This window comes from Clostridium pasteurianum DSM 525 = ATCC 6013 (assembly GCF_000807255.1).
Taxonomy (GTDB): Bacteria; Bacillota; Clostridia; order Clostridiales; family Clostridiaceae; genus Clostridium_I; species Clostridium_I pasteurianum.
The window spans coordinates 1-230,686 of record NZ_CP009268.1 but is presented as its reverse complement, the minus strand read 5'-3'; the positions used below and the strand labels follow the sequence as shown (position 1 = coordinate 230,686).

The 230,686-nt window shown below is 31.1% G+C and carries 171 protein-coding genes, 19 tRNA genes, 21 rRNA genes, 1 other RNA gene, 3 pseudogenes, 2 riboswitches and 2 other annotated features (1 of these 219 cut by a window edge); of the genes and pseudogenes, 50 read left to right on the top strand and 165 right to left on the bottom strand.

The genetic code is table 11. The features are described from left to right. Positions 1-2,096 carry the 5' portion of a DNA topoisomerase III gene (locus CLPA_RS01040; RefSeq protein WP_003440585.1) on the bottom strand. Its footprint begins 94 nt before the window's first position, so only the first 2,096 of its 2,190 coding nucleotides appear in the window; the start codon lies at positions 2,094-2,096; the stop codon falls past the left edge of the window. A gap of 496 nt (positions 2,097-2,592) precedes the next feature. Between CLPA_RS01040 and CLPA_RS01035 the strand changes: the two genes are divergently transcribed. Beyond that, positions 2,593-2,955 carry a sulfite exporter TauE/SafE family protein gene (locus CLPA_RS01035; RefSeq protein WP_003440583.1) on the top strand — a complete coding sequence of 121 codons (363 nt, stop codon included), beginning with the start codon at positions 2,593-2,595 and terminating at the stop codon, positions 2,953-2,955. Between the two features lie 4 nt (positions 2,956-2,959). On the opposite strand, the gene pepT is transcribed toward CLPA_RS01035, so the two are convergent. From pepT to CLPA_RS01015, 5 genes are all read right to left on the bottom strand, one after another. After that, complete coding sequence (pepT, locus tag CLPA_RS01030) at positions 2,960-4,183, bottom strand: peptidase T (protein ID WP_003440580.1); 1,224 nt, start codon at positions 4,181-4,183, stop codon at positions 2,960-2,962. Positions 4,184-4,206: 23 nt separating this feature from the next. After that, positions 4,207-4,425, bottom strand: coding sequence for a hypothetical protein (locus tag CLPA_RS21495; RefSeq protein ID WP_243444604.1), 219 nt, complete (start codon positions 4,423-4,425; stop codon positions 4,207-4,209). After that, positions 4,376-6,202 (bottom strand): methyl-accepting chemotaxis protein, encoded by a 1,827-nt coding sequence (locus CLPA_RS01025; protein ID WP_243444603.1) that lies wholly within the window; start codon positions 6,200-6,202, stop codon positions 4,376-4,378. Before CLPA_RS01025 ends, CLPA_RS21495 begins: the two co-directional genes overlap by 50 nt. A 206-nt stretch (positions 6,203-6,408) precedes the next feature. Then, complete coding sequence (locus tag CLPA_RS01020; RefSeq protein WP_236900402.1) at positions 6,409-6,990, bottom strand: hypothetical protein; 582 nt, start codon at positions 6,988-6,990, stop codon at positions 6,409-6,411. Positions 6,991-7,072: 82 nt separating this feature from the next. Continuing rightward, positions 7,073-11,125: an AAA domain-containing protein gene (locus CLPA_RS01015; RefSeq protein ID WP_003440571.1), complete on the bottom strand. Its 4,053-nt coding sequence runs from the start codon at positions 11,123-11,125 to the stop codon at positions 7,073-7,075. Between the two features lie 177 nt (positions 11,126-11,302). Between CLPA_RS01015 and CLPA_RS01010 the strand changes: the two genes are divergently transcribed. Both CLPA_RS01010 and CLPA_RS20995 read left to right on the top strand, forming a co-directional pair. Continuing rightward, on the top strand, positions 11,303-12,061 hold the full coding sequence (locus CLPA_RS01010) for a LytR/AlgR family response regulator transcription factor (RefSeq protein ID WP_003440556.1): 759 nt from the start codon (positions 11,303-11,305) through the stop codon (positions 12,059-12,061). Between the two features lie 708 nt (positions 12,062-12,769). Next, positions 12,770-13,414 (top strand): sensor histidine kinase, encoded by a 645-nt coding sequence (locus CLPA_RS20995; protein WP_158380935.1) that lies wholly within the window; start codon positions 12,770-12,772, stop codon positions 13,412-13,414. 21 nt (positions 13,415-13,435) lie between these two features. On the opposite strand, the gene CLPA_RS21815 is transcribed toward CLPA_RS20995, so the two are convergent. The 6 genes and pseudogenes from CLPA_RS21815 to CLPA_RS00985 form a co-directional block, all read right to left on the bottom strand. Beyond that, complete coding sequence (locus CLPA_RS21815) at positions 13,436-13,564, bottom strand: hypothetical protein (protein WP_257786226.1); 129 nt, start codon at positions 13,562-13,564, stop codon at positions 13,436-13,438. Between the two features lie 157 nt (positions 13,565-13,721). After that, positions 13,722-13,895, bottom strand: coding sequence for a hypothetical protein (locus tag CLPA_RS21490; protein ID WP_236900365.1), 174 nt, complete (start codon positions 13,893-13,895; stop codon positions 13,722-13,724). A gap of 26 nt (positions 13,896-13,921) precedes the next feature. Further along, the gene (locus CLPA_RS01000; RefSeq protein ID WP_051035227.1) at positions 13,922-14,974 is read right to left on the bottom strand and encodes a radical SAM/SPASM domain-containing protein; all 1,053 of its coding nucleotides are present in this window, start codon (positions 14,972-14,974) and stop codon (positions 13,922-13,924) included. Positions 14,975-15,058: 84 nt separating this feature from the next. Next, positions 15,059-15,253 (bottom strand): hypothetical protein, encoded by a 195-nt coding sequence (locus CLPA_RS00995; protein WP_003440548.1) that lies wholly within the window; start codon positions 15,251-15,253, stop codon positions 15,059-15,061. A 79-nt stretch (positions 15,254-15,332) separates the two neighbouring features. Beyond that, positions 15,333-16,856 carry a beta-barrel domain-containing protein gene (locus tag CLPA_RS00990; protein ID WP_003440545.1) on the bottom strand — a complete coding sequence of 508 codons (1,524 nt, stop codon included), beginning with the start codon at positions 16,854-16,856 and terminating at the stop codon, positions 15,333-15,335. Further along, a pseudogene (locus CLPA_RS00985) lies at positions 16,853-19,083 on the bottom strand (peptidase domain-containing ABC transporter). Before CLPA_RS00985 ends, CLPA_RS00990 begins: the two are co-directional and overlap by 4 nt. Before the next feature lie 267 nt (positions 19,084-19,350). Between CLPA_RS00985 and CLPA_RS20990 the strand changes: the two are divergent. Continuing rightward, entirely contained in the window at positions 19,351-19,524 is a 174-nt protein-coding gene (locus tag CLPA_RS20990; protein ID WP_155760344.1) for a hypothetical protein, read from the top strand. 97 nt (positions 19,525-19,621) lie between these two features. Next, positions 19,622-19,768 carry a hypothetical protein gene (locus CLPA_RS20985; protein ID WP_087946533.1) on the top strand — a complete coding sequence of 49 codons (147 nt, stop codon included), beginning with the start codon at positions 19,622-19,624 and terminating at the stop codon, positions 19,766-19,768. Positions 19,769-20,104: 336 nt separating this feature from the next. On the opposite strand, the gene CLPA_RS00980 is transcribed toward CLPA_RS20985, so the two are convergent. Beyond that, positions 20,105-20,290 (bottom strand): hypothetical protein, encoded by a 186-nt coding sequence (locus CLPA_RS00980; RefSeq protein WP_003440522.1) that lies wholly within the window; start codon positions 20,288-20,290, stop codon positions 20,105-20,107. 349 nt (positions 20,291-20,639) lie between these two features. Here CLPA_RS00980 and CLPA_RS00975 point away from each other — a divergent pair, with 349 nt between their 5' ends. The 3 genes from CLPA_RS00975 (at position 20,640) to CLPA_RS00965 (ending at position 22,645) form a co-directional block, all read left to right on the top strand. Continuing rightward, on the top strand, positions 20,640-20,921 hold the full coding sequence (locus CLPA_RS00975) for a hypothetical protein (RefSeq protein ID WP_003440519.1): 282 nt from the start codon (positions 20,640-20,642) through the stop codon (positions 20,919-20,921). A gap of 114 nt (positions 20,922-21,035) precedes the next feature. Continuing rightward, entirely contained in the window at positions 21,036-21,965 is a 930-nt protein-coding gene (locus CLPA_RS00970; RefSeq protein ID WP_003440516.1) for a CPBP family intramembrane glutamic endopeptidase, read from the top strand. Positions 21,966-22,240: 275 nt separating this feature from the next. Continuing rightward, complete coding sequence (locus CLPA_RS00965; protein WP_003440514.1) at positions 22,241-22,645, top strand: hypothetical protein; 405 nt, start codon at positions 22,241-22,243, stop codon at positions 22,643-22,645. A 91-nt stretch (positions 22,646-22,736) separates the two neighbouring features. Here CLPA_RS00965 and CLPA_RS00960 read toward each other — a convergent pair whose 3' ends face one another. The 4 genes from CLPA_RS00960 to CLPA_RS00945 form a co-directional block, all read right to left on the bottom strand. Then, positions 22,737-23,321: a hypothetical protein gene (locus CLPA_RS00960; protein WP_003440511.1), complete on the bottom strand. Its 585-nt coding sequence runs from the start codon at positions 23,319-23,321 to the stop codon at positions 22,737-22,739. Positions 23,322-23,407: 86 nt separating this feature from the next. Next, complete coding sequence (locus CLPA_RS00955; protein ID WP_003440509.1) at positions 23,408-24,406, bottom strand: LacI family DNA-binding transcriptional regulator; 999 nt, start codon at positions 24,404-24,406, stop codon at positions 23,408-23,410. Positions 24,407-24,638: 232 nt separating this feature from the next. Next, the gene (gene ileS / locus CLPA_RS00950) at positions 24,639-27,743 is read right to left on the bottom strand and encodes an isoleucine--tRNA ligase (RefSeq protein ID WP_003440507.1); all 3,105 of its coding nucleotides are present in this window, start codon (positions 27,741-27,743) and stop codon (positions 24,639-24,641) included. 140 nt (positions 27,744-27,883) lie between these two features. Then, positions 27,884-28,096: a binding site (T-box leader), on the bottom strand. Positions 28,097-28,171: 75 nt separating this feature from the next. Further along, a complete protein-coding gene (locus CLPA_RS00945) occupies positions 28,172-29,113 on the bottom strand; it encodes a CPBP family intramembrane glutamic endopeptidase (RefSeq protein ID WP_003440504.1) in 942 nt (313 codons plus the stop codon). A 155-nt stretch (positions 29,114-29,268) separates the two neighbouring features. Between CLPA_RS00945 and CLPA_RS00940 the strand changes: the two genes are divergently transcribed. Continuing rightward, positions 29,269-29,901, top strand: a complete 633-nt coding sequence (locus tag CLPA_RS00940) for an MBL fold metallo-hydrolase (protein ID WP_003440500.1) — start codon at positions 29,269-29,271, stop codon at positions 29,899-29,901. 105 nt (positions 29,902-30,006) lie between these two features. Here the strand turns inward: CLPA_RS00940 and nrdG are convergent, their stop codons facing one another. The 21 genes from nrdG to CLPA_RS00835 form a co-directional block, all read right to left on the bottom strand. Beyond that, the gene (gene nrdG / locus CLPA_RS00935) at positions 30,007-30,519 is read right to left on the bottom strand and encodes an anaerobic ribonucleoside-triphosphate reductase activating protein (protein WP_003440498.1); all 513 of its coding nucleotides are present in this window, start codon (positions 30,517-30,519) and stop codon (positions 30,007-30,009) included. A gap of 296 nt (positions 30,520-30,815) precedes the next feature. Next, entirely contained in the window at positions 30,816-32,927 is a 2,112-nt protein-coding gene (gene nrdD, locus CLPA_RS00930) for an anaerobic ribonucleoside-triphosphate reductase (RefSeq protein ID WP_003440496.1), read from the bottom strand. A 404-nt stretch (positions 32,928-33,331) separates the two neighbouring features. Then, the gene (locus CLPA_RS20215; RefSeq protein ID WP_003440493.1) at positions 33,332-33,778 is read right to left on the bottom strand and encodes a helix-turn-helix domain-containing protein; all 447 of its coding nucleotides are present in this window, start codon (positions 33,776-33,778) and stop codon (positions 33,332-33,334) included. A 365-nt stretch (positions 33,779-34,143) separates the two neighbouring features. After that, positions 34,144-34,611, bottom strand: coding sequence for a ribonuclease H-like YkuK family protein (locus CLPA_RS00920; protein WP_003440490.1), 468 nt, complete (start codon positions 34,609-34,611; stop codon positions 34,144-34,146). Positions 34,612-34,968: 357 nt separating this feature from the next. Beyond that, the gene (locus CLPA_RS00915) at positions 34,969-35,190 is read right to left on the bottom strand and encodes a YdbC family protein (RefSeq protein ID WP_003440487.1); all 222 of its coding nucleotides are present in this window, start codon (positions 35,188-35,190) and stop codon (positions 34,969-34,971) included. A 143-nt stretch (positions 35,191-35,333) separates the two neighbouring features. After that, complete coding sequence (locus CLPA_RS00910) at positions 35,334-36,704, bottom strand: MATE family efflux transporter (protein ID WP_003440484.1); 1,371 nt, start codon at positions 36,702-36,704, stop codon at positions 35,334-35,336. 95 nt (positions 36,705-36,799) lie between these two features. Further along, the gene (locus CLPA_RS00905) at positions 36,800-37,237 is read right to left on the bottom strand and encodes a MarR family winged helix-turn-helix transcriptional regulator (protein ID WP_003440480.1); all 438 of its coding nucleotides are present in this window, start codon (positions 37,235-37,237) and stop codon (positions 36,800-36,802) included. A gap of 255 nt (positions 37,238-37,492) precedes the next feature. Then, positions 37,493-38,932, bottom strand: a complete 1,440-nt coding sequence (gene gatB / locus CLPA_RS00900; protein WP_003440478.1) for an Asp-tRNA(Asn)/Glu-tRNA(Gln) amidotransferase subunit GatB — start codon at positions 38,930-38,932, stop codon at positions 37,493-37,495. 94 nt (positions 38,933-39,026) lie between these two features. Further along, positions 39,027-40,496 (bottom strand): Asp-tRNA(Asn)/Glu-tRNA(Gln) amidotransferase subunit GatA, encoded by a 1,470-nt coding sequence (gene gatA, locus CLPA_RS00895; RefSeq protein WP_003440475.1) that lies wholly within the window; start codon positions 40,494-40,496, stop codon positions 39,027-39,029. A 37-nt stretch (positions 40,497-40,533) separates the two neighbouring features. Beyond that, positions 40,534-40,821: an Asp-tRNA(Asn)/Glu-tRNA(Gln) amidotransferase subunit GatC gene (gene gatC, locus CLPA_RS00890; protein ID WP_003440473.1), complete on the bottom strand. Its 288-nt coding sequence runs from the start codon at positions 40,819-40,821 to the stop codon at positions 40,534-40,536. Between the two features lie 241 nt (positions 40,822-41,062). Next, positions 41,063-42,355, bottom strand: coding sequence for an aspartate--tRNA(Asn) ligase (gene aspS, locus CLPA_RS00885; protein WP_003440471.1), 1,293 nt, complete (start codon positions 42,353-42,355; stop codon positions 41,063-41,065). A 664-nt stretch (positions 42,356-43,019) separates the two neighbouring features. Beyond that, on the bottom strand, positions 43,020-45,461 hold the full coding sequence (locus tag CLPA_RS00880) for a sugar phosphate nucleotidyltransferase (RefSeq protein ID WP_003440467.1): 2,442 nt from the start codon (positions 45,459-45,461) through the stop codon (positions 43,020-43,022). Between the two features lie 212 nt (positions 45,462-45,673). Beyond that, positions 45,674-45,862 carry a ferredoxin gene (locus tag CLPA_RS00875; RefSeq protein WP_003440464.1) on the bottom strand — a complete coding sequence of 63 codons (189 nt, stop codon included), beginning with the start codon at positions 45,860-45,862 and terminating at the stop codon, positions 45,674-45,676. Positions 45,863-45,938: 76 nt separating this feature from the next. Next, entirely contained in the window at positions 45,939-46,784 is an 846-nt protein-coding gene (locus CLPA_RS00870) for an Mrp/NBP35 family ATP-binding protein (protein WP_003440461.1), read from the bottom strand. A gap of 186 nt (positions 46,785-46,970) precedes the next feature. Next, positions 46,971-47,834: a YhfM domain-containing protein gene (locus CLPA_RS00865; RefSeq protein WP_003440458.1), complete on the bottom strand. Its 864-nt coding sequence runs from the start codon at positions 47,832-47,834 to the stop codon at positions 46,971-46,973. A gap of 192 nt (positions 47,835-48,026) precedes the next feature. Further along, a complete protein-coding gene (locus CLPA_RS00860) occupies positions 48,027-48,608 on the bottom strand; it encodes a hypothetical protein (protein WP_003440455.1) in 582 nt (193 codons plus the stop codon). Between the two features lie 256 nt (positions 48,609-48,864). Continuing rightward, complete coding sequence (locus CLPA_RS00855) at positions 48,865-50,751, bottom strand: hypothetical protein (protein WP_003440452.1); 1,887 nt, start codon at positions 50,749-50,751, stop codon at positions 48,865-48,867. A 138-nt stretch (positions 50,752-50,889) separates the two neighbouring features. Further along, a complete protein-coding gene (rsmA, locus tag CLPA_RS00850) occupies positions 50,890-51,723 on the bottom strand; it encodes a 16S rRNA (adenine(1518)-N(6)/adenine(1519)-N(6))-dimethyltransferase RsmA (protein WP_087946536.1) in 834 nt (277 codons plus the stop codon). Between the two features lie 10 nt (positions 51,724-51,733). Next, the gene (gene rnmV / locus CLPA_RS00845; RefSeq protein WP_003440446.1) at positions 51,734-52,279 is read right to left on the bottom strand and encodes a ribonuclease M5; all 546 of its coding nucleotides are present in this window, start codon (positions 52,277-52,279) and stop codon (positions 51,734-51,736) included. A 308-nt stretch (positions 52,280-52,587) separates the two neighbouring features. Further along, complete coding sequence (locus CLPA_RS00840) at positions 52,588-53,613, bottom strand: 3D domain-containing protein (protein ID WP_003440443.1); 1,026 nt, start codon at positions 53,611-53,613, stop codon at positions 52,588-52,590. Between the two features lie 391 nt (positions 53,614-54,004). After that, positions 54,005-54,769: a TatD family hydrolase gene (locus tag CLPA_RS00835; RefSeq protein ID WP_003440440.1), complete on the bottom strand. Its 765-nt coding sequence runs from the start codon at positions 54,767-54,769 to the stop codon at positions 54,005-54,007. Between the two features lie 509 nt (positions 54,770-55,278). Here CLPA_RS00835 and CLPA_RS00830 point away from each other — a divergent pair. Both CLPA_RS00830 and CLPA_RS00825 read left to right on the top strand, forming a co-directional pair. Then, entirely contained in the window at positions 55,279-55,476 is a 198-nt protein-coding gene (locus CLPA_RS00830; RefSeq protein ID WP_003440437.1) for a cold-shock protein, read from the top strand. A 326-nt stretch (positions 55,477-55,802) separates the two neighbouring features. Further along, a complete protein-coding gene (locus CLPA_RS00825) occupies positions 55,803-56,072 on the top strand; it encodes a hypothetical protein (RefSeq protein ID WP_003440435.1) in 270 nt (89 codons plus the stop codon). A gap of 54 nt (positions 56,073-56,126) precedes the next feature. On the opposite strand, the gene CLPA_RS00820 is transcribed toward CLPA_RS00825, so the two are convergent. From CLPA_RS00820 to CLPA_RS00780, 9 genes are all read right to left on the bottom strand, one after another. Beyond that, entirely contained in the window at positions 56,127-57,419 is a 1,293-nt protein-coding gene (locus tag CLPA_RS00820) for an ABC transporter ATP-binding protein (protein WP_003440432.1), read from the bottom strand. Between the two features lie 12 nt (positions 57,420-57,431). Then, positions 57,432-59,150: an ABC transporter permease gene (locus CLPA_RS00815; RefSeq protein WP_003440431.1), complete on the bottom strand. Its 1,719-nt coding sequence runs from the start codon at positions 59,148-59,150 to the stop codon at positions 57,432-57,434. A 232-nt stretch (positions 59,151-59,382) separates the two neighbouring features. Continuing rightward, positions 59,383-59,548, bottom strand: a riboswitch (M-box (ykoK) riboswitch). A gap of 147 nt (positions 59,549-59,695) precedes the next feature. Next, positions 59,696-61,636, bottom strand: coding sequence for a methionine--tRNA ligase (metG, locus tag CLPA_RS00810; protein WP_003440429.1), 1,941 nt, complete (start codon positions 61,634-61,636; stop codon positions 59,696-59,698). Between the two features lie 501 nt (positions 61,637-62,137). Continuing rightward, the gene (locus CLPA_RS00805; RefSeq protein ID WP_003440427.1) at positions 62,138-65,407 is read right to left on the bottom strand and encodes a DEAD/DEAH box helicase; all 3,270 of its coding nucleotides are present in this window, start codon (positions 65,405-65,407) and stop codon (positions 62,138-62,140) included. An 83-nt stretch (positions 65,408-65,490) separates the two neighbouring features. Further along, positions 65,491-66,126: a uracil-DNA glycosylase gene (locus CLPA_RS00800; RefSeq protein ID WP_003440425.1), complete on the bottom strand. Its 636-nt coding sequence runs from the start codon at positions 66,124-66,126 to the stop codon at positions 65,491-65,493. A 70-nt stretch (positions 66,127-66,196) separates the two neighbouring features. Then, a complete protein-coding gene (locus CLPA_RS00795) occupies positions 66,197-66,715 on the bottom strand; it encodes a spore maturation protein (RefSeq protein ID WP_003440423.1) in 519 nt (172 codons plus the stop codon). A 14-nt stretch (positions 66,716-66,729) separates the two neighbouring features. Continuing rightward, on the bottom strand, positions 66,730-67,305 hold the full coding sequence (locus tag CLPA_RS00790; RefSeq protein ID WP_003440415.1) for a nucleoside recognition domain-containing protein: 576 nt from the start codon (positions 67,303-67,305) through the stop codon (positions 66,730-66,732). Positions 67,306-67,439: 134 nt separating this feature from the next. Continuing rightward, positions 67,440-68,312 carry a L,D-transpeptidase family protein gene (locus CLPA_RS00785; protein WP_003440412.1) on the bottom strand — a complete coding sequence of 291 codons (873 nt, stop codon included), beginning with the start codon at positions 68,310-68,312 and terminating at the stop codon, positions 67,440-67,442. A 271-nt stretch (positions 68,313-68,583) separates the two neighbouring features. Then, positions 68,584-69,345 (bottom strand): YdcF family protein, encoded by a 762-nt coding sequence (locus CLPA_RS00780; protein WP_003440409.1) that lies wholly within the window; start codon positions 69,343-69,345, stop codon positions 68,584-68,586. A 264-nt stretch (positions 69,346-69,609) separates the two neighbouring features. Between CLPA_RS00780 and CLPA_RS00775 the strand changes: the two genes are divergently transcribed. After that, positions 69,610-70,596, top strand: coding sequence for a putative ABC transporter permease (locus CLPA_RS00775; RefSeq protein WP_003440406.1), 987 nt, complete (start codon positions 69,610-69,612; stop codon positions 70,594-70,596). Positions 70,597-70,618: 22 nt separating this feature from the next. Here the strand turns inward: CLPA_RS00775 and CLPA_RS00770 are convergent, their stop codons facing one another. Next, positions 70,619-70,897: a hypothetical protein gene (locus CLPA_RS00770; RefSeq protein WP_003440404.1), complete on the bottom strand. Its 279-nt coding sequence runs from the start codon at positions 70,895-70,897 to the stop codon at positions 70,619-70,621. Between the two features lie 282 nt (positions 70,898-71,179). On the opposite strand from CLPA_RS00770, the gene CLPA_RS00765 reads away from it, so the two are divergent. Then, on the top strand, positions 71,180-71,419 hold the full coding sequence (locus CLPA_RS00765; protein ID WP_003440402.1) for a hypothetical protein: 240 nt from the start codon (positions 71,180-71,182) through the stop codon (positions 71,417-71,419). A 35-nt stretch (positions 71,420-71,454) separates the two neighbouring features. Next, positions 71,455-71,952: an anti-sigma-I factor RsgI family protein gene (locus CLPA_RS00760; protein ID WP_003440399.1), complete on the top strand. Its 498-nt coding sequence runs from the start codon at positions 71,455-71,457 to the stop codon at positions 71,950-71,952. 47 nt (positions 71,953-71,999) lie between these two features. Here CLPA_RS00760 and CLPA_RS00755 read toward each other — a convergent pair whose 3' ends face one another. Next, the gene (locus CLPA_RS00755; protein ID WP_003440396.1) at positions 72,000-72,914 is read right to left on the bottom strand and encodes a polysaccharide deacetylase family protein; all 915 of its coding nucleotides are present in this window, start codon (positions 72,912-72,914) and stop codon (positions 72,000-72,002) included. Positions 72,915-72,946: 32 nt separating this feature from the next. After that, complete coding sequence (locus tag CLPA_RS00750; protein ID WP_003440393.1) at positions 72,947-73,837, bottom strand: polysaccharide deacetylase family protein; 891 nt, start codon at positions 73,835-73,837, stop codon at positions 72,947-72,949. A 905-nt stretch (positions 73,838-74,742) separates the two neighbouring features. On the opposite strand from CLPA_RS00750, the gene ispF reads away from it, so the two are divergent. Next, positions 74,743-75,216 (top strand): 2-C-methyl-D-erythritol 2,4-cyclodiphosphate synthase, encoded by a 474-nt coding sequence (ispF, locus tag CLPA_RS00740; RefSeq protein ID WP_003440390.1) that lies wholly within the window; start codon positions 74,743-74,745, stop codon positions 75,214-75,216. Between the two features lie 212 nt (positions 75,217-75,428). On the opposite strand, the gene CLPA_RS00735 is transcribed toward ispF, so the two are convergent. Then, positions 75,429-76,679: an EAL domain-containing protein gene (locus CLPA_RS00735; protein WP_003440387.1), complete on the bottom strand. Its 1,251-nt coding sequence runs from the start codon at positions 76,677-76,679 to the stop codon at positions 75,429-75,431. 521 nt (positions 76,680-77,200) lie between these two features. After that, positions 77,201-77,315, top strand: a riboswitch (FMN riboswitch). A 145-nt stretch (positions 77,316-77,460) separates the two neighbouring features. Between CLPA_RS00735 and ribD the strand changes: the two genes are divergently transcribed. The 4 genes from ribD to ribH all read left to right on the top strand — a co-directional run bounded on the left by ribD (position 77,461) and on the right by ribH (position 81,108). Then, complete coding sequence (gene ribD / locus CLPA_RS00730) at positions 77,461-78,555, top strand: bifunctional diaminohydroxyphosphoribosylaminopyrimidine deaminase/5-amino-6-(5-phosphoribosylamino)uracil reductase RibD (RefSeq protein ID WP_034830332.1); 1,095 nt, start codon at positions 77,461-77,463, stop codon at positions 78,553-78,555. A gap of 41 nt (positions 78,556-78,596) precedes the next feature. Beyond that, entirely contained in the window at positions 78,597-79,253 is a 657-nt protein-coding gene (locus tag CLPA_RS00725; protein WP_003440373.1) for a riboflavin synthase, read from the top strand. A 66-nt stretch (positions 79,254-79,319) separates the two neighbouring features. Continuing rightward, positions 79,320-80,522, top strand: coding sequence for a bifunctional 3,4-dihydroxy-2-butanone-4-phosphate synthase/GTP cyclohydrolase II (locus tag CLPA_RS00720; protein WP_003440370.1), 1,203 nt, complete (start codon positions 79,320-79,322; stop codon positions 80,520-80,522). Positions 80,523-80,646: 124 nt separating this feature from the next. Beyond that, positions 80,647-81,108 (top strand): 6,7-dimethyl-8-ribityllumazine synthase, encoded by a 462-nt coding sequence (gene ribH, locus CLPA_RS00715; protein WP_003440368.1) that lies wholly within the window; start codon positions 80,647-80,649, stop codon positions 81,106-81,108. An 85-nt stretch (positions 81,109-81,193) separates the two neighbouring features. On the opposite strand, the gene argF is transcribed toward ribH, so the two are convergent. After that, positions 81,194-82,189, bottom strand: coding sequence for an ornithine carbamoyltransferase (gene argF, locus CLPA_RS00710; RefSeq protein WP_003440365.1), 996 nt, complete (start codon positions 82,187-82,189; stop codon positions 81,194-81,196). Positions 82,190-82,407: 218 nt separating this feature from the next. Here argF and CLPA_RS00705 point away from each other — a divergent pair, with 218 nt between their 5' ends. Continuing rightward, positions 82,408-83,016, top strand: a complete 609-nt coding sequence (locus tag CLPA_RS00705) for a GNAT family N-acetyltransferase (RefSeq protein WP_003440363.1) — start codon at positions 82,408-82,410, stop codon at positions 83,014-83,016. 6 nt (positions 83,017-83,022) lie between these two features. On the opposite strand, the gene thiE is transcribed toward CLPA_RS00705, so the two are convergent. From thiE to CLPA_RS00685, 4 genes are all read right to left on the bottom strand, one after another. Continuing rightward, positions 83,023-83,640, bottom strand: a complete 618-nt coding sequence (thiE, locus tag CLPA_RS00700) for a thiamine phosphate synthase (protein ID WP_003440362.1) — start codon at positions 83,638-83,640, stop codon at positions 83,023-83,025. 27 nt (positions 83,641-83,667) lie between these two features. Continuing rightward, the gene (gene thiM, locus CLPA_RS00695; RefSeq protein WP_003440360.1) at positions 83,668-84,471 is read right to left on the bottom strand and encodes a hydroxyethylthiazole kinase; all 804 of its coding nucleotides are present in this window, start codon (positions 84,469-84,471) and stop codon (positions 83,668-83,670) included. A 259-nt stretch (positions 84,472-84,730) separates the two neighbouring features. After that, on the bottom strand, positions 84,731-85,531 hold the full coding sequence (thiD, locus tag CLPA_RS00690; protein ID WP_003440358.1) for a bifunctional hydroxymethylpyrimidine kinase/phosphomethylpyrimidine kinase: 801 nt from the start codon (positions 85,529-85,531) through the stop codon (positions 84,731-84,733). Between the two features lie 353 nt (positions 85,532-85,884). Further along, on the bottom strand, positions 85,885-86,481 hold the full coding sequence (locus tag CLPA_RS00685; protein ID WP_003440356.1) for a DUF1836 domain-containing protein: 597 nt from the start codon (positions 86,479-86,481) through the stop codon (positions 85,885-85,887). Positions 86,482-87,220: 739 nt separating this feature from the next. Here CLPA_RS00685 and CLPA_RS21410 point away from each other — a divergent pair. After that, a complete protein-coding gene (locus CLPA_RS21410; protein ID WP_003440354.1) occupies positions 87,221-87,538 on the top strand; it encodes a hypothetical protein in 318 nt (105 codons plus the stop codon). Positions 87,539-87,756: 218 nt separating this feature from the next. Here CLPA_RS21410 and CLPA_RS00675 read toward each other — a convergent pair. After that, positions 87,757-89,053 (bottom strand): annotated as a pseudogene (locus CLPA_RS00675) (IS110 family RNA-guided transposase). A 410-nt stretch (positions 89,054-89,463) separates the two neighbouring features. On the opposite strand from CLPA_RS00675, the gene CLPA_RS00670 reads away from it, so the two are divergent. After that, positions 89,464-90,135: a PspA/IM30 family protein gene (locus CLPA_RS00670; RefSeq protein ID WP_003440348.1), complete on the top strand. Its 672-nt coding sequence runs from the start codon at positions 89,464-89,466 to the stop codon at positions 90,133-90,135. 13 nt (positions 90,136-90,148) lie between these two features. After that, positions 90,149-90,817: a hypothetical protein gene (locus CLPA_RS00665; RefSeq protein ID WP_003440347.1), complete on the top strand. Its 669-nt coding sequence runs from the start codon at positions 90,149-90,151 to the stop codon at positions 90,815-90,817. Between the two features lie 137 nt (positions 90,818-90,954). On the opposite strand, the gene thiI is transcribed toward CLPA_RS00665, so the two are convergent. From thiI to CLPA_RS00650, 3 genes are all read right to left on the bottom strand, one after another. Then, complete coding sequence (gene thiI, locus CLPA_RS00660) at positions 90,955-92,106, bottom strand: tRNA uracil 4-sulfurtransferase ThiI (RefSeq protein WP_003440345.1); 1,152 nt, start codon at positions 92,104-92,106, stop codon at positions 90,955-90,957. Next, complete coding sequence (locus CLPA_RS00655) at positions 92,103-93,242, bottom strand: cysteine desulfurase family protein (protein ID WP_003440343.1); 1,140 nt, start codon at positions 93,240-93,242, stop codon at positions 92,103-92,105. The genes thiI and CLPA_RS00655 overlap by 4 nt, the downstream gene beginning before the upstream one ends. Positions 93,243-93,742: 500 nt before the next feature. Next, a complete protein-coding gene (locus CLPA_RS00650; RefSeq protein WP_236900364.1) occupies positions 93,743-94,924 on the bottom strand; it encodes an HD domain-containing protein in 1,182 nt (393 codons plus the stop codon). Between the two features lie 532 nt (positions 94,925-95,456). On the opposite strand from CLPA_RS00650, the gene CLPA_RS00645 reads away from it, so the two are divergent. Next, positions 95,457-95,702 (top strand): AbrB/MazE/SpoVT family DNA-binding domain-containing protein, encoded by a 246-nt coding sequence (locus CLPA_RS00645; RefSeq protein ID WP_003440339.1) that lies wholly within the window; start codon positions 95,457-95,459, stop codon positions 95,700-95,702. Positions 95,703-95,808: 106 nt separating this feature from the next. Here CLPA_RS00645 and CLPA_RS00640 read toward each other — a convergent pair whose 3' ends face one another. The 4 genes from CLPA_RS00640 to CLPA_RS00625 all read right to left on the bottom strand — a co-directional run bounded on the left by CLPA_RS00640 (position 95,809) and on the right by CLPA_RS00625 (position 100,358). Then, positions 95,809-96,948, bottom strand: a complete 1,140-nt coding sequence (locus tag CLPA_RS00640) for a C40 family peptidase (protein WP_003440337.1) — start codon at positions 96,946-96,948, stop codon at positions 95,809-95,811. A 238-nt stretch (positions 96,949-97,186) separates the two neighbouring features. Then, positions 97,187-98,518, bottom strand: a complete 1,332-nt coding sequence (locus tag CLPA_RS00635) for a C40 family peptidase (protein ID WP_003440335.1) — start codon at positions 98,516-98,518, stop codon at positions 97,187-97,189. Positions 98,519-98,752: 234 nt separating this feature from the next. Beyond that, positions 98,753-99,595, bottom strand: coding sequence for a 16S rRNA (cytidine(1402)-2'-O)-methyltransferase (gene rsmI, locus CLPA_RS00630; protein WP_003440334.1), 843 nt, complete (start codon positions 99,593-99,595; stop codon positions 98,753-98,755). A gap of 25 nt (positions 99,596-99,620) precedes the next feature. Next, complete coding sequence (locus CLPA_RS00625; RefSeq protein WP_003440332.1) at positions 99,621-100,358, bottom strand: tRNA1(Val) (adenine(37)-N6)-methyltransferase; 738 nt, start codon at positions 100,356-100,358, stop codon at positions 99,621-99,623. Positions 100,359-100,727: 369 nt separating this feature from the next. Here CLPA_RS00625 and CLPA_RS00620 point away from each other — a divergent pair, with 369 nt between their 5' ends. Together CLPA_RS00620 and CLPA_RS00615 are read left to right on the top strand one after the other, a co-directional pair. After that, positions 100,728-101,084 (top strand): CidA/LrgA family protein, encoded by a 357-nt coding sequence (locus CLPA_RS00620; protein WP_003440330.1) that lies wholly within the window; start codon positions 100,728-100,730, stop codon positions 101,082-101,084. After that, a complete protein-coding gene (locus CLPA_RS00615; protein WP_003440328.1) occupies positions 101,081-101,785 on the top strand; it encodes an LrgB family protein in 705 nt (234 codons plus the stop codon). Before CLPA_RS00620 ends, CLPA_RS00615 begins: the two co-directional genes overlap by 4 nt. Before the next feature lie 118 nt (positions 101,786-101,903). Here CLPA_RS00615 and CLPA_RS00610 read toward each other — a convergent pair whose 3' ends face one another. The 13 genes and pseudogenes from CLPA_RS00610 to CLPA_RS00555 form a co-directional block, all read right to left on the bottom strand. Further along, on the bottom strand, positions 101,904-102,665 hold the full coding sequence (locus CLPA_RS00610; protein ID WP_003440326.1) for an OmpA/MotB family protein: 762 nt from the start codon (positions 102,663-102,665) through the stop codon (positions 101,904-101,906). Further along, complete coding sequence (locus CLPA_RS00605; protein WP_003440324.1) at positions 102,662-103,459, bottom strand: motility protein A; 798 nt, start codon at positions 103,457-103,459, stop codon at positions 102,662-102,664. Before CLPA_RS00605 ends, CLPA_RS00610 begins: the two co-directional genes overlap by 4 nt. 126 nt (positions 103,460-103,585) lie before the next feature. After that, entirely contained in the window at positions 103,586-104,065 is a 480-nt protein-coding gene (locus CLPA_RS00600; RefSeq protein ID WP_003440322.1) for a PTS sugar transporter subunit IIA, read from the bottom strand. Between the two features lie 116 nt (positions 104,066-104,181). After that, positions 104,182-104,352, bottom strand: coding sequence for a DUF362 domain-containing protein (locus tag CLPA_RS00595; RefSeq protein ID WP_003440320.1), 171 nt, complete (start codon positions 104,350-104,352; stop codon positions 104,182-104,184). Positions 104,353-104,435: 83 nt separating this feature from the next. Then, positions 104,436-104,639: a heavy-metal-associated domain-containing protein gene (locus tag CLPA_RS00590; RefSeq protein ID WP_003440317.1), complete on the bottom strand. Its 204-nt coding sequence runs from the start codon at positions 104,637-104,639 to the stop codon at positions 104,436-104,438. 22 nt (positions 104,640-104,661) lie between these two features. Next, entirely contained in the window at positions 104,662-105,567 is a 906-nt protein-coding gene (locus tag CLPA_RS00585; protein WP_003440315.1) for a PSP1 domain-containing protein, read from the bottom strand. 81 nt (positions 105,568-105,648) lie between these two features. Continuing rightward, positions 105,649-105,801: pseudogene (locus CLPA_RS21485) on the bottom strand (RNA-guided endonuclease InsQ/TnpB family protein); the annotation flags it as partial. A gap of 42 nt (positions 105,802-105,843) precedes the next feature. Further along, positions 105,844-106,791, bottom strand: coding sequence for a DNA polymerase III subunit delta' (locus tag CLPA_RS00580; protein ID WP_003440314.1), 948 nt, complete (start codon positions 106,789-106,791; stop codon positions 105,844-105,846). An 11-nt stretch (positions 106,792-106,802) separates the two neighbouring features. Further along, positions 106,803-107,132: a cyclic-di-AMP receptor gene (locus CLPA_RS00575; RefSeq protein ID WP_003440312.1), complete on the bottom strand. Its 330-nt coding sequence runs from the start codon at positions 107,130-107,132 to the stop codon at positions 106,803-106,805. A 235-nt stretch (positions 107,133-107,367) separates the two neighbouring features. After that, the gene (locus tag CLPA_RS00570) at positions 107,368-107,955 is read right to left on the bottom strand and encodes a nucleoside/nucleotide kinase family protein (RefSeq protein ID WP_003440310.1); all 588 of its coding nucleotides are present in this window, start codon (positions 107,953-107,955) and stop codon (positions 107,368-107,370) included. Between the two features lie 18 nt (positions 107,956-107,973). Then, complete coding sequence (locus CLPA_RS00565) at positions 107,974-109,392, bottom strand: aminotransferase class I/II-fold pyridoxal phosphate-dependent enzyme (RefSeq protein ID WP_003440309.1); 1,419 nt, start codon at positions 109,390-109,392, stop codon at positions 107,974-107,976. Further along, complete coding sequence (locus CLPA_RS00560) at positions 109,371-109,577, bottom strand: sigma factor G inhibitor Gin (RefSeq protein WP_003440308.1); 207 nt, start codon at positions 109,575-109,577, stop codon at positions 109,371-109,373. Before CLPA_RS00560 ends, CLPA_RS00565 begins: the two co-directional genes overlap by 22 nt. A 351-nt stretch (positions 109,578-109,928) precedes the next feature. Next, positions 109,929-110,609: a hypothetical protein gene (locus tag CLPA_RS00555; protein WP_003440307.1), complete on the bottom strand. Its 681-nt coding sequence runs from the start codon at positions 110,607-110,609 to the stop codon at positions 109,929-109,931. 234 nt (positions 110,610-110,843) lie between these two features. On the opposite strand from CLPA_RS00555, the gene CLPA_RS00550 reads away from it, so the two are divergent. Together CLPA_RS00550 and CLPA_RS00545 are read left to right on the top strand one after the other, a co-directional pair. Further along, positions 110,844-112,019, top strand: coding sequence for a zinc-binding metallopeptidase family protein (locus tag CLPA_RS00550; protein WP_003440306.1), 1,176 nt, complete (start codon positions 110,844-110,846; stop codon positions 112,017-112,019). 59 nt (positions 112,020-112,078) lie between these two features. Then, positions 112,079-112,996, top strand: coding sequence for a S66 peptidase family protein (locus CLPA_RS00545; protein WP_003440305.1), 918 nt, complete (start codon positions 112,079-112,081; stop codon positions 112,994-112,996). Positions 112,997-113,128: 132 nt separating this feature from the next. Here CLPA_RS00545 and CLPA_RS00540 read toward each other — a convergent pair. The 6 genes from CLPA_RS00540 to CLPA_RS00515 all read right to left on the bottom strand — a co-directional run bounded on the left by CLPA_RS00540 (position 113,129) and on the right by CLPA_RS00515 (position 119,847). Further along, positions 113,129-113,202 (bottom strand) — tRNA-Cys (locus CLPA_RS00540). A gap of 5 nt (positions 113,203-113,207) precedes the next feature. Further along, a tRNA-Phe gene (locus tag CLPA_RS00535) sits at positions 113,208-113,283 on the bottom strand. A 5-nt stretch (positions 113,284-113,288) separates the two neighbouring features. Further along, positions 113,289-113,405: ribosomal RNA gene (gene rrf, locus CLPA_RS00530) — 5S ribosomal RNA — on the bottom strand. Between the two features lie 200 nt (positions 113,406-113,605). Next, positions 113,606-116,504 (bottom strand): 23S ribosomal RNA (locus CLPA_RS00525). A gap of 226 nt (positions 116,505-116,730) precedes the next feature. Beyond that, positions 116,731-118,237, bottom strand: a 16S ribosomal RNA gene (locus tag CLPA_RS00520). The 16S, 23S and 5S rRNA genes sit together here with 2 tRNA genes alongside, the layout of an rRNA operon. 878 nt (positions 118,238-119,115) lie before the next feature. Continuing rightward, complete coding sequence (locus tag CLPA_RS00515; RefSeq protein ID WP_003448260.1) at positions 119,116-119,847, bottom strand: NAD-dependent protein deacylase; 732 nt, start codon at positions 119,845-119,847, stop codon at positions 119,116-119,118. Positions 119,848-120,204: 357 nt separating this feature from the next. Here CLPA_RS00515 and CLPA_RS00510 point away from each other — a divergent pair, with 357 nt between their 5' ends. Beyond that, entirely contained in the window at positions 120,205-120,417 is a 213-nt protein-coding gene (locus CLPA_RS00510) for a helix-turn-helix domain-containing protein (protein ID WP_003448258.1), read from the top strand. 581 nt (positions 120,418-120,998) lie between these two features. Continuing rightward, a complete protein-coding gene (locus CLPA_RS00505) occupies positions 120,999-122,345 on the top strand; it encodes an aspartate kinase (protein ID WP_003448254.1) in 1,347 nt (448 codons plus the stop codon). Positions 122,346-122,479: 134 nt separating this feature from the next. Here the strand turns inward: CLPA_RS00505 and rrf (CLPA_RS00500) are convergent. The 4 genes from rrf (CLPA_RS00500) to CLPA_RS00485 all read right to left on the bottom strand — a co-directional run bounded on the left by rrf (CLPA_RS00500) (position 122,480) and on the right by CLPA_RS00485 (position 128,604). Continuing rightward, positions 122,480-122,596 (bottom strand): 5S ribosomal RNA (rrf, locus tag CLPA_RS00500). A gap of 200 nt (positions 122,597-122,796) precedes the next feature. Further along, positions 122,797-125,695, bottom strand: a 23S ribosomal RNA gene (locus CLPA_RS00495). Between the two features lie 226 nt (positions 125,696-125,921). Beyond that, positions 125,922-127,428: ribosomal RNA gene (locus CLPA_RS00490) — 16S ribosomal RNA — on the bottom strand. 426 nt (positions 127,429-127,854) lie between these two features. Next, positions 127,855-128,604, bottom strand: a complete 750-nt coding sequence (locus CLPA_RS00485; protein WP_003448214.1) for a peptidylprolyl isomerase — start codon at positions 128,602-128,604, stop codon at positions 127,855-127,857. Between the two features lie 449 nt (positions 128,605-129,053). On the opposite strand from CLPA_RS00485, the gene CLPA_RS00480 reads away from it, so the two are divergent. Further along, positions 129,054-130,391, top strand: coding sequence for a CCA tRNA nucleotidyltransferase (locus CLPA_RS00480; protein ID WP_003448213.1), 1,338 nt, complete (start codon positions 129,054-129,056; stop codon positions 130,389-130,391). 270 nt (positions 130,392-130,661) lie between these two features. On the opposite strand, the gene CLPA_RS00475 is transcribed toward CLPA_RS00480, so the two are convergent. After that, entirely contained in the window at positions 130,662-131,231 is a 570-nt protein-coding gene (locus CLPA_RS00475) for a biotin transporter BioY (RefSeq protein WP_003448212.1), read from the bottom strand. Positions 131,232-131,611: 380 nt separating this feature from the next. Here CLPA_RS00475 and CLPA_RS00470 point away from each other — a divergent pair, with 380 nt between their 5' ends. Continuing rightward, the gene (locus tag CLPA_RS00470) at positions 131,612-133,645 is read left to right on the top strand and encodes a penicillin-binding transpeptidase domain-containing protein (RefSeq protein ID WP_003448211.1); all 2,034 of its coding nucleotides are present in this window, start codon (positions 131,612-131,614) and stop codon (positions 133,643-133,645) included. A 438-nt stretch (positions 133,646-134,083) separates the two neighbouring features. Then, on the top strand, positions 134,084-134,629 hold the full coding sequence (lepB, locus tag CLPA_RS00465; protein WP_003448210.1) for a signal peptidase I: 546 nt from the start codon (positions 134,084-134,086) through the stop codon (positions 134,627-134,629). A 59-nt stretch (positions 134,630-134,688) separates the two neighbouring features. On the opposite strand, the gene CLPA_RS00460 is transcribed toward lepB, so the two are convergent. The 4 genes from CLPA_RS00460 to CLPA_RS00445 all read right to left on the bottom strand — a co-directional run bounded on the left by CLPA_RS00460 (position 134,689) and on the right by CLPA_RS00445 (position 140,409). Further along, positions 134,689-135,780 (bottom strand): HD-GYP domain-containing protein, encoded by a 1,092-nt coding sequence (locus CLPA_RS00460; RefSeq protein ID WP_003448209.1) that lies wholly within the window; start codon positions 135,778-135,780, stop codon positions 134,689-134,691. 110 nt (positions 135,781-135,890) lie between these two features. Then, positions 135,891-136,607, bottom strand: coding sequence for a pyruvate formate-lyase-activating protein (pflA, locus tag CLPA_RS00455; RefSeq protein WP_003448208.1), 717 nt, complete (start codon positions 136,605-136,607; stop codon positions 135,891-135,893). A 425-nt stretch (positions 136,608-137,032) separates the two neighbouring features. Beyond that, complete coding sequence (gene pflB / locus CLPA_RS00450; RefSeq protein WP_003448207.1) at positions 137,033-139,255, bottom strand: formate C-acetyltransferase; 2,223 nt, start codon at positions 139,253-139,255, stop codon at positions 137,033-137,035. 302 nt (positions 139,256-139,557) lie between these two features. Further along, positions 139,558-140,409: a DUF6414 family protein gene (locus CLPA_RS00445; RefSeq protein ID WP_003448206.1), complete on the bottom strand. Its 852-nt coding sequence runs from the start codon at positions 140,407-140,409 to the stop codon at positions 139,558-139,560. Between the two features lie 121 nt (positions 140,410-140,530). Between CLPA_RS00445 and CLPA_RS00440 the strand changes: the two genes are divergently transcribed. Beyond that, positions 140,531-140,914 (top strand): zinc-ribbon domain-containing protein, encoded by a 384-nt coding sequence (locus CLPA_RS00440; protein WP_003448205.1) that lies wholly within the window; start codon positions 140,531-140,533, stop codon positions 140,912-140,914. A 105-nt stretch (positions 140,915-141,019) separates the two neighbouring features. Here the strand turns inward: CLPA_RS00440 and CLPA_RS00435 are convergent, their stop codons facing one another. The 7 genes from CLPA_RS00435 to CLPA_RS00405 all read right to left on the bottom strand — a co-directional run bounded on the left by CLPA_RS00435 (position 141,020) and on the right by CLPA_RS00405 (position 148,968). After that, positions 141,020-141,826 (bottom strand): MBL fold metallo-hydrolase, encoded by an 807-nt coding sequence (locus CLPA_RS00435; RefSeq protein ID WP_003448204.1) that lies wholly within the window; start codon positions 141,824-141,826, stop codon positions 141,020-141,022. Between the two features lie 93 nt (positions 141,827-141,919). Continuing rightward, positions 141,920-142,246, bottom strand: coding sequence for a hypothetical protein (locus CLPA_RS00430; protein WP_003448203.1), 327 nt, complete (start codon positions 142,244-142,246; stop codon positions 141,920-141,922). 453 nt (positions 142,247-142,699) lie between these two features. Next, positions 142,700-142,775 (bottom strand) — tRNA-Lys (locus CLPA_RS00425). Positions 142,776-142,823: 48 nt separating this feature from the next. Further along, positions 142,824-142,940, bottom strand: a 5S ribosomal RNA gene (gene rrf, locus CLPA_RS00420). Positions 142,941-143,140: 200 nt separating this feature from the next. After that, positions 143,141-146,038: ribosomal RNA gene (locus tag CLPA_RS00415) — 23S ribosomal RNA — on the bottom strand. 226 nt (positions 146,039-146,264) lie between these two features. Beyond that, a 16S ribosomal RNA gene (locus CLPA_RS00410) occupies positions 146,265-147,771 on the bottom strand. A 255-nt stretch (positions 147,772-148,026) separates the two neighbouring features. After that, on the bottom strand, positions 148,027-148,968 hold the full coding sequence (locus tag CLPA_RS00405) for a GNAT family N-acetyltransferase (protein WP_003448221.1): 942 nt from the start codon (positions 148,966-148,968) through the stop codon (positions 148,027-148,029). A gap of 271 nt (positions 148,969-149,239) precedes the next feature. On the opposite strand from CLPA_RS00405, the gene CLPA_RS00400 reads away from it, so the two are divergent. Further along, positions 149,240-150,412, top strand: coding sequence for a class I SAM-dependent methyltransferase (locus tag CLPA_RS00400; RefSeq protein ID WP_003448223.1), 1,173 nt, complete (start codon positions 149,240-149,242; stop codon positions 150,410-150,412). A 171-nt stretch (positions 150,413-150,583) separates the two neighbouring features. Continuing rightward, a complete protein-coding gene (locus tag CLPA_RS00395; RefSeq protein ID WP_003448225.1) occupies positions 150,584-151,228 on the top strand; it encodes a DUF4230 domain-containing protein in 645 nt (214 codons plus the stop codon). Between the two features lie 104 nt (positions 151,229-151,332). Here the strand turns inward: CLPA_RS00395 and CLPA_RS00390 are convergent, their stop codons facing one another. From CLPA_RS00390 to CLPA_RS00330, 13 genes are all read right to left on the bottom strand, one after another. Continuing rightward, on the bottom strand, positions 151,333-151,518 hold the full coding sequence (locus tag CLPA_RS00390) for a hypothetical protein (RefSeq protein ID WP_003448227.1): 186 nt from the start codon (positions 151,516-151,518) through the stop codon (positions 151,333-151,335). A 114-nt stretch (positions 151,519-151,632) separates the two neighbouring features. Continuing rightward, on the bottom strand, positions 151,633-153,144 hold the full coding sequence (locus CLPA_RS00385; RefSeq protein WP_003448229.1) for a carboxypeptidase M32: 1,512 nt from the start codon (positions 153,142-153,144) through the stop codon (positions 151,633-151,635). 223 nt (positions 153,145-153,367) lie between these two features. Then, positions 153,368-154,063, bottom strand: a complete 696-nt coding sequence (locus CLPA_RS00380) for a beta/alpha barrel domain-containing protein (protein ID WP_003448231.1) — start codon at positions 154,061-154,063, stop codon at positions 153,368-153,370. A gap of 396 nt (positions 154,064-154,459) precedes the next feature. Next, positions 154,460-154,999: an NAD(+) diphosphatase gene (locus CLPA_RS00375; RefSeq protein WP_003448233.1), complete on the bottom strand. Its 540-nt coding sequence runs from the start codon at positions 154,997-154,999 to the stop codon at positions 154,460-154,462. 82 nt (positions 155,000-155,081) lie between these two features. Next, positions 155,082-155,777 carry a DNA/RNA nuclease SfsA gene (sfsA, locus tag CLPA_RS00370; RefSeq protein WP_003448234.1) on the bottom strand — a complete coding sequence of 232 codons (696 nt, stop codon included), beginning with the start codon at positions 155,775-155,777 and terminating at the stop codon, positions 155,082-155,084. A 432-nt stretch (positions 155,778-156,209) separates the two neighbouring features. Then, a tRNA-Arg gene (locus tag CLPA_RS00365) sits at positions 156,210-156,286 on the bottom strand. Between the two features lie 6 nt (positions 156,287-156,292). Next, positions 156,293-156,366, bottom strand: a tRNA-Gly gene (locus tag CLPA_RS00360). A 4-nt stretch (positions 156,367-156,370) separates the two neighbouring features. Then, positions 156,371-156,445 (bottom strand) — tRNA-Gly (locus tag CLPA_RS00355). A gap of 10 nt (positions 156,446-156,455) precedes the next feature. Further along, positions 156,456-156,539: transfer RNA gene (locus CLPA_RS00350), tRNA-Leu, on the bottom strand. 59 nt (positions 156,540-156,598) lie between these two features. After that, positions 156,599-156,673: transfer RNA gene (locus CLPA_RS00345), tRNA-Glu, on the bottom strand. Between the two features lie 28 nt (positions 156,674-156,701). Continuing rightward, positions 156,702-156,818 (bottom strand): 5S ribosomal RNA (gene rrf / locus CLPA_RS00340). A 200-nt stretch (positions 156,819-157,018) separates the two neighbouring features. Next, positions 157,019-159,916 (bottom strand): 23S ribosomal RNA (locus CLPA_RS00335). 226 nt (positions 159,917-160,142) lie between these two features. Beyond that, a 16S ribosomal RNA gene (locus tag CLPA_RS00330) occupies positions 160,143-161,649 on the bottom strand. A gap of 543 nt (positions 161,650-162,192) precedes the next feature. Here CLPA_RS00330 and CLPA_RS00325 point away from each other — a divergent pair. Continuing rightward, on the top strand, positions 162,193-163,269 hold the full coding sequence (locus CLPA_RS00325) for an SIR2 family protein (RefSeq protein WP_003448243.1): 1,077 nt from the start codon (positions 162,193-162,195) through the stop codon (positions 163,267-163,269). 3 nt (positions 163,270-163,272) lie between these two features. Here the strand turns inward: CLPA_RS00325 and CLPA_RS00320 are convergent, their stop codons facing one another. Both CLPA_RS00320 and CLPA_RS00315 read right to left on the bottom strand, forming a co-directional pair. Further along, positions 163,273-163,938: an NUDIX hydrolase gene (locus CLPA_RS00320; protein WP_003448245.1), complete on the bottom strand. Its 666-nt coding sequence runs from the start codon at positions 163,936-163,938 to the stop codon at positions 163,273-163,275. A gap of 135 nt (positions 163,939-164,073) precedes the next feature. Next, positions 164,074-164,802 (bottom strand): HAD-IB family hydrolase, encoded by a 729-nt coding sequence (locus CLPA_RS00315; RefSeq protein WP_003448246.1) that lies wholly within the window; start codon positions 164,800-164,802, stop codon positions 164,074-164,076. A gap of 201 nt (positions 164,803-165,003) precedes the next feature. Here CLPA_RS00315 and CLPA_RS21315 point away from each other — a divergent pair, with 201 nt between their 5' ends. Continuing rightward, positions 165,004-165,174 (top strand): hypothetical protein, encoded by a 171-nt coding sequence (locus tag CLPA_RS21315; protein ID WP_003448249.1) that lies wholly within the window; start codon positions 165,004-165,006, stop codon positions 165,172-165,174. A 209-nt stretch (positions 165,175-165,383) separates the two neighbouring features. After that, positions 165,384-165,842 carry a peroxiredoxin gene (locus CLPA_RS00310; RefSeq protein WP_003448251.1) on the top strand — a complete coding sequence of 153 codons (459 nt, stop codon included), beginning with the start codon at positions 165,384-165,386 and terminating at the stop codon, positions 165,840-165,842. Between the two features lie 156 nt (positions 165,843-165,998). On the opposite strand, the gene CLPA_RS00305 is transcribed toward CLPA_RS00310, so the two are convergent. From CLPA_RS00305 to CLPA_RS00275, 7 genes are all read right to left on the bottom strand, one after another. After that, positions 165,999-166,074 (bottom strand) — tRNA-Phe (locus CLPA_RS00305). Between the two features lie 5 nt (positions 166,075-166,079). Next, positions 166,080-166,196, bottom strand: a 5S ribosomal RNA gene (gene rrf, locus CLPA_RS00300). Between the two features lie 200 nt (positions 166,197-166,396). Continuing rightward, positions 166,397-169,294: ribosomal RNA gene (locus CLPA_RS00295) — 23S ribosomal RNA — on the bottom strand. Between the two features lie 161 nt (positions 169,295-169,455). After that, a tRNA-Ile gene (locus CLPA_RS00290) sits at positions 169,456-169,532 on the bottom strand. A gap of 126 nt (positions 169,533-169,658) precedes the next feature. Next, a 16S ribosomal RNA gene (locus tag CLPA_RS00285) occupies positions 169,659-171,165 on the bottom strand. A gap of 500 nt (positions 171,166-171,665) precedes the next feature. Beyond that, positions 171,666-172,799, bottom strand: coding sequence for a pyridoxal-phosphate-dependent aminotransferase family protein (locus CLPA_RS00280; RefSeq protein ID WP_003448279.1), 1,134 nt, complete (start codon positions 172,797-172,799; stop codon positions 171,666-171,668). 217 nt (positions 172,800-173,016) lie between these two features. Further along, a complete protein-coding gene (locus CLPA_RS00275) occupies positions 173,017-173,949 on the bottom strand; it encodes a hypothetical protein (RefSeq protein WP_003448278.1) in 933 nt (310 codons plus the stop codon). Positions 173,950-174,299: 350 nt separating this feature from the next. Here CLPA_RS00275 and CLPA_RS00270 point away from each other — a divergent pair, with 350 nt between their 5' ends. Both CLPA_RS00270 and CLPA_RS00265 read left to right on the top strand, forming a co-directional pair. After that, complete coding sequence (locus tag CLPA_RS00270; RefSeq protein ID WP_003448276.1) at positions 174,300-174,896, top strand: uracil-DNA glycosylase; 597 nt, start codon at positions 174,300-174,302, stop codon at positions 174,894-174,896. A gap of 58 nt (positions 174,897-174,954) precedes the next feature. Continuing rightward, a complete protein-coding gene (locus tag CLPA_RS00265; RefSeq protein ID WP_003448275.1) occupies positions 174,955-175,344 on the top strand; it encodes a LysM peptidoglycan-binding domain-containing protein in 390 nt (129 codons plus the stop codon). Between the two features lie 53 nt (positions 175,345-175,397). Here the strand turns inward: CLPA_RS00265 and CLPA_RS00260 are convergent. The 11 genes from CLPA_RS00260 to CLPA_RS00215 form a co-directional block, all read right to left on the bottom strand. Further along, positions 175,398-175,473 (bottom strand) — tRNA-Lys (locus CLPA_RS00260). A 48-nt stretch (positions 175,474-175,521) separates the two neighbouring features. Beyond that, positions 175,522-175,638, bottom strand: a 5S ribosomal RNA gene (gene rrf, locus CLPA_RS00255). A 200-nt stretch (positions 175,639-175,838) separates the two neighbouring features. Then, positions 175,839-178,737: ribosomal RNA gene (locus CLPA_RS00250) — 23S ribosomal RNA — on the bottom strand. Between the two features lie 226 nt (positions 178,738-178,963). Beyond that, positions 178,964-180,470 (bottom strand): 16S ribosomal RNA (locus CLPA_RS00245). Positions 180,471-180,870: 400 nt separating this feature from the next. Further along, complete coding sequence (locus tag CLPA_RS00240; RefSeq protein WP_004455638.1) at positions 180,871-181,125, bottom strand: pro-sigmaK processing inhibitor BofA family protein; 255 nt, start codon at positions 181,123-181,125, stop codon at positions 180,871-180,873. 27 nt (positions 181,126-181,152) lie between these two features. Next, a complete protein-coding gene (locus CLPA_RS00235) occupies positions 181,153-181,425 on the bottom strand; it encodes a YaaL family protein (protein ID WP_004455637.1) in 273 nt (90 codons plus the stop codon). Positions 181,426-181,488: 63 nt separating this feature from the next. Beyond that, positions 181,489-182,085, bottom strand: a complete 597-nt coding sequence (recR, locus tag CLPA_RS00230) for a recombination mediator RecR (RefSeq protein WP_004455636.1) — start codon at positions 182,083-182,085, stop codon at positions 181,489-181,491. Between the two features lie 16 nt (positions 182,086-182,101). After that, a complete protein-coding gene (locus tag CLPA_RS00225; protein WP_004455635.1) occupies positions 182,102-182,443 on the bottom strand; it encodes a YbaB/EbfC family nucleoid-associated protein in 342 nt (113 codons plus the stop codon). A 75-nt stretch (positions 182,444-182,518) separates the two neighbouring features. Then, positions 182,519-184,141, bottom strand: a complete 1,623-nt coding sequence (dnaX, locus tag CLPA_RS00220; RefSeq protein ID WP_004455634.1) for a DNA polymerase III subunit gamma/tau — start codon at positions 184,139-184,141, stop codon at positions 182,519-182,521. A gap of 237 nt (positions 184,142-184,378) precedes the next feature. Further along, positions 184,379-184,643: signal recognition particle sRNA large type (gene ffs, locus CLPA_RS20205), an RNA gene on the bottom strand. Positions 184,644-184,654: 11 nt separating this feature from the next. Further along, a tRNA-Ser gene (locus tag CLPA_RS00215) sits at positions 184,655-184,744 on the bottom strand. A gap of 262 nt (positions 184,745-185,006) precedes the next feature. On the opposite strand from CLPA_RS00215, the gene CLPA_RS00210 reads away from it, so the two are divergent. After that, positions 185,007-186,296 carry a transposase gene (locus CLPA_RS00210; protein WP_004455633.1) on the top strand — a complete coding sequence of 430 codons (1,290 nt, stop codon included), beginning with the start codon at positions 185,007-185,009 and terminating at the stop codon, positions 186,294-186,296. 297 nt (positions 186,297-186,593) lie between these two features. On the opposite strand, the gene CLPA_RS00205 is transcribed toward CLPA_RS00210, so the two are convergent. Both CLPA_RS00205 and CLPA_RS00200 read right to left on the bottom strand, forming a co-directional pair. Then, positions 186,594-186,872 (bottom strand): spore coat protein, encoded by a 279-nt coding sequence (locus CLPA_RS00205; protein WP_004455632.1) that lies wholly within the window; start codon positions 186,870-186,872, stop codon positions 186,594-186,596. 22 nt (positions 186,873-186,894) lie between these two features. Continuing rightward, entirely contained in the window at positions 186,895-187,110 is a 216-nt protein-coding gene (locus CLPA_RS00200; RefSeq protein ID WP_004455631.1) for a hypothetical protein, read from the bottom strand. A gap of 214 nt (positions 187,111-187,324) precedes the next feature. Between CLPA_RS00200 and lgt the strand changes: the two genes are divergently transcribed. Beyond that, the gene (gene lgt / locus CLPA_RS00195; RefSeq protein ID WP_004455629.1) at positions 187,325-188,092 is read left to right on the top strand and encodes a prolipoprotein diacylglyceryl transferase; all 768 of its coding nucleotides are present in this window, start codon (positions 187,325-187,327) and stop codon (positions 188,090-188,092) included. A gap of 177 nt (positions 188,093-188,269) precedes the next feature. Here the strand turns inward: lgt and CLPA_RS00190 are convergent, their stop codons facing one another. From CLPA_RS00190 to CLPA_RS00175, 4 genes are all read right to left on the bottom strand, one after another. Next, positions 188,270-188,752 (bottom strand): HD domain-containing protein, encoded by a 483-nt coding sequence (locus CLPA_RS00190; protein ID WP_004455627.1) that lies wholly within the window; start codon positions 188,750-188,752, stop codon positions 188,270-188,272. 99 nt (positions 188,753-188,851) lie between these two features. Beyond that, positions 188,852-188,940 (bottom strand) — tRNA-Ser (locus CLPA_RS00185). 99 nt (positions 188,941-189,039) lie between these two features. Further along, entirely contained in the window at positions 189,040-189,483 is a 444-nt protein-coding gene (locus CLPA_RS00180; protein WP_004455626.1) for a nucleoside deaminase, read from the bottom strand. Positions 189,484-189,659: 176 nt separating this feature from the next. Beyond that, positions 189,660-189,736, bottom strand: a tRNA-Arg gene (locus CLPA_RS00175). A gap of 209 nt (positions 189,737-189,945) precedes the next feature. Here CLPA_RS00175 and CLPA_RS00170 point away from each other — a divergent pair. Continuing rightward, positions 189,946-190,239: a phasin family protein gene (locus CLPA_RS00170; protein WP_004455625.1), complete on the top strand. Its 294-nt coding sequence runs from the start codon at positions 189,946-189,948 to the stop codon at positions 190,237-190,239. A 69-nt stretch (positions 190,240-190,308) separates the two neighbouring features. Continuing rightward, entirely contained in the window at positions 190,309-191,910 is a 1,602-nt protein-coding gene (locus CLPA_RS00165) for an ABC1 kinase family protein (RefSeq protein ID WP_004455624.1), read from the top strand. Between the two features lie 39 nt (positions 191,911-191,949). On the opposite strand, the gene CLPA_RS00160 is transcribed toward CLPA_RS00165, so the two are convergent. From CLPA_RS00160 to CLPA_RS00150, 3 genes are all read right to left on the bottom strand, one after another. After that, positions 191,950-193,101, bottom strand: a complete 1,152-nt coding sequence (locus CLPA_RS00160) for a Ger(x)C family spore germination protein (RefSeq protein WP_004455623.1) — start codon at positions 193,099-193,101, stop codon at positions 191,950-191,952. 19 nt (positions 193,102-193,120) lie between these two features. Beyond that, complete coding sequence (locus tag CLPA_RS00155) at positions 193,121-194,656, bottom strand: spore germination protein (protein ID WP_004455622.1); 1,536 nt, start codon at positions 194,654-194,656, stop codon at positions 193,121-193,123. 267 nt (positions 194,657-194,923) lie between these two features. After that, positions 194,924-195,496: a TetR/AcrR family transcriptional regulator gene (locus CLPA_RS00150; protein ID WP_004455621.1), complete on the bottom strand. Its 573-nt coding sequence runs from the start codon at positions 195,494-195,496 to the stop codon at positions 194,924-194,926. A 247-nt stretch (positions 195,497-195,743) separates the two neighbouring features. On the opposite strand from CLPA_RS00150, the gene CLPA_RS00145 reads away from it, so the two are divergent. Both CLPA_RS00145 and CLPA_RS00140 read left to right on the top strand, forming a co-directional pair. Beyond that, entirely contained in the window at positions 195,744-196,634 is an 891-nt protein-coding gene (locus tag CLPA_RS00145; RefSeq protein ID WP_004455620.1) for a phosphatidylserine decarboxylase, read from the top strand. A gap of 472 nt (positions 196,635-197,106) precedes the next feature. Then, a complete protein-coding gene (locus tag CLPA_RS00140) occupies positions 197,107-198,831 on the top strand; it encodes a ferredoxin hydrogenase (protein WP_004455619.1) in 1,725 nt (574 codons plus the stop codon). A gap of 365 nt (positions 198,832-199,196) precedes the next feature. Here the strand turns inward: CLPA_RS00140 and CLPA_RS00135 are convergent, their stop codons facing one another. The 4 genes from CLPA_RS00135 to CLPA_RS00120 all read right to left on the bottom strand — a co-directional run bounded on the left by CLPA_RS00135 (position 199,197) and on the right by CLPA_RS00120 (position 201,446). Next, complete coding sequence (locus CLPA_RS00135; protein ID WP_004455615.1) at positions 199,197-200,765, bottom strand: DUF5050 domain-containing protein; 1,569 nt, start codon at positions 200,763-200,765, stop codon at positions 199,197-199,199. Positions 200,766-201,044: 279 nt separating this feature from the next. Next, positions 201,045-201,121, bottom strand: a tRNA-Arg gene (locus CLPA_RS00130). 115 nt (positions 201,122-201,236) lie between these two features. After that, positions 201,237-201,327 (bottom strand) — tRNA-Ser (locus CLPA_RS00125). A 28-nt stretch (positions 201,328-201,355) separates the two neighbouring features. Continuing rightward, positions 201,356-201,446: transfer RNA gene (locus CLPA_RS00120), tRNA-Ser, on the bottom strand. A 435-nt stretch (positions 201,447-201,881) separates the two neighbouring features. On the opposite strand from CLPA_RS00120, the gene CLPA_RS00115 reads away from it, so the two are divergent. Genes CLPA_RS00115 through CLPA_RS00105 form a run of 3 tightly spaced genes read left to right on the top strand, consistent with a single transcriptional unit; the run spans position 201,882 to position 205,192 of the window. Continuing rightward, positions 201,882-202,562 carry an ABC transporter ATP-binding protein gene (locus tag CLPA_RS00115; protein WP_004455614.1) on the top strand — a complete coding sequence of 227 codons (681 nt, stop codon included), beginning with the start codon at positions 201,882-201,884 and terminating at the stop codon, positions 202,560-202,562. Beyond that, entirely contained in the window at positions 202,552-203,874 is a 1,323-nt protein-coding gene (locus CLPA_RS00110; RefSeq protein WP_004455613.1) for an ABC transporter permease, read from the top strand. Before CLPA_RS00115 ends, CLPA_RS00110 begins: the two co-directional genes overlap by 11 nt. A gap of 19 nt (positions 203,875-203,893) precedes the next feature. Further along, the gene (locus CLPA_RS00105) at positions 203,894-205,192 is read left to right on the top strand and encodes an ABC transporter permease (protein WP_004455611.1); all 1,299 of its coding nucleotides are present in this window, start codon (positions 203,894-203,896) and stop codon (positions 205,190-205,192) included. A gap of 223 nt (positions 205,193-205,415) precedes the next feature. Here the strand turns inward: CLPA_RS00105 and serS are convergent, their stop codons facing one another. The 20 genes from serS to dnaA all read right to left on the bottom strand — a co-directional run bounded on the left by serS (position 205,416) and on the right by dnaA (position 230,586). Continuing rightward, positions 205,416-206,696 (bottom strand): serine--tRNA ligase, encoded by a 1,281-nt coding sequence (gene serS / locus CLPA_RS00100; RefSeq protein ID WP_004455610.1) that lies wholly within the window; start codon positions 206,694-206,696, stop codon positions 205,416-205,418. Between the two features lie 342 nt (positions 206,697-207,038). Beyond that, positions 207,039-208,280 carry a DUF1015 domain-containing protein gene (locus CLPA_RS00095; protein WP_004455609.1) on the bottom strand — a complete coding sequence of 414 codons (1,242 nt, stop codon included), beginning with the start codon at positions 208,278-208,280 and terminating at the stop codon, positions 207,039-207,041. Positions 208,281-208,296: 16 nt separating this feature from the next. After that, on the bottom strand, positions 208,297-209,214 hold the full coding sequence (locus tag CLPA_RS00090) for a D-2-hydroxyacid dehydrogenase (RefSeq protein WP_004455608.1): 918 nt from the start codon (positions 209,212-209,214) through the stop codon (positions 208,297-208,299). 25 nt (positions 209,215-209,239) lie between these two features. Next, on the bottom strand, positions 209,240-210,313 hold the full coding sequence (locus CLPA_RS00085) for a pyridoxal-phosphate-dependent aminotransferase family protein (RefSeq protein WP_004455607.1): 1,074 nt from the start codon (positions 210,311-210,313) through the stop codon (positions 209,240-209,242). 134 nt (positions 210,314-210,447) lie between these two features. After that, positions 210,448-210,642 (bottom strand) — a binding site (T-box leader). A gap of 280 nt (positions 210,643-210,922) precedes the next feature. Beyond that, positions 210,923-211,795, bottom strand: a complete 873-nt coding sequence (locus CLPA_RS20200; protein WP_004455606.1) for a L,D-transpeptidase — start codon at positions 211,793-211,795, stop codon at positions 210,923-210,925. Positions 211,796-211,962: 167 nt separating this feature from the next. Then, positions 211,963-214,656, bottom strand: a complete 2,694-nt coding sequence (locus CLPA_RS00075; protein ID WP_004455605.1) for a UPF0182 family protein — start codon at positions 214,654-214,656, stop codon at positions 211,963-211,965. A gap of 34 nt (positions 214,657-214,690) precedes the next feature. Next, the gene (locus tag CLPA_RS00070) at positions 214,691-215,206 is read right to left on the bottom strand and encodes a transcription repressor NadR (RefSeq protein ID WP_004455603.1); all 516 of its coding nucleotides are present in this window, start codon (positions 215,204-215,206) and stop codon (positions 214,691-214,693) included. A 25-nt stretch (positions 215,207-215,231) separates the two neighbouring features. Then, positions 215,232-215,723 carry an HDIG domain-containing metalloprotein gene (locus CLPA_RS00065; protein WP_004455601.1) on the bottom strand — a complete coding sequence of 164 codons (492 nt, stop codon included), beginning with the start codon at positions 215,721-215,723 and terminating at the stop codon, positions 215,232-215,234. Positions 215,724-215,889: 166 nt separating this feature from the next. Next, positions 215,890-215,965 (bottom strand) — tRNA-Ala (locus CLPA_RS00060). 3 nt (positions 215,966-215,968) lie between these two features. Further along, positions 215,969-216,045: transfer RNA gene (locus CLPA_RS00055), tRNA-Ile, on the bottom strand. A 3-nt stretch (positions 216,046-216,048) separates the two neighbouring features. Next, a 5S ribosomal RNA gene (rrf, locus tag CLPA_RS00050) occupies positions 216,049-216,165 on the bottom strand. 200 nt (positions 216,166-216,365) lie between these two features. Next, positions 216,366-219,263: ribosomal RNA gene (locus CLPA_RS00045) — 23S ribosomal RNA — on the bottom strand. 226 nt (positions 219,264-219,489) lie between these two features. Further along, positions 219,490-220,996, bottom strand: a 16S ribosomal RNA gene (locus tag CLPA_RS00040). Positions 220,997-221,709: 713 nt separating this feature from the next. Continuing rightward, entirely contained in the window at positions 221,710-224,175 is a 2,466-nt protein-coding gene (gyrA, locus tag CLPA_RS00035) for a DNA gyrase subunit A (RefSeq protein ID WP_003444862.1), read from the bottom strand. Between the two features lie 55 nt (positions 224,176-224,230). Continuing rightward, a complete protein-coding gene (gene gyrB, locus CLPA_RS00030; RefSeq protein ID WP_003444863.1) occupies positions 224,231-226,141 on the bottom strand; it encodes a DNA topoisomerase (ATP-hydrolyzing) subunit B in 1,911 nt (636 codons plus the stop codon). 27 nt (positions 226,142-226,168) lie between these two features. Next, a complete protein-coding gene (remB, locus tag CLPA_RS00025) occupies positions 226,169-226,432 on the bottom strand; it encodes an extracellular matrix regulator RemB (protein WP_003444864.1) in 264 nt (87 codons plus the stop codon). 11 nt (positions 226,433-226,443) lie between these two features. After that, positions 226,444-227,544, bottom strand: a complete 1,101-nt coding sequence (gene recF, locus CLPA_RS00020; protein ID WP_003444866.1) for a DNA replication/repair protein RecF — start codon at positions 227,542-227,544, stop codon at positions 226,444-226,446. Positions 227,545-227,611: 67 nt separating this feature from the next. Continuing rightward, positions 227,612-227,818, bottom strand: coding sequence for a S4 domain-containing protein YaaA (yaaA, locus tag CLPA_RS00015; protein ID WP_003444868.1), 207 nt, complete (start codon positions 227,816-227,818; stop codon positions 227,612-227,614). A gap of 65 nt (positions 227,819-227,883) precedes the next feature. Continuing rightward, positions 227,884-228,984 (bottom strand): DNA polymerase III subunit beta, encoded by a 1,101-nt coding sequence (gene dnaN, locus CLPA_RS00010; RefSeq protein ID WP_003444869.1) that lies wholly within the window; start codon positions 228,982-228,984, stop codon positions 227,884-227,886. 255 nt (positions 228,985-229,239) lie between these two features. Next, entirely contained in the window at positions 229,240-230,586 is a 1,347-nt protein-coding gene (gene dnaA, locus CLPA_RS00005; RefSeq protein ID WP_003444871.1) for a chromosomal replication initiator protein DnaA, read from the bottom strand. Between the last annotated feature and the right edge of the window lie 100 nt (positions 230,587-230,686).

The following is a 230,686-nucleotide window of genomic DNA, read 5'->3' as shown; positions in this document are numbered from 1 at the left end:
TCCTTTTTAGAGAGCTTTGTATTATCTTTTTTCTTTCTTTCATTAAAAGCAGAGAGTTTTTCTCTATAGCCGCAGCTGCATACAAATATCTGTCCTTCTCCCTGTCCTCGTAATTCTAATTTTTTATGGCATTCAGGACATCTTGCATTTGTAACTCTTGCTATTCCCTTTCTATAACCGCATTCTCTATCCTGGCAAATAAGCATCTTTCCCTTTTTACCATTTACTTCTAACATATATTTACCACATTCAGGGCATTTAACTCTGGTCATATTATCATGTTTAAATTTTTCTTCACTGTTTTTAATCTCATTTACTATTTCTTTAGAATAATTTTTCATTTCATTAATGAATGTATTTTTATTTAAAGAACCCTTTGAAATAGCACTCAACTTTTGTTCCCATTTAGCAGTAAGAGTAGGTGATTTTAGTCCCTTAGGTACTAGCTCTAAAAGCTGTTTTCCCTTTGAGGTTATATGAATATCCTTACCTTTTTTCTCTATGAGAAAAGTGTTAAACAATTTTTCTATTATATCCGCTCTTGTAGCAACAGTACCAAGTCCCCCGGTTTCACCTATGGTCTTTATCAAATCCTTACTCTCATTATTCATGTATTTTGCTGGATTTTCCATAGCAGAAAGCAGTGTTCCTTCATTAAACAGTGCTGGCGGTTTAGTCTTCCCTCTAGTATCAACAATCTTACTAACCTTTAACACATCATCCTTATTTATATTAGGCAGCATTTGCTCTGAAATATCATCTTCAGAATGTTCTTCCTGAAAATTATTTTCATATACCTCTTTGAAACCTTGAGATTTAATAATCTTACCCTTGGCAATAAATAGTTCTTCACCAATTTTTGCCTTTATAGTAGTCTGTTCATATTCAAAAGGAGGATAAAGTACAGCTAAGAATCTCTTAACTACTAAATCATATATTTTTCTCTCTTTATCACTTAAGGAACTCAAAGCAACAGACTGTTCTGTAGGAATAATAGCATGATGGTCGGAAACCTTACTATTATCTACAAAATGCTTACTTCCCTTTATTGGATTCTTCAGTACTCTAACAGTTAATTTTGAATAGGGACCTACACCGCAGGCTCTAACTCTATCCTTTAAAGTATCTACCACATCAGAGGATATATATCTTGAATCTGTTCTTGGATAAGTTAGCACCTTGTGACTTTCATATAGCCTTTGCATTAGAGAAAGTGTCTCCTTTGCAGAATATCCAAATATTTTATTGGCATCCCTTTGAAGTTCCGTTAGATCGTATAATTGAGGTGCATAATTCTTTTTGTGAGTTTTATCCACTTCAATTACCGTAGCATCTTTATTTCTAATAGAGGTAAGTATCTTATTTACCTTTTCCCTGTCAAAAGTTCTAAAGCTTTTGCTGTTAGAATCCTGCCAGGATAGTTTAAGCCTATTTGCTTCAGCAGTTATTCCATAAAAATCTTTTGGTTTAAAATTCTTTATTTCTTCTTCTCTCCTGGCAATTATAGCAACAGTAGGGGTCTGAACTCTTCCACAGGAAAGCTGTGCATTAAATTTACAGGTTAGTGCCCTAGTTGCATTCATACCTACAAACCAATCGGCTTCTGAACGTGCTACTGCTGAAGCATAGAGATTCTCATAATCCCTGGCATTTTTTAATTTATTAAAACCATCTCTTATAGCCTTATCTGTAACCGAGGAAATCCAAAGACGCTTTAATGGTTTTTTCACATGTGCCTTTTCTATTATCCATCTTGCAACAAGCTCTCCTTCACGTCCAGCATCTGTTGCTATAACAATTTCATCTACATCTTTTCTATTCATCTGAGTTTTAACTGCATTAAATTGTTTCCCGCTCTGTTTTATAACTACAAGCTTTAAGTGATTTGGCATCATTGGAAGATCTTCAATTCTCCAGGTTTTATATCTTTCATCGTAAGCCTCTGGATCAGCTAAGGTAACTAAATGTCCCAACGCCCAGGTAACAATATATTTGCTGCCTTCTATAAATCCACTACCCTTTTTACTGCAATTTAAAACTCTTGCTATATCTCTTCCCACTGAGGGTTTTTCCGCTAATACTAATGTTTTATTCATTTTAAACATTCCTTTCAAATAAACAACTGTAATAATAGTATCACAAGTAAAACACATTGTGAACTTAACTAAATAGAAAAATGAAGCCTTAAATAAGACTTCATTTTAAACTGTTCACATACATAATATGTTAACAGCCTTTAATATCTACATTTTTTATGAATGAGATTTCTATTCTATCTATCATGCTTTTTATCTTTAAGTTCCTCTAGTTCTTTATGAGTTTTTTGATTTACTTTTTTATTGTTTTTGTTATTTTTATCTCCCTTATGAGACATACTATTTCCCTCCTTCTATACCTGATCTTTAGTTATATAATATAATTCTGCCCTCATTAAATAAAACTTAAGCCAAACATTTGCAAGATTACAATAATAATTTAACCTAAATATGTTAATTATATTTATAGATTAATCTATTTTTTATCTATAATTCTACTCTACATAACCATTAATTTATAAAATTTTTATTATTTAGAAAGGAGAATTTATAATATATGCTGTCATATTTATTTTATATAATATTGGGATTTATATCTGGTATTCTCAGCGGATTATTTGGAATTGGAGGAGGGACATTAATAATACCTGGTTTAATGTACATAATGGGCTTTAGTCAGCTTATGGCACAGGGAACTTCTTTGGCTATACTGCTGCCTCCAGTTGGTCTTCTAGGATTCTTAGAGTATTACAAAAATGGAAATGTAAATATAATTGCAGGAATTCTCATATGTATTACTATGTTTATAGGTACAAAATTTGGAGGAAGATTTGCTAACAATCTTCCTCAAGGAATTATGCAAAAAGCCTTTGCCGTATTTTTAATTTTAATAGCTTTAAAAATGTTTTTTGGAAAATAAAATTTTATTTTGAATTCAATTCTATTATCTTTAATATTACATCTACAGCCTTATCCATGGTAAAGGTTGGTATAAATTCATATTTACCATGATAATTATGTCCCCCAGTGAATATATTAGGTGTTGGAAGTCCCATAAAGGATAATCTTGCTCCATCGGTTCCGCCTCTTATAGGCATTACTATTGGAGTAATCTCCAATTCCTCCATTGCCTTATAGGCTATATCTACAATATATTTTACAGGTTCTATTTTTTCTTTCATATTGTAATATTGATCTCTTAACTCCAGAGTAACAATTCCTTCACCATATTTTTTATTTAAAAATTCTGCTGAGGAAAGCATTAGTTTCTTTCTCTCTTCAAACTTTTCTCTATTAAAGTCCCTTATTATAAAATAAAGTTCTGTTTCCTCCACTTCTCCCTTAATGGAAATAAGATGATTGAATCCTTCATGGCCTTCTGTGTATTCCGGTCTTTCATTACAGGGAAGCATATCAATAAATTCTGAAGCTATGTGCATGGAATTTATCATTTTATTTTTAGCTGTGCCAGGATGAACATTTCTTCCTTTTACAAATATTTTAGCAGCAGCCGCATTAAAATTTTCGCACTCCAGTTCACCAATAGGACCTCCGTCTACAGTATAGGCAAAATCTGCTCCAAACTTTTTTACATCAAAATGATCTGCACCTTCGCCTATTTCTTCATCTGGAGTAAATCCTATCTTTATAGTTCCATGAGGTATCTCTGGATGCTTAACAAGATACTCCACTGCAGCCATTATTTCAGAAACTCCAGCCTTATCATCTGCTCCTAAAAGTGTTGTTCCATCTGTAGTTATAATATCTCTTCCAATATAATTCTTGATTTCAGGAAAATCCTTTGGTGAAAGTATTATATTTTCTTTTTCATTAAGTACTATATCATTTCCATCATAATTCTTAACTATCTTGGGATTTACATTTTCTCCTGTCATATCAGGACTTGTATCCATATGTGATATAAATCCAATGGTTTTTACCTCTTTATCTATATTTTTGGGCAAAGTCGCCATTATATATCCATTTTCATCCATAGATACATCCTCAAGACCTAATTCCTCTAATTCACTTTTTAATTCTCTACCCAATACTAACTGACCCTCTGTGCTGGGTGTGGTTCCTGTAGTTTCATCGGACTTAGTATTGAATTTTACATATTTAAGTAGTCTATCTACTGCACTATACATAAATTCCACCTCCTGAAAATATTCTACACTATAAATTTTTTAACCTTATCCGTTAAATCTGAAGCTGAATGCCTCACTCTCTCAGCATGGTTATTAACTTCCTCTGCTCCTGCCAGCATTTCTTCAGAAGAAGCAGCTATTTCCTCTGAAGAAGCAGATACTTCCTCTGCCACTGCTGATACATTTTGAACTTTATCTAAAAATACTCTTCTTATTTTCCATAACTGATCCAAGAGAATCATTGGCTTCATTCATTAAGGAACTTATATCCTTTACCGCATCTATTATATCATAAAGAATTATAATTGTATTATTTGCTGATTCTGCCTGGCTTTCCAGCACATCACCTACGCCGCTGGAAGTACTTTTAACTTCATTGGTTTCACTATATATTGATTTAACTAATTGTATTATTTCATGAGAAGAATCCTTAGACTGCTCTGCAAGTTTTCTCACTTCTTCTGCCACTACTGCAAAGCCCTTACCATGCTCTCCAGCCCTTGCTGCCTCAATAGCTGCATTAAGCGCAAGAAGATTGGTTTTCTCAGATATATCATTAATAACATCAGTGATACTGCCTATTTGTGAAACAGAGCCAGAAAGGTTATTTACTTTTTCCAAAACAGCATCAAACTTCTCCTTCACCTCACATATATTTTGTATAAGTAAATTAATCTCTTCACTACCTTGTTTTGCTTTTTCTTCACTATCTTTTATTTCGCAATTAACTTTAACAAGTCTATTATTGGTTTCTTCTAATTCCTTTGTAAAATCAGACACCATATTTACCACATCCATTAAATCTTCCGCTTGTGAGGTAGATCCTGCAGCCACATCCTGAATGGCATTTGAAACTTCATTTACAGAAGTAACCATTTCACTAGAATTTTTTGAAAGTATATTAATATCTTCCCCTATAGAAACAGAAGTATTCTTTACCTCTGCCACAGACCCTCGAACACTTTTAATGGTATTATCTAACTTTCTTGACATATGACCAATTTCATCCTTGCTTTCTGAATGTACATTTATTGTAAAATCACCTTCAGAAAGTCTATTCATGGCTTCTGAAACTTTTATTATTGGTGCTGAAAGCCTTTTAGTAATAATAAGTGATAAAAGTATACTTGATATTATAGCTATTAGAGAAAGTATAACTGTAGTTTTCAAAACAGTATTACTTGTACCCATAAGTTCAGACTTACCTATAGTAGCTACAAATATCCATCCAAGGTTTGAATCATAGTCGTAAGCTGCCAATTTATCCTCACCTTTATATGTATACTCTATAGTTCCCTTTTTATCCTTAAGAATTTTATTAGCTGCATTTACATTTAGAAAATTCTTGTTAAATATCTCTCCTTTATCCTTATGAATTATCATAGTACCGTCATTTTCAACAACAAACACTCCTCCTGTTTTACCAATAGATATACTATTTATAAGGTTTTGAGACATATTTGTCAAATCAATGGACTGAAGTAAAACACCTTGAAATTGGTTGTCCACAAAAATAGGTTCAGAAATAACTATCACAGGATTTCCTGTACTTTGGCTTTTTTTCACTGAAGATATATATGTTTTACTATCTTCCTTTGCTTTAATAAAATAATCATTTTTTGCAAGATCCATATTTTCAAGAATTCCTGAAGCATCTACCGTACATTTTCCATTTTTATCGGTCAATGCAATATTTGCATAATAGGAAAAATCCTCTTTTGTACTCTTAAAACCATCTTTAATATTATTTTTTAAAGTATCATCCTTCTTAGAATTATTAATCGTTTTCATATAATTTCTTATTATAGTATTGGATGAATCCTTTTTACCCATAGCAGCTATGGTATTAATCTTGTCCTGTATAGAAATTTTACTTAAATTTTCTTGTACCCTTAGTGTGTCAAAAGCAGAATTTATATTTGACAATCTGGTCTGAAAATAATTAATAGTACCAATTATTAAAATGGGAATTAGTGCAAATGCTAAAAAACATACCATAAACTTACTTCTTAATTTCATGAATTCTTCCTCCTTATAAATGTCTACACTTATTATATCGAAGTTTTTAAAACAAAGTTAACATAAATTTGTATTTTTGCATCATTTTATTATTAATATATATAATATTTTCAATATTTATGTAAAATACAATCAAGGGTGAAAAGTTATAAATTAAGACTTCACCCTCAATTGCTCAATTAACACAATTATTTCTTTCAAAAAATTTAATTTAAAATTTTTATACTTTTAGCCATGGATATTATGTTATTTTCATTATTTTTATAAAAATCCGGCTTTACTAATCCGTATACATCATAGTGATTTCCCTTTTGAATAACGATCACATGCATAAACTTTCTTTCTCCATCATTTCCTGTAACAACAATCCCTTTCACTCCATCCTCTGTATAAAAATCTTCTACCTTTTTTCCTTCCGATATATATTGTTCTCTTTCTGAATCAATATATCCATCTGGAGCTTTTTCACAAAAAGTTCTTATGTCATTACCATCTTTATAATAAATAAGTGCACCATCCTGAGTTTCGCTTTCTATAATTCCTGTCCATTCTTTCGGATACTCTATTCTGTAAGCAAATCTGGCATTTATATATGCATTTTTTGAGGATACATTAGCAGAATTCTCTTTAGCTTTGTCACCTACATTATTTACAGAAACTGATTCCACATTTTTTTCTTCCTTTACTTGTGTTTTACTATTATTTTTATCACAAGCTAACAAAATAAATAGAGTTAATAATAAAAGCATAATTATTCCCATAGTCTTTTTACTATTCAAGCGGATCACTCCTCTGAAAATCATGCTTAAAGGTACCTGAAAGTAAATATTAAGTCAAAATGCTGCTATCCAGTATTTATTTGAAGATACCTTAAGCTATTATCTTCTTAATTCCAAGATGTTTCAGCCTGGACCATAGACGTTCCATAGTCTTTTCAGGATTTCTATAGAACTCACTGGCTCTTATCTTATGAAAAGTCCATCCCACTCTCTCTAATGTCATTTGACTTTCATGACCTGTTTCCCACTCTTCAATTCCATTCCATTGTCCATCATCACACTCTATAGCAACTCTACTATTATTATCCTCTACCACAAAGTCAACCTTGTAATGTTTAAGGCTTGCATCTGTTGTTATACTGTATCCTCTTTTACTTATCATTCTAAATACTTCTTTGTGAAAATCACTTTCAAACATATACTGTGTCTCATTTTTATTACCTTCTAATCCATAAGGATCTAGACAATATCTTAAAAGTTTTGTTCTTACACAATCTGGATTTAAGTTTTCTGTACTTATAGAATAAAATAACCAAAGTTGATTTCTTGCCCTGCTTACCGCCACATTGAATCTTCTTATATCCACCTCCCTGGTCAGTGCTGTAAATCTTACATTGTCCCCTACTACCATGGACAAAAATATTATATCTCTTTCATCTCCTTGAAAAGAATAAGCATCTCCGCACAAAAGCTTTCTTTTCATAATTTCTTTTTCTCCAATCTTTTCTCTTATCATGTTTTCAATTATTTCTGCCTGAGCATCTCCCAGTAATGATACAACTCCCATAGTCATACCATCATATCTTCTATCATTACAACATTTAAATATTTGTTCTGCTAAAGCTTTAGCCTCATTTATATTTATATTTTTCAATTTATCTTTTAGTCCATCCATTACCCTTATAGCCTTTATTGGAGAATTGAATACTTCCCCTTTCTTAGGATGCCTTAAGGGAACTATTTCTCCAGAATAACATAGAGAATTACTGAAACCTATTATTTCAGGCAGACATCTAAAATGTTCTTTTAACAAAAGCCTATCAGGAAAAACTCTAAGAGCTGTGTTATAAAGGCTGGTTTCCAAATCAAACCACTCTCTATGGGGTATACCCTTTAAATATCTATCTATCAAGCCGTTTACTGTTTCCTGATCTATGCCTATAGCCTGAGGACTTATCTGATTATCATCTCCTACAATTACAGCCCTTTTAGCTCTAAATAATGCACAAATAGAAAATATATCACTTTGACTGCTTTCATCAAATATTATCACATCAAAAGGAGTATTATTCAATTTTATATTTTCAATAACCTTGTTTAAAGGCATAATCCACACAGGTATGCAATCTTTACATATTTCCATTTCCCTTTGGGCTATACTTCTATATTTATCTGCAAACTTTCCCTTTCCTCTTCCTATTTTTTTCATTGCCTGAAGCCAAGCATAAAGGCTTCTTCTTTGAATATCAGTAGTATTGTTTATCTGATTGTACCAGGACTTTTTAGCTACCAACTCTTCTATTAAAATTTTTTCCTTATTCTTCTCTTCTGACAATAATCTTTCTATGAGTTCCGGCCTTACTTTATGAACTTTTTCCAGCATACTATTATATTGTCTCCATTTCCAAGCCATGCTTAAATCTTTAAATTTATTTCTTTCCTTACTTTCATAAAGCTTTATAGCAAACATAGGAACTAACTTTCGAAGCTTTTCCATATATAAATTTATCTCCTGGATATCCTTGTACAATTTTTTCAGCCTTGCCACTTCTGTATAACTTTCTTCAATGGCTTCTATATCCATTTTTTCAATGGCATCTCCAAGTTTTCGCAGTTCAAATGAACTATTGCAAAGTTTTTTTATATTGTTTATATATGACTTGTGCTCTTTATAATCATTTATATATTTCAAACTCATTATACCTTTTTTAAGATAGGTGTAAGTCTTCTCTTCATACCAATTTATCTTATTTAAAAAAGTTATTTCTCCAAGTATATTTATAATCTTACTCTTGAAATCCATATTCCAGTCAATAACCCTGCCTAATCCCTTTACACTTTCCTCCAGAACCATCATGGAATTAGCATTAAATACTTTAATTTCAAATGCCCCATAATCTTTCATGGCACCATTCCATAAGCTCTTAAATTCCTCCTCTAGAGCCAGCTTCTTTATACATATGTTTAATATTTCAGCTTCATCTCTGGAGACTATGGGATGCAGATCTACAAAACAATTATTAAATATATAGTCATACTCACTGTGCATTACTCTAAATACTTTAGTTATCTTACCTCTAGTTTTTATAACATCATATATATATTGAAAATCCATCTTAAATTTATTAAAGTTATCTATTTTAGGAACCTCCACCTTATGCACAGTAAGTCTTCTCTGTAATTCTGAAAGTTCTGTGATAAAAAAATTACTCTTCACATATATATGTTTTATTACAGGTCTCATAACTTCACTGGTATAATAGCACCTCATAACTTCTTTCAGCCAAGAGCCTTCTATTTTTTTCATACTTTTTTCAGCTCTTGTCAAAACCCCTATAAGTTCTTTGTAATTTACACGGTTATCATATCCCAGTGACCAATCTTTTAGATTATTTTTATATTCTTTATAATTTACATCTATATCCTTAAAATTATTTATTTTTACACATATATCATCAAAATCTGGAATTTCAGATAATACATTAATCATACTATTTACCTTAACTATATCTTCTCTTTCAATAGTATTCAAAAGATGTACCAATCGAAAATACTGCTGCTCCGTTAAAGGACAATTATTTTCAATTTTTATATCATCTTCTATCCATGAATATTTTCTTTCATTTAATCTTACCCATTTTGCTATATCCATTAATTGACTTATAGTCCCCTGAAATTTCAATTTTTTGTTTTCAATACATTCAGCTTCTTTTAATTTATCATATAACTCCTTTTGTCTGCTCTTACAGCTATCCAATTGTTTTTTAAGAGGTATACTTTCTTTTCTTATACTGTCTTTATCCATAGAAAGGTTTTCTGTTATTATTCTTACAGAATCATCCAGTTCCTTAAGTGCCTTTGTATCATCTCCAAGAATACTCATGCAAAGGGGCCTTATTCCCTTAGGAATATTTTTTGATAATACTTTAAGTGCCCTCCCCGTTTGACTTGTAACTAAAACTCTTTTACCATGGGCTAAGAGATGACATATAAGATTTACAATGGTATGACTTTTTCCCGTACCAGGAGGTCCCTGAACTACCACCCCAAAATTTTCAGATAACTTTGTTACTATTTCCTTTTGTTCTTCATTACTGGAAAGTGGAAATAAAAGATTTCTGCCCATTTCCTTCCACTGTTCTTTTACCTTTAAAGGTTCCTCTATTTTTTCTGAAGACACAAGAGCTTCTATAGTAGATGGAATTTTATACCCATAATCTATTGATTTTATAATATTTGTCAATTCACTATGCCAAAGTCTGGAATCAGTTTTTCTTATTATAATTCCAGGGGCATTATAGAATACAGGATATTTTGATAAATTAATATTATCAATGCTTGTATCCTTTTGGAACTCACCTTCTGGATTTATATCTGCACTCAAATAATGGGCTATTTTAAGTAATAGCTTCTCCATTTTATTTAAATCTCTTAAATCTACAACAGAATTTTCTATAATCCCTTTTATCCCTAAAAGTTTATCTATATTTGGAATATCTATTCCAGCAAAGATATCAAACTCCATCTTCACTCTTCCATCATAGGGTCTTAAAAAGAAAATTCCTCTTTCCGCATCAAAATAAAGCTCCATTTTAGTGGAAAAAAGAGGATGTACAATTTTTTTATCCCCTATTTCCCAAGCAAGTATATAGTTTCCCCAAACAATCTCAAAATTTTCTTCATTGTTATCCAAAGAGAGATATAACTGAAAAAATTCATCATATAAGTCTTTGCTGCTGCTATCTATGTAAAACCAATTATTCTCTTCTTCCTGCACACTTGTAACTTCTTTATCCACCACATTTAAATTTTTCTGCCAATAGATCTTTTCATACTGACTAATATTTCTTATTACATCTTCGTCCATGTTCTTTATGCTCAATAGATATGAAAACAAATTTTTTATCTTTGTCCTACAATTCATATTTATCACCTCTTAAGTTTCTCCTATTACCATCTAAGAACTATTATACCATATTTTTCTAAATATATTTAATAAAATTTCATACAAATTTTCCTCAAAATTTACATAGTATGTTCTATTTGGTATAATTATTGTCGTAAATTAACTATATGGGAATATACTAAAAGGAGTATAGCAATGCCAAATATATTAATAGCAGAAGATAATCCTATTCAGAGAAATAATCTTATAAAAATGTTAAAGAATATCATTATAAAAGATATAAATATATACGAAGCAGAGGATGAAGCCTCAGCCTTAAAAATAGCCAATACAGAAATTATAGATTTTTTCTATATTGACATTTCTTTAAAAAATTCTTCTGGTTTAAATCTAGGTTTAAACTTAAGAAATATAGATAGATATCGTTTAAGCTGGATTGTCTTTATAACTACCCATAAACAATATATACTACCTGCTTTTAAAGAAATTCATTGTTATGATTACATAATAAAACCTTATGATAAACAAAAGGTTAAGGATATGACTATGCTGATTATAGACGATATCAATAAAAAGCATAAGAAAGAAATCAAAGCAAGAGAATACGTTCTATTTGACTGTAATAAACTGAGCATAAAGGTGTATTTGGAAGACATATTTTTTATAGAAGTACGTATAAGAAATGTAATTATACATACCACAAAAGGTTTATATGAAATACACAGAACTTCACTAAAAAATATTATGAAAAAAGTATGTAATGATTATATAGTTCAATGTCATAGGTCTTATTTGATGAATTTAAAACGTATAGAAAAAATAGAAAAATATTCATACAACTCATGGATAGTATCTTTTTATGATTATAAAGAAAATGCTTTTATAGGTTCAAAATACAAAGATATTATTGATGAATACATGTATAGCAGAGAAAACAAAAAAGACAAGCATTGATAATATATTATTATAAAGCCTAAATTAATAATACATTAAAGGCGAATATAAAATTGAAAGGAAGTGACATTTAATGTGAATCATGTTATTTTACTGCTGATATTTGTAAGTATTCCATTGCTAGAATATACAGCCATTACAATATTATATAAAACTTTAAGCAACAATAAATTCATGCCAATAAGGGATATTTTATTTATAATAATTGTAAGCACCGAAGTAATTGTTTTGCGGTTGATAAATTTACAGGTGAGTATATTTATTAATTGTATATTTATAATATTAATGTTAAAATTTATATATAATGAAACTATTTCAGAATCTATTCAATATTTTCTAGTAATTCAATGTTTGGATTTCATTATAAAGTTTATATTTAATTTACTCATAGAGCTAATACAATTTAAATTTAAAATAAGCAGTTATCATATAAATTTTCTGGCTGAACTAAGCCTTCTAATAACTATAATTGTTATATGCTATCTATTACCATTAAAGATATACTACATTGGATATAAAAAGATGCTAAAATCGGGTAATTTTATAATATTTAACATAATATTTTATATAGTTATACTAAAATTACTATTAATTTTTAATTTTAATATTATAAGCAATTATTCTATACAATTATCCATCATTTCAATAATATATTTTTTTATAAGTATATTATTTGCTATTTATAATTACAAATTGAAAGAACAAGGCATGACTTTAAAAACTTATGAAAAATATAGTCCTATTGTTTCTGACTTAATAGATGACATAAAATCAAGACAGCATGATTTTAAAAATCATATAAATACTATATATGGTATTATTCAAACTACAAATGAAAAAGATTTAAAATATCAATTAGAAAACTACATAACTTCCTTGAATAAGTCATTAACAGTATTAGATGAAAATATAAGTATAGATCATAAAGTTGTAGCTGCTATTATATACGTAAAAACCAACATTGCAAAAACTGAAAATATAAATTTCATCTACAACATTGATTGCAGTTTAAATGATATTCCACTGCAGGATTATGAACTGTCAGAAATATTAAATAATCTTTTGGACAATTCCTTTAAAGCTGTTAAAAATGAAGCCTATAATAATAGAACTGTTAAATTAAAAATTGACTCTTCTACTACAGATTATTTAATAGAAACTGAAAATAACGGTTTAGTTTTAGATCCAAATAAAGTAGCCAAGATATTTAATAAAGGCTTTACTACAAAGAAAAGTGTTAATCATGGTTATGGTTTATATAATGTAAAAAAGATAGTTGAATTCTATAATGGTAGAATTCAACTAAATGTAGATGATGGTTGGATAAAAATTTCTTTATATATACCTAGGTAACAAATTACCTAGGTATATACATCAAATAAAATAATGTTTAGAATTAGATAAAAATTTATTTATTTTATCATAAATACCTCCACCATCTATATCTGATAATTCTTCATCTGTTAACTCTTCTAATTCATTAAACTCCTTAGTTTCTTCCATACATAACCTCTCCTCATTCTTTTATATAAATATTGATTTGTATCATTTTTTATTAAAATCATATATTAAAATATAATATACGTAAACACATTGGTCATTAAATATAAATTTCTGTACATGAAAAATTTTTATATTCTATAAAATTACTGTAATTTTATTAAATTAAGTTATAAAATCTTTGTGCGTTTTTGTTCTCAGGATTAATAGATAATAATTTTTCATAAGCATTTTTTGCATAGGTATAATTTTCTAGCATGTAATTTGCATATGCATATGCTTCTAACATTTCTTCATCTTTACTGCCCATATCAAAAGCTCTTGATAATGCCATTTCTCCAAGTTGCAAATTCCCACTTTCTATGAATTTTTTGCCTTACTTAAAGCAAAATTATAAGAGCAATATTTGTTTTCAGCATACAAGCTTCCTCCATGAGTAAGCTTAGTATTAGAACATCCTCCTAAACATATATTTCCATATTTACATTTACCACAAGTCCCCTGCAACTTTTCTTTTTTCATACCTCTATTCCAGCTAAAATTATCAGGATTTTCCCATATATCTTCCAAAGAAGCTGTTCTTATATTTCCCTCTACAAGAGTTTTATCACGCACAGAGGTACAACCTACAATATCTCCATTATTTAAAATTCCTAAAGTATATTTACCTGCACTGCATCCAGTCCATGTATATCCATCAATATTTGAACTATGTTTTCTAACTGACGCTTCTTTCATATTAAAATATCCCATACAATCCGCTAATTGTATAACTATTTTATTTTCCATTGTTGTTCTATAAGCAAAATCTATTACTTTATCTACTTGAAACGGTTGTACAACAAGATCTGAGTTTTTAGACATATTTCCCATAGGAAGGGCTAATTGAAGCTGCCATGACACTACACCTTTTTCAATTAAAATATCCTTTAATTGCTCTAATTCTTTTATATTTATATTGTTTATTGTAGTAATAACAGAAGAAGGTATATTCTTTCTTCCTAATAAATCTAACGCCTTCATATCTCTTTGAAAAGATCCTTTTTTTCTCATATTGTCATGAGTTTTTTCTAATCCATCAATACTAATAGCAATAGTGTTAATTCCACCTATTATTGCCTTATCAACTATGTTTTCATCTAATAGCCATCCATTAGTGATTAAAGTTGGAATTATATTATTTTCATTTAATCTCTTTGCAATCAAATAAAAATCTTTTCTTGTAGTAGGTTCTCCACCAGATAGAGTAATCCATTTAAGTCCAAGCTTTCCTAAGTCATCACTTAATTTAAAAGCTTCTTCAGTGCTCAACTCGTCTTCTAATGGCTTTTCACAGCTGGAACCACAATGTTTACACCTCATGTTACATCCCATAGTTATTTCCCATACAGCAGTAACTGGTTTATATTCCATATGTATTTCCCCCTATTATTTCATTGAAAATTTTATTTAGTATTTTATAAAAGGAAATGACTTTTCAGGTCATTTCCTTTTATATTATTTGTCTGTAATAACTGGTTGAACTGCATATAAAGCAATTATGCCACCAAAAGGTGATTTTATTGGAGTAATGCTATATAATGGGCGTATGTGTATGGAATTTAATCCATTAGTTAAGCTATCATTGTCCAAAAAAGCACTTCCTCCTGTTATATTTAGTAATTGTTCATCTGTTAAATTTTCATTTATCATAATATTCCCTCCAAAATTAATTTATATATTAACCTTCGGCCGAAAGGTTATAGCAAAATAATTGTAAATTTTTACAATATCAATCTTTAAGATTTATCTGTTTCATCAAATAATAAAGTATTTTTTCTTTTCTAGTAATTATATCTATTTGACTTGTCATTCCTGGTTTAATATCAGCTTTTTCTCTTTTTCTATTGTATAAAGGCTTATTATATATAATCGCTTCTGCAGTATAATAGCTTGTACTATTATTTTGATTTACCTTTGCATCTGCACTTAAATTAGTTATTTTTGTATCTATACTTCCATAATCGCTGTAAGGTAATGCGTCAAAATTACAGCGTATGTTTTGTCCCTTTTTTATATTTCCTATATCCTTATTGGCAATATATATTTGAATTTTATATTGAGAGTTATCTATAGGAAGCATAGTAGCTATTTGTGTTCCTGCTTGCAGTAAATCTCCCTCTTTAATTTCATTTAAACTATTTATTATCCCATCACTGGGAGCCTTTACAGTACATTGAGCTATATTTATATCAATACTTTTAATATTGTTATTATCTTGGTTTATCTTAGATTGAGCTGCTTTAATATTTGTATCTATTTGAATTAAATTATCATGCTTATACTCCTCAGAAGATGTATATTGGCTTCCATTTTCCTGACTTAAGGATGGTGCACTCTGAATTTCCTTTATTTTTATTTCATTTTGTTCTTTACTAGAATTTATATTTTGCATAAATTCTAATTTATATTTTGATAAATCTTGATTTGCACTATCTATAGCTATTTTGGCGTTATCTAGTTGACTTTTATTATTAATTTCACTTATTTCATTATTTTGATCTATTTGACTACTATTTTGCATATTTTGTGACGAAGTTTGTTTTTTTTGTTCATATATCTGCTTTTTAAGTGCATTGTATTGATTTAGTGCATTATTTATTTTTCCCTGATACTGCTGGATATTAATCTGATAACTTTGAAGTTGATTACTATAAGAACTGTTATCTCCAAAATAATTTTTGTTATCATTTATTGATTTTTGTAGTAAATTTAATTTTAATATCTGATCCTGCAAATTCTGAATTTGAACCTTGACAGCCTGTGCACTATTATTTATATCTCCAATACCTTCTGTATATCTAACGTATCTATTATAATATTCCCTTTCATCATTCGAATTTTCATTAAAATGATTTTTCCCATCTGTAATACTATTCTTTAATTTATTTAAATTGTTTACCTCCACATTTTGAAGCTTAAGATCCTCTTCCAGTCCAGCTTTTTGTACATCTAAATTTGTATGATTAATTGTATAAAGTATCTGATCTTTCTTTACCTTATCACCATCTTTAAAATTTATAGAAGTTACTTTTCCAGCAGCTTCATTTGATACTTGTATAATTGCTTTGTTAGGTTCCACTATCCCATTAGCTTTTACTACAATTTCCTTTTCACTAAAATAAGACCATATAAATGCTAATAACAGCACAGCTATCATTATGTAAATAAAAATTCTTGTAAAGGGATGAGGTCTTGATTCTAATACTTCTCTACTGTCAGTTATATCATCTATATTTTGAAGTATGTATTTCATATTTGATTTACCTCCAGTCTTTTAGCTGATGCTACTTCTTCTAGTGCTTCATAACCCGGAAGCTGTTCTTTCCAAAGTTTAAAATATTTTCCTCCTTGTTTTATAAGTTCATTATGACTTCCACTCTCAATAATTATACCCTTATCCATAACATATATTTTATCGCATCTCATAATAGTACTTAATCTATGTGCTATTATGATAGTAGTGAAGTGATATCCTTACTGAATTCATTTATTGTGTTTTCAATAGCTTTTTCTGTTATAGAATCCAAATTACTTGTGGCCTCATCCATTATAAGTATTTCTGGCTTTTTGAGTATTGCTCTTGCTATGGCGAGTCTTTGCTTTTGACCGCCTGAAAGGTTAGATGCATTTTCCTCCAACAAAGTATTATATCTTGTAGGCAGTGAATTAATATAGTCATTTATTTGTGACTTTTTACATGCCTCTATCATCTCTTCAAAAGTAGTTCCCTCAGCTCCAAAACTCAAGTTTTCCTTTATAGTACCGCTAAAGAAAAATACATTTTGTGATATGTAAGCTATCTTATCCCTTAAGGCTTCAATATTAATATCTTTAATATTATAGCCATTGATTAAAACTTCTCCATTTTCACATTGATAAAAATTCATAAGCAGTTTTGAAATAGTAGTTTTACCAGAACCACTTTCTCCTACTAGTGCTATTTTCTCACCAGGTGCTATACTTATATTTATATCTTTTAGCACCAATTGCCTTGTACCATATCTAAAATCTACATTTTTTAATTCAATCTCTCCCTTTAAAGTTGAAGGAAATATTTTTTTATCCTCATTTTCACTTTTTTCAAGCTCTAAATCCAATATTTCACCTAATCTGTCTGCAGCAACTATGGCGGTTTGAACAGTTGGCTGAAGATTTATAATACGCTGAATAGGATCTAAAAAATATGCAAGCAGTGCATTAAAAGTCAAAAGCTGACCTATAGTCATATTTCCTCTTAACACTTCATAAGCTCCTATCCAAAGAATTATCGTACCAAAAATAGTTTGTACTGCTGTTTTTACAGAGCCTTGAATATTACTTATAAATCCATTATTAAATACACTTTTTATTAGCTTTATAAATCTCTTTTCCATTTCAAAGTTAACTTTTCTTTCACCATTAAAAGCTTTAACTGTCTCTATACCATTTAGGGATTCCACTAGATAAGATGTAAGACTTGCATTGTCTTCCATTGTTTTTTTATTAACTCTTTCAATAGAACTATTAAAAACCCAGACTATAATTAAATATAAAATTACAGGAACTATTGTGATCCCAAACAGTAAATGATTTTCAGTATAAAGTATAGCTCCACCAAAGATAACCATTAACGTATCTATCATAATAGTAAGAGTTGCCCCTGAAATAGCATCTCTTATCTTTGAAGCATCATTAAATCTTGAGATAATTTCTCCTACTTCTCTTGTACCAAAAAAGTTCATAGGAAGATTTACTACATGATTATAATATCCAATCATTAATGGTATATTTATATTCTGCCCTAAATATATGAGAAGCTGAGTTCTAAAAGCATCCAATAGTACTTTGAATACATTTAGACAAATAACACCTATAGAAATTTCTATTAATGTTTTAGATAAATTTTGTGGTATTATGGTATCCATGAGCGATTGAAAATAAAAAGAAGCTAATATACCAAGGGTAGTAAGTACCAAGGAAGCAAAAAATATATTTGTAAGCAATCCTTTTTGTGGTTTTAACAATCCAAAAAATCTTTTAAATACTCCCTTATCTTCATTACCTTTCTTAAATTCAACAGTGGGTGTCATTAATATCAATATTCCTGTCCAAATTTTAAAGAAATCTTCTGGTTTATATTTAACAATACCCTTTTCAGGATCTGCTACAACAATTTCTTTTTTATGTATTCTATGTATTACTACATAGTGAGGAAATTTTTTATCTATAATGACATGAGCAATAGCAGGGATTGGAAATTCACTAAATATATCCTCTGACTTATTTACCTTAACTCCTTTAGCAGTAAATCCAATTTTTTCTGCTGCTTTAATAATCCCATAAGCACTGGTTCCCTGCCTATCTGTTCCCGCAGTTTCTCTTATTTTAGATATTGATATTTTTAAACCATATTGTTTAAAAATTGTAGCTAAGCAAGCGCAGCCACAATCTTTTGCGTCATGCTGTTTAATGCAAATATATTTTTTAAATAGGTTTTTCAAATTTTATAGCCTCCTATTATTTCAACTTTAGTGTATTTAATCTAAATTTATTATTAGCATAAATCTAAAAAAATTAAATAGATTAGGCATGAAATCCCTATTTTTTGACACAAAAAGTTTTTAATGTCAAAACATCCATGTTTAGTGTCAAAAGTATTTAAATTTAAAAATTTTTAATTTACAATGTGAATGTGCTCAAGATTAGTTATTATGAATTTCATAATCCACTTTAGTACATAAAGATTAAATTTATTTGGAGGGATTAAAATGAATGAATTAACTATGGATCAACTAGAAAAAATTGATGGTGGTAATAGACTTTCAACTGCCGTTAAAGCTGGAAGTTTAGTGGCAAATCTATATTTTAGTAGAGTATTCACATATGGCAATACTTCTATACCTAAGTATATGTTAGATTATTACAACACTGGATATGTATAAAAAATAGGAAAAAAGAGTCTAAAAGACTCTTTTTTCTTATTAATTATGTGTATAATATAATGAATTTATATTATATATTAAATAAGAGGTGTTTAATATGAGAAATTTCACAAAAAATATAATTAATAAATTAAAGACTGATTTAAAAAGTTTGGAAATTGAAGGACCTGAAAAAAATCCTAAAATAATAAAAAGAGATATAATGAAATTATTGTTGGAGTTATTAACATGGTTAGGAAGCTAATTAAAATTTAACATTAAAAAATACACATAAAGTGCATTATAATATTCGTAGTATTAACTTTCACAAGAGAAAAACTATTTTTAAAGTAGTCATAAGTATTTGTAGTGCTTGATAAAATTCAATATCTTGAAGTTCATCACCTCATCGATAAAAAATCCACCTACGGGATGTTTCTTTGCTTTATATATTAAAAATTTAGGCTTATGCTTTTATTTTAATGTGCGAAAGTTTAGATATTAATATAGATATCCAATTTCATAAATAAATATTAATAACTATAAATGGCTTATTGTCATTGTTTAAGAAATATAAAATTTATATTTCAACTCAAAAATATTATTTATCACTTTTATTTATTTTATCTCCATTTGAATTATATATAATATCTATTATACCCCCAATGCCAGCACCAATAATAATTCCCCAAACAACATTTTTAAATACAACACCAAAAATTATACCTAATGCAGTACCATAAAAAATCCCTACATTTTTTATAGACTTTTTTTCTTTATTTGTCATAACTCTTCCTCCAAAATATTAATTTTTCAAAGATATTATTTTATTCCAACTACACCATTACCTTTATTCCTTTAGTAATTTTGAATACATCTATATTCTAAATTGAAAAATTCTAAATTGAAATACTTTGGACACTAAACATCGATTTTAGGGCATTAAAAACTTTTTATGTTAAAATTTTCATGTTTACTTATAAACCTATTTACATCTAAAAGTTTTTAATTTACAATATATACATATATTTAAAATTAATAGTGCATAAATCTAATAATTAATTTTAACAAACATATAAATATTGGATCTCTTATATAATATTTCAATTGCAAATTTTTATTAAGGAAGTGTTAAAATGACTAATACAAATAATAATTTTGACGAATATAAAAAAATATTAAATAAAATTTATCTAGAAATAAAAAAACCTCGTTATATATCCACCTATAACAAAAAAGATTTAGAAAACATCATCAACAAAATTGATAACACTAATCATAATGGCGATGCTGACTTGTTAAGTAAAATAAAGGAAAATATAAGCAATTTAAAGTTTACTGGACCTGAAAAAGATATGGAAAAAAATAAGAAAGATTTATTGTCTGCAGTACGCCAACTAATAACTTGGCTGGGATAGTAATTTATATTAAATACATAAACCATATTTTTACTCAATATGTATTTAATTCGTACTATCTTTTTGATACAATAAGTTAAAACCTAAAATTTATTTACAGGAGGTTTTGCCCCTATGCTGAAAAACATTTTTATGGACAAAGACTTCAAGCTAAGGTCAGGCTGGAAAATAACTATTGTATTTATGGTTTTCTTTGCCTTAACACTGTTAACCCAAATAGTTATTGGAACTGTCTATGCCCTGTCCAAATTTTTATCAAATCCAAGTTTAATGAGTAATCCCAATAAGATTATTAATACCGTAAATTTCAATTCGTTTATAATCTTTATATCTACGCTATCTCAATGTATTTGTATGATAATCAGTATATTTATATTTTGGAAAAAGTTCGATAAAAAACCTATAAAGAATATTGGCTTAATTAATATAAGACGTGGTTCCAGAGATCTTATACTGGGATTAATCTTTGGAGGAGTAGCTTTAACCTTAGTATTTTTTATATTGTACGCAACTGGAAATATAAAGCTTATAGGTTCTTTCTATAGCCCCAATTTTAGTATATCTGCTTTAACAGGACTTATATTATTTATTTTTGTTGGTATAAATGAAGAAATGTTTGCAAGAGGTTACTGCTTTACAGTGCTCAGACAATCCACTAACAAGTGGATAGCAATTGTGGTATCATCCATTATATTTGCCGCTATGCACTCCTTTAATGCTGGAATCAGTTTTCTGGGCTATGTAAATCTATTCTTATTTGCCCTTTTAGCTCTGTATATGGCTATCAAATCAAAAAATTTGTGGATGTCCATAGGCTTTCATACAACCTGGAATTATTTTGAGGGTAATGTATTTGGATTTCTTGTAAGTGGTAATGAGACTAATGGAATATATACTGTTAGAAATACTTCTTCCAATATAATAAATGGCGGCAGCTTTGGCCCTGAAGGTGGACTTACAGTTACCTTAGTAATTATTATAATCTTTATTTTTATATGGAAGTTTTATACTCCAAAATCAACTGTAGAAAATACTTATATATAAAATAACAAAGATAATATTGCAAACTATATTATCTAATATTAAAGATCTATATGCACCTAAATAATTTTAACTATCAAAAAACTATATTAAGAACTTATTTGTGTAAATTTATGGATATTTTACAGCTTTAATGACTGAATTTTAACCGTTTATGACATATGTATTTACATATAATTTAATATATCTTACAATAAAACTAGGTTTGTCCTAATGAATCTTTATGGAATAATCCTATAAACCATTAAATAAATTATTATGAAGGGGGGGAATATGTCATGGAAAATACTGAACCTAAAAAATTAGGAGGTGGATTACTTACCATAGTAATTATCAATATGATATTATATATTTTATCCATATGTGGAAGTATAATCATATTAATTACAAGTAATTCTGCCAATGAAGAAGTTAGAAATGCATTAGCTTCAACTAATCCTACTGAAATAACTATAAATTTGATACTATCCATAGTATTAGTGATATCATTAATATTAATATTACTTAAACAATCTATTGGTGTTTATATCTATTTTATTATTACAATTGCTGATATTGCCTATAGTATTTCCTCAAATGGATTTAAACCAATAACTTTAGCATCCTTTATACTACCTGTACTAATGCTTATATTTGTATATCTAAAAAAAGATGTGTTTTGGAATAAAGATATAACAAAATAAAAACAACAAAACTATAGAATGATATGTAAAATTTTTTTAGTTTTATATATCATTCTATAATTTTATTCAAATAAAATTTATTCATATTAGTCTATTTTATATTTACACTAAAAGATCCATTTATTCTTTCTACACTAACCTTTTTAACTACTTCATCAATAATATCTAAAAAATCTCCTTCCAAAATCAAGTCAGCTTTATCCATAACTTCTCTGGCAGATTTTTTAATACTGACATCTTTGCTGTTTTTAAGCATTATAAATACTCCTGGTCTAACGATTTTACGCAAGCTGTTGGATTCACAGATTATAAGAGCATTTTCTGGAATGTTAGATAAAAACGATTTTATCCCATCATAAATATAATTCTTTAGAACCTTAAGCCAAAATACCCTTTCAGCCCCTGAAGACAGCAAAAGAGAGGTATCCTTATTAGAATTTATATTTTTTTCCTCTATTAATTGGAAATTCTCATGAATATTTGTACAAACTCCACAGCCCTGTCCCCCTCTTGGACATTTTCCATCTTTTTTCTCTATAGTTGTAACTTTTAGTGCTATTACAGGGATTTTATCTTTCCATTGATTAATAAAGTTAACTGCAAGAGTTGTTTTTCCGCTATTACGCCCTGAAGATCCTATTAAAAACATTTGAGGAATATGCAGTTTATCTTCCATTAATTTTACTCCTTACAATTTATTGTTTTAATTATAATACAAAAGTAAAAGGTATCAAAGAGCAGCTGCGTACTCTTTGATACCACTTATTTTTTGCAGGTATCTCTTTCAATTATTTTATAATCCAATACTATATGCTCGTCTTCAAGCTCTGATTTATTAATTATTTTTATGAGCATTCTCATACCTACAGATCCCATGTCATACATAGGCTGTTCTACTGTAGTAAGCTTTGGATAATAAATAGAAGAAGCATATATGTTATCAAATCCTACCACATCTACATCTTCTGGTACTTTTATATTATTATCCCTTAAGGTATTAATAACTCCCATAGCTATTTCATCACTGGCACAGAATACTGCATCTATTTTTGTTTTACTCAAAATAGCTTCCATACCATCTCTTCCATCAGCTGCCTTTAATCCGCCAAATTGTACTAGATTTTCATCATATTTTAACCCATTGTCCTCTAAGGCCTTTTTATATCCATTAACTCTAAGACCACTGGCATTTTCTGTAGCTGGATTTACACCTATATATGCAATTTTTTTATTTCCCTTTTTAATAAGAAATTCTGTAGCATCATATCCTGCTTTCTCATTATCTATAGTTACGCTTGGAAATCCATAGTCTTTTCCTCTTGTCTCAACTAATACTGTAGGTAAGGATAAATCTTTTAACATTTTTATGATATCCTCTTGAAGGCAGTTGCTCATATATATAACTCCATCTACCATCTTTTCTCTCAATACTCTCAAGTATTCTATTTCTTTTTCATGATCCATATCTGTATTGCAGAGTATAACATTGTAGTTATAGATGTTAGATACATCTTCTGCACCTCTAACTACTTCAGGATAAAATTGACTAGAAATATCCGGTACAATTATACCTATAGTTCTTGTTCTCTGAGTCTTTAAACTTCTAGCTACAATATTAGGTCTGTAATCAAGCTTCTTTATTGCCTCTCTAACCTTTTTCTTAGTTTCCTCATTTACTACATCTACATCATTTAAAACTCTTGAAACTGTGGCAATAGAAACTCCCGCCTCTTTAGCTACATCTTTTATTGAAGCTGCCATTTAGCACCAACCCCTTACTTTTATTGTTAATTTTGTTATTTTATTATAAAACGTATACAATATAAACGGAATTTTTTGTATAACTAATATCTCATATTTAATAGGTATAATTAATTTATTTTTTCATAATAATCAATATTAATAATATTTTAAAGATAAAGCTATGTTTATTATAAACATAGCTTTATCTAATTATAACTTAATATTTCTAAAAAATCACTATTAATGTAATTTAAATACTTTTTTCTACTGATAGATTTAAAACTTCTCCATTAATATTGTACTCAGAATACTCTCTTTCTGAATTATATATAATATTATTAGCAAGAGTTTCCTTCTTTATGGAATCCTCATATTTTTTAATTACAGCTTCTAATTTATCATTTTTATCTGCATAGATAACTATTTTATCTGCAACCTCAAAGCCGCTTTCTTTTCTCATATTCTGAATCTTACTTAATATTTCTCTTACGTATCCTTCTTCCTGCAATTCTGGAGTTATAGTAGTTTCCAGTACTACACCAAGTTCTCCTTCTCCTGCAAAAGCAAAACCTTCCAATCCCTGCATTGTTACTAGCAGATTACTGCTGTTAAGCTCTATTTCTGTTCCCTGTACTTCTATCTTTACAGTTTCTCCAGAATTTACAGCCTTTGCAAGGCTCATCTGATCTCTTTCAGCTATTGCTTTTCTTATACCTGGTATCAACTTTCCATAAGCCTTTCCAAGTACAGGCAAATTAGGTTTTATTTCAAAATTAACATATTTTGAAAGATCTGCACCAAATACAATTTCTTTTATATTCAATTCATCTTTTATTATATCACCATAATAAGCTGGTATAGCCTTTGTACTCAAAAGCATTTCTCCAAGAGGCTGTCTGTTCTTTATATTAGCTCCATTTCTTGCACTTCTTCCAAGCTTAACAAGTTTGTAAGCTAAGTCCATATCATTTTCTAAATCCTTATCTACAAATTTTTCATTGTATTCAGGCCAATTACATAAGTGAACACTTTCTTTAGCCTTAGGATCTAAAGCTACCACTAAGCTTTGATAAATTTGTTCTGTCATAAATGGTATAAATGGTGCTGCTACCTTGCTTAAATTCACTAGTACATTATAAAGCGTAGTATATGCTCCTATCTTATCTTCTGTAAGTTCTGTAGTCCAGTATCTTGATCTGTTTCTTCTTACATACCAATTTGAAAGTTCATCTACAAAATTTTCAATAGCTAATGCACCTTGAGTTATCTTATAAGTATTTAAATCTTCATCCACTTCTTTAATTAAAGTATTAAGCTTTGATACAATCCATTTGTCCATAACATTTTCAGATACAAAATCCTTATACTCTAAAGGATTAAATTGATCTATTTCAGCATATAGTACATAGAAAGAATATACATTCCAAAGAGTACTCAAGAACTTTCTCTGAGTTTCAGCTACATCTTCTTCTGAAAATCTTGTTGGAAGCCAAGGAGCACTGGAAGTATAAAAATGCCATCTTGCCGCATCTGCCCCTTGATGTTCAAGTACTTCAAAAGGATCTACCACGTTACCCTTATGCTTTGACATCTTTAAGCCGTGCTTATCAAGTACATGGCCTAAAACCACACAATTTTCAAAGGAATTTGTATCAAATATAGCTGTGGATATAGCTAAAAGAGTATAAAACCATCCTCTTGTCTGATCCACTGCTTCTGATATAAATTGAGCAGGAAAATTATCTTCAAATAACTTCTTGTTTTCAAAAGGATAATGATGCTGTGCAAAAGGCATAGAACCAGAATCAAACCAGCAATCAATAACTTCCTGTGTTCTTGTCATTGGCTTTCCGCATACTGAACAAGTTAATTTAACTTCATCTATATATGGCTTATGAAGCTCAATATTTTCCGGTACATTTATACCCTTAGCTTTAAGTTCTTCTATACTTCCTATACATTCTCTATGACCGCATTCACAATCCCAGATTGGAAGAGGTGTCCCCCAATATCTATCACGGCTTATTCCCCAGTCAATAACATTTTCAAGGAATTTACCAAATCTTCCTGTTCTGATGTTATCAGGATACCAGTTAATCTTATTGTTATTTTCAAGAAGTTTATCCCTCAATGAAGTCATTTTTACAAACCAGCTATCCTTTGGATAATAGAGAAGCGGTGTATCACATCTCCAACAGTGAGGATAAGAGTGAGTGAACTTCTCTGATTTATAAAGAGTTCCCTTCTCTTTCATATACTCAAGTATTTTAGGATCAGCTTTTTTAACAAATAATCCTTTCCAAGGCTCAACAGCATCTACAAATTTTCCTTCTAAATCTACTAAGTTTATTAGTGGTAATCCATATTTTTTACCAAGCAGATTATCGTCTTCACCATAGGCTGGTGCTATATGAACTATTCCAGTACCATCAGATAAAGTTACAAAATCTCCATGGACTACATAGAAAGCTTTTTCCTTTGGAGTTTCAAACTTAAATAACTGTTCATATTCCGTTCCTAAAAGTTCTTCACCTTTGAATTCCCTTACTATTTCATATTCCCCTTCAAGCACCTTCAAAAGATCCTTAGCAAGAATTAAATGTTCATCATTATTTATGACTTCCACATAAGTGTAAGCTCTATTTATTGCAAGAGCTACATTACTAGGCAAAGTCCAAGGCGTTGTTGTCCATGCCAGTATATATTTATCTTCATTTTTAACTTTAAATTTTACAAAGGCTGTAGCTTCTTTTACGTCCTTATACCCTTGAGCAACTTCGTGAGAAGATAATGCTGTTCCGCACCTTGGGCAATAAGGTACTATTTTATGACCTTTGTATAAAAGTCCTTTATCCCACATAGTCTTTAATGCCCACCAGACAGATTCTATATAATCATTATGATAAGTTACATAAGGATTATCCATATCCACCCAGAATCCCAGTTTCTCAGACATATCCTTCCAAAGACTCACATAGGAAAAAACACTGTCCTTACATTCCTTAACAAACTTTTCAACTCCATACTCTTCAATCTGAGGCTTACCTGAAATTCCAAGTTTTTTCTCTATTTCAAGTTCTACTGGAAGACCGTGAGTATCCCATCCAGCCTTTCTTAAGACCTTATAGCCCTTCATAACTTTATATCTAGGAATAATATCCTTCATAACTCTAGTTATAACATGACCCACATGTGGTTTTCCATTAGCCGTAGGTGGTCCATCATAAAAAGTAAAATACTCACCATCCTGATTAGATTCAAAACTTTTTTTAATTACTGCTTTCCCATGCCAAAGCTTTAGTACATCTTTTTCCATATCCACAAAAGATTTAGAACCATCCACTTTTTTGTACATAATATAGAACTCCCTTCCAATGACTTTATATGAATTAGTATAAATTACAACTAAATTATATTTAGATTATTAACAACTTTTTAAAATTCTAAAGTATTGCTGATAAAATAAATCCTTATAGAATAAAAAAACTTCATCCGCAATAGGACGAAGTTAATTCGCTATACCACCTAAATAGTAAAATTCAGGTACAATCATACCCTATATTTTAACGTATAACACGGACAGACTTACTTTCAATTTCAGTCCTCAGCTCACAGGTGATTTTCCCTAAGTATCTACTATGGGCTCACAGCAACTCCCACTCTCTTTAAGTATAAAAATTAAGTACTCTTCCTGATCAAAGCCTTTATATCAAATTAACTTTTCAATTATTCCATATTAATAAATTATATTCTACAATAAATATTTTGTCAATTATGAAAACTTTATAACTTTACATAATTATTAAATATGAATATACAATATATAATTGCACTTACTATAATAGGCGAATAAGCTGTTACAGGGTTTATTGAAACACCTTCTGAACTTTCTCTGCTGCTGCCATAAAGATTATCATTTCTACTATCCTCTGAAGCTACACTTCCCATATTGTTTTTCTTAAGCTTTCTTATTATGGCAATTATAATTACAACACTTATAATAGAAGCTATAAATAGAGTAATAAACATGGAATTTCGTAAATTAGGATCAAGAGTTGTTATGTCCGGAGGCTTTACTCCATTTCTTAAAGTTCTCCAGGCTGATATTACGTTGAATCCATTAAATACAAAATGGCATATCATAGAAGAAAAAATAGAACCCGTTGCATTCACCATATATGCCAGTATTATTCCAAGGACAAAGGTATATAGAAATTGAGATGGATTTAGATGAAGTATTCCAAATAGCAGACCAGTTATAACTGCCGCCTTATGAACACCTATTTTCCTATATCCTGATAATACAGCACCTCTCATGGTAATCTCCTCGCATACAGCTGGAGTTAGAGCTACCACTACAATCATAAATCCAAGAGGCAAACTGCTCATCTTACTCAATACATCTCCCACATTATTGTGAAATACCAGGTTTGTTATAAGCCCTAAAAAAGAAGCGATAGGTATTACTAAAAAGCCTATAAGTATCACTAATGATAAATCTCCTATTTTCAGAGGTTTTATCCTAAGAGCTTTTACTGGTGATTGTCTTGTTACTACTAGATAAATTATTACAGGAATTATTAAAAATAGTATCTGTGTTAAAATCAGAACACTACCTAGATTCAAATGTAATGATTTTATAATAGGATTTAATGCATATCCACCACAAATTTGTATCAATACTAAAACGAGAAAAAAAATGTTAACATAAAAAATTTTTTTCATATATAATCTCCCTTGATTTTATGTTTTTATATGTTGAAATTTATATAAACAAAATACTTGGTTTTATGCAAATATAAAATGAATATAGTATTATAATAAATATAAGTAGTTAATTTGGCAAATAATTTTTATTTCTGAAGGAGATGAATTGTATTTTGGAATTAACATGGCTCGGTCACTCCAGTTTTTTAATAAAAGACTCAAAAAACAGATTAATTTTAACTGATCCCTTTAATAATCAAGTTGGCTATGATACATACAAAGGTAATGCTGATTTTGTAACCATAAGCCATTCTCATTTTGATCACAGCTATATTGATGAAATAAAGGGAAACCCTAGTATTATAAAGGAATCTGGCACTTATAATTTTGATAATTTAAATATTATAGGCTTTAATTCCTATCACGACAAACAGCAAGGGGCAGTAAGAGGTAAAAATACCATATTTACATTTGAAGTAGACAGCTATAGACTATGCCACCTTGGGGATATTGGTTATATTTTAAATGACGATGAAATTACTGCCCTTGGACCTATAGATATATTACTGATACCAGTAGGGGGCAACTTTACCATTGATGGTAAGGAAGCTGAAAAACTTTGCCATAAAATCAATAGCAGTATAATTATACCTATGCATTATAAAACCTCAATATTAACTCTTCCTCTGGATGGTGTAGAAAATTTTATCAGAGCTATGAAAAGCGGTGAAAGAATTAACAGTAGTACAATACATTTTCATAAAAAGCTCCAGGGACTTAATGAAGTTAAAATACTTACTATATAAGTAAACTTTAACTATAAAAATAAGGTACATGGATTTAATTTTATATAATCCATATACCTTATAATCCTACTAATAATTATAACACAGAATATCCTTAATTCTATATCAGCAATTAATAGTATAGATTTCCTTTGTATTTAAACTTTTCCTTATATCGATAATTCTTTGATTTGCAGATCCTCGAAATTTTAGTTTTTCATCTTTTTTATTTGTATCAAATTTACCATCTACAAGTACATCTGTATAATTGAGAAGTTTCTCCCAGCCTTTGTTTTCACTAATTTTACTTAATATTTCTTCAAAAGTATATCCAGTGTATATCCAAACACTCTTTCCCTTTTCTCTTACCTTCTTAGCAATATAGGAAAACTTTTCTGCTTGTTCTAGGGGATCTCCTCCGCTAAAGGTTACACCTTTAATCATAGGATTACTTACTATATCTACTATAATTTCATCCATATCCATAAGCTCTCCTCCAGTAAAGGAATGAGTATGAGGGTTAAAACAATTTTTGCATTTATGTCTGCATCCCTGTGAAAAAAGAACTCTTCTAAGTCCTGGGCCATTACTGAGGCTCTCATAAATCATTCCTGCCAACCTAATTTTTCTATCCTCCATAAAACTCTCACCTTCTACATATATCAATTAATCTTACTTAATTAGAACATATACTATAACTGAGTTTGTTTTTAGGCATCTGAAAATAAATAACAAGTCAAAGGTGCGACGAATATTTTGAATCCAACAAGGAAACAGGTTCTGATGATAGTTGGACTATCAGAGGGTTCTGTTGACGCAGTAGGATTTAAAATAGGCTAGCATACTGACTTAGTTATTTTTTGAAGATGCCTTATTCAGCTTCAAAAATTATTGCATATAAAGTTATTTATTTAACAAATCCTATAAAATAAACTCTAAATATTATAAACGTAGCTTCCATTTTCTTGAGAAACTCTATCTGCTCTTTCCTCGTATTTACCTTTTCCGAATCTTTCATCAAGACTTAGATAACCGGTAACTCTTGATACTCCCTGTATATCATGACTCCCACATGCTGTGCACTGCTGCTCTCCATTGTAGAGATAAGTCCCACATTTCTTACAATATCTTATGTGAAAATTAATTCCCATATAACTTATATTTGTGTTTTTATAGGCATAATCTATTATATCCTTAATAGTATCCCCATCTGGGTAATTATCAAGCTCTATATAACTTATATGTCCTCCATTGCACAATTCATGATAAGGAGCTTCTATATCTATTTTATCTTTTATGGATATATTATAACCTACAGGAATGTGATAACTGTTTGTATAATAATCTTTATCTGTAACTCTCGGTATCACACCAAATACTTTTCTATCCTTTGGTATAAATTTACCACTCAATCCCTCTGCTGGAGTAGCATAACAGCTCCAGTTAAGCTTTGTTTCCTTGGTCAATTTGTCTGTATAATCTCTTATGTACTTTATAATTTTCACACCAAGTTCTCTTGATTTTTCATCTTCACCATGATGTTTACCAGTTAAAGCTATTAAAGTTTCTGCAAGACCTATAAAACCAATTCCCCAAGTACCCTGCTTAAGTACAGGTTCAATGGAATCCTCTGGAGATAAATTTTCTGATCCCTTCATTAATCCCTGCCCCACAACAAAAGGCAGATCCTTTGTTCTTAAATGCTTAAGTACATTATATCTCTCAATAAGGCTGTCTTTTGCAAGTTCTAGTCTAATATCCAGTGCAGAGAAAAATTTATCTATATTTCCTTTAGCTATTATACCTATCCTAGGTAAGTTTATAGTTGTTGGTGCTATATTTCCTCTACCCTTTGTTCCTGGTTCTCCATTTATATTGGAGCATACATAGGTTCTACAACCCATAGTTGCAGGTACAACCCCCATATCATAATATTTTTTGTTAAAAGTAGCATCAATATTCATAAAAGTTGGATTCATTCTCTTAGCTGCCACATCACAAGCCAGTTTATATAGATAATAATATGGGTCTCCTGGTTCCCTATTAACTCCAGCCTTAACCCTAAATATTATATTTGGAAAAATGGGCTGCTCGCCTCTTCCAAGACCTTTTTTATACTCTTTTAAAAACACTTCGCATACTAAAGCCGCATCCTTATTATTTGGAATACCCAGATTTATTGATGAAAAAGGTACTTGTGAGCCCGCTCTGCTGTGCATAGTATTTAAATTGTAAACGATCCCCTGCATAGCTTGTTCCACAGATTTTAGAACCTTCTTTTCACATATATCTTCTATTTTATTTTCATCTATTCCAAATTCTATAAGTTCCTTTTTGATTTCCTGCCTTGTCAATTCTACAAACTCACCCATATCATTATCAAAATCTGGATGAGACTGCCCTCCAAACATATCATTTTGAGTGGATTGAAGTAAAATACAGGAAAGTTCCGCTGCTGATTCTATTCTCTTTGGAGACCTTATATTACCATATCCCGTATTAAATCCTTTAGTCAAAACTTCCTTTGTAGGTATATGCAAACAGTTTACAGTTAAATTGTAACTATCCAAATCATGATAGTATACATCTCCGTTCTCGTGAGCCTTTGCAAGCCTCTTTGGCATCTTTGCAAGGTTATGCCACTTATTTGACTCACTGGCTATTCTAAGCAGCTTTGAACTAAAATTGTTTCCCACATTGGCATTATCACGATCTGTTTCTACACCTATCTGTGCTATAGCCTTCATTAAATCAGATTTTATATCTCTAACCTTTGTACGCTCTCTTCTATAATTAGAATAGGCATTTCCTATCTTATTATATCCTCTATGTAAAAGAGTGTCCTGCACCATATTTTGAATTTCTTCTACGGTAACCCTCTCTAAACTCTTCTCTTCAAGATTTTTTATAATATCCTGAGTAAGCTCCAAAACCTCACTTACTTTAATACTAAATCCGATCTCTTCCGCCGCTCTCTCTATGGCATTGCTGATCTTTATAGAATTAAACTCAACCTCTCTACCATCACGTTTTACTACATGTAGCATATCTCAATCCTCCCGAACACAATATCTTGTACTCACATATTATACAGTAGTAAAATTTTTATGGCAATTTGGCAATTTACCCTATTGGTATAAAAATGCTTTTTACACCAATCTAGCTTCAAAATCTTCGTTTTTTTATAGCAATCTGACTGTTGATATTTATCAATATTGCTGAATAGAGTGAATAATGCTAGCATAATTTAATGTAAATCTGTTATTTACCTATACATCATAGAAATAAAATTTACAGTATAATATATCCCTTAAATAATGGGTGTTTTTAATTTATACATTTCATGACCTAAAAATGACTTTTCATGGTCTATCTATTGAATTTTTATAAAAATTATAGTAGTATGCCAAAAATATATACCAAGTAGTATAGAAAATTATATTTATGAATCCTAGTGAGGCTTATCTGAATATCTTTCTATACCAAGTAAATACTTTATCTTTTTAGGAAGCATCTTTAATGGCAGTACAATAATACAAATAAATCCAATTAAAGCAGTTATTCTTACAATCCAATTCGTAAATACATTTTCTTTTAAGTAATAAGATATTATAGAACTTAAACATTCAAGAACTATGCCGCATAAAAATATGTAAAAATAATTAATCTTGTTTTTATTAGATAAATTTTTTTGCAAATCTACATCCTCCTTTATTAAATCATCTAAAGAAATATTATAAATATCCGAAAGTTTTACAAGATTCAAAATATCAGGATAACTTTTCCCTAACTCCCACTTGAAAACAGCTTGATTTGTAACATTAAGTTTTCTAGCTAATTGCTGTTGAGACATTTTATTTATTTTTCTTAATTCTCTTAATTTATCAGATAATTTCATATAAACACCTCTCGTATTTCACCTCTAACTTAATATAAATAATAAAACATATTTAATAATATTTCACTAAATTATTGATTGATTAACCTCAACTATCGGTTGAATTTTAAATTATACAATAAATTCTTCAAAAATTGATTTTAAATCTAAAGACTGTATCACAATACATGCATATTATGATACAGCCTCTTTAATAAACACATATGTTTATTAATTAGAATATAAAAAACTTATGATTTTGATATAAAATAATTTCATAAAATTTGTACATTTCACGACCTAAAAATGACTTTTCGTGACCTATCTATTGACTTTTTACAATTATAGCAACACATTTTTTTCTTTAAGTGTATTTAGATTTTTTATCATTTACTTATTCTGTCAGCTATACAGGAAGCTGCATAAGAGTAAGGCTTAATCTGATATTTATATCCCACTCCTGTAATCCATCCAGCAATTTCTTTAATTAATTCATAGGTTTTTCCATTTTTATTAGTACCAATATCCACGTGAATTTCGATATCCTCTTTGATATGTGCTCTTTTAAAGCTTTTAGAAAGTTTGGAGGCTAACTCTAGACTTAGTGCAGTTTCGTAATATATTTTCTGTCTTACATTTGTTATCTTTGGGACATACTTTATTTCATAAAAGAAAATGCCCCCTCTTCCCACTCTGTGAATTGCAACAACAACTACTACTTTAGTTATATTTTTATTTTGCGAATCTGTTCCGATAGTGATTTTATAGTTATAATTTTTGTCACTTAATATGAAGCCTTTTATGCAATTTACCATTTCATTAACGGAAACATTACCAAAGGTCTTGCTATACATGACTGCAACCTCCTGATTATATTGTTTTAGTTAAGGCACATTCAAATAAATAACTAATCAGTATTCTAACCTATTTACTTTCATATGCCTAAGAACAAATTTTTCATATTTATCTGTAACAAACTATGAAAATACATCCCTTTAATAAATATAATATGGATAATTACTAAATTGGTTTTAATTGATACTAATACTAAATCGCTAAAACAGTTTCTGCTATATCATATATTAATTTTATTCTATATGTATATATTACGCCTTTTAGATGATATTTACACCTTAATATTTTCCTTTAAATAAGTATATTGAATATTAATTCTGTGGATTTTGAGAGTATGCTCTTGTAATATATTTTGTCTATATATTCATGCCATTCAGTATGTCTTTAAGTTTTTTCAATTCTTCCAAAGTCAACGTAATACCTTTGCCCATTTTTTCATGCTCAGGAGACCAATCTCTAAGATCATATTTGGGCTCTTTTCCATTCCAGCTTATTATATTTAATTCTTTTTTCCACGACTTAGGTGATTCTGATACAACACCGATATTCTCTTTAATTTCATATTTAATCTCTGCCATTATAATTTCTCCTTTTACCTGAAAGGTTTATTTTATTGATCAAATTATAACATATACAGATAACTTTATAAATTTGTTGATGTTTTTATAGAAATAATTTCTTGTATATCTATTTAATTTTATAAATAGATTTATATGAAAATTTAATTATTAGACATATTGTCAAACTGCAATTTTTTCATCTTATAATTAAAAATAATATATAGTATTACTCCCATTATACAAGTAATAATCTCAGTAACAGTCATAGACCAGATAACACCATAAAAACCAAATAAATTATGCAATATAATTATTACCGGAATATATAAAACACCTTGTGTAACAGACATAATTGTAGAAGGAATCCCCTGCCCTGAAGCTTGAAAAACGCCTGTAAACAATGCAGTAAATCCATTAAATAGTGCGGAAATAAGCATAGCAAACATAATTTGTTTCCCAACATTTAATACGGAAGGATCATTAGAAAATAGATGAATTACTGGATCTCTAAAAATATAGACTAAACAAACAAAAACACCTGACAATAGAGTAACCCCTAAAGCTGATAACTTAATACCTTCTTTTAACCTTTTAAAGTTTTTATTAGAAAAATTATATGCGATTAAAGGAATAATTCCAAGAGATAAACCCATTGAAAGAAATTCTGGTACCTGCACAATTCTTAAAGCTATACCAAAGCCAGCCACTACATTGTCTCCATATCTGATTGAAAAATTATTTAAAAGAAGAGTTGTAATAATAAGAAAAATTGTCAACAGCAATTCTGAAACTCCTATTTTATATATTTCTATCTTATCCTTAAGAGAAATACTAAAATGCTTCATAAATCCTCTCAAGTGTTCACTTTTTCTCTGTAGATAGTATAAATAGTAGATAGATGAACCTATATTGGCCAGAATCATTGCTAATGCTACTCCTACCACGTTAAATTTCAAAACTAGTATAAATATAGGATCAAAAACAAGGCTTAAAGCCGTACTTACAAACATTCCATACATAGATTCCTTAGAAGCTCCTTCTGATCGAACAATTTGTTCAAGAGCAAAATTAAGTACAATTGAAAATCCACCAAAAAACATAGCTAAAGAATATTTTTTTGTATAACTAATAATACTGAAAGTATCTGCTCCCATAATCTTAACAATAGAAGTAAGTGTAAATGAAGCAATTATTGCAATTAAAATTGATACTATAATACTTATATAGAAGGTATACCCTGCTACTTTTTTTGCTTTTTTTATTTCTTTTTGTGCTACAAGACGTGTTATAAAAGTTCCACCTCCTGCTCCAAACATATTTCCAAAAGCCATTAATATAGTAAAAATTGGCAAACCTAATGTAACAGCAGTTAACATTTCTGTATTGTGTAATAATCCAATAAAAAACACATTAATAACATTGTATACTGTTTCCACAGACATTCCAATCATCATTGGAATTGATAGATGAATAATTGATTTTGTAATTGGAGCACTTTTTAAATAGTGTTCATTTGTAGCTGTTTGTTCCATATCCCTCTCCCCTTCACGACTCTTATTGTTAGATTTCATACTGTTAAGCTTCTAACTATATAGGTATAATTAAGTATAATCCAGTGAATAAAAATTTATAAATTTTTATTCACTTTCACTAACAGAGATAGTAGATGACCCTGTTCTTCTTTGTTTAAATCTACAACAATACTTTTTTCAACCTCAGTAAATATCTTGTAAAATTCTTCTACCAACGCTGCACCTTTTGGCAATACATAGATATTTTTCTGCCTTTCATTGTTCTTAGGAATCCTTCGTTCAATATATCCTTTTTTCTCTAATCCTTGAAGCATACTGGTAATACTTGCTCCTCTACGCTGAAAGGCATCTGCAAGATCCTTTTGAATTATTCCCTCATCCTGATGTTCATATATATATCCTATCATGCGCCCCTGTTGGGAATTTAATCCTAATTCATTTATCCTTTCATCAGCCTTTAATTTTATTTTTATGGAAATACTTCTTATTAAGTCTGAATAAGGACTTTCAAAGGAAAAATTAGACTTATTCATCATACTACCTCCTATACATAATAAATTAGAAATCTAACTATATCAAAGTATAATAGTTAGATTTCTAATTGTCAACAATTATTTTTATTATAAATATAACAATCTATATATTTGAATTAAAAATACATGTCAAATCAATACAATTATAATGGTGTTAATATAATAAAACAGAGGTAAAGACTCACCAAATAAGGCCTTACCTCTATCTCTTAACTTGAAAAATCTAACTAAACACATTATTTAAAGCAACTTATACTACATTTCCTTTATCTTTTCTTCCAATATATCCCTAGCCATCTTAGGATTTGCTTTACCCTTACTCTGCTTCATAACTTGACCTACCAAATATCCTACAGCTTGAGTTTTTCCAGCCTTATAGTCACTTACTGACTGTGGATTTGCCTGCAGTACTGCTATAGCTATTTCTAAAATAGCATTACTGTCGCTTATCTGTGATAATCCCTTTTCCTTTACAATGTCTTCAGGATGTTTTCCTGTTTTAAACATATCCTCAAAGACGCTCTTTGCAGAGGTTACACTTAGCTTCTTATCTGCAACCATCTTTAAAAGGAATGCCATATCCTCTTTTTTTACAGGAATATCTTTAAATTCAATTTCCTGTTCCTTTATAAGTCTGAGCATATCTGAAAGCATCCAGTTTGATACGCTTTTTGCGTCGGCACCTAGTTTAACAACATCCTCATAATATTCTGCGAAATGTTTATCAGAAACTAGAATATTTACTTCTTTTTCCGAAAGTCCATATTGCTTGATGAATCTCTCTCTTCTTTCTTCTGGAAGCTCCGGCATATCTTCTTTAACTTTTTCAATTATCTCATCTTTAATTACTATAGGTATTATATCTGGTTCTGGAAAATATCTGTAATCATTAGCATCTTCCTTGCTTCTCATAGTTACAGTTTTTCCCTTTCCAGCATCCCATCTTCTTGTTTCCTGAACTATTCTGAAAGCTTCTCCAAAGTCATAAAGCTCTTTTTGACGTTTTTCTTCTTTTTCCAGTGCTTTTTGAAGCTCTCTGAAGGAGTTTATGTTCTTTATTTCTACTTTAGTATTATACTCTTCTCTACCAACCTCTCTAAGGGATATGTTGGCATCACATCTTAGAGAACCCTGTTCCATTCTACAATCGGAAATACCACCATACTCAAGAATAGCCTTTAGCGTTCTAAGGAATGTTACTGCCTCCTCTGGTGAACGCATATCTGGCTCTGTAACTATTTCTATAAGAGGAACTCCCACACGATTGTAATCTATAAGTGAGTATGGTTCATACTCTAAATGCACAAGTTTTCCTGCATCCTCTTCTATGTGTATTCTGTTTAACCTTACAGTTCTTTCTCCCTTTTCAGTTTCAATGTCTACGTGACCAGGTCCGCATATAGGTATATCAAGCTGAGATATCTGATATGCCTTAGGGAGATCTGGATAAAAATAATTCTTTCTATCCATTTTATTTAATTTATTTATTTTACAATTTAATGCTGTTCCAGCCTTTACAGCTAGTTTAACTACTTCTTCATTTAGAACAGGTAATGTTCCTGGAAGTCCCATGCATACAGGACATGTATTTTCATTAGGCTTTGCACCAAACTTAGTGGAACAATTACAGAATATCTTAGTTTTAGTGTTAAGCTCTGCATGTATTTCTAATCCTATTATAGTTTCATAACTCATAATAATGCAGCAGCAAAGCTGCCTGCCCCCTTTCCATTTCTAACTCATTATTCCTTAACTATTATTCGTAATTTGAACTTTATTATCTGAATTTTTATCTTTTATTTACAAGCTGAAATCCATCATTTTTTAAAGCTTCTTCAAGAGCAAAGGCAGCTTTAAATATCTTCTTTTCACCAAAGTGAGGTCCAAGAAGCTGTACTCCTATAGGAAGACCTTCCCTGCTCTGTCCACAAGGCATAGAAATTCCCGGTATACCTGCAAGATTTATATTTACAGTGTATATATCTGCAAGATACATCTCTAGAGGATTATCCTTCTTTTCGCCGCATTTAAAAGGAAGTACCGGTGATACAGGACTCACTATAATATCATATTTAGAAAATACTTCTTCAAACTGCTCTTTAACCTTTTTCTTAAGCTTCAAGGCTCTTTTATAGTAAGCATCATAATATCCTGAAGATAGTGCATAATTTCCAAGCATTATTCTTCTCTTAACTTCTTCCCCAAAACCTTCATTTCTGCTCTTCTCCATTAAATCATATACATCTTCATAGTCCTCTGCTCTATGACCATATCTAATACCGTCAAATCTGGATAGATTTGAACTGGCTTCTGCTGAAGATATTATGTAGTAAGCTGAAAGACCTTCCTTTGTAATAGGCAATGATATTTCCTCTACTTCAGCACCTAGTGCTTTAAGCTTTTCAATAGAATTTACTACAGATTCTTTTATCTGTTCATCTAAACCTTCACCTAAGAATTCTTTTGGTACTCCTACCTTTAATCCTTTTACTCCATCTTCAATTCCATTTAAATAATCCGTATCCTGAATTTTCTTAGAACTTGTATTGTCTAGTGAATCTGTTCCCGCTATAACTTCAAGAGTAAGGGCACAATCCCTGATATTCTTTGAAAAAGGTCCTATCTGATCCAGCGAAGATCCAAAAGCTATAAGACCAAATCTTGATACAAGACCATAAGTAGGTTTTAATCCTACCACTCCGCAAAAGGCTGCCGGCTGTCTTATAGATCCGCCAGTATCAGAGCCTAGAGAAACTGGTGCAAGCTCTGCTCCTACTGCAGCGGCTGAACCACCGGAGGATCCTCCTGGTACTCTCTCTAAATCATAGGGATTTTTAGTAGTCTTAAATGCAGAATTTTCTGTAGAAGAACCCATAGCAAATTCATCCATATTAGTTTTTCCTATTATTACTGCATCCTCTTCTCTTAACTTATTTATAACCGTTGCATCATAAGGTGGTATAAAATCCTCCAGCATCTTTGAAGCACAAGTTGTCTTTATCCCATCCGTACATATATTATCCTTTATTGCAATAGGAACTCCTGCAAGTTTACCTACTTTTTCACCCTTTGCTATCCTTTCATCTATGCTCTTAGCTTCTTTAATAGCATCTTCTTCGCAAAGTGTCAAATATGAATTTACATCTCCATCTATTTTTTTTATTCTATCAAAATAGAATTTAACTACTTCTTCTGATGTAAAAACTTTTTCTCTTATACCGTCTCTTAATTGTTCCACGGACATCTTTTCTATTTCCAAAGTTTTCCCTCCCAATCTTGCTATTTCTACTAAACTACTACTCTATTATCTTAGGAACCTGAATTCCACCATCTCTAAGATTCTTTACATTCTGCATAAGTTTTTTCTTATCTTCAAAAATCTGTGGAATATCTTTTCTGAATTCTGTATTAACTTCATCATATTCATTTAGATTTACATCCTCTAAATCCAAATTATCTATAGTTTTAAAATGAGTAAGTATAGCTTCAAATTCCTTAGCTATCTTTAAAGTTTCCTCTTCTGTAAAACTCAATTTTGACAGCTTAGCAATGTGCTTAACTTCTTCAACACTTACATGTTCCAATTAAATTCACTCCCTTTATAAATGTATATTTTGTTCATTAACGGGTGATAGCTTTTCATCTTGCTAACGCTGGATGAAAAAACTAAAGATTGCCACCAGATGTCAAAGTGAAAGCCCTAATCTTGACTTAACCTCGATTAAAAATGATAGCATTCACACTGTGAATAGTACTTGAACTAACTTAATAGTTTGTTTCGTTTTTTCCAAATTTGATATTTGTTCTTTAAACTTTATACTTTTCTTAAGGTGTTATTCTCTTCATATCTCTTGGAAGCAATGCTGCTTCTCTTATATTGTCTAAGCCTAGTATTTTCATAGTAAGTCTCTCAAGACCTATAGCAAGACCACCGTGAGGAGGCATTCCATATCTAAAATTATCTGTATAGAATTCAAATTCTTCTGTTTTGAAGCCCATTTTTGCAATATTTGCAACTAATTCTTCATAGTCATGGATTCTCTGTCCGCCTGTAGTAATTTCAAGTCCTTTATATATAAGGTCAAAACTTCTTGTAGCGCCTTCTATTTCGTCATCCGGCATTGTGTACATTGGCCTCTTTGCAGCTGGATATTTTGTTAAGAACACAAAATCACTGCCGTATTCCTTCTTCACGTATTCTGCGAATAATTTTTCTCCTTCATTATCAATATTGCCCTTTGGAGATCTTTTTCCATATTCTTTAAGTAGAATTTCCTGTGCATCGAACAATGTTATTCTAGGAATCTTAACTTCCTCTGGAAGTTCAATATTATAAAGCTTTAATTCTGCTGAACATTCTTTTTTAATATATTTGAACAGATAATTCATAAAACCTTCTTCTAGATCCATTATTTCAAATTCATCTTCTATAAAACCCATTTCAAGGTCTAAGCTTACATACTCATTTAAATGTCTGTAAGTATTATGAAGTTCAGCTCTATAAGCGTGACCTATTTCAAATATTCTTTCAAAACCTGAACCAACCATCATCTGTTTATAGAATTGTGGACTTTGTGCAAGAAAAGCTCTGTGATCAAAATAATTCACTGTAAATAATTCACTTCCACCTTCTGTTCCAGATGCAATTATCTTTGGTGTATATACTTCTGTGAAGTTTTGTCCCTTTAAATAATCCTTAAAGGCATCTGCTATCTTTTCCTGTACTTTAAATACAGCAGTTATCTTTGGAGCTCTTAAACTTATAGTTCTATGATCAAGCTGTGTTTCTAAAGCTGCTTTAATTTTTCCCGCATTTATTGCAAAGGGAAGTTTATCATAATAAGTCTTACCTAATACCTTTAATTCATCTACCTGAACTTCTATTCCTTCAGGTGCTTTTTCATTCTTTACTTTTTTACCCTTTACTGCTATGCACATTTCCAGTCTTAACTTAACATTAAGACTTTCATCTATGACAATCTGTATTATTCCTGTCTTGTCTCTAAGCTTTACAAAACTTATCTTTCCAAGATCATATATCTTATGTACCCAACCCTTTAATTCTACCTCTGTACCATCTTCTAAAGCTGCCACATCTTTTACATAAATATCTTTCATTTAAAATAACCCTCCTATGTATAATCTCTGTAAGCTATCTAAAAACTATGCTTATAATTACTCATTTTTGTAACATAATCTTATAAATACAAAAAAACCCGATTCCATATCTTTCGATATAGGAACGGATTAAAACTTCGCGGTACCATCCTATTTAACATATAAAATGTTCACTCTCACAGGTACAGACAAAACCTTCAATCAGCCGATACCCTGTCTTTTTAACGGTAGACACCCGTTTAAGCCTACTAACTTTAAAGTTTTCAGTTAACTGTTCAAGGATGTTCTTCAATATAATCTTCATATTGGGTTCTCAGCACTCCCAACTCTCTTACATGGAATTTATAAATAACTAGAAACAATTTACTACTTATTCATTCTCCTATGCCTAAATCCAATTATATTTACTCTTCCTATCATCACCGATTTCTACTTTTACATTATATAACCTTATGATGGTTAATACAATACTTTTAGGGATAATAATATTAATTTTTTAAATATATTAATATTATTGTCCCTACTTTTATAATTATACAATTTTTATTTCCTTTGTCATTATTATTTTATTAATTTCACAAACAATTTATTTATATTACTAAAATAAACTGCTTCATTATCACAACCATATATTCAAAATTAAATATTATAGGACTAAATCCATTTAATGGATTATCTTTTTTATATCATTGGTTACAGCGTCTAAAATACTGTCAATATATTCCTCATCTTCACCCTCAGCCGTAATATTACATATAGGTTCCTCTAAGTCAGGCAAAATAAGCACCCATCCTTTTGGGAAATTTATTCTCACTCCTTCTGTCAAATCCAAATAATTAAAATTATTATTTTCTATTATATTTCTAAGAACTTTACCCTTCATTTCCCAGGGACATCGTATCTGCATTGTTCTGCTGTAATATTTAGGTACATTTCCTATAAGTTCTGATAATGTACTATTCCTTTTAGCCATTAAATTTAATATTAAAGACAACATGCTGACGACATCTATAGTAGACAGATATGCTGACAATATTTCTTTTTCGTCTTTATCTTTTTCATTTTTCACATATTCATCTACTATATTACCCTGTTCCATTTTGCTCCTTATAAATTTCACTCCCTTCATATATGCTATTTTCTCTATAGAATAAGTAGCATCTACAGGCACTACCAAAGTTTTAAAATTAAATATATTTAACATTATTAATGCTTTAAGTACCTCTATCAATGCTTTTTTTATAATCTCACCCTTTTCATCTATCAGTACATAATCATCTTCATTATCTGATATCCATACACCAAGATCTGCTTTGGATTCTACAACCTTCCTGCTCAACTGATGAAGGTTATTAATATTTTTTATAAACAGTATATCTACTTTGATTTCTTTAAATACATTTATTAATATCCATTTAATAATGCTGTTTTTGGTACTAAATACTATCCTGTACTTACCCTTTTCTAATATTTTCTTGTCCACTTTATTTACTATGTTTTTAATGTAATACTTAGTATAATCACTTAAACCTATTATGGATTTAAAGTTATCCATCCTTGCCATTCTAAAATCCTGTCTTATGAATTTATTTTCTATTTCTCTTCTTATATTTTTACTGATATTAAGACCTTTATTATCTATAAAAACTATATCCGCCTTTTCATTATTATCTTTATGAAGGAACACATGTATTCCTCCATTAAACCCCATAGATACAGTTATCATTCTGGTTATTTCTAAAGTGCTCCTGTTTAAATCATATACTTCAACACCCATAGACATAAGCCCTGCGACTACTGAATATTTAAGCACCTGCGCAGCTCCCTCTTCACTACAGCTTATAACTATTTTAGAATCAGCACCTACTATATATCCATAAGCTGAACTCAACCTAAACAGAAATTCTGGAGTAATACTTTCGTTTATATCTCCTGCCACAATACCTCTGTTATTGAAAAAACTCCTTTGAATTTTATCACTCCAAATTAAATTTTCTGCTACTATTTCCTTATCTCCTACACTTTTGCTTGGCCAAATTTTCACCTTGGGTTTTATTATGGATTTTTCTCCTATACTGCTTTCATCCCCTATGACACTTTCATTAAATGCCGAAACACAACTGCCGATTCTTACCTTATTACCTATTAAAGCTCCCCTTATTTCTGCATTTTTACCAATGTAAGAATCATCAAATACTACACTCTTCTTTATACTGCTTCCCGATAATATTATATTATTTCTTCCTATTACAGCATAGGGGCCTACTTTTGCATTATCATAGATAATTGAATTATCACCTATATACACTGGAGCTTCTATCTTAGCTTCAGCACTTATATTACAATTGTCCCCAATCCAAATACCTTTACTATATTCATGCCCCTCTAAGATTACGTTTACATTATTCTCAAGAATATCCTGATTACATTTCATAAAATCATTTATGTTACCTATATCCTTCCAATAGAAATCAGAAGTATATCCGTACATAGGCACATTCTCTTTCAATAATAGTGGAAATAAGTCATTACTAAAATCTATTTTTTTATTACCACTATAGTATCTAAATACTTCTGGTTCTAGCACATAAATCCCAGTGCTTACCTTATCACTAAAAACTTCTCTCCAGTTTGGTTTTTCCAGGAATCTAATAATTCTATCTTCTTTATCCGTAACTACAACCCCATAATCTAAAGGTACTTTCATTTCCTTTAATATCAAAGTGGCTGTGGATTTTTTGTACCAATGATAGTTTACAGCATTTATTAAATTTATATCTGTTACAGCATCACCGCTTATCACTACAAAGGTTTCATCGAGAAATTCCTTTGCATTCTTAACACTTCCTGCTGTTCCAAGGGGATTTTCCTCTATAAAATACTTTATGTTTACTCCAAATTCATGTCCATCACCAAAATAATCTATAATTGAATCCGACAGATACTGCAGAGTAATTCCTATATCCTTTATTCCATTATTTTTTAAAAACTCCAAAGAGTATTGTAACACTGGTTTTCCCATTATAGGCATCATTGGTTTTGGCCTATTACAGGTTAAAGGTCTAAGCCTGCTTCCCTTTCCTCCTGCCATAATAATTGCCTTCATAAAATCACATCCTAATTATATAATTTAAAATGTTAAGTTCATGTATGCAAAATTTAATTACTTATTTTAATTAATTTTAACTTATTATTAAAAATTTATCAAATATTTTGAAAATTATTATTATTAAAATATATATCCTACTAATATAAATGCTTTAAATCCATTTATTATTCATAAAAATAAAAGACTGCACAAAAATGCAGCCTTTTATTTTATTCAACACTTATAGCATTAACAGGACAACTGTCCTCTGCTTCTTTTGCCGAATCTGCAGAGGATTCCGGAACACTTTCAACAATTTCCACTGCCTTTCCATCATCGTCCATTGCAAATACTTCTGGTGCAACAGATGGACATACTCCACAGCCTATACAGGTATCTTTATCAACATGTGCTTGCATATTATTCGCCAACCTTTACCAATATATTTTTGCATCACATATATATTATTTCCAAATTTAAAGACAATGATACTATCTATATAATTTTTTGTATAAGAGCCTCATACTCACTACTATTTACTACGTATTCTTCAGCTTCACCTTTTTCCAGGCTCTCAACCAAATCCAGGTCTATAGGCATCTCAGCTAAAAGAGGGATCTGTAAATAATTCGCCTGCTCCTGTGCTGATTTTTTACTGAATACTCTTATTTTATCTCCACAATTATTACATTCTATATAGGACATATTTTCTACTACACCTGCTATAGGAATATTCATCTTCTTTATCATAGTAACTACTTTCTTAACTATCATGGAAACCATATCCTGGGGTGTTGAAACTACGATCATGGAGTCTACAGGCATAGTCTGCATAACAGTTAAAGCTATATCCCCAGTTCCAGGTGGCATATCTATAATAAGATAATCCAGCTCTCCCCACTCTGTATCAGCATACATTTGACTTAAAGCTCCAGTTATTACAGGACCTCTCCAAATTACAGGCTCGTCTTCCTCTTCTATCATTAAGTTAAGTGATATAAGTTTTATACCCAGTTTTGTTTTTACAGGTATGAATTTTACTTCCGTCTTATTTACAGGAATCATTTCTGCCCTTTTTTCATTGACACCAAAAAACCTTGGCATAGATGGTCCTGTTATATCTCCATCTAAAACTCCTACTTTATAACCTGCTTTACTTAATCTTGTGGCAATAATACCAGTAACAGTAGATTTTCCAACTCCACCTTTTCCACTTATGACTCCTATTATATTTTTTATATTGCCATATTTAGGCATAGATTTATTATCTTTACTGTTACATTTTTCTTTGTCCTTTGTGCTGCATTGGCTGCTGCTGGCACAACTATCACAGTTACTCATTATAAAATCCTCCAAGTTATTTAAAAATATATTTTACTGTTTATGCTTATCAATAAATTGAAGCAAGTTCTTAATTCAGGTGGGGATTCTTTTACCGCATCTGAATTTTAGAACTGCAAATGCATGGCCTACTTGGCGTTGAACTTCCATTTGAAAAAGTTGGAGACTTACGCCAAGTTAGTCAGGTTAAAAATCACTACTTTTTTTATCACTAATAGTTATATTCCAACCATTCTTATATCTAGCTGTCATATAATATTTTTTTGTATCTTTGGTATTGTTATCATAAAAGGTCACTATACTTTTATATATTGAATCATATTCTATTCCGTTATATTTATACTCATCTGCATAGCCAGCTGCCTTGTATCCTGTAGTTATAACGGTCTCTTTTACATCACAAGAATCATTAGAATCTTTAAGCAGCTTTACATTAGATGGAAGTGACTTTCTAAAATCCTCTAAATCATAAGAAAATATATATTTAGCTACATCTACATCATCATTTATATTTATACCAATGGATTTATCATTATTTTTGGTATCTTCTCTATATCTATCAATGCATTTCTTTATAAATGTATAATAGAGCTTATTAAAATCCTTTGGTGTTCTTAAGTCTGTAAAATTGTTTAATATATCATTATCAATTCTATTTGTAACTATGTAATATTTATCTTTAGAATATAAATTTCCTCCATCTTTTTTATCTAATCCTACTACATAATTAAATTCATGAACTTTGTCAGAATCTTCTTCTAATCTAAAAATATAATCTGAGTCAAGAGAAGTTTTACTATCTACAGGCTTAGCATCTGATAAAATATCATATAGTTCTGAAATAGCCACAGGATTTGTTACTACAAATTTATAGCCTCTATCCCTACTATTTTGTATAACTACTTTTTTTACTCTTCCTTCTTTTATATACTCAAAATCTTGATTTTTTAAACCTAATTTAACTTTTGCTGCATCAATCTGACTACAACCAGAAAATAGACCAGCTATTACTATAAATATGACTATTAAAGCTAAGCTCCTTTTTTTCACTGAAACCTCTCCCTTATAATATATCCTGTAAATCTATCTTATAAACAGTATTTATTATACGTCTTATATTAACTCTAATCAAGATTAAACAAATTGAGTTTTATGTATTTTATATGAATAAAAATAAGCTTACCCCATAAATCTATTTCTAATATATAAAAATTAATTACTGTGGGTAAGCCTTATTCATAATCATTCATATTTTGTAGTTTCTACTATTGCTTTAAATACCGCTGGTATACTACTATTAATTTTATCGCTTTCTACATAAAAGGCAAATCTTGTAAAAACATTATTATAATTTACAAAATATTCAAAAGCATTATAATCCTTATTAACTCCCTTTGTAGTATAAGTAACTAGATATCCCTTATTGCCATTTATATCTACATCTGATATTTTAAAATCATCTGATTCATTTTGAATTTCCGATGTTGTTTTGCTATTTTGTAAAAAACTTTTCAAATCATTTTGCAGATTCCATATCTGCACATAACCATGAATGCTGCCGTCTTGTGATGTAAAATTGTTGTGATATAATATTTCTCCTCCAGTAAAACTCTGCTGAGTTGTTGTCCACTTTGCAGGAAGCTTATAAGTTATTTTATGTTCTTTTGCATAATATTCCTTTAAAGCCCCTAAATTATTTTGAATAAAGGCTGTAGTTCTTATTCTATTATCTAATTTTATACCTACAGAAAATAAAACTACCATAAGTCCCATAACTACAAATATTACACCTATTTTTTTTCTATCTACAATCAACACTCTCATTTACAAATCCCCCTATCTTATTAGTAAATTCAATCTAAATATGTATGAATATTGAAGCAAGTTCTCAATTCAGGTGGGGATTCTTTTACCCCATCTGAATTTTAGAACTGCAAATGCATGGCTTACTTGGCGTCCAGCTCCCACTTGAAGAAATGGGAGACTTACGCCAAGTTAGTCAGGTGAAAAATGAAGACGGCATAAATAAAATTCACATGACATGTACATTTTACTTATACCGACTAAGAACTTACACATTTCACTTATTTACAGGAATCACTATTACTGACTTTCTGAAATCATAGAATAATAACCAATATCCCATATTTCCATATTTTCCTTTGTTATTTTCCCCCTGAACCCAGCTTACAAATCCAAATTTTCCTCCAAAAGGTTGATCGTAATGAGCTTTTGTACCAGGTATACCATAAACTATATATTTTACTCTTCCCTCATTATCATATTTATATCCAAATAAATAATGGCCATGCCTTATTATATAAGGGAAATAACTTATCATAGGATAATATAATATAGTGTATCTATTATAACTTGAAGCTTTATACATATCCTCTATAGATCTTATAGGAATCTTATACCATTCACATCTACTAAGGTCCTCAAAATCATCATTCCACTTCTGTAAATTTTTTGTTAGTCCGTGAAAGAATTTTGATGATTTTGTTTTAGGTTCAACTTGTTTTTTCTCTTTCTTTAAATTATCTTCATTATTGTATTGTATTCCCTTATTATCATCATTGATAAAATTATCATTATAAGATTTAATATTATTATCTGTATCTATATTGTCCTTTAAATTAAGATTATTATTTAAGTTATTATCTTTTGAAATTATGCTGCTATAGGGACTTCCTACATATTTGTTATCTAATATATCTCTTCCTTTTGATATATTATCTTTTAACCCATTTACCTCAGCTTTTTTATCATATGATTTTATGTTTTCTTCCAATGATCCTTTATAATTATATTTAACGTCCTTAATCTCATTACTTCCTGACTTTAATTCAGATGTTATTTCTTTTACATTATACTTTTTATCTTCGACTTTTTTATTATCTTTAATATCTGTAATGTCTTCTTTATTAATTATATTACTTCCCTTTGCCTTATCTTTGTTCTCTTTATTGATTACATTGCTTTCCTTTGCTTTATCTTTATTCTCTTTATTGATTATATTGCTTTCCTTTGCTTTATCTTTGTTCTCTTTATTAATTACATTACTTTCCTTTGCTTTATCTTTGTTCTCTTTATTAACTACAGGCTTTTCCTTAACTTTATCTTTATTCTCTGCTTTATTATCCTTTTTATGTTTGTTAAATTTATTTTCCTTATTGGATTTATGCTTTAAAAGCTTGTTTTTAAGATTTCTTGAATCCTCAATCTCCTCTTCACTTATATCTTCTAAGTCTTCTTCTACATTTTCATCCTCAATATCTTCTTCTGATAATCTTTTTTCTTCATCTTTATTTCCCTCTATATTATCTTCTTCGTATTCCTTATTATCATTCCTTGATAAATCATTTTCCTTTTTCTCAACTTCTTTAACTTGTACCTTAGACGAATTTTCTTTTAAATCCGAAGCCTTAATCTTTTCTATTTTTTCTTCATACTCATCAAAAGTTTTATTTTCTTTACTAATAGTATTATTTTCTTCTGATTTTTGTTTTTCTTCATTATCTCTTTTTTCAACATTATCTATCAAAGTGTACTTTTTCCAGTCCTTTGGAATATCTGTAACAGCAAATCCATTCAATACACTTACTATATTTGTATCAACAGATCTAACTACCGCTGCTCCAGAAACTTTATCCACCGAAATTCCACTAGATGCAATATTTTCAGGAGTAAATTCTTTACTTATTTCGGCTCTTCCAGTATTGTCTATATTTAATTCACCAAGCTTAACTAATTTCTTATTATCTTTCTTATCACAAATAAGTAATATATAATATGGTTTCATTTCTTTTTTAAGGTTTTGAACATAAAAGGAAACTTTACATTTACTGTTCTTTACCTCTAATTTGGCATAACCGGTTGGTGCTTTGTCTGATGCTAAGCCATATCCTTTTTCATCTTCTTGAAGTATTATGAAATATCTGCTATATTTTTTTTTCTGACTCAACCTCTTTATCCCCCCACAATATTTATACAATATAATATATGAGAGAAGTAATTAAAAATGAACAAATAAAAAAAAATGTCAATTATTTTTTATCTATTAGCATAAAAATATTAGACATTTTTAATAAAACATATTTTATTATTGGTTTATTATATCATAAATATTATCTGATAACTTTCCAAATTCTTCAATAGAAAGGGTTTCTCCTCTCCTCTTAGGATCTATCTCTGCTGCTAAAAATGCATTTTCAAGATTTTCTTTGCTTAACTTTAACTGTTTTAGTGCATTCCAAAGAGTTTTTCTTCTCATATTAAAAGCATTTCGTATTATTGTAAAAAATAATTTTTCACTTTTTACTTTTACTCTTGGTTCACTTAATCTATCTAATCTTATTACTATAGATTCAACTTTAGGCCTTGGAATAAAGGATTCCGGTGAAACTTTTCGTATTATTTTAGTATCACAATAATATTGTACAAGTAGTGACAATGCCCCGTATTCTTTACAGTTAGGCTTTGCAGCTATTCTTTCTGCCACTTCCTTTTGTATCATTATAGTAAGAGATTTAAAAACATAACCCCCAGTCAACAACTTGGATATTATTGGAGTAGTAACATAATAAGGCAAATTAGCTACTAACTTAACAGATTTTTCACGGGCTGTTATTTCATTAAAATCTACCTTAAGTGCATCTTTATGTACTAACATGAAATTATCATAGTCTTTTAGTTCCTGTTCCAATATAGGTAATAGATCACTGTCAAGTTCAATTGCACATACAGACTTAGCTGCATTTAATAACTTCCTGGTAAGAGTACCTACCCCTGGCCCAATCTCAATCACAAAATCTTCTTTAGAAACTTCTGCACCTTCTACTATATCCTTTAAGACCTCATTATCCATTAAAAAATTTTGTCCTAAACTTTTAGTAAATTTAAAACCGTATTTTTTTACTATCTCCTTTGTATTAATAATTTCCAATCTATTTCATCTCCTCTTCAGCCTTTTTAATAGCCTCTACTAACTCCTCTTTACTTATTCCAAAATTATTCAGTCTATTCAGGAATTGAGATGAATTGGCATAACCTATGCCAAGATACCTTCCAACACCATCTCGTCTTTCCTTAGCCCTAATATCTGCAGTAAGCTTAAAAAATATCATATCCTGAATATTAAATTGCTGAACTTTTTCCTTATGCTCATACTTTGCACTTTTAAGGGCTCTTATTATAGCTTCCGGCTCAGCATTTTCAACTCCAATATCATCTGCCTTCGTTCCCTCCTTTTGGGTAATTCTCGCATGCTTCACACCTTTCACTCTCTTTGTTATTATTCTTCGTATCTTTTCCCCTGCAAAATCTGGATCTGTAAATACAATTACCCCTCTTCTCTTCTGTGCATCTATTATTCTGTCAATAACCTTTTTATTTATTCCAAAGCCTCCTACGGCTATAACATCCGCATCTACTGCCCTCTTTATGGCAGAAATATCATCTCTTCCTTCAACAACAATTACTTCCTTAATCATTAATAACCTTCCTCCAAATAACATTTAAATATTCTTCTAAATTATATAGCTTAAACGTTAATGTTACAACATTATATATATTAGAAATTATTTAGAAGGTATGTACTTAGGCATATTCAAATAAATATCAAGTCAGTAGCTAGCCTATTTTGAATCTTACTGCATCAGCAGAACCCTCAGATAGCCTACTATCCTCGGAACCTGCTTCCTTGTTAGATTCAAAATATTCGTCGCATCTTTAACTTACTATTTATTTTCACATACCTTATTCTATAATGAGAATAAAAAAAACAAGGAGCACTAAGCCCCTATTTTAAAATATATACGTCTACTCCTCTTACTCCCCAGTTGACGCATTCAGATTCACTTGTAAAAAACAAATCTATTCGATTTCCCTTTATAGCTCCGCCGGTATCTTCTGCTATTCCATAACCATAACCTGGTACATAAAGCTTTGATCCTAATGGAATTACTCTAGGATCTACAGCTATAGAACTATAACCATTCACATTTCTCTTAACTCTTGTCCCAGAGGCAGTTATTCCAAAATTCAGATCAGCTGTATAAGCAGTGGCATTTGCACTGATTTTATTTTTATAAACTACTCTGCCTCCACCTCCACGGTTTGCATTTACAATTCCAAGAGTTCCTACCTTCACAATGGCTTTTACAGGTTCACTTTTTACTACTTCACTTACTATGTTCCTTGCAACTTCTTTTCCATCTTCATATGTTATATTAGTGGTTACTTCTTTAGAACCAGCTGTACCTTGCTGGACAACCTGCTTTTCGTCACTGCCCATAGTACTATCTTTCTGAGTAACTGTTTCAAAATCTATAGGCTTCTCCTCTTTAACCTGCTTCATACTGACCCTTGTCACTACAACCTTCATTCCAGATTTAATCTCTTCATCTTTTGAAGGATTTACTTTGTCCAGGTCATTTAATTTTATGTCTTCTGCTTTCAGCACATCCTCTACCGACTTTTCTCCAGATTTGATTTTTAAATTTTTACCATCTACAAGTAATTCTAAACCTACTGCTCTTTTTATATATATCTCTTGTCCATTTTCCACTTTTGTGTCTACATTAGGCTCAATCTTATCCTTAGGTCCTATTTTAATATTATTCTGCTCTAAAATATCCTTTACTGTATTTTTGTAGGATACAACTTTCTTTGTCTCCCCATTAAGAGACAATACTATAACTTTTCTCATACTTCTTGCATATATGGTAACACTTAATATTATAATCACCATTATTAGAGCTATAATAGAACCCTTTGAAAAATAATTGTTTGAATTGAACAAATTATCTCTCAATTTTTTAAACATGTTAATCCCCCCTTCAGCAAGAATCCTTAACATTATAACTACAAAGTTTACACAATGTCAAATTCTCTGCCAGTATTAGTTAAAACCAGAAAATGCAGTATGATATTTATCAATATAAATGTATAATAGCCACTATTTAGCAATTACTGATTTCACTTTAGGAGATTAATAAATGAGTTGATAATCTTATTAAATTATATGCATATAAATAATAAAATAGTATTGTAAAAGTAAAATTTATTTAATTATTTTATGATTAATTTATATATCTAATCTATACCTTTAATAATTTTAATCATAGACATTCAAACTGTAATCAAATATCTTTATTATTGTTATTAAGGTTCATAATAATCAAATAAATAATAACTTTAAATACTATTTTATACTATTAATGTATATTGAACAACCTTTTAGTATTTAATATAGCTTGATTTTTTACATTTATTGGAACATCCCTCCTTATTTCTGCTATTTTCTCTGCAATATACTCTATATAATCAGACCTATTCCTCTTACCTCTGTTAGGCTCAGGAGCCATATAAGGGCAATCCGTTTCAAGAAGTATTCTATCAAGCGGAATTTCCCTAGCCACTTCTGCTGTTTTTCTAGCATTTTTGAAGGTCACAACCCCTGTAAATCCAATATAGTATCCTAATTTAATACATTCTCTTGCCATCTCTAAACTTCCTGAAAAGCAATGAATTACTCCACGGACCTTGGGAAATTGTTTCAATATTTCTAAGGTATCTCCATGAGCTTCTCTATTATGTATAACTACTGGAAATCCAAGTTCTTCTGCAAGCTTCATCTGTCTTAAAAAAGCATCCTTTTGAACTTCTCTAGGTGGATTTTCTTCATAATGATAATCCAGTCCTATTTCACCTATAGCTTTAACTTTTGGATTTTTAGATAGATTTCTAAGTTCCTCTATAATTTCGTCATTTACCACATCTGCAAACTCTGGATGAATTCCCACTGCTGCATAAAAAAAATCATATTTATCTGAAAGCTTTACAGAATCCCTAGCCCCTTCTAAAGATGCCCCGCAATTAAGTACACCTATAATTTCATTTTCCTTAAGCTCTTCTATTACTTCATCTCTATCTTTATTAAAAGCCTCATCATCATAATGTGCATGTGAATCAAAAATCATATTTAAATACTCCTTTATAGTTTTTATTGAATTATCATTAAAATACATTATAACTCTTGGTTTTGTAATGATTCAATTTATTTTTTAGCATTTTTCAATAAATATTACTTTTATTTAAATTAATTTTATCCATGAGAAAATTTTTTAATGAAAGCTAAATAAAAAGTTACGGGTAGTTACTTCATTTTAAGATTCAATTTCCTGTTTTTCAATATATAAGTTACTTTGATTCTGTATATCGTTTTTTGACTTCCCTACATATTTGAATAAATACTTACTTAATAGGCATAATATATGTAAGAAAGTCAACAGGATGATTTTCATATTAGTTAAGGCATATTCAAATAAATAACTAGTCAGTATGCTAGCCTATTTTGAATCCTACTGCGTCGGCAGAACCCTCAGATAGCTCACTATCCTCGGAACCTGCTTCCTTGTATGATTCAAAATATTCGTCGCATCTGTACTTATTATTTATTTTCACATGCCTATTTTAGGAGGTTTTTTTAATGACAGGAAATGTAAAATGGTTTAATGCTCAAAAGGGTTACGGCTTCATTACTACTGAAGACGGAAAAGATGTATTTGTCCACTATTCAGGTATTGAAGAGTCAGGATTCAAGACCTTAGAAGAAGGAGAAAAAGTTGAATTCGAACTAACTCAAGGACAAAAGGGCGATCAAGCTGTTAATGTAAGAAAAGCATAGATTGTTAGTAAAATTTTAACTTCTAAAAATTTCACTTAACATATTTATTAAAAGCGTACAAGTAAATTGCTGTGTACGCTTTTTAATTTATACAGTTTATTTATAGAATTTAGTAATAAGTTATATATTTTTCACATAATCATTATAAGCAGAGTTCTTCATATGTTTTTTTGATGCTTAAAAATCGTTATTCAGAGGCGGTACAGCAGCCGTTATCTCCCACTTTAATAGAATGTAAAAGTTTAATTACGGATGGTAGTCATGGAGATAAAGATATCTGCTATATTCTTATTCATTAAGCAATGATACAATGGAGGTGATTATGTTTGAAAAATAATGATATGGCTATTGCCACTTTAATTTTGGGAATAGTAGGATTAATTTTATGCTTTATTCCCATAATAAACTTTATTGGACTGTTATTTAGTATACTTGGAATTATAATTGGAATAAAAACCAAAATACGCTTTCAGGAATATGACATAACCCTGAAAGGAGATTCTCTTGCTACTTCCGGCATCGTATTAAGTATCATGGGAATAATAGTTTTTATAATCGTTATAACTATTATGGGAGTATTCACTGCATCACTGTAAAAAAGCAGTCACCATAATTTAATGACTGCTGAAATATATTTTTTGTCTATCTTGTTATTCCATATCTATATATAATTCTTCTGTATCGTGATCATAATTAAATAGTTCAGCATATCTTCCCCAATCTATAATCACATCCATCTTACTTTCTATAGAATGCTCTCCCAGGTACTGAGCAAATAACTCCTGAAAAAATTCTTCTTTCATAGTTTTGTTCTTCTTAGTATTAAGAACCTTTACTATAACTTTAAATGTAGAAATATCCATTATCTGCTCTCTGAAAATTTCTTTTGCCTGTTCCGTTTCCGCTTCAATAAAACTACTTCCAAGGGGAGTAATAATAATATCCCCTTCTTTTACATCTGCAAATTTAAGCATGGATATTCCTTCAATATTAGGAAGAAGGTCATCTATCTCCATCATAAGATCACGCCCCAGCTGATAGATATCCATTCTGCCGTCGTTATCATCTACTAATTCTAATAACCCAGACATAACACCAATACTGGCTGCTGGGATTTCAACAGGTTTTTCCACCTTCTCTTTAACCACTTTTTTTATTTCATTTTCATCTTGATCATCAAATTCACCCTTTGTAAGTACTTTATAAATACTATCAACGGTTCTTTCAAATTCAATGGACTTTCTGTTCCTTGGATGAGGAAGATTTATTTTTATCTCTGCTATAACTCTAGCAGGATCACGACTAAGCATAACTATCTTATCTGCCATAAGTACTGCTTCTTCTATTCCGTGAGTTATCATTATAACACTCTTTATAGGCATTTTTTTATTAGTCCACAAATCTATAAGTTCTGTTCTTAAGTTTTCTGCTGTTAAAAAATCTAATGCAGAAAAAGGTTCATCCATACATAACAATTTAGGCTGTACTGCCAGGGCTCTTGCAAAACCAACCCTCTGTCTCATACCCCCAGACAGTTCCTTTGGATAGGCGTCTTCAAAACCGTCTAAACCAATAAGGCTTATAAGTTCCGATGCCTTTTCTGTAGTATAGTCTTTTGGAAATCCCTTTGCTTTTAATCCCAGTTCCACATTTTCCTGTACTGTAAGCCAAGGATATAGAGCAAAGGACTGGAAAACTATAGATGCATAAGGATTTACCCCATCTACCTTTTTGCCATCAAATATAACTTCTCCCTCTGTAGGCTCAAGAAGTCCTGTTATAATCCTAAGAAGTGATGATTTCCCAGATCCTGAGGGCCCAAGAATAGCTATAAATTCATCTTCATTTATATTTATGTTTATGTCCTTTAATGTAGGCTTTTCCGACTCTCCAAAGTACTTCGTTATTCCCTTTACTTTTATGAATTCCTTTTGCTTTCTCAAATCCATCACTCCTTATATTTCTATTTTAAATCTCTCTTCTGCTAGAGTATAAAGTCTTTTCCAAACTACGTTGTTGATGACCACAACTACTATACACATAGTTATTGTACCCATCAAAAGCAATGCAAAATTTCCTGTTTCTGTAGCCTCAGAAATAAGAGCTCCAAGTCCTATAGTTTTAACAGCGTGTCCTCCAAAGTTTACATATTCCGATACAATACTTGCATTCCAGCATCCCCCTGTAGCTGTAATCATTCCCGTAACAAGGTTTGGGAAAATTCCAGGAAGTATAAGAGTTTTCCATTTTTTTATTCCCCTTATACCAAAAGTTTTAGTAGCTGCTCTTAGGTCTTCAGGTATTGCCATCGCTCCTGCAACTACATTAAATAATATATACCACTGAGTTCCCATTACCATTAATATTATAGATGCAAACCCAAGACCACCCAGTGCACTCATGAATACTCCAAGTACTACGGGAAATAGTGCTGTAGCTGGAACTGAGGCTATAACTTGTATAATAGGTTGAAATATATTTGCAAGCTTTTTATTCATTCCGATTGCTACCCCTACAGGTACAGTCCAAATTAATGCTATAATCTGAGCAGCTATAACTCTTAACAAGGAAAATAATACAGCTTTAGGAATTTGTTTTAAATCCGTAAAACTTAAAGTACTTAAAAGTTTAATTACATTAAACCCCAAGTATATCAATACAATTATACTAACTATCCTAATTATTATTTTTGATATATTTCCAAATTTTCTACTACTTACAACTTTATTTTTATTTATGTTAATTATAATATTATCTATACGTTTGCCTATAAAGGAAAAAAATGGATCAAATATTTTTTCAGTTAATATCTGTACTATATAAGATCGTCTGAGTAATTTTAAAACAAAAGATTTAGGCTCATCATTTGACTGTGTAAGCTCTATTTTAAATTTATCAGACCACGCAATTACAGGTCTCCATATAAATTGATCTAAAAGTATTATTACTATAAGAAGCATTATTATTCCATATATAAGTGCCTTTGTATTTCCTTCATTAGCAGCAGTCTGCAAAAATGATCCTATACCTTTTAATCTAAAACTTCTTCCCTGCAGGGTAAACATTTCACAGGCCATTAAAAAGAACCATCCACCAGCCCAAGACATCATACTATTCCAAACAAGTCCTATAGTGGCAAAGGGAAGTTCTAATTTTTTAAATTGCTGCCATCTATTTAATTGTAAAATTCTTGAAGCTTCCTTTAGATCTCGAGGTAAGATCTTTATAGAATAATAGAAGCTAAAAGTCATATTCCAAGCCTGACCAGTGAATATTAATATAATAGAAGCTATTTCAATTCCTAAAGTTCCATTGGGAAATAATGCGATTAATCCTAAAACTACTGCTGGTAAAAAAGATAATACTGGTATAGATTGAAGTATATCAAGTATTGGTATAAGTATTTTTTCTGCTTTCTTATTATGAGCAGCTATATATCCATACGTCAGTGTAAAAATTATAGCTATTATGTAGGCAGCCGTCATTCTCAAAACAGATCTCAATGCATAGGAAGGTAGCATATCCAAATCCGTTGAAATTTTTACATCAATGTTCCCCGAAGTTCCATTCATACCAGGAGACATTATCAAGTATATTACCATTGCTATACATATAAAAATTACAACATCAATCATGCCAAATTTTTGTTTATTAAAGACTTTTTCATTTTTCATGTTATTTCTCCTCCTTAATGTGAAATTAAGGTGTTAAAGAAATTTTATAAATACGTGAAATATAAATTATTATTTATCTTCAAATATCTAATACAATCTTAATTTCACAATATAAACTTTTGAATTTACAGCAACTGGCATCTCCGTCCATATATATCATCACCTTTCCTAATCTGATTAATACACAAAACAAAAAGCTTCCACCATAAGTGAAAGCTTTTAAAAGCACATTAAAAACTCCCACCTAGTTGAGTTTTGGCACTATATGACTTAGAGAAATTCTCAGCTACATTAGATAAAACCTTAATTCGGTAGTACCAGCTAACCCATTGGCGTGTCTCCACATTTCTGGGTAGTAGCGTATATTCATATAGGAACCTCACCTAACAAGTTCCTTTTACTTTATACATTATAAATCTGCTATGTTAAATATATGTTATAAACTTATAAAATCAGCATAACAATTTACAATTTGTCTGTTATCATTATCCTTTGTAATAATATAACTTATTTTATATATTGTCAATAATGTTTTAATTGAAATCTTATCTTACCTGACTTCCTGTTGGCAACTCTCCTGGTATTGATACAGTAAATAATTTACTATCATCATCTGTTGCAGCTGCAAGTATCATGCCTTGTGAAAGTTCTCCTCTCAATTTTGCTGGTTTTAAATTAGCTACAAGCACTACATATTTTCCTACAAGTTCTTCAGGCTTATAATACTTGGAAATTCCTGAAATAACCTGTCTTTCCTCACCACCTAAGTCCACCTTTAAATTTAGAAGCTTATTGGATTTCTTTACTGCCTCACATTCTATTACTTTTACTACCCTTAAATCTATCTTATCAAAATCTTCTATAGTAATTTCTTCTTTTATTGGCTTTATTGATGATTTTGCTGAAGCTTTTAATTGATCTTCTCTTATTTTATTAAGTATTTCAAGTTTAGCATCTACATCTATTCTTGGAAATATAACCTCTCCCTTATTTACTATAGTTCCTGCTCTTGTTCCATCAAAGGCTGCTATACTATTCCAAGTGGTCAATTCTACATTTAATTGTTCATTTATTTTTTTACTGGTATCTGGTAAAAAGGCTGATAAAAGTGTAGATACAATTCTAAGACTTTCTATTAAATTATATAAAACAGTTCCCAATCTAGCCTTCTTGTTGTCATCCTTAGCAAGTATCCATGGAGTAGTTTCATCTATATATTTATTTGACCTTCTTATAAGATTCCAAATATCATCTAAAGCTTCTGGTATTTTTAGGTTATCCATATGCTTTTCTACATTTCTAGGGGTTTCCAAGGCTAAATCAATGAGTTCATTATCGATATTCTCTTTATCTGTAGGTGCTTGTATAGTGCCATCAAAATACTTTTCTATCATTGCCACTGTTCTTGAAACCAAATTTCCAAGATCATTAGCTAGATCAGAATTTATCTTTTTAATGAATATTTCATTATTAAATAATCCATCTGCTCCAAATGGTATTTCGTGTAATAGATAATATCTTACGGGGTCAGTGCCAAATTCATTAACCAATACTACCGGGTCTACTACATTCCCTTTAGATTTTGACATTTTTCCTCCGTCTACCAATAACCATCCATGTCCGAAAACTTGCTTTGGAAGTTCCTGTCCTAAAGCCATCAGCATTATAGGCCAGTATATTGTATGAAATCTTAATATATCTTTTCCAATTAGATGTAAATCACAAGGCCAATACTTTTTATATAATTCTTCATTGTCACTGCCATATCCAAGAGCTGTAATATAGTTTGATAGTGCATCTATCCATACGTAGATAACATGCTTCTCATCAAAGGTAACAGGTATTCCCCAGTTAAATGAGGTCCTTGAAATACATAAATCCTGCAATCCTGGTTTCAAGAAATTATTAAGCATTTCATTCTTTCTTGATTCTGGTTGAATAAAGTCGGGATGACTTTCTATATATTCAATAAGTCTATCTGCATATTTTGACATCTTAAAAAAGTAAGCTTCTTCTTTTGTCTTTTCTACTGGTCTCCCACAGTCAGGACAGTTTCCATGGTCAAGCTGTGTTTCCGTCCAGAAGGATTCACAGGGAGTACAATATAATCCTTCATAAGAACCTTTATATATATCACCTTGGTCATAAAGTTTTTTAAATATCTTTTGAACTGCTTTAACATGATAATCATCAGTAGTTCTTATAAATTTGTCATAGCCTATGTTCATCATTTTCCATAAATCTTTTATTCCTGCTACTATTTCGTCTACATATTCTTTAGGGGTTACTCCTTTTTCTTCAGCTTTTCTCTGTATTTTTTGACCGTGTTCATCCGTCCCAGTAAGCAGCATTACATCATATCCACATAGCCTTTTAAATCTGGCTAATGCATCTGCCGCTACTGTAGTATAGGTATTACCTATATGAAGTTTAGCTGATGGATAATAAATTGGTGTAGTAATATAAAATTTTTTCTTTTCACTCATAACTTTTCCTCCTATTTCTAAAACAAAAAACCTCTAAATAAAACTAAGTTTTATTTAGAGGCGTATTATCGCGTTACCACTCTATTTCATCTCTGCCTTTAATCAAGAGATCTCACTAAGTGACTCCTCAATATAGGATAACTTTAATAACCCATCCCTACTAATTTTATCACCTTGCACTTTAACGTGTGCTTCTCGTCATACCCTATAAAACAAGATTAGTTTTATTCAGATATACTGCTCAGGGGCCATGTTCACAAATATAGATATTACTGATTTTCAGCAACTTCAGCTCTCTTATAAATACTTTTATCTGCTACTCTTCCCATCAATGCATTTTTTTATAAATAGCTTTATATGTTATTATAAACAAATTTCAAATTATTATAACAATATTTGTATTAATAATTAACTAGTAATTCACGTTATTCAGTTAACAATTCTATAACTTTATGTTATTATATATAGATTTTATTGTCAACAATAAGTTTATAATATTCTTTAACTAGTCAATAACTCCCTTATTTCTTCTTCTGACATTTTTGAAATTATAGTTTCCTCAGAATTTTCACTATCCATAACACTCTTTATTATATCCCTTTTCTTCTCTTGAAGATCATATATCTTTTCTTCAATAGTTCCCATAGCTATAAGCTTTATTATCTCTACCGTTTTCTTTTGACCAATCCTATGAGCCCTGTCAGAGGCCTGTTGTTCAACAGCAGGATTCCACCAAGGATCATAGTGTATAACTACATCTGCTCCTGTCAAATTAAGCCCGGTTCCTCCTGCTTTCAAAGATATAAGAAATATATCTCCCTTTCCCTTATTAAACTCATTTACCATATGACCTCTTTCTTCCATCTTCGTTTGTCCATCCAAATACATATACTCTACATTTTTTTCACTTAAAAATGTTCCTATATTTTTTAATACACTGGTAAACTGTGAGAATAGCAATATTCTATGACCTGAATTTATACTATTATCAATTATATTATCTAACGCCGCAAGTTTTCCGCTGTCACCTTTATAATTTTCTATAAATATAGAGGGATCACAGCAAATCTGCCTTAACCTAGTTAATATAGACAGTATCATAAGCTTACTTTTATTAAATCCCTTTTCTTTAATATTACTATCTATTTGTTCTTTAGCATTTTGCAGATATGCAGCATATACCTTCTTTTGCTCCTCTGCCATCTCTACAGTTATCTTATGCTCAATTTTAGGGGGAAGTTCTTTTATAACTTCACTTTTAAGCCTTCTTAATATAAAAGGTCTTATATGCTTATTTAGTTCCCCTAAGGAATTTTTGTCATTTCCTTTTACAATAGGTGCTTCATATTTTTTTATAAATTTAGTATGTGACATAAGATATCCCGGCATAATAAAATCAAATATGGACCAAAGCTCTGTAAGGGAATTTTCAATAGGGGTTCCAGTAAGGGCAAAGTAATTTTCCGCCTTTATCTCTTTTACTGATTTTGCATTAATAGAATTAGGATTTTTTATCTGCTGAGCTTCATCTAAAATACAATACTTAAAATCTATAGAATGGTAATATTCAATATCCCTTCTTATAAGCGGATAAGATGTTATCAAAATATCATGACCTTTATAATTCTCTATAGAATTTTTTCTTTCTTCTCTTGATCCAGATATAACTAAAACTTTTAGATCTGGATAAAATCTTTGAATTTCTGAAAGCCAGTTATAAACTAAAGAAGTTGGACATATTACAATACTTGGTATATTATTTCCTGATTTTTTTTCAGAAGCTAAAAAGCTAATCACCTGTAGAGTTTTTCCAAGTCCCATTTCATCTGCTAATATACCTCCGAAACCGCATCTAGCTAGAGATTTCAACCACTTAAAACCGAATTTTTGATATTTTCTCATGATCCTTTCAAGTTCTTTAGGAACAAAAAAATCTATGTCTTTTACATATTTTATACTGTTTATAAGCTGAGTAAATTTATTATCTCTTTTAATATAGTCCATATTATGTAATTTTATATTTTCGTCTATGTACATTGAATTGTATTTGGGAATTATAATTTTATCCTTTTGTAATTGGGAATCTTTTATATCTAGAAAATCTATCATATTTCCTATATTTTTTATTTCCTCTGACTCTAAAGGTACAAATCCTCCTTTTTTTAATCTATAATATTTTTTTTTCTGTCTTAAAGCTTCAAATATATTTTTAAGCTCACTTTTCTCTACGCCCTCTATTTCAAAGTTAAATTCTAATAGATCATTTTCATTTAACTTTATTCCTCCTGAATAATAAGAAGTACCATATATCTTAAAATTTTTAAAGGAGTTTGAATAGTATATTTCACAAAAATCCTGTAATTCTTTTACACCATCATTTAAAAAATCAACAATTTGTTCCTCTTCATTGTTTATGAATTCATCACCATATTTTTGAAACTTATAACTTTTAAATAGTTTAATTATACTTAATTCTGTTTCTACATCTCTTATAAGTATGGAATTTTTTAATCTGCCACTATCTTTACTCAAAGGATTTATAATTATATTTCCGTAACAAAATTTAATTTTTGCCATTACCATATCATTTGATCTATCTAAGTATACCTTAACATTTAATGGTTCCTTGTAAAATTTTTCTTGAAGGCTTGTATCTATAACCACATTATCCGTTATTTTTTCCAGACCTGGTATTACATAGGAAGCAATTTTTTCGCTGTCTTCTAAGTCAAATTTTATAACATTCTTTTTTTCTTTAAGAAATGTATTATAAAAAGGTATATATAAATTTCTTTTTTTCTCTTCTACTTTGTAGATAAATCCTTCATAGAAAAAATATTCTCCATTTATAGTAACAGGAGAGGGAATACTGCCTTTTTGTATAAGTTCTATTTCATTATTATTATGTAGCAACTCAAATTCTAAAGGTATATCTTTTTGAATAACTTTAACATTTTTATATTCTTCACCCTTTAAAATTACATTTATTTCTCTATTTTCTATTATATCTAAAAATCTTTTTACCTTTATATCTGTAAGATGTGCCCTTTTACCAACTAAAATCCTATTGCTATTATTATAGTAGGAATATTCCATTTGCAAATTTCTTTTATCATCTTCATAGATTTCTTCTATAATATCTATAATTTTTTTATCTTCTTCATCAAAATAATGAATATTTGAATCAAAGGTAAACCCTTTTCCAAACTCTATATTTTCGCCTTTACCAATATAAGCACTTATAAATTCCCTCATATTCCTAACTACGTACAATCTATCTTCTCCAATTTTCAATTGAAGATTTGAACCTTTTTCAGACCATGGAGTTATCTCCAACTTTATCTCTAAGCTCAATTTTTTTTTATTGGTTTCTACACTTATCATTCCATTTTTTATTTGATCAATCAGTAATTTTGTTCTTATGGAATTTATATGTCCAGTTATACTACTCTTATCTCTTATGTATTTGAACATAGCTGCCGCTAAGTGTGGACAGATTCTATCATTTAAATTATAATTATGAAATTCCCTGCACTCACATTTTACACTATTAACCCCAGTCTTATCATTAAATAATATTTCATTTGAAAACTTTTTATCCTCACCCATAACTACAGATTCTATTTTGGTTTCATTAATGTTAAGACTCTTGTTGTAATTTTTAGTAACATTTATACTTTTTACTTTATCATTTTTATAATAATCCTCTGCCTTTTTGTATACAAGATCATCAACCCAATATTTTACAGTTTCCTCTTTGATATCAAACACCCATTTTCACCTCTTCTTATTTCATATTTTATCCAAATGCAAGAAATTATTTCAACTAATTTTTAAAATTCTAAGTAATAGAATTAATCTCTGTTTACTTCCTCCATTTTTTCCTTCATAGCCTTAAGATCCTGCCAAAATAATTTCTTTTTACTTTCATCTCTAAAAAGAGCAGCTGGGTGAAAGGTTGCCATCATATTAAAATTCCTTATTTTTACCCACTTACCTCTATCTCTGCTTATCTTCATAATTCCAGTTTTTAACACTTCACTCCAAAGTTCTCTTTCTCTATCATCTAGAAAATCACTATTATTCTTTATGGCTTCCTGCATAACATACTTCATAGATACAGCACCTAAACATACTATTATTTTAGGATTTACAAGAGCCACTTGATTCCTCAAATAGGGTATACAGGTTATGGCTTCTTCTTCCACGGGTGTTCTATTGTTTTCTGGCCTGCACTTGCATACATTGCAAATATAATAATCACTTTCTCTTTTTATATCCAGTGCACTGAGAGCTTTAGTAAGAAGCTGTCCTGCTCTGCCTACAAAAGGTCTCCCCGTTCTATCCTCATCAGCTCCTGGTGCTTCTCCTACAAACATCAATTTAGCTTTTATGTTACCTTCACCAAATACTATATTAGTTTTATTTTTATATAATTCACATTTAGTGCATACATTAACTTCTTCCTTAAGTTCTTTCCAACGAAGCAAAATAATCACCTCAAGTTACAGTTTTTTTTATTATATCATAAGTTTTACCAAAAAAATTTCATTCTATAAACTATATAATAAATTTTGCAAAAGTTACAGCCATAATGATAGCAGTAATATCTGACAGCACTGCAGCCCAAAGAGTATGTCTTATCTTTTTTATGCCTGCAGCACCATAATATACTGTTATAGTATAAAATATTGTTTCAGTAGATCCCATCATTATAGATGCAACTAGTCCAATATAACTATCTGCTCCATACTTTTTTAATGTTTCTGCAAATATACCCATAGCTCCACTGCCTGATAAAGGCTTTACTAAAGCTAACGGTACAAGTTCTGGAGGCAATCCAATAATTTTTACTATAGGCTTTGCTAAAGCTATGAAATAATTCATAGCATGAGATTCTCTGAAAACAGTCACAGCTATAATCATCGCAAGAAGATAGGGAAATATTTTAATACATATACTTATGCCATCCCTTGCTCCTTCTACAAAACATTCATAAACTTTTATGTTTTTTAACATACCATATACAATTATAAGTAATATAATTATAGGTATTATTGCTTTAATAGCATAACTCAATTATTTCACTCTCCTCAAAAATATCTTTCCAATATCTTGCAATATGCTATCCCCATAAAAGCAGCTATACCAGTAGTTATTATGGCAGGTATTATAATTATCCCTGGGTTTTGAGAACCACAAGCTGCTCTTATAGATATAACTGAGGTAGGAATAAATTGTATACATGCCGCATTCAAGACTAAGAATTTAGCCATATCATTTGTTGCAGTACCTTTAACAGGATTTACTTTTTCCATTTCATTCATGGTTTCAATCCCAAAAGGTGTAGCAGCATTCGAAAGTCCCATCATATTAGATGTTAAATTCATAATCATAGGTGTCATAATTTTATCATTTTTAAAGCTGTCTTTAAAAATGATTCTAAGTATTGGTTTTAATATTTTTGCCAATTTATCTGTCAGTCCACTTTTTTGTGCAATTCTCATTATTCCACACCAAAGACACATTAATCCCAATAATTCTATTGTTAATTCCACAGTGGAAGCAGTGGAATTGACAATAGCTTTTGATACTATTTCTCCTCTTCCCGTTACAAGTCCAAATATAATACCAAAGGCTATAATTATAAACCATATATAATTTATCACAGTAATCCCCCCTCATATATTTATATATACAAGCTGTCATTAAAATTACTTTAAGTTTATAATTTTATATAAAACATAAAAATACCATCAAAATTATTACAACCAAATAATTTTGATGGTACCATAACTAAGTTTTATTTTATCCAAATCCCAGAACCTATTGGAATATTATCATAAATATATTTTGCATTTTCTAGAGCCAGCCTTACACAACCATGAGAAGCAGATTTCCCCAGTGTACCATCTAATAAATTACCATTTTTATCGAATAAAACACTATGAAATAAATAATTGCCTTGAATTTGAGTATAATATTTAAGTATAGCTTGACCTGACTCAAATTGAGGTCCTTTAATTCCTACAAAAAAGTTACCTAAAACTGTTGGGGTTCCTCCAGTTCCTGATGCACACTGAAATGAGTTTATCAATTTCCAATTTCCACTGCTTCCATTAAAAATATATACCATTTGCTGTGATATACTTACAAATACCAAATAATCCGTATAACTTTTTATATTTGCTTGATTAACTATACTTTCAACATTCTCAGCATTGGCATTGGATATTACCTGTGCTACTGGTTGATACATTACATCAACTGTGGGGTCTTTTTTTAGGTCATCTAATGTAGCTCCCTTTACTATTCCATTAGTGGTCAGACCATGTCTATGTTGAAAATCCATTACCGCATAAACTGTCTGTTCTCCAAAATCTCCATCTTCATCTACTTTATATCCAAATTTGTTAAGTCTATCTTGAATGTCCTTTACGTCATCTCCTTTATCCCCAGCCTTCAATACATCTCTAGGCGGTGTTTTAACTTTATTTTCTTCTTTTTTTTGTGTTTTATTATCTTTTGCCTTTTGATTGTCATTTTGAGTGGTTTGATTTTTATTAGATGATAATCTTTGTGCAAAGGCACTACCTATGTCCGCTAAGCTGCTGCAGGCTGAAAAAGTAAAAATTATTATTATTGCTATTATTCCTGTTAGTAAAACTCTTTTCATAACATATTTATCTCCCTTTCATAAAATGACATTATTTTATAATTAATTAAAATATAAATTAAAGCTTTTATTCTTACTTTAATTTAAAGCTTAATAAATTTTACTTTTAATATATTTTCTTTAAAGTATATTAATCAAATTCACTAATATACCACAAATTTAACATTTAAATTTTTACTATTTCAATAATTAGCTTGTACAACATCTTAATAATAATAATTATACTTTAAATTTTCATAATAGTTAACTACTTACATAAATTATAATTTTATTATTTATCTAAAAAAAACGATTTTATAATAGCAAAACATTCTCTTACAGAAAAATTGGGTAACAAAAGTTCATTAGATGGTGCTGATATGCCTTCCGCATTAAGCCCAGCTCTTCTTGCTAAAAATTTTGCTCTGAATATGTGAAAATTACTTGTAACTATACCTATCCTTAAATCATTTCCACTATCTGCAGCTTTTAAAATTTCTGCTGTATATTTCATATTTTGCATAGTATTTTTGGACTTGTCTTCTTTTATTATATTTTCACTATTTACACCATGTTTTATTAGATACTCTTTCATGGCTTCTGCTTCTGATATATCTTCTCCTGGTCCTTGTCCACCAGAAACTATAATCTTTACATCTGGATTTTTCTTTATAAATTCTAAAGCTTTTTCTGTTCTCTGAAGCTGAATTAAAAGCATACTTTTTCCTCTTATACCGCCGCCCAATATCATAATATAGTCTGCATTATTTATAATGCCTGTATTGGCATTATAAATAATGCATGCCTGAAGAATAATAAAGACTATTAAAATAAAACTGATAAGGCCTTTAAAAATTCTTATTAATATTTTATATTTTTGTGGAAATTTAATTCCTAAGGCCCCTATTACTATCAAAATAAATCCAAGCAATAAAAAAAATCCTGAAAAATTCACTATTATCCTAAAAGTAAAGAAGCATATTATAAAATACAATATATTTAATAAGCCCAATATTATCATAAATTTTTCAAATAAGTGTGTTTTAAAGTTCATAAAATACCTCCTGTCAAAATTTAACCTGAATTAAGAACTTGCTTCAATATATAATTAAATTTTAGCCTATTTTTCATGAAGTTTATATACTATTTTAAAATATTATGTATTTTTCATGTATCGTATAGATTTTCAAAATAAATATGGTATGATACATATAAAAATATATTTATATGTATCAATATATAATATAAAATTAGACATTATAATTAAACTTCTAATAAGGTATTTTTATTGTTGTAAACAATTAAAGGGAGGACATTCATGCTTTATTTACTTCCATTTTATGCTCAATTTCATCATATATTTTTTTATTTCTTAATTTACTCTTTTTTAGGTTGGTGTGCTGAAATAATTTATGCTGCTAAAATTAAAGGAGAATTTGTAAATAGAGGGTTTTTAAACGGTCCTTTTTGTCCTGTCTATGGCTTTGGTGCTATATCTCTATTGGCAATATCCAAATCATTTCAAAACAATATAATATTCTTAATTTTACTTTCTCTTTTTCTTCCATCCTTTGTTGAATATATTACAGGCTTTATTCTTGAAAAGCTATTTAATACTAAATGGTGGGATTATTCTGATACTATTTTTAACCTTCAAGGCAGAATATGCATTAAATTCTCCACAATATGGTTTTTAGTTTCACTTATTATTTTAACTTTTATTCAACCATATTTTATAGAACCACTGGTAAGTTTTATACCTTTAAACTATGGAATAATTATTATGTATGCATTAATAGTATATTTTATAGTGGATCTATATATAACAGTACTATCTCTAATAAAATTAAAAGGACTATTTATTGAAATTTACAATATTTCTTTAGAATTAAAAAATAAACTTAATACAATAAAACAAATTGGATATTCTATAAGACCCATGGATATACCTGCTGCCCCTAGAAATATAAAGAGTAAGTTTACAGATGTATTAGAAAATACAAGTAAAAGCTTGTCTAATAAACTTGAGGATATAAATGATATACTAGAAAATACAACCTATAATATCTCCCTTAAATTATCCAACAAACTATCAAAAGAGGAAATAGATATATTTAATTCTATTAGCAAAAAAATAAAGGAATTGAAAAATAATTATAATAATCTATTAAATAAAATTGCCTATAATCACTCAAGATTTTTCAAAGCTTATCCCAATTTAAAATCTAAATATATTACTAAATCACTGCTTGATATACAGAAAAAAATTAAGCTCATCAACCTAAAATCTAAAAAGAAAGACTAAACAATTAATTTAAAATTCATTTTTAAATACTTTTAGGAATTATGACTACATCATACCTCATAAAAGCGTTTTTAACTAAGGGCTTTTGTGAGGTTACATTTTTAACTTCCTGTAAATTTTTTGCCTTAAATATTATTGTTCCCCCATTTTTATTATATACACCCCCACCAATTAAATATTTACTTGCCTTTATATCTGAATTTCTTATTTTAGTATTACTTATAGCTTTTTTCTTGTCTTGTTTAACATCTGAATCATTAATTACATAGTCAATTTTTACAAATAAATTATCCTTATCCATATATAATTCTCCTTTAAGTTCAATATATAATTCTCCATAAGTCTTATTTAGCAGGAGTTTGTACACCCGCTTGTTATTACAAACTTACTTCTCTAATTGTCACTCTTTATATAGAATATTAATTTACGAAGGCCATTATTCCATCGAACTTCTGTTCGTATATACATTGTACAGAACATTAGTTCGTATGTCAATATGTTTTATTATTTTTGAAGAATATATGTTATAATGTATTATAAATATATATTTATAATACATTAATTATTAAACTGGAGGCAGGAAATGATATTAACTGATATAATGAAATATATTGAAAGTGAGTATAAAGTTATAAATAACACTCCCTGTGAAATCTGTGGAGGGGATTATGAAGCAAGTGCACTAGAAATACTAATTATAGATGATGAACCCTATGATATTTGTCAATGTTCTTGTTCTTTATGTGGACATGAAAAAATATTTGAATTTCCAGCACCATTTTTAAATGAAGAATATATAAAATATAAAGCTAAAACAAATTAATATTATTTTATGAAAATTTATTATAGGTGATTATAATGAATAAAGTTAATGATTCACAAACCATAAATCTAGAAGAATTTAAAACACAAAAGAATGCGTCTTCAAATAAATTTATAAAAATAAAACGCCCTATGGCTGTTTTATCTATACTAATAATATTTACAATTATAATTACGTATTATATTTATTCCTATACTACAAGTTTAGTAATTGTAAATGCAGGTATATCTATAAACTTAAAAGTTAATAGATGGAATAAAGTAATAGATGTATCTTCAACGAATTCCTCTGGCGACGCTATAATAAGTCACAATAATATTAAACACAAAAATATAAATGATGCCCTGCTTATTATTTTAGGCAAAGCTGAAGCAAATAATTATGTAAACCCTGTAGATGATACAAATGAATCAAAGAAAAAAATATCTATTTTAATCTCTGGTAATTCTCTGGATATATCTAACTTTTCCAATATTGTTAAAGAAAAAAAATTTGATCTGACTATAAATGAAAATGGAAGAGAAAAAAAGTAATAGATTAATTTTTATTCACCTATTACTTTTTCTAATTTTATTATATATTATTCATAGTTTGAATTATTAAGTCTTTCCTTAAATTGCTCAAAATCCTTTAATGCATTTACAAAAACTCTATTTAAAAAATATATATTTGTATCTCTATTAGCCCAACCACTATTTATTGTAAATGCCATAGTGTAACCCGCATTTTTAGCAGCCTGTTCCGTAAAATTATTATACTTTCCAGAAGGATATGCAATAAAGTCTACCTTCTTGTTTAGAAGCTTTTCAAGAAATTGTTTTGACTGAACAAGGGTTTCCTGCTGCTTTTCTAAAGACAATTTATCCAGGTCCTCATGATTTACTGTGTGACTTTGTATATCTATACCATTAGCATACATTTCTTTTATCTGATCTGAGGTTAAATACGCACCAATTTTATCTGTGCCTCCTGTAATAACAAAAATTGTTGCCTTGAACCCAAACTCTTTAAGTATTGGATATGCATTAGTATAATTGTCTTTATAGGCATCATCAAAAGTTAAAACTACAGATTTTTCTGGAACCGGCTTATTATTCTTTAAAAAATTATATAATTCATCCAAAGTTAAAGTAGTGTATCCATTATCTTTCAAATACTGCATTTGCTCCCTAAAAACTTCTGGGGGCAATATAATACTCTTACTGGCCAAATTTGTTACATTGCTGTTATCTGCAATACTGTGATACATAAGAACAGGTATTTGTTTATCATTATATATCAAATTTTCACCTTTAAATTCTCTTGGTTTAACATATTTTGACTGATTTTCTTTATTAACTTTAACGTCGGTTTTATTATCATTAACAATATTTTTTTGTGAATTCTCAATTGAAGTGAAATTATTCTTCTCAGTAATTATATAGGCAGCAATAATACTTAGCAAAACCAAAACTAAACCTATTATGGATATTGGTACTATTTTATTTTTTTTCACATTTCCTTCCTCCCAAGGATATATTATTGATCCTATTGATAATTGCTATTATTTATTCTCTCTTTGAAATTATCTTCTGTATGTTTTGGTCCTATGTATACACGACTTAATTTATATATACCATCTGTTTTATAACTCCATCTTCCATCTCTGCTGAGTCCCAATAGATAACCAGCCTTATTTACTGCATTCAAAGTATTAGTGTTATAACTTCCAAAAGGATAAGATACATAATTAACCTTTTTATTTAAAATTGATTCTAAGACTTGTTTTGAATTCTGAAGACTTTCTAATTGTTCCGCAGCCGTCAAATTTCCAAGCCTTAAATTCTCATATGTACCACTTTCTATATCTATTCCATTATTCTGCATTTCTTTCAACTGAACTGTAGTTAAATAATCTGCATTTTTATCTATATTACCAGCTATTACAAATACCGTAGCTTTAAATCCATATTGTTTTAAAACAGGATACACATTAGTATAATTATCTTTATATCCGTCATCAAAAGTTAATGCTACAGATTTTTCAGGAATTGGTTTATTTTTTGTTATGAAATTACTGACTTCGTCCATAGTTAAAGTATAATAACCATTATCTTTTAAATACTTCATTTGGGCATCAAAATTATCTTTGGTCACTCTAAGTCCAGATAAGCCTGCGGGTGCTATGTCATTGCTTACACTATGATACATAAGTATTGGAACCCCTTTATCATTACTTTTCATTGGAACTTGTTTGTCAGTTTGATTATCACTCTTTAAATTTTGTTTATCTACTGTGGAATTAGAATTTGATGCTATACTTGCATTTGCTTTAGAAGCACTGTTATCCTTATTGACATTGACAATTACAGCCCAGATAATTACCACTAACAATATAAAAAAACTTGCCCCTATTATCTTTTTTTCCTCACTTTTCATTACTATTTCCTTCCCAATAATTTTATTTCTAATTATTAAATTGTTAATATATTTATCGACTATTATATTTTATCAAAAAAGTACACATTTATCCATATTCCATAAGTAATTATCTCATTACTAAGCACCTCATGGCAATTATATAGATATTTTTATGAATGTTATACACATTATCCACAATTAGCATGTTACTAACTTGTGTAATTTAAGTTTATTTACATAAATTCACTATCATATAATTTTATTCACATAAATTATCCACAGTTTTGTGTATAACATGTTGATAATTTAGTTAATATTTATGACATTTATCCTCAATATATTACCTTCTTTGATATGATCATTTATTATTTAGAATCAAATTAAAAATTTAGTACTATATATATATCCAACTTGAAATATACGTTTAAAATTTTTTAGATTAGGCTATTCAGATTATCATACCAATCAACATTTAATCACAAAATTGGATATATGTATAACTGATTTAATATTATTATTTTAATCATCTAAAGATTCAAAAAATATAAATTATTTTTCTGAATACTATTAACATTTTCTTAATATAATAGTATTATTATATTGTAGAATAATAAATAATACTAATTAAATATATAAAGGGCCGGTGATTTATAATGAAAAATAATATTGTCTATGTAGATTTTAATGAAAGAAAAGTTCTATCAGCCCAAAGTACTCCTCTCTTTATTAAAATAAAAAATTTTATTAAAAAATTATTTTTTCTTAATAAATTTGAAAATAAAAAAAATTCTTATGATTGTAAACGTATACTTAACAAAAGACACTTTTCTTAATAAAAATTTCAGTTAAAATAGTAATTAAATGATTATATTAATATCATTAATTACTATTTTATTATTTAATTTTCAGGAGGTGCTATACGTATGAGAATAGGAATTGGATATGATGTACATAAACTTGTAGAGCATAGAAAACTCATAATTGGAGGCATTGAAATAGATTATATAAAAGGGTTATTAGGACATTCAGATGCAGATGTATTACTTCACGCTATAATGGATAGTATATTGGGAGCCGCATCTCTTGGTGATATAGGAACTCATTTTCCAGATAATAATGAAAAATATAAAGGTATAAGCAGTCTTCATCTATTAAAAGAAGTTGGAATTCTTATAAATACTTCAGGATATAAAATAGGAAATATAGATGCTACAATAATAGCTCAAAAACCTAAAATGAGCCCATATATAATGGAAATGAGAAAAAATATAGCTAATACGCTTGATATCACTTTAAATCAAATAAACATAAAAGCCACTACAGAAGAGGGGCTTGGCTTTACTGGAAATGGTGAAGGTATATCTTCCCAAAGCATATGCCTTTTAGAAGATATATAGTTAAATCTAATATATAATTTAACAAAAAAGTCATATTAATTTTAATTTATATGACTTTTTATAACTTTAATTTTAAAATAAAATAATATTAACTTTTTAATACTATATAAATAACCTTACAGGTAAATTTAAGCTTAGAATAAATGCTTAAAAATCCTAGCATATTTTAATTATTTATACTTATTATAAAATTGTATATCTATAAATACAAGTTAAATATTTATATAATCTGGATTAAAATCTACGCAGAGAATATATTCATCGTTCAAACTATTCTTAAAATTAGCTGATATTGTTATACAAAGATTTCCCGTAGCTAATGAAACATAGGGCTCTGTTACATATCTATCTAAATGCATACTCTTTGGAAAATAATAATACTTCTTTAAAGAATGATTTGTTCCCTTTTTAGCTGGTTGAAATATAAGAGCTTTCTGAGACAGCATATTTTTACATCTAGTTGCCGTATCAGTAACCTGACATCCATTATTATCTAATATATACACACATTCTAGGATAGAATAATCTTCTACAATTTTATCTATTATGATATCAAATTTTTTGCTGTCTTCTTTGCTAAGTCTATCTATGATATTATTTATTATGTTATTATAATCTTCATGAGCTTTTTCCTTAGCATTTATCTCTTCTATCATATAATCCTTATACTCTATAGATAACTGTCTAGTTTTTTCTTTTATATCCGATAGATTTACATTTTCTATATTAATACCTTCACTAAATACTGGTCCTTGAATCATATCCGCTCCCAATTCCATAACCATCATAGCTTCTGCTTCAGTTCCTATATCTTCAGCAATTACAAGGGCTCCAACCTTCTTAGATAGATTTATAAGAGACTTAAATATTTCTTGTTTGTAATAGTTATAAGATATTTCCTTAGTAATAGCACTATTAATTTTTATTATATCTGGCTCTACATAAGAAATCATATCTAAATTAGCAAAACCTGCACCCAAATCTTCAAGGGCAATTAAAAATCCTCTGCTTCTATAAAAATTAATAAACTTTTGCATAGCTTCTACATCATCTATTTTTTCTGCCACTATCTCTAATACTATATTTTTAGGCTCTATCTTATACTCATTTACAACATTTAATAAAATTTTAGAACCTATATATTTATCTATTATAGATATATTTATATCTATAAACAATAACATATCTTTGTTTTCTTTATATAGCTTTACAAAATTCGACAAAGCTTTTTCTCTATATAATCTATCTAATTCTATAGCTTCACCTTCTTTTGATGCATGAGTTAATAAAAAATCTCTGCTGATAAATTGACCATTTGCATCTAAAGAACCTGTACATAATGCTTCAAGCCCTATAACTGATTTTTTTATTACAGATACCACAGGTTGAAATACCAATTGCAGGTTTTTCTGTTCTATTATATTATTTATGTTTAAGCTTATGCCTTCTTTTTTCGTATCCAAAATTCAGCCCGCCTTTCTTATTAATTATTATAAGTATATTATATTTGTACAATTAATACTCTGCAACATTATTTGTGTTTTTTACTTTTAAATTGTCTAAAGATTATACTTCTTATACTTAAAAATTACTAAATAAAATTTATAAATTTAATTTTATACTATTACTTAATAATAAATTTATCTTTCTTCAAGTTTATTCTATCATAAAATTAGACTTTTTAGATAATTATATACTTCCTAATCTTTAATATATGATTTTATCTTTTAAAAAATTTATTATAATAAAGCAATGTATTCTATTTAATACTTTATTATAATATTTTTTATTTGTTAAAATCAACATTTTATATGCCTTAGTATGTTATATTTTTTGATATTATCAAACTATTTATACAATTAAATTTACTTAATAAATTTACATAATATCCAATTTTATATTTTTAATATGTAATTTTTACTAATTATAAATTTGTTATTGACATTATAATTTTAAAGTGTTATTTTTTTACTATACAAGTGAATACAATCTTCAGGGCGGGGTGAAATTCCCCACTGGCGGTATAGCCCGCGAACCATAATGGTTGATTCGGTGAAACTCCGAGGCCAACAGTACAGTCTGGATGAAAGAAGATAATGTTTTTTACATAATTCTATTAAGTCGTTAATTTTTTTATAATAATAGTTTTATGTATCTTGCAGCTTACTAAAGCCCTGAAAATAATTTCAGGGCTTTTATTTTTTTAATTTAACAAAAAGTATATCTAAATTTAGAGGTGGTTTTTTGGATACTAAATATATGAAGCGAGCTTTAGAGCTATCGAAAAAAGGTAAAGGTTATGTAAATCCAAATCCTTTAGTAGGTGCTGTTATTGTAAAAAACAATAAAATTATTGGGGAAGGATATCATCATATTTATGGTGGAGATCATGCTGAAATAGATGCTTTTAAAAATTCTATAGAAGACGTTAATGGGGCTACTATGTATGTTACCCTTGAACCTTGTTCCCACTATGGTAAAACTCCTCCTTGTGCGAAAACTATTGTTGAAAAAGGAATAAAAAAAGTGGTTATAGCTTTAAAAGATCCAAATCCATTAGTTTCCGGTAGAGGAATAAAAATTTTGCAGGATAACAGTATAGAAATAGTTACAGGTATCCTGGAAGATGAATGTAAAAAACTTAATGAAATATTTTTAAAATACATTACATCAAAGCTTCCCTTCTGCATAATGAAAACAGCCATGACTTTAGATGGGAAAATCGCCTCTTGTACAGGAGATTCAAAATGGATTACAAATGAAGCTTCTAGAAATTATGTTCATAATTTGAGAAATACAGTCTCTGGAATAATGGTTGGTATAGGTACCATTTTAGCAGACAATCCCTTTTTGACTACAAGACTTAATAACGGTACCGATGCAGAAAGGATAATAGTTGATAGCACCCTTAGAATCCCTTTAGATTCTAATGTACTAAACCTTAATTCTAAAGCAAATACTATTATTGCTACTACAGAAAAGGCTAATTCAAAAAAACTTAAAACCCTGGAAGATATGGGGGCTTGCGTCATAATAACACCTTTAAAAGAAGGAAAAGTTGATTTAAATTATCTCATAAAGACACTTGGTGAATTTAAAATAGACAGCATACTTCTAGAAGGTGGAAGTTATTTAAATTATACTGCTTTAAAAGAAAATATAATAGATAAAGTTTATAGTTTTATATCTCCTAAATTTATAGGCGGTAATGAAGCAAAAACTCCAATAGGCGGTGAGGGAATTTCATTTATGAAAGATGCTGTTAGATTAAAGAATATCAATATCCACAATTTTGCAGAGGATATACTAATTGAAGGTTATATAGAAAAAAATCATTAATAATAAAATATATCTTAAAACTATCATGGAGGTTAATTTTTATGTTTACAGGTTTAGTTGAAGAAGCAGGTATAGTTGAAAGAATAACCAAAGGTACTAAATCCGCTAAAATCACAATAAAAGCTCATAAGGTATTAGATAATTTAAAACTTGGGGATAGTATAAGTACTAACGGTGTATGCTTAACCGTTGTTGACTTCAATAAATGCACTTTTTCTGTAGACGTTATGGCTGAAACTATTAGAAGGAGTAATCTTAAAAATCTGTCTGTAGGCTCTAGTGTAAATTTGGAAAGAGCTCTGCAGCTAAGCAGCCGCTTAGGTGGACACATTGTAAGCGGTCATATTGATGGAGTAGGAACTATTACCTGCTATAAAAATGAAGACAATGCAATATGGATTACCATTAATACTTCTGCCGAATTACTAAAATATATAGTAGAAAAAGGCTCTATTGCCATTGATGGAGTAAGCCTTACTGTAGCCTATGTAGATAACAAAACTTTTAAAGTATCTATTATTCCTCATACAAAAGAAGTAACTTCACTGCTAAAAAATAACATTGGTGATGAAGTTAACCTTGAATGCGATATAGTGGGCAAATATGTAGAAAAATTTTTATTGAAAAAAGAAGATTCTTCACTTTCACAATCAAAAGGTATTGATTTGGAATTTTTAAGTTCTAATGGTTTTATGTAATAAAAAAAGAAAGGCAGGTGAAAATCCTGATTTATAAATTCTTTTTCAAAAATCAGGATTAATTATATGTATAAATTTAATACTATTGAAGAGGCCATAGAAGATATCAAAGAAGGTAAAATGATCGTAGTAGTAGATGATGAAGATAGAGAAAACGAAGGTGACCTAATAATTGCATCTGAAAAAGTCACCCCTGAAGCTATTAATTTTATGGCAAAGTATGCCGGTGGTCTTATTTGTACTCCTATTGTAAATGAAAGATTAAAAGAATTAAATATAGGTTTAATGGTAGAAAAAAATACCGAATCTCATAATACTGCCTTTACAGTATCTATAGATGGTATAAATACTACTACTGGAATTTCAGCTTATGATAGAGCTGAAACTATACTTCAATTAATTAACCCAAGTTCAAAAGCAGAAGATTTCAGAAGACCTGGTCATGTATTTCCTTTGGCAGCTAAACCTAATGGAGTATTAGAAAGAACAGGACATACTGAAGCCGCTGTAGATTTAGCAAAACTTGCTGGTCTCTATCCTGCTGGTACAATTTGCGAAATAATGAATGAGGACGGTTCAATGGCAAGACTACCTCAATTAATGGAATATGTAAAAAAACATAATTTAAAAATTATAACTGTAGCAGATTTAGTTGAGTATAGGAAAGCCAATGAAATACTTATAAAAGTAGTTTCAGAAGCAAATATGCCTACAAAATATGGTGACTTTAAAATTATAGGATATGAAAATTCTATAAACGGTGATTATCATATAGCCTTAGTAAAGGGGGATATTTCTTCCGATTCTGAAGCACCCCTTGTAAGAATTCATTCACAGTGCTTAACTGGGGATGTGTTTGGTTCTTCAAGATGTGATTGTGGTGATCAACTTCATGAAGCTATGAAAAAAATCGATGAAGCTGGAAAAGGAATTATACTTTACATGAGTCAAGAAGGCAGAGGAATAGGTCTTTTAAACAAAATAAAGGCATATAAACTTCAAGATAATGGTATGGATACTGTTGAAGCAAACTTAGCCTTAGGATTTCCTGATGATCTAAGAGAATATTGGATTAGTGCACAAATGTTAAAAAGTCTTGGAGTAAAAAAAATCAATCTTATGACTAATAATCCACGAAAAATAAATTCTATGTCCAAGTATGGTATAGAGATAGTTAATAGAGTACCTATTCAATCTCCTTCCAACTCAAATAATAAATTTTACTTAAAGACTAAGAAAGAAAAATTAGGACATTTATTAAAGTTTTAGAAAATAAAATTATTAAAAAGGTGGTGTAAATATCTGATGTGCAAATTATCTGTTGTAATAATTTATTTAAATGCAAGTATGTAATAAATTAACTTTAAGGTAATTTAAAAAATCAGATAATATTATGAAAACATATGAAGGTAATTTAATAGCTAGCAATTTAAATTTTGGAATAATTATAGGAAGATTTAATGAATTTATTGGTGGAAAACTTTTAACTGGAGCCCTTGATGCATTAAAAAGACACGGAGCTGAAGATGATGATATAAGTATAGCTTGGGTGCCTGGAGCTTTCGAAATTCCTCTTATAGCAAAAAAAATGGCAAAATCCAAAAATTATGATGCAATCATATGTCTAGGTGCTGTAATAAGAGGTTCTACTCCTCATTTTGATTATGTATCCAATGAAGTATCTAAAGGTGTAGCCCACGTGTCTCTTGAAACAGAAATTCCGGTTATTTTTGGCGTTTTAACTACTGACACTATTGAACAGGCAATTGAAAGAGCTGGTACTAAAGCTGGTAATAAAGGTTATGATGCCGCAGTTACTGCTATAGAAATGGCAAATATGATAAAAGAACTTTAAATAAATAAGCTTTCAAGTAGTTTTAAATCTATATACTGCTTGAAAGCTTATTCTTTATAATAATATTATTAACTTATTGATTACTTTAAGCTAGAGTTGCAACCATTACGGCTTTTATTGTATGCATTCTATTTTCTGCTTCCTCAAAAACTAAAGAAGCATCACTTTCAAACACTTCATCTGTTACTTCGAAAGGCTCTATTCCGAATTTGTCATATACTGCTTTTGAATCAGTAGTATTCAAATCATGAAAAGAAGGAAGACAATGCATGAATTTGACATTATCATTATTAGTCTTTTTTAATAATTCCTTATTTACTTGATAAGGATATAATATTTCCAATCTATTTTTCCAAACTTCTTCATCTTCACCCATAGACACCCAGATATCACTATATAATACATCTGCCCCTAAAACAGCTTTGTCTATATCATCTGTAATAGTTATCTTTCCCCCTGATTTATCTGCTGTCTTTGTACATTCTTCTATAAGTTCAGATTTTGGAAAAAGTGATTTTGGAGTAGCAATTCTAAAATCCATACCCATTTTACAAGCACCTATCATAAGTGCATTTGCAGTATTATTTCTTCCATCACCACAATATACTAAAGTAACTTCATTTAAAGGTTTATCAAAATTTTCTCTTATAGTTAGAAGATCTGCTAAAACCTGCGTTGGATGATCTTCATCCGTGAGACCATTCCAAACTGGCACTTTGGCATGCTCTGCTAATATTTCAACCTTTTCCTGTTCAAATCCCCTATATTCAATACCATCAAACATCCTACCTAAAACTCTAGCAGTATCTTTTATGGATTCCTTATTTCCTATAGGCGTTCCAGTTGGACCTAAATAAGTAACATTAGCACCTTGATCATAGGCTCCTACCTCAAAAGAACATCTTGTTCTTGTAGAATCCTTTTCGAATATTAATGCTATATTTTTGCCCTGCAACTTTTTTACTTCCGTGCCATTTTTCTTTGATTCTTTTAATTCCGCTGCTAAATCCAATAAATAATTTATTTCTACAGCAGAAAAATCCTTTAAAGTTAAAAAATTCCTATTTTGTAAATTAACCAATCACATCACCCTTTTCCCGTTCTATAATTATTCATATTTACGTATAATTATACTATATTTTATAAGAAAGTTCAACCCTATTTATATAGCATCACTAGGTTTTTTAATACCATTATTATTAATATTTAGTAATGTTATACTTTACATATAATAAAATTTAATTCATACTTTATAATAAATAATTATATACTTAACTTTTTATAATGGAGGATATAAATATGAACCTTAATAGAAAAATCAGATTGGGAAAAAAATCTGACATTAATAAAATTTTAGAGATTTATAAACCTTTTGTAGAAAATACCGTTATTACCTTTGAATATGAAGTTCCAACCTTAAATGACTTCAATGTCAGAATGTTAAATATTCAAAAGAAATATCCTTTACTGATATGTGAAATTAATGATAAAGTTGTTGGCTATGCCTATGCATCTCAATTTGGTGAACGTGCTGCCTTCAACTGGTCAGTTGAACTTTCAATTTATATAAGTCCTAAGTACCATAAATATAAAATTGGTAAATCATTATATTTTGCTCTATTTGAAGTACTAAAACTACAAGGTTACTATAATGCATATGCTAAAATAACTTCGCCAAATGTAAAAAGCGAGTATCTTCATAAATCCTTTGGTTTTAAACTTGTAGGAATTTACAAAAATATAGCTTTTAAATTCGGTAATTGGCAAGACTTAGCCTGTTATGAATTAAATCTTAAAGACTATGATAAATCTCCTTTACCCCCTAAAACAATTAATGAGATAAGCATAACTCCAAAATTTAAAAAAATATTACAAGAAGCTGAAGAAATAATAAAACCTCATTATTAAGACTTTCTATAACTTTATCTTTAATTCTCTGGTAGCCTGCTCTATATTGTCATTGCCAAGTATTGCTGATATTACAGCAGCGCCATTTGTACCAGTACTTATAACCTGAGATAGATTATCTTTATTAACCCCACCTATAGCTACTGATGGTATATTTATATTCTTAACAATTTCACTAAGACCTGAAATTCCTATAGGTGTATCTATATCTTTTTTACTTCCAGTAAAGAAAATTGCTCCTATACCTACATAGTCAGCACCACATTCTTCTGCTTCTTTAGCTTCATTTACATTTCCTACAGATATACCAATTATTTTATCTTTGCCCAGTATATTTCTAGCTAAAGTAATAGGCATATCATCTTGACCCAGATGTACCCCTGTTGCATCCACCGCCTGTGCAATATCAATTCTATCATTAATTATAAGAGGTATATTATATTTATCAGTAATCTCTTTTACTTCTGATGCTACTTTATAAAACTCCCTAGTAGTTACATCTTTCTCCCTTACCTGTACTACAGTTACTCCTCCTGCTATAGCTTTTTCCACTGCGGTCTTAATATTCCTTCCCTTTAAAAATCTTCTATCAGTAACTAAGTACAAACTATAGTCTGTTTTCATTTAAAACTCCTCCTCTATATAACAAAATTATCTTTCTAAGAAACTTATCTTAGAAGATTGTAATATTTCTTGTTCTCCTATTTCATATATGGAATCTAAAAGTTTTACACGAAAGCTTCCAGGAAGCTTAGCAGTTTCATAGGCCTTTTCTCCGGCAATACCCATAGAAACTATAGCTGTACAGGTTGCTATAAACTTATCTTCTTCTACTCCTATGGTTCCTCCACAAAGTGCTCCAAGCATACATCCAGCTCCAGTTACTTTGGTTAACATCTCTACTCCATTTTCAATTATCACAACTCTTTTTCCATCAGAAACTATATCTTTTTTACCTGTTGCTGCTACTACACAATTATATTTATTCGCTAATATTGTACATGCCTCTATTAATCCATCTTGATTTCCTATAGAATCTACACCCTTAACCTCAGCTTGTAGACCTGCCAAAAATTTTATTTCACCAGAATTACCTTTTATAACATCTATTCGTCCAAGCTTAGTAATTTTATCTATTACTTCTACCTTTCTCTCAATTACAGGACATGCAACAGGATCTAGTACTACAGGTATATTATGTACTTTAGCTGATATTGCAGCCATAATAGTTGATGCTTCCTGTTCCTTTGTCAATGTACCTAAATTTAAATACAGTGCATCTACAATTTTAGCAAATTCAAAACTCTCATCATAAGCTTCACACATAGCTGGTGATGCACCAAATGCAAGTAAAATATTAGCACAATCATTGATGGTAACATGATTGGTAATACATTGTACCAATGGAACCTTTTTTCGTAACTTTATTATAACATTTGAAATATCATTATTCATCTTAATTATCTCCCCATACTTTTTAACCTGACTAACTTGGCGTAAGTCTCCCACGCACTCTGTACAGCCCTCACACAAAATCAAAAAAAGATTTTAGTTCTCTACTTGCACTGTGTACAGCGATTCATGCCAAATACAAAATAAATTTTGTTTTGTCTGCTTTTCTTCAAGTGGAAGCTCAACGCCAAGTAAACCATGCATTTGCAGTTCTAAAATTCAGATGGGGTAAAAGAATCCCCACCTGAATTAAGAACTTGCTTCAATAATCCATACCAGCTTTTTTGTATAAATCAATAAAATGTCCTACAGGGCCTACGCCTTGTCCTATGGAAAAAGAGTTTTTTATTGCTTTGTTTATATACTGTTTTGACAATTCTATAGCTTTTTCCACTTTATATCCCTTTGCAATATAGGAAGCTATGGCTGAAGATAACGTACATCCTGTTCCATGAGTATTCTTAGTCTCTATTCTATCTCCCTCAAAAACAAAGAAATTTTCTCTATTGTACAAAATATCATTGGCATTATTACATCTATGTCCACCTTTAATTAATATGTTTTTTGCTCCAATTTCTGCAATTATTTCAGCTGCTCTTTTCATATCTTCTTCATTTTTTATTCCTATTCCTGATAATACTTCTGCTTCAGGTATATTAGGCGTTACTATATCTGCAATAGAAATTAAATCTTTTAGTTCCTCTACAGCATCCTGCTTTAATAGAAAATATCCACTTTTAGACACCATCACAGGATCTACAACTATATTTTCCCCGTTATATCGAATCAGTTTTTCTTTTATAACTTTTATAATTTCTGTATTTGAAACCATACCTATTTTTACAGCATCCACAGAAATGTCCTGAAAAATACAATTAATTTGACTTTCTATCATTTCTTTACTTACTTCTAAAACATCAAAAACTCCCATAGTATTTTGAGCTGTAATTGCTGTTATAATACTCATTCCATATACTCCAAGAGAACTCATTGTCTTTATATCCGCTTGTATACCTGCTCCTCCGGAGCTATCTGAACCTGCTATTGTCAAAACTTTTTTCAAAATTTGAACCTCCTGTCTTAGTAATTTAAAATACAAAAAAATGTACTGCTAGAAAGCAGTACATCTGAATACATGCACTATATATGCTTCCTATACGGCATTACCCGTTAACAGGTTCTAAGGGTTAGATCATTCTTCTCAGCCTTTTGGCACCCCTGCATTAAATAATCTTCTTTTAATTTGTAAACATCCAATGTGTAAAATTATAAATGTATTTTAAAGCCTGTATTTTGAAAATATAGATTTATATTTTAAGTTGTATATCTATAATTTTATATAATTATATTTAAAATTGCAATATCAATACAGTTATATATACATTTATCATCATATTAATATGAATTGTAATATTTTTATTTGTCCTCAAAATATTCATCAATAATATTTTTGGCTATGTTCTTAATAACACTTGCTTCTGCTATCAGATTCATAACTACAATGAATACCATCATTCTTTCCTCTTCTTTTCCACTTAAACCAGTTTCATCAGACATCTTTTTAAACTCTACTTCATCAAAATAATCTTTAGATAAAAACCTATCATAATTTTCCTGTTGTATATTTGAAAAAGTTTTATATGCCATTTCCCAGGATATAATATCATCTTCCCTGTCATTGATTTCATTAAAGGCTAATCTAAATACTTTTTTGATTTCTTCTGTAGTTAAAATAGGTCTCATATGACTTAGCAGTAAAAGCTGCGCCAAGTGATTTTTAGTATATCCTCTTTTTCTTCCATCCTCAGGTTTTGATATTACTTCATTTTTTATATAATTCTGAACTATATTATTAGTATATTTTTCTCCTTTAAATTTATCATTAAGATAATCTGTCACTTGAGATAAAAACAAATCATATCTAGGTAAATCCTCATAGGGTATGACACTGCTTTCAGATATATCCTTAGCCATTTTTTTTATATCCTCTATATTAAAATTTTTACTTGTCAATTAAAACACCTCCTTAAATTAGTCCTTTGTAATTTATAGTACATCTAGAAAGGCATATATGTTAATCCTTAATGATGACTCATAGATATCCAATTTGGTAATTAAATATTGATAAACATGGATAATTTAATAACTTTATTTAAAAAATTTAAATTTATATTTCAAGTTTCATATCTATAGTGAAACTAGTTTCAAACTAAAAAATTTATAAGCCTTGATAATACTATATTTGTATCTATTAATTTTAAGCTTAGATGTAGTTTCACTATATAATTAATAATTTTTATAATATATCCTAATTTTATATTCTAAAAAACTTTAAGTATTATTTATCATATCCATTATAAGTTATTCAAAAACTTATTACAAGTTATATATTATGAATAAAATAAATGCTTTGCCAAGATATACTTAGATAATTAAAGATATAGTGAGTTTTACGTGAAAGAATTAAGTATAATAGGTTTAATTATCTCGAAATATGATATTATTTAATTTGTAATATAGTATAAAATACCTTATAATAAACTCATGTTAATTTGCTACATAAATTAGTATATAATATAATTACATGAAAGTAATCTCTATTTGTAAAGGGGGTGCTTCCCAATAAAAAAGAAAAGGCCTCTAATTTTATGTTTATTTTTTACATTAGTATTTATATCTTATAACTTGATATCTCCTGAATTATTAAACTTTAATAATAATAAATATAACATAGTATATGGAGCTCCTAAAGGTGGATATAAGTCTGGTAGCTTTAAAAGTAGTTCTAAAAGTAGTTCATCTTCAAAAAGCTACAACAGTAGTTCTTCATCCAAGGGTTTTAAATCTGGAAATTTTAGTAGTTCTTCTTCCAGTAGCTCTAGTAAAAATTCATCTACTAATAAAAGCAGTAATTATTCAGGGGGTAATACCAGTAGTAATGGCTGGTTTAATCAAAACAGCCATAATTCAAACTCCACCTCAACTAAACGTTCTTTTATACCAATACCTATACCAATACCTTTTGGTGGAGGATCACATTATGGTGGAAGTTATGGTAATGCTTCAATAGGTTCATTTATCTTTAAGCTAATATTATTTATCATAATAATTATAATAATTTACAAATTAGTTAAAAAATTTAGAAAATAATTTTTAGACCAGCTAGTAAAAGTCAATAAAAATTAAAAAAATAATTTATGAGTAAAAATTTGCATAGCAAATAATCCATTGAAAAAGCACGAACAATGGAATTAATTGTAAGATGATTAGTCTTTAAGTTTTTAGCCGTTAGGCTGCTGTAGTAGAACCATTATTAAGATACATTTTAATATGTATTTTAGGATCACGTATTTCATACTCTTTTTGGTTCCTTAGGACGGAGAATATGTAATTAACAAGTTTATGCATTATTGCCACTAAAGCAACCTTTTTGCTTTTACCATTTAGGTTTTCTTTATAGTAGGTAAGTAAAACTTTGTTTATAGGTTCACCGCTTCTACTGGTTCGTATGGATGCTAATGCCACAGCATATAAGGCTCTTCTGCCTATTCTGGTACCACGTTTAGACATAGTATTTTTATTACTGTTAAACTTACCAGATTGATTGACAGATGGGTCAATACCAAAGTAAGCAACTAAATGTTTAGCTTTTACAAAACCTTTAATATTGCCTATTTCACTCATTATTGTGATGGCAGTTAATTCACCAATACCTGGTATTGAGTAAATCAATTGAACATTTTTCTTAAATTGCTCTGAAATCCTATTGCTTTTCATCAATGAATGAATTTCATTTAATAAATTGTTAAGCTGATTTTCTAAAGTTTCTATTACAGAAATTGTGTTCATGATTTTTACAAACAGGCTAGGCGATTTAAGACCAATGTAAATAGCTTCTTCAGCAGCATCAATTAGCTTTTTATAGATTTTTTTCACTATATGTTAGTCCTTTTCTTGAATGACTGCGAATAAGATCTATTAACTCATTTTTATCAGCATTTAAGATAGCTTTAGGACTTGAATATTCTTTTAAAATTGCTATTGATGTTTTGCAAGTAATGTTTGAAAAAACAGAGCTATAGCTAGGAAAAATAATTTTTAAGTCGGTAGAAAGCTTTTTCTTAAAAGTAGATTTACTATCAGTAAACTTATAGTAATCTCTACAGAGAGCTTTTAAGGTATAAATTTCAATATCAAATGCAGAAGTATATTTAACATTTTGAAATTTGCCTATTTTAGCAATGGTTAATGCATCTTTTTTATCATTTTTCACTTTTCTTATGTCTCCATTCTTGTTACAATTAGTAATGAGTGGATTTAAGATACATGTTTCAAATGTATCCCTAAGAAAGTGGAAAAGAGTAAGATGGTATACACCAGTAGATTCCATGAAAATTGCCGTTTTCATGTTAAACTCTTCTTCCGCTTTTTTTATTTGATCTACTAGGTAATCAAAACCATTTCTATTGTGCTTAATTTTAAAAGGCTTTCTATAAACTTCACCGTCAGGTGCTAGTATAGCAACTACTGAAAAGTCTGCTGATACATCGATTCCAACTATTGGTCTATAAAAAAATTTACTCATAAAATAATATCTCCTTTGCTTTGTGAGATAGAATAGATATTCCATTTCTATCAGTAATTCTATAACCTTGTTTGTGACACGGGTAATTCCCAAAGGGAAACCCAACCAGCTAAACATAGAACTCTCACTGATGGAATGATACGCTAATTTTCGGGTATCAATGACTCGTTAGAGTTACTTCCCAGGAGGAATACATCTATCTTCTATTCAGGAGATATTATACATCAATATTTACTAGTATGGATTCCCACTTGGGAAAAATAGAAAACTAAGTTAGATGAGATTAGTACACCCTATCGGGTAGAAAATCTTCGAATAAATTAAAAGAAATGAGTTGTAATGTTCGTTAGAATTCAAGATAGTTTTCTATTGAATGTTATGACTACATTATACAAGGAGGAATTTTATTAATGGGAGTAATAAAGAGAATATCAAATATTTTTAAATCAAAGGTGAATAATGCATTGGATGACATTGAAAATCCAATCGAATTACTGGATCAAAAATTAAGGGACATGGAAAAAAGCTTAAACGATGCAAAACTTTCTTCTGCTCAAATCCTTGGTAATGTTCATGAAATTGAGAAAAAAATTGAAAAAGCAAAACTAGAATCAAAAGATTTTGATTCTAAAGTAAAACTTGCAATAAAAGCAGGCAATGATGATTTAGCTAAAAAAGCTCTTGAAAGAAAACTTGATGCTGATAAAAGAATTCAAAGTTTAGAAGCAAGTTATACTGATGCATCTAAAAAGGCTAATGCTATAAAAACAAAATTAAGAGATTTAGAAGAAGAAATACAAAAGACTAGAAACTATAGAGATGAAGCTGCTGCAAGGTTTAATAATGCAGAGGCAGCTAAAAAAGTTAATGAAGTACTTGCAAATGTAGAAACTGGCTCAAATAAAATCAATCTTGATGATATAGAAAGAAAAATTGAAAGAAAAGAGGCTCTTGCCGAAGGCCTTGGTGACTTACAATCTGATAATTCTTTAGATAAAGAATTTGAAAAATTAAATGAGATAAATCTTGATGATGAGCTTGCAAAATATAAATCTTCTGTAGATTCTACAAATTCAAAATAAGAGGAAAACTATTATGAATAAAACAGAAGAATTTATTTCAGAAGAAAAAAGGCATTATGGCAAAATCTATTCTGACATAGCTTTTGCCATAAGCGAAATAAAAGATTTTCTAGATGAAAATATCCTTAAGAATAGAAAATATTATTCAAGACAGCCTGTACTGGATAAATACATGGATCTCTTGGATTCTACAAATCAAGAAACTAAAAATAGAGGTTTTTTTAAAGGTCTCATTGATGGAGATAAATACGTTAACTTACTAAAAACATTTAAGTCAGATCATTATCAAGAACTTGATCAACTTAAAAAATGCCATCAATGTAAATGCTTAAAATGTACAGCTGTTTGTAAATTTGACAGTTGTGATGGATGTAAAGCGGGAAGACATGTTGCTTACTGTGATCATGAAAGAACTAATGTTGCTTTCTTTGATAATTCACAAAATTCCATGCTTAATCTTACAAATAATAATACAGGTAAAGATGACAGGTATACCGTATTAGCTATAGTTCAAGATTCTTTAGAAGACAAAAGATATATATTAATAGAAAATATGCAGAATAAAGAACGTTTTATTCTCTACTATTATCCTAAACTTCCTGAAGATGACTATGGTGAAATAACCGATGAGGAAGATTTTAATTTTGCTGCCTCTGCCTATGAAAATGTAGAACGAGACTAAACAAAATATATAGTAATAAATAGTATTACCAACTTACTCTGGAAGTAAAAAATAGAATAATTAAAAATACTGTAAAATCAATTTAAACTCAGTTAGAATACAATTTCTCACTGAGTTTAAATTGATTTTCATAGCTTTTATGGTAAATCCTTACATACTTCCATATTTTCTATAGCTTCTTTAACTAAAACATCTATATCAAGTATTGATTCTTCTTTGATGATTTCCCTTAATATAGGCTTAGTCTTTGGATGCTTTGGTACAAATATAGTGCAACAATCTTCATAAGGTAGTATAGAAGTTTCATAAGTACCTATATTCCTAGCAATATCCATAATATCTCCTTTATCTGTAGCTATAAGAGGTCTGAAAACAGGTCTGTCTGCTGCATCATTACTAACTACAAGTCCCTCCATTGTCTGACTTGCTACTTGACCAATGCTTTCACCAGTTGATACCGAGTGAATACCATTTTTTTCAGCAATCTCACAGGCAACTCTCATCATGAATCTTCTCATAATAATTGTAAGTTCATCTTTTCTGCATTTTTCAATTATACTCATTTGAATATCTGTAAATGGAACTATATAAAGAGTCATATTGCCTGTATAAGTTTGCAAAATTTTTGCAAGCTCTTTAACCTTCTCCTTTGCTCTTTCACTAGTATAAGGATGACTATGGTAATAAACACAGCTAAGTTCAACTCCTCTTCTTGCCATCATATATCCAGCTACAGGGGAATCTATACCACCGGAAAGCATAAGAAGGGTTTTACCATTAGTACCATAAGGCATTCCACCTGCCCCTTTTATCTTTTTAGAATATATATAAGTATTTTTTCTTATTTCCACAGTCACTCTGCATTCAGGATTCTTTACATCTACCGATAATCCTTCTGTATTCTTTAGTATGTAAGCCCCAACTTTCTGACTGACCTCCATAGAATTCATAGGAAAACTTTTGTCTGCTCTCTTAGTTTCTACTTTAAAAGTATTAGCTCCATTTTCCTTTAATTCTCTAAGAGCTTCTTCATATATTTTATCTACTTTAGTCTCTATCTCAGTAACTACACAAAGCTCTGCTATTCCAAAAAGTCTCTTAAGTCTGTTTATCAGTTCTTCTATTTCCTCTGAATAGATAAACCATCTACCTTGATCAGTTATAAATTCATATTCCAGCCCTTTTAATACATATCTTATATTATCTTTAAGTTTTTTCTCAAATTTATTTTTATTCAAACCCTTCAAAAATATTTCTGAAGCATATTTCACCAGTATAAGTTTTCTCATATTTTTAATCTCCTTAACATTTGTAAACCTTTGTAAATCTTCTCTACAGCATAATCCACTTCTTCAAATGAATTATTCTCATTGAAACTAAATCTTATAGCCCCTTGAATTTCATCATTCTTTAAGCCTATAGCCTTAAGTACATGACTACTATTATGTCTTTTAGCCGAACATGCAGATCCATTGGAAACGTAGATTCCATATTCCTCAAGATAGTGTAATAGAACTTCTGCTTTAACGCCTTTAAAAGATACATTTAGTATATGTGGAAGGTAATCCTCGGCCATTTCACTGCTTATTATAATATCATCTATATCTTTTAATTTATCTATAAAGTATTTTTTAATATTTTTTACATGCTCATAATTATTGTTAATGTTATTATGTATCTTTTCTGAAGCTTTTGACATAGCGGAAATAGCTGCAAGATTTTCCGTACCTGATCTATAATTCCTTTCCTGCCCTCCGCCTTCAATCAATGGCTTTGGAACAAGACCTTTTCTGATATAAGCAAAACCAATACCTCGTGGTCCATGTATTTTATGCCCACTGGCTGATAATAAGTCTATACTATATTTACGAACATCTACATTAATTTTTCCATAGCTTTGAACTGCATCTACATGAAATTTTATTCTACTGCTTTTTTCTTTAATTATTTTTCCTATATGCTCTAAATCCTGCATTACTCCAATTTCATTATTTACATGCATAATACTAACAACTTGGGTATCTTTATTTATACTATCTTTTAACATTTGCATATCAACTTTACCCCGCGCATCTACGTCTAAATAAGTAACACTTACGCCTTCCTTTTCTAGCTGCATACACGTATTTAAAACACTAGGATGTTCAATTTTAGTTGTAATTATATGTCCACCACTTCTTACAAAACCTTTTATAAGGAAATTATTACTTTCACTGCCTCCCGAAGTAAATATTATTTCCTCTTTAATTGCATTTATTGACTTTGCAATTATATTTCTTGCTTCATTACATTTTTTTTCTGCTCTAACACCCAAGCTATAGGCTGAAGATGGATTACCATAATAATTTTCCATAATATTCACCATTTCTTCTATAACTTCCCTATAGGGTTTAGTAGTAGCACTATTATCCATATATACTTCCAAAAAAATCACCTTCTTAAATATATAAAACTCTTATTTTTTCTATATATAAAATCTAAAAATCAATCTCTTACATATACATTTATTTCAGCTAATTTATTACGCATTTCTACAAAATAAATTAATTACATAACTACTATAATATAAGTAATCCTGTACTAATTCAATATTTTTTCATATTATATGAAAAAATATTATATATATAAAATAATCCACAGTTGATTTTAATTATACTTTACTTAATTTCGACAAGAGTTAACATTTTGACAAATGAAATTTATTTTATGCTCTCCTTCATCAGCATAAGTTATACACATCATTCACACTTGTCCACAATTTTAAGCACTTAATCCACAAAAACTGTGCATAAGTATATAATTATATACAACGTTGATATTTACTAAGTTTATAAAACTACATTTTTTTTATCCACATTATCCACATTTGGTATGTGTATAACTTATTTAAAGTATGTGAAAAACTACGCTATATTTATGCAAGAATTATTTGATTTTTAAAAGTTTCTCAATAAAACTTTTATATTCTTCTGCTTTATTATCTGGATCATAATAGGTAGTAGTAGCTATAATATCACAATAAGAGGCTATAGTTATATATATATAATATTCTCCATATCTATTAATAAATAGATTTAACTCTTTATTAAATTCTTGTATATCATCTTTTATGTTAAATAATTTTAAAGGATACATATGCGCCTCTATTACATTGCAAATTATATCTTCTGCAGCTTTAGGAATATACAACTCTTTACAAACATCTTTCATTATATCCTTACCAACTACATCATGATTAATAAAACTTACTTTAATATTATCTTTTTTATAAGTTTTATATTTTCCAATATCATGTAAAAAAACAGTTAGAGCTAAAAAATCTATCAAATTATATCCATCTATATTCCTATTAAATATATCTATATCTAATCCTTTTAACTTTATTTTTCCATACTGAATATCTTTTAACACTTCATAAGAAGTATTCATATGGGTAAAAACATCTTCTATATGATATTTACACTTTCCAATGCTCTTAAGTTCATTAATATAAGGTAACAAATTTTCTAAAATAGAATATTGATCCAATACATTAAATGCTACACCAGTTTTATCTGCATTTATGATATTCATAAGTTCCTTTAATAATTTACTTTTATAATTATCTCTTAACCTTTTCCTCTGTTGTCTTATATGTAATTCAGTATCAATACTAAAATGCATTCCGTATTTAATATAATAATTAATTCCCTTTAATATGGCCAATGGATGATTTTCAATACTTTTATCATTAACTTCTTGTATAATTCTTCTTTTTATATGATTTCTTCCTTGATAGGGATCAATAATTTTATTATCTATAAGCTTTACTGATATTGCATTCATAGTATAATCTGCATCTTTAAGATATTCTTCTATATCTTTATTAATTAACTCAATTATTTTCAATGTATTCCTATTATCTTCTATTATTAACATTTTTTCATTATTATATAATCTAATATTATAATTTAAATTTTCTTTAGATAATTTAAAAAGATCATCTATATTACCTTTATACATAATGTCTATTTTTTTTATATTAGCACTGGGCTTTATAAGCTTTTCTATTACATAACCATTTACCAAATAGGCCTCTCCATTTAAACTCTTAAAAATTTCTTCCATTTTTCTTATTAAATTGATCATTTCTAATATTTCTCCATTTCTTTATAATTTATTCTTTATTTAAAATAAATTGCATAAATAACTTATTTATGTTTTAATATCTATATATAGTATTTAAATTCAATTCAATATACTGTATATTGAATTAAATATATTATTTATATTATAACATACATGAATTTTAGTCTTACTAACAATTATTACTTGATAGCTTTTTACAATAGCAAAATAATTCTTAAACATTTACATTACAGTTCATTATTTATATTTACCTTTAAGTAAATGTATTAATATTTTGTCTATTTATAGTTAATATTTAATTTATTAAACTGGTATATCTATTATTGTAATAATTTAGAAAAAATACATTGACATTTCTATAATATGGTAGTATATTTACTATAGATGGAATTTAACAAGAAATTTGTAATAAAAGATAAAAATAAAATAAATTTATTGACTTTTATTGTAATATTTGTTATTATCTAAATATGCTTTTGTCGAATAATGTGATTTAAGGAGGATATACAAAATGAAATCAATAGGTGTTGTAAGAAGAGTGGACGAGTTAGGTAGAATAGTTATTCCCATAGAATTAAGAAGAACTTTAAATATAGCTGAAAAGGATGCTTTAGAAATTTACGTAGATGGCGAACAAATAATATTAAAAAAGTATGAACCAGCTTGTATATTCTGTGGTGATGCTAGAGATGTTACTAATTATAAAGGCAAGAATATTTGCAAATCATGTCTAGAGGAATTAAAGCAAGGAAAATAAATTTTATTAATAGCACGAAAAATGGTAATATCAAAAACAATTTAAATTTTGATATTACCATTTTTAAGTTATTAAAATTTACTAATTATTTAAATTCTTTATAATTCTACCTTACTCTTCTAGCTCCTACATAATTGCCATGACTTGAAAGAGGTACAATTTTTACTACATCGCCAGTTCTTGGTGCATGTATCATTAATCCTCCTCCTATGTACATACCTACATGACTCGGCCCGCTTCCAAAAAACACCAAGTCTCCTGGTTGAAGATCTGATGCACCGACAGAAGTTCCAAATCTAAATTGATCTTGAGTTACTCTAGGTATTGATATACCAAAATGAGCATATACATACTGTACAAATCCTGAACAGTCAAACCCAGGATTAGGGCTTGTACCTCCCCAAACATATGGTACCCCCTGAAAGCTTGCAGCATAGGTTACTATAGCATCACTAGAATAACCTCCAGTTACCTTCGGTATACTACCGCCTCTATTAATTGAAACAACAGCTGCACTTCCATTTGATTGTACTGCTGCCCTTGCAGCTTGAACTCTTTGATTTATAGCTGAAATTTGAGAGTTTGCAGATGCACTGAACTGCTGTGCTTCACTAACCTCTGAATTAGCTCGTTCAATAAGAGGAGTTTGTTCTTCTTTCTGTCTGTTTAAAGCAGTAAGCTTTTGATTCTGTTCTTCTTTAAGTCCAACAAGCTTTTTCTTTTCTATATTTAATACATTCTTTTTTATTTCCACTTCATTTTTTCTAGAATTCAAATCTGTAATAATCCTATCATTATATTCTGCAACTACTTTTACATTATCAATTTTGGAAATAAAGTCACTGATTCCTTTGGACTGCAGTAATGTATCTAGATAACTATTGTTCCCATTAATATACATAGTTCTAATAGTTTGATTATATTTGCGCTGCTCTGTCTTTATATTATATTCCGATTTCTTTATTCTTTCCTGTGATATTTTTATATTAGCCTCTGTATCATTTATTTTGCCATTTAAAGTTTCAACTTTATTGATTCCTAGTTGAATCTCATTATCAATATCTTGTATCTTATTTTGTAAATCCCTAGCCTTTTTCTGTGCTGAAGTTAGTCTACTCTGTCCTTCATTATATTGAGCTTGTGCCGCATTAAGCTGATCATCCAAAGATGGTTCTGCTAAAACATTTCCACCAATTGAAAAAGTAATACCCAAAGCCATAACAGCACATAGCAATTTTTTATGCACCTAAATTCCCCCTTTTTAGTTGTACATATATATTTTCATAAAACTATGTGTTATAATGATTAATTTTCAAAATTACTTTTTAATTATATCATTAACAAGAATTTTATGATAATACACTTATATATCTCAATTGTTCATTTCACAAGAATTGAACATAAATACTCCCATTTCCTCTTTTATATGCTATTATATATTAATTTTAGACTTTTATTTACATAAAAAAAGAGATAGATTAAATCTATCTCACTCTTCTTGCTCCACAATATCCGCTCATATAGGAAAGTGGAACAATTTTTACTACATCTCCAGTATGTGGTGCATGTATTATATTTCCGCCGCCTATATACATACCAACATGTCCTGGACCTGATCCATCATCATGGAAAAATACCAGATCTCCCGGCTGAAGATTTGATTGACTTACAGCTGTTCCTGCTCCAAATTGAGCTTGGCTTGTCCTAGGTATTGATACTCCAAAATGTGCATATACATACTGTACAAAACCAGAGCAGTCAAATCCGCTAGGGCTTGTACCTCCCCAAACATATTTTACTCCAAGAAACTGTTGTGCATATCCAACTACAGATCCACTGGAAGCACTAGATACATTTGAATTTGAAGTGCTTGTACCTGTTGATGGCTTTGAATCCCCGGAGTTATTTGTTGCTGTAGAACTAGTTGAATTTCTTGATGAAGAAGTTGTTGTTTGTACTGATGGCACAGATACTTGTGCGCCTCTATTAATTACAGGTGTAGTAGCCGCTGCTACTTGAGTAGAAGCTTCCTGAACCGCTTTTGCTTTATTTTGTGCTTCTCTTTGTGCCGCTTCACGTGCTGCCTGCGCTGCTGCTTCTTCTGCCTTTTTCTGTTCATCTATTTTATTATTTATAGTATCTACCTGTGCTTTTGCATTGGCACTAGCTATAGTAGCGGCTGCCATCTCAGCCTTATATTGCGCCACTAAAGGTTCTTGAGCTACTTTCTGTTTTCCTAAATCAGCTAAATTTTTATTACTTTCATTTTGTAATGAAAGTAATTGATTTTCATTCTTTTCTAGTAAATTTTTCTTGCTTTCAACTTCTTTCTGTCTTTCATTTAATGAAGCTATTAATTTATTGTCAAATTCAGCAACTTTAGCTATATTATCTACTTTTGATATAAAGTCACTTATTCCCTCTGAATCTAGTAAAGCATTTAAATATCCATCATTACCTGATATGTACATTGCTCTTAGTCTGCCTTTATACATTTCCTGTTCATCTTTTACCCGCTGCTGTGCTCTTTCCAAATTCTTTTTTTCTTTAGCTATGTTTCCTTGAACTGTGCTGATTTTTTCTTTAATTTGCTCTGCCTCAACCATACTTTTTTGGATTTTAATGTCCAAATCTTGTATTTTGTTCTCCAATTCAGCATATTTGGCACTTGACGCATTTAATGCTGCCTGGCTTTGACTATATTGCTCCTTAGATGCATTTAGCTGGTCATTTAAGGAAGGTTCTGCAAACGCTTTACTACCTGCACCAAATACAATACCTACTGCCATGACAATACATATTACCCTCTTATGCAAATTTTATTCCCCCTTGTTTATTTAAATTAAACTTTCGTACTATACAAAATCCCCTACTATGTTTTATTTTACCATCAAATTGGCCTTCACTACAATAGGCGTTTTTAATATAAATTTAAAGTATTTTAAAGAATTACTTAAAATATGAAACCTTTTAAACATATATGTAATATTTTTGGACTAATTTACAAAATTAATCACAATATACTTATTGAAATACATTTAATGCATTATTTATATTTTTAAAGAGTATTTATACACCTCAGATTTAGGAATACATCTTTCTTTTGCCGTTAGTTTTATAGCCTCTTTTTTAGTAAATCCTTTATTCATATAAGATAATATATGGTCTTCTATTGTTAAACTGTCCCATTTATTCTTATTTTCCCTCTCAATATCTTCATCACTTTTTCCGGATATTATCAGCACATATTCTCCTCTAGGTTGTTTTTCATCATAATATTCAATTGCTTTCTCTATAGAACCTCTATATATCTCTTCATGTAATTTAGTTAGTTCCCTACATATGGCTATATTTCTATTTCCCAAAACATCCATGATGATTTCCATAGTTTTTTTTAGTCTATGCGGCGCCTCATAAATTATAATAGTTTCTCTATAGTTTTTTATCTCCTCTAATAATCTCTTTTTATCTTTATTTTCCCTAGGTAAAAATCCTCTAAAAATAAACTTATTACTATCAATACCTGAATATATAAGCGCCGTAATAAGTGCCGTAGCCCCTGGAATCACCTCAAAAGGAATATTGTTCTCTATACATTTCTTTATAACCACACTTCCCGGATCAGATATTCCAGGCATACCTGCATCACTTACTAATGCTATATTTTTATCCTGTAAAAGCAGATCAATAATTTCATTAGATTTATCATTTTCATTAAATTTATGATAACTTATCATAGCCTTCTTTATAGAAAAATAATTTAGAAGTTTCAGAGTTTGCCTAGTATCCTCTGCTGCAACTATGTCGCATTCCTTTAAGGTATCCAGTGCTCTTAAAGTAATATCTTTTAAATTTCCTATAGGTGTTCCAACTAAATATAATTTTCCTGACATAATTCTCTCCTCATAACTATATTCATTATTCTCTTCCATAGATTTTTTCTATTTGAGTGCTATAGCTTCCATCATGATTATGTATGTATATAGGTTCCATCCACTTAAGAAATTTACCTCCATCTCTTTGCCCTTCTATTAAAACTATATTAGGTGCTTTATTTACACTGGGATGTATCATTTGTATAACCTTAGGCTCTATCTTATACTCTCTCATAAGACACAGTATATCTGCTAATCTTTCTGGTCTATGAACCATAAACATCTTTCCATTATCTTTTAAAAGCTTTCTCGATGCCACTATTACATCTTCTAAATTACAACATACCTCATGCCTTGCTATAGCATTTTTATCATTAATATTTAATATACCTGAATTTTGAAGTTTATATGGAGGATTTACTGTGATTACATCTGTTTTTGTAATACTTTTAATAAGGTTGCTATTTTTAATATCACCCTGTATAAATTTAATCTTATCATTTAATTTATTATAAATTACAGATCTGTTAGCCATATCTGCCATATCCTCTTGAATTTCTATACCCAATATATTTGAAGCTTTTGTTTTAGCTGAAATTATAAAAGGAATTATACCAGTTCCTGAGCATAAATCTATTACTGTCATATTTCTCTTTATCTTAGCAAAATTAGCTAAAAGTACCGCATCTACTCCAAATCTAAATGCATTCTTTTTCTGTATAACAAAAATTCCTTTAAGCTGTAAATCATCTAATGTTTCATCTTCTCTCAGTAAACTCAAATTTTATCCACCTTTTCTTCAAAATAATTTAACCATTCCATACTATCTTTATCACATTTTACAATAAATCTTCATCATTAAATTTTACTATTAAAATCTTTCTTAACATTATACACCATAGTTATATTACTTTAAAATTAAAAATTTCTTATAGTATTTATTAACTCTTTTTCCTTTAAAAATTATACACTAAGATTTTGTATTTTAAATTGACTTTATACGCTTGTCAATTTAAAATATAACTTGCAGTATACAGAAATAGAACTAAATTAATTGAATATTCTATTTATTTTATCTTTTCATAAAATGGGCTTTTTTTTATAAAAAAGGTTTATATTATAATTATATATTGTAATTGGGGTGATTCTTATGAAACTTTTAAGGCAATTATGCATAATTGTCATAATATGCTTTATTGGCAGCTTTTTAAGTACTATTTTAAAATTGCCAATACCAGGTAATGTTCTTGGTCTTATAATTTTACTAGTATGCCTTTGTACTGGTGTTATAAAACTTGACAAAATTGATTTAATAAGTAAATTTTTACTTGACCATTTGGCTTTCTTCTTTTTACCGGCTGGAGTTGGACTTATTGCATCCTATGGAATTATCAAAAACACTTGGCCTATTCTTTTAATTATATGTTTTATATCAACTATAGTAATAATGGCTGTTACCAGTTTAGTAGTAACTATTTTAAGGAGAAAAGGAGCTGATTCAAAATGAATTCAATAATTAGCTCACCTATTTTTTCTGTTATGATTTCTTTAATAGCTTTTGAAATAGGCTGTTTTCTGTATAAGAAGACAAACTTTCCATTATTAAATCCATTACTTATTGCAATTACAATAGTAATAATTTTACTTAAAGTCTTTGGTATAAGTATAGAAACCTATAACAAAGGTGGAGATTTAATTAACTTCTTTTTAACTCCATCCACAGTTATACTAGCAGTTCCTCTTTATAAAAAATTGCAGCTTTTAAAAGAAAATGCAGTTCCTATAATAATTGGAATATTAATTGGTTCATTAACAGGTATGTGTTGTATAATATTGCTTTGTCGTATATTCCTTATTCCTAAGAATATAGATTTATCATTAATACCAAAATCAGTTACGACTCCTATAGGTATGGAGGTTTCAAGACAACTTGGAGGAATTCCTCCGATAACAGTTGCTGCTATAATTATAACTGGAATTATAGGTGCAGTGGTCGGTCCAGTTGTTTTTAAAGCTTTAAAGATTAAAGATCCAATAGCTAAAGGCATTGCATTAGGCACTTCATCTCACGCTATAGGTACTACTAAAGCTATAGAAATGGGAGAAGTAGAAGGTGCAATGAGCAGTTTGGCAATCGGTGTAGCAGGTCTCTTAACAGTTATACTTGCACCTTTAATATCAAATATATTTAGTTCACTTATGCAATAATTTTAATACGTATACTTTTTCATTATCATTATAAGCTATTTGAAAGTTTACTTATAATCTTGTTATTAATCACAAAAGCTGTTTTTCAAGAATATCATATCTTGAAAAACAGCTTTAACTACTTTTTACTATTGTCTTCTGTAGCATTATATTTACTATCAATTACAACTATATCTACTCTTCTATTCTTAGCCCTGCCAGCCTCTGTATTATTATCTGATACAGGCCTCTGCTCCCCATATCCCATAGATGTAAGCCTTTTGGCATTTACATGAGCCTGATTTTGTAAAATCCTAAGTACTGCATTGGCTCTTGCCGTAGATAAATCTAAATTATCCATATATCTATAATTACTTATAGGTACATTATCTGTATGGCCTTCTATTCTTATATAATTGTCAATAGAATTTAATATATTACCTATTTCTATAATTTTCTTTTGGAACTCAGGTTTTACATCTGCTTTTCCTGAATCAAAAAACAACGTATCTTTTACACTTACTATAAGGCCTCTCTCCTCTATTTCAGTACTTACATTTCCAGTCATATTATTTTGCTTTATATAATTATCTATAGTTTGTTTTACTTTTTGTAGTTCATTAGCTTCATCCTGTACTTCATTAACTTTCTCATTTACATTATCTTGTTTAGTTGTTTGCTTGTTTTTTCTAGCATCCATAGAATCACCACTTCCAACAATGGTATGCCCGCCACTAAAGGCAATTTTAAATGAATCAGATATTTGTTTATACTTCACTGCATCTACATTACTTGAAGCATACATTACTATAAAAAACATCATTAAAAGAGTTATCATATCAGAATAGGTAAGCATATATCTTTCTGTATTAACATGTTCTTGTGGCTTCTTTTTTCTCATTGTTCTTGTTCACCACTTTCACCTTGATTATATTCTTCTAACTGCTTTTTATCTAAAAATCCCTTTAACTTTTCTTCCAGAGTATTTGGATTAACTCCTTCTTGAATGCAAAGTATTGCCTCTATTATTAAATTTTTTTCCAACATCTCCTGAAAATTTAATTCCTTTAATTTAGTACCAAGTGGCAGCCATATAAAGTTGGCAGATCCTATACCGTAAAGGGTCGCTATAAATGCCCCCGCAATAAGCCCTCCAAGTTGAGTAGGATCTGATAGATTATTTAAAACATGCACAAGACCTGTAACAGTACCTGTTATACCCATAGTAGGTGCAAATCCGCCTGCTGCTTCCAGCATAGCTATACCAACTCTATGTCTCTCTTCAATAAGATCAGCACTAAGTTCAAGAGTATTTTTAACTGTCTGAGGATCTATTCCATCTACTACCATCTGAAGTCCTTTTTTCATAAATGGATCTATATCCTTATCTGCTGAAATCATTTCCTCAATACTGAGAAGGCCTTCTTTTCTAGTCTTAAATGCAATATTTTTAAAATATCTTATAAGGCTTATAGTATTTACCTTTCTATCGCTTAAAGCAACTTTTAAAACTTTTCCTATATTTTTAATTTCATTTCCCGGAAATGAGACACCGACTGCACCAATAGTACCTCCAAACACAATTATAGCTGGTGCTAATGCAATAAGAGCTGTTAAATGTCCTCCATCAAGAAGAAATGATCCAATTAACGCACCAAAGCACATAATTAAAAATACTATAGTAGATATAGCCATGTTTTTTCCCCCTAACGTTTTTCTAGCGTTAATTAATTTATTATTCTTACTTTTATTATCGTATAATTTGTATATATGTTTATGTTTATTTTTGAAGAATAATTAATAAGTGATGAAATATTAGTTTTATTTAATCTTATAAGTCATAATAAAATTTTTACTACCAAACACACAAGTATCTCTCGTACAAATTACGTCTTTTACATTTTCTAAATTTGTAATAACTACCAATGTAGTAAGTTTATATCCCTTATTTACAATTTCTTGTCTATTTATTTTTATAATAGGATCTCCTGTTTTTACGAAGTCCCCTTCTTTTACCAGTCTTTTAAAACCTTCTCCATTAAGCTCTATAGTATCTATACCAATATGAACTAATAGTTCTATTCCTTTTTTACTGGTAACAACAAAAGCATGATTTGTATCAAATATAAGTTTTATTTTTCCATCTATTGGTGATCTTATTATATCCTCTAATGGGTCTACAGCTATTCCTTTTCCTACTATTTCCTCTGAAAACATTCTGTCTGGAACATTAGTTAAATTTACTATATTTCCATTAACCGGCGACATAACTTGAAAAGTGTCCCTAAATATATTAAGCATACCAATTTCCCCCTAATATTTTCTTCAATTTATAGTATAACATAATAAAATTCAGTTACAATAAAAATAAGAAGCCTGCATTTGCAGGCTTCTTATTTTTATGTTTTAATTATAAATTATTCTTGTACTGGTGCTCCAACTGGACAAACGTTAGCACAGTTACCACAGTCGATACAAGTATCGGCATCTATAACGAATATAGAATCTCCTTGACTTATAGCATTAACTGGACATTCTGAAGCACAAGCGCCACAGCTTACACATGAATCAGCGATTTTATATGCCATGAAAAATACACCTCCTTAAAATTTTAATCATAAGTTTACCATAACTTATTGTATCATGTTTTTAAACTTTTTAAAAGTGTAATTTATATTACAGTAAATCCTAAATCTTCTATTGCTTCTATAACTTTATCTATATTTAAAGAATATGCATCATATACTATCTCGATCTCGCCTTTATCTTTATTGATCTGGCAAGCAACAACCCCTTCATTAGAAGCTATGGAATTTCTTACTAAACTAACATCTTTTAATGTTCTCATATTACAAATTCTAAGAATGGATTTCATTTTTATCCTCCTATTAATATTGTTAATCTGGCTTAAATAAATCTTTTATAAATTTCTCATCTTCTCCATCGATTTCTAGTTTGATATCTGCTTCATCAACAACACCTTCAAAGGCCCCAGATATTAGAGAAACTTCTTTTATAGAAATTTCTCTAACAACATCTTCTCCATCCTCATTTTTCACTTTTACTTTTACACTTTCATTAACTACACTATTTGATATTACTTCTCCTTTACCATATTCAGTTTTAACAATAGAAGATACCTTTGGGAGTCTTTTTCTTATATCTTCATAAGTGTTCTGTTCATAGTTAAGACAGCACATAAGCCTTCCACAGATTCCCGATATTTTAGTAGGATTAAGTGATAGATTTTGTTCCTTAGCCATTTTTATAGACACTGGGGCAAAATCCCCCAAGTGCACCGAACAACACATTGGTCTTCCACAAGGGCCCAATCCACCTATCATTTTGGCTTCATCTCTAACCCCTATCTGCCTAAGTTCAATTCTTGTTCTAAAAACTGATGCTAAATCCTTTACTAAATCTCTAAAGTCAACTCGTCCCTCAGCAGTAAAATAAAATATTATCTTATTATTATCAAAAGTATATTCTACGTCAATAAGTTTCATAACCAAATTATGTTTTTGTATCTTTTCTAAGCAAATATTAAAAGCATCCTTCTCTTTATTCTTATTTTCTAAATACTTTTTTTCATCATCTTTATTAGCTTTTCTTATAACATTTTTCAAAGGTAAAACTATTTTATCCTCACTAACCTGTTTAGGCCCTATAACACAATTACCAAATTCTATTCCTCGTGCAGTTTCCACTATAACATTATTTCCACTGTCTATAACATTTTCTTGAGGAGAAAAATAATATATCTTACCAGCCTTCTTAAATCGTATTCCTACAACTGTTACCATTTTAACCCGTTACCAAAACCTTATAAAACTCTATAAATTTGTTTAATTACCCATTCAACGTACCCAATTTTTCTGTCCCTGTTTTATAATGTTGCTGGTTTTGACAAACGTCCTCCCTTCTCTATTTATCTCATATTTTCTTGATATCTTACGCTGCAACCTGCATAACCTTTTTTCTAACTTCTTAACTAATCTCGTTTCATTTATATTTTTAAAATTCATTCCATACATACATTCAATGAAGTTTTATAAATTTATATAGGTTTTCCTCAAATATTATTTGGCTTCTTTCATATTAAGCAGCATTATATGATAGGTCATAGACACATTTACATTACTCTCCAGATTACTTTTAGCATTGTTTATAATATCAATAATACTATTAAGTTTATTATATGAAAATACCTCTGCTAATTTTTTTATATATAAAATTTTATCCAAATTTATAATAAACTTACTTATTCCAGTTTCTTTATATACTATAATGTCCCTTATATAAGATAATAGACAAGTTAAAACCTCTTGCCACATATCTTTGGATTTTGTAAGAAATTCTTCGTTTTTAAGAAAATTTTCCATATCTTCATCATTTATATTAGCCAGTATATTAATTAATTTTTCTCTCATTTCCTTAAATAAATCATTATCAATAAAATCCACTATCCTTCCAGGGATTCCATCCGCAAAAGCTTTAACCGCTTTTTTTTCATCTTCATCAATATCAGGATATTTATTACAAATAAACTTATCTATTTCATCTTCACTCAATTTTTTTAATTTGTAAATTTGACATCTGGATTTAATTGTATCTAAAATATTTTCTTGGTTTTCACATAACAATAATATAAATACCCCTTCTGGAGGCTCCTCTATAGTCTTTAAAAAAGCATTTTGTGCCTGAATTGTCATTTTATCAGAATTATGAATTATTATAACTTTTCTATTTCCCTCATAAGGCTTTCTATTTGCTTCTTCTATTATCTCCCTAATTTGATCCACAGAAATAGATTTTTTATTATCTGCTATTCTACACTCTATTATATCTGCATATTGTTTATAACATTCTTTTCCTATAATATTAATGGCAGCCTCAAGTGCAACAAAACTTTTACCTATACCATCTTCACCACTTATCAAGCATGCATGAGAAAAATTTCCTAATTTTATGGAATCAATGAAATTTTTTCTAATATGTGTATGTCCTACTATATTGCTAAGTTGCATATTATTCACCATCAAATCTTTATAAATTTATCTACATCTACTACAAAAATAGTAGCTCCACCAATTTGTACATCAATGGGATACGGCACATATACTCCTGTTGCTCCTTCTACTGGTGAAGGTGAAGTTATAACTTGTTCTCTTGTTTTACATTCTTCTTCTATAATTCCAAGCACCTTATCAACATCTTTTTCATCCACTCCTATCATAAGAGTTGTGTTTCCTGCTTTTAAAAACCCTCCCGTAGTTGCAAGTTTAGTTACACGAAAATTTTCTTCAGTTAATACATGTATTAAATCACCAGCATCATCATCTTGTACCATAGCAATAATAAGCTTCATAAACATACCCTCCCTTATCTTTTTCATAATTTATAAATAAATATATTATTTTTTAATTTGTATCTATAAATAAATTTATTATATACTTTAAATCTTAACTATATGTTGTAACTTTTTATATAAAATTAAATTATATATACTATTTTATCATAAATTTTTATATTTAAATTCAAATAAAATAATTATACATACATAGATAAAAATTCATTATAATTTGTAATTAATTTTACATAGCTCAATAATAACTTAAAATACTTTTTTTTATGTCATTTATACATTCATTAATTTCATAATTATAATATACTTTTTTAATTCCTGCAGACTTTAATTTGCTTTCACTAAAATCTCTTTCATCAGCAAGAAATCTTCTGCACATTTCACTATAATTAGGTTTTTCCTGTTCTCTTTCTCTTTTCAGAGCTCTTTCCAATCTGATACCATCATCTAAAGTAATATAAATTGGTACTACTTTATCTTTACCAAAATAGTTTTGAAGACTTACATATGCTTCCAAAGTAGTTATTATAAGATAACCGTTATTATTACCATCAATTTGTCCATCATCTATGGTAGAATAATACCATATTCCGTTTACAGTATTATATTCTCTTATTTCTATAACCTTACCCATATTTTTATAATTATTTAATTTATCTTCATCAATAAAGTAATACTCTATTCCATTAGTTTCTTTTTCTCTTTTTGGTCTTGTCGTATACGGAATTATAGCTTTTAAATTCAAAACTTTTTTATCTATTAATCTTTTAAATATTGTATCCTTACCTGATCCGCTTTTTCCTAGCAGACAAAATATTTTACCCATTCTACATGCAACCCCTAATTAAATAATAACTTTAATTTTTTTCTCCTGATTAATACCTAGAACAGTACATTTGTTATATAAATAGTATTCTATAAAATTTATTATACAATCATCTATAATTTCTCCTGGTAATATAAGTGGTACTCCTGGAGGATAAGGAATAATAGCTTCTTTACATACTTTCCCGCATGCTTCATTATAATTTATCAATGTATATTCCCTCTCCACAGCCTCAAAAGGCTTAATTTTCATATGACCTATAGTGCTCTCTATCATATGAAAATTATAATCTTTTATATCTTCAAGATTACAATCACAGAGTACTTTATAAAGAAATTTAAATTCATCTTCTGTATTAAATGTAGAAAATATTAAAACTACATTACGATAATCACACATTTCGGGCTGTATCTTTTTACTTTTTAAATATTTATATAGCTTATAACCACTAAATCCTTCTTCTACATTTAAAACATATCTTGTTACATCAATATCCTCTTTATTCTGTAAATCTTCTTTAGAAACAATATAAAATCCTTCTAATGCATTTATTTTTTTTCTATAATAATTACATATATCAATTAATTTTTTGTATTCATCTTTTCCCCTTTCTTCTAAATAATATCGTGCATAATCCATTGAACACATCAACATATAAGAAGGGCTTGTACTTAAAAATGCACTAACATAAAAATCTACTTTTTCTGTATCAACTTTATCACCAATATGTAAATAGGCTGTTTGTGTAAGGCTGGGAAGTGTTTTATGAGAACTCATAACAACAAAATCCCCCCCTAACTTTACAGCACTTTCAGGCAGCTCATTATGAATTCCAAAATGAGCTCCATGAGCACTATCTATAAGTACCTTCATACCTCTTTTATTTGCTTCTTTTATAATAAATTTTAAGTTACAACATATGCCATAGTAATTAGGATAAGTGACTATAATACCTTTTGCATCTAAATTTTCATCAAATAATTTTATTAAATAATTCTCATCTATAGACAATTGTAAACCAAATTTATTATCAATTTTATTCTTTATATATACAGGCTCAAGTTTTCTCATTATTATCCCATTAAAAATAGATCTATGACAACTTCTCTCTACTATTACTTTTTCCCCCTCATTAAAGCAGGAAAATATCATAGCTAAATTGCCACTAGTACTTCCATTAATTAAAAAATAAGATTTTTTACTTCCATATAAATCTCGTAACATATTTTGTGCTTCTTTAATTATACCATCTGAATGATGTAAATTATCTACTCCGTCAACTTCAGTGATATCAGCTTTTATAAAATTTTCATATAATTCTTTTCCTATATCTGTATTATTAAATCCCTTTCCATTCTTATGACCAGGCATACAGAACATTAGATTTTTTTCTCTTAAGTACTCAAGCACACCATCTACAAGTGGTAATTTTGACAATTATATTCAGCTCCTCTTGTTTGAATCATGTTTTTTCTTATTGATTCTTTATAGTATTCGTAAAAATCATTTCCAGGCTCTAAATTAATTAATCTTTCTTCGCAAGACTTACAAATACCTTTGCCATTAACTATTATACCATCAGTTAGAGGCTTTCCACATATAATACAGCTTTGTTTTTTCATTATAACCTCCTACAATCACATTAATTTATCCAATGACTAGCCATTATAATATCCACTCTCTGAAGAATGAATATATAAACTGCAGGTCTATGGATAATTAATCTAAGCTTAGCATTCATTATAAAATCACTAAGTAAGACTTATTGATAATCTAACTTGATTATTGCCTCTTAATATATATTTTATTCAATTATATGTCCAAATTTATTTTGTCCATAAATATTTTTAAAAATAAAAAAAGTTATCTTACAATTACATACATTGTGAGATAACTTTTTCATTTTATAATATTAATACTACACTATATTGTCCACATAATTAAACTTTATTCAATATACTGGTATGATAGTATTAGGTTTTAACATATAATTTAAAATTTTCATGTCTATTGCCATAGATGAACTTAGTAATATCAAAATAAAAACTCCAACTTTTATTTAATATATTATTAGATACTTTAAAGGTTTTATTTTCCGTAGTATTTTTGTTTTTATCATAAGAAGAATTATTTAAAAGATAGTTATTACTAATGCTTGTCCAATAATATCTATACTCTCCATATTTATTACTAAAAAACTCACTTTTCTTATTACAAGTAACAAATATACTCATAGGTATAAGTAAAATACTCCTATTCATAAAATAGGTCATAATATTTATTAATTGATCATTATTATAGATATTTAAAATCTGACTTCCTATACGAACAATTACTTTATAAACATTCTTATAACTCTTATTGACATTATTAGTATTCTTATCATTTCCATAATTTTTTACCATTACTCCTTTATATTTATTATAGTATATTTTTATATTATTAAATTTATTTTTATCTTCGCTTAAGTAAGGATATCCTAAAAATTTAGTAGTGATATTTTTACTTTCATTTTTATCTATTTCCAATGATTCATTTTTTACAGCTCTATATGTATTTTCAAAAGCATTTACATTAAAAGATACTATGAAAATAAAGAAACATGCAAATATAAAAATAATTAGTCCTATAAACTGAAAAGATTTATTATACATTTTTCTCCTCCTAGTAATTTTAAAAATTTATTTGAATATAATATTAAATTAACAATTTTTATATTATACTTTTTACCATTTATTTACAAGTATTTAATATTCCATTTATAGTAAATATATTTGATATTATTAGCACATACTATGAATATCATCAAATATCTAATTTTTTTATATATAATTCTATATATTACTTATATTTTATATAGAATTAATTACTAAGGAGTGTGCATTCATATGAAACAGGAAATGATAAGTTTTTTAAGTACTATCGAAGACGAAATACGTAATGTATCAAAATATATATACGAAAACTCTGAAGAAAGCTTTCATGAAAATAAAAGTTATACTTATTTATTAAAATTATTAAATAAGTACTCCTTTAAAATACAAGAAAAATACCTGGACATAGATACAGCCTTTAAAGCAGAATTTGGAAGTGGTCATCCTAAAATATGCTTTTTATGCCAATATGATGGATCGAAAAACAATGGCCAAATATATGGATATAATCTTCAATCAGCTATATCTGTAGGAGCAGCTATAAGCTTATCTAAAGTTATTCCTAAAATAGGAGGATCAATTGTTGTTATAGGTTGTCCTGGAGAGATATCTGGAGGCTCTAAATTGACTATGGTTCATCAAGGTGCATTTGAAGACTTGGATATAGTTCTTATGACTCAACCATATACAAAAACTTTTGTCATTGGAAACTCCAAAGCTGTATTACCTATTGAAATTAAATACAAAAATCTTACAAAAACTTTTCAGGAAGATTCAAATATATATTCTCCTATGGACACTTGTATATTTACATTCGATGCTATTAATTTAATTCTTAAAGGATTTGAGAACACTTCTTCTATTAAAAGTATTGACCTTCATAGTAGTTGCAAAAATAAAAGTACTACTGAAACTACTGCTCGTTTTTTATTAACTACATCAAAAATAAAAATAGCAGAGGATATACAAAATAAAATTAGTGATTTTATGAATTTTACAGAAAAACTATTAAACATAGAAAGTGAATTACACATATATGACTTACCTTGTAAAGAAATCATTTTAAATAATACATTAAATAGATTATTCTCTCACAATCTCAAGGAAATGGGTATAACAGATATAATAGAAACTCAAAGCATAGATTCCTGTTTAAGCCTTGGCAATGTTAGTCATATAGTTCCTAGCATAGATTATTGCATAGATATTATTGAAAATAAAAATGTAAAATATGGCACTAAAGATTTTGCTATAGCCACTCAATCTGATTTTGCCAATAAAATGCTTATTAAAACTGTTAATGCGCTTTCTACAACAGCATTAGATTTAATAGAGAGAGAATCTTTAATTTCAGAAGCTAAAATGGAGTTATACTCTAAAATAAATAAGTTAACATACTCTCTCATTTAATGTATATTATATATTATAGTTAATTAATACTATAATATTATATTTAGGGGAGTAAAATCATGATAGGTCAAAGACTTTGTTTAGGCGATACCATTGGAATAATATGTCCATCTAGTGCAGAGGATATAAATATCATAAAAAATAAAATAGAGTTCTTTAAAGAACAGGGCTTTAACATAAAGGAAGGTAAATATATATATAAGCGCTTAGGATATCTTGCTGGTACTGATAAAGAAAGAGCAGAAGATTTAAATAACATGTTTGTTGATCCTAATGTAAAAATGATATTATGCGTACGAGGCGGTTATGGATCTATGAGAACCTTACCTTATATAGATTTTAATATAATAAAAAATAATCCTAAAATATTTGTAGGTTTCAGTGATATAACTACTTACTTAAACAGTTTCTATACAAAATGTAATCTTATAAGCTTCCATGGTCCCATGATTAATTCAAAATTTGATGATATTTTTACCCTAGACAGTCTTTTAAATACTGTAATGAATGGCTATAAAAATCTTATTATAAAGAATCCAGATAACATACCAATTAAAAGTAACTCGACAAAGCACATACAAGGTACATTAGTTGGTGGTAATTTATCAATGATCTGTAATACATTGTCCACAGATTTTGAAATAGATACTAGAGATAAAATATTATTTATAGAAGATGTTGGAGAACAACCCTATGCCATAGATAGAATGTTTACTCACTTACTACTAGCTAATAAACTCCAGGTTTGTAAAGGCATAATACTCGGTCAATTTACTAATTGTTCTCTACCTCACTATGAAAGAAGTTTAACATTAGAAGAAATAATACAGGATAGAATTTTATCTTTGAATCTACCTATTGTATTAAATTTTATGTCTGGACATGATTATCCAAAACTGACTCTTCCCATAGGTGCCAATATAGATCTTAATTGTAAAGATGGAACTATAAAAGTTCTTGAATCAGTAGTAAGCTAACCTATAAGGTTAGCTTACTTTAGTTAAGCAGTCTGCACAATGCATTACATATTATTATAATAATAACTACCTTTTAAAAAAAATAGCCCATCCACTGAAAAATCAGCAATTAGACTACTTTCTTATTTAATATGGAGGCGCCACCCAGATTTGAACTGGGGATAAAGGTTTTGCAGACCTCTGCCTTACCACTTGGCTATAGCGCCATATATGGTGGCCAATTCTGGAATCGAACCAGAGACACGAGGATTTTCAGTCCTCTGCTCTACCGACTGAGCTAATTGGCCACATAACCCAGCGTCGACCTACTCTTCCACAGGGCTTCCCCTGCAGTACCATCAGCACATTAGAGCTTAACCTGCCTGTTCGGAATGGGAAGGAGTGTTACCTCTAAGTCATAGACACTGGATATATTAAGTTAAGAGTGAATAGTTAAAAGTTGAGAATTATTGATGAAATTCCTATGGAATTCCTTTAATTTAATCCTTTAAAACTCCTTAGGAGTTTTTTCCTAAATTCTTAACTCTTAATTCTTAATTTTTAACTAAAAAATTATACTCTCAAAATTGCATAGTAACTGGTAAAGTAATTTTATTTCTTCATTTTATTTTGGTCAAGCCCTCGACCTATTAGTATCAGTCAGCTGAATACATTACTGCACTTACACCTCTGACCTATCAACCTGATGTTCTTTCAGGGGTCTTACTAGCTTACGCTATGGGAAATCTTATCTTGAGGTGGGCTTCACGCTTAGATGCTTTCAGCGTTTATCCCTTCCCGACATAGCTACCCAGCTGTGCCACTGGCGTGACAACTGGTGCACCAGAGGTCAGTCCATCCCGGTCCTCTCGTACTAAGGACAGCTCCTCTCAAATTTCCTACGCCCGCGACGGATAGGGACCGAACTGTCTCACGACGTTCTGAACCCAGCTCGCGTGCCGCTTTAATGGGCGAACAGCCCAACCCTTGGGACCTACTTCAGCCCCAGGATGCGACGAGCCGACATCGAGGTGCCAAACCTCCCCGTCGATGTGGACTCTTGGGGGAGATCAGCCTGTTATCCCCGAGGTAGCTTTTATCCGTTGAGCGATGGCCCTCCCACGAGGAACCACCGGATCACTAAGCCCGACTTTCGTCCCTGCTCCACTTGTTTGTGTCGCAGTCAGGCTCCCTTTTGCCTTTGCACTCTTCGCGCGATTTCCAACCGCGCTGAGGGAACCTTTGGGCGCCTCCGTTACTTTTTAGGAGGCGACCGCCCCAGTCAAACTGCCCATCTAGCAATGTCCCGTGACCAGCTTCATGGCCTCCGGTTAGAATTCCAGTACTGTCAGGGTGGTATCCCAAGGTCGACTCCTCAGCAGCTGACGCCACTGTATCCCAGTCTCCCACCTATCCTGTACAGACAATACCGAAACTCAATGCTAAACTACAGTAAAGCTCTACGGGGTCTTTCCGTCCAATCGCGGGTAGCAAGCATCTTCACTTGCACTACAATTTCGCCGGATTCGTTGTTGAGACAGTGCCCAAATCATTACGCCATTCGTGCGGGTCGGAACTTACCCGACAAGGAATTTCGCTACCTTAGGACCGTTATAGTTACGGCCGCCGTTTACTGGGGCTTAAGTTCACCGCTTCGATTACTCTTACGGATCCCCTTAACCTTCCAGCACCGGGCAGGCGTCAGCCCCTATACATCAGCTTTCGCTTTAGCAGAGACCTGTGTTTTTGCTAAACAGTTGCTTGGGCCTATCCTCTGCGGCCTGCTAAAAGCAGGCACCCCTTCTCCCGAAGTTACGGGGTCAATTTGCCGAGTTCCTTAACAACGATTCTTCCGATGGTCTTAGGATTCTCTCCTCACCTACCTGTGTCGGTTTGCGGTACGGGCACCTTTTTCCTTGATAGAGGCTTTTCTTGGCAGTGTGAAATCAGATACTTCGCTAAAAATTAGCTCCCCATAACACCTTAACTAATCAGGCGGATTTGCCAGCCTGCACGTCTTAGTGCTTAGACGCACATCCAATAGTGCGCACATCTTATCCTTCTGCGTCACCCCATCTCTCATAACGGAGAAAGGTGGTATCGGAATATCAACCGATTATCCATCACCTACGCCTTTCGGCCTCGGCTTAGGACCCGACTAACCCTGAGCGGACGAGCCTTCCTCAGGAAACCTTAGGTTTTCGACCACTAAGATTCTCACTTAGTTCTCGCTACTTATGCCAGCATACTCACTCCTGCACTGTCCACCGCTCCTTACGGTACGACTTCAACCGGTGCAGGAAGCTCCTCTACCGCTCTTACGAGCCCATAGCTTCGGTGGTAAGTTTTAGCCCCGGACATTTTCGGCGCAGGATCTCTTGACTAGTGAGCTATTACGCACTCTTTAAATGAGTGGCTGCTTCTGAGCCAACATCCTAGTTGTCTTAGAAATCCCACATCCTTTACCACTTAACTTACACTTTGGGACCTTAGCTGATGATCTGGGCTGTTTCCCTTTTGACTACGGATCTTATCATTCGCAGTCTGACTGCCGAAATAAAAGTATATGGCATTCGGAGTTTGATAGAGTTCAGTAACTGTTGTCAGCCCCTACCTCATTCAGTGCTCTACCTCCATAACTCAATTAATCGACGCTAGCCCTAAAGCTATTTCGAGGAGAACCAGCTATCTCCGAGTTCGATTGGAATTTCTCCGCTATCCACAGCTCATCCCATGGTTTTTCAACACCAATGTGGTTCGGTCCTCCACGGAATTTTACTTCCGCTTCAACCTGGCCATGGATAGGTCACCCGGTTTCGGGTCTACAGCATGCAACTAGTCGCCCTGTTAAGACTTGGTTTCCCTTCGGCTGCGCACCATAAGTGCTTAACCTTGCTGCATACCGTAACTCGCTGGCTCGTTCTACAAAAAGCACGTCGTCACACATAAAAAGTGCTACGACCGGTTGTAGGCACACGGTTTCAGGTTCTATTTCACTCCCCTTCCGGGGTTCTTTTCACCTTTCCCTCACGGTACTGCTTCACTATCGGTCACTAGTTAGTATTTAGCCTTGGGAGGTGGTCCTCCCAGCTTCCCACAAGGTTTCACGTGTCTCGTGGTACTCTGGATTAGATCTTGCAATTTTCTCTTTTAACCTACAGGACTATTACCTTCTGCGGTAGAGCTTTCCAGAACTCTTCGGTTAAGATATTATGCAGTGATGATCTATCCACAACCCCAGGGACAAAGTCCCTGGTTTGGGCTGATTCCTTTTCGCTCGCCGCTACTAAGAAAATCGATATTTCTTTCTCTTCCTCCGGGTACTTAGATGTTTCAGTTCCCCGGGTATGTCTCCATATACCTATGAATTCAGTATACAGTACATGTCTGCTCGACATGTGGGTTGCCCCATTCGGAAATCTCCGGATCACAGGCTATTTGCGCCTACCCGAAGCTTATCGCAGCTTGTCACGTCCTTCTTCGACTTCTAGTGCCAAGGCATTCACCATGCGCCCTTTGTAGCTTGACCTTGTTACTCTTTTAGGCGTTAGCCTTTTAGAGTTTAGTCTTTATTTGTTTTAATTTCAATCTTTCGATTAAAATCATATTATACAAAGGATTATTTTTTACTTTACTTTGTTTCTCTATGCAATTTTCAAAGTACATTTTAAGAGAATTGATCTCTCAAAATTAAACAGAGACAAGAGTAAGAAACCAATGTATACAACAGTTATCCTGCTGCAATTACTCCTTAGAAAGGAGGTGATCCAGCCGCAGGTTCTCCTACGGCTACCTTGTTACGACTTCACCCCAATCACTAATCCCACCTTCGGCCGCTGGCCCCATAAAGGTTACCTCACGGACTTCGGGTGTTACCAGCTCTCATGGTGTGACGGGCGGTGTGTACAAGGCCCGGGAACGTATTCACCGCGACATTCTGATTCGCGATTACTAGCAACTCCAACTTCATGCAGGCGAATTTCAGCCTGCAATCCGAACTGGGATGAGTTTTCAAGTTTAGCTCCACCTCACGGTATTGCATCTCGTTGTTCTCACCATTGTAGCACGTGTGTAGCCCTAGACATAAGGGGCATGATGATTTGACGTCATCCCCGCCTTCCTCCCGGTTAACCCGGGCAGTCTCACTAGAGTGCTCAACTTAATGGTAGCAACTAATGATAAGGGTTGCGCTCGTTGCGGGACTTAACCCAACATCTCACGACACGAGCTGACGACAACCATGCACCACCTGTCTTCCTGCCCCGAAGGGCTTCACGTATCTCTACGCTATTCAGGAGATGTCAAGTCTAGGTAAGGTTCTTCGCGTTGCTTCGAATTAAACCACATGCTCCGCTGCTTGTGCGGGCCCCCGTCAATTCCTTTGAGTTTTAATCTTGCGACCGTACTTCCCAGGCGGAGTACTTATTGTGTTAACTGCGGCACAGAAGGAGTCGATACCTCCTACACCTAGTACTCATCGTTTACGGCGTGGACTACCAGGGTATCTAATCCTGTTTGCTCCCCACGCTTTCATGCCTCAGCGTCAGTTACAGTCCAGAAAGCCGCCTTCGCCACTGATGTTCTTCCTAATCTCTACGCATTTCACCGCTACACTAGGAATTCCGCTTTCCTCTCCTGCACTCTAGATACCCAGTTTGAAATGCAGTCCCCAGGTTGAGCCCGGGGCTTTCACATCTCACTTAAGTATCCGCCTACACATCCTTTACGCCCAGTAAATCCGGACAACGCTTGCCACCTACGTATTACCGCGGCTGCTGGCACGTAGTTAGCCGTGGCTTCCTCCTTTGGTACCGTCATTATCGTCCCAAAAGACAGAGCTTTACAATCCGAAGACCGTCATCACTCACGCGGCGTTGCTGCATCAGGCTTTCGCCCATTGTGCAATATTCCCCACTGCTGCCTCCCGTAGGAGTCTGGACCGTGTCTCAGTTCCAATGTGGCCGATCACCCTCTCAGGTCGGCTACGCATCGTCGCCTTGGTGAGCCGTTACCTCTCCAACTAGCTAATGCGCCGCGGGTCCATCTCAAAGCGGATTACTCCTTTAATTAAAGCTCCATGTGAAACTTTAATATTATGCGGTATTAATCTCCCTTTCGGGAGGCTATTCCCCTCTTTGAGGCAGGTTACCCACGTGTTACTCACCCGTCCGCCGCTAGAAACCCGAAGGTTTCTCGCTCGACTTGCATGTGTTAAGCACGCCGCCAGCGTTCGTCCTGAGCCAGGATCAAACTCTCAATTTATAAGTTTGATGTTAGCTCATCGCTTCTCTTCTCAATGAAGAGTTTGTTACTCTCAATTTTAATTTCTTAAAATCTAAAGAATTGCTGGTTTACTTATTATTCTTATACTCTGTTTAATTTTCAAAGATCAATCACTGTCATCTGACAGCTTTTATAGTATATCAAGTTAATTTTAAAAAGTCAACTATTTTTTTAAATTTAGTTATTAACTTTTAGCTAATATAATTTAAAACAATAGAATATTACCCAAGATTTAAGTTCTTAAATAAAAAAATGACTAATAAAAACTCTAAATCATTTATAAAATCAACAGTAAAATGATATCATAATAATGTCATGTTTATTTGTTAAACTTATTAATTATACAATATTATATCCAATTTTCTCAATATTATTAATTATATCTTTACATTTCTCATAAAGATACTCCAGGATATGTTTATGTTCTAATATCTATAGAAATAATAATATATATAGTTCTGAAGCATCTTTATACAAAACAAAAAATAATTTTTCTTATTTTGCAATGTTTTTTGCTTAATTATAGATTTTTTATAAATCATATACATATATAAAAAGACTCTTTTTATTGATCAAATTATAACTATGAACAGAATTAAGTTAAAAAACAATAAGTTTGTTTCATCGTAACATTAAAAAGTAATCCCTGTATTCACACCTTGTAACACTAATAGATACGATATAAGTATATAAAAAAGTAGCTGTCTAATAATGTACACATATACATCTATTGTGAGACGGCTGCTTTTTTAGCTATTTTATTATTAAAAGAGTTATTAAAATCTAATTTTTAATAACCAAATTAATACATTTTCAAATTCAATAAATATTTATTTCCTTTGAGATAACCTCTATCATTAATAACTTTCTACAATCTTTTTTAAAGTTTCTCCAATCTTATCATTTATAACAATCTCTGCTAAATTATCATAAGATGTGGAAGACTTATTGATTAATACTAAATGCTTTCCTTTAAAATATTGAATCAGGCCTGATGCTGGATATACCATAAGTGAAGTTCCTCCAATAATTAGTGTATCAGCTTTAGAAATAGCATCAACTGCACCATTAATAACATCTTCATTCAGACTCTCCTCATATAAAACTACATCTGGTTTAACTGTTCCACCACATTTACTACATTTAGGTATACCTTTTGACTTAACTATAAAGTCAACATCATAAAATTCGTGGCACTTCATGCAATAGTTTCTATGAACAGATCCATGAAGTTCATAAACATTTTTAGAGCCAGCCATTTGGTGCAATCCATCGATATTTTGTGTAACTATAGCCTTTAACTTTCCTATTTTCTCCAACTTCATCAAAGATGTATGTGCAGCATTAGGTTTAGCATCCTGATATATAAGTTTATCTCTATAGAAATCAAAAAAATCTTCAGGATATCTCATAAAAGAAGTATGAGAAACTAGCTCCTCTGGAGTAAATGTTTTATTAAGCTTCTGATTAAATAAACCATTACTACTTCTAAAATCAGGTATTCCTGATTCAGTGGATACCCCTGCACCTCCGAAAAATACTATATTACTTGAATTATCAATTATTTCTTTTAACCTATTTATACTCATAATCTCACCTCATATTAATTCTATATAAATTATATCACTTAAAATTTTTTATAGTATAAAAACATAATATAATTACTTTAAATATAATTATAATCAATTATTGAAAGTATTTCATATATGCCGTATTTGTTACAAAACAACACTTATTATTTATCCTGCTTTAAGTATTATAAATAAGTTTAAAATCATTAAAAAATTCACTATGATCATTTTATTAATGCTAAAAACACCATAAATTAATTAAAAGTTTTAATATTATTTTATTACAATTTACGATATAATAAGAATATAAATAAAACTTCATCATAAGTTAAACTGATGTATATAATTTCATATAGAACTAGAGGGGGTTTTTTAATGGTAAATGGTAATAAAATAAGAGAAATCAGATTAGAGAAAGGATTAACTTGCAGGGATGTATCTAATTTGTCCAAGAACCTAGCAGTTCCTATTTCTAAAACCTATTTAGAAGAATTAGAAAGAGGTACTAAGTGTAACCCGTCCTTTAATGTTATAGAAACTATATCAATTATATTAAAAGTACAGTTAGATGATTTAAAAATAAGTTAACATATCAAGACCGTCAAAATATTATATAATATTTGACGGTTTTATATTATTTCCTATGCTTTAAAAACTACATCTTCTCTGCTGAACATATAACTTGCAAATAATAGTGATATTATAACATATACTATCATCTATCAAAATATTATAGCAATATGATTATAATTATGTATTCCCAATAGTAACTATTTTATTAAATATGATGCATTAGCAATAGGTATGTTAAAATAGTACCCTTCTATATCCTTGAGATCTTTTATCATAGGTAAGTAAACTAATATCATATCCATTAATTTTAGTATAATAATGTATTAATATTATATAATGGTATCGTTTCCAATTATTATAACATATAATTTTAATTACTCCTATAAATTAGATAATATTAAATTTCACGAAAAACTAACAATATTCACTATATTTCATATTTTTTTTAAATAATATGATTTAACCTCATAAAAACAACATTGCATAATTATTAATTTTTTGATATTATATTTTAGTTATGGTAATTAAAATATTTATGACTTTAATAATAAATTGACAATAATAACATACTTATACTATTTTTGGAGGGTAATAAATTGGAAAACATTATTGTAGCAAAATTTGGTGGAAGTTCACTGGCAGATGCTCACCAATTTGAAAAAGTAAAAAATATTGTAGATAACAATCCAAACAGAAGATATATTGTGCCTTCAGCGCCAGGTAAAAGACATGGTAAAGACTATAAAATAACAGACCTACTATATCTCTGCCATACTCATGTACAGCAAGGTATACCTTTTGATGATGTATTTAAAATTATATCGGAAAGATATAATGAAATTGTTAAAGAATTATCTAGTAGATATAGTCATATGAAAGATCTTAATATAAATTATTACTTAGATAAAATTAAGAAAGACATTTCAGAAGGTTCATCATCAGATTATACTGCTAGTCGCGGTGAATACTTAAATGGAATTATACTATCAACACTTTTAGGTTATGAATTTATAGATCCTGCTGATATAATTTTATTTGATGAAGATGGTTGTCTCTCTTCATCTGATACTCAAGAAGCAGCTCATAATCGTTTAATAAAGGTAGAAAAAGCTGTAATACCTGGTTTTTATGGCTCACAATGTGAAGGACAATGTGAAAAACACATAAAAACTTTTTCTAGAGGTGGTTCAGATGTTACTGGAGCTATAATTGCTCGTGCCGTAGGTGCCTCTTTATATGAAAACTGGACTGATGTTTCAGGATTTTTAATGGCAGACCCAAGAATAGTTACTAGTCCTCGTCCAATTAAAACAATAACTTATAGAGAACTTAGAGAGTTATCTTATATGGGTGCTACAGTTTTACATGAAGATTCTGTTTTCCCTGTAAGAGAAGCTGGTATTCCAATAAACATAAAAAATACTAATATGCCTCAAGACCCTGGAACATTAATAGTTAGCGATATTAAAGCAACAAACACTGTTGGTACTATAACAGGAATTGCTGGTAAAAAAGATTTTACAGTAATCGCAATAGAAAAAAATCTTATGAATACAGAATTAGGTTTTTGTAGAAAATTATTATCCATCTTAGAAAATCATGGAGTAGCCTTTGAAAGTATGCCTGCGGGTATAGACTCTGTATCTTTAGTAATTGCCGATTCACAAATAAAAAATAAATTAGATGATATTATTCATGATATTAAAAGGCAATGTAAACCTGATTCTATAGAAATTTTACCAAATATGGCATTAGTCGCTACTGTTGGGCAAGGTATGTCTCAATCAAAAGGTATTGCTGCAAAAATATTTGATGCTCTTGGTAAAAATAATGTAAATATAAGAATGATTAATCAAGGATCTAGTGAAATAAATATAATAGTAGGCGTTGAAAATAACGATTTTGAAAAAGCTATTAGATCCATTTATGAAGTTTTTATTTAATATAACTGAATATATGCAAAAAAAGATTAATAATATATTATTAATCTTTTTTATATGCATTTATTTTCTAATATACTTTAAAAATTTTTTTAAAATAATAAAAAACAGCCTTATTATAGACTGTTTTTGTAATAACCCAGCGTCGACCTACTCTTCCACAGGGCTTCCCCTGCAGTACCATCAGCACATTAGAGCTTAACCTGCCTGTTCGGAATGGGAAGGAGTGTTACCTCTAAGTCATAGACACTGGATATATTAAGTTAAGAGTGAATAGTTAAAAGTTGAGAGTTATTGATGAAATTCCTATGGAATTCCTTTAATTTAATCTTTTAAAACTCCTTAGGAGTTTTTTCCTAAATTCTTAACTCTTAATTCTTAATTTTTAACTAAAAAATTGTACTCTCAAAATTGCATAGTAACTGGTAAAGTAATTTTATTTCTTCATTTTATTTTGGTCAAGCCCTCGACCTATTAGTATCAGTCAGCTGAATACATTACTGCACTTACACCTCTGACCTATCAACCTGATGTTCTTTCAGGGGTCTTACTAGCTTACGCTATGGGAAATCTTATCTTGAGGTGGGCTTCACGCTTAGATGCTTTCAGCGTTTATCCCTTCCCGACATAGCTACCCAGCTGTGCCACTGGCGTGACAACTGGTGCACCAGAGGTCAGTCCATCCCGGTCCTCTCGTACTAAGGACAGCTCCTCTCAAATTTCCTACGCCCGCGACGGATAGGGACCGAACTGTCTCACGACGTTCTGAACCCAGCTCGCGTGCCGCTTTAATGGGCGAACAGCCCAACCCTTGGGACCTACTTCAGCCCCAGGATGCGACGAGCCGACATCGAGGTGCCAAACCTCCCCGTCGATGTGGACTCTTGGGGGAGATCAGCCTGTTATCCCCGAGGTAGCTTTTATCCGTTGAGCGATGGCCCTCCCACGAGGAACCACCGGATCACTAAGCCCGACTTTCGTCCCTGCTCCACTTGTTTGTGTCGCAGTCAGGCTCCCTTTTGCCTTTGCACTCTTCGCGCGATTTCCAACCGCGCTGAGGGAACCTTTGGGCGCCTCCGTTACTTTTTAGGAGGCGACCGCCCCAGTCAAACTGCCCATCTAGCAATGTCCCGTGACCAGCTTCATGGCCTCCGGTTAGAATTCCAGTACTGTCAGGGTGGTATCCCAAGGTCGACTCCTCAGCAGCTGACGCCACTGTATCCCAGTCTCCCACCTATCCTGTACAGACAATACCGAAACTCAATGCTAAACTACAGTAAAGCTCTACGGGGTCTTTCCGTCCAATCGCGGGTAGCAAGCATCTTCACTTGCACTACAATTTCGCCGGATTCGTTGTTGAGACAGTGCCCAAATCATTACGCCATTCGTGCGGGTCGGAACTTACCCGACAAGGAATTTCGCTACCTTAGGACCGTTATAGTTACGGCCGCCGTTTACTGGGGCTTAAGTTCACCGCTTCGATTACTCTTACGGATCCCCTTAACCTTCCAGCACCGGGCAGGCGTCAGCCCCTATACATCAGCTTTCGCTTTAGCAGAGACCTGTGTTTTTGCTAAACAGTTGCTTGGGCCTATCCTCTGCGGCCTGCTAAAAGCAGGCACCCCTTCTCCCGAAGTTACGGGGTCAATTTGCCGAGTTCCTTAACAACGATTCTTCCGATGGTCTTAGGATTCTCTCCTCACCTACCTGTGTCGGTTTGCGGTACGGGCACCTTTTTCCTTGATAGAGGCTTTTCTTGGCAGTGTGAAATCAGATACTTCGCTAAAAATTAGCTCCCCATAACACCTTAACTAATCAGGCGGATTTGCCAGCCTGCACGTCTTAGTGCTTAGACGCACATCCAATAGTGCGCACATCTTATCCTTCTGCGTCACCCCATCTCTCATAACGGAGAAAGGTGGTATCGGAATATCAACCGATTATCCATCACCTACGCCTTTCGGCCTCGGCTTAGGACCCGACTAACCCTGAGCGGACGAGCCTTCCTCAGGAAACCTTAGGTTTTCGACCACTAAGATTCTCACTTAGTTCTCGCTACTTATGCCAGCATACTCACTCCTGCACTGTCCACCGCTCCTTACGGTACGACTTCAACCGGTGCAGGAAGCTCCTCTACCGCTCTTACGAGCCCATAGCTTCGGTGGTAAGTTTTAGCCCCGGACATTTTCGGCGCAGGATCTCTTGACTAGTGAGCTATTACGCACTCTTTAAATGAGTGGCTGCTTCTGAGCCAACATCCTAGTTGTCTTAGAAATCCCACATCCTTTACCACTTAACTTACACTTTGGGACCTTAGCTGATGATCTGGGCTGTTTCCCTTTTGACTACGGATCTTATCATTCGCAGTCTGACTGCCGAAATAAAAGTATATGGCATTCGGAGTTTGATAGAGTTCAGTAACTGTTGTCAGCCCCTACCTCATTCAGTGCTCTACCTCCATAACTCAATTAATCGACGCTAGCCCTAAAGCTATTTCGAGGAGAACCAGCTATCTCCGAGTTCGATTGGAATTTCTCCGCTATCCACAGCTCATCCCATGGTTTTTCAACACCAATGTGGTTCGGTCCTCCACGGAATTTTACTTCCGCTTCAACCTGGCCATGGATAGGTCACCCGGTTTCGGGTCTACAGCATGCAACTAGTCGCCCTGTTAAGACTTGGTTTCCCTTCGGCTGCGCACCATAAGTGCTTAACCTTGCTGCATACCGTAACTCGCTGGCTCGTTCTACAAAAAGCACGTCGTCACACATAAAAAGTGCTACGACCGGTTGTAGGCACACGGTTTCAGGTTCTATTTCACTCCCCTTCCGGGGTTCTTTTCACCTTTCCCTCACGGTACTGCTTCACTATCGGTCACTAGTTAGTATTTAGCCTTGGGAGGTGGTCCTCCCAGCTTCCCACAAGGTTTCACGTGTCTCGTGGTACTCTGGATTAGATCTTGCAATTTTCTCTTTTAACCTACAGGACTATTACCTTCTGCGGTAGAGCTTTCCAGAACTCTTCGGTTAAGATATTATGCAGTGATGATCTATCCACAACCCCAGGGACAAAGTCCCTGGTTTGGGCTGATTCCTTTTCGCTCGCCGCTACTAAGAAAATCGATATTTCTTTCTCTTCCTCCGGGTACTTAGATGTTTCAGTTCCCCGGGTATGTCTCCATATACCTATGAATTCAGTATACAGTACATGTCTGCTCGACATGTGGGTTGCCCCATTCGGAAATCTCCGGATCACAGGCTATTTGCGCCTACCCGAAGCTTATCGCAGCTTGTCACGTCCTTCTTCGACTTCTAGTGCCAAGGCATTCACCATGCGCCCTTTGTAGCTTGACCTTGTTACTCTTTTAGGCGTTAGCCTTTTAGAGTTTAGTCTTTATTTGTTTTAATTTCAATCTTTCGATTAAAATCATATTATACAAAGGATTATTTTTTACTTTACTTTGTTTCTCTATGCAATTTTCAAAGTACATTTTAAGAGAATTGATCTCTCAAAATTAAACAGAGACAAGAGTAAGAAACCAATGTATACAACAGTTATCCTGCTGCAATTACTCCTTAGAAAGGAGGTGATCCAGCCGCAGGTTCTCCTACGGCTACCTTGTTACGACTTCACCCCAATCACTAATCCCACCTTCGGCCGCTGGCCCCATAAAGGTTACCTCACGGACTTCGGGTGTTACCAGCTCTCATGGTGTGACGGGCGGTGTGTACAAGGCCCGGGAACGTATTCACCGCGACATTCTGATTCGCGATTACTAGCAACTCCAACTTCATGCAGGCGAATTTCAGCCTGCAATCCGAACTGGGATGAGTTTTCAAGTTTAGCTCCACCTCACGGTATTGCATCTCGTTGTTCTCACCATTGTAGCACGTGTGTAGCCCTAGACATAAGGGGCATGATGATTTGACGTCATCCCCGCCTTCCTCCCGGTTAACCCGGGCAGTCTCACTAGAGTGCTCAACTTAATGGTAGCAACTAATGATAAGGGTTGCGCTCGTTGCGGGACTTAACCCAACATCTCACGACACGAGCTGACGACAACCATGCACCACCTGTCTTCCTGCCCCGAAGGGCTTCACGTATCTCTACGCTATTCAGGAGATGTCAAGTCTAGGTAAGGTTCTTCGCGTTGCTTCGAATTAAACCACATGCTCCGCTGCTTGTGCGGGCCCCCGTCAATTCCTTTGAGTTTTAATCTTGCGACCGTACTTCCCAGGCGGAGTACTTATTGTGTTAACTGCGGCACAGAAGGAGTCGATACCTCCTACACCTAGTACTCATCGTTTACGGCGTGGACTACCAGGGTATCTAATCCTGTTTGCTCCCCACGCTTTCATGCCTCAGCGTCAGTTACAGTCCAGAAAGCCGCCTTCGCCACTGATGTTCTTCCTAATCTCTACGCATTTCACCGCTACACTAGGAATTCCGCTTTCCTCTCCTGCACTCTAGATACCCAGTTTGAAATGCAGTCCCCAGGTTGAGCCCGGGGCTTTCACATCTCACTTAAGTATCCGCCTACACATCCTTTACGCCCAGTAAATCCGGACAACGCTTGCCACCTACGTATTACCGCGGCTGCTGGCACGTAGTTAGCCGTGGCTTCCTCCTTTGGTACCGTCATTATCGTCCCAAAAGACAGAGCTTTACAATCCGAAGACCGTCATCACTCACGCGGCGTTGCTGCATCAGGCTTTCGCCCATTGTGCAATATTCCCCACTGCTGCCTCCCGTAGGAGTCTGGACCGTGTCTCAGTTCCAATGTGGCCGATCACCCTCTCAGGTCGGCTACGCATCGTCGCCTTGGTGAGCCGTTACCTCTCCAACTAGCTAATGCGCCGCGGGTCCATCTCAAAGCGGATTACTCCTTTAATTAAAGCTCCATGTGAAACTTTAATATTATGCGGTATTAATCTCCCTTTCGGGAGGCTATTCCCCTCTTTGAGGCAGGTTACCCACGTGTTACTCACCCGTCCGCCGCTAGAAACCCGAAGGTTTCTCGCTCGACTTGCATGTGTTAAGCACGCCGCCAGCGTTCGTCCTGAGCCAGGATCAAACTCTCAATTTATAAGTTTGATGTTAGCTCATCGCTTCTCTTCTCAATGAAGAGTTTGTTATTCTCAATTTTAATTTCTTAAAATCTAAAGAATTGCTGGTTTACTTACTATTCTTATACTCTGTTTAATTTTCAAAGATCAATCACTGTCATCTGACAGCTTTTATAGTATATCATCATCAACATAGTTTGTCAATATTTTTTTATATTAATTACAAACTATTTTTAAACATTGTTTTTACAACGTGATTTATTTTATCATTAATAAATAAATTATTAATCCAGTAACTATATAAAAATTTAATATTATCTATCAATATCTAATCATTATATAATATTCCTACGAAATTCGCCTATTGATACACTAGGCATAGTATACTTGTTATAATTAAGTATTAGCATCAGAAAAATAATTATTTAATCTGATGCTAATATTAATCACTTCATTTCTACTGAATATTTTGACTTAAGTCCTTCAATATATTTTGTATACCTCATATTTTGTCTTTCTTTAGTAAGACCTTCAATTATTCTATTTTTAACTTCTTCAAAAGTTTTAGGTATATCTTCTGTTCTATTTTCAACCTTTATTATATGATAACCATATTTAGTTTTCACAGGTTCACCTACTATACCTATTTCCTGTGTAAAACAAGCTTCTTCAAATTCCTCAACCATTTGTCCCTTTGGGAAACTGCCTAAGTTACCGCCCTCCTCTTTTGATGGACAAGTTGAGTATTCCTTTGCTGCAGCTTCAAAAGGTTTGCCTTGTTTTATTTCATTACTTACTTTTATAGCATCTTCTTCTGTATCTAATAGTATATGTTTAGCAGTAGCTGTTGCTGGTGTGTTAAATTTATCCTTATTTACTTCATAATAATCTTTAGCTTCTTGTTCGGTAACTGTTGGAATATCTGAACAAAGAATTCTTTTTGTTGCTATTTCAATCATAATATCTTTTTTCATAGCTTCTAGTCTAATTTTATATTCATCATCATTCTCAAGTCCATTATCTTTTGCATCATTATATATTAGCTCAACAGCTACAAGTTGCTCTAGTAACCTTTGTTTTCCTGCTTTAGTTAAAAGTTTATATTGCTTATCTTGTGGGAAACTCAAAATAACTTGATTAATATCATTTTCTGTAATTTCCTTACCATTTACTGATGCTAATACCTTATTTTCCATTTAAATTCTCCTTAAAATTTTTTAAACTTTGTGCTTTATATATAGATGATAGCATTAATTTTTTTTTACTACAAGAAAATTTCAAATAAATATTAATAGTTATAAATATATTTTTAAACTTCTATCTTCACAGTATAGATTTATACTCCAAGATACATTTACTTTAAATATATCTATATTTATAATTATACTTAATCAATTTTATACCTTTTAAGTAATTCCATAGCTTTATCAATATTGATAAAAACCTTTATAAAATTTTTAATATAAAATTGGAATTACTTTTTAAATTAATATAAAAAATACTGAATAAAATTAGTTTATTAATTAAATTCTAATTAGTGGGGATTTGCTACATTTCATCCTATTTTGCACTAATTATTTGCATATATATTATATTTTAACAAGATTATAAGATAAATATTTTATAAAGTGAGGATTTTACTTATATGAAAATAAATTTACCTAAAAATGTAGAATACATAATTCATACATTAAACAAAAATAATTTTTCTGCCTATGCTGTAGGAGGATGCATTAGAGATATTCTTATAAACAAAGAGCCAAAAGATTGGGATATAACTACCAATGCTTTACCTGAAGATATAATTAAGATTTTTAAAGATACTGTACCAACGGGAATTAAACACGGAACTATAACTGTATTAATTAATGGAACGCCTTACGAGGTTACAACTTTTAGGATAGATGGCAAGTACACCGATAATAGACATCCAGACAGTGTAATATTTAGTAATTCATTATATGAAGACTTATCAAGAAGAGATTTCACTATAAACTCCATATCCTACAACCATAAAGATGGTTTACAGGATCCATTTAACGGTAAAAATGATTTACAACAAAAAATAATTCGTTGTGTTGGTACCCCTGATTTGAGGTTTAAAGAGGATTCTCTCAGGATATTAAGAGCAATTAGATTTTCTACACAACTAAATTTTAAAATAGAACAAATTACAAAACATTCCTTACAAAAAAATTCCTTATTAATAAAGAATGTGAGTATGGAAAGAATTAGAGATGAACTATCAAAGATACTCTTAACTAATAAACCAAGTGTAGGTTTTCAATTACTAAAAGAAACTAAATTATTAGAAATAATCCTTCCAGAATTATCTATTTGTGTAGGTTTTAATCAACATAATCCACATCATTATAAAGATATATTTGATCATACTATGATGGTTTTAGATAATACTTCTAGTAATTTAATAATAAGAATTGCAGCCTTACTGCATGATATTGGTAAGCCAAAATGTTTTTCTATAGATAAAAATGGAATAGGCCACTTTTATATGCATAATATAGAGGGTGCAAAAATTTCTCAGGAAATATTAAGTCGTTTAAAGTTTGATAATAAAACTATAAAGACGGTTTACACCCTAATAAAAGAACATTTAGTTAATAGAAATAATTTAAAAATACCTGCAATAAAAAGATTTATAAATAGAGTGGGCATAGATAATCTTAACTATTTATTTGATTTACAGATAGCAGACATAAAAGGCCATACTCCGCCACATGACTTTTCTCCAGTATTTAATTTAAAAATCTCAGTAAATGAAATCTTAGCAAAAAAAGATCCTCTTAACCTAAAGGATTTAGATATAACTGGCAATGATTTGATAAAAATAGGATACTCCAAAGGGATCATCATAGGGAAAACATTAAATGAACTTTTGGAACTTGTAATAAAAAATCCTGAATTAAATAAAAAGAATATATTAATTCCCAGAGCAATAAAAAAGTTAAATTATAAAAAATGAATTCTAATTCCGTTATCTAAATTTAGAAATAAAACCAATTATTGATAACTTTTAAATTATTAACAAAGAAATATAAATCTAATGAATTTAATTATTTTTAATATGCCAAAAATAGGTTCCCTCTATATTCGGAACCTATAAGAAACTGTTTACTATAAAACATTATATATTATTAGTTAAATATCAATTATCAAACAAACATATATAGAGATTATATTATGTATTTTATCATATTTATAAATATACTTATAATATAAGCTTACTTATTCTTTATACTTCCTTTTGCAATATACCTTGCTTTCTAAGTATGGGTATTACCTTTATAGCAAGTACAGATGCTATGACGGCCTTTAATAAATCCCCTGGTATAAAAACTAAGAATCCCATTTTAACAGCATATCCAAAAGTTATTCCTTTAAATAATACATTTTTAAGTATAAAATACAAATAAGGTATTCCTATAATATAAATTATAATAATTCCCAGAACACAAATAGCAAATATTCTAATAAAATTAATTTTTTCAGTATGTTCTACAATTTTCCCCATAATAAAGGCTGCAACTATAAATCCAATTAAGTATCCAAAGCTTGGACTAATAACATGCATAAGACCACCAGTTCCATCCGCAAATATAGGTAATCCTATAAGGCCAAGTAATACATAAATCAACTGTGACATAGCCCCCACTCTAGAACCAAGCATTATACCTGCTAAAATTGTAAATAATGCCTGTAAAGTTATAGGAACAGGGCCTACAGGAATTTTAATAAATGCTCCTACTGCTGTCAACGCCGCAAATAATGCAGCTAAAATCATTCCTCTTGTATTAAATTTCAAAAATTTACACCTCCATATTTATTAATAAACTTATATTAATATAACAAGCTATAATTGTCAACCTATATATATTTATATGTTTACAATACATTATAAGTTTTTATTATTATACTTATATTTAACATAAATATAATAACTTATAAAATATATATAGATTTATAAGTAATAATAAAATTATTCACCTTTTTAAATAATAATTGAAACATATGAATAAAAGTATTATGAAACATCAATAACTTAGCTTATAACAAAATTATCTATAAATCATATAAATATAACATAACTTTACAAAATATAATTTTTGTGACAAACTTATCTATAAATATTATAATATTTATAGATATTCTATATTTTATAAGAAATGAGGTATGTCAAAAACTATGAAAAAGAAATTTATATTAACTATTCTCTTGATCTCTTTTATCCTATTTACATTTGGATGTAATAACAAAAATACTGCTAAAACCTCTTTTGACAAGTATATAACTTTCTGGGAAAAAAGTGATTTTAAAAGTATGTATTCTCTTTTGAATTCAGACAGTAAAAAAAGTATTTCTGAAAAAGACTTTATTGAAAAATACAAAAATATCTATAGCGGTATTGACTTAAGTAAAATTTCCATAACTCCAGAGTATCCAAAATCTTTAAAGAAAGATTCAAATGGAAATATATCCGTCCCATTTAAAGTATCTATGAATACCTCTGCTGGAACTATAAATTTTAAAAATACAGCTTATTTAAAAGAAGAACAAATAGATAAATCAAAAACCTTCACCATACTTTGGAACAATAAAATGATCTTTCCAGACCTAGAAGATGGAGAAAAAATTAGAGTAGATAAAACCTTCGGAAAACGTGGTGAAATACGTGGAAAAAATGGTTCTTATCTTGCGAAAAATGGATTTATTGCAGAGATAGGAATTGTTGCAGGAAAAATTAATAATGATGATTCAGATACTAAAAATAAAATTGCACAAATTTTAAATATTAGTGCTGATAACATTACAAAAAAACTTTCTGCTTCCTATGTAAAACCAGATATGTTTATACCAATCGATAATATATCAAAAGATGATACTAATAGAATAACAGCACTTTCAAAAATTCCAGGTATAATGATAAAAGATAAAGCTGCAAGAATATACCCTTTAAAAGATAAAGCTGCTTTTTTAACAGGCTATGTACAACCTGTCAGTTCTGAAGAACTTAAAGATCTTAAAGATCAAGGATATACTCAAGATGATATAATTGGTAAAAGCGGTTTAGAAAAAATATATGAGAATCAATTGAAATCAGAAGATGGTGCTGAAATATATATATTAGATAAAAACGGAAATAGGAAAAAAACTATAGCTAAAAAAGAAGCTAAAAACGGAACTGATTTAAATATTACAATAAATACAGATATTCAATCAGCTTTATATGATCAATATTCTGGTGATTCTGGTACATCAGTAGCAATGGAACCCAAAACTGGTGAAGTATTAGCTCTTGTCAGTTCACCAGCTTATGATCCAAATGATTTTGTACTGGGAATGTCTTCAGATAAATGGAATTCCCTTAATAAGGATCCTAAAAAACCTCTTTTAAATAGATTTGAAGGCATTTTTGCTCCAGGTTCAATCTTTAAACCAATAACAGCATCCATTGGTTTGAAAAATAATAAAATTGATCCTAATACAATTAAAAATATAAATGGTCTAAAGTGGCAAAAGGATAGCAGCTGGGGGGGATACTTTGTAACAAGAACAGAGGAATATTCATCACCTTCTAATCTTTTAAATGCATTAATACATTCAGATAACATATATTTTGCTCAATTAGCATTAGATATTGGTAAAAATACTTTTGTCTCTGAAATGAAAAATTTAGGAATAGGTGAAAAAATACCTTTTGAATACGGCCTTACTACTTCAAAAATTTCTAAAGACAATAAGATTAATACAGACATTCAGCTAGCTGATTCCGGTTATGGACAGGGTGAACTACTTATAAATTCTTTACAACTTACGTCTATATATACTTCTTTTGTTAATAACGGCAATATAATCAAACCATATTTAAATGAAGACAAAAAACCTTCGTCTCCTAATGATATATGGAAATCCAATGTTTTTTCTGAAGATATATCAACTACAATATTAAATGACTTAAGTCAAGTTGTATCAAATCCTGAAGGTACCGGACATGATGCATATATGACGAACTTACCGCTTGCTGGTAAAACTGGCACTGCAGAAATAAAATCTAGTCAAAAAGATACAACTGGAAGTGAAAACGGATATTTTATTGCTGTTAATACTAATAACCCTAAACTATTAGTATTAGAAATGTATGAAAATGTTAAAAATAAAGGCGGAAGCCATTATGTTGTACCTAAAGTAAAAGAAATCTTTCAAAAGTTTTGTAAATAATTAAACTGTCCCCTTTGTCAAGTACACAATAAAACAGGCTGTCCACCTAGATTTTATATCTGGGTGGATTTTTAGAATGGAACTATTCCTGTTTTTAGATATGTATATAATGAACTCCTTTTTATTTGCTTTTCTTCTCCAGCGTTGACTACATTTATCAATACAATTTTGACTCAACATTATAGGATCAAATCCGTTTTCAACGAATATTTCTAACGGTAATTTTCCACCAGCATATTTCGCAGGAAATAATTCTTTAAATGAATCTGTATAAGTGATTTGCTTGTATGTTACACTTTTAATATTAATGTTTTTTGATAAAATATTTATTTCTTTTGAGGTAATCCCTTTAAATTTTATATATTTGTATTATTTTTACAAATATAGTTGAATAATTACTGTGATATTTGTTAATATATTATAATAAGGAGGGATTTTATGGAAATAGTTAACTATTCTAAAATTTTAAAAACATTTGTTCAACTTCTATTTATATTCATTTTAGCAATATTATTTGCTATAGGAATAAATAAATACATATTTGCTAGGGCTGATATAGAAGGTACTTCTATGCTTAGTACCCTTAATGATAAAGACATAACCTTTGTAGAAAAAATAAGTTCAATTACTCATATAGTCAAGAGAAATGAAATAATAATATTTAATTCCAGAAATGAAAATAATGATCTTTTTATAAAGAGGGTAATCGGCATAGCTGGAGATAAAGTACAAATAAAAAATGGTAAAGTGTACATTAATGGTAATAGTATTTCTGAACCCTACTTAAATAATAACACCATAACGGAACCTGGTCCTTTTATCGGAAATAGTGTCTATACAGTTCCAAAGGGGTATATATTTGTACTTGGTGATAATAGAGGCAACAGTACTGACAGTAGATTTTTTGGTCCTGTTAATATTAAAGATATAAAAGGTCATGCAATAATACGAGTTTATCCTTTAAATAAAATAAGACTACTATAAATTCAATATAAAGATTTTATAGTAATCTTACAATTAAATAAAATACTTTACAAAAATTATTAAATCTTTTCATAACTAATATCTTTTATAACTATATTTAATTGTTTTTCAAGCTCAATAATTTTATTTATTCTTTTTTTGTCATTACTATATATAATTTTTACCTTAGGTCTTAGTGGAAAATTGTGACTTATTTTTTCTATTATTGCTTTCTCTCCATTAGTTAAATTAACTAATGTTCCCTCTGGATAAGGTACTACTATCTGTGAAAAAACTTGTACATATTTATAATCAAATTGAATACCTCCACTTGCCATAAGATATTCTAAAGCCTCATTTGGACTCATAGCTTTCCTATAAGGTCTATGTGCAGTTAATGCATCATAGGTATCTGCAATAGCTACAATTTTACCAAATTTACTTATTTCATCCCCTGACTTACCTTCTGGATATCCCTGCCCACCTATTTTTTCATGATGCTGTAATACAACCATAATAGAAGTTACTGAAATATCAAAACATTCTCTTAAGAAATCATATCCCTTTTTTGTATGCTGCTTTACTATATCATATTCTTGCTTCGTAAGCTCTGATTCTTTATTCAATATTTCAACGGGGACAAATATCATACCTATATCATGCAATAAAGCTCCTATACATAAATCCATTAAATCAAATTTATGTAAATTAAGCTTTATTCCAATGATTAATGATATTATTGCTACATTGACACTGTGTTGAAATATATAATTATTTTTACTTTTTATATCTACTAAATTTATCATTACATCTTTTTTAGATAATACTTCTTCAATCAATTCTTTAGCTATATATAAAATTGAATTAAATTCATTTTCTTTATCAACATAATTAATTTTTTTATGTGTATCACATGGATTAATATTCATAAAACTCTTTTTTATCGCCATTATTGCTTTTTGCCTTATTTCTGGCTTTATAATCTCTTCTATTATTTTATTGCTATATTCATCAAATATATATATTGAATATATATTTAATTCCTTTATCTTTTTTATAATTTTACCTGTAAGTGTAGATCCCTTTTTTAATAAAACTTTTCCATCATTATCATATATAGACTTTGCCAATCTAGTATTTTCTTTTACGCATTGTATGGGAATTAATCTCATCTTTGCACCACCATCTAATGTTATATTCATTTAATTATTAATGTATTATTCATTCGTTATAAAACATATAACAATAAATTTCTATAAATCACCTCTAAAATCAATATAATCTATTCTAATAATTCTTTTAAATATTTCTCAAGCTTTTTACACTTTTCTTTATCCATTGCTTCTATATCTCTAAGTTTATAATCTAAATTTAATTTTTCATATTTATTTATCCCTAAAGTATGATAAGGCAATAACTCTACTTTTTCTACATTTCTTATATTCTTTATGATATTAGCCAGTTTTCTTATATTTTCTTTAGAATCAGTTAATGTAGGAACTATTACATGTCTTATCCATACCTTTACACCTATATTTTCTACTGCCTTTAAGAAATCATCAAAACCTCTTTTACCCTTTCCAGTAATACATTTGTATCCATCATCATCTACATGTTTTATATCTAATAATACCAAATCTGTATGTTTTAAAATTTCTTCATAATTTCCATATCCATACCCAGCTGTATCAATAGCTGTGTGAATACCCTGTTCTTTGCACAATTTTAATATGTCTATTAAAAATTCAGGTTGTAAAAGTACTTCCCCGCCAGAAAAAGTTACCCCACCTCCTGATCTATCAAAATAAGGCTTAAATCTCAATAACTTTTTCAACAACTCTTCTGCTGTTAACTCTTTCCCGCCTGCCATATTCCATGTATCAGGATTATGGCAATATGAACATCTTAATCCACAGCCTTGAAAAAATACTACTGTTCTAATACCTGGACCATCTACAAGCCCCATACTTTCTATTGAATGAATTCTTCCCATTACCATAGTTATTTCTCCCTGCCATTTATAAATGTTAATTAACTTAATAATACTTTTATATATTATTTTAAACTTACCTACAATTTAATAAATAATCAAATTATTAGTATTGTTAAAAAAATATATACAATTTAGTATATCATATTTTTAAGTATTATTTGATAAATATAATTTTATAAATTTCCATACATTGAATTAGTTCTAGTTAGTTTTATATTTTATTCAATAACTAATATTTAATTAATAATTTATTACTATTATTATCTAAATCGTTAGATACATACTTATACTAATATAACAAATAAGTTATCTCAAAAGGAATTAAATGTACTGATTTAATTATTTAAAATTAGATTTTAATAACCATTTTAATAGTAAAATATCAAAAAAGCTGTCTCACAATTTATAAATTGTGAGACAGCCTCTATTTATTATAATTTTTCATGAAAAGTTCTACTTATAACTTCTTTTTGATGATCCTTTGAAAGTCTATTAAAATTGACAGCATATCCTGAAACTCTTATAGTAAGCGTTGGATACTTATCAGGATTATTCATAGCATCAATTAATGTTTCTCTATTTAGCACGTTAACATTCAAGTGATGAGCTCCTTGCCCAAAATATCCACCCATAATACTAACTAAATTATTTATTCTTACATCATGATCATTTCCTAATGCATCTGGTACTATAGAAAATGTATTTGAAACTCCATCTTCACAGCATACATATGGCACTTTAGCAACTGAGTTTAAGGATGCTAATGCTCCTTCCATATCTCTTCCATGCATTGGATTAGCCCCAGGTGCTAATGGTTCTCCAACCTTTCTTCCATCTGGTGTTGTACCCGTCTTTTTACCGTACATTACATTTGATGTAATAGTAAGCACTGAAAGCGTATGTTTAGCATTCCTATAAGTTGGATGCTTCTTTAATTCATCAGAAAATTTTTCAACAATTTCTACAGCTATACTATCTACTCTATCATCGTCATTACCATACTTAGGGAAATCTCCCTCTTTAACAAAATCTACAGTTATACCATTTTCTCTTATTGGTTTTACTTTAGCATATCGTATTGCACTTAGGGAATCAGCTGCTACAGAAAATCCTGCAATACCAAAAGCCATAAGTCTTCCTACCTTGGTATCATGAAGTGCCATTTGACTAGCTTCATAGGCATATTTATCATGCATAAAGTGTATTATATTCATAGTATTAACATAGAGTCCTGCCATATATTCAAGAACTTTAAAATAATTTTCCTTTACTTTTTCATAATCTAATACTTCATCTGTTATAGGCTCAATATCAGGAACAACTTTTATACCTTTCTTTTCATCTACACCACCATTTATTGCTAAAAGGAGACATTTAGCAAGATTACATCTAGCTCCAAAGAATTGCATGTCTTTTCCTACTCTCATAGCAGATACACAGCAGGCAATTGCATAATCATCTCCATATATAGGTCTCATAATATCATCATTTTCATACTGAATTGAATCAGTTAAAATAGACATTTCCGCACAGAATTTTTTAAAGCTTTCTGGTAAATTTTCTGACCACAATACTGTCATATTAGGTTCAGGTGCTGATCCAAGATTTATTAATGTATGAAGATATCTAAAAGAATTCTTTGTAACAAGGCTTCTTCCATCTATTCCAACTCCAGCTATAGATTCAGTAACCCAAGTTGGATCTCCTGCAAACAATTCATTATATTCTGGTGTTCTTAAATGTCTTACCAGTCTAAGTTTTATAATAAATTGATCTATTACTTCTTGTGCCTCGTCTTCTGTAATCAATCCTTGCTCTAAATCTCTTTCAATATAAATATCTAAGAACGTACTTGTCCTTCCAAGTGACATAGCCGCACCATTATTTTCCTTTACACCTGCTAAATACCCAAAATACAAAAACTGAGCTGCTTCTTTAGCATTAACAGCTGGCCTTGATATATCCACACCATAAGAAAGAGCCATTTTTTTAATCTCATCAAGAGCTCTTATTTGTTCCGATACTTCTTCTCTAAGTCTTATAAGCTCATCCAGCATATCACCTTTAAGATTACTTAAATCTTTCTTTTTCTCTTGTATTAAGAAATCTATTCCGTACAGGGCTACTCTTCTATAATCTCCTATTATTCTTCCTCTTCCATAGGCATCTGGAAGTCCTGTTAATACTCCAGCAGACCTAGCTATCCTTGTTTCTTCTGAATAAGCATCAAATACACCTTGATTGTGTGTTTTTCTATAATTTGTAAATATATTGTGCATTTCATCACTAATTTTAAAGCCATATTCTTTAAGTGATTGTTCTGCCATTCTAATTCCACCAAAAGGATTAGTTATTCTCTTTAATGGTGCATCCGTCTGAAAACCTACTATAACTTCATTATCTTTATCCAAATATCCAGGTTTAAAGCTATTTATTCCAGAGATTGTCTCTGTATCTACATCAAGTATTCCCTTTTTTAATTCCTCTAAAATAAGTGAAACTGCTTTATCCCAAACTTTTTTAGTTTTTTCTGTAGGACCCTTTAAAAAGCTTTTATCTCCAGTATACTCTTTATAATTTTTTTGGATAAAGTCTCTTACATTTACATCATTAGTCCATTCTCCATCTTGAAAGCCTTCCCATTGTTTAAACAAAATATCATCTCCTTATTCTATGCTAATTAATTTATAATGAAATTGTTTTTAATTGTTACTAATTAATAATTTTTATTATATAGATATTATAACTAATTAATCATCTTATTTCAACAATATAAATAATATCTTAATTAACATAAGTTAGACTTTTCATATTTCACATTATATCATATCTCTATTTATAATTAAAAGTATTTATTTTTTTATGTTTTGTAAAAATTTTACTTCAAAAACAAAAATAAATCTTACTTGGAATATTGTAAATATTTTAATATAACATATTACTCATTTAGATTAAGCTATATGAATATAGCTATAGGTAATACTTCTATCATATTTCCATCATCACAAATAAACTTGTTGCTGAAAGTTTCTATGTTATTTTCTATATTATTTAAATTCATAAAATTTATAAAATAATTTTCATTTATAAAATTTAAAGAATTATCACCGAATAATTGCATATAGTCATAATTTTTTTTATCTATGAAATTTATTACTTTTCCCATTATATTTATCTTGCAATTTCCAATATAATTAAATCTACTTATATTATAAGCTAAATCTATAGGAACTATAAATCTAGATTTAGGTGTACATAATTCAGTAGTTACGCATTTAATACAATTATTAGTTTTCCATGTATTCATATATTCCTTTAAATTTCTAAGCACCTCAAATTTGCTGCTATTTATACTTTTTATATTACCAAATACATTTTGTATTTCCATATTATTCACCAAATTTTGTAAATAGTAAACTATAGGGTTTTGTAATAACCTACATTTCATTATAACAAAATCATTTTCATTAACATTATTAATATTTTCATTTAAAGATATATCTCTGATTAGATTATTTTTAAATAGTAACTTTCTTAAATTCATAAATACTTCTATATCCTTTGAAATACTTGCTTGTGTCTTTTGCTTTGAAAATTCATTCACTACTTGAACATTAATATCTCCTTGAACATATTTTCCAAATAGTTCATCTGAAAATTCACTCATTGGGCCTCTATAATTAATAGTAATTTGATTCTTTGTATTAACACTTTTTGATTCAACAAATTCTTGTACTACTATAGTAAAAAGATTATTAATCATATCATTATTCAAATATAGAGGTATGAAAGCTTTATTTTCAGTCATAAATATCACTCCACATCATTAATACTAAATTTTAAAACTTATATTATATTTTTATAGAACAGATTCATTCATTTATTCGTATAATATTATAGCTATATTGTATAAAATAGGAGGAATAAATATGCCTATACATTACAATTTTACAAAATTAAAAGATTCTATTGAAAGTAATGCTAGTTCTGCTGTAAAGAAAACAGGCGAATTTATAGAAATATCAAAATTAAATCTAGATATTTCCTGTGAAGAAAAGAAAATAGATGTTTTATATGCTAAAATAGGTAAAAAAATATATGCTCAATATATGAAAGATAGATTTGTAAATAATAACTTCATAAAATACTGTAAAGAGATAGATGAAATAAAATATAAAATTTCATCTATAGAAAAGAAAATATTAAAAGTTCAAAATAAAAAAATATGCCCTTTGTGCGGAAATGAACTTACAAAAAATGCTGTTTACTGTGAACATTGCGGATTTAAACAAAAAACTAGAAAAAAATCTTAAAAATTTATTTATATATATAAATAATAAATTGTTAGAAAATTCAATGACATTAAGAAATATATTCATAATATAAAAAATAGCCTTAAAAATTTTTAAGACTATTTTTTATTGAATTTTTATAATTTCAAGATCATCTGGAACAATTATTTTTCCATCAAAGTATTTTTTACCTTCTTCTGCATATAATTTTTTTCTTTGCTTTAAATTTTTATCTTCACTATGAAATAATATAACATTTTCCACTTCTAATTTTGAAGCATTCTCACAAGCATCCTTTACAGTGGAATGGTGTTTTTCATAAGGCTTAAATTTTTCTTTTTCAGAGTACAGACAGAATGCCTCATGCATAAGATATTGAGATTTATATGCATAATTAATTAAATTCTCATTAAAAGGTTCATCTCCTAAAAATGTTAACTTTTTACCATTATTAAATTTAGCAACAAATCCAAATTGAAGAAGTTTAGTACTTTTAATATCAAAACATTGAATGTCTATATCCAATATATTTAATTTACAACCATCATATACCTCAACAAAGACAATATCTTTATCAATATGATCTACAAATTTCTTTTGAAGTAATAGCTTACTTATCGTTCTTATTATATCCACTACATCCCTATGACAGTAGATATTAAGCTTTCCTTTATAATTACCATTAATAATCTGTTGCGCTACTGCTCTTATTATCCATACAATACCCGTTACATGATCATTATGACTATGAGAAATGAATACATCGTGTATTTTGTTTATAGGTATATCCATTTTCTCCAAATTTGAAAGTATAGTATTGCCTCCCCCTGTATCTATGAGGAAGTATTCATCTTTACTTGAAATTGTAAAACAAGTATTATAACATCTTGTAACCATTGCAGCTCCAGTACCCAGCATTGTTATTTCATTCATTTTTCAACTCTCCTCCTGCATAGAAAATCATATAAAAATACTTCACACTATAAATATAAACATTAAAGAAACTTCACTTTATATAATACATAATTATCTAATCCCTGTCACTTTTCCTTTAAGTGCCTTTAATCTGGAATTAACATATCCAATTAGCTCATTTCTTTTATCCTTTATATCTGCAGGCGCATTAGTAACTATACTTATAATATCTAAAGTATTGCCCTTTACAACTTCTGCAACTTCATACCCTAAACATTTATTTTTAACTTTCCAATAAATATTATTAAATTCATCTGCTTGCCTTTTGTTATAATAACCTTTCTCTATTCCAAATTGAAATAAATCCGCTGCTGATTCTAATTCCTCTAAATCACGAAGTTCCAATGTTTCTTTAACAAGATCTTGAAAACTTTTCATTTTAAACACTCCTCTTTATAAAGTATAAAGTCTTTTAGATACATAACAGTTAATATATTATCGTAATAAATTCACTATATAATTACTTACTATAATTATTCAATACAAATTATTATACTAACTTATCTATATATTTTTTATATTAATATTATAATAATATTTTAGACTCATAGATTAATTCATATACTAATATAAATTAAATTCTAGTAATATAAATTAGCTTTCTAATTTATATTACTAGAAAATTAAAAATTAATCTATATATTTAAATAAAATAACTCTGAATCTTAAAAATAACATGAATTAGTCTGAATTATTTATAAACATTATCATAACTTCTTATTTAAATATAAATTTATACATTTTAATATTTTAAACAACTCTTATAAAAAAGTATAATTAAAACTATATTTTATTAAAAATAAAAAAACATCCTTAAAATAAGGATAATTTTGGTGGCTTACCGGGGAATCGAACCCCGGACAACATGATTAAAAGTCATGTGCTCTACCAACTGAGCTAGTAAACCAAATATTAAATTTAATAAATACTAAAATAAACTTTGTTATTTAGTATAACCCAGCGTCGACCTACTCTTCCACAGGGCTTCCCCTGCAGTACCATCAGCACATTAGAGCTTAACCTGCCTGTTCGGAATGGGAAGGAGTGTTACCTCTAAGTCATAGACACTGGATATATTAAGTTAAGAGTGAATAGTTAAAAGTTGAGAGTTATTGATGAAATTCCTATGGAATTCCTTTAATTTAATCTTTTAAAACTCCTTAGGAGTTTTTTCCTAAATTCTTAACTCTTAATTCTTAATTTTTAACTAAAAAATTATACTCTCAAAATTGCATAGTAACTGGTAAAGTAATTTTATTTCTTCGTTTTATTTTGGTCAAGCCCTCGACCTATTAGTATCAGTCAGCTGAATACATTACTGCACTTACACCTCTGACCTATCAACCTGATGTTCTTTCAGGGGTCTTACTAGCTTACGCTATGGGAAATCTTATCTTGAGGTGGGCTTCACGCTTAGATGCTTTCAGCGTTTATCCCTTCCCGACATAGCTACCCAGCTGTGCCACTGGCGTGACAACTGGTGCACCAGAGGTCAGTCCATCCCGGTCCTCTCGTACTAAGGACAGCTCCTCTCAAATTTCCTACGCCCGCGACGGATAGGGACCGAACTGTCTCACGACGTTCTGAACCCAGCTCGCGTGCCGCTTTAATGGGCGAACAGCCCAACCCTTGGGACCTACTTCAGCCCCAGGATGCGACGAGCCGACATCGAGGTGCCAAACCTCCCCGTCGATGTGGACTCTTGGGGGAGATCAGCCTGTTATCCCCGAGGTAGCTTTTATCCGTTGAGCGATGGCCCTCCCACGAGGAACCACCGGATCACTAAGCCCGACTTTCGTCCCTGCTCCACTTGTTTGTGTCGCAGTCAGGCTCCCTTTTGCCTTTGCACTCTTCGCGCGATTTCCAACCGCGCTGAGGGAACCTTTGGGCGCCTCCGTTACTTTTTAGGAGGCGACCGCCCCAGTCAAACTGCCCATCTAGCAATGTCCCGTGACCAGCTTCATGGCCTCCGGTTAGAATTCCAGTACTGTCAGGGTGGTATCCCAAGGTCGACTCCTCAGCAGCTGACGCCACTGTATCCCAGTCTCCCACCTATCCTGTACAGACAATACCGAAACTCAATGCTAAACTACAGTAAAGCTCTACGGGGTCTTTCCGTCCAATCGCGGGTAGCAAGCATCTTCACTTGCACTACAATTTCGCCGGATTCGTTGTTGAGACAGTGCCCAAATCATTACGCCATTCGTGCGGGTCGGAACTTACCCGACAAGGAATTTCGCTACCTTAGGACCGTTATAGTTACGGCCGCCGTTTACTGGGGCTTAAGTTCACCGCTTCGATTACTCTTACGGATCCCCTTAACCTTCCAGCACCGGGCAGGCGTCAGCCCCTATACATCAGCTTTCGCTTTAGCAGAGACCTGTGTTTTTGCTAAACAGTTGCTTGGGCCTATCCTCTGCGGCCTGCTAAAAGCAGGCACCCCTTCTCCCGAAGTTACGGGGTCAATTTGCCGAGTTCCTTAACAACGATTCTTCCGATGGTCTTAGGATTCTCTCCTCACCTACCTGTGTCGGTTTGCGGTACGGGCACCTTTTTCCTTGATAGAGGCTTTTCTTGGCAGTGTGAAATCAGATACTTCGCTAAAAATTAGCTCCCCATAACACCTTGACTAATCAGGCGGATTTGCCAGCCTGCACGTCTTAGTGCTTAGACGCACATCCAATAGTGCGCACATCTTATCCTTCTGCGTCACCCCATCTCTCATAACGGAGAAAGGTGGTATCGGAATATCAACCGATTATCCATCACCTACGCCTTTCGGCCTCGGCTTAGGACCCGACTAACCCTGAGCGGACGAGCCTTCCTCAGGAAACCTTAGGTTTTCGACCACTAAGATTCTCACTTAGTTCTCGCTACTTATGCCAGCATACTCACTCCTGCACTGTCCACCGCTCCTTACGGTACGACTTCAACCGGTGCAGGAAGCTCCTCTACCGCTCTTACGAGCCCATAGCTTCGGTGGTAAGTTTTAGCCCCGGACATTTTCGGCGCAGGATCTCTTGACTAGTGAGCTATTACGCACTCTTTAAATGAGTGGCTGCTTCTGAGCCAACATCCTAGTTGTCTTAGAAATCCCACATCCTTTACCACTTAACTTACACTTTGGGACCTTAGCTGATGATCTGGGCTGTTTCCCTTTTGACTACGGATCTTATCATTCGCAGTCTGACTGCCGAAATAAAAGTATATGGCATTCGGAGTTTGATAGAGTTCAGTAACTGTTGTCAGCCCCTACCTCATTCAGTGCTCTACCTCCATAACTCAATTAATCGACGCTAGCCCTAAAGCTATTTCGAGGAGAACCAGCTATCTCCGAGTTCGATTGGAATTTCTCCGCTATCCACAGCTCATCCCATGGTTTTTCAACACCAATGTGGTTCGGTCCTCCACGGAATTTTACTTCCGCTTCAACCTGGCCATGGATAGGTCACTCGGTTTCGGGTCTACAGCATGCAACTAGTCGCCCTGTTAAGACTTGGTTTCCCTTCGGCTGCGCACCATAAGTGCTTAACCTTGCTGCATACCGTAACTCGCTGGCTCGTTCTACAAAAAGCACGTCGTCACACATAAAAAGTGCTACGACCGGTTGTAGGCACACGGTTTCAGGTTCTATTTCACTCCCCTTCCGGGGTTCTTTTCACCTTTCCCTCACGGTACTGCTTCACTATCGGTCACTAGTTAGTATTTAGCCTTGGGAGGTGGTCCTCCCAGCTTCCCACAAGGTTTCACGTGTCTCGTGGTACTCTGGATTAGATCTTGCAATTTTCTCTTTTAACCTACAGGACTATTACCTTCTGCGGTAGAGCTTTCCAGAACTCTTCGGTTAAGATATTATGCAGTGATGATCTATCCACAACCCCAGGGACAAAGTCCCTGGTTTGGGCTGATTCCTTTTCGCTCGCCGCTACTAAGAAAATCGATATTTCTTTCTCTTCCTCCGGGTACTTAGATGTTTCAGTTCCCCGGGTATGTCTCCATATACCTATGAATTCAGTATACAGTACATGTCGTTAAACATGTGGGTTGCCCCATTCGGAAATCTCCGGATCACAGGCTATTTGCGCCTACCCGAAGCTTATCGCAGCTTGTCACGTCCTTCTTCGACTTCTAGTGCCAAGGCATTCACCATGCGCCCTTTGTAGCTTGACCTTGTTACTCTTTTAGGCGTTAGCCTTTTAGAGTTTAGTCTTTATTTGTTTTAATTTCAATCTTTCGATTAAAATCATATTATACAAAGGATTATTTTTTACTTTACTTTGTTTCTCTATGCAATTTTCAAAGTACATTTTAAGAGAATTGATCTCTCAAAATTAAACAGAGACAAGAGTAAGAAACCAATGTATACAACAGTTATCCTGCTGCAATTACTCCTTAGAAAGGAGGTGATCCAGCCGCAGGTTCTCCTACGGCTACCTTGTTACGACTTCACCCCAATCACTAATCCCACCTTCGGCCGCTGGCCCCATAAAGGTTACCTCACGGACTTCGGGTGTTACCAGCTCTCATGGTGTGACGGGCGGTGTGTACAAGGCCCGGGAACGTATTCACCGCGACATTCTGATTCGCGATTACTAGCAACTCCAACTTCATGCAGGCGAATTTCAGCCTGCAATCCGAACTGGGATGAGTTTTCAAGTTTAGCTCCACCTCACGGTATTGTATCTCGTTGTTCTCACCATTGTAGCACGTGTGTAGCCCTAGACATAAGGGGCATGATGATTTGACGTCATCCCCGCCTTCCTCCCGGTTAACCCGGGCAGTCTCACTAGAGTGCTCAACTTAATGGTAGCAACTAATGATAAGGGTTGCGCTCGTTGCGGGACTTAACCCAACATCTCACGACACGAGCTGACGACAACCATGCACCACCTGTCTTCCTGCCCCGAAGGGCTTCACGTATCTCTACGCTATTCAGGAGATGTCAAGTCTAGGTAAGGTTCTTCGCGTTGCTTCGAATTAAACCACATGCTCCGCTGCTTGTGCGGGCCCCCGTCAATTCCTTTGAGTTTTAATCTTGCGACCGTACTTCCCAGGCGGAGTACTTATTGTGTTAACTGCGGCACAGAAGGAGTCGATACCTCCTACACCTAGTACTCATCGTTTACGGCGTGGACTACCAGGGTATCTAATCCTGTTTGCTCCCCACGCTTTCATGCCTCAGCGTCAGTTACAGTCCAGAAAGCCGCCTTCGCCACTGATGTTCTTCCTAATCTCTACGCATTTCACCGCTACACTAGGAATTCCGCTTTCCTCTCCTGCACTCTAGATACCCAGTTTGAAATGCAGTCCCCAGGTTGAGCCCGGGGCTTTCACATCTCACTTAAGTATCCGCCTACACATCCTTTACGCCCAGTAAATCCGGACAACGCTTGCCACCTACGTATTACCGCGGCTGCTGGCACGTAGTTAGCCGTGGCTTCCTCCTTTGGTACCGTCATTATCGTCCCAAAAGACAGAGCTTTACAATCCGAAGACCGTCATCACTCACGCGGCGTTGCTGCATCAGGCTTTCGCCCATTGTGCAATATTCCCCACTGCTGCCTCCCGTAGGAGTCTGGACCGTGTCTCAGTTCCAATGTGGCCGATCACCCTCTCAGGTCGGCTACGCATCGTCGCCTTGGTGAGCCGTTACCTCTCCAACTAGCTAATGCGCCGCGGGTCCATCTCAAAGCGGATTACTCCTTTAATTAAAGCTCCATGTGAAGCTTTAATATTATGCGGTATTAATCTCCCTTTCGGGAGGCTATTCCCCTCTTTGAGGCAGGTTACCCACGTGTTACTCACCCGTCCGCCGCTAGAAACCCGAAGGTTTCTCGCTCGACTTGCATGTGTTAAGCACGCCGCCAGCGTTCGTCCTGAGCCAGGATCAAACTCTCAATTTATAAGTTTGATGTTAGCTCATCGCTTCTCTTCTCAATGAAGAGTTTGTTACTCTCAATTTTAATTTCTTAAAATCTAAAGAATTGCTGGTTTACTTACTATTCTTATACTCTGTTTAATTTTCAAAGATCAATCACTGTCATCTGACAGCTTTTATATAATAACATTAACAAAAGTATTTGTCAACGACTTATTATAATTTTTATTTAAATCTATAATAAAATTATTTTTTAAATTTAAAATAATGTATATAATCATCATTTATTTTTTATTTTATAAAAAGTAATATGATCCTTCCACTGACCATCAATAAAAAGATATTTTTCATTAATCCCTATTTCTTTAAATCCACAACTTTTTAAGAGAAATTGAGATCTTTTATTATCGATTAAAGTAGATGCTTCTAATCTATGTAAATTCATCTCATTAAATGCATATTCAATAATTTTACCCAAGGCTTCTTTCATATATCCTTTGCCCTGATATTCCTTATCAATTGAATAGCCTACTATTCCACTTTTAAATATACCATATATTATTCCAGATATCTGTATTTTACCTATAAATGTTTTATCCTTATATACACCAAAACAAGCAGCTGTACCACTTATAAATTGTTTATAGTTTTCCATTAAAACTTGATGTTGAGATTCAATTGAATAAAAACTATCTTCTCGCTTTGGTTCATAAGGTTCTAAGTGTTTCTTATTTTTTATATAATAATGTAATAAATCCATGGAATCATCAGGAGTCAGTATCTTTAAATTTATATTATTACTTTTAATCCTCAGAATATTTGTAGTATTCAAGTTACCATAAATATTATAATTTATACCAAATAATATTTCACTTTTTCTTAAATTATTATAATAAATACTATCCATTATTATACCTTCTAAAATAAACCCTAAGTCAATGAAAGGTCTTGTACAAATATCCTCATCAGCAGATATATTTACTTTATATATTTTTTTATCTCTAAACAAATGTTCTATAAAAATTTTTATAGCTTCTTTAAGATAAATTATACCTTGCGAATCATCTCTATAGAATTTAATTTTGGAATGGCAATACTTATTTTCTGTTGAAATATAAATTATATTTATCCTGCCAATTGTTATACCTAACCTGTCCCTTATTATGTATTCACTTTTAGAACCCTTTGCTAATTCCATATTTATGTGTATATCTTTAAGCATTATAATACCACCTGATTTTTATGAAATTTATTGTAAATTATCCATTTAATCATTATATCATAGATTTTTTATATTGTATGCTTAATTAACTCTCGAAAGCTTGTGATATCTTAAAATAATTTTTAAATATCATTTTAATAATTTCAGGATTATTTAATTTATCCAGGTTAAAATAATATTTGTAAATTTATTATTGTATGAAGATTTTTAATGATATTATATAATAGTCTATAAATTATTATTTTTGAAAGGTGTAAAGGTGATTTTCAATATGAATAAACAGAGCTTAAATAAATTAAAATTATTTCTTATTGGTATTAAAAGTAGATTCGAAACTGATAACTCAACATTTAATTCTATAACAGTTTCATATACTGCAGGTTTAAAAAACTTTAATGGTAATGGAACATATTACAATGACAAAATTAAATATAATTTTAATGGAAAAACAGAATTACTATATATAGATGAATTAATAGATAAGATATTAATAGATTCAAATAATTATGAATCACTATCCTTAATATATAGTGAAAGAGGTTCAAATATATTAATTTCAGCAGATAATAAAAATGTAAAAATGTCTAACCTTGACATAAAAGAAAGTAAAAACAACTCAATAGACACTAATCATACTACTACTACTTCTTCACTTTTAAATCGTAATTATTATATTAAGGTTGGAAAAGCAGATAAACTTCTAAAAGAACTAAATATAATGAGCAAAGATTATAAAATAAGAAATGATAAAATACGAAAGTATAATCAAATAGATCATTATGTAGAATTACTTGAGGGTATAATTGATAAACTTCCTAAAAACAACATAATAACTATATTAGACTGCGGCTGTGGAAAATCTTATTTAACTTTTGTATTAAATTATTATTTCACTGAAGTAAAGAAAATTAAATGCTATTTTATTGGTCTTGATCATTCTGAAGAAGTCATAAAATCTTCACAAAAAATGGCTGAAAATTTAGATTATCGAAATATGGAATTTAAGGCATTAGATATAAAACAATACAAACCAGATAAAAAAATAAATGTAGTTATATCTCTTCATGCTTGTGATACAGCTACAGATATGGCTATAGCTTTAGGTATAAAAATAAAAGCAGATGCTATAATAGCTGTCCCCTGTTGTCATAAAGAATTTTCAAGTCAATACAAATATGAACCATTTAAAGACATATTAAAACATGGTGTATTTAAAACGCGTCTTGCAGATGTATTAACCGATGGAATGAGATCTCTCATGTTAGAAGCTAAAGGATATGATGTATCTATAGTTGAATACATTTCTCCTTTAGAAACACCCAAAAATTTAATGATAAGAGCTATAAAAATTAAAGAAGAAAATGAAAATGCATTTGATTCATACATTAAACTTATGTCAGATTTAAATGTATACCCAGCTTTATATGATTTTTTAAATAATTAATTTTTTATTTTATAAATTTCAATTATTTTATATAAAATTTTTATAATCTTAAATTTACGTTATTAATGAAATATTTACTTTTATTAATAGATTTTTTCTATTAATAGATAACATATATGATACAATAATACTCATAATAAAAAATGTTATTTTAGGAGGGTGTTAAAATCAATGAGGATAATTGTTAAAAAGAGAACAATTATACTAATGCTATTATGTTTAATCCTAGGTTTTACTATTGCATACAGAATTTACGTAACCCCTAAAGCTGATTCTAAGTCTTGGACAATCACTAAATCAACAGATTCTTCTAAAAAATTTATTTCAAAAGAAACGTTAATAACTGGAATTAAGCAAAAACAAAAACTTATAACTACGGAAGTAAATCTAAATGAAAAGATGACTATAGACAATAGTTGGGGAAACTTGCCTATTTTTAAAAAAATACAAAATATAGACTTTATAGGTAGTGGTGTTTATGTAGTAGATCTTTCTTCTATAAATTATAATAATATCAGTATAAATAAAAATTTAATATCTATAGCTTTGCCAAAACCCTCTGTAGAAATGATTACTTTAAATGAAGAAAAAACGATTTATGAAACTCCTGAAAATGGACTACTGAGATTCGGTGACATAAAATTATCCACTGAAGAACATCAACAATTAATATCCACTGTAAAGAATAAAATGAAGAGCAAAATGATGGAAGATCAATATTATAATAAAGCTATAGATAACTCTCAAAAATCAATGAGAAATTTGATTACTTCCATGTCCAACGCGAACTATTCTATAAATATTAAATTTCAATAATAATCTTTAACTTTAATTATTCTAGTATTAAGTCCCTAATACTAGAATAATTAGCTCATATACTAATGAAATTAAATAAATACTTTTGTAAAAAATTTCTTATATTAATTTATACTTATTATATCTTTCATTTCGTTAAACAAACCTTTTGAGCATATATCTTCTCTAAAATTTATACAATTATTACAACTTTCACAGAGTCTTCCTACGCTCATATTAATTATTTTAAATTTAGTTTCATATGAATTACAATTTTGAGCTATTATATTTTTAATTTCACTCTCAAGCATATAAACACCACCTGTATTATTTTTTATTATTGTTTGTCATTTTATAAAAAATAATTCCTTTTAATATAAAAAGCTATTATAAAAATTCAATTCAATTTTTATAATAGCTTCAATTCAATTTATCTTGTATATTTCCTTAAATTTTGCATTTAAATACTTAATAAAATACTTCTCTGAAAGTTCTTCTCCTGTAACTTTCTTGATTAATTCTGTTGGCTTATATATTGAACCATATTTATGAATATTTTCTTTTAGCCAATTATGAATTACAGTAAAATTACCTATTGATACTTGTTCATATATATCAGATATATCTTTCTTCATTTTATTAAAAAATTGAGCTCCATAAAGATTTCCTAAAGCATAGCTAGGGAAATAACCAAAACTGCCATCAGACCAATGTATATCTTGTAATATTCCTTCTGCATCATTCTTAGGTTCTACACCTAAATAATCTTTATATTTTTTACTCCATATACTCGGAAGCTCATGTACTGAAATGTCACCATTTATAAGTAATTTTTCAATTTCATATCTTATTATTATGTGTAGGCTATAAGTTAACTCATCAGCTTCAGTTCTAATCAATGATGTCTCTACAAAATTTATCCCTCTATAAAAATCTTCCAAAGATATATCTTTAAATTGTGGAAACTTCTCTAATGCTTTTTTATAAAAAAACTTCCAAAAATATTTACTTCTACCTATAATATTTTCATAAAATCTGGACTGTGATTCATGGATACCCATAGATGCACCTTCTGCAAGTAAAGTTCCTTGAAGAGAATCTGGAATGTCCTGCTCATATATGGCATGCCCAGCTTCATGTATACAACTAAATAAAGCAGGTCTAAAGTCATTTTCATAATAATGAGTAGTTATTCTAACATCTTTATTCCCAAAATTGGTTGTAAATGGATGTATAGATTCATCTATTCTACCAGCATACTCATAATCATAACCCATACTATACATTATCTCTTTAGCAAATTTCTCTTGATCTTTTCGTGGAAAATTACCTATGAAAAATTCAATATTGGGACTATTATCTGAATCTTTTATTTTATTTAATAAATCTACAATAGCATCTTTTAAATTATTAAAAACTACGTCCAACTTTTCTGTAGTAATACCTGGCTCATATATATCTAAAAGTGCATCATATCTATTTTCTTTAAAGCCCCAATACTCAGCAAATTTCTGATTATATTCAACCATTTTCTTTAAATGAGGTTCAAATATTTCAAAATCCTTATTTATTTTAGCATTTTCCCAAGCTGCTCCTGAGATAGTGCCTGCGATTACATATTGTTTATATTCTTCTTTAGGTATCTTTTTATTTTTATAATACTCCTTAGATATTTTTTTTATAGTTCTTTTAGTTATATTATCTAAATCCTTTAGATCGCTAAAAAAGTCAATATACTGTTTAATTTTTTTTGATGTAGACATTTTATATTTTTTTTCAGAAAGATATCCTAATATTTCACTTCTATATCTAATAGCTTTACTAGGCATATTAACCATACTATCCCACTGAATTAGAGCTATTGAACTTGTTAAATATTCTAATTTTTTTAGGTATTCCTTAAGATTATTCAGATTTTCTTTAATTTCCTTTGCCAAATTTATATACCTCCCATAAGTATAATAAATTTTCTACTAATGACTATACAATACTGATTCCGTTTCTCTGCAATATCTTGTGATTAAGCACTGCCCTAAATGCCTAGGACAGCGTTTGCACATGCACTCATTAGTTTTTCCATCACATTTATTGAATTTTAATTCTAAACAATATTTACAGTTTGATCCTTCTCTGATCATTATAAGCACCTCTTACAGTATTCTATTTCTGCCTATTTTCTTGTTCTTTGTATCTTTCCCTATAAGTATTCATTATACCACTAAAAATTTTAGCACTAGTTGGTGGTGTATAAGTTATCGCATTAGCACCAGATTCAATGGTTTCCATTATTGATTCTTCCGTAGGGCCCCCAGTAGCTATAATAGGAAAATCGGGAAATCGTTCCCTTATTTTTCCAACTATATAAGCAGTTCTTTTTGCTCCTGTAACATTTAAAATAGTAGCTCCTGCATCAATTCTAGCTTGAATATCATCATATTCAGAAAGAACACTTACAACAATAGGTATATCTACAGTTTCTCTTACAAGTCTTATAACCTCATTTGAAGTAGGACCATTTAAAACAATTCCCATGGCACCCTTAAATTCTGCATCCAAAGCTAAATTAATAACTCTCTTTCCAGTAGTCAATCCCCCTCCTACTCCACAAAAAACTGGAACATCTGATGCTAAAACTAATGCTGCTGTAATTACAGGCTGAGGGGTAAATGGATATACTGCAATAACAGCATCAGCATTGGTATTTCTTATTATTGCAACATCCGTAGTAAAAACAAATGATTTTAATTTTTTACCAAATATTCGTATACCACTGGCACTTCTTATAACTTCTGGTAATTCTATCATATGACTTCTTAAGGTCCCTTTTATATCAGGAACATATTTATTATTACTCATGTAATCACCTCTATACCATATTCTTATTTATATTGTTTTTTCTGGTTAATCATAAACAAACATACTAGAGCATAGATTGGAAATTTTAAAACTTAATATACAAATATTTCTAAGTTTATATTATCACGTTAGCTACAATTTTACTATATTTAATGGTTAATAATTAACTATTAATAACTTAAATCTATACTTAAAATTATATTTCTTAATATATCGAAATTAGTTGTTTATAAGAATTAACTAAAAAAAGAATCTTTGATAAGTTAGAAAAGATTCTTTTTTACGTACTCAATAAACTATTTTCTTATTACAAATAAAATTGAATATATAAAAACTTATAGCTGTATATTTAAGAATTATCTGTAATAAAATTAATACTAATTAATTTCACTATATTTATAAGCTACAACTTCCATCATCACATCTATAAGCTTTTTCATCTTTATATCCTATATTTTGAAGTACTTTTCTAACTACACTTTTCCCTATTTCATCTTCGCACATTTCGCAAAGTGCATCTTCCAGATTGCTCCAATCAACCCACTCTACTTCATCTGATTTAATTATATTTCCACTTTCATATTTAACCATAAACGTTAACATTATTATTTCTCTTGATTTTAAATAATAACTACCTAAATACTGAGGTTCTTTAACTACTATTCCAGTTTCTTCTTTAACTTCTCTTAAAACCGTATCCTCTACATTCTCTCCATTTGTAACATAGCCCGACACTAATACCTTTGAGTTCTTAAAAATATAACTTTGTTTTAATAATAATATTTTATCATCTTTAACAACAGCTACTATTACACAAGGTTTAGGAGTATCAAAATACATCACATCATCTTTAGCGCAATAGGGAACTCCACCTTCATCATAGCTATATTTTTCTTCCAATTTTCCACCACATATAGGACAATATTTAAATTTCATAGCTTTAGTTATCCTCCTAGATATTTATCTTGTTACATTAATTATATATAAATATTATAATTAAATTTATATTTAATGTACATTATTTTATTATAACATTTATTTCATTAGATATAGTTATAAATTCTTCTCCAACATTACACTCATAAGCAAAAATGTCAACTCCATTTTCTTTAGCTTTTTTTAGAGCTTCTGCAAATTTAGGATCCATAGAATCATAGGGACTAAATGATTTCATATTATCCATTTGAAGAATAAACATGGCTCCCGCACTCATTCCATCCTTTTTCACATCAATAAGCTCAGTTAAATGTTTCGTTCCTCGTTCTGTAGGCGCATCTGGAAACTTTGCATTCCCATTTTCTTCATAAGTAACTCCTTTTACTTCTAAATAATATATATTGCCATTAGAATCTGTAAGCTTAAAATCAAATCTACTATTTCCATACATTTTTTCTTTTTCTATAGTATTAAATTTTTTTAATTTACTTATTTTACGTTGCAATAATGCCTCATAAACTAATTTATTTGGTATTTGAGAATCTATATTTATAAGTTTATCGCCTTTATATCCAGCAATCAAATCATACTTAGTTTTTCGGTTTATTCCATTCTCTTCCCTTAAAATCACCGTAGTTTTAGGTATTAATATCTCCTTACATCTGCCTGTGTTAGGAACATGAACCATAATGATTTCATTATTTAATTTTACATAAGCCTGAAATCTATTAGGTCTACTTATAAATTCTGCAGATACTATATTCTTATTTATATTCATATAATCATCTTCCATTCATATAATGTTATTATTACTTAATAAACACAATTATTATTCTTTAGGCATAGTTTAACATAGAAAGTTCTATATTTATATTGGTAATTTTGTTTAAAACTTAATAATAGCATAAATTACTATTAATTTTATATCAACATAACATGTTGATAACTTATGCACAATATAATAAATAAAGCTTTATAAATAGTTATATTGTAGTTTTATCTTTGTAGATAAATTATTAACATTATACACAATACTATATATTGAAATATTATATTTTTAAAATACAATATATATACACAGATTATAATACTTATTCACATAAAGTTGTGGATATCTAAAAAAATCTGTGTATAAATCCAATATTATGCACAGATCATATAAAAATACTATTTAAAATAAAAAAAGAACCTTCTTAAATGAAGATTCTCTTGGTGCGTCTTAAGGGATTCGAACCCCTGGCCCACGCCTTAGAAGGGCGTTGCTCTATCCAGCTGAGCTAAAGACGCATATAATGGAGCGGGTGAAGGGAATCGAACCCTCGTAACCAGCTTGGAAGGCTGGCACTCTACCATTGAGTTACACCCGCATAATGGAGCGGAAGACGAGATTCGAACTCGCGACGTTCACCTTGGCAAGGTGACGCTCTACCACTGAGCCACTCCCGCTTAAGTATTATGGTGCAGGTGAAGGGAGTCGAACCCCCATGCCATAGGCGCTAGATCCTAAGTCTAGTGCGTCTGCCAATTCCGCCACACCTGCATAAATACTTATAAACAAATGCTCAGTTAAACATTGGTGTAAAACCAAGCACAAGTAATTGGTGACCCCTACGGGACTTGAACCCATGTTACCACCGTGAAAGGGTGGTGTCTTAACCGCTTGACCAAGGGGCCTTATAATTTAAGTATTCATAGAATACTTACCCAGCGTCGACCTACTCTTCCACAGGGCTTCCCCTGCAGTACCATCAGCACATTAGAGCTTAACCTGCCTGTTCGGAATGGGAAGGAGTGTTACCTCTAAGTCATAGACACTGGATATATTAAGTTAAGAGTGAATAGTTAAAAGTTGAGAGTTATTGATGAAATTCCTATGGAATTCCTTTAATTTAATCTTTTAAAACTCCTTAGGAGTTTTTTCCTAAATTCTTAACTCTTAATTCTTAATTTTTAACTAAAAAATTATACTCTCAAAATTGCATAGTAACTGGTAAAGTAATTTTATTTCTTCGTTTTATTTTGGTCAAGCCCTCGACCTATTAGTATCAGTCAGCTGAATACATTACTGCACTTACACCTCTGACCTATCAACCTGATGTTCTTTCAGGGGTCTTACTAGCTTACGCTATGGGAAATCTTATCTTGAGGTGGGCTTCACGCTTAGATGCTTTCAGCGTTTATCCCTTCCCGACATAGCTACCCAGCTGTGCCACTGGCGTGACAACTGGTGCACCAGAGGTCAGTCCATCCCGGTCCTCTCGTACTAAGGACAGCTCCTCTCAAATTTCCTACGCCCGCGACGGATAGGGACCGAACTGTCTCACGACGTTCTGAACCCAGCTCGCGTGCCGCTTTAATGGGCGAACAGCCCAACCCTTGGGACCTACTTCAGCCCCAGGATGCGACGAGCCGACATCGAGGTGCCAAACCTCCCCGTCGATGTGGACTCTTGGGGGAGATCAGCCTGTTATCCCCGAGGTAGCTTTTATCCGTTGAGCGATGGCCCTCCCACGAGGAACCACCGGATCACTAAGCCCGACTTTCGTCCCTGCTCCACTTGTTTGTGTCGCAGTCAGGCTCCCTTTTGCCTTTGCACTCTTCGCGCGATTTCCAACCGCGCTGAGGGAACCTTTGGGCGCCTCCGTTACTTTTTAGGAGGCGACCGCCCCAGTCAAACTGCCCATCTAACAATGTCCCGTGACCAGCTTCATGGCCTCCGGTTAGAATTCCAGTACTGTCAGGGTGGTATCCCAAGGTCGACTCCTCAGCAGCTGACGCCACTGTATCCCAGTCTCCCACCTATCCTGTACAGACAATACCGAAACTCAATGCTAAACTACAGTAAAGCTCTACGGGGTCTTTCCGTCCAATCGCGGGTAGCAAGCATCTTCACTTGCACTACAATTTCGCCGGATTCGTTGTTGAGACAGTGCCCAAATCATTACGCCATTCGTGCGGGTCGGAACTTACCCGACAAGGAATTTCGCTACCTTAGGACCGTTATAGTTACGGCCGCCGTTTACTGGGGCTTAAGTTCACCGCTTCGATTACTCTTACGGATCCCCTTAACCTTCCAGCACCGGGCAGGCGTCAGCCCCTATACATCAGCTTTCGCTTTAGCAGAGACCTGTGTTTTTGCTAAACAGTTGCTTGGGCCTATCCTCTGCGGCCTGCTAAAAGCAGGCACCCCTTCTCCCGAAGTTACGGGGTCAATTTGCCGAGTTCCTTAACAACGATTCTTCCGATGGTCTTAGGATTCTCTCCTCACCTACCTGTGTCGGTTTGCGGTACGGGCACCTTTTTCCTTGATAGAGGCTTTTCTTGGCAGTGTGAAATCAGATACTTCGCTAAAAATTAGCTCCCCATAACACCTTGACTAATCAGGCGGATTTGCCAGCCTGCACGTCTTAGTGCTTAGACGCACATCCAATAGTGCGCACATCTTATCCTTCTGCGTCACCCCATCTCTCATAACGGAGAAAGGTGGTATCGGAATATCAACCGATTATCCATCACCTACGCCTTTCGGCCTCGGCTTAGGACCCGACTAACCCTGAGCGGACGAGCCTTCCTCAGGAAACCTTAGGTTTTCGACCACTAAGATTCTCACTTAGTTCTCGCTACTTATGCCAGCATACTCACTCCTGCACTGTCCACCGCTCCTTACGGTACGACTTCAACCGGTGCAGGAAGCTCCTCTACCGCTCTTACGAGCCCATAGCTTCGGTGGTAAGTTTTAGCCCCGGACATTTTCGGCGCAGGATCTCTTGACTAGTGAGCTATTACGCACTCTTTAAATGAGTGGCTGCTTCTGAGCCAACATCCTAGTTGTCTTAGAAATCCCACATCCTTTACCACTTAACTTACACTTTGGGACCTTAGCTGATGATCTGGGCTGTTTCCCTTTTGACTACGGATCTTATCATTCGCAGTCTGACTGCCGAAATAAAAGTATATGGCATTCGGAGTTTGATAGAGTTCAGTAACTGTTGTCAGCCCCTACCTCATTCAGTGCTCTACCTCCATAACTCAATTAATCGACGCTAGCCCTAAAGCTATTTCGAGGAGAACCAGCTATCTCCGAGTTCGATTGGAATTTCTCCGCTATCCACAGCTCATCCCATGGTTTTTCAACACCAATGTGGTTCGGTCCTCCACGGAATTTTACTTCCGCTTCAACCTGGCCATGGATAGGTCACCCGGTTTCGGGTCTACAGCATGCAACTAGTCGCCCTGTTAAGACTTGGTTTCCCTTCGGCTGCGCACCATAAGTGCTTAACCTTGCTGCATACCGTAACTCGCTGGCTCGTTCTACAAAAAGCACGTCGTCACACATAAAAAGTGCTACGACCGGTTGTAGGCACACGGTTTCAGGTTCTATTTCACTCCCCTTCCGGGGTTCTTTTCACCTTTCCCTCACGGTACTGCTTCACTATCGGTCACTAGTTAGTATTTAGCCTTGGGAGGTGGTCCTCCCAGCTTCCCACAAGGTTTCACGTGTCTCGTGGTACTCTGGATTAGATCTTGCAATTTTCTCTTTTAACCTACAGGACTATTACCTTCTGCGGTAGAGCTTTCCAGAACTCTTCGGTTAAGATATTATGCAGTGATAATCTATCCACAACCCCAGGGACAAAGTCCCTGGTTTGGGCTGATTCCTTTTCGCTCGCCGCTACTAAGAAAATCGATATTTCTTTCTCTTCCTCCGGGTACTTAGATGTTTCAGTTCCCCGGGTATGTCTCCATATACCTATGAATTCAGTATACAGTACATGTCGTTAAACATGTGGGTTGCCCCATTCGGAAATCTCCGGATCACAGGCTATTTGCGCCTACCCGAAGCTTATCGCAGCTTGTCACGTCCTTCTTCGACTTCTAGTGCCAAGGCATTCACCATGCGCCCTTTGTAGCTTGACCTTGTTACTCTTTTAGGCGTTAGCCTTTTAGAGCTTAGTCTTTATTTGTTTTAATTTCAATCTTTCGATTAAAATCATATTATACAAAGGATTATTTTTTACTTTACTTTGTTTCTCTATGCAATTTTCAAAGTACATCTTAAGAGAACTGATCTCTCAAAATTAAACAGAGACAAGAGTAAGAAACCAATGTATACAACAGTTATCCTGCTGCAATTACTCCTTAGAAAGGAGGTGATCCAGCCGCAGGTTCTCCTACGGCTACCTTGTTACGACTTCACCCCAATCACTAATCCCACCTTCGGCCGCTGGCCCCATAAAGGTTACCTCACGGACTTCGGGTGTTACCAGCTCTCATGGTGTGACGGGCGGTGTGTACAAGGCCCGGGAACGTATTCACCGCGACATTCTGATTCGCGATTACTAGCAACTCCAACTTCATGCAGGCGAATTTCAGCCTGCAATCCGAACTGGGATGAGTTTTCAAGTTTAGCTCCACCTCACGGTATTGCATCTCGTTGTTCTCACCATTGTAGCACGTGTGTAGCCCTAGACATAAGGGGCATGATGATTTGACGTCATCCCCGCCTTCCTCCCGGTTAACCCGGGCAGTCTCACTAGAGTGCTCAACTTAATGGTAGCAACTAATGATAAGGGTTGCGCTCGTTGCGGGACTTAACCCAACATCTCACGACACGAGCTGACGACAACCATGCACCACCTGTCTTCCTGCCCCGAAGGGCTTCACGTATCTCTACGCTATTCAGGAGATGTCAAGTCTAGGTAAGGTTCTTCGCGTTGCTTCGAATTAAACCACATGCTCCGCTGCTTGTGCGGGCCCCCGTCAATTCCTTTGAGTTTTAATCTTGCGACCGTACTTCCCAGGCGGAGTACTTATTGTGTTAACTGCGGCACAGAAGGAGTCGATACCTCCTACACCTAGTACTCATCGTTTACGGCGTGGACTACCAGGGTATCTAATCCTGTTTGCTCCCCACGCTTTCATGCCTCAGCGTCAGTTACAGTCCAGAAAGCCGCCTTCGCCACTGATGTTCTTCCTAATCTCTACGCATTTCACCGCTACACTAGGAATTCCGCTTTCCTCTCCTGCACTCTAGATACCCAGTTTGAAATGCAGTCCCCAGGTTGAGCCCGGGGCTTTCACATCTCACTTAAGTATCCGCCTACACATCCTTTACGCCCAGTAAATCCGGACAACGCTTGCCACCTACGTATTACCGCGGCTGCTGGCACGTAGTTAGCCGTGGCTTCCTCCTTTGGTACCGTCATTATCGTCCCAAAAGACAGAGCTTTACAATCCGAAGACCGTCATCACTCACGCGGCGTTGCTGCATCAGGCTTTCGCCCATTGTGCAATATTCCCCACTGCTGCCTCCCGTAGGAGTCTGGACCGTGTCTCAGTTCCAATGTGGCCGATCACCCTCTCAGGTCGGCTACGCATCGTCGCCTTGGTGAGCCGTTACCTCTCCAACTAGCTAATGCGCCGCGGGTCCATCTCAAAGCGGATTACTCCTTTAATTAAAGCTCCATGTGAAACTTTAATATTATGCGGTATTAATCTCCCTTTCGGGAGGCTATTCCCCTCTTTGAGGCAGGTTACCCACGTGTTACTCACCCGTCCGCCGCTAGAAACCCGAAGGTTTCTCGCTCGACTTGCATGTGTTAAGCACGCCGCCAGCGTTCGTCCTGAGCCAGGATCAAACTCTCAATTTATAAGTTTGATGTTAGCTCATCGCTTCTCTTCTCAATGAAGAGTTTGTTACTCTCAATTTTAATTTCTTAAAATCTAAAGAATTGCTGGTTTACTTACTATTCTTATACTCTGTTTAATTTTCAAAGATCAGTCACTGTCATCTGACAGCTTTTATATAATAACATCAACAAAAGTATTTGTCAATATTTTTTTGTGATTATATTCTTGTTTTTTCAATCACAACGATATATATAATAACACAAATAATGACTTAATATAAAACAAATAATAAAAAAATATATAAAAACTCGCTATATTTCTCCTTTTATCTATGTTTTTCTCTTAATTAATCATAATGATACGCCAGGCTAAAATATATAATTCTCATTATATATTATTTACTAAAGACCTTATACTCTAATTTTATTAGTATTGTTGATGCTAATCTAATAATATTTAAAATACTGGTAAAGCTATATATAAAATATATGCAGGAGGAAAATTACTGTTATAAAATAACATTTCATAATTTTATTATAATATTTTTAGCAGTATGAAATATTATGGAAAAAAACAATACTACGTATATACTAGGTGCTGGTTTTAATCAATGTATAAAAGATATAAATGGATTAAAACCACCACTTTCAACAAACTTTTTTAATACTATATTAAAAAATAAAAGTTATAATTACTTAAACAATAAAATAGAAATAGTATATGAGTATATATATAAATATTGGAAAAAATCAAAAGAAAATTTAATATATGATGATTTTGATTTAGAAGAATGTTTTACTTTATTACAACTTCAATTATTTGATGCTTATAATAGTAATAATCAAGTACTAATAAATAAATTATTAAGAATAAACTCTACATTAAAATTTATGTTTATAGAAAATTTATGTGAATTTGAATACTTTAGTAAATCATCAGATTTATTATTAAATTTTGCCTCACTTATATATAAAAAAAGCTCAAATATAATTACATTCAACTATGATCGTAATCTAGAAAAAGCTATAGAAGCTATATCTCATAACAAATGGAAATCATTTTTAAGTTATGGAGTAAAATTTGATACTATAAGAATCTGTTCAAATAATAATTTTAAACCTTATACAGAAAATAATTATTCAAGTAATTCTATATCTAGTTGGAACATTTTAAAACTTCATGGTTCATTAAACTGGTTTAAATGTATATATGAAAATAATTATTCATTATTTAAAAATTATAAAAGTAGTGCCTCTTATAAAAAAACCAAATTTATATTGGATGATGATTATAAATACTTTAATACACAAACGGATGAAGATTTAATAATTGATCCTCTTATAATACCACCAGTATTATATAAAGATTATTCCCAAGATATAATTTCAACTTTATGGAGCAAAGCACAAGAAATTTTATCTTGCTGTAAAAATTTAATAATTATTGGTTATTCTTTTCCACCAACAGATTTTGGAATTAAAAAACTATTATTGGAGTCTTTTGAATTTAATACATTAGATAATTTAATAATTGTAAATCCAAATACTTCACTTGTAAATACAGCCAAAAACCTTACTCATTACAATAAACCTGTACTTGTATGCAATAATTTGGAGGAATTTTTAAAATCATTTAAATAAAATTTACTTTTTTATCATATTAACTATATCTAAAATGAATCTAGCTGTTAATCCCCAAATAACTTCTTCTTTGTGATTATACATATAAATACTATGCTTATAATTTCCCCAAGGTTTGGAATAAGTTTCAGGTAAATTAAGTTTATCATAAGGTAATAATATCTTCTTTTTTCCATTACTATCTATAGTAAAAGGATGAGCCTTTATTTGAACATAATATTTTTGGGGATTGTTTTTTTCAAAGTATGACATAGGAACTGTAAAAATATATTCTACTTCTGAAGTATTAATTCTTATTTCTTCTAAACTACTAATATTTAATATACCAACATATCCATCAACCATAGCCCCAATTGGCGAAAATACTGTATTCATTCTTCCTATAACATCTATTTTTTCCTTTTTTAAGTTAAACTCTTCATAAATTTCTCTTATCGCTGTTTCCAATGAATTTTTGTCAAGTTTATCATCAAATTTTCCTCCTGGAAAACAAACTTCTCCGCCTTGACTTATATTTTTATTTCTTTTTTGAAATACAAGATGATATTCATCTTGTATTAAAATCAACGGAATTAAAACTGAAGAGTTAAAGAATTCATCTCTTCCGCTTATATCAATATCTTTCTTTAAAAAAGATCTCTTTAATTTACTTAGATTTTGTTTATTCATGTAAATCACCTTTCACTTATTGATCATACATATTTAAATTTCATATTTTCAAATGATAAATTTGTATTTATAATCAGATATCTATAATATAAATCTTATTATAATTAACTTAAAAAATAATAAATACGTACCAATTTATATATTAGATTTAATGCAATTCATATTAAGTTTGTATATCATATCCTTTCGCTCTACTACTATATTTATTTTTTTCCCAAGTGGCTCATCTAACAATATTTTTTGTAGCAGTTCCCTAGTTGGGTTTATACAAGTGGGATAGCTTACAGCATCTAACATAGTTAAATCACCAGAAGTATCTCCATAGGCATAAGATTTACTTAAATCAATATTATAAAGTTTACTTAAATCACTAATAGCTTTTCTTTTACTATTACTATCCCACATGGGTATAAATTCTCCTGTATATATATCTCCTTTTAATAAATACTTTGCTCCTCTATAATCATCAAATCCATGCTTAAGTGACATCTCCTTTACTAATTCTAAGGGACTACCTGATATTGTTATTATTTTATGTCCTCTTTCTTTATGCCACTTTATTCTATCTCTAGTGTATGTGTATACTCTATCTCCTTTTTGAGAAACAACTTGCTTTGCTATAAATTCAACTTGGGATTTATGCAATCCTTTTATAGCTCTTACATATATTTCTGCCATCTTTAATAAATAGTTATCATAATTACCTATTCTTATATCCCATTTTTCATACTCAGGTTTTACTTCTTCAAACCAAGTTCTTTCCTCAATTATTTCATATTTTATAAGTTTTTTAAATACTTCTGCTATAAGTGCTTCTCTATATAATGTTCCATCTATATCAAAAAATGCTGCTATAGTTTTCATTTATATCCCACCTTTTTAATACTTATTATATAATACAATTTACTAATTAAAAATTCTACTATTTGTAAAATCAATTATTAAAATAAGTTTTCAAATTATTTCTTACTATATTAAGAAAACATTTTGGTTAAAATAATATTGAATATATTAATTCAATATTTAATATAAAATTTCATTAAAATACTTAAGGAGAGATAAAAAATGGATAACAATAAAAATTTAAATAAAACTAAACCAAAATCTAATCCTGAACTAAGAAAGATATTTTTTAAAAATGGAGGAAGTATAGGTATTGAAAATGGAGAAAAAATTGGTACTGATTCAAATTCAAAAAAATATACAAAACGCTCTAAACTATCCCACAATAATTAAGTAATAGATATTTAAAACTTATTTTTCCCATTATAGATTAAAATAAAACACTATAAATTTATAATATGTAAATTTTATAGTGCTTTATTTTAGATATAATATTTTTAGTTTATACATGCTTTATATATATTCTATGCAATAATATATAATGTTGATTTTTTATTTCTATTATTGTACAATAGGTAAAAATATATAAAGTGGTGATATAAATGGATATAATAGAAGGTTCAATTGCACCAGATTTTTCTCTAGAAGGTTCAGATAGACAACAACATAGATTAAGTGATTATCTAGGTAAAAAAATAATATTATATTTTTATCCAAAAGATAATACACCCGGTTGTTCTAAAGAAGCAGTATGTTTTATCGAAAAAAGTGAAGATTTCAAAAAACTAAATGCTATAATTCTAGGCGTTAGTAGAGATTCATTAGACTCACATGATAAATTTATAAAAAAATTAAATATACCCTATATATTATTATCAGATAGTGAAGAAAAAATATGTAATCTATACGGAGTATTAAAAGAAAAAAATATGTTCGGTAAAAAGAAAATAGGTATTGAACGTAGTACTTTTATAATAAATGAAAAAGGTTATATTAAAAAAATTTATAGAAAAGTAAAAGTTGATGGCCATATAGATGATTTACTTAAAAATATTGAATAATATAATTGAAGTATACTTATATAAATATAATTAGGGAGGTCTCAAAAGTAATAAATATTACTTGAAGATACACTTATTTATTAAAATCTAATTTTTAATAATAAAGAAAAAAGAATCTATCTTAGAATATATGTACATTCTAAGATAGATTCTTTTTGGTGGCCAATTCTGGAATCGAACCAGAGACACGAGGATTTTCAGTCCTCTGCTCTACCGACTGAGCTAATTGGCCACATAACCCAGCGTCGACCTACTCTTCCACAGGGCTTCCCCTGCAGTACCATCAGCACATTAGAGCTTAACCTGCCTGTTCGGAATGGGAAGGAGTGTTACCTCTAAGTCATAGACACTGGATATATTAAGTTAAGAGTGAATAGTTAAAAGTTGAGAGTTATTGATGAAATTCCTATGGAATTCCTTTAATTTAATCTTTTAAAACTCCTTAGGAGTTTTTTCCTAAATTCTTAACTCTTAATTCTTAATTTTTAACTAAAAAATTGTACTCTCAAAATTGCATAGTAACTGGTAAAGTAATTTTATTTCTTCATTTTATTTTGGTCAAGCCCTCGACCTATTAGTATCAGTCAGCTGAATACATTACTGCACTTACACCTCTGACCTATCAACCTGATGTTCTTTCAGGGGTCTTACTAGCTTACGCTATGGGAAATCTTATCTTGAGGTGGGCTTCACGCTTAGATGCTTTCAGCGTTTATCCCTTCCCGACATAGCTACCCAGCTGTGCCACTGGCGTGACAACTGGTGCACCAGAGGTCAGTCCATCCCGGTCCTCTCGTACTAAGGACAGCTCCTCTCAAATTTCCTACGCCCGCGACGGATAGGGACCGAACTGTCTCACGACGTTCTGAACCCAGCTCGCGTGCCGCTTTAATGGGCGAACAGCCCAACCCTTGGGACCTACTTCAGCCCCAGGATGCGACGAGCCGACATCGAGGTGCCAAACCTCCCCGTCGATGTGGACTCTTGGGGGAGATCAGCCTGTTATCCCCGAGGTAGCTTTTATCCGTTGAGCGATGGCCCTCCCACGAGGAACCACCGGATCACTAAGCCCGACTTTCGTCCCTGCTCCACTTGTTTGTGTCGCAGTCAGGCTCCCTTTTGCCTTTGCACTCTTCGCGCGATTTCCAACCGCGCTGAGGGAACCTTTGGGCGCCTCCGTTACTTTTTAGGAGGCGACCGCCCCAGTCAAACTGCCCATCTAGCAATGTCCCGTGACCAGCTTCATGGCCTCCGGTTAGAATTCCAGTACTGTCAGGGTGGTATCCCAAGGTCGACTCCTCAGCAGCTGACGCCACTGTATCCCAGTCTCCCACCTATCCTGTACAGACAATACCGAAACTCAATGCTAAACTACAGTAAAGCTCTACGGGGTCTTTCCGTCCAATCGCGGGTAGCAAGCATCTTCACTTGCACTACAATTTCGCCGGATTCGTTGTTGAGACAGTGCCCAAATCATTACGCCATTCGTGCGGGTCGGAACTTACCCGACAAGGAATTTCGCTACCTTAGGACCGTTATAGTTACGGCCGCCGTTTACTGGGGCTTAAGTTCACCGCTTCGATTACTCTTACGGATCCCCTTAACCTTCCAGCACCGGGCAGGCGTCAGCCCCTATACATCAGCTTTCGCTTTAGCAGAGACCTGTGTTTTTGCTAAACAGTTGCTTGGGCCTATCCTCTGCGGCCTGCTAAAAGCAGGCACCCCTTCTCCCGAAGTTACGGGGTCAATTTGCCGAGTTCCTTAACAACGATTCTTCCGATGGTCTTAGGATTCTCTCCTCACCTACCTGTGTCGGTTTGCGGTACGGGCACCTTTTTCCTTGATAGAGGCTTTTCTTGGCAGTGTGAAATCAGATACTTCGCTAAAAATTAGCTCCCCATAACACCTTGACTAATCAGGCGGATTTGCCAGCCTGCACGTCTTAGTGCTTAGACGCACATCCAATAGTGCGCACATCTTATCCTTCTGCGTCACCCCATCTCTCATAACGGAGAAAGGTGGTATCGGAATATCAACCGATTATCCATCACCTACGCCTTTCGGCCTCGGCTTAGGACCCGACTAACCCTGAGCGGACGAGCCTTCCTCAGGAAACCTTAGGTTTTCGACCACTAAGATTCTCACTTAGTTCTCGCTACTTATGCCAGCATACTCACTCCTGCACTGTCCACCGCTCCTTACGGTACGACTTCAACCGGTGCAGGAAGCTCCTCTACCGCTCTTACGAGCCCATAGCTTCGGTGGTAAGTTTTAGCCCCGGACATTTTCGGCGCAGGATCTCTTGACTAGTGAGCTATTACGCACTCTTTAAATGAGTGGCTGCTTCTGAGCCAACATCCTAGTTGTCTTAGAAATCCCACATCCTTTACCACTTAACTTACACTTTGGGACCTTAGCTGATGATCTGGGCTGTTTCCCTTTTGACTACGGATCTTATCATTCGCAGTCTGACTGCCGAAATAAAAGTATATGGCATTCGGAGTTTGATAGAGTTCAGTAACTGTTGTCAGCCCCTACCTCATTCAGTGCTCTACCTCCATAACTCAATTAATCGACGCTAGCCCTAAAGCTATTTCGAGGAGAACCAGCTATCTCCGAGTTCGATTGGAATTTCTCCGCTATCCACAGCTCATCCCATGGTTTTTCAACACCAATGTGGTTCGGTCCTCCACGGAATTTTACTTCCGCTTCAACCTGGCCATGGATAGGTCACCCGGTTTCGGGTCTACAGCATGCAACTAGTCGCCCTGTTAAGACTTGGTTTCCCTTCGGCTGCGCACCATAAGTGCTTAACCTTGCTGCATACCGTAACTCGCTGGCTCGTTCTACAAAAAGCACGTCGTCACACATAAAAAGTGCTACGACCGGTTGTAGGCACACGGTTTCAGGTTCTATTTCACTCCCCTTCCGGGGTTCTTTTCACCTTTCCCTCACGGTACTGCTTCACTATCGGTCACTAGTTAGTATTTAGCCTTGGGAGGTGGTCCTCCCAGCTTCCCACAAGGTTTCACGTGTCTCGTGGTACTCTGGATTAGATCTTGCAATTTTCTCTTTTAACCTACAGGACTATTACCTTCTGCGGTAGAGCTTTCCAGAACTCTTCGGTTAAGATATTATGCAGTGATAATCTATCCACAACCCCAGGGACAAAGTCCCTGGTTTGGGCTGATTCCTTTTCGCTCGCCGCTACTAAGAAAATCGATATTTCTTTCTCTTCCTCCGGGTACTTAGATGTTTCAGTTCCCCGGGTATGTCTCCATATACCTATGAATTCAGTATACAGTACATGTCGTTAAACATGTGGGTTGCCCCATTCGGAAATCTCCGGATCACAGGCTATTTGCGCCTACCCGAAGCTTATCGCAGCTTGTCACGTCCTTCTTCGACTTCTAGTGCCAAGGCATTCACCATGCGCCCTTTGTAGCTTGACCTTGTTACTCTTTTAGGCGTTAGCCTTTTAGAGTTTAGTCTTTATTTGTTTTAATTTCAATCTTTCGATTAAAATCATATTATACAAAGGATTATTTTTTACTTTACTTTGTTTCTCTATGCAATTTTCAAAGTACATTTTACTTTGGATATTACTCCAAAATGGTGGGCTTAAATGGACTCGAACCATCGACCTCACGCTTATCAGGCGTGCGCTCTAACCAGCTGAGCTATAAGCCCATTATAAAAGATAATAATTACGACTTTAATAATTCCAATCATAATCTATAATCTCTCAAAATTAAACAGAGACAAGAGTAAGAAACCAATGTATACAACAGTTATCCTGCTGCAATTACTCCTTAGAAAGGAGGTGATCCAGCCGCAGGTTCTCCTACGGCTACCTTGTTACGACTTCACCCCAATCACTAATCCCACCTTCGGCCGCTGGCCCCATAAAGGTTACCTCACGGACTTTGGGTGTTACCAGCTCTCATGGTGTGACGGGCGGTGTGTACAAGGCCCGGGAACGTATTCACCGCGACATTCTGATTCGCGATTACTAGCAACTCCAACTTCATGCAGGCGAATTTCAGCCTGCAATCCGAACTGGGATGAGTTTTCAAGTTTAGCTCCACCTCACGGTATTGCATCTCGTTGTTCTCACCATTGTAGCACGTGTGTAGCCCTAGACATAAGGGGCATGATGATTTGACGTCATCCCCGCCTTCCTCCCGGTTAACCCGGGCAGTCTCACTAGAGTGCTCAACTTAATGGTAGCAACTAATGATAAGGGTTGCGCTCGTTGCGGGACTTAACCCAACATCTCACGACACGAGCTGACGACAACCATGCACCACCTGTCTTCCTGCCCCGAAGGGCTTCACGTATCTCTACGCTATTCAGGAGATGTCAAGTCTAGGTAAGGTTCTTCGCGTTGCTTCGAATTAAACCACATGCTCCGCTGCTTGTGCGGGCCCCCGTCAATTCCTTTGAGTTTTAATCTTGCGACCGTACTTCCCAGGCGGAGTACTTATTGTGTTAACTGCGGCACAGAAGGAGTCGATACCTCCTACACCTAGTACTCATCGTTTACGGCGTGGACTACCAGGGTATCTAATCCTGTTTGCTCCCCACGCTTTCATGCCTCAGCGTCAGTTACAGTCCAGAAAGCCGCCTTCGCCACTGATGTTCTTCCTAATCTCTACGCATTTCACCGCTACACTAGGAATTCCGCTTTCCTCTCCTGCACTCTAGATACCCAGTTTGAAATGCAGTCCCCAGGTTGAGCCCGGGGCTTTCACATCTCACTTAAGTATCCGCCTACACATCCTTTACGCCCAGTAAATCCGGACAACGCTTGCCACCTACGTATTACCGCGGCTGCTGGCACGTAGTTAGCCGTGGCTTCCTCCTTTGGTACCGTCATTATCGTCCCAAAAGACAGAGCTTTACAATCCGAAGACCGTCATCACTCACGCGGCGTTGCTGCATCAGGCTTTCGCCCATTGTGCAATATTCCCCACTGCTGCCTCCCGTAGGAGTCTGGACCGTGTCTCAGTTCCAATGTGGCCGATCACCCTCTCAGGTCGGCTACGCATCGTCGCCTTGGTGAGCCGTTACCTCTCCAACTAGCTAATGCGCCGCGGGTCCATCTCAAAGCGGATTACTCCTTTAATTAAAGCTCCATGTGAAACTTTAATATTATGCGGTATTAATCTCCCTTTCGGGAGGCTATTCCCCTCTTTGAGGCAGGTTACCCACGTGTTACTCACCCGTCCGCCGCTAGAAACCCGAAGGTTTCTCGCTCGACTTGCATGTGTTAAGCACGCCGCCAGCGTTCGTCCTGAGCCAGGATCAAACTCTCAATTTATAAGTTTGATGTTAGCTCATCGCTTCTCTTCTCAATGAAGAGTTTGTTACTCTCAATTTTAATTTCTTAAAATCTAAAGAATTGCTGGTTTACTTACTATTCTTATACTCTGTTTAATTTTCAAAGATCAATCACTGTCATCTGACAGCTTTTACAGTGTATCATCATCAACATAGTTTGTCAATATCTTTTTATTAAAATCTTATTGACTTTAACTGACTGTTGTTTGACAACGTAAAATATTATACCATAGATCTTTATTATCCATATGTTATTTGATTACATTATTCATAATTATATCTACAATAATCAATATTTCTCATTATTTCTGCACATATCACACATTGATACACCAGGACAAGTATTAAAATATATTATAACCAAAAATTAAATCCACTATATTACCTATCTTAATAATAAAATAGGATATTATAGTGGATAGTTATAATTAAAACCATAATTACTCTTAAAGAAAGATATATGTAACTAATAATTAAAGTCTAAATTCTTTCAAAAAAAATACTTACTATATCCTTATAAAATGTATAACCATAATGTTCTAAAGCTTTTTGTAGTGCAAATAATGTATATGATACCTTTTCTACTGTTGCATTTTCTCCCATATGACCTATTCTTAATACTCTTCCTTCCAGATATCCAAAAGACCCAGTAATCATTACTCCATAATTATCTAACATATATTTTATTATTTTTTTATCATTAATTCCATGTGGAACATCTATTACAGTAACTGTATTTGAATATCCTTCTTCTATATGAATCTTCAGCCCTGCTGAAACTATAGCGGCCCTTGTAGCACTGGCAATCTTATCATGTCTTTCAATGATATTTTTTTCATTTAATAAATTATCTACAGCTTTATCTAATCCTATAATATCACTTATAGGTGGCGTATATGGAAACCACTTATTTTTATAATAATCTTTCCAAACTAAAAGATTGCAATAAAATGATGCTATAGGATTCTTTCTATTTTCCATAGATTGAAATGCATCCTCACTTATACTTAAAAATGTTAAACCAGGAGGAGCAGACAAACATTTTTGTGAAGCACCTAAAGCTATATCTATTTTCCAATTATCTACTTGTAATTCTTCTCCACCCATACCAGCTACACTATCAACTACCGTTAATATACCCTTTTCTTTGAGTATAGGACATATTTTGTCTATATCATTTAATACTCCGGAAGGTGTATCACAATGAACTATTGTTGCATATTTAAAATTACTATCTTTTTCTAAAAATGATTTTAATTCTTCTATATCTACCTTACGTTTTCTATTATTTCTAAAATAAAATGGTTCTCCGCCATAAATTTTTACAAAATCTCCAAATCCCTCACCAAAGATTCCATTTTCGATTATTAGTACTCTGTCTCCTCTTTCAGTGAGAGATGCACATGCAGCCTCTAGGCCCAGTATTCCCTCTCCACTTAATATCCTAACTTCATTATTTGTATTTAAGAAAATCCCCAGTTTGTGACAGGTTTCCTTGTAGAATTCATAGAACTTTTCATCTATATCAGGATTTGTAGTTTCCTTTGCTCTAGCAAGTCTTACATTTTCTCTAACACTAGTGGGACCTGGTGTCATTATAAGTGTTTTGTTCATTATATCACTCCTTGTACATTATTAAATTACTTTAATAATTATTTAATCTATATTCATAAAACAATCCTCGTAATTAGTGATATTACTAAAATTTATTTATAATTTTAGTAAATAAAGAAAAAATATTATCAATATCTTATTATCATACCTACAGAATTAAAATTTACACTTAATATTATAATATTATATAATCTTTTTATTAAATGTATGGATTCAATTATTTGTTTTTTCTCCATTCATTAAGGGTTTCATATTTGTCATTTATCACATCATAATATAGTATTTCTTTACTATCTTTATTAATAGCAAATCTATATATATTTACATTGTGATCAGTATGCTCTTCACCCACATATATTCCGTAATAATCTCTTATATAGGAATTTTTAGAATTTTCGTCTGGATAACGTTCTACATATATTATACTATTTACATTTTTATTATTTTTTAATGAATTTACAAAGCTCTTTACTTCACCTACATTATTAATTAAGTAATTTATAAATTCATCATCTGTATTGTTAATAACTTTTTTATCTTCATTAGATTCAACAAAATAATTACTGTCTTTATTATAGATTATTTCTTTTAGAATACTTTTACTCCTATCACAAGTAACTTTAATATCCACATCCTTTTTTGTATCTATTATTTCATAATTCCAATATCCATTGGCAATAGCAATTTGACTTATTAAATTTTTGTAATAAGTTTTATTTTCAGAATCTATATTTTTTGTTAAGTTTACATAAAATATAGGATAGGTTTTATTTTCTTTAAATTCTACCTTTTGAATTTGAATATTAGCATTATTAAATACATATTTAACAGGATGGCTCCAATTGTTTATATCCGTTATAGTATTTGAATTTACATTATCACTATTACCTTTTGGACTATTTATTTCTAAAGTTTTATTATTTGATCCACTTTCTAAATTTTTAGAACTTGAATTATTACTTACAGTATTATTGTTATTTGCATTTACTAAATTTACATTATTATTTTCGTTTATTAAGGCAGTATTATTATCAACTTTATTTATTGATTGTGTATTACTATGACTCTTATTTTCTAATGTAGCACTACTACATGCAGATAATTGAATTAAAGATAAAATTAATATTATACTTATTATTACATTTTTCATTTGTAACCTCCTATAATTGATTTTTATTTTTTAATTGATGTTGGATAGTAATATTATACCATAATTTAGCATTAACTTTTTATGTAATATTTATAATATACAATATTCATGATTAAATATTATGTATTTTAAGAAAATGTTAATTAGAATATTAACTTATAGTTTTATTTTACATTTGTGACTTTTATAAATTTTAGTTTATATTTAAAATCTAAAATAATTACTAATTAAATTTTATAAATACAATTATAAATTATAATTAATATAAATGCTTATTTACTTTTCAATAAATAAACTTTATAATCATTTTTGAAATTCTACTTTAGTTTACTTTTAGAAAGGATAAAATTATGACTTTAAATGATCTAAGTACAAAAATTAAAAATATATCAGAAAATTACAAAGAAGAACCTATTGCTGGCTGGATAACAGGTGATGGTCCTATTCCTTGTAATATATTATTTGTTGGTGAAGCCCCAGGTAAAAATGAAGTTGAAATAGGAAAACCTTTTGTGGGATTAGCCGGTAAAACTTTCGAAAAATATCTAAACAGTATTGGATTATATCGAAAAGATATAAGAATTACAAACACCTGTTTTTTTAGACCTGTAAAAATAACAATTGGTAAAACAAATAAAGAAACCATAAGTAATAGAACTCCTAAAGTCTCAGAAATAAATCTATTTAGAGAAGTTCTAGATGAGGAGATAAAGCTTGTTAATCCTAAATTGATAATAACTTTAGGCAACATACCTCTAAAGAGACTAACAGATTTTAAAAGCATTGGAGATTGTCATGGTAATATAATTTTTAATAATAAAATTTCTAGATATATCTTTCCCATGTATCATCCTTCGGCTCTCACTTATAATAGAAATGACAACTTTTTGAAAATGTATGAAAATGATTGGATAAATTTAAAAAATATACTAAAAACTCATGTATAATTTTTTGTTTTAAGGTAATAATTACCAATATAATATTATATTATGAGGTGATTTTATCATGAGCAAAAATAAGTTATTATTAATTTTATCATTGATGCTTATATTATTAATCTGTAGTAGTTTAGTATATAATGATCAACAAAAATTAGAGGCTTTAAACCCTTCAAAAACTAACTATAATATAAATAATTCATCATTAAAATCTACACCTGCTTCTAATAAAAATATTATAAAAATAGACACTAGCAACTTGGATTATACTTATATAGATTATAAAGTAAAAGCTGGTGATGACTTATATAGTTTAGCTAGAAATTACATGCCAAACTATATGCCTAGTGGTGTTATAAAAGAGATTAAAGAAAAAAATAGTTTAAGTAATGAAAAAATAATAATTGATAAAACTTTATTAATTCCTGTAGAGAAAAATATTCTAACTAAAAAATAATTCTAAAATTCAATTATGTAAAAAACATCCTTATTTAAAATAAGGATGTTTTTTGGTGGCTTACCGGGGAATCGAACCCCGGACAACATGATTAAAAGTCATGTGCTCTACCAACTGAGCTAGTAAACCAAATATTAAATTTAATAAATACTAAAATAAACTTTGTTATTTAGTATAACCCAGCGTCGACCTACTCTTCCACAGGGCTTCCCCTGCAGTACCATCAGCACATTAGAGCTTAACCTGCCTGTTCGGAATGGGAAGGAGTGTTACCTCTAAGTCATAGACACTGGATATATTAAGTTAAGAGTGAATAGTTAAAAGTTGAGAGTTATTGATGAAATTCCTATGGAATTCCTTTAATTTAATCTTTTAAAACTCCTTAGGAGTTTTTTCCTAAATTCTTAACTCTTAATTCTTAATTTTTAACTAAAAAATTGTACTCTCAAAATTGCATAGTAACTGGTAAAGTAATTTTATTTCTTCATTTTATTTTGGTCAAGCCCTCGACCTATTAGTATCAGTCAGCTGAATACATTACTGCACTTACACCTCTGACCTATCAACCTGATGTTCTTTCAGGGGTCTTACTAGCTTACGCTATGGGAAATCTTATCTTGAGGTGGGCTTCACGCTTAGATGCTTTCAGCGTTTATCCCTTCCCGACATAGCTACCCAGCTGTGCCACTGGCGTGACAACTGGTGCACCAGAGGTCAGTCCATCCCGGTCCTCTCGTACTAAGGACAGCTCCTCTCAAATTTCCTACGCCCGCGACGGATAGGGACCGAACTGTCTCACGACGTTCTGAACCCAGCTCGCGTGCCGCTTTAATGGGCGAACAGCCCAACCCTTGGGACCTACTTCAGCCCCAGGATGCGACGAGCCGACATCGAGGTGCCAAACCTCCCCGTCGATGTGGACTCTTGGGGGAGATCAGCCTGTTATCCCCGAGGTAGCTTTTATCCGTTGAGCGATGGCCCTCCCACGAGGAACCACCGGATCACTAAGCCCGACTTTCGTCCCTGCTCCACTTGTTTGTGTCGCAGTCAGGCTCCCTTTTGCCTTTGCACTCTTCGCGCGATTTCCAACCGCGCTGAGGGAACCTTTGGGCGCCTCCGTTACTTTTTAGGAGGCGACCGCCCCAGTCAAACTGCCCATCTAGCAATGTCCCGTGACCAGCTTCATGGCCTCCGGTTAGAATTCCAGTACTGTCAGGGTGGTATCCCAAGGTCGACTCCTCAGCAGCTGACGCCACTGTATCCCAGTCTCCCACCTATCCTGTACAGACAATACCGAAACTCAATGCTAAACTACAGTAAAGCTCTACGGGGTCTTTCCGTCCAATCGCGGGTAGCAAGCATCTTCACTTGCACTACAATTTCGCCGGATTCGTTGTTGAGACAGTGCCCAAATCATTACGCCATTCGTGCGGGTCGGAACTTACCCGACAAGGAATTTCGCTACCTTAGGACCGTTATAGTTACGGCCGCCGTTTACTGGGGCTTAAGTTCACCGCTTCGATTACTCTTACGGATCCCCTTAACCTTCCAGCACCGGGCAGGCGTCAGCCCCTATACATCAGCTTTCGCTTTAGCAGAGACCTGTGTTTTTGCTAAACAGTTGCTTGGGCCTATCCTCTGCGGCCTGCTAAAAGCAGGCACCCCTTCTCCCGAAGTTACGGGGTCAATTTGCCGAGTTCCTTAACAACGATTCTTCCGATGGTCTTAGGATTCTCTCCTCACCTACCTGTGTCGGTTTGCGGTACGGGCACCTTTTTCCTTGATAGAGGCTTTTCTTGGCAGTGTGAAATCAGATACTTCGCTAAAAATTAGCTCCCCATAACACCTTGACTAATCAGGCGGATTTGCCAGCCTGCACGTCTTAGTGCTTAGACGCACATCCAATAGTGCGCACATCTTATCCTTCTGCGTCACCCCATCTCTCATAACGGAGAAAGGTGGTATCGGAATATCAACCGATTATCCATCACCTACGCCTTTCGGCCTCGGCTTAGGACCCGACTAACCCTGAGCGGACGAGCCTTCCTCAGGAAACCTTAGGTTTTCGACCACTAAGATTCTCACTTAGTTCTCGCTACTTATGCCAGCATACTCACTCCTGCACTGTCCACCGCTCCTTACGGTACGACTTCAACCGGTGCAGGAAGCTCCTCTACCGCTCTTACGAGCCCATAGCTTCGGTGGTAAGTTTTAGCCCCGGACATTTTCGGCGCAGGATCTCTTGACTAGTGAGCTATTACGCACTCTTTAAATGAGTGGCTGCTTCTGAGCCAACATCCTAGTTGTCTTAGAAATCCCACATCCTTTACCACTTAACTTACACTTTGGGACCTTAGCTGATGATCTGGGCTGTTTCCCTTTTGACTACGGATCTTATCATTCGCAGTCTGACTGCCGAAATAAAAGTATATGGCATTCGGAGTTTGATAGAGTTCAGTAACTGTTGTCAGCCCCTACCTCATTCAGTGCTCTACCTCCATAACTCAATTAATCGACGCTAGCCCTAAAGCTATTTCGAGGAGAACCAGCTATCTCCGAGTTCGATTGGAATTTCTCCGCTATCCACAGCTCATCCCATGGTTTTTCAACACCAATGTGGTTCGGTCCTCCACGGAATTTTACTTCCGCTTCAACCTGGCCATGGATAGGTCACCCGGTTTCGGGTCTACAGCATGCAACTAGTCGCCCTGTTAAGACTTGGTTTCCCTTCGGCTGCGCACCATAAGTGCTTAACCTTGCTGCATACCGTAACTCGCTGGCTCGTTCTACAAAAAGCACGTCGTCACACATAAAAAGTGCTACGACCGGTTGTAGGCACACGGTTTCAGGTTCTATTTCACTCCCCTTCCGGGGTTCTTTTCACCTTTCCCTCACGGTACTGCTTCACTATCGGTCACTAGTTAGTATTTAGCCTTGGGAGGTGGTCCTCCCAGCTTCCCACAAGGTTTCACGTGTCTCGTGGTACTCTGGATTAGATCTTGCAATTTTCTCTTTTAACCTACAGGACTATTACCTTCTGCGGTAGAGCTTTCCAGAACTCTTCGGTTAAGATATTATGCAGTGATGATCTATCCACAACCCCAGGGACAAAGTCCCTGGTTTGGGCTGATTCCTTTTCGCTCGCCGCTACTAAGAAAATCGATATTTCTTTCTCTTCCTCCGGGTACTTAGATGTTTCAGTTCCCCGGGTATGTCTCCATATACCTATGAATTCAGTATACAGTACATGTCTGCTCGACATGTGGGTTGCCCCATTCGGAAATCTCCGGATCACAGGCTATTTGCGCCTACCCGAAGCTTATCGCAGCTTGTCACGTCCTTCTTCGACTTCTAGTGCCAAGGCATTCACCATGCGCCCTTTGTAGCTTGACCTTGTTACTCTTTTAGGCGTTAGCCTTTTAGAGTTTAATCTTTATTTGTTTTAATTTCAATCTTTCGATTAAAATCATATTATACAAAGGATTATTTTTTACTTTACTTTGTTTCTCTATGCAATTTTCAAAGTACATCTTAAGAGAACTGATCTCTCAAAATTAAACAGAGACAAGAGTAAGAAACCAATGTATACAACAGTTATCCTGCTGCAATTACTCCTTAGAAAGGAGGTGATCCAGCCGCAGGTTCTCCTACGGCTACCTTGTTACGACTTCACCCCAATCACTAATCCCACCTTCGGCCGCTGGCCCCATAAAGGTTACCTCACGGACTTCGGGTGTTACCAGCTCTCATGGTGTGACGGGCGGTGTGTACAAGGCCCGGGAACGTATTCACCGCGACATTCTGATTCGCGATTACTAGCAACTCCAACTTCATGCAGGCGAATTTCAGCCTGCAATCCGAACTGGGATGAGTTTTCAAGTTTAGCTCCACCTCACGGTATTGCATCTCGTTGTTCTCACCATTGTAGCACGTGTGTAGCCCTAGACATAAGGGGCATGATGATTTGACGTCATCCCCGCCTTCCTCCCGGTTAACCCGGGCAGTCTCACTAGAGTGCTCAACTTAATGGTAGCAACTAATGATAAGGGTTGCGCTCGTTGCGGGACTTAACCCAACATCTCACGACACGAGCTGACGACAACCATGCACCACCTGTCTTCCTGCCCCGAAGGGCTTCACGTATCTCTACGCTATTCAGGAGATGTCAAGTCTAGGTAAGGTTCTTCGCGTTGCTTCGAATTAAACCACATGCTCCGCTGCTTGTGCGGGCCCCCGTCAATTCCTTTGAGTTTTAATCTTGCGACCGTACTTCCCAGGCGGAGTACTTATTGTGTTAACTGCGGCACAGAAGGAGTCGATACCTCCTACACCTAGTACTCATCGTTTACGGCGTGGACTACCAGGGTATCTAATCCTGTTTGCTCCCCACGCTTTCATGCCTCAGCGTCAGTTACAGTCCAGAAAGCCGCCTTCGCCACTGATGTTCTTCCTAATCTCTACGCATTTCACCGCTACACTAGGAATTCCGCTTTCCTCTCCTGCACTCTAGATACCCAGTTTGAAATGCAGTCCCCAGGTTGAGCCCGGGGCTTTCACATCTCACTTAAGTATCCGCCTACACATCCTTTACGCCCAGTAAATCCGGACAACGCTTGCCACCTACGTATTACCGCGGCTGCTGGCACGTAGTTAGCCGTGGCTTCCTCCTTTGGTACCGTCATTATCGTCCCAAAAGACAGAGCTTTACAATCCGAAGACCGTCATCACTCACGCGGCGTTGCTGCATCAGGCTTTCGCCCATTGTGCAATATTCCCCACTGCTGCCTCCCGTAGGAGTCTGGACCGTGTCTCAGTTCCAATGTGGCCGATCACCCTCTCAGGTCGGCTACGCATCGTCGCCTTGGTGAGCCGTTACCTCTCCAACTAGCTAATGCGCCGCGGGTCCATCTCAAAGCGGATTACTCCTTTAATTAAAGCTCCATGTGAAACTTTAATATTATGCGGTATTAATCTCCCTTTCGGGAGGCTATTCCCCTCTTTGAGGCAGGTTACCCACGTGTTACTCACCCGTCCGCCGCTAGAAACCCGAAGGTTTCTCGCTCGACTTGCATGTGTTAAGCACGCCGCCAGCGTTCGTCCTGAGCCAGGATCAAACTCTCAATTTATAAGTTTGATGTTAGCTCATCGCTTCTCTTCTCAATGAAGAGTTTGTTACTCTCAATTTTAATTTCTTAAAATCTAAAGAATTGCTGGTTTACTTACTATTCTTATACTCTGTTTAATTTTCAAAGATCAATCACTGTCATCTGACAGCTTTTATAGTGTATCATCATCAACATAGTTTGTCAATATTTTTTTTATGTTTAACAAACCATTTCTCAAACACAACGAAAACTATGATATCATAAAATATATTTTTATTACACTTTAATAATATTCATTATATTAATTTAAATTTTATATACTAACTATAGCTATCAATATTGACGTTTTTCACCTATAGATACACTAGGGTGAGTATATAATTATCATAAATATATTATTCAAAATAGATGTTATAGTGCCTTACAATATAAATTTAAAAATCAATAGAAAAATAACACCTGGAATACCAAAAAAACCAGCTATAAGTGCTGTTACAATATTAATTCCTATAGTAAATCCAAAACTTGACCCTACTAAATTCACTATAAATAAAAGTATTGTTCCAAGTACCCCATTTATTATTAACTTAAGCAAAATCTTTAATGGCCATGCTAGTAATTTAACAACAATAAACAATGCTATTATTGATATTAAAAAATATCCCACGTATTCCATTTAATCATCCCCCTATAAATATATAAATCAATCAACTTTTTCTTTATTAGTATAAATATTAAATCCATCAACTTTTATATTTAATTTTTTTGCTTCTTCAAGAAGATATATATATCTTGACTTAGCAGCAGCTTCCTTATAAATGGCATAATCCACTAACACAGGTTCATTGACAAGTTCAAAATAATCTCTACAAGCTTGCAACTCTTTTCTAGCTTCCTCTATGGCAATAATTATATCTTTTTGGTTTAAATCATACTTAGTGTTTTTATTTAATTTTATATCCTTTTTCCTAATCATAAAAAAACCTCCCATTTTATACCTTTATAAAATTATAGACATAAAATGGGAATAATATTCCTATTATATTTCCTTTCTTCCCTCTAGAGCTTTTGATAAAGTTACTTCATCTGCGTATTCAAGATCTCCTCCTACAGGTATGCCATGGGCAATTCTAGTAACTTTAACACCTAAAGGCTTTAACAATTTAGATATATACATAGCAGTAGCCTCTCCATCAACATTAGGGTTTGTTGCCACTATAACTTCTTTAACCTCATTGTTCATACGACTTATAAGTTCTTTTAATTTTATAGAATCAGGACCTTTTCCATGCATAGGTGATATAACTCCATGCAAGACATGATATACACCATTATATTCCCTAACCTTCTCTATAGCCATAATATCTTTAGGTTCTTCCACTACACAAATTAAATGTTTATTTCGACTTGGATTAGAACATATAGCACAGGGATCGGTATCTGTAAAGTTTCCGCATACAGAACAATATTTTATAGTCCCTCTTGCTTCGATTAATGCCTTTGAAAATCCCTCTACCTCTTCTTTAGGTAAATTCAACACATGAAGCGTTAATCTTTGAGCAGTCTTATATCCTATTCCAGGAAGTTTAGAAAATTCCTCTATTAATTTTTCTATTGCTACTGGATAAAAATCCAACGCATTCACCTCATTATTAGAACATTCCAGGTATATTCAATCCGCCTGTCATTTTCTTCATTTCTCCTGCAGATTCATCATCAGCCTTTTTAAGAGCTTCATTACAAGCTGAAATTATCAAATCTTGAAGCATTTCTATATCATCAGGATCCACTACTTCTTCTTTTATTTTAATATCAACTAATTGTTTTTTTCCATTAACTACAGCTGTAACAGTTCCACCACCTACAGTAGCTTCAAAATTTTTATTTTCTAAATCTTTTTGCATATCTTCCATTTGTTTTTGAAACTTTTGTGCCTGCTTTATTAAGTTATTCATATTTCCTCCACCCATTCCAGGGAATCCACCTCTTGCCATATATAAAACCTCCTAAAAATAAATATAAAATAATTTTAAATTTCTTAAGTACCTAATATTTTACCATTTAAAATATCATTCATCAATAATATCAACTATTTCTTCTCCAAAGGTATTTTTTATTATATCTTCTGTTGATACCTTCGTATCTTCTTCATCTTTTTCCAAACTGTAAATAATTCTAATTTTTTCTTTAAGTACTTGTGAGAATATCTCCTCAACCTTTTTATTATTTTCTGGCCTTTGTAAATTTTGCCTGCTAAAATTATAACTTTTTTTAAATCTTACTTCTATTATACTGTGTTTACAGCTTATAGGTTCACCATTACTAAGATGAGCTCCTAACACTCTTAATCTTCTGGCTTTAAATGTTTCAAGTATATCTCTCCAAACCTTTTTTACATCATCTAAAGTTAATTGTGATTGAGTATTCTTAAAACCATCTTCTAATTTTACAGATGCATTATCTCCATTAATTTTTAATGGCTGTTTTTTTATATCATCTTTTATATTATTTATTTTAACTTCTTTATTATATACTAAATGTCCACTTTTCATCATATTTTCGAGTTTATTAAGTCGTGAAAGTATAATTTCATTAGAAGTATCATATTCTATTTTACACATTTTTATAATGGCTAATTCCAAATATATTCTACTTTGTTTACTCCATTTAGATTCTTCTTCTGTATCTTGAAGTATCTTTATATATCTCATAATTTCTTCTACTCTTATCTTTTCAGATTGATCTTTAATAAGTTTTATATTTTCCTGAGACATATCTAAGATATCTTGTGCATTCTTACTTATTTTAACCATCATAAGATTTCTCATGTGAATTGTGAGATCTTTAATAAATATATTTATATCTTTTCCACTAATTACTACGTCATCAATTATCTTCATAGCATTTTCAATATTTTTTTCAATTAATTCTGATGTTATTTTAATAAGATATTCATTAGTTACAAGACCAAGCATATTTATAATATCATCATATTGAACTTTTCCATTTCCTGTAGATATAGCCTGATCTAATATACTAAGAGCATCTCTCATAGCTCCATCAGATATCCTTGCTATAAGATTCAAGCTTCTATCATCTGCAAATATGCCTTGATTTGTAACTATTTCTCTAAGCCTATAAAACATATCATCTTTTTTTATTCTTTTGAAATCGAATCTTTGACATCTGGAGAGTATAGTTATTGGCAATCTTTGAGGATCCGTTGTGGCTAAAATAAATATGACATTTTTAGGTGGTTCTTCAAGAGTTTTTAGAAAAGCATTTACTGCACCCATAGAAAGCATATGTACTTCATCTATAATGTATACTTTAAATCGTGCTTCATGAGGTGGATATTGCACATCATCTATAATATTTCTTATATCCTCTACTCCATTATGAGAAGCGGCATCTAGTTCTGTAACATCTATTGAAAGGCCATTATTTATTTTTTTACACATTTCACACTGATTACAAGGTTCCCCATCCCTAGGATTCAAACAATTTACTGCCTTTGAAAGTATCTTAGCGGTAGATGTTTTACCAGTACCTCTTGTGCCACATAATAAATAAGCATGAGCTATTCTATTATCCTTAACCTGATTTTTTAATGTTATAGTAACATGTTTTTGTCCTACAACATCTTCAAATGTTCTTGGTCTCCACTCTCTATATAGAGCTGTATATCCCAAATTTATCACCTCTTAATAAAACAAATATATTTTATTAATATCATCTTAAGTCTTATTTTTATAAAGCTAAAAATGCTTATAATAAAACCTATATAGAACTATAAATTTAATATTTATAAATATTAAATTTATAGTAAATAATATCCATAAACATTATACTACATTATTAATATTAGTTATATAACAAAAAAAGATGCTAACTGCATCTCAAAATTTCACATTTTATTAAATTAAATGTTGTGCACCTTGCGTCGATCCTAATTCATAAGCGTTACTTATACAGTTAGCTCAAACCAGGTTGTTCCACGGCACACGAAAGTGTCCACTTACCGCTGCTTCCTTCCGGACCTGACGGAGTTCGTGAATTTTCGTTGCGTGGGACCAAGCTCTCAACACCACTTATATAAGGCAGACCTCACAAATTAAGACCTCAGCAAGGACTTCAACCCTGCTATAGCGGATTGCAGGTTACAAGGCACCGCTAACTCCCCATCTAGCACAACAAAGTTTTAATGGCGGAGAAAGGGGGATTCGAACCCCCGGTTGAGTTTCCCCAACACACGCTTTCCAGGCGTGCTCCTTAAACCGCTCGGACATCTCTCCAAAACGTAATTAACGTCACGAAATATATTATATACTTTTAAATTTACTTAGTCAATAAGAAAATATTAGAATAAAAATTACTATTATAAAACATTTCTAAGAAATATATATTTTTAAAATCTTGTTATTACCTAAGTTTCGTACAAACGAAACATTAGCAATTTCCATAAAATAGTTTCCAAAAAATAAATAGTGGATAATACCGAGCCTTAAAGTATAATTTTCTTACCAACAAAAATCAAGAAAGGCAGGTATCATCCACATGAATAATATTAGCTTTAATCGAGATAATTGTAAAGAAGAAACTACTTCCATTTGGTTAGTTGCAGTTATGCAATTTGGCTTAAAAATGAACTTTTTCAAGCCCTTTGAAGACTTTAAACTTAAGATGAAGAAAGTAAAATATTCCGTGTATCAAAAGCTTATAACTACTATGATGTCCATAGTCATTGGCTGTGAAACCACTAAAGACATAAATGAAAAACTTTCTGTAGAAAAGCTTTCTGCCAATATGTTTGGTATGGATACAATTCCAGATCAATCGCAGATTAATTTGTTACTTACACGTTTTGATTCTGATAGTATAATTCAGCTTCAAGATATACATCATAAGATTTTTATGAATAACAGCAGTTCAATTTTTACCCATACTAGTATAGTCGTAGACTGTGATCAAACAGGTCTAATTGCAAATGGTAAAACTTTTGAATTAGCTCAAAAAGGGTATTTCCCTAAAAAGAAAAACCAAAGTGGCTATCAACTAGCTGCCGCATTTACTGGTGAGCACTCCGAAACAGTAGCAATGATCCTAGATTCAGGGAGTGCCCATTGTACTGATCACTATGATGATTTATTAAAATCTATACTATCTAAGTACAATGAGAAAGTTCATAATGGTAATTTAATATTAAGAACTGATAGTGGTTTTGGTTCAGCAGAAAATATTGAGAAACTACGTTCAATTCCTAATTTAAAATTTGTTACCAAAGGATATTCTACTGTTAAAGCTAAAAATTTGGCAAAAGATATACCTTTCTCAGAATATGATAAAGCCGATGAGGCTGTCTGGGTTTATGAACTTCCTCAAATCAATAAAGTTAGGTATATTATAGTTCAGACATTATCTAAAAAAGGGAAATTGAAATACTCTCTACTTATCACAAATATCAGTGCTAAAGAAATGAGTGCAGTTGAAATATTCCATTTTTATAATAAACGTCAAACTATAGAAGCTTTCTTTAAAATAGTTAAAAATGTATACCACATAAAGAATCTTAGAACATCAAAGTTCTATGGTATTTATGGTTTCTTATGGCTAGTATTTATAACACACAACATTATAAGTTCTTTTAAGTCAACGATTCTTCGGGAAACGAAACTTGAGCGTGTAGGTGTAAGAGTTCTAGTCAAAAGTATTGGTAACATAAAAGCATTTGTTAAAAGAACTAGCAATGGAATTAATGTAAATATTCCATCAATGACAAGGCTATCACAGCTTATTGCTGACGCAATCTGTGGTCCTAGATATACACAACTTAGTTTTAATATTTAAGCTCAAAGTAAAATAATGTAATAAAAATTGGAAACTTATTTTAAAGTATTTTTAGTATTGCCATTTTTAAACTTTCTATATTATTCCAACAGGCTACGCCTTAATAAATAGAAAACTAAGGAATATTATACAAAATAATAACAGGCAAATATATGAAAATATAAGTCTTATATTTGTACGAAATCTAGGTTATTAATATAATATTATATATGTATCAGCTTCAAACAATATAAAAATTTGATAAAAATATAATAATGTCAAGAAAACTTAAAGTGTTATCTTGACATTATTATCATATTATCTCAATTCACTTACCATTTGAGTAGCTTCAGTTTTCAGTTGTTGAACTTCATTTTCAGGGGCATCCTTTATAGGATACCATCCTCTTTGTTTCATGGCATCAAATATTTTATATTGTATATCTTGAGCACCCCTAAAATTATTCATAAGTGTACCTCTTAAATTGGTACAAGATGTTTCTGTTATACCTGTACTGTATGAAGATATCACCTGTTTTTCTGTAGCTAATAAATCTTCCATCATTTCTTTTTCAGTAAAATTACCATTGCTCTCCATAAATTTATACCTCCTTATTTAATTACTGATGTGAGTCAAGATAGGTTTTTAAGCTATTAAAATTTTCTCTGTGCACGTTACTTGCTTCTGTACATAAAGATTTAAGCTGTGAGTCATTACAACAATCTGCATATTTACGAAATTTTTTATTCATTAATAATTCATATCCAATTTCATCTTTTATTACTTTTAAATTGTTAGCTTCTATTGGTTTTGAAGCAGTAGCTGTTGAATTCATAATATAGCCTCCATTATTTTTAATATTTTATTTCTAAATTATCTTTCCCCTGTTCTAAACAAAATATAATCAAAATAAAAGCAATTTATTATAGAAAATTTTATTTTTCTGATATAATTATGTTAATTTATCTTATAGTTATATTTTAAAATTCTCTTTGAAACAATATTATTAAATTAAATAGAATATTAAATAAATACAAGGAAGTGATAAAATGAATCCAATAGCATTTACAATACTAGGTCTATCTATACGTTGGTATGGTATATTAATTGCTTGTGGCATGTTAATTGCTATAATAATTGCTCGTTTTACATCAAAAATTAAAGATGTGAATTATGATGAACTATTTAATATTATTTTAATATCTTTACCCTTGGCTGTAATAGGAGCAAGATTATACTATGTAATATTTAATTTTAATTATTATGAAAATAATTTAATAGAAATCTTTAATACACGTCAAGGTGGCTTAGCTATACATGGAGGTGTTATTACTGGTTTAATAACTGCTTATCTGTATACATATTATAAAAAACTTAATTTTTGGAAATTCGCTGACGTAGCTACACCATCAATAATTCTTGCTCAAGCTATTGGCAGATGGGGAAATTTCTTTAATCAAGAAGCCCATGGAGGTCCAGTTTCTTATGATTTTATAAAACATTTTCCTAATTTTATACAAAATGGTATGTATATAAATGGTATCTATTATCATCCTACGTTTTTATATGAATCTATATGGAACTTATTTGTATTTTTAATATTATTAATATTATTAAAGAATACAAAGAAAACAGGTCTTGTAATATTCACATATATTGGTCTGTATTCCATTGGAAGATTTTTTATAGAAGGTTTAAGAACAGATAGTTTAATGTTAGGATCTATTAGAGTTGCTCAACTGATAAGCTTAATAGGAATAATAATTTGGATAATATTTTTATTAATTACATATAAAAAAAATAATATTTTTAAATAATATATTTCTTTACCAATAAAAATATGTTTAATATTTATTCTTTATTGCTTTGAAATTATAATAAAAAAAGCTGTCTTACAATGAATTATGCACTGTGAGACAGCTTTTTTATTATAATATGTAGGGTCTAATTTTTAGTATAAACTAGAATCCTTCTCATACTTAATGAATATTATTTTATTCATACATAGTATTTATATACTTTATTCCAGCATTTGTCTTAAAATATTTAATTTTTATACTTTCTATAGAATTTTTATCTAAGCAATCTTCAAATATATTAACTAAAAAATCAGATTCCACCAATATTTGAAAATCTATGCCATCTATTTTAGAATAACTATGATGATTACCTATAATATACAAAATTCTATTTAACTTGTCATCATTGATATGAAATTTTTCTAATATATGTCTAGCAATACCAGGGCCTTCTAATTCTTGATATTTTCCCGAAGATGAATTATACTTTTCTTCACTTATTTTTATTCCTATATCGTGTAAAACTGCTGAGATTTCTAAAATTGTTTGTTTATCTCTATCTAATTTTTCTAGCTTACCTATACATCTAGCGAATGAATACACCTTTAATGCATGATTAATTCTACGAACATCATTTCCAAAATAATCAATCATACTCTCAATTATTTTATCTACCATTTATCAATACCTCATCACAAAAGTTTTTATTTAATATTATATCAAATTAAATAAAAACTTTTAATATAAAAAAACATGAAATATTTAATTTCACTTTTTTGGCGGAAGAGGTGGGATTCGAACCCACGTGTCCTTGAGGACAACTGTATTTCGAGTACAGCTCGTTATGACCACTTCGATACTCCTCCAAGTAAAATATATAAAATAGTTTACATAAATTAAAATACTTAATATATTATACTATTCTATAACTATAAATCTCAACTAAATATTTTAAAATCCACAACCTATTTTCTTCTATCTTTAAAAAAGTCTGTAACAATTTTACTACAATTTTCTGAATATAACCATCTAACATCTACATTATACTTCAAATATTCATTTTGAAGTATATTAACTACAGAGCCACATGCTCCTATATTAGGATCAAAAGTACCTATATAAACTCTTTTAATTCTAGAAGCAACAATTGCTGAAGCACACATAGGACATGGTTCTAAAGTAATATACATTTCACAATTATTCAATCTCCAATTATTTAATATTTTAGAGGCTTTTTTTATTGCTAATATTTCCGCATGAGCTGTACAATCCTTCAATTTTTCTTTAAGATTATGTGCTCTGGCTAATATTATATTATCTTTAACTATAATGGCTCCAACTGGTACCTCTCCAATATCTTTAGCTTTCTCCGCTTCTTTTAATGCATGATTTATGTATACTTCTTCCATAAATTCTCCTATAATTAAGTTATTTTTAACAATTTATATTATTTACATAATATATTATAACTAATACATTTAAATTATAAAACAAAAAACACCAGAAAACTTTAACTGGTGATAAATAAAATAATTATAAGAATTTAATTTAAAATATAAAAATAATTTGTTATGGTTCTTAATTTTGGTGCACCTAAGAGGATTCGAACCTCCGACACATGGTTTAGGAAACCACCGCTCTATCCTGCTGAGCTATAGGTGCATAACTTTTACTCTAGTATTTTATTATACTTTAAAAATAATGTCAATTCAAATTAATTTTTATTTAATAAATATATCTATAAAAACTATATATTTTCTCACATATTGAACATAATATATATTAAAAGTTTTTTAATAATCATGAATTTACAATTATTTATTTATTTGATATGATTATATTATAAAATTTGTATACTGGAGGTGTATATAATGGTAGACCAATTAAAAAAGGCACTTCTTGCTGGTCTTGGTTCAGCTGCCTACACCTATGAAAAAGCCTCTAAAATCATTGATGAGATGGTTGAAAAAGGTAAATTGACTATTGATGAAGGTAAAGAATTATCTGAAGAATTAAAAAATGATATTATATCAAAAAGTGAAAAACTTAAACCTGTAACTAAAAAAGATATTGTAGACATATTAAAGGACGCTAATTTCGCAACCAAAGATGAAATTTTGGATATTAAAAATAGACTTAGCAAACTTGAAGAAAAACTTAAATAATAACTTTTTAGTTGTATTAGGCCCAAACTTATTTGTTAGGGCTTTTATTTTTAAGAGGAGAAATAAAATATGCATAGGAATTCCGTATATAGATTAAAGGAGATAGTTAAAGTTTTAGCTTATTATGGATTTGGATTTATTGTGGATTCAAAGTTAAATGGCAATAAAAAGTCACCTGAAAATTTAAGAAAAGCTTTTGAAGAATTGGGTCCTACCTTTATAAAAATAGGACAAATTTTGAGCACAAGACCAGATTTATTACCCTTGCCTTATATAAAAGAATTATCTAAATTGCAAAATAATGTTCCTCCTGAGAATTTTATCGACATAGAAAATCTATTTTTTGAAGAATTAAGTAGCACAATTGATAATACATTCTTATACTTTGATAAAACTCCCATAGGCTCTGCTTCTATTGCTCAGGTTCATGATGCTATTTTAAAAGATGGTAGATTTGTTATTGTAAAAATTCAACGTCCAGGAATAGCTGAAATGATGAAAACAGATTTATCTATAATAAAAAAGTTATTAAATATAACAAAAACTAAATTTACAGATGCATTGATAGATCCAAAGGAGGCCATAGACGAATTATTTATATCTACTACTCAAGAATTAGATTTTATAAATGAAATAAACAACATAAAAAAGTTTAAAAAATTGAATGAGGATGTTAAATTTGTACGTACTCCGTATACCATTGATAAATTGTGCACTGAAAAAATAATTGTTATGGAAAAAATAGTAGGTATAAAAATAGATAATTTAAAAAAGCTTTTAAATGAAGGCTATGACTTAGAAGAACTAGGTAAAAAACTTACACTTTCATATTTTAAACAAGTATTTCAAGATGGCTTTTTTCATGGAGATCCTCATCCAGGCAACCTGCTTATAAGGGAAAATCATATATGCTATATTGATTTTGGAATAATGGGTACAATTTCAAAATCATTAAAAATTTCTTTAAATGATGCAATACTTGCTGTTGCCTATCATGATGTAAATAAAATGATTTCTGTAATTATGTCTATAGGAGTAAAAAAAGGTTATGTAAATAGAAATTCACTTTACGAGTCTATAGAATATCTATTTGATAACTATATATCTGTTTCTTTGAAAAACATAAAAATTTCAGTTATGCTTCAAGAAATTTTTCAAATTTCAAAAAATAATAACATAAAACTTCCAAAAGAACTTACAATGTTATTAAAAAGTACACTTATGATAGAGGGTGTAATTGCAAGAATATCTCCCGAATTATCTATTGTGGATGTATTAATACCTTATGTAAAATCTCAAAATCAAAATCTATTTTTTAGGAACTTTGATTTTGATAATTTGTTATTAAATGGATTTAAATTTGTAAAAAGTTCTTCTGAATTTCCATCAAAGTTTGTAGAACTTTCTGAAAGTATAATTAGAGGAAGAGCCAAAATACAATTACAACATAATAATTTGCAAAAACCTATCAAAGATTTAAATAGAATGGTTAATAGGATGGTTTTCGCTATTATTATTTCTTCAATGATTATTGGTTCTTCTCTAATACTTAGAACAAATATAGGTCCGAAACTACATGATATTTCAATTATTGGAATAAGTGGATTTATGATAGCCGCTTTAATGGGATTTTATCTATTAATATCAATATTAAGATCTGGCACTTTATAATTATAAGTAAAATTGTTCTTTTATCCTCTGCAACAGAAATTATATTGGTGGCTTGGAAAGTACTCCCGTTTTATTAACTCTAGAGTCAACATTAATATCTATTTTCATATTCTTAAAAGCATCATTCCAATTATTCTTCATATAATCCCATTGATTAGGATATTTTCTCATTATAGTGTTTCCAAAATCAAATATGTCAAGTTGAAAATCTCTTTGTGCTTTATTTATTACTAAATAAGCATCATTATAAATAATTTCATTTTGTCTCTTAGAAAGTATATCCATAATACTTGGATTTTTATTAGGATCTACCATTCCAGTCATTTCTCTAATGGAAGATCTTGACTTAATATTAACTTTTATATTTACATTATTATTTTCACTCATATCTATATCTGTATTCGAAGAGGAATCTGTAACATCTAAGCTTATCTTATAATTTTCAGGATACTCTATCATTACTATATATCTATTTATATCTCCACGAATCCAATTTAATCCTACTGTTTCTCTAGTAGATAAATATCCTACAAGTTTATCTTTATTGAATACAGCTGCACCACTTAAATTATAATTAACATGTGTATCCAATTTATGTTTATCAATATTAATTAAACCACAAGTGGTTGATCTAGATCCATGTGCTATACTATTTACAAAATCCAAATTAGTAGTATATATGGTTTCTCCCCTATTTCTTTGCAAATTCAATAAATCTGTTACAGATATAGCAGGTATAACATTAGTACAAATGTTAGTTTCTATAATGTCTCTAGCTTCTCCATTTGTAACTAAAAAAGGTATAGTAGGTCTTATTTGATTATATCTTAAAGAAAAATCTATAATAGATGCTATTCCTTTTTTCGCCATATTATCTCCAATAACTATATATTGTATATGAGCATAATTAAATTTTTGTCCTATATTTTTATAAATATTATCTATCGCTTTAAAAACAGTTTCTCCTTTTGCACAATAGGTAATTGTCTGCCTGCCTTTTGAAATTAGAGTACTACTATCCATAATTTCAATGCTAACTTGATAATCATTATCACTGGTCACATCAAATCCTACAGCTAATATAACTGCTAATTTTTCTATTTCTGTAGCATCTTTGCAACCTGTAAAACTTATAGTAGGCATAGATAATATTAATAACATTATAATAAATTTATTAAAAATCTTTTTCATAGATCTTCTCCAAATATTTTTATCTTCTAAATAATTTCATTTTTTTATCCAATTTTTCTATAGGTGTTCTAACAATAACATCTTCATTTCTTTTTAAACTAAATGGCATTATTGGATACATATAAGGAACCCCAAAAGAACGTCTAGATGTCATATATGTGATTAAAAATAATAAACCACAGAGAACACCAAAAATCCCCAAAGCGCCTCCTAAAAGCAATATAATATATCTAATAAAAAGAATCATTGAATTTAATTCCGGAGATGGAATAGTATAAAGGGCTGTTCCTACAAAGGCAACCACAATTATCATGGGTTCACTTACTATGCCAGCTCTTGCTGCAGCCTCTCCAAGAATTAAAGTTCCCACTATACTTACAGTTTGACCAATTGTTTTTGGTATTCTAAGACCTGCCTCCCTTATTATTTCATAAGCTGAAAGCATTAAAAAACATTCCCACATGGAGGGAAGAGGTATTCCAGCTCGAGCCTTTATTATAGTTGTAATGAATGGAGTTGGTATAAGCTCATGATGAAAAGTTACTAAAGCAACATATATACCTGGCAATGTAAGTGTTATCATTAGACCTATATATCTAAAGCATCTATTTAAAGTAGCTGGTATATAATTTGTATAATAGTCATCACTAGCTTGCATAAATTCTACAAATAACGCTGGTATTGATAGTACAATTGGAGTATTATCTACAAGAATAAGAATTTTACCTTCTAATAATTTAGATGCTGCTACATCTGGTCTCTCAGTTTTAAAAATTGTTGGTACTAAAGAAAACTTATCATCAGAAATAGCTTCTAAAACATAATTAGATGCAAACGTATCTATATTTATTTTTCTAATCCTTGCCTTAACTTCTTCCAATATTTTTTTATCAACAGCGTCTTCCATATAACATATGACAATATTAGACTTTACATTTTTTCCAATTGTGTGTTTTTCAGTCTTTAAATTTATATTTTTAATTTTTTTCCTTAAAAGAATTATGTTTTTAGACATTGATTCTGTGAATCCTTCTCTAGGCCCTCTTATTGTACTTTCAATATTTGGTTCTTCAATAGATCTTTCAGGAGGGCTTTTAATATTTTCTATAAATGCTTTGTTTAACATATCTGAAAAAATAATTACATTTCCATCAAGAATAGCATCTATACATTGAGCAAAATTTTCACAAATATTATTATCATTTATTGCAAGAGTATATTTTATTGATTCTTCTATATCATTTTGAGCACTTAAATTTAGTGGAAATTTATTTATTATACTATCATTAATTAATTTTTCTGTAGTAAATTCATTTAAATAAGCAATTGCAATTTTACCTTTATTCTCATTATATAATGATATTTTTCTTATAGTTAAATCATAGCAATTATTAAAAATACTTTTTAAATATTGTTCATTTTGTTCAAGTGTTTTAAATAATTTTTGATTATTATATTTTTTTTCATTATTGTTTTTTATCACGCTATAACTCAAAAGATTATTATCAAAATTTTCTGGTTCATTTAATGAAAAAAAATCTTTTATTTTTTTCATATTCATAATTACTCCTTCTTATAATTCATTTTATAGATCTTTGATTAAAATCAAATTATATAGTTATCTAAATAAACATATTATTATTTATAGGAATCTTTTATAATATATAATTAAAAAACTAAATATAATAAAAAATAACAGACTTAACGGAAACATCATCATTTATAATTATATTTCCACTAAACCTGTTATTTTATTAATTTTTTATATATAATTTTATATTCCATAGTATCTAAATATTTCAAGTAAATATCAATCGAATAACTAATTTTGTAATCCTATACCATTTAATATATAATTCATTAAATTTTCAATGGTATTATTAATATTATCATTTTCTGCATTTATTACTTCATAAAGTGATACTGAACATAATGTTCCTAAAAATGCATAGGCCACAAATAAAGAATTTCCCTTTTTAATAGAACCTGCTTCCATAGCATCCTTTACAAACTCTTCAATATGAACAACATAATTTCTCATTATATCTCTGAGTTCTAACTGTCTAAGCTCTTTACCCCAAAGCTGACTGGCAATAACTTTAAAAAAATCTCTATTTTTATATATTAAATTTAATTGAACTCTGCATACTGCTTTTAATTTTTCAAGTGCGGTTTTTTCTTTATCAGTTGCTTCATCAATCTCATTTTTCATGAGATTAACCCCTTCCTCAATTATATATTTAAATATCTCTTCTTTACTTTTAAAATGATAATATAAAGTTCCCTTGGCAACACCTGCATTACTAGCTATTTCATCCATAGTAGCTCCATTATATCCATTATTGGAAAAAACTTTAATTGCAGAGTAAAAAATATTATCTTTGGTTTTATTCATAAAATCACTCCAAATCAACTGAAACATATTACTTATTATTAATTTGTTAAATCAAATTTCTTATAAATTAGTTGACTATAACTATAATCTCATTTTATATTTAAATTATACTATTAAAAAAATATATAACAACATATTTTTATAATTTTTCCATATTGACATTAAATACCATTTTTTAAATTTTTATATTCATAAAATTAAGCATATCTGCAAAATAATAAAATAAAATTAATGAGGACTTATAAAAATGATTAAATATTATAATAGAAAAACTAAAAATTATGAAATAGAAAAAATAGCTGGAGAAAAGTATTTAAATTGGACTTATAATTCCCCCGTTGGAATGACAATTTTAGAAAAATTTATTAAGAAAAAACTTTTTTCTAAAATTTATGGTCTTTATTGTAATTCAAAAATAAGCAGTTATAAGATAAAAAAATTTGCAACTGATTTCAATATTAATATGTCTCATAGTGAAAAATCCTTTAATGATTTTAAATCTTTTAATGATTTTTTTTCAAGAAAGCTAATAAAATCTTCTAGGCCTATTGCTGATAATAAGAATTTCCTTATCTCTCCTTGTGATGGTAAAATAATAGTTTATAATAATATAAATATGAATAATATAATACAAGTAAAAGGAATAACTTATAAACTTAATGATCTTATACAAAATGATTCTATTTCTAAAACCTATGAAAAAGGCACTTGTATTATTGCAAGGCTATGCCCTACAGACTATCATAGATTTCATTTTTTAGACAACGGTATCTGTGAATCTACTATTAAAATTAAAGGAAACTATTATTCTGTTAATCCTATAGCCTTAAATAAAATAAACAACTTATTTTGTCAAAATAAAAGAGAATGGAGCATATTTAATTCTGATAATTTTGGAAAAATACTTTACGTAGAAATAGGTGCTACTTGCGTTGGTTCGATAATTCAGACTTATATGCCAAATAAAAAGGTTTTAAAAGGTATGGAAAAAGGTTATTTTAAATTTGGTGGTTCAACTATAGTACTTTTTTTGGAACACAACAAAGTAATCATAGATGAAGATATACTTACTGAATCAAAACTTGGTATTGAAACAAAGGTGTTAATGGGAGAACGAATAGGAACAAAACTTAATTAATATATTATACATATCTTATAATATTTAGTGATTAATTATAGATATAATATTATATCTATAATTTTTTGTTATGCATTGAGTAAATTTTATTTTCAATTTCTATATATGATTATTAAATCCTCACAATTAATGCAATTTTTTTACATTATAATATTGTATATTTAATCTATTATATATTTTTTATAATATTATAGATTTAGTAGTTGCAAAAAACCATTAAGTTTTGTAAAATTTATAATTGAAAGGATCATTATTTTTCATGGCAGTATTTTTTTAAAATAATTGTGAATATTTTCACATTGTTTTTTAAATATAAATTTTCATTCATATTTAAAAGCTATTTTAAAATTTTACTAAATAATAAAAAGTGAATCATAAACCATTATTTATAAATAGTTAACTGTAAAATTTTTCTGAAAACGTTGCTGTTAAATTAAATAAAGATCTTAAAATTAAATCTAGGAGGCTAGATATGAAAACAATAATTATAAATGGTGTACAGTTTAATACTGATGAAGACACTACTATATTAAAATTTGCACGAGACAACAATATTGATATATCTGCACTGTGTTTTTTAAATAATTGTAATAATGACATAAATAAGTGTGAAATATGTACTGTAGAGGTAGAGGGTACTGGATTAGTAACAGCCTGTGATACATTAATTGAGGATGGTATGATTATAAACACAAATTCCGATGCTGTCAACGAAAAAATTAAATCTAGAATATCTCAATTATTAGACATACATGAATTCAAATGTGGTCCTTGCAATAGAAGAGAAAACTGTGAATTCTTAAAACTTGTTATAAAATATAAAGCAAGAGCTTCTAAACCATTTTTACCTAAAGATAAGACTGAATATGTAGATGAAAGAAGTAAATCATTAACTGTAGATAGGACAAAATGCTTATTATGTGGAAGATGTGTTAATGCCTGTGGAAAAAATACTGAAACCTATGCAATGAAATTTTTAAACAAAAATGGTAAAACTATAATTGGAGCAGAGGATGAAAAATGCTTTGATGATACTAATTGTCTATTATGTGGTCAATGTATAATCGCCTGTCCAGTAGCAGCATTATCGGAAAAATCACACATGGATAGAGTAAAAAATGCCTTAAATGCCCCTGAAAAACATGTAATAGTAGCTATGGCTCCATCTGTCAGAGCTTCTATAGGTGAACTTTTTAATATGGGATTTGGCGTTGACGTAACAGGAAAAATTTATACTGCTTTAAGACAGCTTGGATTTGATAAAATATTCGATATAAACTTCGGAGCAGATATGACAATTATGGAAGAGGCTACAGAATTAGTTCAAAGAATAGAGAATAATGGACCTTTCCCAATGTTTACATCTTGCTGCCCAGGTTGGGTAAGACAAGCTGAAAATTATTATCCTGAATTACTAAATAATCTTTCATCAGCTAAATCACCTCAACAAATTTTTGGTACTGCTAGTAAAACTTATTATCCTTCTATATCTGGTCTTGACCCAAAGAATGTATTTACTGTAACAGTTATGCCCTGTACTTCAAAAAAATTTGAAGCAGATAGACCACAAATGGAAAAAGACGGCCTAAGAGATATAGATGCTGTTATAACTACTCGAGAATTAGCAAAAATGATTAAAGATGCTAAAATACCATTTGCTAAACTTGAAGATAGCGAAGCAGACCCTGCTATGGGAGAATACAGCGGTGCTGGTGCCATATTTGGTGCAACTGGCGGAGTTATGGAAGCAGCTTTAAGAAGTGCAAAAGACTTTGCTGAAAACGCTGAACTTGAAGATATAGAATATAAGCAAGTTAGAGGATTAAATGGTATAAAAGAAGCTGAAGTAGAAATAAATAACAACAAATATAATGTAGCTGTTATAAATGGTGCTTCAAATTTATTTAAGTTTATGAAATCTGGTATGATTAACGAAAAACAATATCATTTCATAGAAGTAATGGCTTGTCATGGAGGATGTGTAAATGGTGGTGGACAGCCTCATGTAAACCCAAAAGATTTAGAAAAAGTAGACATAAAAAAAGTAAGAGCTTCTGTATTGTATAATCAGGATGAACATCTTTCCAAGAGAAAATCTCATGAAAATACTGCATTAGTTAAAATGTATCAAAATTATTTTGGCAAACCAGGTGAAGGTCGTGCCCATGAAATATTACACTTTAAATATAAAAAATAAATTTATTATTTGAAAATAAAAATAAAAACAGCATTATGAAAATATTGTTTTTTCATAATGCTGTTTTTATTATAAATGCAACAAAAACTGTACTATATCTGTTAAATTTTTATCAAGCTGTATTATAATACATTTTTGAAATACATCAATATTTTACACAATCTAACAAAAATATAATCCTTTAATTTTTTATAATAACTTTTTTTAAATAATACTAAATTTATTATTTAATATACTATTTTCTTACTAATCTTTACAAATTATTACTTCAATAATAAAAAAGAAAATGTGCCTAAAGAAACAGGGACTCCTTAGGGTACATTTTCTTTTTTTACAACAAAATATCATAACATAAATTTTATAGATTATTTTGAATCCTCAATTTTTTTAATTAAATTAAAATTATATTTTTCTATATTATCTTTAAGTTCTCCATTAAAAGACGAATTTGGATGATACCATGTTTTTGATTCAAAATATTCCTTAAATTCGGGCGTATTAAATATATATCCATGTCTTGCAAAAAGTTCATTTCTTGCTAATATAAGTTGATCCTTCGTTAGATTTTTTAAATCTTCCTCTTTTAATTTTGTTGTATTGCTATTAGGTAAAATAAAGTCTCCATTCTTTTCTTTAATATCAATTTTATTTTGAGGATCATCAACTTTTGAGATGTTAGAAATATCTATACTTTTTATAGAATAATTGTCTGAAGTATTGTCCATATAAAACAACAAATTTTTTGATGTATTTAAATTTATAAAATCATTAGCTTCAGATAATTTAATTTTATTTTTACCATTTAGATCTATACTATATAAAATTTTATTTATATGTTGATCAACCGTGTAATATATATTATCTTTACTCATATTAATTGAATCTATAACATCATCTGATAATTTAACTTTATTACTACCATCTAAATTTATTTTAAATAATCCACTATTATTTATGGAAGTATAATAGTATATATTTTTTTCATTGATATTAAATTGATCCACATTATCACATAACTTATGTTGTTGTGAACCATCTAGCTTAGAACTATATAGAGATTCCCCTCCATCTTGAGAATTAATTTTATAATACATAAGATTATTTACTATAGTAAAATTTCCATCTATAATACTATCATCAATTAGCTTAACATTATTAGTACCATCTTTTTTTATCTTATATAATCTAAAATTCAATCCATTTTCAGTACTTTTGCAATAGTAGATCCAATCCCCTAAAATATTAATGCTCTTTGCATAGGTTGAAAGTATCCTTTCTCTTGAAGTACCATCGTTTTTTATTTTATATATTGAGTTTCCATCAGATACATTTACATAATAAATATAATCGCGTACTACATTTATATAATTAGCATTGTCGTTGCATATATTTATAACTGATGAGCCATCACTTCTCATCTTATACAATCCATCTGAATCATTATAATAAATCCAATTATTGCTTTCTGATATGATTCCCCCATTTATAATATTACTAGGTAAATTACCAGCTTTATCAATTAAATTTTCACTTTTTATACTAACCTTTTCAGTATTATTTGACTTATTATTTACTAATAATTTATAACTTACTGTATAGGTTAGAAATAAAATTATAGCTAAAATAATTATTATACCTATGATACTAGGTTTATACATTATATTTACAGGCAATATTTTAATTTTATACAATTTATGTATAAGGCTACTTTTTTCTGGTCTCTTCGTTTTATTATTAATTTCATTTATTTTTGAAATAGCACCTATATTCTTACTTTCTCTATTATTCTCATTACTTTTATATATCTTTATTATTTTATTATTAATTACTTCATAATTATCCTTTACTATATTATTATTTTTTAATTTAACACCACATTCATAACAATATTTTGCATCTTCTGGATTTTTAGTACCACATTTTGTACAGTACATTATTATCTCCTTTCAAAAATTATATTTACAAATTATATGCTTAGCTTTTATAATAACATATTAAATTCAATTAAAAATAAAGTAAAAATAAATGTTTCAAAAAATTAAAAAATATATAAATGTATAAAAAATTAAGCACAGTACGCATAAAATCTATATTGAGTATTTTAAAAAAGAATTATTAAATTTAAATAATCTTATAAGAGGATACTATAAAAAGAATTGAAAATAATAATAAAATAAAAAAACCGTTAAAACTTAGTAGTTTCAACGGTTCACTGGTGCGTCAGGAGGGATTCGAACCCCCGACCAACTGGTTCGTAGCCAGCTACTCTATCCAACTGAGCTACTAACGCACATTTAACATTAATATTCTATCATATCATAAAAAAAAATGCAAATTTACTTAATACCTAAAATTAATTATTGTTTTAAAAACATAAAACACCTAACCTCTGTTAGATGTTTTACTGGCGGAGAAAGAGGGATTTGAACCCTCGCGACGGTTACCCGCCCTACGCCCTTAGCAGGGGCGCCTCTTCAGCCACTTGAGTATTTCTCCATGCCCTCAAAATTTTTTTAAATCAAAATGGCGGAAAGATAGGGATTCGAACCCTAGGTACGATCACTCGCACGCCGGTTTTCAAGACCGGTGCCTTAAACCAACTCGACCATCTTTCCACGTCTCACAACATGTATTATTATATCAGTGAGTACATACCATGTCAATACTTTTTTTAAATTATTTTATTTATCTTAAAAACAAAAATGATTATTTACTTTGCATATATAGCTTTATCCATATATCTATTAGTTGAAAGTCTAAATTTTTTAATAGCTAATATAACGATAGAACATTACCACTTAATTGATTTGAATTCATTTGAATTAAAATTACTATAAATTATAAAAGTTCATGGGATATCTTATTTAATTATCGTCTATATGGTTAAGAAACAGAAATATTATGATAATAATTTTATAGTATAAGAACTATTGACATAATGATTTTTGTAGTGTACTATTTAAATATAACACTATATGTATTATAAAACTTTTATTTATATATAAACTAAAAACATATAAAATAATAAATTAATTATGGAGGTATAAATTATGATAGAAGTTAAAAATGTTTCAAAAAAATATAAAATGGGAAAGGAAATAGTTACTGCATTAAATGATGTGAATATAACCATAAATGATGGTGAATTTGTATCTATAGTAGGTCCTTCTGGTTCTGGTAAATCTACTCTTATGCATCTTGTAGGGGGCCTCGATACACCTACCTCTGGAAATGTTTATGTTGATGGTAAAGACATAAGTAAATTAAAAGATAAATATATGTCTAAATATAGAAATGAAACCATAGGCTTTGTATTTCAAGCCTTTAATCTTGAAAATACTCAAACAGCCCTAGAAAATGTTATGATGCCTCTTATCTTTGCAGGTGTAGGTGGAAGAGAAAGAAAAGAAAAGGCAAAAAAAGCTCTGGAAATGGTTGGATTAGGTGATAAGATTAAACATAAACCTAATGAAATGTCTGGTGGGCAGAGGCAAAGAGTAAGTATTGCAAGAGCCTTAGTAAATGAACCAAAAATAATTTTTGCTGATGAACCTACCGGAAATCTTGATTCTAAAAATGGCGAATTAATAATGAACTTGCTAAAGGATCTAAATAAAAAAGGTTATACTATAATTATGGTTACACATAACATGGATGAAGCTAGAAATTCCAAAAGAGTAATAAAAATAAAAGACGGACAAGTTCAGGAGGTATCAAAAGATGAAATTTAACGATGGATTAAAATTAGCATCAAGGGATCTTAGTAGAAGAAAGCTGAGAACATTTCTTACTTCCCTTGCAATTGCAGTTGGTATTATGCTTATAGTTACTCTTGTTAGTCTTGGAACTTCTGGAGAAAATCTTATTTTAAGTAAATTTCAAAATAACGCTTCTCTAAAAAAAGTAACTGTTATAAATATGAAATATTTCGATATGGAAAACACTGATTTCTCAGAATTAGATATGGATTCAATGTATAAAAAAATTGATGCTACAGCAATACAAAAATTTTCTAATATATCTGGAGTAACTGAAATAAAAGCTACTATAACTAATCCTATTAAAAGTATTAAAATAGATAATACTGAAAGCAAAAATGATACCAAAATAGTAGGTTTATATAATAATAATAGTATTTTTAGTAATGATTCAATTCAATCTGTAAGAAAAGATAATAATAACAATAATTTAAATCCTATAGTAGCAGGAAGAAATTTAAATAACTCCGATAAAAATTCAATACTTATAGGTAAAAATTATCTTAATAGTATGGGTATAAAAGATTATAAAAGCATTATTGGAAAAGATATAACCATAATTGAAAATAAAACAGAAAACCCCAATATAACTATTTCCCCACTTGAAGTTAAAGTAAAAGTAATTGGAATTATAAATGATAAATTTGAGACTAAAGATACCTTAGTTACATCAATTGATGTAGCCAATAAGATAAAAAGCTACTATTCTCTTCAAGAGAACTATATTGATAATATTGGATATGAAGCTGTAGATTTACATTCCAAAGATATGAATGATATATCACATATATCAAACTCAATAAAAAGTCTAGGGTACTATTCTTCAAGCTATCAAGAAATGGTAGATCAAATTAAAAATTCCTTTAAAATAATAAAAGTAATTCTAGCAGTTTTAGGCCTTATAGTATTATTTGTTGCATCAGTAGGTACTATAAATACTATGATAATGGTTATTTATGAAAGAACTAAATCTATAGGAATTATGAAATCTATAGGTGCAAATCGAAATAATATACACAGCATATTCTTAATGCAGTCAGGAATAATAGGATTTATAGGTGGTATATTTGGATTGATTTTTAGTGTTATAAACATAAATATTATTCAATTGGCATTAAAATTATTTCTCCAAAGTAAAGATATAAAAGAAACAATTAATTTTGCTATTCCTTCTTGGCTTTTACTAGGCGCCTTGGCATTTTCAATCTTGATATCTATAATAGCAGGTATTTATCCATCCATAAAGGCATCAAAAATGGATCCTGTAAAAGCATTAAACTCATAAGATAGGAAGGTGATTTGTAATGAAATTAGTTGATTGTATAAAAATGGCTTTTAGTGACCTTAATAAAAGAAAATTGCGTACTACTCTTACCTGCTTTGGTATAGGAGTTGGTGCTCTTCTTGTAATTGTAATGGCAGGACTTGGTCAAGGCATTCAGACCATAAGCAATGATCAAATAAAACAAGTAGATTCTTTTAGAACCATATCCTTAAATAATTCTGGAAATGATTCTAAGATTAAAAAGATAGATATTGACAATCTCAATAAATTTAAAAATATAAATGGAGTTTCAGAAATAACAGCATCTATAGATACTAGAGCTACAGAAATTAATCTAGAAAATAAGACAGCTAAAAATGTTGACATAGTAGGTAATAATTTAGATTTTTCTATATTTACCACAGGAGAAAAAAATGAGATTAAAGCTGATAAGAAAAAAGTTAAAAAATATGGTTCTAATCCTATTATTGCAGGAAGGATTATAGAAAAAAATGATAGTAATTCTATACTCATAGGTCAAGGCTTATTAAATAAACTTGGAATAAAAGATTATAAAAGTATCATTGGAAATACTATGGAAATAAAAGTTAGTTTTCCCAAAATAGAAGGCTTACCCCAAAAAGATCCTCTTGTTTTAAAAGTAGAAATATCCGGCGTTGTTAATAAGGCTTTTAAAAATGGTGGAAATATAATTACTGCATCAGATGAATTGGCTTCAAAAGTTCAAGATTACTATATGAATTCAACAGATTATTTGAATAAAAAAGGTTATACCAATGCACAAATTGAAGCTAATTCTATGGACAATGTTTCTAAAGTAGATGATTCTATCAAAAAATCAGGTTATACAACCCAATCTCAAATCAGCTATGTAAACCAAATGAATAATATGATGACTATAGTTAAAGTTCTTTTAACAGCTGCGGGAGTAATAGTTCTTTTAGTTGCATCTATAGGTGTTATCAATACAATGTCTATGGCTGTATATGAAAAGACTAAATCCATAGGAATTATGAAAGCACAGGGAGCCTCAAGAAAAAATATAAGGAGAATGTTTGTAGTACAATCTGGAAGTCTCGGTTTTATAGGTGCAGCTTTTGGCAGCATAATAGCCTTAATAATAGGAACTATTGTTGATAAGGTACTTGTTATGAAACAAATAGCTGGATTTGAAGAAGGTATGAAAATCATAGATATAAGATTATCTACTATAGTATTTACAATATTATTTACAATTGTAGTTGCCATGATTGCAGGCATTATTCCTGCTAGAAAAGCAGCAAAATTAAACCCCGTAGACTCTTTAAGATTTGAATAAATGTAACATTATAGATATTCAAATAATATATTCCACAAAAATAAATGAGTAAAGATACAAAACTATCTTTACTCATTTATTTTATTAAACTTAAAATATAGGTTTAATAGAATGTAACTATTACATTCATGTATTTCCCATTATAACTTCATTAACAATTTGAATAATTGTCATTAAATTATATATTAATTAAAATAAAAAACTATATCTCATGATAACAATTCTATTTTATTAAATCCCTACCACCCATATAAGTTCTTAATATTTCAGGTATAGTTACAGTGCCATCCTCATTTTGATAATTTTCAAGGACTGCCGCTACAGTTCTACCAACTGCAACTCCAGAACCATTAAGTGTATGAACAAATTGAGGTTTATCTTTAGGACTTTCTTTATATCTTATATTAGCACGTCTTGATTGAAAATCTTCAAAATTACTACAGCTTGATATTTCTACATATCTGTTGTAGCTTGGCATCCAAACTTCAATATCATACTTTAATGCAGCAGTAAATCCTAAATCACCTTTACATATTCTAATCACCCTATAAGGAAGGCCTAAAATTTGTAAAACCTCTTCTGCATCTGCTGTAAGTTTTTCAAGTTCTTCATAAGATTGTTCTGGTTTTGCAAACTTAACTAATTCAACCTTATTAAACTGATGTTGACGAACAAGCCCTCTAGTATCTCTTCCCGCAGAACCTGCTTCTGATCTAAAACAAGCACTATAGGCAGCAAATTTTATAGGAAGCTCTTCCCCTTTTAATGTTTCATCTCTAAATAAATTAGTAACTGGCACTTCTGCTGTAGGAATTAAGAAAAATCCATTATTTTCAACCTTAAATGCATCTTCTTCAAATTTAGGTAACTGACCAGTTCCAGTCATACTATTTCTATTTACCATATATGGTGGTAATATTTCAGTATACCCATGCTTTTCAACGTGTGTATCTAAAAAGTAACTTATAATAGATCTTTCAAGTCTTGCACCAAGACCTTTATAAAATGTAAATCTTGAACCAGCTACTTTTCCAGCTCTTTCAAAATCTAATATATCAAGGTCTTTACCGATATCCCAATGAGCTTTTAATTCAAAATCAAACTTTCTTGGCTCTCCCCATTTTCTTATTTCAACATTATCCTCATCAGACTTGCCTTCTGGTACACTCTCATGAGGTATGTTAGGAATTCTCATCATTATATATTCTAATTCTTCATCAACTTTAACTACTTCTGCATCTAAAGTTTTTATTTCTTCAGAAAGCTTTTTCATATCAGCCACAAGATTATCAGCATTCTCACCAGCTCTTTTTAACTTTGCTATTTCTGCTGACTCTTTATTTCTCTTACCCTTAAAATTTTCAACCTCTACAAGAATTTTTCTTCTTTTTTCATCTAATTCAACTACTTTATCAATATCAGCTAAATCAAAATCTTCACCTCTATTGGTAAGTAATTTTTTTATTTCTTCTGGATTTGTTCTTATTCTTTTTAAATCTAACATAATGCTACTATAAAACTCAAATTTAAGCTTTATAGATTCCTCCTTCCGCTTAAGGCTATTTAAATATTATATAGAAATTTATTATTTTAAATTTAAAATTTACATATATACACTAAATATAGTTAGGTTATATAAATTGTAAATTATATAATCAATACAATTTTTATTATTCTTATAAAAGTAAAATATTTAATACAACTACTTTTTCATTATCACCTAGAATTATTAATATTTACAATTTTTAATTCACCATGTTAGTTTACCATTTATATATGAAAAATTCAATTCTCTTGCCTATTTAAACGTATAAAGTACATTATTTTTAGAATTTGTATATATAAACTAATCCAGAGTGTGTATAAATATTCCACTTCGTATTTTAGGTTCAAACCATGTAGATTTTGGAGGCATAACCTTTCCTTCATCTGCAATTTTCATAAGTTCTTCTATAGTTGTAGGATACATGGAAAAAGCAATTTTCATATCTTCATTTACTCTCTTTATCAAAGCACTTAATCCTCTTATACCACCAACAAAATCAATTCTTGAATCTTTTCTTGGATCACTTATACCTAATATAGGTGATAATAAATTATTTTGAAGAATAGATACATCTAAAGATTCTACAACATCCTTATTATTGAAAGTTCCTTTTTTCGCTTTTAACTTATACCATGAATTTTCTAGATACATCCCAAAAGTATGCCTTTCATTAGGTTTAAAAGACTCATTATCTACTAACTTTTCTATTTCAAAATCTTTAGATACTAAATTTAAAAATTGATCTAAATTTAATCCATTTAAATCTTTAACTACTCTATTATAATCAAAAATTTTCAATTCCTCGTCAGGATATAAAACTGAAAGAAAATAATTAAATTCTTCATCTTTATAATTTTTGTTTTCTTTTCTTCTATTTATACCCACTTTTACAGCAGCTTCAGCTCTATGATGACCGTCTGCAATATATAATGAATCTACATCTTCAAACAGATTAATTAATTTTTCTATCACCTTTTCATCTTCTATAATCCATATAATATGAGTAATTTTATCTTCTGTATTAAAATTATATATTGGAGATTTCTTCGTTTCCAATTCAACTATATTACTTATTCCTATATTCTTTTTATAAGTTAAAAATATAGGTCCTGTATTAGCATTACAAGTATCAACATGATTTATTCTATCCTTTTCTTTATCTTCTCTAGTAAACTCATGTTTTTTTATAATACCATTTATATAATCATCTATAGCCGTACAACATACAATTCCAGTTTGTATTTTTCCATTCATAATTTGCCTATAAATATATATGCTTGATTTATCTTCTCTTATAAAGATCTTTTTATCTATAAAATTATTTAAATTATTTTTTGCTTGCTCATATACCTTTGGATCATAAGGATTAATATTCTCTTCAAGATCTATTTCCGCCCTATCTATATGAAGAAAGGAATAGGGGTTACCTTTCACCATTTCCTTGGCTTCTTCATAATTCATAACATCGTAAGGAAGAGCTGCTACCTTTTCTACCAAGGTATTTTTAGGTCTTAATGCCTTAAATGCCTTAATTTTAGCCACATTAATTCCTCCTATATCAGTTTTTATTGTTAAAAAATTTATCAATAATGTTTACTATTTCGTCCCCAATTCTCTCTTGGGCTTCTACTGTAGCAGCCCCTATATGAGGAGTTAAAGAAATCTTTGGATTTTTTATTATAAGTTCATTAGCAGGAGGTTCTTTTTCAAAAACATCTAAAGCAGCTCCAGCTATTTTACCCTCATCTAGAGCTTTAACTAATGCATTTTCATCAATAACTCCGCCTCTAGCACAATTTATTATATAGGCACCTTTTTTAATTATTTGAAATTCCTTTTCTCCAATAACATAAGGTTCCCCTTTTTTATAGGGAATGTGCAGTGATATAAAATCTGATTCTCTTAGAATTCCATCTTTAGTAGCACAAATACATTCTCCTGTATTTTCTGCAGTACATATATCATAATACATAACTTTCATACCAAAGGCTACAGCTCTTTTTGCAACTTCCCTTGCAATTCTTCCGAATCCTATAAGCCCTAAAGTTCTTCCGTACAATTCAGTTCCTTGATACTTTTTCTTTTCCCATTTTCCCTCTCTCATAGTAACATTAGATAAATAAATTTTTCTTGAAACTGAAAGCATATGACCAAAAGTCATTTCTGCAACAGATATACTGCTGGCATTTGGAGTATTATTAACCTGTATCCCCTTCTCTATAGCATAAGCTGCATCTATATTATCAATTCCAACTCCACCTCTTATTATAAGTTTAAGTCTACCAGTACTTGCAGCTATGTCTATAAGATCTTTTCTAACCTTTGTAGCAGATCTTACTATTAAGCAATCTATATTCTTTACTTCTTTTAAAAGATCATCACCGTCTAAATGACCAGATAAAACTTCAAATCCTTTTTTCTCTAAAATTTCTATTGTCTTTTTTTCCATTCCGTCATTTGCCAATATCCTTAACATCTATTTTTCCCCCCAATTAAATTATTTATTTTAAATCTAATATATCATTTATATTTGCTATAATCTCTTTTATATCATCTAATGAACAATCGCCCATATGAGCAATTCTAAAAGTTTTATCTTTTATTTTTCCGTATCCATTTGCTAAAGTAAAACCTCTCTCTCCCAAAGCTTTATTCAAATCAGCTATACTAATTTCCCTTGTATTTTTTACTACAGTTACAGTATTTGAAAGATGCTTTTTATCACCGAATATATCAAAATATTTTTCAGCCCAATTTCTAACATACTTAGCCATTTCTATATGCCTTTTAAATCTATTCTCCATTCCCTCTTCTAACATCTTATCAAGTGCATAGTCTAATGCATACATATGAGAAATGGATGGTGTTGATGGATACTGATAATTTCTTTTTATTATAGCTTCGTGTAATTTTAAAAGATCAAAATAAAATCCCCTATTTTCAACAGTTTTTGCTCTTTCTATGGCCTTAGTTGAAAATGAACATACAGCTATTCCTGGAGGTAATCCCAATGCTTTTTGAGAAGATGTTACACAAATATCCACTCCTAATTTATCTACGTCAATTCTTGTACCAGCCATAGAGCTTACTGTATCTAAACACCAAACTATATCTGGATACTTTTTAACCACTTTAGAAATTTCTTCAACTGGATTCATTATACCGGTAGAAGTTTCGTTATGAGTTATAGTAATTAAATCATATTTACCTGTTTTAAGAATTTCGTCTACAAACTCAGGTTTTAATATTTCTCCCCATTGAAATTCATATAGATCAGCTGCTACACCATTACACTTAGCAATCTCATACCACTTTTTACCGAATGCACCTATTGAAAATATTGCTGCTCTTTTTTTAGTACAAGATCTAACTGCCCCCTCCATTAACCCACTTCCAGATGATGTAGAAAGTAATATTTCTTCTTTTGTGTTAAATACTATTTTTAACTTATCGCTTATATTTTTCTGTAAAATTGATGCATCTTTACTTCTATGTCCAATCATAGGTGTAGCCATTTTTAAAAGCACATCTTCACTGACTTCTACAGGTCCTGGAATAAATAATTTTTTATGCATATTATTGCCCCCTTAATAAAACTAAATAATAATTTTTAATTTCAATGATACAATTCAGAATATTGCAAATTTTGTATTTATTATTAAAGTAGACTTTTTATTTTCCGGAAAATAAAAAGAGCCTTTCGTCCATATAAAGGGACGAAAGGCTCCGCGTTGCCACCCTAATTGATCAAAAAAGATCCTCTTAATTAAAATAACGGTTATTATACCGTATTGCTCATCGCAATCCCTCTGAGGTGGATTCACAAAATGATAATTATCGATTTACACCAACCATCGACTCTCTAAAAATTCCATTAAGCTACTATTCTCTTCATAGGTTTTATAAATTTATTATCATAATTATATTCTCATAAAAATACTCTGTCAATAAACAATTTTATTTTTATGCAACTATATTTAATAAAAATTATTAATTCAAATAGAATTTTATATAATTATAATAATATTGTAATTATATAAATATTAATTTTTAAATTTTTATATATGAAATATTATAAATTAAGCAATACCACTATCTTAATGAATTACTTTTCAAATTAAAATTAAAATAAATATAAAATTAATTAAGTGTTTTATTATAATACAAATTTATATATTTTAAATTTAATAGTGTATATAAACTTGAGAATTCTGTGTTATATTATTGTATATCCACTTTGAATCTTCTATAGACAATCTAATACATCCATGAGATACCGGTTTTCCTAATTTTAATTTTTCGTTTCCATTTTCTTTTTGTTCTACTTTATTATTATGCTGAATTTCTATAATTGGAACAGAATGTATTAAATAATTAGAAAAAAATTGTATTGGATACTTAACTATTTCTTTTGTTCCATCTTTGTTATCAATATTAAGCCCATTAGGATAAAACAACTTTTTCTTTATTTTAAAAATACCCAAAGGAGTTTCTGTGTCTGGATTTCCTAATTTACCGGTAGAACAAATAATATTTTTTCTTATAGGATTTCCATTATTATATATATTAACTATTTGTTTTGTTAAATTTACGTCTATTATATAATTACTATTATTAAACGGAATAGCTCTAAGGTCATCACTACTTTTCTTTATCCATCCTCTATTAGAAAAATTGTCTTCACAATAAATATATCCATCTTTTTCTTCATAGGCTATAATTTCATCATCATTATCCAAGCATCTTATTAGACTATTTTCATCTCCAATTCTCTTATACATTTTCACTCCATTATGACTTATATAATATGTTTTCTTAAAACAATCTTTTATTGAAAAAATTGATATACTATCTTTTAATTGATTGTTTAATTCATCTCTAATGGATTTTTCATCTACAACCTTTGCAGAAGTTTCTATGGCTTTATCATTATTAGAAGATGATGAAAATATAAATGATGGTATCATAATAAAAATACAAGTCATTACAGTTGATATAAGGCACGATAATATAAACTTTCCCAATTCTTTTAATCTCATATTATCTTTTAATATCATATTATTTTCTCCTGTAATATAAAACATGTTAAACATACTAATACATTTAAAATTATTGACTATAAAGTAATTTTTTAAACATATTAAAATAAATAAAAGTACTGCCTAAAAGCAAATATTATATTTACTCTTAGGCAGCATTATACTTAAAATCATAAAATTTATATTTAATAAGAAATATCTTTTAATTTATCACCTAACTCTTTAATATACTCACCATATTTTGACCAATCACCATTCTTTTGTGCTTCCATTGCTTTATCATAAATCTCTTTAACTTGCCTTAACTTATTATCATCATCAAAAGATTCATTACTTTTTATATTATTATCCTTACTATTATTGAATAATTGTTTAAGTGCAGTATCTATATTAGGAGCCATAACAAAATTATCACCAGAAGCTAAAATAACTCTTTTTACTTCTGGAATACTATTCTTACCTTGAGCCCTTAAATATAGTGGTTCTACATACAAAAGTGAATTATTTATAGGAATTATTGAAGTATCTCCAAATTGAACTTCTGATCCTTGAGTATTCCAAAGAGCTATCTCTTTAGATATATCTGGATTTTGATTTATTCTCTGTTTAAATAAATACGGACTATAAATAGTTTCTTGAGTTGGAAGAGTATACATAACTAAATGACCATAATTTTCATTATCCATTCTTGCTGCAAGTATTCCCACTAAATTTTCTTTACTTTTCATATTAAAATATTCTAGTAAAACAGCCTCTTCTTTATTCCCATCAGGAAGCTTCATAATAACATAAGAAGATTCATTCATTCCCTTATCTCCATTTACACTTTTCTGATTTTCAGAAACAGACCATAAATCCTCACCATTGTAAAAAACATCCGAATCCATTACATGGTACTTACCAAGTATGTCACACTGAATATTAAATAAATCCTCAGGATATCTAAAATGTTCTCTTATTTCTTTAGGAATAGTATTTACATCCTTAAACAATCCTTTAAAAATTTTATTGTAACTGTTTGCCACAGGATCATTTTTATCTACTTGATAAAAATTAACATCGCCATTAAAAGCATCAATTACAACTTTCACAGAATTTCTTATATAATTAATATTATTTACAGGCTGAGAAAATGGATATCTATTTGATGTTGTATATGCATCAATTATCCAATATATCCTGCCATTATATATAACTGCATAAGGATCTTTATCATAAGTTAAAAAAGGTGCTATTTTTTTTACTCTATCTAGAATATTTCTATTAATTAAAATTTTACTATTAGAATTTATAGAATTTGATACTAGAAAATTAATATTTCTTTTATTAATTGCAAACAAAATTCTATTGATGATATTTGCACTTAAACCAGCCTTTCCATTATAATTATAGGATGTATCTTCACCACCATCAGGATAATCAAATTCACTTAATTTAGTATTTACTATTACATATTCATCTGTCTTTTCTCCAAAGTAAATTCTAGGATTATCTAAATTAATACCTGAAACATTATTCATAGGTATATCCCTAATTAAAAATTGCGGTTGTCCTTCACTGGTAATAGAATTAACTTTACTCATAACAGCCCCATACCCGTGGGTATAAGTAAGATGTTTGTTTTGCCACGTACCAGCATTACCTGTAAGTAATTTTTGTTCTATTTCTCTTGGAGCTATAAATACCTCTGTTGGTTTTCCATTAATGTTATATCTATCTACATCTATATCATTAAAAGTATAATAATACCTATATACTTGAACTTGATTATAAAACTCTAATGATTGTCTAAATGAATTTAACTTTATATTATTTATAGTATCCATATTTTCATCTATATCGTTTTGTGACAATGTATTTTTAACATTGTAGGGCTTAAATTGTATTTTATCTAAATTAAAAGCCTTTTTAGTAAAATTCATATTGTATTTTATATATTCATTTTCTAAAACTCTCTCATTAGACTTTACAATTAAGTTTTGTACTGTAAATGAAGTGATATTTTCCAAAATAATCAATATTACTATTGAAAAAATAGATATAATTATAGGTTTTACTCTATTTTTTAGTATACTAACAAATATAATAATACATGAAATTAAAGAAATTATAATAATTAACTTAAAAAATAATAGTGATATATTTGAATCAGTATAACCAGCTCCGAATGAAACTCCTTTAGAACTATATACTAAATTCAATGATTTTATGATATATCCAAAAGCTATTATTAAAATAATAATAGCAGAAATTATTGCAAGCTGTCTTCCTGCAAATTTAGTTATACTACTTTTTATATGGATAAAATTAAAACTATTATTAATCTTATTTTTTCCATTTACATATCTATCCCTAGTAACTAATATAAAATATAGTATAATAGTTATAGGAACTAATACTACAATTAAAGGCATAAAAGTTTTATATAATGACTCTATTAATGGTAACTTAAAAACATAGAAAGATATATCAATATTAAAAATTGGATCTTTTATATTGAATTTTGAAGAGCTTTGAAATTGTAATATTTGGTACCAATATTTAAAAGAAATATAAAATGAAATCATAAATGACATTATAAAATTAATTATAATAAATATAATCTTCTCTACTTTATTAATACCAGTCTTAATATTTTTTTTATTAACAATAAAATTTTTTCTGATACTTCTATAATACAAATATATTATTAAATAAGATATAGTAAAGATAGGAATCATTAACTTTAATATAGCTGTTAATCTTGTGAAATATATAGATAGATAACCCACTTCCATATACCATTGTATATTAATTACAAAATTTATTATTTTATCAGAAAATATTAAAGTGCATATTATAATGAAAACAGTTATTATCAAGACAATTTTTTTCTTCAAATCATTATTCCTCACTTATATCTTAATTATCATATTAATCTGATATCAAATAATTTTTATTTTTTAATTCTCTCAATATATTTTCTATAGATTTTTCATCTTTGGCAGTAATTGTATGAAGATGAATACCACCAGTCAAAATACATAAGGGCTCATTTTTATAATCATCTAATTTCAATATAAAATTTTTAACATCTAATATATTTTTAATCATAAGTATGCCTTTTATTTCTCCATAAAGCTTATGTTCTATAATCACATCTTCTATTATTCCACCCCATTTTACTATAGTTAAAAGTTCATCTTCTATGTCTTCTACACTATGACATAAAGCTATAATTTTTTTTATTCTACCATCTTTATTTTTAGGTATTATATATCCTTTTGGAGTAGATATAATTTTAACTCCAGATGCTCTAAGAATAGCTATATCTTTAACTATTATTTGTCTGGTAACCCCAAACTTTTCTGATAATATATTACCCTTTAATGGTTCTTCTTCTTTTTTCAAAATATCTTTTATAAAATTTCTTCTTTCCTCAGAGTTCATAATACACCACCAAAATATTTTATTATTAATTTTTATTATCACAAAATCTAATTATATTCAATTCATAATCATCCTCTTTAATGTTATGATGATTTTCAATTAAATATAAAAATCTCTTGTTATATCCATACTTTTTTAATATATCAGCACCTATTTTACCATGATTATAATATAAATTAATTTTTCTTATAAATTTAAACTTTTTTATTCTACCATTAGATAGACAATTAAATATTACTAATATAGACTTATCTACAATATTTAAATTACCATTTATTTTTCCTATATCATGTAATAATGCTATCTTTATCAAATCATTAGAGCAAATTTTTTTATATAAACAAATTTTTTCTACATCTTTTGCTACATTTATAGAATGCTTCTGTTCATGCAAAGAAAGTTTATTAAATAACCCTATTTCATTATTATTTAACTTGGAGTATATATATTCCAAATCATCATTAGTAATCTTTGCATTTAGATATGAAAAAAATTGCTTTACTCTATAAGAAAACATTAAAAATTACCTCACCTAATAAAAATAACATATACAATACTCTTTTAAATATTATATATGTTATTGATAACAAAAACCAGTATCATAAGTAATAAAAAGATTGCTATTAATTATTACTTTTTTATTTATATTTAAAAAATAAAAAAACAGTCAATTAAGACTGTTTTGGTGGAGATAAAGAGATTCGAACTCTTGACCCTCTGCGTGCAAGGCAGATGCTCTCCCAGCTGAGCTATACCCCCATATGGTGGACCTTCAGGGACTCGAACCCCGGACCAACCGGTTATGAGCCGGTTGCTCTAACCAACTGAGCTAAAGATCCATAACCCAGCGTCGACCTACTCTTCCACAGGGCTTCCCCTGCAGTACCATCAGCACATTAGAGCTTAACCTGCCTGTTCGGAATGGGAAGGAGTGTTACCTCTAAGTCATAGACACTGGATATATTAAGTTAAGAGTGAATAGTTAAAAGTTGAGAGTTATTGATGAAATTCCTATGGAATTCCTTTAATTTAATCTTTTAAAACTCCTTAGGAGTTTTTTCCTAAATTCTTAACTCTTAATTCTTAATTTTTAACTAAAAAATTATACTCTCAAAATTGCATAGTAACTGGTAAAGTAATTTTATTTCTTCGTTTTATTTTGGTCAAGCCCTCGACCTATTAGTATCAGTCAGCTGAATACATTACTGCACTTACACCTCTGACCTATCAACCTGATGTTCTTTCAGGGGTCTTACTAGCTTACGCTATGGGAAATCTTATCTTGAGGTGGGCTTCACGCTTAGATGCTTTCAGCGTTTATCCCTTCCCGACATAGCTACCCAGCTGTGCCACTGGCGTGACAACTGGTGCACCAGAGGTCAGTCCATCCCGGTCCTCTCGTACTAAGGACAGCTCCTCTCAAATTTCCTACGCCCGCGACGGATAGGGACCGAACTGTCTCACGACGTTCTGAACCCAGCTCGCGTGCCGCTTTAATGGGCGAACAGCCCAACCCTTGGGACCTACTTCAGCCCCAGGATGCGACGAGCCGACATCGAGGTGCCAAACCTCCCCGTCGATGTGGACTCTTGGGGGAGATCAGCCTGTTATCCCCGAGGTAGCTTTTATCCGTTGAGCGATGGCCCTCCCACGAGGAACCACCGGATCACTAAGCCCGACTTTCGTCCCTGCTCCACTTGTTTGTGTCGCAGTCAGGCTCCCTTTTGCCTTTGCACTCTTCGCGCGATTTCCAACCGCGCTGAGGGAACCTTTGGGCGCCTCCGTTACTTTTTAGGAGGCGACCGCCCCAGTCAAACTGCCCATCTAGCAATGTCCCGTGACCAGCTTCATGGCCTCCGGTTAGAATTCCAGTACTGTCAGGGTGGTATCCCAAGGTCGACTCCTCAGCAGCTGACGCCACTGTATCCCAGTCTCCCACCTATCCTGTACAGACAATACCGAAACTCAATGCTAAACTACAGTAAAGCTCTACGGGGTCTTTCCGTCCAATCGCGGGTAGCAAGCATCTTCACTTGCACTACAATTTCGCCGGATTCGTTGTTGAGACAGTGCCCAAATCATTACGCCATTCGTGCGGGTCGGAACTTACCCGACAAGGAATTTCGCTACCTTAGGACCGTTATAGTTACGGCCGCCGTTTACTGGGGCTTAAGTTCACCGCTTCGATTACTCTTACGGATCCCCTTAACCTTCCAGCACCGGGCAGGCGTCAGCCCCTATACATCAGCTTTCGCTTTAGCAGAGACCTGTGTTTTTGCTAAACAGTTGCTTGGGCCTATCCTCTGCGGCCTGCTAAAAGCAGGCACCCCTTCTCCCGAAGTTACGGGGTCAATTTGCCGAGTTCCTTAACAACGATTCTTCCGATGGTCTTAGGATTCTCTCCTCACCTACCTGTGTCGGTTTGCGGTACGGGCACCTTTTTCCTTGATAGAGGCTTTTCTTGGCAGTGTGAAATCAGATACTTCGCTAAAAATTAGCTCCCCATAACACCTTGACTAATCAGGCGGATTTGCCAGCCTGCACGTCTTAGTGCTTAGACGCACATCCAATAGTGCGCACATCTTATCCTTCTGCGTCACCCCATCTCTCATAACGGAGAAAGGTGGTATCGGAATATCAACCGATTATCCATCACCTACGCCTTTCGGCCTCGGCTTAGGACCCGACTAACCCTGAGCGGACGAGCCTTCCTCAGGAAACCTTAGGTTTTCGACCACTAAGATTCTCACTTAGTTCTCGCTACTTATGCCAGCATACTCACTCCTGCACTGTCCACCGCTCCTTACGGTACGACTTCAACCGGTGCAGGAAGCTCCTCTACCGCTCTTACGAGCCCATAGCTTCGGTGGTAAGTTTTAGCCCCGGACATTTTCGGCGCAGGATCTCTTGACTAGTGAGCTATTACGCACTCTTTAAATGAGTGGCTGCTTCTGAGCCAACATCCTAGTTGTCTTAGAAATCCCACATCCTTTACCACTTAACTTACACTTTGGGACCTTAGCTGATGATCTGGGCTGTTTCCCTTTTGACTACGGATCTTATCATTCGCAGTCTGACTGCCGAAATAAAAGTATATGGCATTCGGAGTTTGATAGAGTTCAGTAACTGTTGTCAGCCCCTACCTCATTCAGTGCTCTACCTCCATAACTCAATTAATCGACGCTAGCCCTAAAGCTATTTCGAGGAGAACCAGCTATCTCCGAGTTCGATTGGAATTTCTCCGCTATCCACAGCTCATCCCATGGTTTTTCAACACCAATGTGGTTCGGTCCTCCACGGAATTTTACTTCCGCTTCAACCTGGCCATGGATAGGTCACTCGGTTTCGGGTCTACAGCATGCAACTAGTCGCCCTGTTAAGACTTGGTTTCCCTTCGGCTGCGCACCATAAGTGCTTAACCTTGCTGCATACCGTAACTCGCTGGCTCGTTCTACAAAAAGCACGTCGTCACACATAAAAAGTGCTACGACCGGTTGTAGGCACACGGTTTCAGGTTCTATTTCACTCCCCTTCCGGGGTTCTTTTCACCTTTCCCTCACGGTACTGCTTCACTATCGGTCACTAGTTAGTATTTAGCCTTGGGAGGTGGTCCTCCCAGCTTCCCACAAGGTTTCACGTGTCTCGTGGTACTCTGGATTAGATCTTGCAATTTTCTCTTTTAACCTACAGGACTATTACCTTCTGCGGTAGAGCTTTCCAGAACTCTTCGGTTAAGATATTATGCAGTGATGATCTATCCACAACCCCAGGGACAAAGTCCCTGGTTTGGGCTGATTCCTTTTCGCTCGCCGCTACTAAGAAAATCGATATTTCTTTCTCTTCCTCCGGGTACTTAGATGTTTCAGTTCCCCGGGTATGTCTCCATATACCTATGAATTCAGTATACAGTACATGTCGTTAAACATGTGGGTTGCCCCATTCGGAAATCTCCGGATCACAGGCTATTTGCGCCTACCCGAAGCTTATCGCAGCTTGTCACGTCCTTCTTCGACTTCTAGTGCCAAGGCATTCACCATGCGCCCTTTGTAGCTTGACCTTGTTACTCTTTTAGGCGTTAGCCTTTTAGAGTTTAGTCTTTATTTGTTTTAATTTCAATCTTTCGATTAAAATCATATTATACAAAGGATTATTTTTTACTTTACTTTGTTTCTCTATGCAATTTTCAAAGTACATTTTAAGAGAATTGATCTCTCAAAATTAAACAGAGACAAGAGTAAGAAACCAATGTATACAACAGTTATCCTGCTGCAATTACTCCTTAGAAAGGAGGTGATCCAGCCGCAGGTTCTCCTACGGCTACCTTGTTACGACTTCACCCCAATCACTAATCCCACCTTCGGCCGCTGGCCCCATAAAGGTTACCTCACGGACTTCGGGTGTTACCAGCTCTCATGGTGTGACGGGCGGTGTGTACAAGGCCCGGGAACGTATTCACCGCGACATTCTGATTCGCGATTACTAGCAACTCCAACTTCATGCAGGCGAATTTCAGCCTGCAATCCGAACTGGGATGAGTTTTCAAGTTTAGCTCCACCTCACGGTATTGCATCTCGTTGTTCTCACCATTGTAGCACGTGTGTAGCCCTAGACATAAGGGGCATGATGATTTGACGTCATCCCCGCCTTCCTCCCGGTTAACCCGGGCAGTCTCACTAGAGTGCTCAACTTAATGGTAGCAACTAATGATAAGGGTTGCGCTCGTTGCGGGACTTAACCCAACATCTCACGACACGAGCTGACGACAACCATGCACCACCTGTCTTCCTGCCCCGAAGGGCTTCACGTATCTCTACGCTATTCAGGAGATGTCAAGTCTAGGTAAGGTTCTTCGCGTTGCTTCGAATTAAACCACATGCTCCGCTGCTTGTGCGGGCCCCCGTCAATTCCTTTGAGTTTTAATCTTGCGACCGTACTTCCCAGGCGGAGTACTTATTGTGTTAACTGCGGCACAGAAGGAGTCGATACCTCCTACACCTAGTACTCATCGTTTACGGCGTGGACTACCAGGGTATCTAATCCTGTTTGCTCCCCACGCTTTCATGCCTCAGCGTCAGTTACAGTCCAGAAAGCCGCCTTCGCCACTGATGTTCTTCCTAATCTCTACGCATTTCACCGCTACACTAGGAATTCCGCTTTCCTCTCCTGCACTCTAGATACCCAGTTTGAAATGCAGTCCCCAGGTTGAGCCCGGGGCTTTCACATCTCACTTAAGTATCCGCCTACACATCCTTTACGCCCAGTAAATCCGGACAACGCTTGCCACCTACGTATTACCGCGGCTGCTGGCACGTAGTTAGCCGTGGCTTCCTCCTTTGGTACCGTCATTATCGTCCCAAAAGACAGAGCTTTACAATCCGAAGACCGTCATCACTCACGCGGCGTTGCTGCATCAGGCTTTCGCCCATTGTGCAATATTCCCCACTGCTGCCTCCCGTAGGAGTCTGGACCGTGTCTCAGTTCCAATGTGGCCGATCACCCTCTCAGGTCGGCTACGCATCGTCGCCTTGGTGAGCCGTTACCTCTCCAACTAGCTAATGCGCCGCGGGTCCATCTCAAAGCGGATTACTCCTTTAATTAAAGCTCCATGTGAAACTTTAATATTATGCGGTATTAATCTCCCTTTCGGGAGGCTATTCCCCTCTTTGAGGCAGGTTACCCACGTGTTACTCACCCGTCCGCCGCTAGAAACCCGAAGGTTTCTCGCTCGACTTGCATGTGTTAAGCACGCCGCCAGCGTTCGTCCTGAGCCAGGATCAAACTCTCAATTTATAAGTTTGATGTTAGCTCATCGCTTCTCTTCTCAATGAAGAGTTTGTTACTCTCAATTTTAATTTCTTAAAATCTAAAGAATTGCTGGTTTACTTACTATTCTTATACTCTGTTTAATTTTCAAAGATCAATCACTGTCATCTGACAGCTTTTATAGTGTATCATCATCAACATAGTTTGTCAAGTTATTTTATAAAAATTTACTAACTAATTAAAAAAACATTTCTTGACGACTTTTATAGTATATCATCATACTTAAATGATGTCAAGAAAATTTTTATATAAGTACTAACTTTTAATCAAATTATCTTAATCGACGAAAGTTATTGTATCAAATTTAATAACACATATATTTTATCTTTTTATATTTTATTAAATAAAAATATAAGCTTTTCTCTTAATTTTATTGTTTTTCTAATTATATCTAGTATTGACACACTAGGCTAGTTGTACATTATAATAAAAAATATATGGATATACAATTTTAAATATAAATTCATATTTTTTATATAGAAACTATACGCCATCTATAAATATCATTATTCACTTATTTTACGTCTATCTTTAAAAATAAATACGAATCCTTCGCACTTACATAAGTATTAATAAATATTACCTATAAATATTTAAAAAAGTACCCTGTAAAATACACAAAAAATAAGCTGTGTATTTTACAGGGTATAGTTGATCTTTATATACAATTTTTTATTAAATTATTCATTAGAAGAATCTGATGATACTTCTTTTTTATATTCATCACTTTCATCTGTATCTATTTTAGCTATAGCCATTACCTTTTCTTCATCTGTAGTTCTCATTAATGTAACTCCCATAGCATTTCTACTGGTAGTAGATATATCTGATACATTTATTCTAATTACTATATCATTACTATTAATAATCATCACTTCATCTGTATCTTTTACCATTCTAGCACCTACAAGTTCACCAGTCTTGTCATTTACTTTATAAGTTATTACTCCTTTTCCGCCTCTTTTTTGAACAGAATATTCAGATACAGGAGTTCTTTTACCGAATCCATTAGAACTTACCACAAGTACATCCTTTTCAACATCTACAACTTCCATACCAACAACAATGTCATCTCCTCTAAGAGTTATTCCTCTTACCCCAGATGCATTTCTTCCAAGAGGTCTAGCATCTTTTTCATTAAACCTTATTGCATATCCATTTTTAGTTGTCATTAATATATCGTTATCACCATTTGTAAGTCTAACGCCAATAAGTTCATCATCTTCTCTTAAATTTATAGCATTAAGACCACTTTTTCTTATTGTTGAATATTGATCAAGTGAAGTCTTCTTTACGACACCATTTTTAGTTGCCATAATAAGATAGTCTTCTTCTTTAAATTCTTTTAGAGTTATAACTGCTTGAATTTTTTCATCTTGATTCAATTGAAGAAGATTTATTAAATTTGTACCTTTAGCAGTCCTTCCTGCTTCATGTATCTCATAAGCCTTTAACTTATAAACTCTTCCACGATTACTAAAGAATAAGATATTATTATGAGTAGATGTTATAAATATGTGTTCTACAAAATCATCTTCTTTAGTTGCCATTGCCTGTATACCTCTTCCACCTCTACGTTGGGCTGTATATGTATCTGCTGGTAATCTTTTTATATATCCAGCATGAGTAAGAGTTATAACAACATCTTCTTCTTCAATAAGGTCTTCTATATCTATTTCATTTTCAGCATTTTCTATAACTGTTTTTCTTTCATCACCATACTTAGATTTTATTTCTGTAAGTTCATCTTTTATTATATTTAAAATCATATATCTATTTGCTAAAACTTTTTCCAAGTATTCAATATTTTTTACAAGCTCTGCCAACTCTTCTTCAATCTTATCTCTCTCTAGACCAGTAAGTCTTCTAAGTTTCATCTCTACAATTGCTTCTGATTGCTTTTCAGAAAGACTAAATGCTTTCATAAGCCTTTCTTCCGCTTCACGAACTGTTTTGGATGACCTTATTATACTTATTACTTCATCAATATGGTCAAGTGCTATTTTAAGACCTTCTAATATATGAGCTCTAGCTCTAGCTTTGTCTAATTCAAACTGAGTTCTTCTTTTTATAACTTCTTCTTGAAAATCTATATAATACTGTAAAACCTGCTTTAAATTAAGATATTGTGGTTTTCCATCAACTAATGCAAGTATTATTATTCCAAAACTATCTTGCAATTTTGTATGCTTATAAAGCTGATTTAATAATACCTGAGGATTGGCATCTCTTTTTAGTTCTATAACAATCCTCATACCTTCTCTATCAGATTCATCTCTAAGATCTGATATTCCAACTAATCTTTTATCTTTAACTAATTCAGCCATATTTTCAATGAGCTTAGCTTTATTAACCTGATAAGGTAATTCAGTAACTATAATTCTATGCTTATTATTTACTTCTTCAATTTCGCATTTTGATCTTACAATAACTTTACCTCTACCAGTTTCGTAGGCACTTCTTATACCTGATTTACCAATTATCATACCTGATGTAGGAAAATCTGGTCCCTTTATCTTTGTCATAAGTTCTAGTATTGTTGTTTCACTATTATCAATGAGCATAAATATACCATCGATGACTTCATTTAAATTATGTGGAGGTATATTAGTTGCCATACCTACTGCAATACCTGATGACCCATTAACTAATAGATTAGGAAATCTAGATGGTATTACGGAAGGTTCTTCTTCCTCACCATCAAAGTTAGGACCAAAATCTACAGTATTTTTAGATATATCTCTAACCATTTCCATAGCCATTTTACTCATTTTTGCTTCTGTATATCTCATAGCAGCTGCTGAATCTCCATCTACAGAGCCAAAATTTCCATGACCATTTACAAGAGGATATCTTAAATTAAAATCCTGAGCCATTCTAACTAAAGCATCATATACTGAAGCATCACCATGAGGATGATATTTACCAAGAACATCTCCAACTATTCTAGCACATTTTCTATATCCTTTATCTGGGGTCAAACCCAGCTCATGCATTGAATATATAATTCTTCTATGAACAGGCTTTAACCCATCTCTTACATCAGGAAGTGCACGGTCAATAATAACACTCATTGCATAACTTATATAGCATTTTTTCATTTCTTCACTTATATTTACTTGTAAAACTTTACCTTCATTGTTCATGTAACACACCTCTTTTATTGTGCTTTATCTGATACTAATATTTACATACTAAAGCTTAAATGTCTAAATTCACAACATTCTTTGCATTTTGTTGGATAAACTCTCTGCGAGGCTCAACTTTATCCCCCATAAGAATTGTAAATATTTCATCAGCTGCCATAGCATCTTCAACAGTTGCTTTCAAAAGTATTCTTCTTTCTGGATCCATCGTAGTTTCCCACAGTTGTTCTGCATTCATTTCTCCTAGACCTTTATAACGTTGAATACTTGTATTGTTGTCTTTACCACCCAGTTCTTCTAATGCTTTATCCAATTCCTCTTCAAGATAACAATATATTTCTTTTTTACCCTTGGAAACTTTGTATAGTGGTGGTTGTGCAATATATACATGACCTTGTTCTACAAGTTCTCTCATGTATCTATAGAAAAATGTCAATAACAATGTTCTTATATGAGCTCCATCTACATCCGCATCAGTCATTATAATAATTCTATGATATCTTATTTTTTCTATATTAAAATCCTTACTTATTCCTGCGCCAAAAGCAGTTATCATAGCCCTTATCATTTCAGAATTTAATATCTTATCTATTCTCTGTTTCTCTACATTCATTATTTTTCCTCTTAAAGGAAGTATTGCTTGAAATCTTCTATCTCGCCCTTGTTTTGCTGATCCACCAGCTGAGTCACCTTCCACTATATAGATTTCACATTCCGCTGGATCCTTTGATGAACAATCTGCAAGTTTACCTGGAAGTGCTGTAGTTTCAAGTACAGATTTTCTTCGTGTTAGTTCCCTAGCCTTTTTTGCTGCATCTCTAGCCCTTGAAGCAAGCATAGCTTTATCTATTATTATCTTTGCTATCTGAGGATTTTCCTCCAAAAATGCACTTACATTTTCACCTAAAATGCTATCAACAATTCCTCTTACTTCACTATTACCAAGTTTTGTCTTTGTCTGACCTTCAAATTGAGGATCTGGAAGTTTAACAGATACAACAGCTGTTAATCCTTCTCTGATATCTTCTCCAGAAAAGTTTTTATCATTTTCCTTAATAAAATTAAACTTTCTTGCATAATCATTTAAAACTCTTGTAAGAGCAGTTTTAAATCCAGAAAGATGCGTTCCACCTTCAACTGTATCAATGTTATTTGCAAAGGAAAATAAATTTTCAGCATATCCATCGTTATATTGGAGAGCTATTTCAACCATATATTCATTTTTATACCCTTCAATATAAATAGGTTCTGGAAAAATAGGTTCTTTATTTCTATTTAAGTAGCTTACAAAAGATTTTATTCCACCTTCATAATGAAATACTTCTTTTTTATCCTGTCTCTCATCTACAAAATTAATTTTTATTCCCTTGTTTAAAAAAGCTAGTTCTCTCAGCCTTTGAGCCAATGTATCATAGTTAAATTCTATCTCATCAAATATTTCAGGATCCGGTTTAAAATTAATTTTAGTACCATGTTCTTCTGTATCACCAATCTTTTCAAACGGACTAGCTACATTACCTCTGTGATACATCTGTCTCCAAATATGTCCTTCTCTTTTAACTATAACCTCACAAGTTTCGGATAAAGCATTAACTACAGATGCCCCAACTCCATGAAGGCCTCCGGATACTTTATATCCTCCTCCTCCAAATTTTCCTCCTGCATGAAGAACTGTCATTATAACTTCAACTGTTGGCTTATTCATTTTATGATGTATTCCTACAGGCATACCTCTACCATCATCAGTTACAGATACTGAATTATCTTTATGAATTACAACATTTATATTTTTACAAAAACCAGCTAAAGCCTCATCTATGCTGTTATCAACTATTTCATAGACAAGATGATGAAGCCCTTTTAATGAAGTACTACCAATATACATTCCAGGCCTTTTTCTTACCGCTTCCAATCCTTCAAGAACCTGAATTTGACTTTCATCATAATTTCCATTATTTTGTGACATTAAAATCCTCCTATCTAACTAAAAGCACTATGGCTCAAAATACAACATTTCACTTCTTTTACTAAGTGTAGCAGAAGATATTGGTGATAAAAATATTTTACTTTTTTGGTTTATTTCAGCAATTATAAATGATTTTGGTTTTTCATCGGTTATTCTTTCAACAAAACCATCTTCTTCTGCCATTCTTAAAAACTGACTAGTATCTGAACTATACATAGTCGTTTCTATATCAAAAATACCTATAATATCTTTTATTGGAATTACTACACATTCACCTAAATGTAAAAACATAAAAAACCTCCTTATATTGTATTAACTTCTGATATTTCTCCACTTTCTACATTGAAAATTTTAAAATTACTATTGATATAACTATTTATATTGTTAATTCCTGTACATGTAATAATTGTCTGTACTCCTTTTATAGAATTTAAAATATACTTTTGCCTGGAAATATCCAGTTCTGATAAGACATCGTCTAATAAGAGTACAGGAGATTCCTTTGTATATTCTCTTAGAATATTTAAAGTTGAAAACTTTATGGTTAATATAGCTGTTCTCTGTTGACCTTGTGAACCGTAACTTCTTGTATCTATATTATTTATAAATATACTAAAGTCATCTTTATGAGGTCCTATAGATGTATTACCCCTATATATATCTTTATTTCTATTTTTTTCATAACATTTAAATAAATTATTTTCTATATTTTCTCTATCTTTAACACATGTAATATATTTAAAATTTATATTCTCTTTATTACTAGTTATATCCTTATGTATTTTATTTCCAAAATAATTAAGTTTATCCATATAATTCAGCCTATATTTTATTAATTTGCTTCCATGTTTACTAAGCTGCCTATCATATATTTCCAATATATCAGAATTATTATTTACTTTATTTTTAAGTAATGCGTTTCTTTCACTTAAAACTTTATTATATTGAATTAATTCAAAATAATATCTTGAATTTAATTTAGAAAGTTCCATATCTAAAAACTTTCTTCTATAAATGGGAGAGTCTTTTATTATTTTTAAATCTTCTGGTGAAAATATTACAGCATTAAAAATCCCAAAAAGTTCAGATATTTTTTTTAGCTTTATAGAATTAACATTAATGCCCTTTTTACCTTCTTTAAAAATCTTTATCTCTATTTTTTTATCTAATCTTTCTTTACTGACATATAAATTTATATATGCACTTTCTTTATTCCAGTAAATAAGTTCTTTATCTTTATTAGTTCTATAGGATTTACCTATACTACAATAATAAATACTTTCAAGAATATTAGTTTTTCCTTGAGCATTATTTCCAGTAAATATATTTATATTCTTATCTAGTTTTATGTTGAGCTTTTTATAATTTCTAAAATTGTTAAGTATTAAAGACTCTATATGCATAATTACACACCTTATATTATAACACAAGTATTTAAACTTATGGTAAATCTAATTAATAATACTTTAGTTAAACTATCTTATATACATTTTCATTGAATTCTATCATATCTCCTTTTTTTAATTTTTTTCCTCTCTGAATTTCAACAATTCCATTAACTTTTACTTTACCATTTTTTATAAAGAATTTTGCTTCAGAGCCTTGACTGATAATACCAGCCCATTTTAAAAAAGAATCTAATTTTATTATTTCTGTATTTATTTTAATTTCTTCCATATTTTTCTATGTAACTATAAAGTTACAATCCTCCTATTATTAATTATAACCATTTTTAAAATAATTTAACTATTTAGTAATCTTACTGGCAAAATAAGATAAGTATAATTATTATTTTTTGTACTCTTAACTAGACACGGAGTTACATTACTTGAAAATTCCATATAAATTTCTTCTTCATCAATTATTTTTAATAGATCTATAAGATACTTAGAGTTAAATGCAATTTCCAAATGCTCTCCTTGCAAAATTATATTTATTTCTTCTCTTACATTTCCCAATTGAGAATTAGAAGTTATTATCATATAGTCATCTTCAATATCAAATTTTATTAAACTTGTATTTCCATCTTTCCCAACTAATGATGCTCTTTCTATACAATTTAAAAGTTCTTCTCTTTTTACTGTTACTCTTAGATTGTATTCTTCAGGTATTATAGAAGTATATTTTATGAATTCTCCTTCTAAAAGTCTTGATATAATTTTAGTCTTCTCAAGGTTTATAAGAATATGATTTGAAGTAAATGTTATATTTACTTCACCTTCATCCTGTAGTATTTTAACTACTTCATTTAAAGTTTTTCCTGGAATAACAGCATTTATAAAATTATCATTTTCTATATTTTCACTTCTAAATGCAAGTCTAAAACCATCTAAAGCTACTAAATTTATTTTTTTGTCTTTTACTTCAAATAAAATTCCAGTTAATATAGGTCTTGATTCATCTTGTGCAATAGCAAAAATGGTAGATTTTATCATGTTTTTTAATATTTTTTGTTCTATAGAGAAATTTACATCATCATTAATAGATGGAAGGCTTGGAAAGTCGTCCGCATTCATATGTACTAATGTAAATTGAGATTTTTCACAAATTAATTTAATAGAATTATTATCTATAGAAGTTATTTCTATTTCTTTGTTAGGTAATTTTCTTATTATATCTCCAAATAGCTTAGAATCAACAACTATTTTTCCAATTTCTATAACTTCAGCATCTAATTTAGTTTCAATGCTTAAATCTATATCTGATCCTATTATTGTAATTTGATTTTCTTCTGCAATTATAAGTAATCCTTGTAATATAGGCATGGATGATTTTCCTGTTACAGATTTTTGTGCTATAGATATAGCTTCTTGAAGTTTATTTTTTTCACATTTAAATTTCATAGTAGGTCTTCCTCCTTATACACAAAAAATGTTTTATATATATTAGATTAGATAATATAATAATAATGTAGTAATAGTAGTAGGGGCTGTTGATATGTTAATATGTTTAAAAAACGTTGATAATACTAAATTAAGTGAAAAAATAAGTGTGGATAAGTAAATAACAAAAATTTAGCTTTATCCACATTATTAAGAACAAGTATAAAAATTTTTTTTATCAACAAGTTTATTGTATATTATTATAAACATATGTTATTATTTTTGATTTATTTTTTTAGTTATATCATTTATTGCATTTTTCAATGACTCATCTTTTTTTAGTCCACTAGATATTTTTTCATAAGCATGAATAACAGTAGTATGATCTCTTCCACCAAATTCTTCTCCTATTTTAGGTAAAGACATATCTGTTAGTTTTCTACATAAATACATAGCAATTTGTCTTGGATAAGCTATATTCCTAGTCCTTCTTGCAGATTTAAAGTCTTCTATTCTAAGATTATAATAATTAGCTACTATATCTTGAATTAATTCTACAGTAACTTGGCGTGTTTGTTTATTAGAAATTATATCTTTTAGTGCTTCAGAAGCTAAATCAACGCTTACTTCTTTATTTGTTAAAGAAGAAAATGCAACTATTCTTATTAATGCACCTTCTAATTCTCTTATATTAGATTTTATTTTTGTAGCTATATATACCATTACTTCGTTGGGTATGTTTAAATTTTCTACATCCGCCTTCTTTTTTAATATAGCTATTCGTGTCTCAAAATCAGGAGGTTGTATATCAGCAATAAGTCCCCATTCGAATCGAGAACGAAGTCTATCTTCTAGAGTTGGTATCTCTTTTGGGGGGCGATCACTTGATAATATAATTTGTTTATTACTTTCATGAAGAGTATTAAATGTATGGAAGAATTCTTCCTGAGTCCTCTCTTTTCCACCAATAAATTGGACATCATCTATTAGAAGTACGTCAACATTTCTATACTTAGTTCTAAATTCCTCATTTTTATCGTCTTTTATGGAGTTAATTAATTCGTTTGTAAATTTTTCAGAAGAAACATATACCACTTTAGCTTTAGGGTTATTTTGTAATATATAGTGACCTATAGCATGCATAAGGTGAGTTTTTCCAAGGCCCACCCCACCATATATAAACAATGGATTATATGCTTTTGCAGGAGCTTCAGCAACAGCTAAACAAGCAGCATGAGCAAATCTATTACTATTACCTATAACAAATGAATCAAATTTGTATTTAGGATTTAACATTGTATACATCTCATCATTAGATGATAAATTATCTTTAGATTTACTATCATATGATTCATCAATTTCAGCAGTTTCCTCTGATATTATGGTAAAAACAAGAGAGTATTTTTTTTTAGTAATAACTTTGAGTGAATTTGAAATTAAATCTTTATATCTGCTTTCTAAAATTTCTTTAGTAAATTGATTAGGGACACCAAATTTTATGAAGTCATTTTTTATAGATAAAGGAGATATACTTTTAATCCAAGTATTAAAGCTCACTTCTGTTAATTCACTTTTTATTATGTTTAAAGTTTTTTCCCATATATCTTTTAGTTGGGTGTCCATATTTTATCCTCCAGTAAATTTTTTATCTTAAAATAATTTATTAACAATAATATTAACAAAATAAAGCAACTATTTAAGGTTGTTGACAAATTTATATAAA

Bases quoted from the DNA above. Each gene is read 5' to 3' on its own strand.
- CLPA_RS00200 (WP_004455631.1), bottom strand. From the start codon at position 187,110: ATGAATTCAACAGCTACTGCTTCAAAACCAATAGAAGCTAACAATTTA.
- recF (WP_003444866.1), bottom strand. From the start codon at position 227,544: ATGCATATAGAGTCTTTAATACTTAACAATTTTAGAAATTATAAAAAG.
- lepB (WP_003448210.1), top strand. From the start codon at position 134,084: ATGGAAATAGTTAACTATTCTAAAATTTTAAAAACATTTGTTCAACTT.
- CLPA_RS00875 (WP_003440464.1), bottom strand. From the start codon at position 45,862: ATGCAAGCACATGTTGATAAAGATACCTGTATAGGCTGTGGAGTATGT.
- CLPA_RS00510 (WP_003448258.1), top strand. From the start codon at position 120,205: ATGGTAAATGGTAATAAAATAAGAGAAATCAGATTAGAGAAAGGATTA.
- CLPA_RS00955 (WP_003440509.1), bottom strand. From the start codon at position 24,406: ATGGCAGCTTCAATAAAAGATGTAGCTAAAGAGGCGGGAGTTTCTATT.
- CLPA_RS21495 (WP_243444604.1), bottom strand. From the start codon at position 4,425: ATGATTCTCTTGGATCAGTTATGGAAAATAAGAAGAGTATTTTTAGAT.
- thiI (WP_003440345.1), bottom strand. From the start codon at position 92,106: ATGAGAAAACTTATACTGGTGAAATATGCTTCAGAAATATTTTTGAAG.
- gyrB (WP_003444863.1), bottom strand. From the start codon at position 226,141: ATGTCACAAAATAATGGAAATTATGATGAAAGTCAAATTCAGGTTCTT.
- CLPA_RS00115 (WP_004455614.1), top strand. From the start codon at position 201,882: ATGATAGAAGTTAAAAATGTTTCAAAAAAATATAAAATGGGAAAGGAA.
- CLPA_RS00085 (WP_004455607.1), bottom strand. From the start codon at position 210,313: ATGCATAAAAAATTATTTATTCCAGGACCTGTAGAAGTCAGTGAAGAT.
- CLPA_RS00705 (WP_003440363.1), top strand. From the start codon at position 82,408: ATGAACCTTAATAGAAAAATCAGATTGGGAAAAAAATCTGACATTAAT.
- CLPA_RS00140 (WP_004455619.1), top strand. From the start codon at position 197,107: ATGAAAACAATAATTATAAATGGTGTACAGTTTAATACTGATGAAGAC.
- CLPA_RS00445 (WP_003448206.1), bottom strand. From the start codon at position 140,409: ATGACTGAAAATAAAGCTTTCATACCTCTATATTTGAATAATGATATG.
- CLPA_RS00235 (WP_004455637.1), bottom strand. From the start codon at position 181,425: ATGATTAGGAAAAAGGATATAAAATTAAATAAAAACACTAAGTATGAT.
- CLPA_RS00835 (WP_003440440.1), bottom strand. From the start codon at position 54,769: ATGATTTTTGATTCACATGCACATTATGATGATGAGGCTTTTAATAAA.
- CLPA_RS01000 (WP_051035227.1), bottom strand. From the start codon at position 14,974: ATGGAATATAAACCAGTTACTGCTGTATGGGAAATAACTATGGGATGT.
- serS (WP_004455610.1), bottom strand. From the start codon at position 206,696: ATGTTAGATTTAAAAAGAATAAGAACAAATCCAGAAGAAATAAAAAAA.
- rnmV (WP_003440446.1), bottom strand. From the start codon at position 52,279: ATGATTAAGGAAGTAATTGTTGTTGAAGGAAGAGATGATATTTCTGCC.
- CLPA_RS00190 (WP_004455627.1), bottom strand. From the start codon at position 188,752: ATGGTAGATAAAATAATTGAGAGTATGATTGATTATTTTGGAAATGAT.
- CLPA_RS00970 (WP_003440516.1), top strand. From the start codon at position 21,036: ATGCTGAAAAACATTTTTATGGACAAAGACTTCAAGCTAAGGTCAGGC.
- CLPA_RS00920 (WP_003440490.1), bottom strand. From the start codon at position 34,611: ATGTATAGCAAGACCTTTGGTAATGTTTCCGTTAATGAAATGGTAAAT.
- CLPA_RS00145 (WP_004455620.1), top strand. From the start codon at position 195,744: ATGATTAAATATTATAATAGAAAAACTAAAAATTATGAAATAGAAAAA.
- CLPA_RS00460 (WP_003448209.1), bottom strand. From the start codon at position 135,780: ATGAGATTAATTCCCATACAATGCGTAAAAGAAAATACTAGATTGGCA.
- CLPA_RS00585 (WP_003440315.1), bottom strand. From the start codon at position 105,567: ATGGTAACAGTTGTAGGAATACGATTTAAGAAGGCTGGTAAGATATAT.
- gatB (WP_003440478.1), bottom strand. From the start codon at position 38,932: ATGAGTTATGAAACTATAATAGGATTAGAAATACATGCAGAGCTTAAC.
- CLPA_RS20215 (WP_003440493.1), bottom strand. From the start codon at position 33,778: ATGAAATTATCTGATAAATTAAGAGAATTAAGAAAAATAAATAAAATG.
- CLPA_RS20995 (WP_158380935.1), top strand. From the start codon at position 12,770: ATGACTTTAAAAACTTATGAAAAATATAGTCCTATTGTTTCTGACTTA.
- CLPA_RS00815 (WP_003440431.1), bottom strand. From the start codon at position 59,150: ATGAAAAATGAAAAAGTCTTTAATAAACAAAAATTTGGCATGATTGAT.
- CLPA_RS00780 (WP_003440409.1), bottom strand. From the start codon at position 69,345: ATGAACTTTAAAACACACTTATTTGAAAAATTTATGATAATATTGGGC.
- CLPA_RS00105 (WP_004455611.1), top strand. From the start codon at position 203,894: ATGAAATTAGTTGATTGTATAAAAATGGCTTTTAGTGACCTTAATAAA.
- pepT (WP_003440580.1), bottom strand. From the start codon at position 4,183: ATGTATAGTGCAGTAGATAGACTACTTAAATATGTAAAATTCAATACT.
- CLPA_RS00155 (WP_004455622.1), bottom strand. From the start codon at position 194,656: ATGAAAAAAATAAAAGATTTTTTTTCATTAAATGAACCAGAAAATTTT.
- CLPA_RS01010 (WP_003440556.1), top strand. From the start codon at position 11,303: ATGCCAAATATATTAATAGCAGAAGATAATCCTATTCAGAGAAATAAT.
- thiE (WP_003440362.1), bottom strand. From the start codon at position 83,640: ATGAAAACAGACTATAGTTTGTACTTAGTTACTGATAGAAGATTTTTA.
- aspS (WP_003440471.1), bottom strand. From the start codon at position 42,355: ATGAAAGATATTTATGTAAAAGATGTGGCAGCTTTAGAAGATGGTACA.
- CLPA_RS00240 (WP_004455638.1), bottom strand. From the start codon at position 181,125: ATGGAATACGTGGGATATTTTTTAATATCAATAATAGCATTGTTTATT.
- CLPA_RS00550 (WP_003440306.1), top strand. From the start codon at position 110,844: ATGAAACAGGAAATGATAAGTTTTTTAAGTACTATCGAAGACGAAATA.
- CLPA_RS00765 (WP_003440402.1), top strand. From the start codon at position 71,180: ATGATATTAACTGATATAATGAAATATATTGAAAGTGAGTATAAAGTT.
- CLPA_RS00570 (WP_003440310.1), bottom strand. From the start codon at position 107,955: ATGGGTAAAATATTTTGTCTGCTAGGAAAAAGCGGATCAGGTAAGGAT.
- CLPA_RS00070 (WP_004455603.1), bottom strand. From the start codon at position 215,206: ATGAACTCTGAGGAAAGAAGAAATTTTATAAAAGATATTTTGAAAAAA.
- CLPA_RS20985 (WP_087946533.1), top strand. From the start codon at position 19,622: ATGAGAAATTTCACAAAAAATATAATTAATAAATTAAAGACTGATTTA.
- dnaA (WP_003444871.1), bottom strand. From the start codon at position 230,586: ATGGACACCCAACTAAAAGATATATGGGAAAAAACTTTAAACATAATA.
- CLPA_RS00915 (WP_003440487.1), bottom strand. From the start codon at position 35,190: ATGGCAGAGATTAAATATGAAATTAAAGAGAATATCGGTGTTGTATCA.
- CLPA_RS21490 (WP_236900365.1), bottom strand. From the start codon at position 13,895: ATGGCATTATCAAGAGCTTTTGATATGGGCAGTAAAGATGAAGAAATG.
- metG (WP_003440429.1), bottom strand. From the start codon at position 61,636: ATGAGTGAAAAGAAAAAATTTTATATTACTACACCAATTTATTATCCA.
- CLPA_RS00315 (WP_003448246.1), bottom strand. From the start codon at position 164,802: ATGAAAACTATAGCAGCATTTTTTGATATAGATGGAACATTATATAGA.
- CLPA_RS00880 (WP_003440467.1), bottom strand. From the start codon at position 45,461: ATGAAGGCAATTATTATGGCAGGAGGAAAGGGAAGCAGGCTTAGACCT.
- CLPA_RS00665 (WP_003440347.1), top strand. From the start codon at position 90,149: ATGAATAAAACAGAAGAATTTATTTCAGAAGAAAAAAGGCATTATGGC.
- CLPA_RS00090 (WP_004455608.1), bottom strand. From the start codon at position 209,214: ATGTTAAGGATATTGGCAAATGACGGAATGGAAAAAAAGACAATAGAA.
- CLPA_RS00750 (WP_003440393.1), bottom strand. From the start codon at position 73,837: ATGAAAAGTGAGGAAAAAAAGATAATAGGGGCAAGTTTTTTTATATTG.
- CLPA_RS00995 (WP_003440548.1), bottom strand. From the start codon at position 15,253: ATGATAAATGAAAATTTAACAGATGAACAATTACTAAATATAACAGGA.
- CLPA_RS00515 (WP_003448260.1), bottom strand. From the start codon at position 119,847: ATGAGTATAAATAGGTTAAAAGAAATAATTGATAATTCAAGTAATATA.
- remB (WP_003444864.1), bottom strand. From the start codon at position 226,432: ATGTTTTTACATTTAGGTGAATGTGTAGTAATTCCAATAAAAGATATT.
- CLPA_RS00560 (WP_003440308.1), bottom strand. From the start codon at position 109,577: ATGAAAAAACAAAGCTGTATTATATGTGGAAAGCCTCTAACTGATGGT.
- CLPA_RS00600 (WP_003440322.1), bottom strand. From the start codon at position 104,065: ATGCTTAATATATTTAGGGACACTTTTCAAGTTATGTCGCCGGTTAAT.
- CLPA_RS01015 (WP_003440571.1), bottom strand. From the start codon at position 11,125: ATGAATTGTAGGACAAAGATAAAAAATTTGTTTTCATATCTATTGAGC.
- rsmI (WP_003440334.1), bottom strand. From the start codon at position 99,595: ATGTCAGGAAAATTATATTTAGTTGGAACACCTATAGGAAATTTAAAA.
- ribH (WP_003440368.1), top strand. From the start codon at position 80,647: ATGAAAACATATGAAGGTAATTTAATAGCTAGCAATTTAAATTTTGGA.
- lgt (WP_004455629.1), top strand. From the start codon at position 187,325: ATGAATCCAATAGCATTTACAATACTAGGTCTATCTATACGTTGGTAT.
- CLPA_RS00170 (WP_004455625.1), top strand. From the start codon at position 189,946: ATGGTAGACCAATTAAAAAAGGCACTTCTTGCTGGTCTTGGTTCAGCT.
- CLPA_RS00280 (WP_003448279.1), bottom strand. From the start codon at position 172,799: ATGAACAAAACACTTATAATGACACCAGGTCCCACTAGTGTTAGAGAA.
- CLPA_RS00225 (WP_004455635.1), bottom strand. From the start codon at position 182,443: ATGGCAAGAGGTGGATTCCCTGGAATGGGTGGAGGAAATATGAATAAC.
- CLPA_RS00670 (WP_003440348.1), top strand. From the start codon at position 89,464: ATGGGAGTAATAAAGAGAATATCAAATATTTTTAAATCAAAGGTGAAT.
- CLPA_RS20990 (WP_155760344.1), top strand. From the start codon at position 19,351: ATGAATGAATTAACTATGGATCAACTAGAAAAAATTGATGGTGGTAAT.
- CLPA_RS00770 (WP_003440404.1), bottom strand. From the start codon at position 70,897: ATGGATAAGGATAATTTATTTGTAAAAATTGACTATGTAATTAATGAT.
- CLPA_RS00310 (WP_003448251.1), top strand. From the start codon at position 165,384: ATGGATATAATAGAAGGTTCAATTGCACCAGATTTTTCTCTAGAAGGT.
- CLPA_RS00545 (WP_003440305.1), top strand. From the start codon at position 112,079: ATGATAGGTCAAAGACTTTGTTTAGGCGATACCATTGGAATAATATGT.
- CLPA_RS00965 (WP_003440514.1), top strand. From the start codon at position 22,241: ATGGAAAATACTGAACCTAAAAAATTAGGAGGTGGATTACTTACCATA.
- dnaN (WP_003444869.1), bottom strand. From the start codon at position 228,984: ATGAAATTTAAATGTGAAAAAAATAAACTTCAAGAAGCTATATCTATA.
- yaaA (WP_003444868.1), bottom strand. From the start codon at position 227,818: ATGGAAGAAATTAAAATAAATACAGAAATAATAAAATTAGATTCTTTT.
- CLPA_RS00960 (WP_003440511.1), bottom strand. From the start codon at position 23,321: ATGGAAGATAAACTGCATATTCCTCAAATGTTTTTAATAGGATCTTCA.
- CLPA_RS00760 (WP_003440399.1), top strand. From the start codon at position 71,455: ATGAATAAAGTTAATGATTCACAAACCATAAATCTAGAAGAATTTAAA.
- CLPA_RS00645 (WP_003440339.1), top strand. From the start codon at position 95,457: ATGAAATCAATAGGTGTTGTAAGAAGAGTGGACGAGTTAGGTAGAATA.
- CLPA_RS01025 (WP_243444603.1), bottom strand. From the start codon at position 6,202: ATGAAATTAAGAAGTAAGTTTATGGTATGTTTTTTAGCATTTGCACTA.
- CLPA_RS00720 (WP_003440370.1), top strand. From the start codon at position 79,320: ATGTATAAATTTAATACTATTGAAGAGGCCATAGAAGATATCAAAGAA.
- nrdD (WP_003440496.1), bottom strand. From the start codon at position 32,927: ATGCTACATGTAGTAAAACGTGATGGTAGAGAGGTTGAGTTTAATTCT.
- CLPA_RS00610 (WP_003440326.1), bottom strand. From the start codon at position 102,665: ATGAGAAAAAAGAAGCCACAAGAACATGTTAATACAGAAAGATATATG.
- CLPA_RS21815 (WP_257786226.1), bottom strand. From the start codon at position 13,564: ATGGAAGAAACTAAGGAGTTTAATGAATTAGAAGAGTTAACAGATGAA.
- CLPA_RS00870 (WP_003440461.1), bottom strand. From the start codon at position 46,784: ATGAGTAACTGTGATAGTTGTGCCAGCAGCAGCCAATGCAGCACAAAG.
- CLPA_RS00905 (WP_003440480.1), bottom strand. From the start codon at position 37,237: ATGAATAAGTCTAATTTTTCCTTTGAAAGTCCTTATTCAGACTTAATA.
- CLPA_RS00615 (WP_003440328.1), top strand. From the start codon at position 101,081: ATGAATTCAATAATTAGCTCACCTATTTTTTCTGTTATGATTTCTTTA.
- CLPA_RS00580 (WP_003440314.1), bottom strand. From the start codon at position 106,791: ATGCAACTTAGCAATATAGTAGGACATACACATATTAGAAAAAATTTC.
- CLPA_RS00620 (WP_003440330.1), top strand. From the start codon at position 100,728: ATGAAACTTTTAAGGCAATTATGCATAATTGTCATAATATGCTTTATT.
- CLPA_RS00480 (WP_003448213.1), top strand. From the start codon at position 129,054: ATGAAAATAAATTTACCTAAAAATGTAGAATACATAATTCATACATTA.
- CLPA_RS00065 (WP_004455601.1), bottom strand. From the start codon at position 215,723: ATGTTTTCTTATAGAGTAAAGCAATTTTTTTCATATCTAAATGCAAAG.
- CLPA_RS00405 (WP_003448221.1), bottom strand. From the start codon at position 148,968: ATGCTTAAAGATATACACATAAATATGGAATTAGCAAAGGGTTCTAAA.
- CLPA_RS00470 (WP_003448211.1), top strand. From the start codon at position 131,612: ATGAAAAAGAAATTTATATTAACTATTCTCTTGATCTCTTTTATCCTA.
- CLPA_RS00205 (WP_004455632.1), bottom strand. From the start codon at position 186,872: ATGGAGAGCAATGGTAATTTTACTGAAAAAGAAATGATGGAAGATTTA.
- CLPA_RS00430 (WP_003448203.1), bottom strand. From the start codon at position 142,246: ATGAAAAGTTTTCAAGATCTTGTTAAAGAAACATTGGAACTTCGTGAT.
- CLPA_RS00275 (WP_003448278.1), bottom strand. From the start codon at position 173,949: ATGAAAAATGTAATAATAAGTATAATATTAATTTTATCTTTAATTCAA.
- CLPA_RS00575 (WP_003440312.1), bottom strand. From the start codon at position 107,132: ATGAAGCTTATTATTGCTATGGTACAAGATGATGATGCTGGTGATTTA.
- CLPA_RS00775 (WP_003440406.1), top strand. From the start codon at position 69,610: ATGCTTTATTTACTTCCATTTTATGCTCAATTTCATCATATATTTTTT.
- CLPA_RS01035 (WP_003440583.1), top strand. From the start codon at position 2,593: ATGCTGTCATATTTATTTTATATAATATTGGGATTTATATCTGGTATT.
- CLPA_RS00210 (WP_004455633.1), top strand. From the start codon at position 185,007: ATGAATAATATTAGCTTTAATCGAGATAATTGTAAAGAAGAAACTACT.
- CLPA_RS00650 (WP_236900364.1), bottom strand. From the start codon at position 94,924: ATGGAAGAAATTTTTAAGAGTTTAAATGGAGAGGCCTATTTGGTAAAT.
- CLPA_RS00910 (WP_003440484.1), bottom strand. From the start codon at position 36,704: ATGGAACAAACAGCTACAAATGAACACTATTTAAAAAGTGCTCCAATT.
- CLPA_RS00990 (WP_003440545.1), bottom strand. From the start codon at position 16,856: ATGAAATACATACTTCAAAATATAGATGATATAACTGACAGTAGAGAA.
- CLPA_RS00980 (WP_003440522.1), bottom strand. From the start codon at position 20,290: ATGACAAATAAAGAAAAAAAGTCTATAAAAAATGTAGGGATTTTTTAT.
- CLPA_RS00590 (WP_003440317.1), bottom strand. From the start codon at position 104,639: ATGAAATCCATTCTTAGAATTTGTAATATGAGAACATTAAAAGATGTT.
- CLPA_RS20200 (WP_004455606.1), bottom strand. From the start codon at position 211,795: ATGATATTAAAAGATAATATGAGATTAAAAGAATTGGGAAAGTTTATA.
- CLPA_RS00135 (WP_004455615.1), bottom strand. From the start codon at position 200,765: ATGTACTGTACAAAATGTGGTACTAAAAATCCAGAAGATGCAAAATAT.
- CLPA_RS00380 (WP_003448231.1), bottom strand. From the start codon at position 154,063: ATGAGTAATAATAAATATGTTCCTGATATAAAAGGGACCTTAAGAAGT.
- CLPA_RS00785 (WP_003440412.1), bottom strand. From the start codon at position 68,312: ATGAAAAGAGTTTTACTAACAGGAATAATAGCAATAATAATAATTTTT.
- CLPA_RS00400 (WP_003448223.1), top strand. From the start codon at position 149,240: ATGAATAAACAGAGCTTAAATAAATTAAAATTATTTCTTATTGGTATT.
- CLPA_RS00180 (WP_004455626.1), bottom strand. From the start codon at position 189,483: ATGGAAGAAGTATACATAAATCATGCATTAAAAGAAGCGGAGAAAGCT.
- pflA (WP_003448208.1), bottom strand. From the start codon at position 136,607: ATGGTAATGGGAAGAATTCATTCAATAGAAAGTATGGGGCTTGTAGAT.
- CLPA_RS00555 (WP_003440307.1), bottom strand. From the start codon at position 110,609: ATGTATAATAAATCTTTTCAGTTTATAGGACTAATTATTTTTATATTT.
- nrdG (WP_003440498.1), bottom strand. From the start codon at position 30,519: ATGGAGGATAGAAAAATTAGGTTGGCAGGAATGATTTATGAGAGCCTC.
- CLPA_RS00320 (WP_003448245.1), bottom strand. From the start codon at position 163,938: ATGAATAAACAAAATCTAAGTAAATTAAAGAGATCTTTTTTAAAGAAA.
- CLPA_RS00975 (WP_003440519.1), top strand. From the start codon at position 20,640: ATGACTAATACAAATAATAATTTTGACGAATATAAAAAAATATTAAAT.
- sfsA (WP_003448234.1), bottom strand. From the start codon at position 155,777: ATGAATATAAATAAGAATATAGTATCTGCAGAATTTATAAGTAGACCT.
- CLPA_RS00160 (WP_004455623.1), bottom strand. From the start codon at position 193,101: ATGAAAAAGATTTTTAATAAATTTATTATAATGTTATTAATATTATCT.
- CLPA_RS00440 (WP_003448205.1), top strand. From the start codon at position 140,531: ATGCCTATACATTACAATTTTACAAAATTAAAAGATTCTATTGAAAGT.
- CLPA_RS00435 (WP_003448204.1), bottom strand. From the start codon at position 141,826: ATGAATGAAATAACAATGCTGGGTACTGGAGCTGCAATGGTTACAAGA.
- CLPA_RS00110 (WP_004455613.1), top strand. From the start codon at position 202,552: ATGAAATTTAACGATGGATTAAAATTAGCATCAAGGGATCTTAGTAGA.
- CLPA_RS00375 (WP_003448233.1), bottom strand. From the start codon at position 154,999: ATGAAATTTAAATATTGTCCTATATGTGGTGGAAAATTGGAAGAAAAA.
- ileS (WP_003440507.1), bottom strand. From the start codon at position 27,743: ATGTACAAAAAAGTGGATGGTTCTAAATCTTTTGTGGATATGGAAAAA.
- CLPA_RS00840 (WP_003440443.1), bottom strand. From the start codon at position 53,613: ATGTTTAAAAAATTGAGAGATAATTTGTTCAATTCAAACAATTATTTT.
- CLPA_RS00265 (WP_003448275.1), top strand. From the start codon at position 174,955: ATGAGCAAAAATAAGTTATTATTAATTTTATCATTGATGCTTATATTA.
- CLPA_RS21315 (WP_003448249.1), top strand. From the start codon at position 165,004: ATGGATAACAATAAAAATTTAAATAAAACTAAACCAAAATCTAATCCT.
- CLPA_RS00165 (WP_004455624.1), top strand. From the start codon at position 190,309: ATGCATAGGAATTCCGTATATAGATTAAAGGAGATAGTTAAAGTTTTA.
- CLPA_RS00860 (WP_003440455.1), bottom strand. From the start codon at position 48,608: ATGAGAGTGTTGATTGTAGATAGAAAAAAAATAGGTGTAATATTTGTA.
- CLPA_RS00270 (WP_003448276.1), top strand. From the start codon at position 174,300: ATGACTTTAAATGATCTAAGTACAAAAATTAAAAATATATCAGAAAAT.
- CLPA_RS00325 (WP_003448243.1), top strand. From the start codon at position 162,193: ATGGAAAAAAACAATACTACGTATATACTAGGTGCTGGTTTTAATCAA.
- CLPA_RS00725 (WP_003440373.1), top strand. From the start codon at position 78,597: ATGTTTACAGGTTTAGTTGAAGAAGCAGGTATAGTTGAAAGAATAACC.
- CLPA_RS00945 (WP_003440504.1), bottom strand. From the start codon at position 29,113: ATGAAAAAAATTTTTTATGTTAACATTTTTTTTCTCGTTTTAGTATTG.
- gyrA (WP_003444862.1), bottom strand. From the start codon at position 224,175: ATGAACAATGAAGGTAAAGTTTTACAAGTAAATATAAGTGAAGAAATG.
- CLPA_RS00830 (WP_003440437.1), top strand. From the start codon at position 55,279: ATGACAGGAAATGTAAAATGGTTTAATGCTCAAAAGGGTTACGGCTTC.
- CLPA_RS00395 (WP_003448225.1), top strand. From the start codon at position 150,584: ATGAGGATAATTGTTAAAAAGAGAACAATTATACTAATGCTATTATGT.
- ispF (WP_003440390.1), top strand. From the start codon at position 74,743: ATGAGAATAGGAATTGGATATGATGTACATAAACTTGTAGAGCATAGA.
- CLPA_RS00390 (WP_003448227.1), bottom strand. From the start codon at position 151,518: ATGCTTGAGAGTGAAATTAAAAATATAATAGCTCAAAATTGTAATTCA.
- thiM (WP_003440360.1), bottom strand. From the start codon at position 84,471: ATGAATAATGATATTTCAAATGTTATAATAAAGTTACGAAAAAAGGTT.
- CLPA_RS00485 (WP_003448214.1), bottom strand. From the start codon at position 128,604: ATGGAAAATAAGGTATTAGCATCAGTAAATGGTAAGGAAATTACAGAA.
- CLPA_RS00150 (WP_004455621.1), bottom strand. From the start codon at position 195,496: ATGAATAAAACCAAAGATAATATTTTTTACTCTGCAATTAAAGTTTTT.
- CLPA_RS00595 (WP_003440320.1), bottom strand. From the start codon at position 104,352: ATGGCATATAAAATCGCTGATTCATGTGTAAGCTGTGGCGCTTGTGCT.
- CLPA_RS00605 (WP_003440324.1), bottom strand. From the start codon at position 103,459: ATGGCTATATCTACTATAGTATTTTTAATTATGTGCTTTGGTGCGTTA.